Source organism: Glycomyces luteolus (assembly GCF_027622875.1).
Lineage (GTDB): Bacteria > Actinomycetota > Actinomycetes > Mycobacteriales > Micromonosporaceae > Glycomyces > Glycomyces luteolus.
Genome location: NZ_JAPZVP010000012.1, coordinates 1 through 176,459, shown reverse-complemented (window position 1 = coordinate 176,459; position 176,459 = coordinate 1). Strand labels below are relative to the sequence as shown.

Below are 176,459 nucleotides of genomic sequence, written 5' to 3'. Positions count from 1 at the left end.
AGGAGCCGGGCGCGGGCGGGACTGATCGGCTCGCCTTCCAGGAGCGGGGTGCGGCCGGTGTCGTGGCCTTGCAGCGTCTCGATGTCCGCCACCAGGTTGAGGGTGGCGGTGTGGCCGTGCCGGGTCGCGGCCTGCGGGGAGGAGCCGTAGCCGGCCAGGAGCTGGTGCAGGGCTTCGGCGTGCCGGTTGGCTTGCGGGGGCAGGATGCCGTCGGTGTCGGTCTCGTCCTGGCGGGGCGGGGGGCAGGCGGTCTTGAGGTACTTCTCCAGCAGCCGCCCGGTCGCGTCCGAGAGTTGCCCTTCCAAGGCCCACATGCCGTTGCCGGTCTCGGTCAGTTCCAGGCGCTGCATGGACTGCTGGCCCAGCTCATCGAACAGCTCGGCTTCCTCGGCCAGGTTGGCGGCCAGTTCGTCGAGGTGGCGCTGGAGGTCCTTGAAGGGCGCGTGGGTGCAGAACTGGGCGACCATCGCTTCGGGGGTGGTGCACAGAGTCTGGGGGTCGAAGGGGGAGGGGACCGGGGTGGTGAAGGGGGTGCGGGCGAAGTGGCGCATGGCCGGGGTCTGGTCGAGCTGGCGGACCGCGAAGGCGACCTGGTCGATCCTGGCTTTCCCGGTCGTCGCCGCCTCAGCGAGCACACGGAACTTCCCCGAGAGCCGGGCGATGGCCGCGATGGCGCCTGCGGTGTTGAACGTGAAGTCGAACTGGGAGACCAGGAGGTCGCGGAGGGCGGAGAAGCCGAACTCGGAGCGGTGCAGGCCCTGCTCTTTCATCGCGATCACTGCCGAGAGCACCTGGGCGTGCTGGGCATTGATGGCGGCGGCGGCCTCGTCGAGGGTGGAGCGGATAGCCGCTGCCTGGGCGGGCCGGTCGGAGGCCAGGGGAGGGACGGGGACCGGGGTGGTGGTGCAGTGGCTCATGGGTCCTTTCGCCTCCCTTCCTGTTCTCGAATGTCCTGCCGGTTTTCGCTTTCTTGTTCGTAGTTCAATGATGACAGGTCGGCTGCTTGGTGCCATCACCCAATGGGGTGAACATTCCATGAGGGACATTCACGGAGGCCTCCAGACCGCCTGGGGCGCAGAACAGGCCGGGGGAAGTTCGGACCTCCGCCGCTCCACCTCTGCGCTGCCGGGCTGCCGCACGGCACACCCCGAAGGAATACGACCCTTTGTCGCCGCCGGGTTTGACGCCGAACCCCGCCAGCCGCTAATGGGACACTTCCGTCTGACGCTCAGTCTCCGGCGTCACTCAGTTGGTGATGGCACGCTGGCGGGCCACTTCGTAGAGCGCCACTGACCCGGCATTCGCGGCGTTCAATGATGAGGCCGCCTTGGGCGACATGGGGATTCGTGCTGTCGCGTCGGCGAGCTCGAACCAGGCTTTCGACATTCCGGTTGTCTCATTGCCGACCACGAGCATGACCGGGCCCCGCAAATCGTGTTCGGACAAGGTCTTCTCGCCGCGCTCATCAGTGCCCAGAATGGACGGTGTGTGCGGCTGCTTTCGGGCCCATTCAACCACCTCATGTGCCGAAGCGGCACTGATGACTGGGATCGCGAACAGGCTTCCGGTGGTGGCCCGAACAGCCTTGGGGTCGTAAGGATCTGCGGCATTGCGCCCGGCGATGATCACGGCGTCGGCACCGAAGGCGTCGGCCGAGCGGATGAGCGAGCCGACGTTCCCGGGGCTGGTCGGCCGGTCGATGACGATGCCCAGCCAATCGGTGCGGGTCTCGAGATCGGCGAGCTTCCGCTGCGGGATGGCAACCTGGGCCAGGAGTTCAGGCGGGTTGTCGTCCTCCTTCTCGCCGAGCTCGGCGAGCAGCGGGCCGGAAACGGCGGCCTGCTCGATATGGGGCCGCTCGAGGAGGCCGCGGGCCCAGTCGGAGAGCCGCCGGCGATCGGCGTCGTAGAGCAGGGCCTCGATGTTCCAGCCGTGCTCGACCGCAAGCGAGATCGGCCGCACCCCCTGGACGAGGAACGACCCAGCGCGGTGGCGCTTGGTGCGGTTGCGCAGCAAGGTCTCCCACTGCTGGAAGCGGGCGTTTCGGACGCTGACCTGCAGGGTTCTCGCCATGGTCTCCGCAATTCTCGTTTGGTCCTGGACGCGCAGAAACCTACCACGGCGGCGAGCGCCGGCGGCCGCGCGAAATCAGCCGCGGTCCTCCGCCGCCAGCGCCTCCAGGGTCTCCGAGAGTTCCCGGAGGAGGCGGTCGACGTCGGCGGCGCGGTCGTCGCCCAGTGCTTCGCACAGCCGGTCGGCGAACACGGCGTGGGCCGGGCCGATGCGCTTGACCGCTTCCACGCCCTGCGGGGTGGGCGCGACCAGTTTGGCCCGGCGGTGCGCCGGGTTGCGCCGGTACTCGACCATCCCGTTGTCGGCCAGGATGTCCGCGATGCGCTGCACGGCCTGGCGGGTGATGCCCATGGCGCGCGCGATGCCCGCCACCGGCAGGGGCGCTTCGATGACCGCTCCGAGCACTTGCCAGTGGGCGGCGGTGAGGCCCGCCGGGCGGGCCAGTTCCTCTGCCACGTCGAGGAACTGGCCGTTCAGTCGGAACACCGTCACGGCCATGCCCGACAGGAGTACTTGGCGGTCGGTCACGCGGCCTCACCCATCAGCTCGAAGTACCCGGCCGGGTCGCCGAGTCCGTACAGCTTGTACCACGAGGCGAGGACTTCGGGCGTGTACAGGTCGAGGGCGGCGAACACTTCGCGAGCGAAGTCCACGGGCTTCGTGCCCGAGGCGGTGATGAGGCCTCGGTCGGTGACGGCCGGGACGTCGCAGTACAGGTCGGCGCCTTTGGATCCGAAGGCCTGCACGAACTCCGGCGCGTTGCTGGTGTGGCGGCGGTCGTCGAGCAGGCCTTCGGCGGCGAGTCCGCCGGTGGCCCCGCAGATGGCGGCGACCGGGACGCCCGCGTCGAGGAACCGCCGGGCCTTCTTGGCGAAGTCGGCGTTGTCGCCGGTGAGCCAGGTGCCCGCGCCGGGCAGGATCAGCATGGCGCTGTCCTCGGCGTTGAGCTCGTCGAGTGTCAGGTCGGGCGTGATCGTCATGCCGCCCATGGTCCGCACGGGTTCGGGGCCGGCGCCGACGGTGCGGATCTCGTAGCGGCCCGGTTCGCGCTGCCAGTCGCCGTTGCCGATGTGCGCGGTCGCGTATCCGACCTCCCAGTCGGCCAGGGTGTCGTAGACGGCCAGGTGCACGTGCTGGGTCATGATCTCGTTCATGACAACATCCTGTCATATTGACAACGTATTGTCAAATCAGTGGAGATGAAAAAAGGCCGCGGCGGGGGTTCCGCCGCGGCCTTCTCGAAGCCGGGATCAGCCGGTGTTGCGCAGGCCCGCCGCGATGCCGTTCACGGTGATGAGGAGGGCTCGCTTGAGCTGCGGGTCGACGTCGCCGTCGGCGCCGCCTTCCGAGCGGTAGCGCTTGAGCAGAGAGATCTGGAGGTGGTGCAGCGGCGCGAGGTAGCGGTCGCGGACCTCGAGGGTCCGGGCCAGCTGCGGGTTCGCGTCGAGCAGCCGCTCCCCGCCGGTGAGGGCGAGGACTTCGGCGACCGTGCGCTCGTGCTCGGCCTTGATCGCGTCGAAGACCGGGTGCAGCGCAGCGGGAACCAGCGTCGAGACGTACTGGCCCGCGATCGACAGGTCCGTCTTCGCCAGCGTCATCTCCACATTGGAGACGAAGTTGCGGAAGAAGTGCCACTTCTCGTACATCTCGGCGATGTCCTCGCCCAGACCCGCCTCGCGGGCGGCCGCGAGGCCGGAGCCCACGCCGTACCAGCCCGGCACGATCTGGCGCGACTGCGTCCAGCCGAAGACCCACGGGATGGCGCGCAGGCCGCCCAGGCCCGCATCCGTGTTCGGGCGCTTCGACGGGCGCGAGCCGATGTTCAACGCGCCCAGCAGCTCCGTCGGGCTCACCGCCCAGAAGTAGTCGGCGAGGCCCGGCATCCCGGTCAGCTCCCGGTACACGGCCTTCGAGGCCTCCGAGGTCTGGTCCATGACCCCGAACCAGCGGCCCAGCACGTCCGGCTGGTGGCGCGGCTCGGTGTGCAGCAGCGTCGCCTTCAGCGAAGCGGCCACGGTCAGTTCGAGGTTCTCGCGGGCCAGCGCGGGCAGCGTGTATTTGTCCGAGAGCACCTCGCCCTGCTCGGTGATCTTGATGGCGCCGTCGAGCGTGCCCGAGGGCTGGGCCAGGATCGCCTCGTGGGTGGGGCCGCCGCCGCGGCCGATGGTGCCGCCGCGCCCGTGGAAGAGGCGCAGGCGGACGCCGTGCTTGTGGGCGACGTCGCGCAGCTGCCGTTGGGCGCTTTGGATGTTCCACTGGCTGGCGGTGATGCCGGCGTCCTTGTTGGAGTCGGAGTAGCCGAGCATGACCTCCTGGATGTCGCCGCGGGCGGCGACGATCGCGCGGTACGCGGGGAGGCTGAGCAGCCGGTCGAGGAGGGAGTCGGCGCCCGCGAGGTCTTCGACCTCTTCCATGAGCGGGACGAAGCCGATGTCGGCGCGGCCGCGGGCGACGTCGATGAGGCCGGCGTCGCGGGCGAGGATCGCCGGGGCGAGGACGTCGGCCGGGTCGTGGGTCATGGAGATGATGTACGACTCGACGATCGCCTGTCCGAACTGGACCTGGGCGTCGCGGATCGCGTGGAAGACGTTGAAGGTCTTGCGGTTGCGTTCGGCGAGTTCGACGTTCGCGGGCGCGAGGGGGCGCTGGCCCGAGAGCTCCTTCTCGAGGAGCGCGTCGCGTTCCTCCGCGGTGAGGTCGGCGTAGGGCTTGTCGAGTTCGCCGGTGGCGTCGTAGAGCTCGGCGAGCACGGCGTGGTGGGCCTCGGAGTGCTCGCGCACGTCCATCGTGGCGAGCTGGAGGCCGAAGGCGGCGACGGTGCGGATGACGCGGTCGAGGACGCCCTTGGCGGGGAGCTGGCCCCGCTGGCGGGCGAGGGAGTCGCGCATGACCTGGAGGTCGGCGAGGAGCTCGCGGCCGTCGGCGTAGTCGAAGCCGGCGCGGTGCGGGAGGCCTTCGGCGTGGCGGGCGCGGGTGTTGGCGAGCTTGGCCTCGATGGCGCGGGCCTTGAGTCGGTAGGGCTCTTCGCCGTAGATGCGCTTGTAGCGCTCGGGGATGTTGTCGAGGACCTTGAAGTCGGCGGCGACGGAGTCGAGGAGCTCCTGGGCGGCCGGGCGCACGGTCTGGGAGACGGAGAGCTCGTTGATGAGCCCGGCGACGGCGCCTTCGGCGGCGGCGATGCCGTGCTCGTGCTGCATGAGCAGGACTTGCTTGGTGACTTCGGGGGTGACGAACGGGTTGCCGTCGCGGTCGCCGCCGATCCAGGTGCCGAACTTGAGCGGCGCGTGGCCGGGGCGGGGGGAGCCGCCGAGGTCGGTGAGGGTGGCGTTGAGGTCGGTGAGGACCCGCGCTGCCGCGTCCCGGTAGAGGTCGGTGAGGTAGTAGATCGCGTTGCGGGCCTCATCGGTGGGCTCGGGCTTCTCGACGCGGAGTTCGTCGGTCTGCCAGAGGAGGTCGATGATCTCGGCAAGGCGGGAGTTGACGGCGTCGACGTCGGCGGCGCCGAGGACGGCGCGTTCGGCGGTCTCGGCGTCGAGGAGGTCGGCGATGCCGCGGAGCTTCATGAGGATGGAGCGGCGGGCGGCCTCGGTGGGGTGCGCGGTGAACACGGGGCGCACTTCGAGGCGTTCGGCGGCGGCCGCGATCTGGTCGGCCGGTACGTCCTCGGCGGTGATCTCGGCGCGGGCCTGGGAGAGCCAGCCGCCGTTCTCGGCGCGGGAGCGGCGCATGTCGCGGGCGCGGTGGACCTGCTCGGTGATGTTCGCGAGGTGGAAGTAGGTGGCGAACGCGCGGGCGAGGTCGACCTCCTCGTTCACGTCGAGTTTCGCGAGTCGGGAGGCGACGGCCTCGGGCTGGTGGCGCACCAGTCCGCGGACCTCTTCGACGAGCTCGAGCAGCTGGGGGCCCTCCTGGCGGACGAGCGCCTGGCCGAGGAGGTTGCCGAGCCGGCGGATGTCGCGGCGGAGCTGCTTGTCGTCGGTTCCGCTGGAGGAGTCGAAGTAGTCCATGGAGGTCTCCACTGGTGGTCTGGGCGGTACCAACTTAAGGCTCCGCATGCTGCGCCATGAGGCCCGAGGGGTTGGCCGCGCCGACGTCCTTGTCCGCGGTCACTGCTGCACTGGTGCTCAAACCCGTACGGCACGCGCTTGCGAGGCCGTGACTGGGCACCACGGCACCTGCTTGCGAAGCCGTAGAGAGCACACACGGCACCTGCTTGCGAAGCCGTAAATGAGCTCCGTCAGCGTAACTTACCGGTAATGGGTACGCCACTTTCTCAGTCCGCCATGCGGGACGATCCGGTTCATAAGCGCCTGCGCGGGTGGTGCGAGTGACGGACCCGTGGCATACGCTGGTGCGACCGAAAACGATGACGCCCCGCCCGAAGCACTGCGAAGGGATCCCGACCGCCGATGTCTGACTGGGTACTGCCCGATGAGATCCTCGCCGAGGCGCCGAGCCACACCCCCTTGCCGCACGAGCTGGCCGACCTGGAACTGCTGCTCTACGGCGCGTACGCGCCGCTGCGCGGGTTCATGGGCGAGGCGGAGGCGCGGGCGGTGACGCGTACCGGGATGCTCCCGGACGGGACGGCGTGGCCGGTCCCGGTGACGCTCGACGTGCCGATCGCGACCGCGCGGCTGCTCGACAACCCCGACCCGAAGCGTCGTGTGCTTCGCATCACCGACCCGGAGGGGGCGCCGGTCGCGGCGGTCGAATGCCACAGCCTGGACGCGCTCGGGCCGGACATGGTCCGCGTCGGCGGGCCGGTGCGGCGCATCGCCGACGCCGCGCACGGGGTGTTCACGGGCCTGCGCGCGACACCGGAGCAGGCGAAGACGACGTACACGAAGCCGCGGGTGCTCGCGCTCGTGGCCGACCGGCCGCTGCACCGCCCGCAGCTGGCGCAGCTCGCGCGGGCCGCGCACAATCTGGCCGCGCACGTGCTCGTCATGATCCCCACGGGCGACGAGACGAACGGCGACCGGGAGCTGCGGCTGCCGACCGCGGCGCTGGTGCGCTCGGTGCTGGCGGCGAAGGACCGGCTGCCGACGGCCACGGTGCTGACCGTGCCGCTGTCGAAGCGCGGGGACAAGCTCCGCGACGGGCTGCTCACCGCGAAGGTGGCGGCGGCTTACGGCGCGACCCACATCATGACCGGCCGCGACGGGCTCGGCGGGGGCGACGGCGTGCGCTCGATGGTGCCGCGCGAGCTGGCGTACGACACGCGCGACGGCCAGTGGCGCCCGATCGAGGACATCGAGCCGCCGTTCCGGCGCATCGCGTTGAGCGACGCGGAGATCGCCGACATGCTCGACCGCGGCTTCGGGCTCCCCGAGTGGCACACGCCGCCGAGCGTCGCCGCCGAGCTGCGCAAGGCGCGGCCGCCGCGCCGCCAGCGCGGACTGGTGCTGTTCTTCACGGGCCTTTCGGGTTCGGGCAAGTCCACGATCTCGCGCGGCGTCTACGAGGCGCTGCTGGAGGACGGGACGCGCACGGTGTCGCTGTTCGACGGCGACGTGGTGCGCCGGCTCCTCTCGAGCGGGCTCGGGTTCTCGCGGGCGGACCGCTCGGTGAACATCCGCCGGATCGGGTTCGTGGCGGCCGAGGTGGCGCGGCACGGCGGCATCGGCATGGCCGCCCCGATCGCGCCGTACGAGGCGGACCGGGCGGAGGCGCGGCGCATGGCCGAGGCGGCGGGCGCGGACTTCGTGCTCGTGCACGTGGCGACGCCGCTCGAGGTGTGCGAGGCGCGGGACCGCAAGGGGCTGTACGCGAAGGCGCGCGCGGGGCAGATCCCTGAGTTCACCGGGATCTCGGATCCGTACGAGGAGCCGCCGGCGGCGGAGCTGACGATCGACACGAGCGAGATCACCATCGGGGAGGGGGTCGAGCAGGTGCTCGAATTCCTTTCGGACGGCGGCTGGCTGGAGCCGACCGGGCTGCGGCTGGGTTAGGACGAAGCGAAAGGCCCCGGGCACGCGCCCGGGGCCTTTCGCTTTGTCTCGAGACGGCCGTGCCTCTAGAAGAGGGTGGACCAGTAGTCCCAGAAGCCGGTGCCGACGATCATGACGACCGCGGCGTAGAGCAGGGTCAGGCCGATCCAGTGGTAGCGCAGGAGGTCGTCGACGGCGTCGCGCCAGTCCTCGCCGACCGGGATCGCGCCGGTGCGGAGATTGCGGACAGTGGAGAACCAGAAGATCGGCAGGACCACGGTCCACACCGCCATGCACCAGGGGCAGAGTACGCCGATCTGGTACACGGACTGGTAGATCAGCCACGACACGAAGGCGAGCCCGCCGAGGGCGCCGAGGTTGAAGGCGAGCGCGATCCAGCGCGGCAGTGAGACCTTCGACAGGAGCAGGACGCCCATGAACACCACGAGCGGGAACGCGACCAGGCCGATCATCGGGTTCGGGAACCCGAATACGGAGGCCTGCCAGGTGTTCATCACGGTGCCGCAGGACAGCACCGGGTTGAAGTCGCAGGAGATCGCGTGCTCGGGGTCGATGAGCGAGGCGATGCGCTCGTAGGTGAGGTCGAACGCGGCGGCCAGGCCGACCAGCCCGCCCACGAGCAGGACGAGCCCGGTCACGGTGCGCCCCCGGATCTCGAGTGCGCTCTCCCCGAAAGCCTCGTCCATCCGTGCTTCCTCCGTCTCGGCCCGTACGGCCGCTGCAATCATGCCCATGCGAATCTAACGACGTCGGCAAGGCGGAAGTTGCGGACCTTGGTCCTGACTTGTCCCGCCTTGCGGCGGTTCAGGCCCGGAGCGACCTGCCGCCGTCGACGACGAGCGTCTGCCCGGTGATGTAGGAGGCCGAAGGCGCGCAGAAGAACACGGCGGCCGCGGCGACCTCTTCGGGGCTGCCGGGGCGGCCCATCGGGCCGTCGAGGCCCTTCTGGAGTTCGGGCACGGTCGAGGAGCCGGTGCGGATGAGGCCGGGCGCGATCGCGTTGACGGTGACGCCGTCGGCGACGACCTCGGTGGCGAGGGCCTTGGTGAGGCCGGTGACCCCGGCTTTGGCGGCGGCGTAGGCGGCCTCGGCGGGGACGGCGTTGACGACGCCGGTGGTGGCCGCGACGTTCACGATCCGGCCCCAGCCGCGTTCGGCCATGGACTGCACGAAGGCGCGGGAGACCAGGAACGCGGTGTCGAGGTTGCGGGTCAGCTCCGTCTGCCAGTCCGCATAGGACAGCTGCGCGACGGGTTTCACCACGGCCGGATCGGACTTCGAGGTGAGCCCTGCGTTGTTGACGATGATGTCGACCTCGCCGAGCGCTTCGACGACCGCGTCGGCGAGCCCGCCAACTTCGGCTTCGTCGGCGAGGTCGGCGACGAAGCCGATCGCGCCGATCTCCTCGGCGCGCTCGTGGATCCGCTTGGTGGTGGAGACGATCGCGACCGCCGCGCCCGCGAGCCGCAGCCGCGTGGCGATCGCGAACCCGATCCCGTCCGGCGCACCCGCACCGGTCACCAGCGCGATCTTCCCTGCGAGGGAATCGAGTTCCTGCAGCCGCCCGCGAGCGGGCTGCGTCGCCTGCGACCCGCCGTTCGACGGCAGGTCGATCACTTCGGCGAGGCCCTGATCGACGGTGGCGTACGCGTCACCGTCGTAAGCAGCGCGGTCGAAGGACGAGTCGAATGCGTCGGCGCTCGTGCGCGGTTCACTCATGCCCGCAGTCTCTCACGTGACTGTTACCAAACAGATCACCGGCAGGCCGAACTGCGCCAAACCGGCACCATCGGGTCACCTGAACCGCGAGGACTCAGTGAAGCCGAAGCGGCGCAGGCGATCGGCGGCTCCACCGACGGCCATCCACAAGCCCCCCGCCCAGCGCTGGAGGGGAACGAAGGGGCCGCCGCAAATATCCCGCCCGGGTCCGACAAGAACGGGGCCCCGCGGCCGCCGTGTCACCCGAAAGAGCCAGCGCGCGTTGAGTTGAGGACGGGAAGCCCCGCGGCCGCGCGGGGGCGTTCCCGCGCTCGGCGGGATCTCGCCTTCCTCCGCATGGCACCATCGGTGGATGGACCCGCACCCCGAGCCAGGCCTCGGACCGGTGCTGACCGCGCTGGCGCGCAGCGCGGTCGCGACCTCGTTCGCGCCCAGGCCGCCCGGCGCGGCCGCCCTCATCACCGCCACCGCGGGAGCCGCCGCCCACGCCGCGGCGCTCGCGAAACGCGAGGCGACCTTCGTGACGCTCCAACGGGACGGCCGCCTCCGCGGCTGCATCGGCACCCTGACCGCCCTGCGGCCCTTGGGCGTCGACGTCGTCCGCAATGCCCGCCTCGCCGCCCGCGACCCGCGCCTGCCGCCCGTCGAGGCCGCCGAGGTCGAGTCGCTGCGCCTCACCGTCACGATCCTGTCCCCGTCCGAACCGATCGCCGTGCGGGCCTTCACCACCCTGCTCGACCACCTGCGCCCCGGCCGGGACGGCCTGACCCTCAAGGACACCGGCGACCGCCGCGCGACCTTCCTGCCGTCGGTGTGGACGAGCCTGCCCGACCCCGACCGGTTCGTCGCCGCGCTGCTCCGCAAGGGCCGCTGGCCCCGGCACCTGTGGACGACGGAGCTGCGATCGGCAGTCTGGCCCGAAGGCCTTGCGGCCGAATGCTACGCGGCCCGCGAATTCTCCGGTTGAATCTAGGAGGGCAGCGTCACCAGCGTGCCCTCGGCGACTTTCACGGCCGCTCCCGTCACCGAGACCGACACGACCGCGCCGTGCTCGACCACGACCTCGCCGTGCAGGGTCGACGGGCGGTCGATCTCCGCGCCCTGCTCGATCTCGTACCGGTGCACGCCATCGCCGCTGAGCAGGCCCTGGTCGACCAGGTGCACGCCGAGCGCCACGGCCGCCGAACCCGTCGCCGGGTCCTCGCCGACACCGCGGTGGAACAGGCGGGCGTGCACGGCGTGCGTCGCCTCGTCGAAACTGAACAGGTAGACCTTCTCCAGGTGGCCGGGCACGTCGACCGCGGCGGTCACGTCCTCGTCGGCGAGGCGCACGAAGTTGTGGTCGAGGCCGGCGCTGGCGTTCTTCGGGGTGCCGATGATCTTCGCGGCGTCGAGGCCGATCGCGGCCGCGGCGGTCCCCGGGTCGATCTCCGGACCGACCGCGATCGCCGTCGAAGTGAGCTTCGCGCTGCCGCCGTCGACGGCGATCGTCATGAGACCGGCGCCGCATTCCTGGACGACCGTGCCGTCGCCCGCCTGCACCCGTCCCGACCCGACGGCGGCGATCGCCGCCCCGATCGTGGGGTGCCCGGCGAAAGGCAGTTCCTCCGCAGGGGTGAAGATCCGGGCGAGATAGTCGGCGCCCGGAGCGGCGGCCGGGAGCACGAACACGGTCTCGGAGAAGTTGAACTCGAGCGCGATCGCCTGCATCTGGGCCGTGGTGAGGTCCTTGCCGTCGTAGACGACTGCGAGCTGATTGCCCGCGTAGGCGCGGTCGGAGAACACGTCGTAGATCGCAAAGGGAAGCATGGGCCAGTTATAGCGCGGCCGCTCCGCGGGGCAGTGGCGCCGGGTGCGGTAAGGCTACGCTCACATTGGCGAACCGAATTGCGTGGTTACGATTGAGTCATGTCTGACAACGCTGCCGTCGTCGAGGCCGTGCATGAAGCGCTCTCGCACGTCAACGACCCCGAGATCCGCCGCCCGATCACCGAGCTGGGCATGGTCGACACCGTCGAGGTCGACGGCGGTCGGCTGTCGCTGAAGATCCTCCTGACCGTCGCGGGCTGCCCCATGCGCGACACGCTGCAACGCGACATCGCCGGCGCCGTGGACGGCGTCGACGGCGTCTCCGAGCTCGAACTCGAATTCGGCGTGATGAGCGAGCAGCAGCGCGCCGACCTGCAGACCAAACTGCGCGGCGGCCGCCCGGGCGCCGAGCCGGTGATCCCGTTCAACCTGCCCGAATCGCGAACCAGGGTATTCGCGATCGCCTCCGGCAAGGGCGGCGTCGGCAAGTCTTCGATGACGGTGAACCTCGCCGCGGCCCTGGCCCAGAAGGGCCTGTCGGTCGGCGTCGCCGACGCGGACATCTACGGGCACTCGATCCCGCGGATGCTCGGCGTCGAAGGCGCCCCCACGCAGGTCGAGGACATGATCATGCCGCCGCAGGCGCATGGGATGAAGGTCATCTCGATCGGGATGTTCACGCCGGGGAACACCGCCGTGGTGTGGCGCGGGCCGATGCTGCACCGCGCGCTCCAGCAGTTCCTCGCCGACGTGTACTGGGGCGAGCTGGACGTGCTCCTGCTCGACCTGCCGCCCGGGACCGGCGACATCGCGATCTCGGTGGCGCAGCTGCTGCCGACCGCGGAGCTCGTGGTCGTCACCACGCCGCAGCAGGCGGCCGCCGAAGTGGCCGAGCGCGCCGGCGCGATCGTCACGCAGACCCACCAGAAGCTCGCGGGCGTGGTCGAGAACTTGTCGTGGATGGCGCTGCCGGACGGGTCGCACATCGAGCCGTTCGGCTCCGGCGGCGGCAAGACCGTCGCGGCGGCGCTGACCCGGGACGTGGGCTCCGACGTGCCGCTGCTCGGCCAGATCCCGCTCGACCCGAAGCTGCGCGAGGGCGGGGACGCCGGTGTGCCGCTGGTGCTCTCGGACCCCGACTGCGAGGCGTCGCGGGCGATCCGCGCGATCGCGGACCAGCTGGCCGTGCGGAAGGTGTCGCTGGCGGGCAAGCAGCTCGGGCTCAGCCCGGTCTAGACACTGAGAAGACTGTTTTGAGCGGCGGCCCTCCTGTGCCTTGAGGGCCGCCGCTCGTTTTCCCCAGTTTCCTGATCAAAGCTTGCGGACGGAGACGGCCGTGCCGTAGGCGCACACCTCGGTGCCCATGTCGCGGGCGTCGGAGACGTCGAAGCGCATCATCACGACCCCGTTGGCGCCCAGGGACTTCGCCTGCTCGACCATGCGCGTGACGGCTTCCGCGCGGGACGAGGAGAGCGCCTTGGTGAGGCCTTTGAGTTCGCCGCCGAGGAGCGACTTGACCCCCGAGCCGAAGTCGGAGATGAAGTTCCGGGACCGCACGGTGAGGCCGAAGACCTCGCCGTAGGTGTCGAGGACCTCGTAGCCGGGCGGGTTCTCGGTCGTCACGACCACGAATCCCGGGGTGGTCGGGCTGGCCGCGCCGAACTCTCCGATTCTGTCCATGCCGACCAGGCTATGCAAGATTCGGAGGCCGCACCTCGAACTCCGGGATGAACCGCGCGAACGCGAGTAGCACCCGGGTACTACTACGGAGGTGGGCGGGGAGCCGGAGGGAGGGTCGGGCGAGTTGCGGCGCGTCCGGGACGAATCGGGCGCCGGGATCCGCCCCCGAATCAAGGATGCCCTGAGGGTCCGACACCGGTTTCGGAGACGTCGAAGGCCCCGGCGGATGCCGGGGCCTTCGATGCGAAGCGTGTTCGCCTACTGGGCGCTGTGCAGGGCGGCGTTCAACTCGCCCCAGGTGCCCGTGCGGGGGCGCACTTCGAGGACGCCGGTCTGGGTGTTCGTCCAGAACTGCAGGTTGTCCTTGCCCGAGAGGGTCGCGGCCTTGACGACCGCGCCGTCGGGGGTGGTGACCTTCGACCCGGCGGTCACGTAGCAGCCCGCGGCCACGACGCAGTTGTCGCCCAAGGAGATCCCGATGCCGGCGTTCGCGCCGAGGAGGCAGCGCTCGCCGATCGAGATGACCTCCTTGCCGCCGCCCGAGAGCGTCCCCATGATCGAGGAGCCGCCGCCGATGTCCGAGCCGTCGCCCACGAGCACGCCCGCGGAGATGCGGCCCTCGACCATCGAGTTGCCGAGCGTCCCGGCGTTGAAGTTCACGAAGCCCTCGTGCATGACCGTGGTGCCCTCGGCGAGGTGCGCGCCCAGGCGCACCCGCGAGGCGTCGGCGATGCGCACGCCCGACGGGGTCACGTAGTCGGCCATCGGCGGGAACTTGTCGAGCGACTTCACCTCGAGCTGCCGGCCCTCGCCGCGCAGCTTGAGGCGGGCCGCGTTCACCTCGTCGGCCGGGAGCGGGCCGAAGTTGGTCCAGGCGTTGTTCGGCAGCAGGCCGAAGATCCCCTCGATGCTGATCGAGTGCGGGATGACGAACCGGTGCGAGAGCAGGTGCAGCCGCAGGTACACGTCGGCGGTGTCCGTCGGCGCCTCCGCGAGGGACTTGACGGTGATCGACACGCCCTTCGAGGTCGTACCGGTCGGGTTCATCCGGTCGAGGTCCGGCGCGGCCACACCCGTGGGGGCCTCGCCGAGGCCGAGGCGGGTGAACCACACGTCGAGGACCGTGCCGTCGGCGGCGACCGTGGCAACGCCGACGCCCCATGCTCCGTCAGTCAGGAAATCACTCATGCGAAAAGCCTATCCACGCGGCGAGTATCGTCTGCGGATGTGACAGTTTTGAGTGAGGCAGTCCTCGCCGACCCGGTCGCGTTGACCAGGGCCCTGTGCGACATCCCGTCCGTGTCCTGGAACGAGGCCGAGATCTGCGACGAGGTCGAGGCGGCCCTCAAACGCATGGGGCACTTGACGACCGAGCGCGTCGGGAACACGCTCGTCGCCCGCACCGAGCTGGGCCGGGGGCGGCGCGTGATGCTCGCCGGGCACCTCGACACGGTCCCGGTCAACGACAACTTCCCCACCCGCCTCGACGGCGACGTGCTGTGGGGCCTGGGCACCTCCGACATGAAATCGGGCACGGCGCTGGCGCTGTGGATCGCGGCCACGGTCCCCGAGCCGAAGTTCGACCTGAGCTTCGCGTTCTACGACCGCGAGGAGATCGAGGCCGAGCACAACGGCCTCAACAAGCTCTCCAAGACCCGCCCCGAGCTCCTCGCCGCCGACTTCGCGATCCTCCTCGAGCCGACGTACGGGCTCGTCGAGGCCGGATGCCAGGGCACGATGCGGGTGCGCGTCACCACCAGCGGGAAGCGGGCGCATTCGGCGCGGTCCTGGAAGGGCGAGAACGCGATCCACAAGATCGCTCCCGTCCTGGAGCGCCTGAACGCGTACGAGGCGCGAGAGGTCGAGGTCGACGGCTGCACCTACCGGGAGGGCCTGAACGCGGTCTTCATCGGCGGCGGCGTGGCCGGGAACGTCATCCCCGACGAGGCCTGGGCGGACGTGAACTTCCGGTTCGCGCCCGACCGCGACGAGGCCGCCGCCGAAGCGCACGTACGCGAGGTCTTCGCCGGTTTCGACGTGCACGTCTCCGACACCGCGCCGTCCTGCCGCCCCGGATTGGACCGGCCCGAAGCGGCCGAGTTCGTCGCCGCCGCCGGGGGCGGGTTCCGTGCGAAACTCGGCTGGACCGACGTGGCCCGCTTCGCGACACTGGGTATACCGGCCGTGAACTTCGGGCCGGGCGACCCGAACCTCGCCCACAAGCAGGACGAACGCGTCGAGATCCCGCGCATCCGCGCCTGCGCGGACGCACTGCGAGCCTATGTGGAGGAATCATGACGATCAAGCGCCGAATCACCGCCGACGAGCGCCTGCTCGACGTCGCGCACCGCGAAGAGTGGAAGCAGAAGGCCGCCTGGCGGGTCATGAAGATCCAGGCCGAGTTCGTCGAGGGCTTCGACACCCTCGAAGCGGCCGAGCTGGGCAACGCGGTCGGCGTCTACGGATCGGCGCGCACCGGCGTCGACGGCGACGAGTACAAGCTCGGCATCGAGCTGGGCCGCAAGCTCGGCGAAGCCGGGTTCTCCGTCATCACCGGCGGCGGCCCGGGCGCGATGGAGGCCGCCAACCGCGGCGCGGCCGACGCGGGCGTCAAGTCCGTGGGCCTGGGCATCGAGCTGCCGTTCGAGCAGGGCATCAACCCGTACGTCGACATCCAGCTGGACTTCCACTACTTCTTCGTCCGCAAGGTCATGTTCCTCAAGTACTCGTGCGGGTTCTGCGCGCTCCCGGGCGGCTACGGGACCATGGACGAGCTGTTCGAGTCCCTCACGCTGGTGCAGACCGAGAAGGTGGGCAAGTTCCCGATCGCGCTCATCGGCGTCGACTACTGGGGCGGCCTGGTCGAATGGCTGCGCAGCGCGATGGTCCGCGAGGGCAAGATCAGCCCCGACGACGTGAACCTGCTGCTCGTCACCGACGACCTCGACGAGGCCGTGGAGCACATGAAGCGCGGGCGGGAATAAGCGACGAACCGGCCGCCGTGGATCATCACGGCGGCCGTTCGCGTGCTCAGAGGCTCCGGTGCGGGGCCTTCGGCGGCTTGTCGCCCTTGATGGCAGCGATCATGTCGAGGACCTCCCGGGTGGCCGCCACGTCGTGGGCGCGGAAGACGCGGGCGCCGTTCCAGGCCGAGATCGCGGTCGCCGCGAGGGTGCCGTTGAGGCGGCGGTCGACCGGCAGGTCGAGGGTCTCGCCCACGAAGTCCTTGCGGGACAATGCCACAAGCACCGGCCAGCCCGTCGCCGCGAGCTCGTCGAGGCGGCGGGTGAGGTCGAGGGAGTGGAACGTGGTCTTGCCGAAGTCGTGGGTCGGGTCGATGAGGATGCCGTCGGCGCGCACGCCCGCCGCGACGGCCGCCTCGGCGCGCTCCACCAGCTCGGCGCGGACCTCCGCGACCACGTCCTCGTAAACGGCCTTGGCCGCGACGGTGCGCGGCTCCAGGCCGCCGGTGTGCGAGACGACGAAGCCCGCGCCGGTGTCGGCCGCGACCTCGATCACCGTGGGGTCCCAGCCCGCCCACGTGTCGTTGATGAGCTCGGCCCCGGCCGCGACCGCCTCGCGGGCGACCTCGCCGCGCCAGGTGTCCACCGAGATCACGAGGTCGGGGTGCTTCTCGTGCACTGCCGCGATGAACGGGACCACCCGGTCGATCTCCTCGGCCGCGCTCACCTCCGGGCCGTCGCCCGCCTTGACGCCGCCGATGTCGACGATGTCGGCGCCGTGCGCCACCGCGTTGTCGACCGCGGCGACCGCCGCTTCGAACGCGAAGGTCGCCCCCGAGTCGTAGAAGGAGTCGGGCGTGCGGTTGACGATCGCCATCACCGCGTAGTCGCCCTCATCGAACACCCGTCGGCCCAGTTTCAACGCTCGCATCGTCCAATGGTCGGCCACCTGGACCGGAATGTGCAAACTCGCTGCACCGGCCCGCCGCGGAACGGTCGCGGCGGGCGATTCCGGGCCGCACCCAGAACCCGAATAGCGCTTATTTTTCATTATTTGTTCTATATCAGCGATATCATCAGGGTATGTGGACAGTTCTATGGATTCTGATCGTCGTCTGGGCCGTGCTCGCGATCGTCGGCTTCGCCATCGAAGGCCTGCTCTGGCTGGCCGTCATCGGCGCCGTGCTCTTCGTCGGCACGATCGTCTTCGGACTCATCAGGCGCGGGCACGGCCACAAGACGGCCTGATCCGCCGAATCCCGCGACCACCCGGGATTCCCGCTCCCCGGCACCGCCGGTGAGACGCCCGCACTCGCCCCGAACACCCCCACAGTGACTCCAGCATCAGCGACCGCTCCCGCACCGGCCAGTAAGCTCGCAGCAGCCGCTGTCGCCACCCGCCAGCGCGAGTCGCCTAAGGAGCACACCGATGCCTCGCTTCGACCGGTCGCACACCGACGACCTCGCCGCGTACATCAAAGCCAGTCCGACCCCGTACCACGCGTGCGCCGAGGCGGGCCGCAGGTTCGAGGCCGCCGGGTTCCGGCGGCTCGACGAGGCCGACGAATGGCCGGTCGACATCGGCGGCTACTACACCGTGCGGGACGGCTCGATCATCGCCTGGCGCATCAACGACGACGAGTACGACGCGTTCCGTATCTTCGGCGCGCACACCGACACCCCCACGTTCAAGGTCAAGCCCCGCCCCGACACCGGGGGCGCGGGCTGGAAGCAGATCGCCGTCGAGGTCTACGGCGGCGTGCCGCACCAGACCTGGCTCGACCGGGACCTCTCCGTGGCCGGGCGGCTCGTCATGCGCGACGGCTCCGAGGTGCTCGTGCACGTCGACCGGCCGCTGCTGCGCGTGCCGCGCCTCGCGATCCACCTCGATCGGGGCGCGAACGAGGGCCAGAAGCTCAACGCCCAGTCGCAGCTCACCCCGATCTGGGGCCTCGGGCAGCCGCGCGACGGCGAGTTCCTGGAGTTCATCGCCGCCGAGGCCGGGGTGGACGCGGCGGATGTGTTCGGCCACGACCTCTTCACCGTCGCCCTCGACGAGCCCGCGTACCTCGGCAAGGACGAGGAGCTGTTCGCCGCTTGGCGGCTCGACAACCTCACCAGCACGCACGCCGGGATCGCGGCGCTCATCGCAGCCGAGGGCACCGGGACCCGCGTCCCCGTCCTCGCCTCGTTCAACTACGAGGAGATCGGCTCGATGACCTACTCGGGCGCGCAGAGCCCGTTCCTGGAATCGGTGCTCCACCGGCTCATGGGCGACGATTTCGAGACGTACGCGCGGGCCATCGCCGCGAGCGGCATGATGTCCTCCGACACCGGAAACGCCCTCCACCCCAACTACCCCGAGAAGCACGAGCCCGGCCACCGCCCGATCCCCGGCGCGGGCCCGATGATCAAGGTCAGCGCCAACCAGCGCTACGCGAGCGGCGCGGAGGAGCAGGCGCTGTTCCGGCGCGCGGCCGAGGCCGCGGGGATCCCGTGGCAGACCTATGTGAACCGCAACGACATTCCGGGCGGGACGACGATCGGTCCGATCTCGGGCACGCAGTTGGGGATCTTGACTGTGGACGTGGGCCTGCCGATCCTGTCGATGCACTCCGCCCGCGAACTGTGCGGCGCTGAGGACCCGGGCCTGCTCGCGGACCTGGCGCTCGGCCTGTTCACGCATTAGGGGGCCGTGCCGACGCTGCTGCATAGGGGTGCCTCGCTTTCGTGCCGTGCCACCGGAGTCCGGTCCCGGTATGGTGGTCTCGTCGACACACCCGGCCTCGGCGAAGCTTGCAAGCCGTAGATGAGCACTCTCGGCGACGCTTGCGAGCCGTGATTCTTTCAAGGAGGCGGCTTTGACTTGGCGGACCGAATTGGAGCGGGCGGCCGCGCGCCTGCGCGAGGCCGCCGGCGCCGCCGACCAGGCCCAGTCGATACTTCAGGATGACGCTTCGCGGTTGGCCGCAACGGGAGTCGAGCAGCGTCGCAGTGAACTGGCCGAGCGGCTGCGCGGCGTCGCGGCGCAGACCGCGACCGGGTGGATCGGCGAGGACCTGGCCGCGATCGCTCCTGGAACGCCGCTGTGGACGGAAGCGCCGTCCACTGAGGCCGTGCGAATCGGCACCGCCGAGATCGACGACGCGCCCGCGTTCCCGGCGCTCACCGGGCTCCTCGGCAAAGGGCACCTCGTGTGCGACGGCGACGCCGCCGACCCGCGCGTCGCCGGGATGCTCCAAGCGCTCCTGCTGCGGATCACCGCCGCGCAACCCAACCTCGAACTGAGCCTGGTCGACGGCGTGACCCTCGGACAGGTCTTCGCGCCCGCCACAACGCTCGTGGACGCCGGGATCGCCGGTCCCGTCGCCACGGACCACCTCGCGCTCGCACGGGTCCTCACGCACGCGGAGAAGCGGCTCACCGAGCTGCGCGACATCGCCGCACGCGGCCAGTCGATCGCCGACCGGCCGTTCCATCTCATCGTGATCGCCGGTCTGCCCCCTGAGGTCGGGAATTCGACCCGCGAGCGGCTGGCCGCGCTGGCGCACGCCGGGCCTTCGGCGCGCTGCCATCTCGTGCTGTGCGGGTGGAAGCAGCTCCCGCACCGGGAGTCGCTGCCCGCGATCGAGCACGCGACCTACCTGCACTGCAACGAGAACGACGTGCGGCTCGGGAGCCTGCCGCTGCCGGTGCGGCTCGACGCCGCGCCGCCGCCGAGCCTCGCCCGCGCCGTCTACGGGTCGAGGGCGCAGCAGCGCAAGGAGGCCGGGGAGCTGAGCGTCGGCGACCTCGTGCCGGAGGTGCTGTGGTCGGCTTCGAGCCGGGACGGTTTGTCGACGGTGATCGGCCGCGACCAGGCCGGGAGCGCCACCGGCGGCGATGTGGAGGTCGCGTTCGACGACGCGACGCCGCACTGGCTCATCGGCGGGCGCACCGGCGGCGGCAAGACCGTGTTCCTCCTCGACGTGCTGTACGGCCTCGCGACCCGCTACTCCCCCACCGAACTCGAGCTGTACCTGCTCGACTTCAAGGAGGGCGTCTCGTTCACCGAGTTCACGCCCTCGCCGCTCGATCCGTCGTGGATCCCGCACGTGCGGGCCGTCGGCGTCGAGTCCGACCGCGAGTACGGCGTTGCCGTGCTCGGGGCGCTGCGGGCCGAGCTCTCCAGGCGCGCGGGGCTCATGAAGCGGGCCGGGGCGACGCGGCTGGCGCGGCTGCGCGAGCTGCGGCCGGAGACGCCGCTGCCGCGGATCGTGGCGGTGGTCGACGAGTTCCACGTGCTGTTCGCCGGGAACGACCGCCTTGCGGGCGAAGCGGTCGCGCACCTGGAGGAGCTGGCGCGCAAGGGCCGCTCGTACGGCGTGCACCTGGTGCTCGCGAGCCAGACGATCTCCGGCATCGAGGCCCTGTACTCCAAGAAGGACTCGATCTTCGGGCAGTTCCCGCTGCGCGTGGCGCTGCCCGGCGCGAAGCACCTGCTCGACGAGGGCAACGACGCCGCGGAGGGCATCAGCGTCGGCCAAGCCGTCATCAACGACGCCGGGGGCATCAAGGGCCGCAACCGGACCTGCCGGTTCCCCGACGCCTCGAGCGCCGAAGACCTGCTCACGGGCCTGCGGCGGCAGCTGTGGGAGCGGCGCGACTCCGATGTGGAGCCGATCGTCTTCCGCGGCTTCGACGAGCAGCACCTTGAGGACGATCCGCGGTTCGCGGACCTCGCCCCGACCCACGCGCCCGTCGCGCTCCTGGGCCGGGCCGTCGACGTGCACATGTCCTCCGTGGGCTACCAGTTCGACCGCAGCCCCGGGCGGCACCTGGCCGTGCTCGGCACCTCGGCGGTGGCCGCCGACGTGCTCGCCGCCGCCGCGATCTCCCTTGGGCGCCAACATGAACCCGGGAGCGTCGCGTTCGAGGTCGTGGCGACCGCCGTCGGCGTCGAGGACACCGCGCGGCAGGTCCTGACCGAACTCGGGGCGGGCGGGCACGAGTGCCGCCAGCTCGCGCCGGGGACGATCCTCGGCGGGAAGCGCGGCAAACCGACGTACCTGGTGTGGTTCGGAGCCGACGGCGCCGACGGGCAGCCCTCAGCGCTGCGCGACCTGCTGCTGCACGGCCCGGCGGACGGCGTGCACCTGCTCGGCTGGTGGCGCGGCGCGCGCCGGTTCCTCGACGACATCGGCGGCTCGGCCGGACGCGAGCACTGCGCCGGAGTCGTGGCGCTCAACATCGCCGGGAACGACCTCGCCGCGATCACCGGCGGCTTCGAACGCACCTGGGAAGCCCGCACCAACCGGTGCCTGGTGATCGACCGGCACGCGGGCACCGAGACGCTCGCCGTCCCGTACGTGCGGCCCGGCCGACTCGACGGCCTGCCGGTCCAGGACAGCCACGGAAAGGTGGAGTCGCGATGAGCCTCAGCGCATACGAGGACCTGGTGCACGAACTGGCGCGCCTCGACGCCGACACGACCGCGAGCACCGCGCAGGCGACGCGGCAGCTGGAGCGGCGCCGCGAAGCGCTGCGCGAGGTGCGGTCCGAACTGGACGACCAGACGATGGCGCTCGCGGAGCTGTGCGCGCGGTTGCGGCACAGTACGCCCGACTTGACACCGCAGCAAGTCGAAGCCACTGCGCCCGACTTGCAGCCAGGGCAAGACGCGGACAATGCCGACAGGGTCCTGGAACGCGCGAAGACCGCCCTGCGGGAGTCCGAGCTCGCCCGGACTGCGACGACGCGGGCCGCGCAGCGGCCGACGCTGCTGCCGAAGGCGCACCACATCTTGCGGGAACTGCTCGTCTACGGGTCCTGCATGGTCGCGTGCCTCGCGGTGCAGCTCGTGTACTTCGCCGTGACGGGAGGGAACGACGATTCGAAGTGGTGGGTTACGTTCCTGCTGCCGGTGATCGCCACGATCATCGGATATGTGCTGGTGGGGATGGCCAACCGGCCGCGCCTGCCGCTGCTGGACCGGAGCGGCAAGCCCATCAAGGCGGTCGTCCCCCACAACCCGCGTCTGGGAGTGACCCTCGCGGTCGGCACAATTGCTGTGGTCCTGCTTTTCGCGTGGTTCTAGTCGGAGGAGACTCCTGTGGGTTTCGTGCTGCCGGTCATCGTCGCCGTCATCGGCGTGTGGATCGCCTTCTCGATCGTCGTGTGGGCCACCGGCCGCGACACGCTCCTGGACATCGCCGCCGCGGGCCCGCCGCTCGGCCTCGGCGAGGGTGCGGCAGTGGACGAGACCGCCGTCGCCTCCGTCAAGTTCGACACAGGCCTGCGCGGCTACCGCACCGACCAGGTCGACGCGGCCCTCGACCGCCTCGCGTGGGAGATCGGCCGCCGCGACGAGCTGCTCGCCGAGATGCGGGCCAGGCTCGACACCGCCGAGCCGAGCACCTCCGCTGAGGACGATGCGCTGCGGCTCGCCGACGAGGACGACTCGGTCGTCCCCGGCGACCTCGCGACCGGTTCCGATGCCGCCGGGAGTGAGGCAGGGCGCGAGGGCGGCGGTGAGACGGCGCCGCGCGACGAGGCGTGATGGGATATGCCCATGCGTTATTGGCTGCTGGCGTTGGACGAAGACGAGTACACCGAGCAACAGGCCTACGAGGTCGAAGCGGTCGAGCCCGCGGCGGCGCTCCCCGAAGGCGCCGCTGACGGCGACGAGGTGGCGCTGGTCGGCCGGGAGGGCGTGTTCGCGCTCGGCGAGATCGACGGCGCGGCCGTCGCGTACCGACGCCGCCTCGAAGAGCCCGCCGCGACCGCCGAGACGGTGAGCGTCTACGGCACCGAGGGCGCCGCCAAGGACGCCTGGACCGCGCTCAACCCGGAGGCGTGGGAGGACCTGGTGCGGACCCTGCCGACCCCCGAGCGCCGCAGCGACTGGCTCGTGACCCTCTCCATGCCCATCGAGGCGGTGGACAAGGCCGAGGCGGTGCGCCAGTTCTGGTCGTACATCCGTTCGCTCGGGCCGAAGGAACTGCCGACGTTCGTCGCACCGTACGGAAGGGAACTTGAGGGCACTTCGTTCCTTTTGGGCGTCGAGCACGAGCAGGACCCGGAAGAGTGAGTGACCGGGGTCATAGTCCGTTAAGAAAAATCACGCAAGTCACAAAAGGCACTTTCCGGTAGATTTCTACGCATCTTTGTCACATACCCGGAGGGGCGAGTTGGCCTTCGCCCACGTCATCGGGGAAACTTGATCTAGCAACGTCGAGTCGCAACCTGCGGCCTTGGATCGAGGGGAGACCAAAATGGCGGCCATGAAACCGCGGACTGGCGACGGCCCACTGGAAGTAACTCAGGAGGGCCGCGGCATCATCATGCGGGTTCCGCTCGAAGGCGGTGGGCGGCTGGTCGTGGAGATGACCCCGGAAGAAGCAGCGACCTTGAACAAGGAGCTCCAGGGCGCCCTGGAGTAGTCCCTTCTCCACCACGCCACCCCACCACGGCGGTCACCCCGCTGCCGATCGGACCTGAGGACCCGCTCCGTTCACGCGGAGCGGGTCCTTCAACCTCTGCTGCCCGCACTTGCGCCGATTTACGGTCGCAAGCCTCGCCGAGGCCGGCTCGTCCGGTTGGCGGACCATCCGATACGGGGCGGAATGGCGGGGCAGATGAACGAGCGGCAATTCCGGCATAGACTTTCAGTCATGACTTCCGGCACCCAGCCGCCCCAGGCAGATCCGGGCAATCCGCAACACCCCGAACCGGCCCATGCGCCGCAGTCGAACGGGCCGTACGGGACCGCGCCGCAACCGGGGGTGCCGCACGCGGGGTCCGCGCAGGAACCCGCGCCGTACGACTCGGCTGCCTCCGGCATGCGGCAGGGCGCCGATCAGCCCGCGCAGGACCCGGCCGCGCCTCCCGGAGCGCCCTCGATGAGCGGACCGGCCCATCAGTACGCGGCCCCGCAGCCCGACCAGTCGGCCTGGTGGCACCCCGCCGCCGCCTCCGACCCATGGCGCGACCCCGCCAGCCGCGCCGTCATCGAGACCCGGCCGGTCCCCCTCGCCCCCGCACCCGAGCCGCTCCCGGCACGCACGCCGCGCGCCAGGCCCGCGCTCGGCATCGTCATCGCCGTCTCGGCCGTCACCGCGCTCATCGCGGGCACCCTCGGCGCGGCCATCGGCATCTGGGCCACCCGCTCCGGCTCCGGCGACGGCAGCTTTCTGGGCGCCGAGCCGCAGACCGAACGCGACGTCTCCTCCGTCGCCGGCGTCGTCGAGCAGATCATGCCCTCGGTCGTCACGGTCCTCACCTCGGACGGCGGCAACGGCTCGGGCTTCATCGTCTCCGACGACGGCTATGTCATGACCAACCACCACGTGGTCGTCGGCGGCGGCACCGAGCCCGCCGACAGCCTCCAGGTGCTCTTCAGCGACGGCAACGTGACCACCGCCGAGGTGGTCGGCTCCGACCCCGACTCGGACGTCGCCGTCCTGCGCATCGAAGGCGACGAGCACCCCGCGATGGTCCTCGCCGACTCCGACCGGGTCGCCGTCGGCGACCCCGTGCTCGCCGTGGGCGCGCCGCTCGGCCTCTCCTCCACGGTCACCGAGGGGATCATCTCGGCCATCGACCGGCCGGTGCTCACCGAGAACAACAACGGCGAGGTCGAATCGGTGATGGCCGCGATCCAGACCGACGCCGCCATCAACCCCGGCAACTCCGGCGGGCCGCTCACCGACATCGCCGGGCAGGTAATCGGCATCAACACCGCGATCGCCTCCACTGCGGCAGAAGGGGAGGCCGGCAACATCGGCATCGGCTTCGCCATCCCGATCAACCAGGCCAAGCGCATCGCCGACGAGATCATCGCGACGGGCTCGGCCAGCCACACCGTGCTCGGCGCCGAACTCGGAGAATCCGAACTGGGGATCGGCGTGACCCTCAGCAAGATCGTCGCCGGGTCCCCCGCCGACGACGCCGGACTCCAGGACGGCGACGTCCTGACCAGCTTCAACGGCAACATGGTCGCCGAGAACACCGAACTCATCGCGCTCATCCGCAAGCTAGCCCCGGGCACCGTTGTGACCGTCGTCTACGAGCGGGATGGCGAGGAACACAGTGCCCAGGTCACGCTGGAGGCGGCCACCGACTGAGTGGAGGTACTCTAGGCGGAGGTTTTTCAGGTATCAGCAGGCACAGGTAAGCATTGGGAGGATCAGCGTGTTCGGAAATTTCGGTCCGACCGAGTTCCTGGTCATCATCCTCATCGCGATCTTCCTGTGGGGTCCGGACAAGCTGCCGAAGGCACTCGCCAACCTGCGCCGCTTCATCTCGAAGGCCCGCAACATGGCGTCCAACGCCGCCGCGGACCTCAGCCGCGAGATCGGCACCGACATCAAGCCCGAGGACCTCAACCCCAAGGCCTTCGTCCGCAAGCACATCCTGACCGAAGAGGACCAGGAGATGCTGACGAGCCCCCTCAAGTCCACGATGCGCGACCTCCAGGAGGGCACCAAGCCGCTCAAGGAGGGCCTCACCGACACCACCCGCGAACTCGAGGGCACGCGCCGCAGCGTCAACCGCGGCAGCCTCACCCGGGACGCCAACGGCTCCAACGGAACCAACGGCTCCAACGGGTCGAGCGACACCGCGGCCGAGGCGCCCGCCGAGCGGACCCGCGAGCGCGCCGCCACCTTCGACGACGTCACCTGAGCCGAACTCGACGCTGATCACGGCCGCCCGGTCCGGGCGGCCGTTTTCTGTCGCACCCGCGTGCCACACTGCGGGGATGATCGGCAAATGGCACGGCCTCATCATCAACTGCCCGGACCCCGAGACGCTCGCGAACTTCTACCAGGAGCTGCTGGGGATGGTCCGGGTGCAGGGCTACGACGAGAGCTGGATCGTCATCGGCGACGCCCCTGATCGGCCCGGAGTGGCCTTCGAGCAAGTGGAGGACTACCGGCCGCCCACCTGGCCCGGGAACGGCGTTCCGCAGCAGATGCACTTCGACGTGCGCGTCGACGACCTCGACGAGGCCGAACCGAAGGTGCTCGCGCTCGGTGCGCGAAGGCTGGAAGGCGGCGGCGACGCCTGGCGGGTCTTCGCCGATCCGGCGGGGCACCCGTTCTGCCTCGTCGTCGTCTGAACGCTCGTCGGGCAATGCGGCGCGGCGCCGTGCCCCTTGCGGCGACCGCTGCTGCGAACACGAAAGCGGCGCGGGCCTGGGACCGCGCCGCTTTCGATGCAGCTGTTCTAGTACGTGGTGGCCGCGCCGGTGCCCAGCATGGTCGCGCCGACGGCGAAGAACATGATGATGCCGATCGCGGCGAGCGCGCAGACGATGATGCCGAGCACGAGCCCGGTGATCGCCTGCCCCTTGCCCGCGGCCTCACCTCGGTTGATCTTCTTCAGCGCCACGCCGCCGAGGATCGCGGCGATGATGCCGAGAACCAGGCTGGCGAAGTTGATGTACGGGATGCAGAGGCCCGCGACGCTGATGATGCCGGTGACCATCGAGCCGATCGCCTGGCCCTTGGGCAGCTGCGGGCCGTAGCCGGGCGCGCCGTATTGCGGCGGGTAGCCGGGGGCCTGCGGCGGCAGCTGCGGCGCGGGGCCGTAGCCCGGCTGCTGCGGCTGCGAGGGCGGGCCGTAGCCGGGCTGCTGCGGCTGCGAGGGGTTCTGGGGCTGGGAACCGGGCTGGCTGCCGTACGGGTCGTACTGGAAGCCGCCCTGACCGGACTGGTCCGGAGGAGGCGGAGGATAAGTCATCGCTATAGCTCTCTGCTCGGGTCTGCTCGGGCGGGAAACGGCGCGGGGAGGTTCACGATAGCCGACCCCCGCCACAGGTGGGGACCAGGCCGGTTCAGGAATGCCGCAAAAGCCGCAGGTCACTGCGTTTTTATTTGGGGGACTTGAGGATTCGCCCGCGCAGGACGATGAGCGCGGGCTCGCGGGCCGCCGCGAGGTCGGCGCGCGGGTCGCGTTCGTAGACCACAAGATCGCCGAGATCCGTTGGGAGGCCGAGCCATTCGCGGGCGCGCCAGGACGCGGCGGCCACGACGTCGGCGGCCGGGATGCCCGCTTTCTCGTGCAGCAGCCGCATCTCCTCGGCCGCGAGTCCGTGGTCGATGCCGCCGCCCGCGTCGGTGCCGAGGTAGACGGGCACGCCCGCTTCCCAAGCGGCGCGCACGACTTCGGGGAAGCCCTGCTTGAGGCGTCGCATGTGGTCGGCGTAGCGGGGGAACTTGACGTCGGCCCCGGCGGCGATGTCGTCGAAGGTCTCGATGTTGATCATGGTGGGCACCAAGGCGATGCCGCGCTCGGCCATGCGGTCGAGGAGGTCCGGGGCGAGGCCGGTGCCGTGCTCGACGGAGTCGACGCCCGCTTCGACGACGCACGCGACGGCCTCTTCGGAGAAGGTGTGCACGGCGACCTTCGCGCCCTCGGCCTGGGCGGCGTGGATCGCGGCGGTGAGGATCTCGGGTTCGAAGGACGGTGCGAGGTCGCCCTTGTCGCGGTCGATCCAGTCCCCGACGAGCTTCACCCAGCCGTCGCCGAGTTTCGCCTGGCGGGCCAGCGCGGCCACGGCCTCGTGGGGCTCGCATTCGAGGCCGATGCCGCGCAGGTAGCGGCGGGAGGCGGCGATGTGGTGCCCGGCGCGGATGAGGCGCGGCATGCCGTCCTCGCCCACGAGTTCGGGGTAGGGGTAGGGCGATCCGGCGTCGCGGATGGCGAGGACGCCGGTGTCGCGGTCGGTGTGCGCGAGTCCGCGGGCCTGGTCGAGACTCTCGATGGGTTTGGGGCCGCGGCGGATGCCGATGTGGCAGTGGGCGTCTACGAGCCCGGGGAGCGCGAACCCGTTGGTGGCCACGGTGCGGGCGCCCGGCACGGGTTCGAAGGTGATGCGGTCCCCGTCGACGTACACGTCGCGGACGGTGTCGTCCGGGAGCCAGACGACCCTGAGGTGAAGAGGCTCGAGTCGCTGGGGCTCGAGCGGTGCGAGTGCGTTCATCGCCTCGCAGTATCGCCCGCGCGGGCGCGGAAGTTCAACGGGGGCGCGCGGGACGGGAAGGCGGGGGTGCGCGGGCGCGGGCAGTCCTTGCCCGCCCAGGGTGGTTGAGTTCTACCGCCACGTTCCGCGCCCGGTCCGACAAGACGGCGCTTGCCTCGCGGCGGCCGTGTCGGAGAACACGTCAGGCCGGTCGCGCTCGGCGCGGACCGGCCTGCGGCGGTCGTTTCGCGGTCGCCCGCCGGGCGATCGCGGTTGGCCGCTCCCGACCGCCCGGCGGGGGTCGGGACCGTTGCCTACTTGTTCTTCTTCTGGTCCTTGAGGAACTGCTCGAAGTCGATGTCGGGGAGGTCCCCGGCGTTGAACTGCGAGAGGTCCGGCATGCCGGGGGGCAGCTGCATGCCCGCGGGGAGCTGCGGCGCGGCGTTCTGGGCGGGCTGGCCGCCGCGGCGGACCACGGGCTTCTTCTTGGTCTTCTTGCCCTTGCGCTTGTTGTAGGGCGATTTGGTGGCCTTGGTGCCGCCGCCGAGGCCCATCGCGCCGGTCATGCCGCGCATCATCTTCTGCGCGTCCTTGAACCGCGACAGGAGCTGGTTGACCTCGGAGACCGTCACGCCGGAGCCGTTCGCGATGCGCAGGCGGCGCGAGCCGTTGATGAGCGAGGAGTCGCGGCGCTCGGCCGGGGTCATGGAGCGGATGATCGCGGAGGTGCGGTCGATCTGCTTGTCGTCGATGGCGTCGATCTGCTGCTTCATCTGGCCCATGCCGGGCATCATCTTGAGCACGTTGCCGATCGGGCCCATCTTGCGGATGGCCTGCATCTGCTCGAGGAAGTCCTCGAGCGTGAAGTCCTCGCCTTTGAGGAGCTTCTGGGTCATCTCCTCTTTCTGGTCCTCCTCGAACACGGCCTCGGCCTGCTCGATGAGGGTCAGCATGTCGCCCATGCCGAGGATGCGGGAGGCCATCCGGTCCGGGTGGAAGACGTCGAAGTCCTCGAGCTTCTCACCGGTGGAGGCGAACATGATCGGCTGGCCGGTCACGTGCCGCACGGAGAGCGCGGCACCGCCGCGGGCGTCGCCGTCGAGCTTGGAGAGGACCACACCGGTGATGCCGACGCCGTCGCGGAAGGCCTCGGCGGTGTTGACCGCGTCCTGGCCGATCATGGCGTCGATGACGAAGAGGACTTCGTCGGGGTTGACGGCGGCCCGGATGTCGCGGGCCTGCTGCATCATCTCCTCGTCGATGCCGAGGCGGCCGGCGGTGTCGACGATGACGACGTCGTGGCCCTTGCGGCGGGCCTCTTCGATCGAGTCGGTGGCGACCTGGACGGGGTCGCCGACGCCGGAGCCGGCCTCGGGGGCGTAGACGGCCACGCCGGCGCGCTCGCCGAGGACCTGGAGCTGGCCGACGGCGTTGGGGCGCTGGAGGTCCGCTGCGACGAGGAGCGGCGAGTGGTCGTCGCCCTTGAGCCACTTGGCGAGCTTCCCGGCGAGGGTGGTCTTACCGGCGCCCTGGAGGCCCGCGAGCATGATGACGGTGGGGGCCTGCTTGGCGTAGTTGAGGCGCCGCGTCTCGCCGCCGAGGATCGCGATGAGCTCCTCGTTGACGATCTTGATGATCTGCTGGGCGGGGTTGAGGGCCTTGGAGACCTCCGCGCCCTTGCACCGCTCCTTGACCTCGTTGATGAAGGTCTTGACCACCGGGAGGGCGACGTCGGCCTCGAGCAGGGCGAGGCGGATCTCGCGGGCGGTGGCGTCGATGTCGGCATCGGTCAGGCGGCCTTTGCCGCGGATCGACTCGAAGATCCCGGACAGTCGATCTGACAGAGCGTCGAACACGGGCGAACCTCTCGATGGTGCAGTACAGGTTTACAGCTCGCAGGCGGCGCCGCGAGGCGCGAATGCGAGCGGGGCGCCTTGGGACGGCGCGACGGCTCCTACGAGCTTAACGGGGATCGCGGCGCGCCCGCCGCCCGGTGATGCCCGGATCGGGCGTGAGCTTCCCCTGAGGAGGCGGAACGGCCTTCCCGGGACAAGCGGAACGGCCGCCCCGGGGGGAGGCGGCCGTTCCTTTTAGCGGTGACGTGAAGTCGGTTGCCGTTAGACGTTGACCTTCTCGACGGCTTCGGCGTTGGTCTCGGGCAGGCCGGTGCCGGTGTTGCCGTTGAGCGGCAGGTCGTAGCCCGCCTCGCCGTGCTGGGCGGCGTCGATACCGGCCAGCTCCTCTTCCTCGCTGATCCGCACCCCGATGGTGAACTTCAGGATGAAGGCGATGATGAGGGAGGCGACGAAGGAGAACGCGACCACGGAGAGGACCGCGGCGGCCTGCTTGCCGAGGAAGGCGGCGTCGCCGCCGTAGAAGAGGCCGTCGACGCCTTCGTCGTAGACCCCGGCGATCACGGTGACCTCGGAGACCGCGAAGAGACCCACGGAGATCGAGCCCCAGATACCGGCGACCATGTGCAGGCCGACCACGTCGAGCGCGTCGTCGTAGCCGAGCTTGTGCTTGAGGCCGATGGCGAAGGGGCAGATGATGCCCGCGACGAGGCCGATGGCGATCGCGCCGACAGGGGCGACGTAACCGGCTGCCGGGGTGATGGCCACGAGGCCTGCGATGACGCCGGAGCAGGCGCCGAGCACGGAGGGCTTGATGCCGCGGATGCGGTCGACGATGAGCCAGGCGAGGATGGCGGCGGCGGTGGCGACCTGCGTGTTCAGCAGGGCGAGGCCCGCGGTGCCGTTGGAGGCGAAGGCGGAGCCGGCGTTGAAGCCGAACCAGCCGAACCAGAGGAGCCCGGTGCCGATGACGACGAGCGGCAGGTTGTGCGGCGCGAAGTTGCCGTCCTTCCAGCCGATGCGGCGGCCGACGACCAGCGCGAGGGCGAGGCCCGCGGCACCGGCGTTGGCGTGGACCGCGGAACCGCCGGCGAAGTCGAGCACGCCCCAGTCCTCGATCCAGCCGCCGCCCCAGACCCAGAAGGCCACGGGGGCGTAGACCACGACGACCCAGACGGTCGCGAAGATGACCCAGGAGAAGAACTTCATGCGGTCGGCGACGGCACCGGCGATGAGGGCGACGGTGATGATGGCGAACATCATGCCGAAGGCCGAGAGGGCGCCGTTGGAGACGCCGGCGGTGACGCCGCTGAGGTCGGTGAGGTAGTCCAGGCCGAACGAGCTGCTCAAGTCTCCGAAGAAGGAGTTCGTGGCGGCGCTGCCGGTCTCGGGGTCCGTGTTGCCGATCGCGATCGACTCGCCGACGAGGACCCAGGCGATGGATACGACACCGATCGCGACCAGGCACTTCATCATCATGTTGAGGACGCTCGAGGCCCTGGTGAGACCGCCGTAGAACAGGGCCAGACCAGGCGTCATGAGCAGAACAAGGGCGGCGGAGGTCAAGATCCAGGCATTGCTGCCAGTGTCGAGCTCGGGCATGGCCGCCTCCTCTCAAGGGAGATAGAAAAGTACTGCGGGCTTTAAGGCTGTTCCGGCGTGAGGGGAGCGACGGTGCTCGGGATAGGTGTTGTCACGCGCCGACCGACGAATCGGCCGGCGCGTGATGCTCCTACCTACCGGAGTGATGCCAGCTTCACCAAGACGTGTTACGCGACCCGGGCCTGCGTGTTAAGAAGTTGTCGCCAAAGATTTCGAGTGTGTGAACTCGGCCTCACAAGCCCCTCGAAGAGCGCAACCGAGGCGACTGGAGGGCCGGTTGTGCCGTTTGGGGCATTCGCGGGGGCATCCGGAACCGTTACCTCGGCATGACCCCGCTGTTGCGAAACTGTGTTGTACTGTGATTGACCCATAACCAAAGTGATCGTTAACATCACTCGGCGTATCGTCGTATGGGACTGCGGCCACACTAGGACTGGGACGGCCCGGTCCCCTGGGACGGCCTGCGACGAACAAAGAAAGAGACCTACAGCGATGGCGCAACCGAAGAAGGCAGCCAGTATCTGGGATGTGGCGAGACTGGCCGGGGTCTCCCACCAGACCGTCTCCCGCGTCGTCAACGGCTCGCCGCGGGTCGCCGCGGCGACCCGGGACAAGGTGCTGGAGGCCATCGCCGAGCTGGGCTACCGGCCCAACCGGCTGGCCCGCAGCCTCGCGGGCGGCGCGGTCGAGTCCGTCACGGTGCTCGCCGCCGACACCTCTCTCTACGGGCCCGAGGCCGCACTGCGCGGCATCGAGAAGGCCGCCCGCTCGCTCGACTGGAGCGTGCAGATCTCCGTGCTCGACCCGGCCGACACCCACTCGGACGAGGACATCATCGCGCGCCTCCCCCGCGCGGGCGAGCCGACGATCATCATGGCCCACGACGAGCCCGGGATGCGCGCCAAGCAGGTCCTGCTCGACACCCAGCCGCAGGCGATGGTCGCCATAGGGCCTTACACCGCCGAGGAGCTCGCCGCCTCGCCGTGGCTGGTCGGCATGGACGACGGCAAGGCCGCGGCGGAGGCCACCCGCTACCTGCTGGACCAGGGTCACGAGACCGTGCACCATCTGGCGATCCCCACCTCGACGGGCACCTTCGGCGGCGGCAAGGCCCACCGCGCGGACGGCTGGGCGCGGACCCTGCGCGAGGCCGGACGCGAGGTGCCCGACGCGGTGCCCTCCGGCTGGACGTTCGCCGAGGCGTTCAAGGCAGTGCAGCCGCTCATCGCCGACCCCTCGGTGACCGCGATCCTCTGCGGCAACGACCACCTCGCCCTCGCGACGCTGCGCGCCGCGCACCTCGCCGGGCGCGACGTCCCCGGCGACCTCTCCATCGTCGGCTTCGACAACACGCCGTTCACCGCGTACACCACCCCCGCGCTGACCACCGTCAACCAGGACTTCGAGAGCGTGGGCCGGGGCGCGTTCGAGCTGCTGCGCCACCGCGTCGACAGCACGAACCCGCGGCCGAAGCCGAGCTGGCCCGACCCCGAGCTCATCATCCGCGAGACCTCGGGCCCGCCCCGCTCCCGATCCTGATCCGAAAGGCCCGGCAATGGCCCTCAACCCCCTCCCTCAGGGGGCGGCCCGCCTCATCGCGGATTTCGCCGCCCCGACCGGCCCGGTGCTGCACGGCGCGGCCGGGTCCCTGTACGGCGTCTCTGAGGACGGCGTGCCCGGCGACGAGCTGCTCGACGCGCTCGACATCACCACCCTCGCGGTGAAGCCGGACGGCGGCGCGCAGCACCCGGGAGGCGACGCGTCCAGCGTGGTGAACGCCCTGCGCCGCAACGGGGACGGCCTCGCCTTCGTGTACCTGCAGGACCTGTTCGCCAAGTGGCCGTACGAGGACGTGGGCATCGACGTCTACCACGAGCGGCTGTGCGCGGTCGTGCCGCCGATGCTCACGCCCGAGAACGCCGGGCGCCTCGTCTGGGTGCCGTTCAACGAACCGGACTGGATCTGGTACTCGCTCAAGGAGAACGCGCCCGCGAAGTTCGACCGGTTCCTCGCCGACTGGATCACCACCGTGCAGCTCCTGCGCGGGCTCGCGCCCGGCGTGCCGATCGCCGGGCCGAACGAGGCGTACTACCACCCCGAGTTCCTGCCGCACTTCCTCAGGCGCGCACGCGACACCGGGACGCTCCCCGAGTGGATCGCCTGGCACGAGCTCTCGCCGCGCTCGCTCGCGGAGTTCCGCGGCCACTACGCCGCCTACCGGGGGCTGGAGCGCTCGCTCGGGATCTCGCCGCGCCGCGTGAACATCGACGAGTACGGGAACAACCGCGACCTCTCCGTCCCCGGGCAGCTCGTGCAGTGGGCGGCGATGTTCGAGGAGGCGAAGGTCCACGCCGACATGGCGTACTGGACCGCCGCCGGCGGATACTCGGGCGCGGCCCCGCAGCCGAACCTGCCGAACGGCGCGTGGTGGTTCCTCAAGGCCTACTCGGGGATGACCGGCCAGACCGTGCGCGTCGAGCCGCCCCATCCGAACACTGTGGACACCTTGCAGGGCATCGCGACCATCGACGCCGCGCGGCGCACCGCCCAGATCCTCGCGGGCGGCACGGTCGAGGACTTCCTCGTCGCCGCAACGGGACTCGACCCCGAGTTCTGGGGCGAGCGGGTCACGGCCACCGTGCACCGCATCGACTGGACCGGCTACGAGGGCGCCTCGGGCCCGCCCCAGCCGATCGCGCAGGTCGTAGGTCACCCTGCGGGCCTTGAGATCCCGGTCTACGGTCCCGACCGCATGGCCGCGTACTGGATCACCGTCACCCCCGGCGAAGCCGCCGTCATCGGGCCGCCGCCCTGGAAGGGCCAGTGGGACGCCGAGGCCGCCGACATCACCTCCGGCGAGATCACCCGGCACGGCCACGCCGACGACGGGAACGCCTTCGCCGCCTCCGGCGAGCACGACGTGTGCGGCCTGAACCTCACCGACTCGGCCGTGGTCTTCCAGGTCGAAGTCCCCGAGGCCGGCGAATACGACCTCGCGGTCTTCTACTCCCACATGTACGGGCGCGGCGCCGAGGCCACCGAACCCCAACCCGCGCAGCAGGTCCTCACCGTCAACGGCGCGGAGCGCTTCCTCGACTACCCGAGCACCATGAACTGGGGCCATCGCTCGATCGCGCGCGTCCCGATCACCCTGCGGGCCGGCGCGAACACCGTCGAGCTCTCCAAATCCGGGGCGATCGGCACCGCCCGCGGCGAGGTCGCCCTCGACAAGATCGAGCTCACCGAGCGCCGCGGCGGCCACGTCTCCTACGACGCCGCCTTCGCCCGCCCGCACGCCGACGGCCTGGTCTTCGACCTGTACGCGGCCGAAGCGGGCTACCACCGCATCGAAGGCACCGACACCGGCGTCCTCGCCGGGCCGCAGAACCAGGACGTCCTCGTCGACCTCTCCCGGCCCGTGTTCCTCCACGCCGGGGTCAACCGGCTGCGCACCGGGCCGATCACCGGGCCGATCCTCGTCGCCCCCGCGACCGGACCCCGACCGGTCGAAGTGGACGCCGCCGAGGTGGCCCGCTCGGGCGGCTCCTGCCTCGTCGTCAACGACTTCGCCCACCGCGGCCACGTCATCGGCTGGAACGGGCGCGGCGCCACCGCCGCCATCGAGGTCGACGCCGCCGGGGGCCCGCACATGCTCCTCGTCAGCTACGCGAACGGCGAACGCGGCGAAGGCCACGAATACAACATCGACATCGTCACCCGCCACTGCGCCATCACCGTCAACGGCAAGGACGCGGGCACCCACCCCATGCGCGGCACCTGGACCTGGAACGACTTCTGGACCTACCCGGTCGTCATCGACCTCGCGGAAGGCCGCAACACGATCGTCTTCGCCAACCCCGACGGCCCCACCGCCGAGTTCGAGCACTTCCGCATCGCCCCGCTCAACCCCTAAGGCGCACAAGAAAGCCCGCGCCGGATCGGCGCGGGCCCCCTCGTCGTCCGCTAGGCCGAAGCCAAGCCGTTCAACGCCTCGTACTGGGCGTCGGTGAGCACCAGGTCGCGCGCGCCCACGTTCTCCTCCAGGTGCGCGATCGAACTCGTGCCCGGAATCGGCACGATGTTGTCCGAGCGGCGCAGCAGCCACGCCAGCGCGGTCTGCGCCGGGGTCGCGCCGATCTCGGCGGCGATCTTGCCGACCGGCCCGTCGGGCCCGGCGTGCTCGCCGGCGGCGATCGGGAACCACGGGATGAACGCGATGCCCTGCTCGGCGGTGTAGTCGAGCACGGCCTCGCTCTGGCGGTTGATGAGGTTGTAGAGGTTCTGGACGCTCGCGATCGGCGCGACCGCCTGGGCCTCCTTGAGCTGGTCCACGGTGACCTCGGAGAGGCCGATGTGGCGGATCTTGCCCTGGCGCTGGAGTTCGGCGAGGGTCTCGATCTGGTCGGCGATCGGCAGGCTCAGGTCGAGGCGGTGGATCTGGTAGAGGTCGATGGTCTCGACGCCGAGGCGGCGAAGGCTGAGTTCGACCTGCTGGCGGATGTAGCCGGGGTTGCCGACCGCGACCCATTCCGCGGGCGAGGGGCGGGTGTTGCCGCCCTTGGTGGCGATCACGACGCTGTCCGCGTAGGGGCGCAGGGCTTCGGCGATGAGTTGCTCGTTGTCGCCGAGCGCGTAGGCGTCGGCGGTGTCGATGAAGTCGACGCCGAGTTCGACGGCGCGGCGCAGGACGGCGACGGCGTTCGCGCGGTCCTTCGGCGGGGTGAAGATTCCAGGGTCGCCGGACAGGCGCATCGCGCCGTAGCCGAGCCGGTTCACCTGGAGGTCGCCGCCGATCACGATGTCGCTCATGGGGAATGCCTTTCACGCAGGGTTTCGGTGTCCGCGGGGCCGAGTGATCGGCCACGTCCGGATGCAACCGCTTGACCGGTCCGTTTGTTCCCTTCCGGGTGATGTCGCCTGCGCCACGTCGACACTGGGATTCGCGACTGCTGTTCCAAAGCAGGGGGATGCGAAACTCTTGGGCATGATCAAAGGGTTCAAAGATTTTCTGATGCGCGGCAATGTGGTGGAGCTGGCCGTCGCGGTCGTCATGGGCGCGGCGATGACGGCGCTCGTGGCTTCGTTCGGCACGGCGTTCCTCAATCCGCTGATCACGCTGGTCACGGGCGGGGCCGAAGTGGGCGGCGAGTTCACGGTGAACGGCGTCGTGTTCCCGTACGGACTGTTCCTGAACGGCGTCCTGGTGTTCTTTCTGACGGCGCTGGCGGTGTACTTCGTGGTCGTGCTGCCGATGAACAAGCTCCGTGAGCGATTCGCGCCGAAGGTCGACGAGGTGCACGTGGTGGCGGAGATCGAAGTGCTGCAGGAGATCCGCGATCTGCTGCGGCAGCAGCAGCAGAGCCGCGATCTATTGCGGCAGCAGAACCGGAGCTGATGTGATCGGAGGCCCGCCCGCGCTCGGCGCCGGCGGGCCTCGGCGCGTTTCCTTGGCGCGGCGGGCGGGTAACCGCCGGATCCGCCTCGCACCGGCCGCGTCGGCTCGCCGGAGGCCTTGCCTGCGTCGTACCCCCGTGGGACGGTGGGGGTGACCGACCGACCTGTGAAGGACCGCCGCATGCCTACCAAGATTCCGCTGGGAGCCCCGATCTGGGCTGACGCGAACACCCCTGATCTGACCCGAGACCTGGATTTCTATATGCGCCTGTTCAAGTGGGCGAGTTTCGGCACCGGGGAGGAGTTCGGGCATTACACCGAGCTGTGCCTGGGTTCCACGGTGTCGGTGGCGCGCGCCGTGGGCGGGCTCGCCCCGAATCCGCCGGGCACCGCGGATGCGGTGTCGGAGTGGGGGGTCGCGTTCCATGTGGCCGACTGCTTCCAGGCGGCGGCCGACGCGGAGAAGCTCGGCGGCCACATCATCAGCCATCCGGTGCGGGTGGGCGACGACCTGGTGTACGCGGCGGTGAAGGACCCGGACGGCGGGGCGTTCGGCCTGTTCGAGCCGATGAGCGAGCACGTGGGGTTCACGGCGTACGGTGAGCCGGGCGCGGCGGTGTGGTTCGAATACGTTTACGACGGCGCGCCGGTGGAGGCGATGCAGTTCTACTCGGAGCTGCTGAACTGGTCGGTGAAGGTGCCGGGTGCGGAGGAGGCGTCGCATGACGCGCCGTACGTGGGGCTGTGGACGCACCACCACGGCCTGACCGGGTCCGCGGTGGAGTTCGGCGGGGCGCGGATGGCGCTCGGGCCGGAGGTGCGGATGAAGCCGCATTGGCTGGTGTGCTTCGGCACCAACTCGGTGGACCTGACGGCGGCGAAGGCGGTCGACCTGGGCGGCCGGGTGGCGGTGGCGCCGGTGGACGACCCGGGAGGGCGCATGGCGGTCCTGGTGTCGCCGACGGGCGCGCACTTCACCATCATGTCGAGCAAGAAGATGGACTGAGGACGGGCGACCGCTGCGGGAGAAATCCTGCGGCTTTCGGCGCCGCGTGGGACGGTGAGCGAAGCGCCAGTTTCCCAACCTGCGAAGGAGCAGCCCGCCATGACGTCGATCCCGATCGGAGCACCCGTCTGGTCCGACGCCCTGACCTCGGATCTCACCGCCGACGTCCCGTTCTATGAGCGCTTGTTCGGCTGGGCGTCGACGGACGCGGGCGAGGGCTTCGGCCATTACACGACCTTCTCGATCCCGGAGGATTCCGGGCCCGACCGCCCTGTTGCGGGGATCATGCCGTGCCCGCCGGGCATGGAGCCGTCGCGGATCTGGAACCTCCAGTTCCGGGTCGCGGACTGCGACGCCGCGACCGATCGGGCGCGGAGGCTCGGCGGCACGGTCGTGGAAGAGCCGCAGGACGTGGGCGACATGCTCCGGTTCTCGATGATCAACGACCCGAACGGCGTCTCGTTCGGCCTGGTCGAGGCGAAGGACCCGAGCTCGGGCTTCGGCGCGTGGGGTGAGCCGAACAGCGTCTCGTGGGTCGAGTACCGCTACGACGGCGTGCCTGCCGAGGCGATGAAGTTCTACGTGGACCTGTTGGGGTGGAACGTGAAGACGCCGCCTTGGGCGGACGCGTCGAACCCGAAGCCGTACGCGGCGTTGAGCGCCGCCGGGAGCGAGCGCGAGTTCGGCGGCTGCCACGCGGCCGAGGGCTGGGAGCTGAGCCTTCCTCCCCAGTGGAACGCGATGGTCGCGGTGGACGACGTCGACCGCGTCTGCGAGCGGGCGGTCGATCTGGGCGGTTCCGTTGCAGGCGAACCGATGGACGTGCCGGGCCTGCGCATCGCCGGGATCGCGACGCCGACGGGCACGATCGTGGGCATCCAGTCGGCCCGGTCCTGGGAGTAGCGGACAGCGAGCGCGAAGGCCGGGCCGCCGCGAGATCGCGGCCCGGCTCGGCCGTGCCGGTCTGCTCGCGCTGGCGCTCGGGTTGTCGCTGGGGATCGCCGAAGTCGCGTGGTCGGTGCTTCCGACAACGGGCCGTGGTGGATCGCCGGCGCGAGCCTTGCGATGGCCGTGAAGCTCGTCGCTCTGGCTGCGAGCGGCTATGCGCCCGTGCAGCGTGCCGACCTTTCAGGGTGAGCCGCATCTCTTAACGCGAACAGTTCCCTATTGCAAATCAGATGCAATAATGGCTCTCATGTCGGATATCGCGGTCGCACGAGGCACCAGGGGTGTAGAGGGTTACGTTCTGCGGCAGGCGGAACCGGAGGATCTCCCGGGTGCCCGGTCCGTGATGCTCGACACCGTCTACCGGGATTTCGGGCACGGATACCTGCCACAGTGGCACTCCGACATCATCGATCTCGACTCGTATTACCTTGCGCCCGAGGACAACGCGCTGTTCGTCGCCGTACGCGGCGGCATGGTCGCGGGCACGGCCGGCGTGCGCGGCCAGACGCCGGTGTCGCCCCCGAACCCGCTCGAGGTGACGAACCGCTTCGAGGAGGGGCGCACGGCGACGCTGTACCGCGTCTACGTGCGGCCCGAGCACCGGCGGCGCGGGCTGGCGGGAGCATTGGTCGACGCGTGCATGGCGTTCATCGCGGGCCGCGAGCGCTACAGCGGGGTGTACCTCCACACGGACGCGCGGACCCCGGGAGCGGTCGAGTTCTGGTCCAAGCGCGGCACGGTCCTGTTCGACGAGCGGGTGGCGGTGAACGAGATGCGCACCGAGGGCTTCGGCGAGCCGTTCCAAACCGTCCACTTCGAACTCACGATCCCGAACTAGCCGAACCCCCGAACGTCGCGCCCTCCGGCCGGATACGCCCACCGACTGCGCAAACACCCGAGTGTCGTACCTGTGTGGGAATGTGGTCTTTTTCGGTTGGTCGGAGGCGGATGCGGGTGGGAAGGGGCATGCCCTACGCGCCCAGCCGGGCGCCGGCGCAGCCCGACACTCCCGACCTCGGGGGGCGGCCGCCAGCTCGTCAACTCCTCGGCGTGCCGATCCTCAGCCGGTTCCCGTCCGGGTCGCACAACTCGATCTCCTTTGCGCCCCACTCCATCGCCTCGGCCGCGACGCCGAACTCCGCCGCCACCGCGTCCACGTCGCGGACTCGCAGGTAGATCACGCCGTCCGGGGGCGCGTCGCCCTTGTGCTCCGAGAGGAAGAGCCGCACCTGCCCGCGCGCGACCTCCACGAACAGAGGGAACCCCGGCTCGAACCGGTGCTCCCACTGCTTCACGAACCCCAGCCGCTCGTACCAGGGCAGCGCTGCGGCCGCGTCCTCGACGCGAAGGATCGGAATCGCCTGCTCGATCGATTCGTGCTCAGTCATGCACCGATGGTGCCATCGGGGTACGACACCGGCCCTGCGAACGGTCCGGCCGGAACCGCCCGCCGCGGCTGCCGCGGACGCACGAAGGGCCGCCCCGGCGGCAGGGCGGCCCTTCGCTTCTCGGTGTGAATCCTGGGTTCGCCCCGGGCTAGCAGTCGCGGGCGGCCACGGCCAGGTCCGGGAAGTCGCTGAAGACCGCGTCCACGCCCAGGTCGTAGAACAGCTCGAACTCGGCCTCGATGTCGCCCCACGCGGCCGGGTCGGAGCCCTCGCGCAGGTTCGTCGGCAGGAAGTTGTTCTCGGCGCGGAAGGTCCAGACGTGCACGTCCAGGCCCCGGTCGTGCGCGCGCTCGACGATGTCGGTCGGCTCCGAGATCGAGCCGTCGGCCGCGCGCGGGAAGATGCGGTTCTTGTTGAGGCTCACGGTGTCCAGCGTCTCGGCGTACTCGTCGAGGGTCGCGTCCGGGATCGCGCCCTGGCCGTCGATGTTCAGGCCGATCGGGTTGTCGACGCGCTCGTCGATGTTGAGCAGGCTCTGGTACTCGAACGACTGGATCCACACCGGCGACCGCTTGCGGTCGAGGTTGCGCTCCTCCAGCAGGTCGGCCAGCGCGTCCTCGATGCTCATGCCCTTGTCCTCGTAGTAGGACGGGTGCTTCATCTCCGGGTAGGTGATCACCTTGCGGTCGAGGGTGTCCACATAGTCGAGCACCTCGTCGTAGGTGACGAGTTCGAACCGGCCGTCGTACGCGGCGCTGTCAGGGCGCAGTGCCGGAAGGCGCTCTTCGGCGCGGAGGGTCTTGAGCTCGGCGAGGGTGAAGTCGTCGGCGAAGAAGCCGGTGACGGGCTTGCCGTCGATGAGCTTGGTGGTCTTGCGGTCCGCGAATTCGGGGTGCGCGGCGACGTCGGTGGTCTCGTCGAGGACCGGCTCGTGGCGGGCGAGCAGTTCGCCGTCCTTGGTGAGCACGAGGTCGGGTTCGATGACGTCGGCGCCGAGCTCGACGGCGAGCGCGTAGGCCTCGAGCGTGTGCTCGGGCATGTAGCCGCTGGCGCCGCGGTGCGCGATCACGAGGGGCTCGTGGTGGTGGGACTTGGCGGCGGCCGGGGCTGCGGCGAGGCCGGCGAGGGCTCCGGCGGCCGTCAGCACGGCCGCGCCGCGCAGGAGCGCGCTCTTGAGGGACATGAAGGTCCTTTCGTGGGGCTGCCTTTCGGCACTGGACTCCATCGGGAACGGGCCTTCAGTCAATCGGCCGCGGTCGTCACCCGCTCGGCGCGAACGTGAACGACGCTTGAACGATGTCAGAAATCCGGAGCGCGGCGACGGTCGACACGCCGCCCCGGGGCCAGGGCGCCGCCCGGCCATGCGGGAGGCCGTCGCCTCGGCGGTGGTGGCCACCCCGGCATACACCACCAAGACCATCGGTACGGTCACCGAGGCGACGGCCTCCCCGCCGGTCCCGCCCGGCCCGATCCGATCGCGGCAAGGTGTCGCGAACCGATGCCCGGGGTCGCGAATCCACAGTTATCGGTTTCTAGATCAGGTCACCGGTCAGGAAGCTGGAGAGGCTGGACCTCACCAAAAACGATTCATGTGTTGATAGGAACCGTTTTCTAGGCAATCTTGGCGCATCGGAGCCCGGACGTCAAGCATCGAAACCTTCGAATACGCCACGGTGTCGCGCGGGCGGTCGCGAGGTTGCGCGCAGATCGACGGTGTCGACCCAGCGGAGGTGACCCCGACCTGGAGGTGCCGGGCACCGCGGGTGTCCTGCATACTGGCCACTTTCGTGCCACTGTCGTCACTGGATCGGAGCATCCTCGAATGGAGCACCTTCCCCCGACCTACTCGCTGATCGGCTGCTGCGTCACCCGCGACGCCGCCGAACTCGGCCGCGACCCGCTGCCCCGGCCGGTCCACTTCGTCTCGCGCACCCGCATCCAGAGCCTGGTGTCGACGCCGACCCCCATCGACCCGGACGACTTCAAGCTCGACTCGGCGTTCCAGCGCCGGACCGTCGTCGAGGACCACCGGAAGACCGCGCTCGACCCGCTCGACGACATCGACCACCCGATCGTCATCGATCTGATCGACGAGCGCTGGCCGCTCATCGACACCGGCTCCGGGCTGGTGACCTCGACCATCTACTTCCGCAACGCGGGTATGGAAAAGCGACCCGGGTCCCGGCCGGTGGCCAACGACGTCGAACTTGCCGACAACGGCCCGTTCGCCACTGCCGCAAGGGCGCTCGCGGCACGGCTCCCGCAACGGCCGGTGCTGATCCACCGCGCGTTCTGGGCCTCGCACAACACTGCGGGCGAACCCATCAGCGACCTGCGGCGCACTCGGCGGAACAACAACCAGCTCGAACGCGCCTACGACATCCTCCAAGCGGCCCTGGGCGAGCGGGCCCTCCCGCCGGTCGAAGTGGACGCCGGCCTTCGCATCGGCGACCCCTCCCACCGCTGGGGCCCGGGGCCGTACCACTACATCGACGAGTACTACACCGAACTCTCGGACCAGGTCCGCAAGGCACTCGCCAACGCGCCGACCAGGTAACAGACGAACCCGCACCGCCCGATCGCGGGCGCGCTGCTCCCCTATGCCGCCGTGAGCAGTTGCGAGGCGGCCAGGTCGCGGTACAGGTCGTCCTTTTCGACCAGCTCCGCGTGCGTGCCGACCGCGCGTACCAGGCCGGCGTCGAAGACCACGATCTGGTCGGCGCTGGTCACCGTCGAAAGCCGGTGGGCCACAACCAGAACGTTCGTGCGCTCGGCCGCGTCCAGCATGACCTGCTTGAGCGCCGCCTCGTTCGCGGCGTCGAGCTGCGAGGTCGCCTCGTCGAGCAGCAGCAGCCGCGGCTTGCGCAGCAGCGCCCGGGCGATGGCGACGCGCTGGCGCTCGCCGCCCGAGAGCGTCGTGCCCCGGTAGCCGATCCGCGAGTCGAGCCCGTCCGGCAGCTTGCCGACCAGTTCGGTCAACCGCGCGACCTGCACGACCTCGTCGAGGTCGGCGTCGCTCGCCGCGGGTGCGGCCATCACGAGGTTCTCGCGGAGCGTGCCGTCCAGGACCGGCGCGTCCTGCTCGACATAGCCGATCAGGCCGCGCAGTTCCTCGAGCGGCCAGTCCGCGACGTCGACACCGTCGACCTTCACCGAACCGGTGGTGGCCGGGTAGAAGCGCTCGATGAGCGAGAACACCGTCGTCTTGCCGGCTCCCGAAGGGCCGACCAGCGCGGTCAGCCCGCGCCCGCTCGAGGCGAACGAGACTCCATGGTGGACGTACGGCAGGTCTTCGGCGTAGCGGAAGGTCACGTCCTCGAACACGACCTGCGCGGGCCCGGAGCCGACCGGGAGGCGCACTGCCTCCGGGAGGGTCTCCTCGGTGGAGGAGTCCTCGGCGTCGAGCCGTTCGACCTCTTCGATGCGGTGGATCGCGGCGAGGCCGGTCTGGAGCTGCGAGAGCGACGCGATGAGCCCGTTGATCGGGCCCATCAGATAGAACAGCAGCAGCAGGAAGCCGATGAGGGTGCCGACCTCCATGGCCCCGGAGGCGACGCGCGCGCCGCCGACGCCGAGGACCATGAGGAACGCGATGTTCACCGGCAGGAACGCGACGACCCCCGCGAGCGCCTCCCAGAACGAGGCCTTGACGCCCGTGTCCCGGGCGGTGGTGGCCGCGCCGTTGAGGCGGGCGATCTCGTGGTCTTCGGCGCTGGAGGCCTTGACCGTGCGGAAGGCGCTGAAGATGCGCTCCAGAAGCGATCCCATGTCGCCCAGGGCCTTCTGCGAGGCGATGGTGGCGTTCTGGATGCGCGGCATGATGAACAGCATCGTGACCGTGACGAACGCGACCATGGCCATGGTGGTGCCGAAGAGGGTGAGGTCGAGCCAGGCCATGAGGCCGATGCCGCCGAGGATCATGAAGGCGTCGGTGACGCCGCCGATGACGGTGGTGCTGGCGACGGTGCGCAGGAGGTTCGTGTCGGAGCTGAGCCGGGAGACGAGGTCGCCGGGCTTGAGGCGGTCGACTTCGGCGACTTCGAGGCGCACGAGCCGGTCGATGAGCTGTTTGCGCACGGTGAGGACGACGTCCTGCCCGGCGATCTGCATGAAGTAGGGGCCGAGGGCGCCGAGGGCGCCGCCGACGAGGACGACCGCGGCGAGATAGAGCAGCGGCCTGGTGAGGGATTCGTTCGCGGAGAGGGTGTCGATCACGTCCATGGCGATGAGCGGCTGGACGAGGCCGACGAGGCCTCCGGCGAAGGAGAGGGCGCCGCCGATGACGAGCAGGCGCAGGTGCTGGCGGGCGTAGGACCACAATCGGGTGATCGGGGCCTTCGCCGGCGGCGTCTCGGCCGCCTCCGGGGTGGGTGTGGTGGTGTCGGTCATGGTTCCTGTTTCCTCCGCTGGGTGCTGCGGTCTCCATCGACGCTACCTGCGGCGCCCGACACTGCCATCGGCCGATGGTCGTGAACGTCCTATGACCAAAGTCGTACGCCCATCGGGTGACAGCGGCCGTTCGCAGCAGGCCGCCGGTCCTCCGATGGGCGTACGCCTGCGTCAGTCCTCGGCGAGGACGATGATCTTGTCGCCGGGCTGGAGCATGAATTGCAGGCCCTTGTCCGGGTTGAGGTGCACGCCGTAGTCGGGGGCCTGCTTGGCGAGGGCGGCCACGCGGTAGCCGATGGCGGTCTCGCCGCGCCGCCGCGCCGATTCGGCCACAGTGTAGAAGTTGACCGGCACGCCCGGGCGCACGTAGTGGTCGGCGGGCTTGAGGTAGATCTCGGAGCCGTCAGGGCTGAAGAGCTGCCCGAAGACCTGCGAGAGGTGGGGGTTCTCGGCGGTCTGGGTCAGCAGGAGGCTGATGAGCTTGTCGCTGACGATGAAGTCGTCGGCCTGCGTGACCTGGGCAAGCGTGCGGTTGCGGTCGTCGGCCATCTCCGAGACGACCTTGAACCGGCTGTTGCTGCGCTGGGCCATGTCGCGCAGGTGGAGCAGGGTCACGAGGGTCTTGGAGTCGGCGAGCTGCGGCGCCACGTCGTCCGAGCACAGCGCGATGATGTGGTTGTACGAGCCGGGGTTCAGGGACTCGAGGAGGACCCGGTCGGTGGTGTCGTCCTCCTTGAAGTTGAGGCCCTGGACGCGCATGGTGGGGCCGATCTTGCGGATGGCCTCGGGCGCGTCGGGGTGGTCGGAGACGACGTCGGTGACCGATCCGGGCGCGACGTACTGGTCGAGCTGCTCGAGGATCGTGCGCGACATGGCGTTCCAGCCGAGGATGAGGGTGCGCTCGGGCCGGTTCCCGGCGTCGGCGCGGGCGACGATGACGCTCTCGTCGATGACGGGGCGGGAGCCGTCGAGCACGATCGCGGAGTCGTCGGCGGCGATGAGGATGAGTTTGTCACCGGGCTGGAGCGAAGCGGAGGAGGGCGGGTTGATGATGCAGCGGCCCTCCTTGGTGAGCACGCCGATGAACGAGGACGTGCGGTAGGAGTGCAGGGCCTGGCTGAGGGGCCGGCCGAAGAGGCCGGGCTCCTCGACCATGTAGATCTCGTCGCCGCCGAAGTCGAGCAGGTCGGTGTAGACGACGGAGAGGCCGGACTGGCGGCAGGTCTGGACCATGAGGCGGGCCATGAGGTCGTTGGCGTCGACGATGTGCGCCGCGCGGCCGCCGGCGAGGCGGGCGGCGGGCAGGTTCCGGCCTTCGGCGACCGCGCCCACGACGTGGCACTTGATGCCGTTGCCGCCCTGGGTGACGGCGAGGAGGGAGCGCACGAGCTGGGCGTCGGGGTCGTCCTCGGCGGAGGTGAGGATGATGACGCTCTTCGCCTGGCCGGGGTTGACGAGGCCGATGCTGTCGGGGTCGGCCGGGTCGCCGGTCCGGCAGACGACATGCGTGGACTTGAGGTCCGCGATCTTGGTGCGGATCTCGTCCTCCATCTCGACCTTGTCGCGGTCGGCGAGGATGGCGATGACGGCGCGCTTCTCGCTTTCGTTGGCCTCCACCAATTCCGAGATGACGATGAAGACCTGATCGGACCATCCGAGAATGACGGTGTGATCCTTCTCAACGACGAGCGAGCGGCCTTTTCGAAGGTCTTCGAGTTTCGCGTCGAGACCGGTGGTCAGCACACCGACGAGTGACGACAGGATTACCAGGCCGCCGATGGTGGTGATGAACATGACGACCATCGCGGGGCCGCCGGCATCGTCTCCGGTGATGGTTCCGGCGTCGAGGATGTGGATGAACGACTTCCACAATGTACCGCCGAAGCCGTCGGCGTCATTGACGATGGCGAGGAAGAGGGCACCAATCGCGGTGAGCGCCAACGTGATTACGGTCAGCCAACCGATCAGCGCTTTCGTGCCCTTCGACATGGTGTTGTCGAACCAATAGCGTGCCCGCTGTTTGAACGTCGGCTCGGACATCGGGGGCGTCCTTTCTGGGAACGGCTTTCGACCGGCCGACTCGGGGCGGAGGCGAGTGGGCCGGGAGTTATTCCGGGGTGTCAGCCACTATTACTGCATTGCGTCCACTGCGACCAGTCGAAGCGGTCTCGCTACGCGGGGTCACCCGGATCCGAAGGGCGCCGGGGGTGGGCGCGGCGGGTGACGACGCCTCCCACCCTAGTTCGAAACGTCCGGCCCGATGAGGCGAGGGTGACCGGACGCCGGACGGCGATGGTTCGCGCCCAGGTGAAGAGAGCCTCGGGGGCGCGGAGGGTCTTGAGGGACTTGAAGATCGCGATGAGGGCCTCCTGGGCGGCGTCGGGGCCGTGGCCGAGGGCGATGGGTGCGCAGATGCGGCCGATGTAGGGCGCGAGGGCGTCCAGGAGGTCGTTCATGGCCAGCGTGTCGCCCCGCTGGGCGCGTCGGACCAGCGGGGCGAGCTCGGCGGGGTTCACGAGTCGAATCCTGGCATCAAGGTTTCGCGTGAGCCACTTCGGCCCGGCTGCGAAGCGGCTTCGCGCCACTTCGGACGATCGTGAACACGGCGGCCGCCATCGCGAGACACAGCGGCGTGTACGCGAACAGGTTGAGCCGGTGGAAGTCCGCGTGATCGGCCGCCGCTCCCACCCCCAAGGCCCAGATCAGGCCTGCCAGCGCCCGGACGCTGACGAAGGCCAGGAATGCGAGAGCGCCCGCTTGGAGGAGCGGGTAGAGGCGGTGGCACCGTTCGACGCGGGCGCGGCAGTGGATCACGGCGAGCGTCGTCAGGGCGAGGGCGGCGAGCGCGAGCAAGAGGCCGGGCGCGAACGATACCTCAGCCCCGAGCAGTGCGTAGGAGAGCGTCCGGACGTCGGCGGCCGGCCAGGTGCTTCCAGTCGCCCAGAGCAGATGGAACGCGGCGTCCGCGATGAGCACGGACTCGACGGCGTAGGCGAGCTTGCGATGGCGGACGGTCAAGGGCTTCTCCTTCCGAACGGAACGGTTCGTAGGAGAAGAGGAGTGTTGTCGGGGAAAGGTTCCCGACGGATCTCGGACGTCGCGACGGCCACGTTCTGTGCAGCCGTCGGCCGGGGCGGGTGCGGCTTCGACGGGCGCAAGCGGGCCGCGTGCAAGCACTGTCGAGCCTGGCTACGCGAAGCCGATCTCGTCGGGGACGACCTCGATGGCGAGGCGGGTGTGGCGCTTGGGGACGGTGAAGCGCGGCTCGGACGGCGGGCCGGTCCCCTTGCGGTAGGCCGTGATCTGGAGGCTCACGCCGTCCCGGCATTCGCGGTCCCAGACGCGGACCTCGTCGGCGACCCGGACGGCGAGGCCCGGGCCGTTCGGGCCGTGACCGCGCACGCCGATCTCATTGCCGCCGCCGGTCTTGCGGCACACCAGGTACGCGAAGTCCTCGCCCTCCACGACCGCCGGATCGGCCCAGCGCAGCAGCAGCCGCTGCAGGCCGTGGTCGCCGAAGGGCGCGCTCATGCGCCCGTACCCGGCGAACGCGCAGGCGAGCCACAGGGACAGCTGCGTGGCGTCGTCGTTCACCTTGAGCTGCACGGGAGTCCACACCGTCGTGCCACGACCGTCGAGCACGCCGCGCGCGCCCTCGGCCTCGACGTCCCGCTCCACATGGAAGGTCATGATGCGGCCTTCGGAGAGCTCCACGGTCTGGTCCTCCTGGCTGCCGAGCCCGCGCATCGGCATGAAGCCGCAGCTCACGATGGAACGGCTGCGCATCACCCCGTCCGCGCAGTCGAAGGCGACCGAATGCTCGCAACCTCGGATGCTCAGGGGCGCAACCAGTCTGCCCCCCTCCGCGAGCTGGTCCCACCACGCGGGCGGCAGGTCCCAGGTGCCGACCGTGGCGATGATCCGGTCGTACGGCGCGCCGTCGACGAAGCCGAGCTCGCCGTCGCCCTGCACGACCCGCACCCGTTCGCACCCGACCGCGTCGAGGGCTTTGCGCGCCCGCCCGGCGGTCTCGGAGTCGATGTCGACAGTGGTCACGGCGCCTTCGGGGCCGACGAGCGCGTCGAGCAGCGCGGCGTTGTAACCGGTGCCCGCCCCGATCTCGAGCACGCGCTGGCCGGGCCGCACGTCGAGCTGTTCGAGCATCTCGGCGACGATCGCGGGCTGCGAAGCGGAGCTGACGGCCTCGCCGTCGCTGTTGCGCTTGGTGACGTAAACGTCGTCGGCGTAGGCGATGCGCAGGGGCGCTTCGGGGACGAAGCGGTGCCGCGGCACGGCGAGCATCGCCGCCTCCACCGCCTCGGTCCGGATCACGCCGCTCGACCGCAGCGCTCCCACAAGGCGGGTGCGCAACTGATGCGCCTCGTTACCCGAAGTATCGGTGTGATCACCCACATTTTCCAGCGTACGTCCGATGTGCCACGTTCGCCTCCTCCAGTTCCATCGATTGGAACGGTTCAAGCCCTCATTCCCGCTCCGCGCAGCGGACCTCCAACATCGCCCAGAGCGCCTCGCGCCGGTCCTCCGGCACGTCGATCGGTGCGGCGACCGGATCGCCGCCGTCGATGGTGATCCACACGGTGAACCCGAACGGATGCTTCGCGTCTCCCACCACGTGGCCGTCGCAGCGGTGCGCGTCGAACACCAGCGGGACCGTCACGCCGCCCGCGGCTCCAGCGCCGGAGCCGTCACCCAGGTGGACCTCGAACAGGACGCTCCCGCGCACCTCGGTCACACCGAGCGCCGCCTCCCCCAGCGGCGTCACGCTCAACCTCCCTTCGAGGGTGCCCTCCGCGGTTTCGGTCAGCTCCCCCAGTTCGATGCGGGCCGACGCGGCCAGTGCCTGCGCCGCGCACGCCTCCCGGACCAATCGGTCAAGTGTGCCGTTGGGGTACGACAATGCGAGGGTGACCGTGTGGACGGTCGCGTCCTCGGTCGCGACCTGAAGCGCCACCGAGGCCGGTTCGGACTGCGAGGCGACGCCGTCGGGGCAGGTCGCCTCGCCGTACTGGACGATCAGGTCGCGCGCGTTCTTGCTCGGCGGGACCTCCGTGTCGAACTCCTGGACGCCCAAGGGCGCGAACGAATCCGTGAGCAGCTCGACCCCCAGCACGCGCACTGGCGCGTCGCCGTGGTTGGTCACCGCGATCGCGACCTGGCCGGGTTTCATGAACATGCGCCGGATCTCTGCGGTGGCGGTCAAGTCGGGAGGATCGGAGGCGACGGCCGGGCCGTCCGCGGCGTCGCCACGCGGGCTCGCGATGCTCCCGGCGAGTCCGGCCGAGGCGGCGGCCAGTACGAAGGCGCCGAGGATGGCGAGCCGAACCCAGCGCATGTGACCTCCCGGCGAGCCGATCCGAAGGCCCGCAGCGAATGGCGTGGCACGGACGGGCCCGATCGGGTCCAGTCTGGCATTGCGCGCGCCCGGTGTGAAGGGCCCGAGCGGGCAGGAAGCGTGGTCGTCAGTGGTTGGGGGTCAGGCGTTCCGTCTCGTCGAGACACCAGGCGAGGGCCGAGGGCCAGCGGCCGTAGCCGTCGGTGAAGGTGAGGTGGCCGTCGCCGGGGAGCACGTCGACCTCGCAGCCCAAGGCCCGCCCGTATTGCTCGGCGGCGCCTTCGACGCAGTACGGGTCGTTGTCGGAGCAGGCAAGTCGGACCGAGTGGCCGGCGAGACGCAGGCCGGCGAGGTCGAGCCCGGCAGTGCTGAACCCGGCGATCACGTCCCAGTCGTACGCCTCGGGGCCGGGCGGGCTCACGAGCAGGACACGGTCGGCCGAGGCCGGGTTGGACGAGGCGGCGTCGGCCGCCGCGAGGTGCATCCACGCGGCGCAGGCGAGGCTGTGGCACAGGACGATCTTCTCGCCGCGCATGAGCGCCAGCTCGGCACGGATCGCGTCGGTCCAGTCGGCCAGCTTCGGCCGGTCGGTGTCGGGCAACTGCGGGTAGAAGACCTGCTCGCCGCGCTCGCGCAGGTCCATGGCCAGCTCGTGCTGCCAGTGGCCTTCAGGCCTGCGGTTCTCCACGCCGTGGAGGATGAGAAAGCTGCGAGTCCACATGCCATCGGAGGTTAGCCGCGCGTACTCGCGGCGGCAAGCAGCTTCCCGATCCGCGGGGCGCCCGCATCGTTTCGGACGCCCCGCCGCGTTCAGGCCGGGATCGTGGCGATCGTCAGCAGGTGGTTGCTCGCGCCGAGCAGCGAGGGCTCGGCCTCGATGATGCGCAGGCCCTCCATGAGGTGCTCACGCACTTCTTCGTCGTCGATGAGCGCCTCCAGCTCGGGGATGTAGCCAGGAGGCCCTTGCACCGCGTATTGGGCCGCGCCGCCCAGGCCCGCATCGGCGAATTCGGACGCGACCTCGGAAGGATGGGCCAGGTAGGCGGTGGTGAAGATGTCCTGGTCGAAGTACCGCAGCGTGCCTTCGCGCATGATGCGCAGGCTGGCCTCGGCACTCAGGCCCTTGTCGTTGCCACCGGCCCGGAACAGCAGGTAGTCGTTCCAGCCGGCTGTGCGGTTGATGGTCGCGGCCGCGACGATGCCGCCGGGGCGGGTGCAGCGGCGCGCCTCCGCGATGGCCTTGACGCGGTGCTCGCGGTCGGTGAGGTGGTAGAGCGGCCCCATGAGGAGCACGGCGTCGAAACTCGCGTCGTCCCAAGGCAGTTCGCGCGCGTCTCCGACGACGGCGGTGACGCCGGGCAGCTGTGCCGCGACCTCGACCTGGCTGGCGACAGGGTCGATGAGACTGACGCGGTGGCCGTCCTCGGCGAGCCATTTCGCGTGAATACCCGTGGCGCCGCCCACGTCGAGCACGTCGAGGTTCGCACCGGGGAGCTTGCGGCGCAGGAGGTCCTGCGTGCGGGCGAATTCCAGGCGTCCGCGCGCGTTGCGCGTCAGGCGCTCACGTTCGCCGCCGCGCTCGTAGTACGACTCGATCTCGGTCTCAAGTTCCCAGGTGCTCATGGCGATCATTCTGCAAGAACGCGAGTGATACCGCTATCGAGAATCCGGGGCGCGGAAACGGCGGCCGGTCTGCCGTCCCACCGCACTCCCGCAAGCGCGAAGGGTCGGCCGGCTGGCCGCCGCGCTGCTATCTCACCTCATGGCCCGCGAACACCGCCGCGCGGGGCCGCCCGCTCCACGTTGCATCGGGCGGTGCGGTTCAGTTGGCTGCCACTCGCAGGCCGAGCGCGACCATGACCGCCCCGGTCACGCCGTTGAGCCAGGCCCGCACGCGAGGGCGTTCGAGCACGGCGCGGAACAGGCCGATCAAGTTCGCGAGTCCGATGTAGAACAACCCGCACACGGCCATCCCCACGGCCGCCAGCTCGCCGATGAGCACCGCCTGCGAGCCGCCGCCGACGAGGAACTGCGGCATCAGCGCGGTGAACAGCACGACCGCTTTCGGGTTGAGCAGGTTGCACATCAGGCCCGAGCGGAACGCGGCCCAGTGGCTCATCGGCCGGTCGAGCCGGATCTCGGCGACCGCCCGCCGCCGCTCCTTGATCGCGGCGCGGATCGACCGCACGCCCAGGTAGACGAGGTAGACCGCGCCCGCGAGCTTGACGACCGTGAAGGCCAGCGCCGAGGCCGCGAGCAGCGCGGCCAGGCCGATCGAGGTGGCGACGACCCATACGACGATGCCGAGTCCGATGCCCGTGGCGGTCCACATCCCGCTCACGCGGCCCGAGAGCACGGTGTTGCGCACGACCATCGCGAAGTCGGGGCCGGGGACGATGGCGGCGAGCAGGATCGCCAGGCCGAAGAGCAGCGGCGCGGTCATGGTTTCCCCCTGGTCGTGATGTCCGGTTCCGTCCATCCTCCGCGCCGGGGGCGGCGGACGCATCCGCACGATGACGGGGTTGGGCGACCAGGTTTTTGGGCGGGTCGGTCAGGCCGGGTCGGAGAGTCGCCAGTACTGCTTCTTGTCCTTGTCGTGCACGACGACGCCGAGGTCGGCGAGTTCGTCGCGGAGTTCGCGCAGGTCGCCGCCGTTGGACTTCTCGAGGGCCTGTTGGCGGGCCTTGAGCACGGCGTTCGCGCCCTGCGGGAGTCCGTCGGCGCCCGGGACCCAGCGTCTGAACTCGGCGGCGTACGGGTCGCCTTCGGTCAGCCAGGCGTAGCCGTGCCTGCGGAGGGCGGCGGCGAGCTTGTCGCGGTCGAGGTCGAATTCGACGTTGGCGAGTTCCTGCCGGCGGTGGCCGAGTGCGACGACCCGCTTGTCCTGCACGAAGACTCCGGTGATGTCGGCGCGGTCGAGTTCGCGCTCGTAGTCGCCGCGATTGAAGACGATGCGGTCGCGACCGACGGTGATGCTGAGCATTTCGTGGAGGACGAAGAGCGCGAGGACGAGGCCGAGGAGCAGCCCGACGGCGAGTGCGACGATCAGCCGGAGCGGGTCGGACAGGTCGGTGAACAGCTCGAACAGGCCTTGGAAGGGGAACCACCGGAGGCCGACGATCCATTCGACGATGAACGTGAGCCCCCACCCGAGCGCGGCGCCGACGAGCGGGAGGCCGATGAGGGCGGCCGGGCCGACCCAGGGTGCGTCGGCCACGGTGATGGTCTCGCCGATACGGGCGTTATCGGTCGACATGGGGTCGCCGCCTTTCCGTCTGATGCGAACGACTTCACTGTATATAGGCCTTCTGACCTGCGCAAACGGTGTGTCTGAAATCGATCCGTAGGGATGAGCGCTGCGGGGCCGCTCGATACCGAAGACGCCCGCGCCGGGGCTGGGCGATACGAAAGTATCGGAGGCCCGCCGCAGCGCCGTCCGCCGGAAACATGTGAATCCGCCGCAAACGGGATTGGGCCCGCCGCCAGGTACGGCGTGACCTGCACGTACGAGTCGTCCCGGGTGACGCTCGAACGCGAGGGCGAGGCCCGCCGCTACAGCGGCGGGCCGATCGGCGCGAAGAAGGCCGGGGGTTCGTTCCTGTGCCCGGGCTCGGTGAACCTCGATTCGGCCCAGGCCCACTTCCACCGGTAGCCTTCGCCCTCAAGCCAAACCCGGTTCACAGCATCAACGGCGTCCGCTCGACCAGCGTGCCCTGCCTCGCCCCCGTGACCGCGTCCCGCCAAGGCTGGGCCGCGGCCGGGTCGAGCAGCCTCGGCACGCGCTCCTCCAGCAGGTCCAACTGCAACTGCTGCATGCGTTCCTGCGCCACCCGCACGGGCCCGAACCCGCGCAGGTACCGCCGCCGTGCGCGCCGCCGCGACAGGCTCGCCGCCTCGACGGGCGCGAGGCTCCCGGCCCGCACCTCCTCTTCGGCGACCTCGTCCCAGCGGGCCCGGAATCCGCGGCGCACCACCAGGTACACGACGATGAGGATCGCGAAGTTCACCAGCGGCTTGCCCACCGCGCCGGCGAACCCGCCGAAGAGCGGACTGTCGAACAGCCAGTGCATCCCCATCGCGAGCGCCATGCACCCCACCGCGACCCAGACGCGCCGCGCCGTTGACCGCCCCGAAGCGCTCACGAGGTAGCCGATCCCGGCCCCCGCCACCGCGCTCATCGTCCAATGCGAGCCGATCCCGGTGAGCAGGATGCGGACCCACAGCACCTGGCCGGTCGCGGCCACCGGATCCACTCCGCCCGCCAGAGCGACCCCGTTGAGCCCGTAAGTGAAGTTCTCCATCAGCTGGAAGCCGAACCCGACGAGCGCGCCGTAGACGAACCCGTCCGCGGTGCTGCGCACAAGCCGCGTCGAGACGCACGCGAGCAGCATCACGCCCGCGGCCTTCACCGCCTCCTCGTTGACCGGCGCGGTGAGCGCCGCCGCCCAGTCTCCGGCCCCCTCCAGCCCCAGCACCCGCGACCAGGCCGCGAGCAGCAGCCCGTTCATCACCAGTGCCAGCCCGCACGCCCCGAACGCGCCCCACATGAGCGCCAGCCAGGTCCCCGACCAGGGCGGGGCCTGCACGGGCCGCAGGAACCGCCGCGCGATCCACACCGCCACCGCGAGGCTGACCGCGAGCACCACCAGGTCGAGCACCGCGCTCCCCGGGAAGGCCATCACGACCGGCAGGAAGTCCTTCCGCAGCGTCCACAACCCGAAGGCGGACAATGCGATCAGGGTCCAGAATCCCAAGGTCCTGGCACTGACGGCGGGCGGGCGCGGCACCGCCGCATGAGCGTAGACGGTCATGACTCCTCCTCGAACGCGATCGAATCGATGAGCGCCGCGGCGGCGGACCGCTCGTCGTCACCGGCGTGGGCCGGGGCGAGGACCTGCACTTCCACGGCCTGCTCGCCTTCGGCGTCGGCGAGCACGAACGCCTGGCCGACCCGGGTGCCGACCTGCAGCTTCCCCTGGAACCCGGCGGTGCCGGCGGCGTTCTCGAACTCGGACGGGCCGTCGAGCCGTACTTCGATCCCTTGGCGGCGTTCGATGTCGAGGAGCCGGTCCATGCCTGCCCACATCTCGTCCGGCGAAGTAGGCGCGGGAAAGGTCACGCTGGACAGTTCCACCACCATGTCGCCCCGCACCAGGACGAGCCGCGCGCTAGCGTCACTGGAGGCGCTGTCGAGCACCCAGCCGTCCCCGACCTGCACCGCCGCCCGCTGCCCGGTCCCGAACTCGATCACCGTGTCCGGCACGACCGCCACCCCGTCCGGCTGCGACCGCGCGAAGGCGACCTCCCCGACGATCAGCGCCAGCAGCACCCCGACCACCGCGAGCGGCACCCAGATCCGGCGCCGGCCGTGCACCGCGTTCCCCGCGGCCCCTATGTCGTTCATTCACAGAACGTAGCCAGAATCAGGCCGCGTTAACCTGGGAGAACGATCAGCGTCGGATGAGGACTCACGGACTGCCGTGGACGGCGGCCCCGTTGAGGAAGGTCCGCTGGATGTTCCACACGTCCGGGTTGAGGGCCATCCGCGCCCCGTACCACACCCGATAGCCGGGGACGCCGTATTCGGTGTCCGCGAAGATCGTCGCGCGGTACAGGTGGTCGTGCATGAACGGTTTCAGCCTCGGCGTGGTCGAGAAGCTCCCGTTCGTGAAACTCGTGGGAGTCGTTCCGAACAGGAAGATCAGGTCCCCGTCACGGCCTGTGGAGGTGAGGTCGGTGTCGTTCAGCAGCCCGATGTACGAGGCGCCGTCCTTGGCGACGTCCAGGTGCCACGGCTCCTTCTCCTTCTGCATCGCTCCCAGGTTCACCGTCTGCATCGCGCCCCAATTGGCCTTGGCCGGTGTGGCGCCGCCTTCGAAGTACACCATGCGGTTCGGTGTCCGGAGGATGTCGATCGCCCACATGACCCAGCGGCCGTTCTCGTACAGGAAGGCCGGCGACAGCGGTCGGCGCACGGTCATGGAGCTCCGCAGGGCCTCGACGGGCGCCGACCAGTTGACGCCGTCGGTGGAGGTCGAGTACTTGAGCCGCTCTTGGAACGCATCGGGGATCACGACCCGCCAGAACACGTACATCGTGTTCCCCGGGCCCATCTCGATATCGGTGTCGGAGTTGTAGGGGCCCGGCAGTCCCGGCTGGTCGTCGAGCGGGTTGGTGAGACCTGCGGGCACGACCCAATTGACGCCGTCGTTGGACGCGGCGATGTTCGGGTCCTCCCAGGCGGAGTTGCTGCCGGGGTAGGGCGTGTGCGCCATCCAGTACTCGTAGCCGTTCCAGCCGCCGGGGATCCGAATGACGGCGGGGTGGGTGGACTGGCCGCCCCCGGGTTCCTGTTGCGTCGGGACCGTCTGCTTCCCGCCGTATGGCCCCCAGACCCGGTTGGGTACCTCGGTCTGCTCCGGCACGGTCGGAGTGCATTCGTCCAGGTCCGCCTCCCCCTGCAGCACGATCCTCTCGCGGTTTCCGTCGGCCGCGATGCGGTCGACTTCCGCGCTCAGGACGACCTGCTCGGTACCGCCGGGGACGACTGTCATTCCGGAAAGCGAGCCTTCACCGGGCGGCGGCACTTCGGCGCCGGGTTGGAGGGTGCCCGCGAGTCCGCTGTCGTGCCAAAGGCTCGACTCAGGTCCGATCTCGGCCTCGACGTCGGCGACGACATAGGTGTACTCGGGGTGAGCGGGTGCACCGATCGGATCGGTGAGCAGGAATTCCACCTCCAAGTCGCCCACCCCGCTGCAGATGGCCGAGGCGAATTCGACCACCGGCTCGTGGCGCTCCTGGGCCTGGGTGGGGAGGCCGACCGCCACGGCGGCGAGAAGTCCGGAGGCGGCCACTACCAGCCGTCCGCGTGAAGTGAAGCGCATAATACTTCCTCTCTCCCTAGTAGAGGGACATGCCTAGCCGGCGTGCGTGACGGTCAACTCGAATTCGCTGATGAAGCCGATGGGTTCGGATCCGGTGATGCCGTCCTCCCCTTCCCAGAGCAGCGCCATGCTCGGTATGGCGAAGGTCCGCTCGTATGGCGGGAACTGCGGGTCCGCGACGGGTTCGGTCGGCAGCATCCTGATCGGCTGGGTATAGAGGAATCTGTCGGTGCCGTTGGTCAGCCCTGGGACGGTTTCGGCCCGGAACTCCAGGCCGGGGTTGAAGATGATCGACTCGGCCGAAGTGTCGTACTGGTAGTCCACCGGGATGCCGGGGCGGATCGCAAGGTAGACCTGGCCGAAGTCCAGCTCCTCGTCTGACGAGGCCACGAGGTTGGCGGCCGACATCGCCTGCTCCCCCTCGGGCTTCGCGAGGTCGACCTCGCCGGTGATCGCTCCGGTCGAGAGCTGGCCGTCCAGTCCGAGGATCTCGATCGTCGCGCCCGGGGTCGACACACCGACTCGCTTGTAGTTCGGGTTCTCGTCCACCGGGTCCTGCTCGGTCGCTCCGGGCACCGAGTCGGAGGTGAGGGAGGGCGCCGCCGCGGTCAAGGTGGCGGCGACCAGGACCGCGAGCGACGCCGTGACCGCGACTACGGCAAGGCGATGCCCTCGCAGGACGGCGGGCTTGCGTCGGGCGGGTCGTTCGGCCGGTTCGGGCGCCATGACGCCACCTCCTGTTCCCTCGTTGCTCAGTCACGTTGTTCCATACCGGACGATAGCCACCGCTGGCCCGGGACAGGTCGATTCGGCAGAATCCTCGATCAACTCCGCGAACGCCGAAATACAAGGATTGCTCATTCCTTTCGAGAGACATGCCTGTATCCACTATGTCTAGTTGAATGGGAGTTGCCTCTTGCATAGGCATACGAAGCGGGCTTAGGCCCCGACTAGAAGGAAGCGAAATGGAAGACAGCGCAATTCAAGGGCGCCTCGCCCGGATCAAGCGGCGGTACCTCGCCTGGAGCATCGGCATCGCGAGCATCGCGGTCCTCATCGCTCCGAACGCGACGTTCGCCCAGTCCGCGACCGACGGCACGGCCGCGCCCGAGCAGGTGCCCTCCGGCAACTACGACTACGACGGCGACGGGCTCTCCGACGTCGTGGCCCGCAGAGACGCGACCGGGGCCCTGGAAATCTGGCCGGGCAACGGCTCCGGCAGCTTCGACTTCAACGCCAAGTACACCGTCGGTCTCGGCTGGAACGCCATGAACCTCATCGAGACCGCGGGCGACCTCAACAGCGACGGCAACGCCGACATCATCGCCCGGGAGGCGAGCACCGGCCGACTGTACTTCTACCCCGGCAACGGCAGCACCTTCGCACCGTTCCAGTCGATCGGCCGCGGATGGAACGTCATGAGCGCCATCGTCTCAGGGCACGACTACACCGGTGACGGCCACGTCGACATCATCGCGGTCGAAGGCGGCACCGGCACCCTGTGGCTCTACCCGGGCACGGGTACGGGAACGGCGTTCGCGCAGCGGCTCGACATCGGATCGAGCTGGAACCTGTGGCACGACCTGACCGCCGTCGGGGACACCACCGAGGACGGTTACGCGGACATCAACGCTGTGCGCAACTCCGAAGACGCCATGTACTTCTTCGCGGGACCGGGCAGCGAGAAGTTCGAGCCCGGGGTCCGGTTCGACTGGGGCTGGGACGTGTTGGAGCAGGCCGCCGCCGTAGGCGACTTCACCGGCGACGGCCACCTCGACTGGGTCGCCAAGGACCCGGACCACAACCATCTTTATCTGTTCCACGGAGACGGCACGGGCAGGTATGACACCTCGCCCGTCATCGACTACGGCTGGAACTCCATGACGATCGCCTGACGCGTTCAGCCGACGGGACCGGCCGCCGCGGCCAGCGGCAGCCGGTCCATCAGGGCCTTCGCCGAGAAGCGGTCGGCGAGCTGGCTCCAGGCCGCCGCCTGCTGCGCTGAGTACGCGTCCGGGTCGGCCGCCAGCCGCTGCGCGACCGAGGCGACTTCGCTCGGCTCGCAGTAGATCGCGGCGGGCCCGAACGCGGCCTCGAACCGCCGGTCCATGATGACCGGCACGCCCGCCGCCATCGCTTCGAGCGGCGCCCGCCCTGAAGCCCCCGTGCCGTCGGCGGCGACGAAGTAGGCGGCGACGTCGACCTGCGCGAGGAAGTCCTTGGCGGCCATGGTCTCGGGCGGGTACACCCTCCAGTTCGCGGGCAGGCCCTTGAGCAGGCGTGCGGGCGTTTCGGCACCGCCGAGGACGTGGATCTCGAACGGGTCGCGGTCGGGATAGCACTCCAGCAGCGCCTCCCGCTGCTCGGGCCATTGCAGCCGGTGGTTGCGCGCATAGCGGCCGATGCGGATGCGGCCGTCGGATTCGCGGCGGCCGTCCAACCGCCACTGGTCGATCTCGATCACGTCATTCCACGGCTCGGGGGCCAAGTCGAGGCCGGCGATCTCCTCGGCGTGGTGGTCGAGCAGCGCCGCGCCCACGAGCGGCCCGCCCGCGTACCAGGTGTGTTCGCCGAGCCAGTCGGTGACGTGCTGATCGACCGTGGCGAGGTCCCAGGCCTTCTCGCGGAAGCTCTGGGCGCCATAGGATTCGAACGGCGCCTGGTCGGCGATGACGACGGTGCGCCCCGCCGTGATCCGGGGTCGCCGCTCGAGCGGGAACATCAGCGCCACGGGCGTCCGCACGACCGCGAGCGCGCATTCGACGTCCTGATCGAGGCCGATCGCGCGCACCTGCTTCCCGTCGATCAGCGCTTCGATCTCGGGACCGATCGGCGAGTTCGGGTCCCACCGGTGGACGGGGTGGTGCAGCAGGCCGACCGTGAGACCGAGGTCCCGGCAGGCCTCGATCTCGGCGACCGTGGCGGCGGTGCCGTCGCTCGGCTGGCCGAGGTACGAGACGAGCACGACGTCGAACGCGACCCGTTCCGGCGGCAAGACGCGCGACAGCTCGTCCTCCGTCTGCCACGCCTCGACCGCTCGCAGCAGCGCGAGCCGTTCAGCGATGGGAATCCGCTGGTCCGAGGCGAGTTCCCGCGCCTCACGTACCGCGGAGACGGGGAACCCCCCGTCCAGCGCTTCGAGGGCGCGCTGCATGCAGCGCTCACCGTCCTTCCTGGGAAGGGTCTGCTCGGCGTAGGAACCGAGCAGACCGGTCGCGGAGCGCTTGGCGGCGATGTCGCGGCCGAGCCGCCGGAGGCGGACGGCGGTGCGCCATCCGCCTCCGATGAGGACGGCGAACACCAGGCCCGCCGCGGCCAGGGCGTACTGCATGTCGATGACGAGCGGCAGCGCCATGGTCGCCGCGGCGATGCCGAAGGCGACGACGATGCGCCGGTCGACGTGCGAGTGCTTGCGGGTCTTCGATTTCATCGGGTCCCTCCCAGGTTCGGCTCGGCGGCGGGTGCGGCGGTCGTGACGCCGAGACCGCTCACCCTGCGCAGCAAGGCTTCCGGAGAGAACCGCTCGCGGACGACGCGCAGGCCGGCTTCGACCCGTTCGGCGTAGTAGGCGCGGTCGGCGGCGAGGCGGCGCACTTCGGCCGCCACGTCCTCCGGTTCGCAGTAGACGGCGCCGTCGCCGAAGAGCTCGGCGAAGTTCGGCGGCAGGATCGTCGGGAGCCCCGCGGCCATGGCCTCCATCGGGGCCCGCCCGAACGCCTCGAGCAGGTTCTCGTCGATGTAGTACGCGTACACGTCGACGTCGGCGAGGAAGTCGACCGCCGACATGGTGCCGAACGGGAGGGAGATCCAGCGCGGCGGAATCGAGCCGAGGATGCGCTGCAGCGCATCATGGCCGCCGAGCATGTGGATCTCGATGTCGTCCGCTGCCGGATAGGCGGCGAGCAAGCGCTTCGCCATGTTCGGGAACTTGGTCACGTGGTCGCGGCTGTGGCGGCCGAGCCGGATCGGCTCGCCTTCGGCGCGGATCCGGCGCTGCGGCGGCGTCCAGTCGGCGACGTCGATGGTCTCGTACCAGAAGTCCTGGGCGAGTTCGATGTCCGCCATCTCTTCGGCGTGGTGGGCGTGCAGGACGTCGCGCACGGCCGGGCCGATGGCGTACCAGGTGTGGTGCCCGAGCCATTCGGTGACGTTGCGGTGCACGTCGGCGATGCTCCACGCGGTGCCGTAGCCGCCGGTCGGTCCGTACTCCTCGAACGGGGTCTGGTTGACCAGCAGCACGGTCCGAGCGGCCTTGATCTCGGGCCGGTCCTCCATGAGCTGTTCGAGGGCCACCGGGAACCGCACGATGGCGAGGTCGCAGTGGACGGTGTCCTGCGGGCGGACCTCGACGACCCGCTCGCCGTCGATGAGCGCGCGGATCTTCGGGTCGATGGGCCGACCCATGGCCCGTTCCTTCACCGGGTGGTGGACGAGTGCGACGGTCAGCCCGGCCGACAGGTAGGCGAGGATCTCGGCCTCGTTCGCGGAGGTGGTGCCGCCCCGCAGGTTGAACGTGGACACGATGACGATGTCGGCTCGCAGGGTCCGGGCGCGGTGCCGGTTGCGGGCCGCGCGGTGGCTGCACAGCGCGGCAAGGGCCCCGACCTGGGTCTCGCGCGGGCCCTTCTCGGAATCGGCGGCGATGCTGGAGAGGCGGGCTCCGGCGGTCACCGACCAGCCGTGGTTCAGGCGCGTCTCCCAGCTCTCGAGCATGCGGCGCTTCGGTGCGGTGAGCCCGGTCCCGGTGGGGGCGCCCCGATCCGGCGCGGCCGCGGTCATGCGGGTGCGATCGAGCGCGCGGAGCAGCCGCGAGTGCGTCGTCGCGGCCAGCAGGCACAAGACCGTGAGCGCGATGCCGACGGCGAGCCGCGGGTCCGGCGCGAACGCGCCGAGCGCGGGAACCAGCGGCGCGATCGCGGCCGCCGTCCAGGTGCGGCGTTGCACCGCGGCCTTCACGAAGCGGCGCAGGAGCTTCGCAGGCGAGTTCCCCCCAGCGTCGGGTGCCGCCGGCCGGACCGCAGGTGCCGCCGGGTCGGCTCCGGCGTCCCGCACCACGGCCGTTTGCGATTCGAAGGTGCGCCACGCGGCCAGCGCGAACAGCGAACCGGCCCAGAGCGCAAAGCTCGCGCCCGCGACCCACGGCACTACGGCGGGTTCGATGGCGGCCGCGACCGCGACCGACGCCGCGACGGATCCGAGGCCGCAACCTGCGAGCAGGAAGTCGCTGCGGTTGAAGGCCGGTCGCAAAGCGGCGGAAGCCTCCTGAGGCGAAACCGGCCGGTCCGCGCTTCGCTGCGCACCAATGACGGGCGGGTCCACGGGTGCTTGCACTGTCGCGCCGTTCGCGACGGCGCCCTGGGCGGCCGCTGTTGCGGGTGCGGGATGCACGTGGATGCGCTCGGGCGCGATCCCGGGGTGCTCGAACCGAAGCACTTCGGCATAGGCCTCGGAAGGCGTGATCACCGGCGCCGTGTGGGGCCCTGCGGGTTCGATGAAGTCGAGCCCGTGCTCGGAGGCGGCGGTCAGGACCGTGCGGTCGACCAGTGCCTGGTCCCCCTTGATGCCCTTCAGGTCGGGGCAGTGCACCAGCGCGATCGCGGCGCCCTCGTCCGCCCTGTCCTCGGCGTCGTCGAGCATCGCGCGGCGCGGTCCGTCGAGGGCGCTCCAGTCGGCGGCGTAGATGCGGTCGTATTCGATCGCTCGGTTCTCCGCATTGGAGCGGGTGATGTCGCGGGCGATCGGGAACGGCCGCGGCCGTGCGACCGAGGCGAGGAACGGCGATGCCTGCTCCCGCCCGATCGCGCGGTGCCAGCGGGCGAACCCGGAGTAGTAGGCGAACCGGCTCGCGGACATCCAGTGCCGCGAGACCTCGCCCGCCGAGAGCGTGCTGTCGTTGTAGCGCACGGCCGTCAAGGGGCCGTTCCCCATGCGCAGGAAGGCGCCCTTGCCGAACGCGGTCTGGATGCGGAACCGGTATTCGGAGTCGGCGGTCTTCCTGACCTCGTCGTAGAAGCCGACCTTCTTCAGCACGGCCTCGGCGCGGATCATGATCGGCGTCGAACGCGCGGCGATGAGCGCGATCTGCGGGTCGATCATCAGCGCCAGGTCCTCGGCGAGGGCGATGCAGCGCGATTCGACCATGACCAGCTCGGGCCTGGCGATCATCGGCCGCACCTGCAGCTCGAGGCGGCGCGGGTGGGACCAGTCGTCGGAGTCGAGTCCGGCGATGAACTTGCCTTCGGCGACGGCCATGGCGCGGTTGCGGGCCTGGTAGGTCCCCGCGTTCTCAGGCTGGATGAGGAGCTTGATGCGCGGGTCGAGCGAGGCTGCCTTCAGGAGCACCTGCTCGTACTCGGGGCCGGAGGCGTCGTCGACGAGCAGCAGCTCCCAGTTCTGCCACGTCTGCTCCACGATCGACCGCACTGCGGTGAGCAGTGCCTGGCCGGGTTTGTAGCAGGTCATGACGACGGAGATCAGCGGGCCGCGCTCGATTTTCGGCAGCGGGGCCGTCCGCAGCCCGTCGATGCTCAGTGCCGCACCGTTCTCAGGGGCGAGCAGGTCGGGCCAATCGGCGAGCTCCTTGAAGCGCCGCAGGTACGCGGCCGTGCTACCACCGTGGCGCGGATGTGCGGCCTGGCAGCGGAGCGACCGCTTCAGAAGATCGGTGACCCCGGCGTAGGCCCGGCTGAGCTCCTTCACCTGCCGGGATCGGCCGTGCAGGTGCGCCGTCATCACGTGCAGCTCTTGGTATTCGAGGGGCATACGACCCCTGAGCCGACGGTAGGCCAGGTCGAACAGCGCGAGGGCCTTGGCGCGCTCGTCCCCGGTCCGGGCCTTGAGCCCGATGGAGGCCGCGAGCGCACAGAGCGCTTCGAGGTTGAGCGCCGCCTTCTCAACGCGCGGCTCATGGCCGCGCAGGTCCAGCATCAGCTCGGGGTCGGCCGGGTAGGCGAGACGCGAGAGCACATGCAGCACCAGGCGCGAATTGTGGAACTGTCCCCACTCGTGGATGTCCTTGATGCGCGAGGACGCCACCGAGCCGAGGGCTCGATCGACCATTTCCTGGACGTTGGGCATGTCGTCCAGGCGCATTGAATCCCCATCGGCGGAGCTCGGGCTACGCCGGGATTCGGGAACGGGCGAGAGGGTTCTCATTTCGGTAGAACCAGTCATGGGCAGGTACTTTACGAGCATTTCGGCCCTGGTTCGGCCACATTGCGGCGTGTTGCCTCGCTCGGACGGAACCGGACCGGTCGACCCCCACCTGAGTCGACCGGCCCGCCGGGGCCTATTGGGGAGGCGCCCCGGTGATCAAAGCCTTGGCCCGCTTCATAAGCCATCCGCACCACGCGTCGCCGTTCCACGATCCGCGCCAGACCGGCGTGTAATCCGCGTCATCTAACCGGCAGACCTCGTGCGGGCCCACGCCGTCGTCGCAGTCGATCAGGAATTCGCAAGGACCATTCGGATACTGGGTCTGATCCGGTCCGAGCCGGTAGACCGAGAACAGCGCATGGCCCCTTTGCGAAGTCCCCCAGGAACCCGACGGTCGACGGCCCGCCGTCTGAGCAGCGCCCGCATCCGGCAGCGTCCGGGGCGGCCCTCCACGATGGGGCGGCCCGGCGCATCGCTGCTCGAGACACGGACCCGACAGGTCCGCAAGCTATCCCGGAACTCCCCTCGCTCCAGTCCTTGCTGAATGACCAATGCCTTACCTCCATTTCAGCCTGTCGGATTCACGACAGTTTCTGGACTGGCGGTGAATCCCCCTTGAAACAAATGTAGGCAAAGGCCCGGCGCCGCATAAGAATCAGCGGTGCAACACTTCCTCAGGCAAGAACTGCCTGCAAGAACTACCGGAAAGTTTTGCGCCCCAAACTCTCCGAACCTCGCTCCCTATTGATTCGAACAGGCGGCCGAGTGTACATTTTCCATTACAGTCCGTTCCCGCCAACGAACTCCGGGGATACCTCGATGCAGAAACCGACACATCGAGCACCCCGAGAAAATCGACTTGTACCATGGGCTGGTCAGGGGAATGTGGTCCCCCGCGTGGCCGTATAGAAGGTGGTTCAATGACCGAGTTCACCGGCTGGAGTAAGAGCAGCCGCAGCTCCGGTGCGGATGACGGCAACTGTGTCGAGTGCCGCGTGACCTGGCGCAAGAGCACCCGTAGCGGCAGCGGCGACGACAGCAGCTGCCTCGAAGCCCGTCCCCAAGCTGGAGGCTTCCAGGTGCGGGACTCGAAGCTCGGTCATGATTCTCCGATCTTCGACCTCGGCGCGCCTGACTTCACGGCGCTTCTCGCGGCCGCAGAGTAAACGCATGAGATCTTCCGAGTACTGGGAAAAACGCTACGCGCGGGGCGGGAACTCCGGCGCGGGCTCGCGCGGCACGCACGCGGACTTCAAAGCAAGCGTGCTCAATAAGTTCGTTGCCGATCAGGGCATCGACTCGGTCATCGAGTTCGGTTGCGGCGACGGGGAACAGCTCGCGCTCGCCGAGTACCCCCGATACCTCGGCTTCGACGTGTCCCCCACGATGCTGAGCCAGACCATGGCCAGGTTCGCGGAGGACAACACGAAGAGCTTCGCGCTCTATGACCCTGAGCGTTTCAGCGACCGGGCCGGGATCGTCACCGCCGACCTGGTCCTGTCGCTCGACGTGATCTTCCACCTCACGGAAGACGACGTCTACGACCTGCACCTGGAGCACGTCTTCGGTGCCGCCCGCCGTCACGCGGTCCTCTACACGAGCGATGCCGACGACCCCAGGATGACCGGGGAGTTCGCTCCGCATATGCGTCACCACCCTGTGCTCCGCGATGTCGCGAAGCGCTATCCCGAGTGGCGGCTGCGCGAGCGGATCGACAACCCGCACCCCTGGTCCAGGGAGGACCTGGACGGCTCGATTTCCGACTTCTTCATCTACGAACGCGTTAACGGCGAATAAGCCGCGATCGAAGGGCCGTCGTCGCGAACCTCGCGGCGGCGGCCGCTTTGCATGTGAGGGCGTGGCAGATCCGCCGGGTTCGGTGGGAGGATGTTGCGCATGTCAACGATCGAGCAGGGATCAAGGAACCACCGGTTCCGCCGCATGACGGCGCGCGACCCCGAAGAGTCGCATCGCACCGCGACACCCCTCGAACTGCTCTTCGACCTCACCTTGGTGGTGGCGTTCAGCCAGGCCGGCGCGCAGATGGCGCACCTGCTCGAGCTCGGGCACTACGGGCCCGCGATCGGGGCGTTCTCGTTCTCGGTGTTCGCGATCTGCTGGGCGTGGATCAACTACTCGTGGCTGGCGTCGGCGTTCGACAACGACGACGTCTTCTTCCGGGTCGCGACCATGGTCCAGATGCTCGGCGTGCTCATCATCGCGCTCGGCCTGCCGCAGATGTTCCATTCGATCGACGAAGGCGTCCACGTCGACAACAGCGTGGTCGTCGCCGGATACGTGGTCATGCGGGTGGCGATGATCGCGCTGTGGCTGCGCATCGCCCGGCACGTCAGCGAGCAGCGCCGCAACGCGCTGACCTACGCCGTGCTCATGGGGATCGCGCAGGTCGCCTGGGTCATCCAGATCTTCGTCGACCCGCCGCTGTCCGTGACCGCCGGCATCGTCGTCGTGCTGGCCCTCTTCGAAATGCTGATCCCGATCGTCGCCGAACTGCGGGGCGGCCGCAGTCCATGGCACCCGCACCACATCGCCGAACGCTACGGACTGCTGGTGATCATCACGCTCGGCGAAATCGTGCTCGGCACGATCCTCGCCGTCTCGGCGGTGATCGAGGCGCAGGGCTGGACCGTCGAGGCCGTCCTGGTCGCGTTCGGCGGCACCGCGCTCGCGTTCGGGCTGTGGTGGGTTTACTTCATGCTGCCCTCAGCCGAGGTGCTCGCCCGCCATCGCGAACGCGGATTCGTCTGGGGCTACGGGCATCTGATCATCTTCGGCTCGCTCGCCGCGACCGGCGCGGGCCTGCACGTGGCCGCCCAGGTCATCGAACACCAAGCGCACATCAGTGCGACCGCCGCCATCCTGACGCTCCTCGTTCCCGTCTTGATCTTCACGACCGCGCTGTTCACGCTGTACTCGTATCTGCTGCACCGGTTCGACCCGTTTCACATGGTGCTCTTCGTCGGTGCCATCCTCGCCCTCGCCGCCTCGGCTTTCGCGGTCGCCGCAGGCGCGACGGTCGGCGTCGGCATCGTGATCGCGACGTGCTCGCCGCTGGTCGTCATCGTCGGGTACGAGACGATCGGGCACCGCCACCAGTCCGCCGCCCTCGAACAGATCCTGAAGTGATCACGCGCGGGGGCGCATGAGGTGGAGGTCGTCGCCCCATTCGTCGAGGATCTTGTCGTGTCCCGCCTTGCGGGCCTTGGGTTCCACCTCGGCGAAGAGGCCCCGCTGGAGGTCGGAGTCGCCGGTGGCGACGATGCGGCCGATGGTGTCGAGCAGGGCGGCGGTATCCCAGCCCGGAAGCGGGTGGCGCTCGAGTTCCCATTCGAGGCACTTGTTGTAGGGGCGCGGCCGGCACTCCAGAGTGAACAGCAGCTCGAGCAGGTAGCCGACGCTGTCGGCGGCGTCGAGGCGGCCCGCCAGCGCGCGGCCGTCGCGGTGGTTCTTCACCGATCGGTACAGGGAGTTCGCGTAGGCGTCGAGGACCTCGTCGGCGTGCTCGAAGGCCTGTTGCGGGTCGAGGCGGCCTTTGCCTTCCAGGAACGCGGTGAGTTCACCGCCGGTGCGGTCCATGACGACACGGCTGCGGGCGAAGGCGTAGCGAACGTACTCGGGCACGACGTCGTTCAGGAGGTCGTCGAGGGGCACGACGTTCAGGTCGACGTTCGGCGAGCGCATGCCGTGGTGCCGTTGGAGTTCGGTGGTGGCGCCTGCGGCGGTGATGATGAACAGGTCGTGGTCTGAGTGGTCGGTGGTCAAGCCCTCCATGGCGTTCGAGCCGATGAGGAAGAGTCCGACGACGGCTGGGTCGGCTTCGGCGATGCGGACGGCGTCGTCGTAGGTGAGCGGCTGCGTTTCGGTCATGGTCGTTGTCTAGCAGTCGAAGTGCCGAAAGGGAACCGAGTTTCCGGCAGTCGCGGACCGGGTTCAGTCGGAACGCGATCCACCTGGCTCGGATCGGCTCCGCTCGGGGCGGTGCCGCCGCCACGCGAACAGCAGGAGGCCCCCGGCAAACGCGATGAGCGCGGCCCAGGCGAGCATCTGCAGGGGCGTCATCAACACCCGCTCCTTGGCGTCCATGGTCACGAATTCGGCCTCGTCGCTGGCGACGCCGTCGGGACCCCTCCCGCGCAAGTGAGCCGGTCAGCCGATGAGGTCCTGCTTGGGGCGGACGACGCAGAACTCGTTGCCCTCCGGGTCGGCCAGCACGGCCCATGACTCGTCGCCGGTCTGGCCGATGTCGACGCGGGTGGCGCCGAGAGCGAGGATGCGGTCGATCTCGGCGAGGCGGTCCTCCGCGCTCTCGGCGTTGAGGTCGAAGTGCAGGCGGTTCTTGACGCGCTTGGGCTCGGTGACCGGCATGAAGCAGATCCCCCACGCGGCGTTCCGGTCCGGGCCGATGATGACCTCGCGTTCGCGCTCGGAGACGACCTGCCAGTGCAGGACCTGGGCCCAGAACCGGGCGAGGCCGGGCAGGTCGTGGGCGTCGATGACGACGTGGTGGATCGCTACGGACATCGCCGCAGTATGCGCCTCGCCGGAAAACAGGCGTGAGCGGGCCTCGCAGTCTTTAGACTGCGGGGATGGCGATTCGATGGACCACCGCGTTCTGGGACCTTCCGGCCGACGGTTTCGAGAGCGGTGTCGCGTTCTGGCTCAAAGTGACCGACTCGACCCTGTCGGCGCGGCGGGGGCCCGACGGCGAGTTCGCGACCCTGCTTCCGGCGGTCGGCGACCCGTACCTGCGGGTGCAGCGGATCCGGGACGGCATGGGCGGCAGTCATCTCGACCTGCACGTGGACGATGTCGCGGCCGAGGCGGAGCGGGCGGTCGGGCTCGGGGCGGCCGCGGTGTACCGGGAGCCGGGGCTCGTAGTGCTCCACTCCCCTGCCGGGTTCGCGTTCTGCCTCGTCAGGTACGACGGCGAGACCGCGGTGCCGCCGCCGCTCGAGTGGCCCGGCGGGCAGCGGAGCCGGACCGATCAGCTCTGCATCGACATTCCGCCGCAGGCATTCGACCACGAGCTCGCGTTCTGGCAGATGTTCACCGGCTGGCGCCAGACCGTGACCGATGCTCGGGAGTTCCGGCGACTCCTGCCGCCGCCGGAGCTCCCGCTCCAGTTCCTGTTGCAGCGCTTGGACCTCGCCGAGAAGGGCCAGAGCGCGGCCGCGCACATGGACCTGGCCTGCACGGACATGGAGGCGGAGGCCGAGCGGCACGCGGGGCTCGGCGCCGAGGCCGTGCGCCGCCACCACTGGTGGCAGGTCATGCGCGATCCCGCGGGACTCGAATACTGCATCACCCGCCGCGACCCCGACCTCGACCTCCACCCGATCACCTGAGCGGCGCGAACGCCTCCCGCGGGTGTCGACGGGAGGCGTTCGCGCTGTCCTGCGTCAGGCTTCGGGTAGGCGCCTGCCGAGGACGGGGATGAGGATCGCGGCGACGATGACGTGCAGGACCGCCAGGAAGACCTTCATGCCGAGGGTCGCCTCGGCAAGCACGATCGGGAGCACCTCGAGCGCGAAGACGACGCCGGCGCCGATGCGCCAGACCAGGACCGCGCGGTGCTTCGCGAAGCGGTCGAGGATCGCGCGGGCCAGCCAGCCGAGGCCGCCGAAGAGCACCACGGACATGACGACGTTCACGATGCCGACGGGCATCGCTTCGCCGCCGGGCTGGCTCGCCTCGAGTTCGACCCCTGCGGCGTGTGCGACGACCCAGGCGAGGACAGCGGCGGCCATGGTGACCGCGAGGGCGAGCAGTCGGGTGCGCCAGACCGGGGCTGGGGCCTTGACCGCCGGTTCGTCTATTTTGGACATAATTTGACTCCACAGCCTTGGGTTGCGTTTCCGGGGGACGCCTTCGAAGGTATGGCGGGGAGTCGCCGCCGCCCATCCGCGAACGTCCTCGGTTCATACGCGATCGTCCTCAGGCCTGCCGCGCCGCGAATCCGCTGGCTAGGGTTGCGGCATGGATGTGCTCAGCGACGTACTGGCCGTGCTGCGGACCGGCAGGCCCTTCGCCGCCCGGTTCTCGCACACCGCGCCCTTCTCCGACCAGCGCCGCAGCCATGCGAACGGCTTCGGCGTCCAGATCATGGTGCGCGGCGGCGCATTCGTGACCACTGAGGACAGACGAGTCATCGAGTTGGCGGAAGGCGACGTGCTCGTCGTTCCTCGCGGCAGCACGCACTCGATCGTCGCCGACTCGCTCAGTACGCCGCCCGGGCCCGAATGCGACGGCGCCGGGCCCGCCGGGCTCATCCTCCGCTCGGCGCACGACCCGGCCGCGACGCACGTCATGGTCTGCCTCGCCTACGCGATGGCGCCCGGCCGCACCCACCCGTTGCTCGCCGCGATGCCCGATTTCACCGTCATCCCGGCCGATCCCGCCGCGCGGCCCGAACTCGCGGGCGCGATCACCATGCTCGAGAGCGAACTGCGGGCCGAACGCGGCGGCGGCGACACGCTCGTGCCCGCCCTGCTCGACGCGGTCCTGATGTACCTGCTGCGAGCCGTCCTCGAAGGCAACGCCCGGCACTGCGGCTTCGACGGCTGGGCGGCGGCCCTCGCCGACCGCTCGATCGGCGCGGCCCTGCAGGCGATCCACGCCGAACCGGCCCGCCAGTGGTCGGTGAGCTCCCTCGGCGAGGTCGCCGGGCTCTCCCGGTCGGCGTTCTCGCGCCGGTTCACCGAGCTCGTCGGGCAGCCTCCCTTGGGCTACTTGACCTCTTGGCGGTTGACGCTCGCCGCGCGAATGCTCTCGGACACCGACGCGCCGCTGGCGACCGTGGCCCGGCAGGTCGGGTACGCCTCCGAATTCGCTTTCGCGGCCGCGTTCAAACGCGACTTCGGGCAGGCGCCCGGTCGCTTCCGCAAGCAGACCCCGGCGTGCGAACCGGCGGTTCCGGCGTTCGAACGCGAGCCCGTGCCGGTCTGACCCGCCGCCTGGACGTGAGTCTCAGAAGTCGTAACCGAAATTGCTGCAAGCCTGCTCTATCTCATAGAGAACCGATTCAGTGTCGCCCTCGGCAGGACTGATGCCCTTATCCTCGAACTCGATACAGGCCGGCTCGTAGTACCGATAGGCCTCCATAAGGTCGGTGATTTCGTATACACCCTCCACCTCCTCGAATTCTTGAACGAACTCTTCAGACCGATCGCTGTCGGTCAGTCTGATTCGGAAGGCGGACGGCAGGTCAGCGGCATCCGTCAAATCCACAAGGTCAGGCTGTTCTGAAAAGGTGTCCTGGAACCTTTCCAAGGCTTCTTCCTGGGACTCGTACTCAATCTGCTCGGTCAGCGGATGTTCCTGGAGCGCCGACTCAATCTGCTCCAGGACGTCGTCCTCGACGTCGCGATCAAGATAGACGATCACATGGTGGTCGCCGGGAAACCCATGGGGCGCAGCCTGTTCCCCGCGGACGAGGAAATACACGAGCGTCCCGGCGACCGCGACCCCCACGCATAGGGCCGCAATCGCGACTTTTCGGCCGCGGGACATCTTCGCGGGACCAGTGATCGTGGACATGACTGCAGAATACCGAGCAGCTGCAAGTCCGAGGGAACATGCGCTGAGGGCCTTCAGTGCGGTGCCGCAGATCCGGTAGCCGACCCGTTCGTCCATCGTCGACCGCTGAACTTAGATCAGATCGACCGCCTCGGAGTCGGAGAGCCGCAGCGAGGTCGTCTCGCCGTTCTCACCGTATGCCTGCGGACGCAGCGTCAGCCTGATGCGATGCAGGCGCGAACCGGCGCGGGTGATGTCCGCCTTGCCGTCGACCACCCCGAGGACTGAAACACCGGCGCCCCCGGAGCTGTTCTGGCTGATCTCCAGCGTCAGTTCCAGTTCGATGTCCGTGACCTCAAGGGCCACTTGGTCATCGGCGGTCAGCATCGCGATCTTGAGTTCACGCCGGATCTCGGCCACGGCCGAACTGAGGGGAATCGGTTCCATCCCGCGAGCTTAGTCACGCGGCGGGGAGGCAGTCGGGGAGCGGGGGCGCCCTCGCCTGCGTGAGCCGTTCGATCGCGCCGAGCGGACCGAGGAGGGGAAGGCGACCGCGGTATTCGACGGCTTCCGCCCGCGCAACCAGGCGAGACCTCCCTCTCACAAGAACGATCCGGACTCCGACGAAATCGGTTGCTCATCGAAGGACGGCCCACCAGGATGAGGCCCATGAGCGAACAGATGGGCATAGAAGGCACGCAGGGCAAGAGCGCGGCGCCGCGCCCGCTGGCCCTGGTCACCGGGGCCGGCCGTTCTGCGGGGATCGCGGCGTCCGTGGTACTGAACCTGGCGAGAGCCGGTTGGGACGTCGCCTTCACCTATTGGACTCCGTATGACACTCGGATGCCCTGGGGCGCTGAGCCGGAGGCCCCCGCAGCGCTGCGCCGGCAGGTGGCTTCCCTCGGGGCGAGAACCATGGCGGTCGAGGCGGACCTGAACGACCAGGCGACGCCAGTCCAGATCTTCGACCGCGTCGAGCGCGAACTCGGAGGCGTCACCGCGCTGGTGTTGTGCCATTGCGAGTCGGTCGACTCCGGGCTGATGGACACCACCGTGGAGAGCTTCGACCGGCACTTCGCGGTCAATGCGCGAGCGACGTGGCTGCTGATTCGAGAGTTCGGGCAGCGCTTCCGCGGGCCCCACGGCAGCGGTCGGATCGTCAGCCTGACCAGCGACCACACCGCCGGGAATCTCCCCTACGGGGCGAGCAAGGGCGCCATGGACCGGATCGTCCTCGCCGCCGCCAGCGAGCTCGCCGAACGGGGCGTGACCGCCAACGCGATCAACCCCGGACCGACCGACACCGGATGGATGACCGAGGAGCAGAAGGCCGACTTCACCCGCTATACACCGCTCGGGCGCCTGGGTATGCCGCAGGACTGCGCGAACCTGGTGACGTTCTTGTGCTCGGCCGAGGGCGGATGGGTCAACGCCCAACTGCTCCACAGCAACGGCGGTCTCGGGTAACCCGGCAGGCGAGGCATCGTGCAGAGGCGATTCCGGCCGCGACCAAGTGCACGAACGTTAGAGTCCCATCTCGGGGAAGCCGGTGCTGCCGCCGCGCATCCATTCCGTCGGGGTGAGCTCACCGTCGGAACCGATGTCGATGCCGCCAATCCGTTTCAGCTTGCGGACAAGCGTCTCAGCCTCGTCCTCGGCTCGCTTGGCGTCGTTGCTCCTCTGCAGCATTTCCAGCGCGAAGACCATGAAACGCAGGGCATCCAGGAGTCTGCGGCCGTGAAGTCGGGGCGAGGCCTCGGCCAGCTTTCGTCGGATGTCGACGGCTCTGGACACCGACTCCAATGCGGCCTCAAGTTCGCCCGCTTCGGCGTGCGCTCGGCTGAGATCTTCGAGTGCGGTCGCAAGCGTGCTGTAGGCGCCGGGCGTGTCTTCGACGATCGTCTCCAGCAGTTGGACTTTCAGGGACGGCTTCATCCCCGGCAAATCGGCGCCGATGCGTGATGCCCCGTACCAACCTCGTCGCGAATCCTGTGTGGCCACTGACGCCGAAGCCCGGAACCGATCGCGACCGCGCTCGATCGACTCCGATTCCTTGAACAGCTGAACAGCGGCATGGTACTGGTCGGCGCCCCATAGGGCCACCACGCGATGCTCCATGGTTCGGATGGCTTCCGGCCAGAGGTCGGGGTGCTCTCCCGCCGCAGCGCGCATGTGCGCCTCTGCGTCCTTGAGCACCTGCAACGAGGGGACCCGTTGACCCTCAGACCACAGGGCCAGTCCGTACTCGGCAAGCGCTCGAGCGAGTTTGACGTCGGGCCTCGGCACATCCCTCGCCATCCGCCGACGCATCTCGACCGCCACACTCAGCACGATCAGCGCCGTCTGACGGCGCCAGCCCCACCAGAGTTGGCTCCCGCATGCTTCAAGCGCGTCGGCGACCTCGGGCCGGAGGCTGTGGTCCTGGGTCGCGAGCCACTGCAGCAGCGTCGCCGATTCCTCGACGGCCTCCGGTTCGACACGCTGGATCGCACGGTAGATCGCATCAAGCCGCTCGAAGTTCCGGCGGTACGCGTCGAATTCGATGTCACCGATGTGTTGCCGCAGCCGAAGTGCCTCCATGGTCGCGGCCATCGCTTCGAGAGGGAACCGCTCTTGGCATGCGGCTGCGATCTTCTCGTATTCGTCAATGGCCGGAAGGAAGTCAGACGACCGAATCAGACCCAGTTCTTGACGCAGGCCCACGGTGCGGTCCAGGAGGTTGCGGGCCTCGTCGAGCCGGTCCTCCCTCCGCGCTTTCCGTGCCGCCCGCTCCAGAGTGCTGAGGCTGCCCGCGTAAGCAGAGGGAGCATCCGTTCCTGTCGCCTGCAGAACCCGTATGAGGGTCTCGGCGGCGTTGACGGACTCCTCGAAGAGGCCGTCGTCTTCGAGCTGACCGCGAAGTTGCTGCATCGCCTCCACGGCCCACATCCTGTCGGTGAACAGCTCCGTCTGCAGACGCAGATTGATCGACTCGTAGAGGAGGTTGAACGCCTCGACGAAGCGGTCCTTCCCGAGGTACCCGCGAGCGGCCCCCTCCAGGGCGGCCATGAGGTCGGCGGCATCGCCCTTTTCGCGGTGGTAGCGGACCTTGATGTCGTAAAGGGTCTGCCCGAGTTCGGCGAGGCGCCCGTCGTCGTGGTCGGCAAGGATCTCGACGTCGGCCGCGACTTCGGCGATGCGATCGAGGTCGGAGACCTGTTTCAGTGCACTGGAAAGGAGATTCGCGACCTCGGCCTCTTCGCCGCGATCGACCTGTCCGACGGCGATCTCGATGAGTCGGGCAAGGCTCTGATCCAGGATCTCGGCGATCGACAGCTCCTCTGCTTCCCCGCCGAGAATCCTCGTCAGTGCGTGGACGAGCATCTGCTTGGCGCTTTCGACCGCATCGGGGTAGTGGTCGTGGGTCAGCGTCAGCAGGTGGAGCATCCGCGCGAAGTGGTCGGTGTTGAGGGGCATCTTGTGGAGCGAGGCGGTCACAGCCGGAAGATCCTCGATGCCGGCCACCAGGTGCTCGGAGACGAGGTCGGGCTCGATCGGCGCGGTCCGGCCGTCTTCGGCAGGGTAGAGGCGGGCCAACGCTTTGGCCGCTTCTCGTCTCGCCGCATTCGATTGGTCGGCCCAGAGCTCGGAGGCTTTCAAGAATTCCGCGGCCTCCAGGATCGTCGGCCCGGTCAGGGTCATGATCGCTACCGCGTGCAGAGCCTGGTCGCTTTCGGCGGGACCGGCGTTGGTGGTGGAGAGGGCGGGTTCGGCGGCCCAGCGGCGGTCGCGTTCGCGCTGCAGGAGAAACCCGAGGAGCCGGTCGCGGAGCCCGCCGCGATCGGGCGAGGGAAGCGTCGACCCGCTCGCCGCGAGCAGAGCGGCGATGTGGACGAGGAGTGGGGAGTCGTACTGCGCGCCTTCGATGAGGTCGATGAACCGTTCGGAATCGATCGGGTTGTCGATCTCGTTGGTGAAGCGCGCGTATGCGCCTCGGAAGTGCGCGGCCCGCTCCTGGGGCCCGAAGTCGCCGCGTCGTAGTGCGATCCGGGGCGAGTCCTGGGCTTTGAGTCGTTGTTGCAGGAGGGTGCCGCCCTGGTCGCTGAGTTGGTCGTACCAGCCTCCGGCGGCCCGCGAGATGAGCAGGATCCGGACGGGGAAGCGCAGGCGTTCGCCAAGTCGCTCAAGGTGTTTGAGAAAGTCGATCACCTTCGCCGTGACCGCCGAGCGCTCGACGTAGTCGAAAACGACGAGCAGCGGCGTCTGCGGCAAGTGGGATCCCCAGGGCGCCTCCTGGTCGTCGAGGGCGAAGCCCGCCCGCCAGGCCGGGTCCTCCTCGGAGACGCGGCGGCAGAGTTCGGCGGCGAGGCGGGTCTTGCCCGCTCCGGCGGGGCCGGTCACCAGGCGAAGGGCCACGTCGCAGCCGGAGGCGGGCTCGGGTGCGGTTGCGAAGCACCAGGCGGTGAGTGCGTCGAGGACATCGCCGTGGCTTTCCCTGACGAACGGGACCTGGCCGTATCGGGCGGTGATGAGTTTGAACTCGGTAGCCTCGCCGAGCGGCTCGAAGGGGCTGCGCACGAGCGGGTGAGGGTCGGACAGGGACAGCAGTTCCGGGTCGCCGAGGAGCTCGCGCAACGTTTCCTGTTCGAGGATCAGGGTGGCGGGGATCGCGTTGAAGCGCCGTTCGCGGGTGCCGGATCGTTCGGCGAGGATGCCGAGGAGGGCGTGGTCGTCGAGGATCATCGCCCCGGAAAGGCCGGACCAGTCCCGCTGGTCGATCGCGTCGGGTGAGGCGAAGTCGAACTGCATGCGGCCCTTGCCCGAGCCTTGGCCGGGCACGAAACCGCCGTCGATGCGGGCGGCGTGGTGGGCGCCGTTCTCGCGTTCAGCGCGCGGGAATCCGATGCAGCGGGCGGCTTTCGCGCCCACGTAGTCGGTGTATTCGCCCCAGAGGACGCGGCCCGCCGGGGCCCGAAGCCCGGGTACGCGCAGCAGGGCGACGTCGATCGAGTCGGATTCGGCCTCCTCGGGCCAAAGCAGTTGCGCCGGATGGGCTTCGCTACTGGGAAGGCAGACCTCGCGGGTTTCGGCGTCCGCCACGTCGTGGGCGCAGGTGAGCACGAGTTCGTCGGCGACGAGGTACCCGGTGAGGCTGTATCGCCGCTGATGCTTGACGGTGCTGATCCTGACCACGCGCTCGTCGCTGCACCAGAGGCGGTCGGTGGGAGACATGGCGGGGTTCCAGTTCTCGCGGGCATCGGCGGTCGGTGTTCGACCGCGACGGGACGCGCACCCTGCTCGCGGGCGAGACGGGGACCGAGTTCGGGCGCGTCGGTCATGGCCGAGTGGTTCCAGGTTCTCATGTCCCGGTATCCGGTGGGGGCCTTGCCGATCACGTCCGGGGCGAGGGGACCGCCTCATGGGCTCAGGCGCGTGCGGCTGCTTTTCGGCGGGCGCGGACCGCGATGAGGACGACCGGGATGAGGAGGAGTGCGCCGATCCAGAGGACGCCGCCGGGGGCGGTCGCGTCGACGACGTAGCCGCCCGCGAAGGAGCCGACGGCGATCGACAGGTTGAACATGACCGTGTTCAGGGAAGTCGCGATCTCGACCTCGCCCGGCTCGACCGAGTTCATGTACCAGGTCTGCAGGACCGGCGAGACCAGGCCGTAGCCGATACCCCAGAGCACGAGCACGGCCGTCGCGGAGAACAGGTCGCCGACCGCGAACGCCATGAGCGCCATGCCGAGCGCCATCGCGACCCCGAGCGCCGCGAGCGTGCCGCGCAGGCGCGTGCCGATGAGCGAGCCCGAAGCGACCGTGGCGATGAGCGCCGCCGCGCCGAACGCGAGGAGCAGGCCGCTGACCTGACCAGCCCCGATGCCGTTGGCCTGGAGGATCGGGCTGATGAACGTGTAGGCGATGAAGTGGCCCGTGACGATGAAGAAGGTGAGCGCCAGACCGACGCGCACGCCCTTGTTGGCGCGCACCAGCTTCGGCAGCGACGCGAACGAGACCGTGGTGTTCGACGGGAGCCTCGGCACGAGCACCGCGATCGCGGTCATGGCGATGAGCGCGAGCCCGGCGAGGGCCCACATGGCGGCGCGCCAGCCGAAGTGGTCGCCGATCAGCGTTCCGGCCGGGACGCCGAGTACGGTCGCCGCGCCGATGCCGCCGTAGACCGCGGCGGTCGCGCGCGGCACGTCACGGGCGGGGACGAGGCGGAGCGCGATGCCGCCCGCGACGGCCCAGAACGCGCCGATGGCGAGGCCCACGAGGATGCGGGCCGCGAGGAGCAGTTCGAAACCGGCGGCCAGCGCGGCGCCGACGTTCGCGGCAGCGACGAGCACGGCCAGGCCGATGAGCACGACGCGGCGGTCGAGGCGGCGGGTGAAGACGATGCTGAGGGGCGCGGCGATGGCGGCGACGAGGCCGGGGACGGTGACCATGAGGCCGGCGGTGCCGGCGCTGACGCCGAGTTCGCCGCTGATGGGGGTGAGCAGGCCGACGGGCAGGACCTCGGAGGTCATGACGACGAAGACGCCGAGGGCGACGGCGGCGACGGCGAGCCACTGCTTGAGCGTGGCGCGCTCGGGCGCGGCGACAGTGCTCGTGTCAGGAGCAAGCGCTTGGACGATGGAAGTCTGGCGGTCGTCGAGGGTGGTCACAGGCGTGGCCTTTCGCGGCGTTCGGTTCGGTTCAGAGTCCTGGGACTCATTCGCCGGAACCGGTCCACCACTCGGTCCGCGCTCGGTGACACGGGCTCAGCTCGTACAGGGGCTGTGGGCCTCGCGAGGAGGCGTTCGGCCGGGAGGAGGACTCCCTTGGCGGTGTACGAGCGTTTGCCCTGACCAGAAGCTTGTTGTCCTTCTGGGGCGTCGCCTGTCCTCTAGGGTAGCGCCGTCGCGGGCGATCCGGAATGGTGAAATCCGTCGCAGCGGCGGTCCGCGCGCCTGGCGAGATGGCGCGGACTCGTCGCGATCGGTGTGGCGGGGCCATGACAGACTCCTTTCTGCGTGTCACGCACACATACGGAAGGAATGGCGAGCAGATGTCAGCAGAAGGCGGCACCAAGGCGATCGTCGCGGCGCTAGCGGCGAACACCGGCATCGCGGTGAGCAAGTTCATCGCGGCGGCGATCACGGGATCGGCGTCGATGCTGGCCGAAGGCGTGCACTCGGTGGCCGACGCGGCCAACCAGGTGCTGCTCCTCATCGGCGGCAAGGCCTCGCGGAAGGCGGCCAGCCCGGCGCACCCGTTCGGGTACGGGCGCGAGCGCTACATCTACGCGTTCATCGTGTCGATCGTGCTGTTCTCGATCGGTGGCGTGTACGCGCTGTACGAGGGCTACCACAAGCTGACGCACGAGGGCGAACTGCACAACCCGCTGGTCGCGGTGATCGTGCTGCTGGTCGCGATCACGTTGGAGTCGTTCTCGCTGCGCACGGCGGTGAAGGAGTCGAACCACGTCCGCGGGAAGCAGTCGTGGGTCCAGTTCGTCAAGGGCTCGCGCTCGCCCGAGCTGCCGGTGATCCTGCTGGAGGACATCGGCGCGCTCGTCGGCCTCATTCTCGCGCTGCTGGGTGTGGGCCTGTCGTGGATCACCGGGCTGGTCGTGTTCGACGCGCTCGGCACCATGGCGATCGGCGTGCTGCTGGTGCTCATCGCGATCGTGCTGGCCATCGAGATCCGCTCGATGCTCATCGGTGAATCCGCGACGCTCGAGGACATCGACGCGATCACGACCGCCATCAACGACGGTGAGGGCGACACCCTCATCCACCTCAAGACCCTGCACGTGGGCCCGGACGAGCTGCTGGTGGCCGCGAAGGTCGGGATCGGCGTTTCGGCGACCGGCGAGCAGGTGGCGTCGCAGATCGACGCGGCCGAGGCGCGCATCCGCGCGGCCGTGCCGAAGGCGAAGATCATCTACATCGAGCCGGACATCCCGCGCACGGGCGCTTAGGCTTCGATCATGGCCAAACTGGTGCTGGACCTGCACGACATCTTCAACAAGGGCGACCAGATCGAGAAGGCGCTGCGGGACGTGATCGACGAGGCGGTCGCGAAGAAGATCGACCTCGTGGAGATCATCCCGGGCAAGGGCTCGGGGCAGTTGAAGAAGAAGGTGCTGCGGTTCCTCGACCAGAAGGAAATCAAGGCCTTGTACCACCGGGTGGACAAGGACTCGAAGAACTTCGGTCGGCTGTTCGTGCATTTTCAACACAAGCACAGCCAGCACAAGGACAAACGCAAGAAACGGTGAAAGACGTCAGGCGGCGCTGCTCCACACGCCGAAGCTTGCGAGTCGTGCATGAGCTCAGGCCCTGGGGCGGCGCCGCCGTTCGTCTCGCGGTCGCTAGTCGATCAGCATCCGGTCGCGTTCAGGCCTGGGATCCGGCGCGCCGAGCAGTTCGAGCAGGCGCAGCACCGGGACCCGGTAGCTGTGGCCGATCCGAAGGACTTGGACGGGGAACTGTCCGTCCTTCGCCAGCCGGTACGCGACCGTCCTGCCGATCCCGAGGATCTGCGCGGCCGTCTCGACATTCGTCATCACGCCGAGCGACTTGACTCGCTCGACGGTCCAGATCTCGTCGATGACGACACTCGAAGGCCCCACCTTCGCATTCGGTGTCATGTTGGTCCTCTCTGGCGCGCCGAGCCGACACGGGGTGCATCGGCCGGGTGACGCCTAGGACCAGTCGACCCCACCCGGCACCGCCAAGTCCAGAGTGCCGCGCCGGAATTCACTCTTACGCGTGGTATCCGATTCCTCACTTGGAGGAGAATCATTTGGGCGCGAAAGGGACTCATTGGCCATTTCGCACGCCGAGTCGCGTCGCGCCACAGGACTGACCTGCCAAGATGCGCGCTAGCGCAGGATAGGTTAGCCTTGCCTACATGCCAGACGGCCCCACCCTGAACGACCCCGCGAACGACGCCGGCTTGAACGACTCCGCTTTGAACGACGCCGGCTTGAACGGCCGCGCGCTCCGGCTCGCCTACTTCGGCGACACGGTCGTCCACGACGCCGACATCGCCCTCCGCGGCGGCCAGGTCACGGCCCTCCTGGGCCCCAACGGATCCGGCAAGTCCACCCTCCTGCGCTCCCTCGCCCGCCTCCACAAGGCCGAGGCCGGGAGCGTCGAATTCACCGATGGCACCGACGCGACCGCCTTGAGCCCCAAGGACTTCGCGCGGCGCGTCTCGCTCCTCGCCCAGTCCCGCCCCGTCCCCGGCGGCATCCGCGTCGTCGACGTCGTCGGCTACGGCCGCCACCCCCACCGCGGGCGGTGGCGCCAAGGCGACGCGGAAGGCCCCGCGAAGATCCAGCGCGCCATGGAGATCTGCGGCGTCGCCGACATGGCCGAGAAGGGCGTCGAAGCGCTCTCCGGCGGCGAACGCCAGCGCGTCTGGTTCGCCTCCTGCCTCGCCCAGGACACCGCGGTGCTCCTCCTCGACGAGCCCACCAACCACCTCGACCTGCGCTACCAGGTCGAGATCCTCGACCTCGTGCGCGACCTCGCCGACGAGCACGGCACGGCCGTCGGCATCGTCCTGCACGACCTCGACCAGGCGGCCGCGATCGCCGACCACGTGGTCCTGCTCCACGAGGGCCGCGTCATGGCCGCCGGCACGCCCGCGGAGGTCCTCACGGCCGAGAACCTCACCACCGCTTACGGCATCGACATCCGCGTCGACGCCGACCCCGTCACGGGCCTGCTCACGGCCCGGCCCATCGGCCGGCACAGCCGCAGGTTCGCAAGCACCGCCACCGAATAGCTAAGGAAATCGATGCTCTCTTCCCCCCACCTCAAGCGCTCCGCCGTGCCCGCGGCACTGGCCGCAGCCGCTCTATTCGCCGTTTCCGCTTGCGGCACCACCGAAGAGGGCGCGGGCGGTGACGAGGCGACGGCCGCCGAGTCCGGCCCCGTCTCCACCGTCGACTTCCTGGGCCGCACCGTCGAACTCGACGCGCCCGCCGAGCGCGTGGTCATCCTCGAATGGTCCGAGGTCGAGATCAGCATCAGCCTGGGTGTGATGCCAGTCGGCGTCGCCGACATCGAGGGCTACAACGTCTGGGCCGGTGCCGCCGAACCGCTCGACGACACCGTCACCGACGTGGGCATGCGCGCCGAGGCCTCGATCGACGCCATCGCCGGGCTCGACCCCGACCTGGTGATCCTCGAGAACGACAACGAGGCCATCATCGAGCCGCTCGAGGAGTTCGTCCCGGTCCTGGTCACCGAGGGCTCCAACGAAGAGGACAACCTCGCGCGCATGAAGCGCGACGTCGACATGATCGCCGACCTCACCGGCAAGAACGCCGAAGCCGAGACCCTGTGGGCCGGCTTCGAGGCGAAGATCGCCGAGACCGCCGCCGCGATCGAGGCCGGCGGCAAGGCCGACGTGCCCGTCTTCATCGTCGACGGCTGGATCGACGGCTCCTCGATCTCCGTGCGGCCCTTCGGCGAAGGCTCCCTGTTCGGCGCGCTCGCCAAGGAAGTGGGCCTCGCCAACGCCTGGACCGGCGCCACCGACGGCGTCTGGGGTCTCGGCGCCACCGATGTGGAAGGCCTGGCCGCGTACACCGACACCGAGCTGAACCTGGTGTACAACAACTCCTTCAACGACAACATCTTCAATGAGGAGCTGGTCGGCAACCCGATCTACGACAACCTCCGGTTCGTCAAGGACGGCACGCTGTACGAGCTCCCCAAGGGCGCCTGGACCTTCGGCGGCCCCCGCTCCTCCGAGCTGCTGCTGGACTTCCTCGCCGAGGTCTACGGCAGTTGAGCACGATGAGCCCGCCAGCGCGGCCGGGGGCCCCGGCCCAGGCGCCGCCGAAACTCCTTCCCACCGCGGCGGTCTTCGCCATCACTCTGGGGACCCTGGCCGTGCTGGCGGCGCTCCACCTGACCCAAGGCACGTCCGAAGTGGACACGATGGACGTGCTGAGACTGGTCACCGGGACCGCCGACCCGGGAGTCTGGAACGTCCTCGAAGGCGCGCGGCTGCCGCGGCTGGCGGCGGCGGTCCTCGTCGGCGTCGCGCTCGGCGCCTCCGGCGTGCTGCTGCAGTCGGTGGCACGCAACCCGCTCGCGAGCCCGGACACGCTCGCGGTCAACGCCGGGGCCTACCTGGCGGTGACCGCGGTCGCCGCGTTCGGGCTCAGCCTGCCGCTGCTCTCGGGCATCGGCGTGGCGTTCGTCGGGGCCGTGGCGACGGCAGGCCTGGTGCTCGCGCTCGCCGCGGGCGGCGGCGCGACGGCCACCACCCGGCTCATCCTCGCCGGATCGGCGACGGCGATGGCCGCGAACTCCCTCGTCTCGGTCCTGCTGCTCCTCTTCGAAGAATCAACGACCGGCCTGTTCGCCTGGGGTTCAGGCAGTCTCAGTCTGGCCGGGTTCGCGCCGGTCGCGCAGTCCGCGCCGATCGTGCTCCTCGCCGTCATCGGGGCCTTGGCGCTCGGGCCGCGTCTGGATCTGCTGCGGCTCGGCGACGACACCGCGGCGAGCCTCGGCGTCCACGTGCGGCGCACCCGCACCCTGGCAGTCGTCTGCTCGCTCCTGCTGGCCGCTTGCGCGGTAGCGGTGGCGGGGCCGATCGGATTCGTCGGCCTGGCCGCGCCGGTCGCGGCCCGCCAGATCGCCCGTCGGCTCCCCGGGCTCCTGACCCATCGCACGCTCATCCCGTTCAGCGCCCTGTGCGGCGCGATCATCATCATCGGCGCCGACCTCGCCCTGCGGGCGTTCGTGGACCCGGAGACGAGCATCTACATCCCCGTGGGCGTCACCACGACCCTGCTCGGCGCGGCCGTCATGGTGTGGCTCGCGCGCTCGGTCCGCAGCGCCGGATCGCAGGACAAGCCCGCGATCCTCCACGGCGCCGCCAACCGCGGCCGGATCGGCTTCGCGCTCATCGTGATCGGACTCGCGGTGGCTTCGGTCGCGGCCCTGGTCGTCGGCATGATGGCCGGGGACACGATGCTCCTCGGCGGCGACCTGGTCAACTGGCTCGCCGGGAAGACCGGTTCCACGTACACGTGGATCATCGACCAGCGCTACCCGCGGGTGCTCGCCGCGATCCTCGCCGGGGCCGCCCTCGCGTGCGCCGGAACCGTGACGCAGGGCGTGGCCCGCAACCCGCTCGCCGAACCGGGCCTGCTCGGTGTGACGGCAGGGGCCGCGATCGGCGCGGTCACCCTCATCACCTGGGCGCCGAACGCGGGGGCTTGGACAGTGACCGCGGTGGCGGCGGCGGGCGGCCTCGCGGCCTTCGCGGTCGTGTACGCCATCGCCTGGCGCGGCGGGCTCGACACCGGGCGGCTGGTGCTCGTCGGCATCGGCGTCTGGTCGTTCGGGATGGCCGTCATCACGCTGATCATCCTGGCCTCGGACCCCTGGGACACGCCGAAGGCGATGACCTGGCTCTCGGGCTCCACCTACGGGCGCACGGCCGAGCGGCTCATCCCGCTCGCGGTGGCACTCGTGCTGGTCGTCCCGGTGGTCGTCATGTACCGCAAGGACATCGATCTCCTAGCACTGGACGACGACACCCCGCGGGTCCTCGGCGTGCGCCTCGAACGGACCCGCCTGCTCCTGCTGGGCGCGGCCGCGGTGCTGACGGCCGCCGCCGTCGCAGTGGTCGGCGTGATCGGCTTCGTCGGCCTCGTCGCCCCGCACCTGGCTCGAGCCCTGGTGGGCAGCAGGCACACCCGCGTCCTGCCCGTGTCCCTCCTCATCGGAGTACTGCTGGTGAGCATCGCGGACACCTTGGGCCGCACCGTGATCGCACCAGCCCAAATCCCGGCGGGCCTGGTATGCGCCCTCATCGGCACGCCCTACTTCATCTGGCTCCTATGGAGAACCCGGACGAGGACGTGAAGTAGGAGCGCAGCCGCTCTGCGAAGACCTGCCGCTCCGCAGCATCGGCCCAGCCGGGCAGCGGATTCGAGGAGTAGAGCCGGTCGCCTTCGTAGCGCGGGAAGACGTGGACGTGCAGGTGCCAGACGTCCTGGTTCCCGGAGGGCTCGTTGTGCTGGCGCGTGGAGACGCCGTCGCAGCCATAGGTGGCGCGGATCGCGACGGCGACCTCCCGCACCAGATCGCCTACGGCCGCATAGGCGTCGGCCGGGATCGAGTACAGGTTCTCGTGGTGCCCGGTCGGCACCACGAGCACGTGCCCGCGGTTGTTCGGCCACCAGCGCGGCGAGACGAAGGCCGCCGCATGCCCGTCGCGGTGCACGATGTCCTCCACATTGGCGACCCCGTCGCTGTGCCCCGCAAGGAGATTGCAGAACGGGCAGTGATATCCGGGCGGCTCGTGCGAGGTCTCCATGGTGCAAAGGTAACCGGTCGTCCCGGCGGGGAATTCGTTCTCCGGGTCGAGCGGCGTTCACCCGGGATTCACGGGCGGGCCCGACCATCGAATCGACAACTCAACCCCGATTCGAGGAGACTCCTTGCTTTCCCGACTCATCACCCTCACCGCCTTCGGCACGGCCGCCGTGCTCGCGTGCGCCGCGTCCGCCCAGGCCGACTACCGGTCCGACGACGAACTGACGGCCGAGCTCGAGACCCCCGCACTCTGGACCGACGATGGCGCCGACGCCGACGACCCCGCGATCTGGGTCGACCAGGACGACCCCGAGGACAGCCTCGTCATCACCACCGCGAAAGAGGCCGGGCTCTATGTCCACGACCTCGAAGGCGAAGAGGTCCAGCACATCGCGCCCGATCCCGCCCCCGGCGAGGACGACGCGCCCGGCCGCTACAACAACGTCGACCTCGTGCGCGGATTCGCGCTCGACGGCGACAAGGTCGACCTCGCCGTCGCCTCCGACCGCGGCATGGACGACCTCGGCGTCTTCGCCATCGAAGACGGCGAACTCCGCGAGGTCACCGACCCCGGCGCGGGCTGGATCTTCAGCGAATCGCAGGCCGAGATCAACGACGAGCACACCGCGTACGGCCTCACCACCTGGCAGGACGCGACCGGCGCGTACGCGCTCGTCAGCCGCAACTCCGAGACCGAAGTGGCCCTCCTGAAACTCGTCGCGAACGGCGACTCCGTCGGCTGGGAGAAGATCCGCACCCTCGCCCTCCCCGCCGAGTTCACCATGCCCGACGGCTCCACCTGGACCACCTGCGACGACCCCGGCCAGTACGCGCAGGTCGAAGGCATGGTCGTCGACGAGTCCACCGGCACCGCCTACCTCGGCCAGGAGCTCGTCGGCATCTGGAAGGTCAGCGCCGACCTCACCGGCGCACCCGAACTCGTCGACACCGCAGTCGAATTCGGCCTCCCCGGCGCCTACAACGCCGAGACCGACGAATGCGAGTACGGCCAGAACCCCGGCTTCGGCGGCGACGTCCTCCGCACCGACATCGAAGGCCTCACCATCTACTCGACCGGCCGCGGCACCGGCTACCTCCTCGCCTCCAGCCAGGGCGACGACACCTTCGCCGTCTACGCCCTTTCGGGCGGCAACGACTACCTCGGCTCCTTCGCCATCGCCGCGGGCGACGTCGACTCGACCCAGCACAGCGACGGCGCCGACGTCGTCAACGTCAGCCTCCCCGGCTTCGACGGCGGGCTCCTCGTAGTCCAGGACGGCGACAACACGCCCGAAGGCAGCGACGAGTCCAGCACCAACTTCAAGTTCCTCGAATGGGAGGACGTGGCCGAGGACAGCGGCCTCGGCCTCGCCCAGGCCCGCGGACGCCGCTAGATGAATGACTCCGAGGGGTCGGCGGTCGCAAGCGGTCAGCGATCGTAGGACCGGCTCGCCGAGTTGGTCGTTGTACCAGGCTGCAGCGGTCAGGGGCGAGGATGCGTTGCATGAGGCGGGCCAGACCGTTTGAGAACTGTACCGATTCCGGGTGAATCGACTGTACTGCAACAGGTTTCATCCCGAGGCCGCACATCGCCCGATCCTGGCCTCGGGTGCCGACACGACCGCTCCGAGAAAAATCGTGCGCTGTACGCAACTCTGGGTCGGGGCCACTGCGTACTTTGGTCAGCACTCGGACCAAATCCATTGGCACCGAACGCATTCCCCCGCCTGCGCCCCGCCTCGGAGCGCGGTCACGACCATCAGAGAGGCATCCCCATGCGCAACCGCTTCGCGGCGCTCCTCGCCGCGCTCGCCGTCCCCCTGTTCGCCGTTCTCGGCCTCGCCACCCCGGCGTTCGCCGCGTACGAGCAAGACTGGACGACCAACGTCACCTGGTACGAGGACAGCTCCAGGGAGTGCGTCGAGAACCGCTACGTGTCCGGCTGCGTCCAGCCTTACGGCGACTACATCTGGCTCAAGAACAACGGATCGGCCGACTACGTCGTCAAGATCACATGGTGGGACCTCGACGGCGACCGCGAAGGCTACTGCACCAACAACTTCGCCCCTTCGGCGGGCTGGACGGTGTGCAACAAGGACTTCCCCGAGGGCCACCGGATCGCCTGGTACGTCGTGTACCACGCCAACGGCCAGTGGTGGTCGGGCTCGAACCAGACCACCACGGTCTAGAGGATTGATTCCAGGAGGTCGCTCAGGCAGGCGCCCTTGACGACCGCGGCCTCCGGCCGGGTTCGATCAATCATCTAGGCGAACGCGCTCGCGCCGCCGGGGCCCCCAGGACCCGGCGGCGCCTCCGTTCCGTCAATCCGCCGTGCTCGGCAGCGGCCCGGCGCTCGAACGGACCTTCCACGCCGCCACCGGCGTGAAGCAGACGGTGACCAGCAGCGCCCAGGCCCAGAGCTTCGAGAGGTGAACCGGCTCCCAGCCGTCGGCCTGGTGCGGATACACCCACGCGCCGAAGTAGGTCCCGATGTTCTCCGCGATCCACAGGAACACGGCGATGAGCGTGAACGACAGCGCCAGCGGCATCCGGTACTCCGCGTCGCCCACGGTGAAATGCACCCACGTGCCCAGCGTGATGAACACCAGCAGCACCGTGAGCGCCAGCCGGACGTCGAACAGCCAGCCGCTGGACAGGAAGTTCAGGTAGATCAGCAGGCTCACGGCGGTGGTCGCCCACAGCCGGTACCCCTCGATCCGCAGCCGCAGCAGCCGCCAGGACCGGCACACGAAACTGCCCACGGCCGCGTACATGAACCCGCTGTACAGCGGCACGCCGCCGACGGCGAGCACCCCGAGGTCCGGGTACGTCCACGAACCGATCGCCACCTTCACCAGCTCGAACCCGAGGCCGAGCGCGTGGAAGCCCGTGACGAGCAGCAGCTCCTTCCACGTGTCGGAACTGAACAGCAGGAAGAACAAGGTCATGCCCATCCCGTAGATGAACAGCGCGTCACCGCGTTCCATGGGCAGCGGCACGACCGCCGAGGCCGCCAAGCCGAGGAAGATCGCCACCGCGAAGACGCAGGCGCGCGCCTCCAGCAGCCCGAATCGCCACAATTGCCCTGCCAAGCGGCCCAAGGTGAACGGGGTCCGCTCGCGGCCCGGCCGCATCTTCCACAAGAACGACATCGGCCTATCGTGACGGACCTTCGCGTGTCTGCCAAGCCCTGCCGAGGCCGGCGCCGTGCTACTTCGGCTTGCGGGCCACGATCAGGTCGCGGTTGATGGCCTGGTCGACACGGTGCTCGAAGTCGAGGAACGGGGCCGCGTCCATCACGTCGAGGCCCGATTCCTCAAGCATCGCAATGAGATCGGCGCGGTCGGTCGTGTAGAGGTTCCACGACAGGCCGATCGCCCCGCCCGGGCGCAGCAGCCCGGCCCACACCGGGATCGCGGCCTCCAGGACCTCCGTCGGCTTGCGGGTGAGCGCCCGCGTGTCCTTCACCGCGGCATGATGCACCCCGTACGGCGCGTCCGTCACGATCAGGTCGAACGAGGCGCGCTTGAACACCTCGCCGCTGCGCAGCGTGTCCGCGTTGACGAACTCGAGCACCTGCACGTCGCCCGCGCGGTGCAGCTCCTTCGTCGCCGCGAACTCGACCCGCGTGCGCTGCCCGACCCCGCGACCCTCGCGCTTCACCCGGCTCTGCAGGGCTCGGTGCTTGAGCCGCTTGTCCTTCAGCCAGCGCTGCACGAACGCGCTGTAGGTCTCGAAGTCGCGCTTGTCGACCTCTACGCCGAACGCGTCCCAGCCGTACATCGCGGCCTGATTCAAGGTCGTGCCGCGACCGCACATCGGGTCGAGCACCGCCACGTCGCCGGAGAGGAGGCGGTCGGGCGCGAGCGCCACCGCGGCGGTGACGTTGAGCAGCAGCTTCGTGAACTGCTCGTTGGTCTTGCCCACGTACTTGAGGATCGTGACGAGGTCGTCGTCGTAGCGGTCGAGCCGCTCGACCGCGATCGGCTCGAGCATCGCGCCGCGTACCGCGAACAGCGCGTACAGGGACGAGAGGTTCGCGAGCAGCCGGAAATCGCGCGCGCTGAGCGAATCGGAGCGGAAGGTGAGATAGGGGACGGCGCCGAGCACGGCCTCCTCCACGTCCTCGATGGCGCCGTCGAGGGCGTGGGCGCTGAAGACCCGGATCTCGTTGGCCGCCATGCGGGCGGCGGTGCGCGCGTACACGCGATTGGCGGAGGGCGATATCAACATCGCGTACTGCTGCATCGACTTGCAAACCTTCAAGGACCATCGGACACGTAGAAGGCCCCGGCCTACCGGCGGGGCCTTGACCAGCGTGACCTTAGCAAACACCGGGCGGCGGCGCGACCGGCCGCCGCGCGGTGCGGGCTATCGTCCCAGCAGCTCCCTGCGCGCCCGGTCGAGCATGAACGCGCTCGACTCGCGCGCCCGCTCGTCTCACGCGAACACCGCGACCATGTCGAGAGCGATCGTCATCGGTTTCATTTCTAGGCGTAGAAGTCGGGGCGCGGCGGCAGATCGATCGGCACGATGCCTCCAGAATGAAGCGAGCGGACCGCCGCATCGACCACGACCGTGGCCGCGAAACCGTCCCACGAGGTCGGGCCGGTCGGCTCCTGGCCCGCGATCAAGCGGTCGACCCACTCCTGCAGCTCGACGTCGAACGCGTCGGCGAAGCGGTCGCCGAACTCCTGCAGCACCTCCGCACTCGCCCTGCCCGCCTTGCGGACCACCGGCCCGGCCGGGTCCGGCAGGCGTACCGCCCCGTCCTCGCCCACGATCTCGCACTGGATGTCATAGCCGTACTGGCAGTTCACGAACGCCTCGACGTCGACGCGCGCACCCGAAGCGGTCTCGAACAGGAAGATCTGCGGATCCTGCAGATGCGGGAAGCGCTTGGAGGTCTTGCGCGGCAGGATCGTCTGCACCGACGTGAACTCCTCCCCCAGCAGCCACCGCAGCGAGTCCACCTCGTGCACGGCCGTGTCCTTCGCGGCCATCTCGGTCGTATAGGCCTCGCGCACGTTCGGGTTGCGGTGCACGCAGTGCGCCATCAGCGGCGCACCGATCTCCCCGGAATCCAAGACCCGCTTCATCTGCCGGTACCCCGCGTCGTAGCGGCGCATGAACCCGACCTGCACGAGCCGCCGCCCGGCCGCCTGCTCGGCCTTGAGAATCCGCTGGCCGTCCGCGATCTCGGTGATGAGCGGCTTCTCGCAGAACACCGGCTTGCCCGCGGAGATGCAGGCGAGCACCTGCTCGGCGTGGGCCGGACCCCACGAGGTCACGACGACCGCCTCGACCTCCGGATCCTCGATCAGCGCCTCGGCCGAGTCCACGACCCGGGCCCCGACCGAGGCCGCGACCTTGCCCGCCGACTCGGCATCGATGTCCGAGACCGCGACGACCCGCGCGCCGGAGACGACGTTCGCCAGCCGGTGCACGTGCTGCTCGCCGATCCAGCCCGTGCCGATCAGACCGATGCCGATGCTCATGGTGTTCCGTCCTTACTTCTCGGTGCCGGTGACGCGCACGGGATCGCGTTCGAGCTCGTGATGGAGCGATTCGAGCTCCGCGCCGCCGGACATGTGGTTTGTGAGTCGTCCAGGGTCCGCTTTCGGAGAGGTGGCACAGGCCCTCAGGCCTGCTGGTGACGGGCCCCCAGACCGCAGCCGTTGAGGTACTTGCGAGTGCGGACCGCGATCGGGAAGGGGACGTCGGGTTCGCACGGGTACAGGTCCTGCTCGACGATCACAAAGAGCTCGGCGTCCAGCTTCGACAGTTCGGTGACGATGTCGGCCGGGTTCGGCACCCCGGCGGGCGGCTCCACGCAGACGCCGCGCTTGACGGCCTCGCCGAAGCCCAGGCCCTCGTCGCGGACCTGCCGGAGGATCTCAGGGTCCATCTGCTTGATGTGGACGTAGCCGATCCGCTCGCCGCAGCGGCGGATGAGGTCCACATTGTCCCCGCCGCCGTAGGCGACGTGACCGGTGTCGAGGCATAGGGACACGTAGTCGGAGTCGGTGCCGTCGAGGAATGTCTCGATCTGCGGCTGAGTCATGATCTGGCAGTCGGCGTGCGGGTGCAGGGCGATGGTGACGCCGTACTCCTCGAACATCTGCTTGCCGATCCGGTTCGCCGCGGCGTGCACCGTCTTCCACTGCGTCGCGTCCCACTCGGTGACGTCGTTGATCGCGTCGGTCTTCTCATCGCGGAACAGCGGCGGGATGAAGACCACGTGCTTCGCGCCCTGCGAGGCCGTCAGCTTCGCTACCTTCGAAACGGTCGCGAGGGTCTCGTCGAACTTCGCGGGCGTGTGCAGGTTGCCGAAGACGGTGCCGCCGGAGACCTTCAGGCCCCGCTTGGCGACCTCCTCGGACAGCACCTCGGGGTCGGTCGGCAGGTAGCCGTAGGGCCCGAGCTCGAGCCATTCGTACCCGGAGCCGGCCAGCTCGTCGAGGAACCGCTCGTACGGGAGCTGGTGGTCGTCCTCGGGGAACCACACCCCCCACGAGTCGGGGGCGGAGCCGAGCCGGAGGTTCAGCGCTTGCGTCGTCGCTCTTGGCGTCGTCATTGACGGTCTCCTTTGCGGTGCTTAGCTGGAGGTCGGGAAATGGAAAGCCGCGTCGACCGACTGCCGCACCTCGGGCCAGCGGGTCGTGACGGTCTTGGCGCGGGTGTAGAAGCGCACGCCTTCGGGGCCGTGAATGGGACTGTCACCGATGAGCGAGTCCTTCCAGCCGCCGAAGGAGTAGTACGACATCGGAACCGGGATCGGCACGTTGACGCCGATCATCCCGACCTTCACCTCCCGCTGGAAGCGGCGCGCGGCCGCGCCGGAGGACGTGAAGATCGCGGTGCCGTTGCCGTACGGGTTGGCGTTGATCAGCGCGATCGCCTCGTCCACATCGGCCGCGCGGGCGACCGCGAGGACGGGACCGAAGATCTCCTCCTTGTAGGCGTCCATCTCCGGAGTCACGTGGTCGAGGAGGGTGGGGCCGACGAAGAAGCCCGCTTCATGTCCGGCCACTTTGTACTCACGGCCGTCGACGACGGGGGTCGCGCCTTGGGCGATGCCCGACGTGACCAGACCGGTGATCCGGTCGCGGGAGGCGGCGGTCACGACGGGGCCCATTTCGGACTCGGGGTCGTCGCCGGGGCCGACGACGACCTCTTCGGCCTTGCGCTTGAGGACTTCGACCAGGGCGTCTCCGGCCTCGCCGACCGCGACGCCGACGGAGATGGCCATGCAGCGCTGGCCGGCCGAGCCGAACGCGGCGGCCGTCAGGTGGTTCGCTGCGAACTCCAGATCGGCGTCGGGCAGGACGATCGCGTGGTTCTTCGCGCCGCCCAAGGCCTGGACTCGCTTGCCGTTCGCGGTGGCCTTCTCGTGGATGTACTTGGCGATCGGGGTCGAGCCCACGAAGGAGACGGCCGCGATCTCCGAGTGGTCCAGGATCGCGTCGACGGCGGCCTTGTCGCCGTGGACGACGTTGAAGACCCCGTCCGGAAGGCCCGCTTCGGCGTACAGCTCGGCGATCAGGTTGGAGACCGACGGATCGCGCTCAGAGGGCTTCAGGATGAACGTGTTCCCGGTGGCGATCGCGATGGGGTGCATCCACATCGGGACCATGATCGGGAAGTTGAACGGCGTGATCCCCGCGCACACCCCGAGCGGCTGACGGAAGTTGAAGACATCGACCCCGCGCGAGACCTGATCCGAGTAGGAGCCCTTGAGGACGTCGGCGATGCCGCAGGCGTACTCGACGACCTCGCGACCGCGGATGATCTCGCCGCGGGCGTCTTCGACGACCTTGCCGTGCTCGGAAGAGATCAGCTTCGCCATCTCGTCCTCGCGCTCGACCATCAACTCGCGCAGGCGGAACATGACCTTGCTGCGCTGGGAAAGCGACGAGTCGCCCCAGGTTTCGAACGCCTTGGAAGCGGCCGCGACGGCGGCGTCCACGTCGGCATGCTCCGCCAGCAGGACCCGCTTCCGCTCCTCGCCGGTCGCGGGGTTGAACACCGCGCCGGTGCGGGTCGACGCGCCGCGCGTGAACGCCCCGCCGATCCAGTGCTCGATCGTTGTCATTCGAGATCCCCCTAGAGGTAGTGGCGCTGTTCGCGCTTGTGGTCGACGTAGTCGGCGCGCGCCGCGCGAGTCGAGTCGAGTTCGGACACTTCGCTCACGGGCACGTCCCACCACGCGGAGCCGGGCGGGTTCGGGCCGGTCAGATCGGTCTCGACGTGGACCACGGTGGTCCTGGTGCTGGCCTTGGCCTTGGCGATGGCCTTGCGGAAGTCCGCCACGTTGTCGGCGGTGATGACCTCGGCCCCGAAGCTCGCGGCGTTCGCGGCCAGGTCGACCGGCAGCACATCGCCGTCGAGGAGGCCGGACTTGCCGTCGCGGTAGCGGTACTTCGTGCCGAAGCGCTGGGAGCCGAGGGATTCGGAGAGCGAGCCGATCGAGGCGAACCCGTGGTTCTGGACGACCACGATGATGACCTTCAGGCCCTCGGAGATCATGGTGGCGATCTCGGAGGAGAGCATCAGGTACGAGCCGTCGCCCACGAGCACGACCACTTCGCGCTCGGGTGCGGCCATCTTCGTGCCGACCCCTGCCGCGATCTCGTAGCCCATGCACGAATAGGCGTACTCGACGTTGTAGGCCTTCGGATCCCTGGCGCGCCAGAGCATCTGGAGGTCGCCGGGCATCGACCCGGCCGCGTTGATGACCACGTCCGCGTCGTCGAGCGCCTCGTTCAGGGCCCCGAGGATCTCGGTCTGCGCGGGCAGCGGCCCGTGGCCCAGGTCGAAGCACTGGTCGGTCGTCGCGCGCCACTGTTCGGCGAGGCGCAGGGCCTCGGCACGGTACTCCTCGCCGACGCTCCAGTCCCGCAATGCGTCCGTGAGCGCGGCCAGGCCGGTCTTGGCGTCGGAGAGGAGCATTTCGGCGGAGTGCTTCGCGGCGTCGAGGCGGGCGACGTTCAGGTTCGCGAAGGTGACGTCCGGGTCGCCGAACACGGTGTGCGAAGCGGTCGTGAAGTCCGAGTAGCGGGTGCCGATGCCGAGCACCACATCCGCTTCCGCCGCAAGCGTGTTCGCCGCGGTTGTTCCGGTGGAGCCGAGGCCGCCTACGGCGGACGGGTGGTCCCACGGGACCGCGCCCTTCCCCGCATGGGTGTCCGCGACCGGGATGCCCGTGGCCTCGGCGAAGGCCCGCAGTTCGGCCTCGGCCCCGCTGTAGACCACGCCGCCCCCGGCGACGATCAGCGGCCGCTCGGCGCTGCGCAGGAGCGCGGCGATCCGTTCCACGGCAGCGGGTTCGGGCACGGCGCGGCCGATGCGCCACACGCGCTTGCGGAAGAACTCGGTCGGCCAGTCGGAGGCTTCGGCCTGCACGTCCTGCGGCAGGCACAAGGTCACCGCGCCGGTCTCGACCGGGTCGGTGAGGACCCGCATGGCCGCCAGTGCGGCTGGAATCAACTGCTCCGGGCGGCTGACCCGGTCGAAGTACTTGGAGACCGGCCGGAACGCGTCGTTCACCGTGACGTCCCCGGCGCGGGTGTCCTCGAGCTGCTGCAGCACCGGGTCGGGGACCCGGGAGGCGAACATGTCGGAAGGCAGGAGCAGCACGGGGAGCCGGTTCGTGGTCGCCAGCGCGGCGCCGGTGATCATGTTGGTCGAGCCCGGGCCGGTCGAGGCCGTGCACGCGAACGTCTGCAAGCGGTTCTTCATCTTCGCGAACGCGGCCGAGGCGTGCACCATGGCCTGCTCGTTGCGCGCCAGGTAGTACGGCAGGTCGGCTTCGCCGGTCTGGGCGGCTTGGAGGAGGGCCTGGCCCAGCCCGGCCACGTTCCCGTGCCCGAAGATCCCCCACACGCCCGGGATCAGGCGCTGCTCGATCCCGTCCCGCTCCGAATACTGCGCGGCGAGGAAGCGCACCAGCGCTTGGGAGGTCGTGAGTCGTACGGTCTCAGCGGGCATCGTCGCCCTCCTTCTCCACGGCAGAGGACAGCGGCAGGCGGGGATCGAGATCCTCAGGGGCCCAGGTCGACCTGACCCAGGCGTGGGCGGGGTCGTCGCTGATGAGCCAGGCGCGGTGCTCGCCGGGTCCGGCCATCACGTTGAGGTAGTAGAGGTCGTAGCCGGGAGCGGCGGCGCTCGGGCCGTGCCAGCCGTGCGGGATCACGACCACGTCGCCGCTGCGGACCTCCTCGCTGACCTCGATCGGGCGGTCCGCGGTGCCGTAGACGCGCTGCCAGCCGAAGCCGTCCCTTGGCGAAGCGGCGCCGTTCCCGGCGATCTCGAAGTAGTAGATCTCCTCGAGCTCGGCCTCGCCGTCCTTCGCCTCGTCGTGCTTGTGCGGCGGGTAGGAGGACCAGTTGCCGCCGGGGGTGATGACCTCGCAGGCGATGAGCTTGTCGGCCTCGAACGTCTCGGGCGTGCAGAAGTTGTTGACCTGGCGCGAGGCCTGGCCGGAGCCGCGCAGTTCGACCGGGACCTGCTCGGCCGGGCCGTAGCGGGCGGGGAGCCGCCGCTCGCACTTGGCGGAGGGCAGGGCGAACCGGCCCCCGCTCGCGCTGGACACGGTGACCCGGGCATCCCTTGGCGCGTAGACGAAGTCGGTGACGCGGCTGAAGACGTTCCGGCGGCCCTGGACCTCGAAGGTCTCGCCGTCGCAGGTGACGGTGCAGCTTCCGGAGAGCGGCAGCACCAGCGTTTCGGCGTCGCCGGTCGCGAAAGTCGCAGTGCCCGAAGGGCTCAGCTGGAGCACTTTGAGCCCGGAGTAGCCCCAGCCGGCGGATTCGGGGGTGACGACCGTGTCGTACGGGCCGTCCGCAGTGGATCCGGCGGGCAGATAGTAGGTGTTCACAGGAGGCTCACCACCGCGTCGACGGCCCCGGCGACGTCGCCGTCGGCTGGGTAGAGGAGGGAGCGGCCGACGGTCAGTCCGACCACATTGGGCAGTTCGAGGGAGGCGCCCCAGCTCCGGCGCTGCGCTTCGAGGTCGGCGACCTCGCCGCCGAGGATGACCGTCGGCAGGGTCGAGGCGGCCGCGACGCGCTCCATGTCGGGGGCGGTCGGGACCTTCAGCCAGGTGTAGGCCGAGGTGGAGCCCAGCCCCGAGGCGATCGCGACCGACGTGACGACCCCCTCCGTCGTCAAGTCGTTCACGACCTTCCCGCCTTCGCGGCGGGAGATGAACGGCTCGACCATCGCGATCAGGCCTTGAGCGGCGAGCGCGTCGATCGCGTGCGCCGTCGCTTCGAGGGTGGGCGCGGTCCGGTCGTCGTCGAGGTCGATCCGGGTGAGCGTCTTGCCGCCGTCGAATCCCATGCGGGCGATGGCATCGGCGCTCGTCCCGGTGAACCGGTCGTCGATCTCGAACGCGGCGCCGGCCAGGCCGCCGCGGTTCATCGAACCGAATACGACCTTGCCGTCGAGGGCCCCGAGGAGCAGCAGGTCTTCGAGGATGTCGGCGGTGCCCAGCACGCCGTTGCATCCGGGGTTCGCCAGCGCGGTCCGCAGCCGGTCGAGGAGGTCGCCACGGTCGGCCATGGCCATCGGGTCGCCGCCGGTGCCGAGGGCGCCGCGGGCGGGGTGGTCGGCGGCGATGATGAAGCATTTGCCCGATGGGCCGACGGGACTCTGGGCGCGCTTGCGGGCGTCCGCGGCCCTGCGGATCGCGGCCGGGTCGGTCAGCCGGGTCCGGACCAGTTCGGCGAGCTCGTCACGCCGCATCGGGTGCCTCCTGCAATTTGCGCTCCACTTCGGATTCGGTCGGCATGGCGTCGGAGCAGGCGAGTTCGCCGGCGACATGGGCGCCGGCGGCGTTGGCGAAGCGCATGATGCGCATCGCGGGCCAGTCCGCGAGCAGGCCGTGGACGAGCGCGCCGCCGAAGGCGTCGCCCGCACCGAGGCCGTTGACGACCTTCACCGGCACCGGCGGCACCTCCACCTGGCCGGTGTCGTCGAGGGCCAGCACGCCTTTCGGGCCCTGCTTGACGACGGCGAGCGAGACGCCGGCCGCGCGCAGTGCCCGGGCGGCTTCAGCGGGAGTGTCATGGGCGCCGACTGCGACCTCGCATTCTTCGCGGTTGCCGACTGCGACGGTGACGTGCGGCAACGCCAGTTTCACCCAGTCGCGGGCGGCTTGGGGCGAGTCCCAGAACATCGGCCGGTAGTCGAGGTCGAGCACGGTGATGTCGCGCTTGCCTCTCGCTTCGAGTGCGGCGAGCGTGGCCGAACGGGACGGCTCCTGGCACAGGCCGGTGACCGTGACCCAGAAGACCTTCGCGGCGCGGATGGCGTCGAGGTCGAGCTCATCGGGGCGGATGTCGAGGTCAGGGGCCTTCGGGAACCGGTAGAAGTAGAGCGGGAAGTCGTCCGGGGGGAAGATCTCGCAGAACGTCACGGGGGTCGGCAGGTCCGCGGAGGTGCCGACGAGCCGGTCGTCGACGCCGTAGCCGCGGAGGGCCTTGCGGATGAAGCGGCCGAAGGGGTCGTCGCCGGTCTTGGTGATCACCGCGGCGCGGCGCCCGTACCTGGCCGCCGCGACGGCGACGTTCGTGGGGCTGCCGCCCAGGAACTTGGCGAAGGACTCGACGTCCTCGAGGCCGACGCCGATCTGCTGCGGGTAGATGTCGACGCCCACCCGGCCCATCGTGATGACGTCGTACGTCTCGCCGTCCGCTGCTGCGGCCACGGGCAATCCCCTCTCATGGCTCTGTGCGTCATGAAGCGCTTCACTGTCGCGCGTTACTGTCGCGCGACAGTGATTTGGAATATACTCACATCCGGGCCCGCGCGTCAAGCCGCCGGGCCCGTCGGAAATAAACTCGGGTTACCGCCCGATTGCCGAATCAGACCAGAAGAGGGAGGGGCGTTGGACGAAACGCTCGAGCCACAGCCGAACGCGGGCCGAAACCAGGGTTCCCCGCAGCGAGCCACCATGGCCGACGTCGCCGCGCGGGCCGGCGTGTCCCGCACGCTCGTCTCCCTCGTTCTGCGCGACCGCCCCGGCGCCGGCGCGGCCACCCGCGAGCGGGTCCTCAAGGCCGCCGACGAGCTCGGCTACCGGCCCGACAGCGCCGCGCAGATGCTCGCCCGCGGCCGCAGCCGCACCCTCGGCGTCCTGATGAACCTCGAGCAGCCCTTCCACGCCGAACTCGTCAAGGCCATCTACCCGGCCGCCCAGCAGCTCGGATACGACGTGCTGCTCTCAGCCGTGGCCCCCGGACGCGACGAGCACGCGGCCACGGGAGCGCTCCTCGGCCACCGCTGCGAAGCGCTCGTGCTGCTCGTCTCCGACCCCGAATCGCACGACACCGAGAAGCTCGGCGGCACCGTCCCCACGGTCGTCGTCGGCCGCAAGGCCACCACGCCGAAGGTCGACAGCGTCCACACCGCCGAGGCCAAGGGCATCCGGCAGGCCGTCGACCACCTCGTCGAGCTCGGCCACCGCCGCATCGTGCACATCGACGGCGGCAAGGGCCCCGGCTCGGCCGACCGCCGCACCGCCTACCGCGCGGCCATGCGCCGCCACCGCCTCGCCGACGAGATCCGGGTGATCCCGGGCGCCCAGGACGAGGACGCCGGCATCGCCGCCGGGGCGCTCCTCCTCAGCGAAGAAGCACTGCCCACAGCGGTACTCGCCGCCAACGACCGCTGCGCCATCGGCCTCATGCACGCCCTCCGCGGCGGCGGCGTCGACGTCCCCGGCGACGTCTCCATCGTCGGCTACGACGACAGCCACCTCTCCCACCTGTCCCACATCAACCTCACCACCGTCCGGCAGGACGCCACGGGCATCGCCGAGCACGCCGTCCGCGACGCCGTGGAACGCCTGGAGAACGGGGCCCTCCCCGCCCGAGAGACCATCTGCGACGCCAAACTCGTCATCCGCGCCACCACTGTGGCACCCCGAACCGCCTAAGGCCCTTGGGAAGCCGTACTCAGGCGACGTCCAGGACCGTCTTGAGCCGGCCGTCCTCTCGACGCCGTAGGGTGGGTCTCGCCTCTCGGGCGTCGCCCCCGGTGGGGCGGCGCGCCCCCCTTGCGATGCAAGGCGGCCGCTCAGCGTCCGGGGGATTGACGAAGTCTTCGATGATCACGGTGATCACCGCGACGACCGACAACACGATCACGACCGCCACGACGACCGCAACACCTATCAAGGGCTTGTGCGACATCGCGTCTCCTTTCGGGGGCTGGCCCATGTATAGCAGCTCCCGTGCGGGACCGGTCCCGATTTTCGAGCCGACAGCGATGACAACTGAAGGGGCTCAACGTCTTTCAGGCGCGGATCACTGATGTGGTTCGCGGTGGCACGAGCCTGTACTTCGCCGCCGCCCGCTCAGGCGTGCTCCTTCAACGCCTCGCGGCGCCCTTCCTCGCGGGCCCGCGCGAGTCTGCCCTCCAGCCGCGCTCGCGACCGGCGGCGTCCTCGCAGGCTCGAGACGGCCAGCAGCACGATCCCGGCGAGTACGAACAGCTGCGGCCACGGGAGGGCCCAGAATCCGGCGTCCGCCGTCACGGGCTCGACCGCGGCGCCTTCGCCTTCGCCGACCACGGTCGGCGTCACCGTGACGGAACCGGGCGCGAACACCAGCGGCCACACGTCCTCGACAGTCACCGTGAACGCCCGCCGGTCCCCCGGCAGCAGTTCCTGGTCGATCTCGTCCGGCCCCGGGAAGGCGACCTCCTGCCCGTCGGCCCCCACGACCCCCGTCACCAGGAGTCGGGCGTTACCGGTGTTCACGACCTCGAACGTCACCTGCGCCGAGCCGGGCGCGAACGGATTCCACGACAGCTCGTACTCGGACGCCACCGCCTCGACCGACGCGGCGGGCGCGAGCTCGCCGGTCACGCGGGTCATCACGCGGAACCCCACACGGGACTCCACCCCGACCGTCGCGCCGTCCTCCCCCACCTGCTGCGACAGGACCGATGCCGCGATCCCCGCGGCGTGGTCGCCCGGAGTCGCGTTCTCCGGCACCGCGGTCGTGAACGGCACGATCACGGTCTCGTCCGCGCCGACCGTGACCTCGTCCTGCACCTCGATCCACAGCCCCGCGTCCACGGACTCCTGGTCGGAGGGCAGCATGCTGAAGCGGCCGTTTTCCTGGAAGTAGCCGTCCGCCGCCGAGATGCGGAACGTCACCTCCTGATCCGAGAGGTTCCGGATCGCCAGGTGCTCCGTCGCGGTCTCGCCCGGGTCGAGCTCCTGCTCCACCCACGACCGGCCGTCCTCGCCGGCCTCGTCCGCCGGGCGCACCGACCATGTCACCGTGCCCGGGTCCCCGCCGTCCGTCTGCGCGGCGGCGGGACCGGCGGGCCCCCACACGAGCAGGAACGCCGCCGCAGCGGCGAACAGGCCGCGCAAGGCGCGGGAACGGAGGGAGGGAACCATGATCGGCCTTTCCGGGAATCAGACGTCGAGGCGGGCCCGAACACGCGGGCGCACCTCGACCAGCATCGCCGATGGGCGGGCGTCTCGCAAATACGGCGCCCGCCCGACCGGTCTCATTCGAACAGCGAGAGCGTGATGGTCGAGGTGTAGGAACCGGGCTCGACGTCCGCCGGCACCAGCAGCGTCAGGCCCGCGTTGGCCTGCCACGAACCGATCGCCTCCTCGCTCGTGAGCGCCATCGCCAGCAGCTCGCGACCTTCGAGACCCACGTTGTTCGGAGCCTCGTCCGCGTCCAGCACCGGAGCGACGTCCGGGCCAACGGCGACGGCACCCGAGCCGTCGTCCACGATCGACGGCGACCAGCCCAGGTTCTCCGCCCCGATCTCCGGCTGACCGGCATCGCCCACGAAGCTCGACGCCGTGCCCTCGACCCACCAGAACGCGCCGTCGGGGATCTCGTCCGCCGTCCGCGTGTCCGTCACCGTCACCGTCGGCAGATCGCCCGTGAACTGACGCACAGTCCCGGTCGACCCGTCCTCCACCAGCGTCGTCGTCGTCCCCGCCACGCTCATCGCGAGAACACCGGTCTCGGTGTCCTCGATCGTCACATCGACATCCACATTCGAACCGGACCCGACCTGCTCCTGCGCGAACGCCGCACCCGCGACACCCGCCAGCATCGCGCCGCCGACCGCGGCCACCGACACCCGCTTCACCATTCCACGATTCATGATTGGAGACCTCTCCTCGATCCATCCCGGGGACGACCATCGCCCTCCGGATCACCACGTCGTCCGGGATGCCCCGCCGCCGGCCCAGGTGCCGGGACGGCGGGGACGGCGGCCCCGGACCGCCGCTTTCTACGCCTCAGCCGCAGCTCGCGGCCGCGAAGGCGACTTCCTGCTCTGCGGCGGCGGCGTCCGCCGCTGTCGCGGCCACGCTCACCGTGCCCGCCGCGATCTGCGCCGTCCGGGTCGTGAACCCGATCGTCGCCGTGCGGCCCGCGGCCAGCGACGCGATCGTCTTGTCGCCGTAAGGCGTCGACACCACGAGCGACACCGGTCCCTCGCTCTGGTTCGTGACCGACACGGTCAGCACGACCTTGCCGGACACGCACCGCGATCCCATCGCCACCGCGAACTCCGGTCCCGGCGAGGGCACGGTCTGCGGCTCGACACTCGAAAGGGTCGGGGTGACGGCCTGGAACAGGCCGTCCTCGCCGATCTCGAGTTCGTCGATCGTCGTCTCGCGGTGGGTCCCGTCGCCGCCCGAGAGCGCGAACCGGTGGTAGGCGATGTACCAGTCGTCCGTGCCGGGCACGTTGATGATCGAGCTGTGGCCCGTGCCCTTGATGCCGAGCGACGTGTTCTTCTGGAGGATCACGCCGCGGTAGGTCCACGGCCCGTCGATGCTCGTCGCCGTCGCGTAGCCGACGCGGTAGTTCTCCGAACCGGTGTCGTCGATCGAGTAGGTCAGGTGGTACAGGCCGTCGCGGTAGTTGAGGAAGGTCCCCTCGCGGAAGCCGGTCAGTCCCGAGATCCGCTGGTAAGTGCCGGCCTTGATCGACACCATGTCGTCGTTCAGCTCCGCGATGACGGGGCTGCCGTTGCCCCAGGCGAGGTAGTACTTCCCCGACACCGGGTCGTGGAACGCCGCGGGGTCGATCGCCTGATTCGAAGTGACGGCCTCGTTGTTGAGGATCATCGCCGCCGGTTGCGCCGTGAACGGACCCTCGGGGCTGTCGGCGACCGCGACGCCGATGGTCTTGCGGTTCAGGGCCGTGTTGTGGCCGCTGAAGTAGAAGTAGTACTTCCCGTCCCGCTCGATGATCGTCGGCGCCCACGCGTTGCCGCTCGCCCAGGGGACGTCGCCGTTCGCGCCGTCCAGGGTCAGGATGGGCTCATCGGAGCGCGTCCAGTCGACGAGGTTCTTCGAGGACCACACGTAGAAGTCCTTGCCGCCCCAACCGGGGTATCCGTCGGTGGTCGCGTAGATGTAGTAGGTGTCGCCGAACACCGCGATGTTCGGGTCGGCGTAGAGCCCCGGCAGCACCGGGCTGTTCACGATCTGGGCGGAGAACGTCCACGTCGTGGTCTCAGTGCCGGCCGTGACCGTGTACGCGACCGGTTCGGACAGGTCCACGACCGTGCCCGACGGCGGCGAAGTGGTAGCACCCGTGGCCGTCGTGAAGACCGGCGCGAGCGCCGAGACGTCGGTGCCCTTCACGACCGGGAAGACGACGGTGTGCGCCTGGGAGTCCACGAGCGGCGCGGTCGCGAGCGCCTCGGCGTCGGCGAGCGACACGTCGGTGACCGCACCCGTCGCGCCCGCCGCGTCGAGCACCTCGGCCGAGCTCAGCGCACGGTCGTAGATCGCGAACGACCGGAACTTGCCCTTGAAGCGGGCGTCCTGCTCGTACAGCGAGCGACCGAGGTAGTTCGCCCAGGTCTCGCCGCCGGAGATGTCGCCGGGATCGATCGTCACGCCCGTCTTGGTCGAGACGAGCACGCCGTCGAGGTACAGGCGGGCAGTCTCCCCCTGGAGCGTGTAGGTGAGGTGCGCCCAGCGTCCGCGCGGCAGCGCCGTACCCGAGCTCGCCGTCTGCTCCGACGTGTACGTGCTCGCCGTGATGCTCGTGCGGTACGAGCTGTTGCCGGTCGTGAAGAGGTAGCCTCGTCCGGCGCCCGCGGCGTCGGTGTTGCCGAGTCCCCAGATGAAGTAGCTGCCCGACTGCGCGGTGTCGACCCACACGTCGGCGTCGACCGAGATGTCGGTGAGGCCGGCCATGAGGTCGTCGGGCAGGTCGACGTAGTCGTTCGCGCCGTCGAAGGTCAGCGCGCCGTCGGCCCAGGTCGCCCCGTTGATCGTGGCGTCCCGTCCGTTGCCCGACACGTCCGCGAGCGTCGTTCCCGTGCCGTCCGAGAAGTCGTAGCGGACGACCTCGCCTTCGGCGTTCGACGAGATCGGCGCCCGGCCCTCGTACAGACCCGCCAGTTCTTCGGCGGTCACGGGGATGACGGTGCCGTGGCGCGGGCTCGCCGGGAGGTCGTAGTTCGAGGCGACGGTCCATCCGCCGGTAGCGATGTCGTCGGTCACGAGCGGGATGTAGCCGCGCCCGCCGTACTCGTCGACGAACAGGTAGTGCTTGCCGCCGCCGTTCACGTCGCCGGGGTTGGACTTGAAGATCGAGGGACCCTCGACCGCACTCGTGCCGGCGTCGCGGCCGATGCACGAGTCGATCATGGTCCACTCGGGAAGCGGGGCTCGCAGGGAGGTCGAGGACTCCTGGATGATGTCAGAGCACCCGGTCGACCCCGCGCCCTCGTCCTTCGTGAAGCGGTAGTAGACGCCGTCGTGCAGTGTGACCGTGGAGTCGATGCGCGACTTGCCGTCCTGCCAGATCTGCGGCTCGCTGAACGTGACGAAGTCGCGCGTCGTGGCGTACAGCATGCGGTTGTAGGTGCTGCCGGTGTGCCCCGGATCGCTCGTCGCGTACAGCTTCGACGCCCAGAACACGACGTAGGCGCCGAGCTGCTCGTCGTAGTACGCCTCGGGCGCCCACGTGTTGCCGGCCGTCTCGGGCGAGACGAGGACGTGCCGCTGCGCCGACCAGTTCACGAGGTCGTGCGACTCCCACACTTCGAGGTACCGGCTGCCCTGGCGCTGCGAGGTGTCCCACGAGGTGCCGGAGCCGATCGAGAGGTCGGTCGCGATGAGGTAGAACTTGTCGCCCTCGGGCGAGCGGATGATGAAGGGGTCGCGCAGGCCCTGCTCGCCGTATTGCGACGACAGGACGGGGAGCCCGCCGTTCAACTCGTTCCAGTCGAGGGCGTTGTTCCCCTCGCTCGCGGCGAAGTGGATGTTCTCGCCCGCCACGGAGTTGCCCGTGAAGTATGCGAAGGCGTAGCCCTCGTACTCCTCCTGCTGGTTGGCGGCCCGCACCGTGAGGGCGAACGCTCGCGTGAGGCCGCCCGCGGTCGCGGTCAGGACGACGTCCTGGTCGGCGGCTCCGCGCGTGACGACGCCGGGCGCGATCGCACCGTCGGCCTCGGTCGACACCACTCCCTCAGGCGACGCGGTCCACGTGATCGGGCTCCCGTGCACGGGGCCGGTCTCGGGAAGCGTGATGTTGCCTCGGATGTCGTCGGCGTTCGGGATCGAGATGGCATCGAGATCGGCTTGGAGATCGGCCTCGCCCGTCGCGGGCACCGTGGCGGTGAACTCGCGCGTCATCGTTGCGGAGCCCTTCACGGCCGTCGCGGTGAGCGTGACCTCGGCCGTGCCGCTCGCGGGTCGCGTCACACGGCCGGTGGACGAGATGACGGCCTCGTCGCTGGAGGCCCAAGTGATCGTCGAGCCGTTCGGCGCCGTCGTCGGCAGCGCGAGGTCGGTGGTCACGTTCGAGAGGTCGCCGAGCGAGAGCGCGTCGAGGTCGCGCTGCGCCCTCGTCGCATCGGACGGCTGGAGCGCCGCCACCTCGGACGCCGAGAGCGCCACGTCGTAGATGCGGAAGTCGCGGACGCTGCCGGCGAGGTACTTGTCGGCCGCGTAGTTCGAGCGTCCGATGTAGTTCGCCGTGGTCGTGCCGCCGCCGATCTGCGCCGGAGTGACCGTGACGCCGGTGTTCTTCGCGACCTGGACGCCGTCGAGGTAGAGGGTCGCGGTGTTCGTCGCGTCGTCGAGCGTGTAGGTGATGGTCTTCCACACGCCGCGCGCGAGGTTCGCGCCGCTGGTCGTGTTCTGCTCGCCCGACCAGTTGCCCGTCGTGATGGCGGTGCGGTAGGCGTTGCCTGTCGAGAACAGGTAGCCCGTTCCCGAGCTCGAGGTCGCGGGGTTGCCCAGACCGTAGATGAAGTAGGGCGTGCCCTGCTCCGGGCGCACGAGCACCTCGGTGCTCACCGTGATCGAGGTGAGCCCGGCGAGGATGTTGTTGGGCAGTTTGACGTGGTCGTCGGCCCCGTCGAGGCGGATGCCCTCGCCGCCGGTGAGCTTCGCGCCTCCGGCGATCTGGGCGTCGCGGCCGTTGCCGGAGCTGTCGACGGCGACGGTGCCGCTCGTCTCGCCGAGCGCGTATTGCGCCACGAGGTGGTCCTCGGCCGCGGCCTGCGCCGGGCTGACGCCTGCGACCGCGAAGCCGAATGCCGTTGCGGCGGCGAGGAAGCGGAGTGTAAAGCGGCTCGCACGGGATGGGAGGTCCATGCGCTCTCCTTCGAGGGGACGTGGCAACAACTTTGTTACCGGTATCAGATGTTAACGGGAGTGAAGCTCAGGAGGCAAGGGGAGCGGTCCGGCCTCTGCACTTGAGGCCGGACCGTTACACCTCACCCGCAGGTGTAGGCCCCGTACGAGGCTCCGACTTCGACAGTCGCGGTGCCGCCGGCGAGGCCGACGGTCGCCGATACGGAACCCGCGGCCACGGAAGCCGCCCGCGTCGCGAACGCCTGCGAGGCGGACGCGCCGGCCGCGAGCGACGCGATCGTCTTGTCGCCATATGGCGTCGCCACCACGACTTCGACCGGCTCCCCCGAGGAGTTCGTCACCTTCGTGACGAGCTGCACCTTGCCGGCTACGCAGCGGGGTGCGGCCGTGATCTCCGCCGAGACCGGGGGCGCGTGGACGATGTGGACCGTGTAGACGAGGTCGGTCGTATGGTCCTGCGCGTAGGCGGTGAGGACGATGTCGGTCGTGTCGGCGCCGACGGCGACGGTGCGGGGCAAGGTGTCGTCGATGAGGATGTCGCCGAGGTAGACGAGCCCGCTGGGCGTTCCCGGCGACACGTGGAGGACCGTCTCCGTCGCGTCGGCGGGCACCGTCACGGTGTACTCGCGCACCTCCGGATCGAACGCGGGAGCGATCGCGCCGCCGTCGAACGACAGGCTCGCGAGGGCCGCGTCGGTGTCGTAGTGGTCCGACGCGGTGGTGTAGACCCCGTAGACCCCTCCGACCAGGCTCGCGCCGGTTCCCTGGAACCGCACCGTGACGACCGGGATGCGGTGCCCGGCTTCGTCGAGCACGTAGTCCCCGTTCTGATCGCGCTTCCAGCTGTCCGCGGCCTCGATGCCGTCGAGCACTGCGCGCGGGATCTCGTCGTACTGGAGGTACCAGCTCGTCGCGCCTTGCGCGTTCGTGACGGTCTCATGCTTGAGGAGCACGTCGTTGACGTAGACGTCGAACGTGCGCCCGCTGTCGCCGCCGTAGTACCGCACCCCGAGGTAGTTCGCTTCGAGAGCGGGGTCGACGATCATGTCGTACTGGAACCACGCGTCGGCGGCCTTCTCCGCGTGGCGGAACGGCTCGCCGCGGTAGACGCCCACGGAGGACCTGTTGAACGCGTAGTTCTTGTCCGCCTCCGAGTTGTTGTTGTCGAACGAGGTCAGCGCGTCGATCGTCGTCTCGTCCTGGCGGAGCTGCTCCTTGCCGTCGAGGATGAGCGCCTGCGCCTCCGCCGAATCCGGCTCGACGAGCGTCACGTACGTCGCGTACCGGGCGTCGTAGAGGCTGTAGTACGGCTCGAAGGTCAGCGCCGCGGCGTCGGGGTCGACGCCATGCAGCTTGAATCGCATGGTGTCCAGTCCGTTGCCGTTCACGCCGTCCTCGATGCGGACCAGGTTCTGCGCGATGCCCGCCTTCCACTGCTCGGCGTCGTCGACGACGACGTTGCCGGTCAGGGACGGATCGGCGACGCCCATCTGCACGAGCACGCCCGCGGTGTACGACGCGCCGACGTTCTCGCGGCTGAGCTCCGCCGCCAGCAGCACGGGGCCGTACGTGAACGCGACCCAGTTCGCGTTCTCCGTGGTGTCGGAGACCCGCACCTCGGCGGGGAGGGTGTAGACGATCTCGTCGCCCGCGGCGACCTCGAAGGACACGTACCCGTCCACGGCCGCGACCTCCAGGCGCTCCCCGTTCACGGTGAGCGACGGCGTGCCCGCGACCCAGTTCGGTACGCGCAGGCGGATGGTCGTGCCCTCGGCGACCGCGCTTCCGTCGAGGCCGGCGACGCTCAGCCGCACGGTGTCGTCGCGCGGCACGTCCGCGACCTGGGTGAGGAGCAGGTTCCGGTCGGCGTACCGCAGCTCGGATGATCGGAACTGGTTGACGTAGACCGACGCCTCATCCCGGAAGTAGAACGCCGTGCCGAGCTTCGTGAAGCCCTCGACGCCCGTGCCGTGGTCGCACCAGAACTGGTCGAACTTCGTCCCGAAGACCTTCGCGTACCCCGCCGTCTGCGGCTGGAAGTACGTGACCATGCCGGTCTCGGGGTTCTGGGAGGCGAGGATCGTGTTGATGAACGTCGACTCGTAGAAGTCGGCGTACTTCACGTCCTTCGTGACCTCGAAGAGCGCCTCGCTGAGTTTGAGCATGTTGTACTCGTTGCAGCCCTCCGATGTGGAGTTCTCGCCGTAGCCCGAGGTGACGCCGTTGTTCGCGTACTGGTACAGCGTGTCCGCGCCGTGGAAGTGCTCGGACTGGCTGTTGCCGCCGTTGGCGTAGGTGTGGTCGTCGACGACGATCTGCCAGAAGTTCTCGGCCGCCGTGCGGTACATCTCGAGGCTCGACTTCTCGGTGTCCGTGAGCGTCGCGTACAGGTGCGGGTTCTCCGTGAAGACCGTGTAGCGCTTGAGGGCGCCGACGAGCTTGGGGATGGTGGTGTTGGCGTGCTTGCCGTTCAGCACGTCCTGTCCCGCGGCGAGCTGCTGGAAGAGGGTCACCTCGTCGAAGTACTCGGCCGCCCGCTTGTGCGCCGGGTTCTCCGTGATGCTGTACAGCTCGTAGAGCGCCTCGTTCATCCCGCCGTACTCGGTGTTCAGGATGACCGCGGGGTTCGACAGCGACGCGGCGTAGTTCCGCGTCCATGTGCCGAAATCGGACGCGACCGCGAGGGCCTCGGCCGAGACCTCCTCCGGCCCGTACTCGTACGCGTCGAGGAGGCCGGCGAGGACCTTGTGCAGGTTGTAGAACGGCACGAGGAGTCCGTCGCCGCCGCTCGGAAGGACGCTCGTCGCGAACGGGGCGACGTAGCCCGCGTTCGACGGGTGCGCCGCCGCGTATGCGTCCTGGCTCCGTGCCAGACCGTCGACGGCCTCGGTGAGTTCCGTCAGCAGGAGATCGCGCGTGGCCTCGTCCTCGGTCGTGGCGTACGCCTGCGACAGGGCCGAGATGTAGTGGCCGAAGAAGTGGCCTTGGAATCGCGTTCCGCTCGACCGCTCCCATCCGCCGTACCCCGAGGAGGTCGTCGGCGTGAGCCCGGCGGTCGTGTAGAAGGAGTAGAGGAACTTCTCCGAGTCGAGTTCGAGCAGGTAGTCGATCGTCTTCCCGTTGGCGTTCCGGAGGTACGGATCCTCCACTGCGACGTTTTCGAGCCCCGCCTCCAGCAGGTGCATTGCGGCTTCTTCATCGATCGGTTCCACGGTGACGGTGAACTCGCGCGTCGCCGTCCCTCCGCCGTACGTGCCGGTCGCCGTGAGCGTCACCGTCGACGAGCCCGACTCCGGCGCCGTGACGTCGGCCAGGCCCCCGTCGATCCGGATGACGGCGGAGTCCGACGACGCCCACGAGATGCTCGTGCCGCTCGCGCCTTCGAGCGGCACCGCGAAGTCGTAGGAGGCCGTCGGAGCGAGGCCGACCGCGTCGAGGTCGGCCTGCGCGACCGCAGCCGGGTCGAAGTCGGGGTCGTGCACCCGCGTGAGCGCGACGACGTCGTCGACCGAGGCGGCCGCGTTGTACAGCGCATAGTCGTCGAGCAGGCCCATGAGGTGCGATCCGTTGTAGCGAGGACCGTTGTATCCGAGCGTCTTGACGGTCGTCGATTCCGAGCCGAGCACTCCAGTGGCCGTGCCGCTCACCGGGAACTTCACCGTCGACGTCTGCCGTATGCCGTTGCGGTAGAAGGCGACGGCCTTCGTCGCGCGGTCATAGGAGGCGACGACGTGCGTCCACTCCCCCACGGGGAAGAAGTCGGCGCGCGCGGTGTCGACCGCCACCTTGTACGGCTGCGAGCCCGCGGGCCCGATCGACAGGACGAGTGGCGACGAGGCGCTCTCCGAGGTCAGGTACCAGCCGTCGGCGTTGTAGGCGTCCTTGCTCCATGCGAACACCTGCTCGCCTGTCATCGCGGCCGTCGGCTTGTACCAGAAGGAGACCGTGAGGTCCTGCGGCTGGAGGTACGAGGCCGTGCCGAGCCGGATGGCGCTGGAGCCGTCGAACCGGAACGCCTGACCGCCGTCGAGGCCTTCCGCGTACGCTTCGGTGCCCTTCTGCATGGTGACGGCGGCGGCGTTGGCGCTCGTGTCGGCGAGTGAGCCGTCGAAGCGGAGGTCGAGGACCTTCGCGTCCTCGAACGAGGGCTCCTCCGCCGCCGCGGCGGCGGGCGCGAGCCCCGAGACGATCATCGCGAGGGAGGCGGCGACGGCCAGGCCGACCCCTCCCGCACGACTTGCTGATATGGACATCTGGGTTCCATTCGCCGAGGGGGTCAGCCGCAGTTCGCGGCAGGGTAAGCGGTCTCGAGGGAAGCGCCGTCAGCGGTCGCGAGCACCTTGCCGGCGGGGACGGAGGCCAGTCGCGTCGTGAACACGGCCGATGCGGTCGCTCCGGCGTCCAGATCGGTGACGGCCTTCGCGCCGAAGTCGGACGAGAGCACGACGTCCAAGGCGGCGTCGCCGACGTTCGTCGTCTTGACGACCACGAACGCCTTGCCGCCGACGCACCGCACGGACGCGGCGACCGTGAGCGGAGCGGTCACCGTGACGGTGGCCGTGACGGGAGCGCGCGAGTCGTCCTGTGCGACACCGGCGACCGTGAAGGTGCCGGGCTGCGCGTACTGCGCCGCGTCGATCGCGTCCCACACGACGGCGACGTCCTGCACCGAGCCGTCGGCCTTGGTGAGGTGCGCGCCGGGCAGGACCGGTGCGGTGCCGGCCTTCGTGGTGACGGCGATCTCGTCGGCGCCGGCCACCGCGATGTCCGGCGCGAAGGCCGCGAGCACGGTCTCGTACTCGGCGCGCGTCACCGGGATGACGGTGCCGTGGCGGGGCTTGCCTCCGTCGGCGTTCTCCGGCAGGTTCTCGCGCAGGGTCGCGCCGACCGGCTCCCATGCGCTGCCGTCGGCGATGTCGTCGGTCGCGAACGGGATGTAGTAGTTCGGTCCGGCGTGGTACGAGGGCTGGTCGATGAAGAGGTACCACTCGTAGCCGTTCACATCGCCCTCGTTGGCGGGGAAGATGCTCGGGCCCTCGCCCTGGGTGAAGGTGCCGCCCGGCTCGCCGTTGGGGAGCCCCGTGGCGACCTTGTCCTTGACGAGCGTCCACTCGTCGGCGGCGCCCGTCGTGCCCGGAAGCGCGCCCGTCACGGTCGCGAGCAGGTCGTCCGACCGCTCCTGGCGGATGGTCATCGACGCCTCGTCCTTGATGAACCGGTAGAAGGTGTCGTCGACTCGCGCGATGGTCGCGTCGATGGTGCCGCGGCCCGTGCCGCGCTTGACGTCGACCCAGGGCTTCGCCGCGGAGAAGTGGACGAAGTCGTCCGTCGTCGCGTACATCATCCGGTTGTAGGTGACGGCCGTGCGCGCCGAGGCGTCGGTCGTGTCGTAGAGGTTCGAGGCCCAGTAGACGACGTACGTGTCCAGCTCCTCGTCCCAGTACGCCTCGGGCGCCCAGGTGTTGCCGGCGAAGTCGCTCGAGACCTTGACGTGGCGCTGGTCGGACCAGTGCACGAGGTCGTTCGACTCCCACACTTCGATGTAGAGCGAACCGCTGCGCTGCGCGGTGTCGAAGCCGCCCGCGAGTCCGGCGACCTTGAGGTCGGTCGCGAGCATGTAGAACCGGTCGCCTTCCGCGGAGCGGATGATGAAGGGGTCGCGCAGGCCCTGGGTGCCCAGGGTCGAGGTGAAGAGCGGCTTTCCGTCGTTGAGGGTGTTCCAGCTGAGTGCGTCGTTGCCGCGCGAGGCGGCGAGGCTCACCTGCTCGGCGCCGTCGCCTTCACCGGTGAAGAACGCCCAGACGTAGGCCTCCTCTTCGGCGCCCGCGGCGGGGAGGGGCTGGACGGCCAGCGCGATGTCGCGCGTGCGGACGGCGTCGCCGATGCGCGCCGTCGCCGTGACGACGACGGACACCGGGTCCTGGCCCGCCGCGGGGCGGTCGACCACGAGCGTCTGCGTGCCGTCGGCGGCCCCGTCGCGCAGCGTGATGGGCGCACCCGCGGGGACGGTCCATTCGATGACCGCGCCGTTCGCGCCGGAGGTCGGCACCGAGACGTTGGTGCGCACGTCGTCGGCCGTCGCGATCGCGATCGCCGCGAGATCGGCGTCGGCCTTCTCGACATCGGTGAGGTCTTCGGGGACGATCACGGTGTACGACCGGGTCCGTGTCTCGCCTGCCGCCGTGAACGTCGCCGTCAGCGTGACGGTCGCGTCACCGGATCCGGGAGCCGGCCGCGTCACCGCCGCCGCGCCGCCGTCGATCGCGATCGCGGCCCCGTCCGAGGCCCACGTGATCGACGCTCCGTAGGCCGAGGTGGGGAGCTCGAAGTCCGCGTCCGCGCTGCCCGGCATCGACACGGAGGCGACGGCGCGGTCGAGCGCCCCGGCCGCGTAGAGCGCCTGCGCGTCGGCGGCGCCGAGGGCCGAGCCGTAGACGGTGAGCTCGTCGAAGTCGCCCGCGAAGAACGCGTCCCTGTACGTTGAGCGGCCGAGGTAGGCGACGAGGCTGCTGCCGAAGCTCGAGAGGTTCCGGGCGATCGCGTGCTCGGTCGTCTTCACCCCGTTGACGTAGAGGGTGAGCAGACCGTTGGTGCCGTCGATGACCGTGGTGTAGAGCGCCATCCCGGGCGGTGTCCGCACGCCCGCCGTCGGCGTCGCCGTCGAGCCGGCGCCCACCTCGGTGCTCCACGGCGCCGCCGCGTTCGTCGAATTCGTGACCACCGACTTCACATAGCCGCTCGGGTTCGAGGGGTTGAGCAGCCAGTACCCGCTCGAGAAGGACGCGCCCGATGCGACGGGCGCGCCCACGAAGGCGGCCGCGACGTTGGCGGCGCCGGAGCGGTCCGAGATCCAGGCGGACACGGTGACGTCTTTCAGCCCGACGAGGTCGGCAGTCGGGATCTCGACGTATGCCGCGGCGCTCGTCGAAGAGCCGCCGGGAAGCGACAGGACGCCGTCCGAGAACGCGGCGCCCGACTGGCGCACGACGCCGTCGTTGCCGTTACCGGTTTCGTCCGCGATCGTGACGCCGTCCGCGGGAGCCTGGTCGAAGGAGTAGTGGATGAGCGGTGCGGCCTCGACGGCGTACGCGGGGACCGACGTCACTGCGAGCCCGACGGTCAGGGCGGCGGCGGCGCCAGCGGCGGCCAGGCGGAACATGCTTCTCACGGTTATGCCTCTCGTCGTTGAGATGGACTGCGTCGGTCTTGCGGCCGGGGGCCTTCGTGGATGGAGGGTCGTTCGCCGGCGCCTCACCCTGAGCCGGGTCGGGTGGGGTGCCGGCGGGTGCCGCTATTCGCGGCGCCGTGCCAGGACGGCGCGCTGCAGCAGCACGAACACCAGGAGGATGCCCCCGGTGATGATGGTGGTCGCCTCGGGCGGGATGCCGCCGTCGCGCGTGATGAGGACGTTCATGAGGCCGAGCACGAGGGCGCCGACGACCGAGCCGAGCACGAAGCCGGCGCCGCCGGTGAGCAGGGTGCCGCCGATGACGGTGGCGGCGATCGCGTCGAGCTCCCAGCCGATGCCGGTGATGTTCTGGGCACTGCCGAGGCGGGCCGTGTACACGACCGCGGCCAGGCCGGAGAGCGTGCCGCTGATGATGTAGACCCACATCTTCGTCGCCGCGACGGGAAGCCCCATCAGGGCCGCGGACTGCTCGGAACCGCCGATCGCGTAGACGGTGCGGCCGGTGCGCGTGCGGTGGAGGACGAAGAACGCCGCCGCGACCACGATGGCCGCGATGATCACGCCGGGCGTGATGACGATGTCGTCGACCTTCGGTCCGTCGTAGATCTCGATCTGGGTGCCCAGCGAGCGGAGCGGCGAGTCGTCGGCGAGGCGTTCGGGCACCGTGCTGAGGATCGACGCGAGACCGCGCCCCAGGAACATCATCGCGAGGGTCGCGATGAAGGGCTGCACGTGGAAGTACTGGACGAGGACGCCTGAGGCGGCGCCGAACGCCGTGCCGATGAGCACCATGAGGAGCATCGCGAGCCACGGATTCCAGCCCGCGTTCATGAGCATGACGCCCGCGACGCTGCTGAAGGCGATGACCGCGCCCACCGAGAGGTCGATGCCGCCGGTGAGGATCACGAACGTCAGGCCGACGGTCAGGATGACGAGGTGCGCGTTGTTGATGAGCAGGTTCGACAGCGTGTTGAACTGCACGATGCGCCCGTACGCGGCCTCGCCGTAGACGATCATGCCGATGAAGATCACGACCGCCGCCGCGGTGGGCAGCGTGTCCAGGTGCAGCGAAAGGCGCTTCGCAAGGGCGCGAACGCCGGTGGGCTCCGCCGTCGGGTGTGTGGTGAGCGCGCTCATGCGGCGACGACCTCTCGCTCGGCCGGGCGGGCGGCACCCGCCGCGCGGCGTTGACGGAACATGCGCCGCACCCGCTCCGACTGCAGGAGGCAGAGCACGACGATGACGACGGCTTTGAAGGCGGGCGTCGCCGACGACGAGACGCCGAGGAAGACGACCGTCTTGTCGAGCGTCGCGATGAGGATCGCGCCGACGACGGCGCCCGTGATGTTGAACTTGCCGCCCGCGAGCGACGTGCCGCCGATGACGACCGCGAGGATGGCGTCGAGTTCGAGCTGGTATCCCGTGCGCGAGACGTCGACGGTCATGACGCTGGCCGTCGCGAACACGCCCGCGAACCCCGCCAGCACGCCCCCGAGGATGTAGACGGTGAACAGGAGCGCTCGGCGGTTGACGCCCGCGAGCCGGGCCGCCTTGGCGTCCATGCCGATCGCCTCGAGCATGAGACCGAGTGCGCTGCGCCGCACCAGGAGTCCCATGGCGACGGCGAGGAGCAGTGCGAGGAGGAACACGACGGGGAGACCGAGGACGTAGCCGTTCGCGATCCATCTGAACGTCTCGTTCGTGGCGGACGTGTTCTGCCCGCCCGTGATGACCTTCGCGAGGCCGCGGCCGGCCAGCATGATGACGAGGGTGCTGATGAAGGGCTGGAGGCCCACGACCGACACGAGCGCGCCGTTGACCGCGCCCAGGGCCGCGCTCACGACGACGACGAGGCCGATCGCGGCGAGGCCGGAACCGACCGTGTCGGGGGCTCCCTTGAGGAATTCCATCGACACGGCTCCGGCGACGACCATGACGGACCCGACCGACAGGTCGATCCCGCCGGTGGCCACGACGAGGCACATGCCGACGGCGATCAGGATGATCGGCGCCGCGGCGCGCAGGATGTCGATGACGTTGCCGACGAGGTTGCCGGACGACCCGATGGAGACCGCCAGGTAGCCGGGGTCCTTGATCAGGTTGACGAGGAGCAGCAGCGCGATGGCCACGATGCCCCAGAAGTACTGGCGCCGGACGAGGCCTTTCAGCGCCTCGGACGGGCCGTGCGCGTTCGCGCTCATGTGGTGACCTCCTCGCGGACAGCAGCGTCCGCGCTCGGGTCGCCGAGACCGTCCTCGGCGATGACAGTGACGATGGATTCGGCGGACACGCCCTGACCGCCTTCGAGTTCGGCGATCTTCCGGTGGTCCTTGAGGACGATGATGCGGTCGCTCTGACGGACCACCTCCTCGATCTCGGAGGAGATGAAGAGGACCGAGAGGCCTTCGTCGGCGAGCACCGAGACGTACTCCTGGATCTCGGCCTTCGCCCCGACGTCGATGCCGCGCGTCGGCTCGTCGAGGATGAGGATGTCGGGCTCGGTCGCGAGCCAGCGTCCGAGGAGGACCTTCTGCTGGTTGCCGCCCGAGAGCAGGCGGACGGGCCGCTCGGGGTCGGCGGGGCGCACGCCGAGCGCCGACATGTACTTCTCGACGATGGCGTCCTGCTCGCGGCGCGGCAGCGGCCGCGCCCAACCGCGGCGGGCCTGGACGGCCAGGACCAGGTTCTCGCGGACGCTGAGATCGCGGACGATGCCCTCGTCCCTGCGGTTCTCGCTCGAGAAGGCGATGCGCCGGGCGAGCGCCTTCGCGGGTGTCGAGATCTCGGCCTTCTCGCCGTTCATGGTCACCTCGCCCGTGTCGGGGCGGTCGGCGCCGTAGATGAGGCGCGCGAGCTCGGTGCGACCGGAGCCGAGGAGGCCCGCGAGGCCGACGACCTCGCCGCGGTGGAGGTCGATGTCGACCTCGTCGATCGCGCCTTTGCGGCTGATGCCCTTCGCGGAGTACAGCGGTTCGGCGTCCGGGCGCGCGCGGCGGGAGGCCTTCGCGCCGAGGGACTTGAGGGCCGCGATGTCCTTGCCGATCATCTTCGAGATGAGCTGGGCCCGGTCGAGTTCATGGGTGCGGTACTCGCCTTCGAACCGGCCGTTGCGCAGCACGGTGAGGCGGTCGCTGATCGCGTACACCTGGTCGAGGAAGTGCGACACGAAGAGGATGGCGACGCCCTGGTCGCGCAGGCCGCGCATGACGGTGAAGAGCTGCTCGACCTCGTTGGCGTCGAGGCTGGAGGTCGGCTCGTCGAGGATGAGCACCTTGCACTTCGCCACCATGGAGCGGCTGATCGCGACGAGCTGCTGGACGGCCAGCGGCAGTGTCGCGAGCGGCTGCTTCGGGTTGAGGTGGCCGAGCCCGAGCTTCTCGAGCGTCGCTCCCGCCGCCCGGTGCGTGGCCCGCCAGTTGATGCCCGCGGCGCCCCTGACCTCGTGGCCGAGCATCACGTTCTCGCCGATGGTGAGGTTGGCGCAGAGGTTGACTTCCTGGTAGACGGTCGAGATGCCCGCGCTCTGCGCGTCGGCCGTCCCGCTGAGGCGCCGCGGCTCGCCCGCGATGCGGATCTCGCCCTCGTCGATCTTGTAGACGCCGGTGAGCGCCTTGATGAGCGTCGACTTCCCGGCTCCGTTCTCGCCCATGAGGGTGTGCACCTCGCCGGGGAAGAGCCGGAGCCCGACCGCGTCGAGCGCCTTCACGCCGGGGAACGAGATCGAGATGCCGGCCATCTCGACGATCGGAAGCGATTCTGGCATCGCGTGCTCCACAACTGTCGCCGCGGCCGCGCCGCGGGGGTGGTCTGAGGGGCGGGGGGGGCGGGGGGGGGGCCCCCGCCGGGGGGGGGGGGGGGGGGGGGGGGGGGGGGGGGGGGGCCCCCCCCCGCCGGGAGGTACTGCCGCTCAGGTGATTAGAACTTGCGGTCGGGCAGGGCCGTCTCGGCCGCCTCGGGCGAGTCGAAGGTCGCGCTCGGCACGACGATGCTCGATTCGACCTCGTCGCCGGCGAGGACCTTCTCGACGACATCGAGGGCGGTCTCGCCGAAGAGCGGGTTGTACTCGGCCACGAAGCTCAGCTCGCCGGCGGCGAGTGCTCCGAGGGCGTTCTTGGTGCCGTCGATCGTGGCGATCTTGACGTCGACGCCGGGGGTGAGGCCGGCCTCCTGGACGGCCTGGACGGCGCCGAGGCCCATCTCGTCGTTCTGGGCGAAGATGAACTGCACGTCGTTGTCGTTGGACTTGAGGACCGTCTCGACGACGCTCTTGGCCTCTTCGGTGGACCAGTTCGCGGTCTGCGCGCCGACCTTGACCAGGCTCGGCTGCGCGCCGGCGACGGCGTCGAAGCCCTCGTTGCGCTCGTTGACGACCGAGACGCCCGCGGGGCCTTCGAGCACGAAGTAGTTGGCGCCGTCGGGGAAGGCCGAGACGGCCCAGTCGGCGACGGCGGTGGAGACCTCGATGTTGTCGGGGGCGATGCGGGTGACGTAGAGGTCGGTGTCGTCGGGCTCGATGCCGCGGTCGAGGAGGATCACGGGGATCTCCGCCTCCTGCGCGCGCTGGAGCGAGTCCTCCCAGCCGGTGGCCTCGGTGGCCGAGAGCAGGATGACGTCGACGCCTTCGTCGACGAACGACGTGAAGGCGTCGATCTGCGACTTCTGGTCGAGGTTGGTGGCGGGGGCGTACTTGAGCTCGTAGCCCGCCTCCTCGGTGAAGGTGTCCTGGATGTTGGTCTCGTTCGCCTCTCGCCAGGCGCCCTCGGGGCCGACCGCGACGAAGCCGATCGTGGTCAGGTCGTCGCCGCCGGAGTCGCCGCCCGAACAGGCGGTGAGGCCGAGTGCGAGGGCGCCGACGGCCGCCGTTCCGACCACCTGGGCAAGGCGCTGCTTTGCAGACATTGGTTCTCCTCCTTGAGATGTCGGACGCAGGGAAGTCCGACGGTCCGAACCCGGACGGGTCCGCTGCCGATCGCAGTGGCGCAGGGGCTGCGCCGCGATTTATGTTACCGGGAACAATTTTGGGGAGGCAAGACCCGTGTCACAATCGTGACCGAATAACTCCTCGGGATCTCCGTCCAGGTCGGCCGCGATCATCTCGACGATCGTGTCGACGGTGACGCCGGGGCCGTTGCTGAGCTCGCCGATCTTCTCCCGGTCCTTGAGCACCACGATCCGGTCGCTCAGGCGCACGACCTCCTCCAGCTGCGAGGAGATGAACACGACCGCGACGCCCTCTCCCGCCAGCCGGGCCACGCGCCGTTGGATGTCGAGCTTGGCGCCGATGTCGATGCCGCGCGTCGGCTCGTCGAGGATGAGCACGTGCGGCCGCGTCGCGAGGAGGCGCGCGAGCAGGATCTTCTGCTGCGTGCCGCCCGACAGCTCCTCGACGGGGCGGTCGATGTCGTCGGGAGCGATATGGAGCGCCTCGAAGTACGTCTCGATGAGCGCGTCCTGCTCGCCGCGCGACAGCGGGCGCGACCATCCGCGCATCGCCTGCAGGGCGAGCACGATGTTCTCCCGGGCCGTGAGCCCGCGGATGATCCCCTCCTCGCGGAGGTGCTCGGTCGACAGCGCGACGCGACAGCGCAGTGCCGCACCGGGGCTGCGGAGCTGCACGCGGGCGCCGTCCATCCAGATCTCGCCGCTGTCGGCCCGCTCAGCGCCTCCCATGAGGCGTGCGAGCTCGGTCCGGCCCGAGCCGTTCAACCCGGCGAAACCGACGACCTCGCCGCGGGAGAGCTCGATGTCCGTCGGATCCAGCGTGCCGCGCCGGCCGAGCGCGGAGGCCCGCAGCGTCGGCTCGCCCGAGGCCGAGTAATGGTGCGCCAGCCGCTCCGACCGCAGCGCCTTGAGCGCGTCGATGTCCTCGCCGATCATCTTCGAGATCAGGTCGGCGCGATCGAGGTCGGCGGCCAGGCACTCCCCCACGACACGGCCGCCGCGCAGCACGGTCATCCGGTCGGCGACGTCGAAGACCTGCTCGATGAAGTGCGAGACGAAGAGGATGGCGACGCCGCGGTCGCGCAGGCCGCGCACGACGCGCAGGAGCGTGTTCACTTCTCCCGCATCGAGACTCGACGTCGGCTCGTCGAGGACGAGCACGCGCGGCTCCACCACGAGCGCCCGCGCCACGGCCACGAGCTGCTTCACCGCCGGCGACAGCGCCGACAGGGGGCTGCGCGGGTCGAGGTCGTCGAGCCCGAGGCGGGCGAGCACTTCGGCGGCGCGGGCGCGGTTGGCCTTCCAGTCGATGCCGAACGGCCCGCGCGCCTCATTGCCGATCATCACGTTCTCGGCGACCGTGAGATGCGGGCTCAGATGCGTCTCCTGGAACACCGTCGCGATGCCCTCGGCGCGGCTGCGCGCCACACCCGCCGGCATGCGCTCCTCGCCTTCGATGCGCACCTCGCCGGAGAGGATCGGGACCGTCCCGGTCAGTGCGCCGATGAGCGTCGACTTCCCCGCGCCGTTCTCCCCCATGAGCGCGTGGACCTCGCCCGGATACAGCGTGAGGTCCACGCCGTCGAGCACGCGCACCCCCGAGAATTCGACGGTGATTCCCGACATCTCCACCACGGGCCGAGGCGCGGTCATGACGCCGTCCCCCTGGGAGCGGCGGTCGACGACCGCACCAGGATCTCGGCGGGAATCCTTGTCACGCGCGGGATCTCGCGCTGCTCGATGGCCGCGCGGAGCAGCTCGACCATCGCGACGCCCAGCCCGCGGAAGTTCTGCCGCACGGTCGTGAGCGGCGGCAGCACGTGCGCGGCCAGCGGCACATCGTCGAAGCCCACCACGCTGATGTCGCCGGGCACTTCGATGCCGCGCTCGTGCAGACCGTGGACGAGCCCCACCGCCATCTCGTCGTTGGCGACGAAGACCGCCGTGTAGTCGGGCAGCTCCTGTATGCCCTTGGCGAAGTCGTAGGCGAAGTCGGCGCTCCAGTCGCCCACGACGATCGGGCGCTCCCGGACGCCCCACGACTTCGCGCGCGCGTGGAAGGCGCGCTCGCGGGCCCGCGCGTCGAGCCAGTCGAGGGGGCCCGCGAGGTGGAGGATGTCGCGGTGCCCGAGGGAGACGAGGTGGTCGACAGCGAGCGTCGTCCCCTGCTTCTGGTCCAGCGAGACGGTGAGGAACGTCGGGTCCCTGTCGGGTTTGACGACCAGCACGGGGATGTTGATCGAGATCTTGCGCAGAGCCGCGATCGACGACGAGCGCGGAGCGACGACGCAGAGCGCGTCGACGCCCTGCGTCGTGAGGTTGTCGACCGCCTCCTGCGGCGAGATCCTGGCGCCGTCCTCGAGAGCGATCGAGCTGACCGCGTACCCCGCCCCACGAGCCGTGGACTCCAGCGCGCGGAGTGTGCTCGTCGGTCCGAACTCGACGGCGCTCTCGACGATGACGCCGATGCGCTGGCTCCTCTGGGTCGCGAGCGCGCGCGCGGCCATGTTGGGGCGGTAGTCGAGCTCCTCGATGACTTCCAGGACACGACGCCTCGTCGCCTCCTTGATGTGCGGGTACTCGTTGAGCACCCGCGACACCGTCATGTGGGAGACTCCGGCGAGCCGCGCGACCTGCCGGATGTTCGGCTTGTCAGCGCTCGTGTTCGCCACGCGTGTCCTCCATGGGGGTCCGTCCTCTTCGCAAAGCCGGGGGGTAAGAGAGCCGCGCAGGGTGCCGCGCGGCTCCTCAAGCCTACCGATCGGTAAAGGAACCTCATCCGCACGATGCGGCGGCATGGGCCGCCCCGCCGTCGTACTCGCCCGAGGCCGAGGTGCCGCCCACCGCGACCTCGCCTGCGGGAACGGCGGTTTGGCGCGTCGTGAAGACGACCGAGGCCGTGCTCCCCGGGGCGAGCCCGGTGACGGTCTTCGCTCCGTACAGGCTTGTGACAACGATGCCGGCGGGTTCGTCATCGGCGTTGCGGATGCTGGCGACGATGTGGACTTTCCCTGCCACGCAGCGCGTCGACGCCACCGCCTCCAGGGTGAGCGGAGGCGGCAGGACCGTCACGGTCGCCTGGGCGCGCAGCGTCTCGGCGTGGTCTGCGGAGAACTGCTGGTCCGGCAGTACGCCTTCGACGACGCCCGTCACGGTGAAGGTCCCTTCGGCGGCGTACGCGCCCGGGTCGATCTGGTCCCAGGTGACGGCCCGCTCGATCCGGGCCGCGCCGAACCGCGCGTCCTCGTAGGAGACGGTCGCGGTCTCAGGCAGCGCGGGCGCCTCGCCCGCCGTCGTCTCGACGGCGACCGGCGCGATGGAGGACACCGAGTCGGCCTTGCGGAGCGCGGTGTACTCGTCGAGCCGGAGCGGCCGGACGACGCCGTGCTTGGTGGTCGAGAGCATGTCGAACTCGCTCGCGGACATCTTCGTGAAGAGGATGTCGTCGAGGTCGCCGGTCTCCAGCCCGGTCACCCGGTACGGCCGGTAGCCCTGCGACGAGCCGCCGTACTGGTCGACGTAGACGTACCAGGCATCCTTGTTCGTGTCCTTGAACATGAGCGGGCCCTCGACCGAGCCGTAGTCGGCCTTGCCGATCGCCGTCTCGACGGTCGTCCACGTCGTGGTCGGCAGCCACCAGTCCGGCGCGTCGGTCGCCTCCATCCAGATGCCGACGTTCGCGTCGCCGTTGTCCTTCGAGATGCGGTAGGTCCGGCCGTCGTACTGGTAGATCGTCGTGTCGATGACGTTGCGGCCCTTGTCGATCATCACGCCCCCGTAGGTGTAGTCGGTGCGGAAGTCGGTCGTGAAGCCGTACTGCACCTTCGAGTAGGCGCCCGCCTCGCTCGCCACCTGGTCCGGGAACCGGGTCGTCGGGTAGGTCTTCGACGACCAGTACATGACGAAGCGCTCGGCGAGCGGATCCCACGTCGCCTCGGGTGCCCAGGCCATGCCCTGGTCGGGCTGCGCGATCGGGAGGGTCCAGGGCTCCGACCAGTTCACGAGGTCGTCCGATTCCCAGAAGACGAGTTCGCGGCTGAGGTTCGCTCCGGCGGGCCAGCTGCCGTGCTGCGAGCAGTCGTACTCCCGTCCGCCCGTGGTGAAAGGCTGGCAGCCGAAGACCCGCAGATCGGTGGCCATGAGGTAGTAGGCGCCCGTGGTCGGGTTCTGCACGAGGTAGGGGTCGCGGATGCCGGTCGAGCCGAGGTCCGACGCGAGGATCGGGTCGCCCGCGTTGAGGCGGTCCCACTTCGTCGGGTCGTCGCCGCGGCTGAGGTCGAAGTAGACCTTCTCCGCGTACCCGTTGGCGTCCTCGATGAAGTGGACCATGAGGTAGCCGTATGGGTCGCCGGCGGCGGGGCGGGAGGTCGCGAGCGTGTAGGAGGCGCTGCGCGTCTCGCCGCCCGAGGCCAGGGTCGCGCTGAGCGTGACCGTCGCGACGCCTTCGGCGGGCGGGGTGACGGCGCCCGTGAGCGGGTCGATGACGCCCGGATCCGAGCTCGTCCAGACGACCCCGCCGGTCGTCGGCAGCGCGAGGGTGCGCGTCTCGTCCGGATGGACCTTCACGACGTCCCCGTCGGCGAACGCCAGCGACGAGGTGAAGACCGACCAGGTGTCATCGATGTCGACAAGAGACTCCGCGTAGACGGCGAAGTCGCCGATCGTCCCGTTGAAGAACGCGTCACCGTAGGGCGACTTGGCGAGCCATCCGGAACGGGTCGACCCTGCCGCGTCGGCCGCCGTGAGCGTCGTCGCGGTCGAGGCGACGAGCGCGTCGTCGATGTAGTAATACAGGCGACTGCCGCCGTCGAGTGCGACCCGGAGGTCGTGCCATCCCGTGCCGAGCACGCCGGCCCGGCGCGCGGTGGCCCTGACCGAGCCGTCCACGGCCTCGCCGTAGGTGCCCGAACCGCAGCCGGTGGTCGCGAACAGGTACTTCGTGCGGGACTCGCCGATCATGAACGGCCACTGGCAGTTGTTCGCGGTCGCGTCGAGCTTGATGCGCGCGGTCAAGGTGATGTCCTGCTGGCCGGCCGCGACGGCGCCGAGCGGGATGGTCGCGAAGGGCGCGGTCGTGGAAGCGCCGGCGCCGCCCGGGAACTTCACAGCCGAGCCGCCCGACTCGTCGGCGACGACCGCGGCACCGGTGTTCGAGACGACCCCGTCGAGGGCGGCTCCTCCTGAACCGGTGTTCGCAAGGGTCGCTCCCGCCCCCAGCGACGTGAGTTCGTCGAAGGTGTAGTGGACGACGGGCACCGGCTCAGCCGGCTCGGCCGAGGCGACGGCCGGGAGTCCCACGGCGAGGAGCGTCCCGGCTATCAGGCACGCCAGCGCATTCGTTGCGGTCGTCATGGTGCGTCTCCTGGTCATCCGCAGTGCAGTGCGGGGTAGTCGACGGATTCGGTGCGTTCGCCGGCTTCGGCGGTTCCGGTCACCTCGACGGTTCCGGCAGGGAGGTCGGCGGTGCGCGTGTTGAACGCCGCCGAAGACGCCGCACCCGGTTCGAGGCCGGAGACGTTCCTGGTGCCGTACGGGGTGGACAGGGTGAACGACGCGGTCGCGTCGCCCGTGTTGCGCACGGACACGGTGAGGTACACCTTGCCTGCGGCGCAGCGGGTCGTGGTCGTCGCCTCGAAGTCGGGGCCCGAGGCCGGCTCCACGGTCACCGTCATCGTCACCGTGCGGTTCGCTTCGGCGAGCCATTCGGCGTCGGTCATGTCGAGGATGGGCGTGCCGTCGGTGCGGAAGTAGACCATCCGCACTCCGGCCGTCCGCGCGCCCGTCGCCGTCGGCTTCGCGTGGAACACGTTGAGCAGGTTGCCGTCGTCGTCGAGGACGTAGGCGTTGTGCCCCGGGCCCCAGTTGTTCGCGATCGGCCCTTCGTAGCTCCAGATCGGGTAGCTGCGCTTGGTCCAGGACGCCGGGTCGGTGAGGTCGGCGTCGGCGGAGGCTTCGAGGAGGCCGACGGCGTACGTCTCGTCGACGCCCGATCCCGAGAACGTGATCATGATCCTGCCGTCGCGCCGGATCACGAACGGGCCTTCGTCCACTGGGGACGTGTTGTAGTCCCAGCCGAGGCCCGGAGTGGAGAGGATGACCGGGTCGGTCGTGATCTGCCATGCGCCCGTGGAGGACACGTCTGCCCTTGCGATCTTGATGACGGCGGGGGCCCAGGCGCCGCTCCGAGAGGGCTGCCCGTTCGCGTCGTACTTCGTGCGCTGGTTCCACACGAGGTAGTCCTGGTCGCCCACGCGCAGGTGCGTCATGTCGATGGTGAGCGTGAGGCCCGCTGTGGCGAGGTGGCCGCCGTCGGTTCCCAGGACGCGCTGCGGCGTCTCCCAGCTCGCGGCGAGGAGCGGGTCCTGGCCCGGCTTGAGGCGCATGGTGTGGGCCTGGATGTTGGCAATGTCGCCGCCGCTCGCGACATTGCCCGCGAAGAGGACGTACAGGTCGCCGTCGACCTCGTGGAACTCGGGCGCCCAGAGCTGGCCGCCCCTCCCGAAGAGGCCCGAGCCGAGGATCTTGTTGTCGGGGGCCGTCTTGATGCCCTCCACCGTAGACGCCTCGCGGATGAAGAAGTCGTCCTGTCCGTTCTCGTCGGTGGAGATGAAGAGCCAGGTCTTCTCGCCCGTGACCGGATCGGTGTACCGGTGCATGTGCGGGTCGGCGCGGCCGGAGACGAGCGGAAACACCGTCTGCTGCCAGCGGGGCTCGCCCGTCACCGTGTAGGTGCCGGGGGTCGAGGTGTCGACGGCCGCGAGCTCGTCGGGGTTCCATGTCACGCCGAGGTAGTAGGTCTGGCCGTCTGAGTACTCGGCTGCGACGTCGTCGGGTGCGGTGAACCCGTCGCCTTGCGCGATCGTGAGTTCGGGGCTCTCGATGCCGGTGTTCGCGACGCGGCCGAGGAGCCGTGCGAGCGCTGCCGCTTCCTCTGCCGTGAGCGGGATGAGCGACGCCTCGCCGGCGTTCGCGACCGCGATCGTCGACAGGCGGCCTTCGTAGGTGCGGGCGTCGGCCGCGGGGGTGAGCGTCGTCCAGTCCGTTGTGGTCGCCGTGTGCACGGAGCCGTCCGCATCGCGCCAGACGATGCGGTAGGCCCCCGCGTGGGCGTCCCATTCGGCGGCGGCGCGGGTCACCGCCTCACTCAGCGTGAGGAAGCCGACTTCGGTGAAGTGCACGAGGTCGGGGGTGGTGAAGAGGATCGCACCGCGCGCGTCGGCGGCGGTCTGCGTGCCGTCGACGTTGACGCGGCGGGCGATGACGCCGAAGCCGTCGTCGCCTGCGAGTCGGAAGACGCGGGGGTCGGCGAGGCCGCGCTTGACGCCGTTCGCCGACTCGCTCTGCCCTTCGGCGGAGGCGTAGACGACGCCGGCGCCGGAGTTGAGTGCCGTGTACGAGGTACCGTCGCCGCTCAGCGCCAGGTGCACCGACGTCTCGAGTTCGGGGTCGTCGGTGCCGCGCGTGGTCTTGGTGGTCGTGTAGGCGGCGAGGGTCGCGTTGCCTTCTTCGATCACGCGGACGCCGATGTCGCGCTGCGCCGCGATGTCGCCGGCGCCAACGGTGGCGCGGAGCACCGCGTCGGCGAGCCCGTCGGCGGGGCCGGAGGCGACGGTGCCGTCGGCCACGCTCGTGGGGCCGGAGACGACGCTCCATGCGATGTCGCGGCCCGCGATGGCGGTCGGGAGTACGTCGCCGGACGCGAGGACGGAGGGCAGCACGATGGCCGCGGCCGCGTCCTGGTTCGCGCCTGCGGGGTCGTCGGTCGCCGGGACCGTGAAGTCGTAGGTCGCCTGCTGCGTGACCGAGCCGCGCTCGAAGGTCGCGGTGAGCGTGCCCGTGGTGTCCGTGTCGAGCCGGTTGACCTCGCCCGCGTCGCTCACGGCGCTGGGCGCCGAGCTCGCCCAGCTGATGGCGACCTCGCCGTCGGTGCTGGTCGTCGGGAGGGAGAGATCGGAGGCGAGTGCGGAGAGGTCGCCGAGGTCGACCGCTTCCACGGCGTTCGCCACGAACTCGTCGCTGTACGTGTCGTACACGGAGGCCACCTGCGCTCCTGTCAGGGCCTCGGACCACACGGTCAGGTCGTCGACCGCGCCGTCGAAGTACGGGTCGGCCGTGAAGGGCGACTTGGAGAGCCAACCCGATGCGCCCGAGGTCGCGATGCTGGAGGCCGTGTAGGCCGTCGAGACGGAGCCGACGAGGGAACCATCCATATAGAACGCGAAGGAGGACCCGCCGTCGAGCACGATCGCGATGTCGGTCCAGTCGCCTTCGGGAATGGTCGCGTTCTGTTTGGTGACGGCCGTCGAGCCGCTCTTCATCTCGGCCCGCACGCAGCCGGCGAGGTACGAGAGGTACTTCGTGGAGGAGTCGCCGAGCGTGAAGGGGTACCGGCATCCCGTTGTGGTGTTCTCCCAGCGCACGCGTGCCGTGATGGTGACGTCCTGCTGCCCGGAGGCGATCGCGCCGTTCGGGATGACGGCGTAGGGGGCCGCCGAGCCCGCAGTGCCGCCGGGGAAGCGCAGTGCGCTGCCGCCGTGCGTGTCATCGACGAGCGTCGCGCCGCTGTTCACCATGGCCGCGTTCAGGACCGTGCCGCGGCTACCGGTGTTGGCGATCGCGGTGCCGGCCGTTGCGGCCGTGAGCTCGTCGAAGGTGTACTGGACGGCGGGCGTCGGCGGTTCAGCGGCGACGGCGGGGGCGACTGCCGCGAGCGACGCGGCCACGACCATCCCGACGGCGCCCACTGCCGCGCGCAGGGCGCCGCAGCGCCTGTTCGCTTTCGATTGCGGCCTCATTGTCGATCTCTTTCCTTCCGCGCGACGGCTCGATCGCGGATGTCGTTGTGAAGCAGGGGCTCCCGCCGCTGCGGCGGGAGCCCCTGTGCCGGTCAGCCGCAGGAAGCGGCCGCGTACGGCTCCGCGAGTCCGGTCTCGCCGTTCGCGTCGGTGCCCGTAACGGTCACGGTGCCGGCGGCGATCGAGGTCGCCCGCGTCGTGAAGACGGCCGAGACGGTGGCCCCGGGCGCTACGGCCGCAAGGGTTTTCCTGCCGTAAGCAGTCGATACGACCACGTCGGCCGCGGTATCGCCGACGTTCCGCACTGATGCCGTGACCAGCACCTTGCCTGCCGCGCACCGCGTCGACACGGCCGCGTCGAGGTCGGGGCCCGCGTCGGGGTCCTCGCCCACGCCGGCGTAGTGGTACATGACGCGTTCGTACTCGCGCTGCGTGATCGGGAGGATCGCGCCGTGGCGCTTCTTCAGGACGCCGAAGTCGACGTCGGTCGCCTTGCTCCAGTCGGCGGTCGAGGTGGAGCCGGGGTCGGTCGTGCGGAACGGCAGGTAGCCCCGGCCGGTCGCGTACTGGTCGGTCATGAGGCCGTACAGCTCCTGCGCGGCGTTCCTGTCGTCTTCGTTGTAGCGGAAGAACTCGGCGCCTTCGAGGCAGTTGCCCGAGTAGTTGCGGCCCGTGCCGCAGGCCTCGGTCGTGCCGCCGAAGATGGACTGGAGCGTGCCGACGAGCGTCCACTGGTGCTCTGAGCCCGTCGTCGTGGCCGTCGTCGCGACACTCGGGACGTCGATGGACTTGGACTTCTCGATCGTGATCTGGCCGTCGCCCGAGGCGCGGTAGTACCAGTCGCCGACCTTGAACATCGTCGTGTCGATGATGGAGATCTGCCGGTCGATCCAGACGTGCGGCGTCGAGAAGGTGACGAAGTCCCGGGTCGTGGCGATGTACATGTTCACGGGGTCGCCGAACGTGTTCTGCTCGACGGACCTCGTCGCCCAGTAGACGTAGTACTGCTGGGTCTCCTCGTCCCAGAAGGCCTCCGGCGCCCACATCATCCCGGCCCCGGGGATGGACCCGGCGAGCTCGGTGAGGCGCGGCTCGCTCCAGTTCACCAGGTCGTCGGACTCCCAGACGACGATCTTCGTCGAGCCGGTCGTCGTCGCCTTCGAAGCGCCCCAACCACCTCGGTGGTAGATGCTGAGGTCGGTGGCGATGAGGTAGAAGCGGTCGCCTTCCGGAGATCGCACCAGGAACGGGTCGCGGACGCCGCCGTCGCCCTCGTCGGGGGCGAGCGAGAGCACCGGGGAGCCGGCCGGGCGCGTGTCGGTGAACTTCGCGCCGTCCTGGCTCGTCGCGAAGTAGATCTGCTCGTCGGTGTGGCTGTCCTCAGTGCCGGTGAAGTGCGCGAAGAGGTAGTCGGTCGTCTCTGGCATCTCGTAGGCCTTGCGCACGAGCAGTTCGATCTCGCGCGTCTCGACCGCCGAGCCGTTGGTGGCGGTGGCCGTGAGGGTCACCGTCGTGTCGGCGGCGGGCCGCGTCACGACGCCGGGCGCGATGTCGCCCTCACCGGTGACGTCGACGATCTCGGGACGGTCGGTCGACCAGGTGAGCGTCGATCCGTACCGCGAGCCGGTCTCGGGGATGTCGATGCTGCTGCGGACGTCGTCCGAGCCGGGGATGACGATCGCGTTGAGGTCCTTCTGGGCCCGCTCCGCCTCACTCGGCGCGTGCAGCACCGTGACGTCGAACGTGCGTGTGGAGGTCTGCCCTCGCGCATCGGCGGTGGCCGTGAGGGTCACGTCGGTGTCGGTCGCGGGCTGCGTGACGGAGCCGTCGGCGGCGATGACGCCCGCGGGCTCGGCCGTCCAGCTCACGCCGCCCGCTGCAGGCAGCACGAGGTCCGACTCGATCTGCGCGAGGTCCTGCTCGTTGAGGGCGTCGAGGTCGATGGCGGCGACGGTCTCCGCCGCGGCCGCCGGAGCGTCGGCGGCGGCGATGTCGCCGAGTTGCGTCGCTGTGAGCGCCGTGTCGTAGACCCGGAACGAGGAGACCTTCCCGCGGTAGAGCGAGTCGGCCGCATAGGCGCTCTTGCCGATGTAGTTGAGGGTGTGGGTCGTGAGGTCCGCGAGATTGACCGTCGAGTCGGTCTTCTCCGCCCACAGTTCACCATCGACGTAGAGGCGGAGCGTCGAAGTCGTCCCGGTGCCGTTGCGCGACACGGTCGCGGCGATCGACTGCCATTCGTTCAGCGCGAGCTTGCGCGTCGAGAGCGCCGTCTGCTCTCCCGACCAGTTCGTCTTCGAGATCGACAGCCGTGGCACGACGGGCTGGATGAAGAACTGGCCGGTGCCGGAGTTGCCCGAGCCGCCGATGTTCCACAGGAACTGCGCCCCGGTGAGGTTCTCGGGGCTCGTCTCGATGACGATCGTCGCGGCGTCCTCGCCTTGCAGGATGCCGTCGGGCAGCTTCACGTGGTTGGCCCCGTCGAACTGCATGAACCCCGCGTGCCAGTCCTCGCCGCCGACGACGGTCGCGTCGCGTCCCGCGCCGGACTGGTCGTGCAGCACCGTGCCCGAAGTCTCGGAGAAGTCGTACGACGCCAGCAGACCGGTCGTCGGCACCTCCGCCGCGGCCACGGGGCCCCCGGCGAGCGTCGCTCCGACGACCGCCAGGCCCGAGACTGCGGACAGTATCCTCCCGGCGCGCGGCCGCGCCCTCTCGCGGGCAATCCGAATACCCATATTGATCTCCTTTGATCCTCGCTGCGGCGGTTCCCGCGGCCGTCTTCATCGGCGCCGACGGCGGCGTGACCGCGCTGGGGCCGACGCGACCAGCAGATGTTACCGGGAACAATTCATTTCGGTCAAGGCCTCCGCCACTGCGAATTACAGCGAGGCATCTACCTACGTAAGAGCCATGTGCGGTACCCGAGCCCGTCGAGGCGTCCTGGGCTACAGCACCTGCTGTGGCCCATCAGGTCAGACCGCCGAGGGGTAGTGGTCGAGGATCTGACGGGCCGGTTCCCCGACGCAGCGGCGGGCCGCTGGCGGGTCGAGGACGGTGATGGTGTTCGCCCTCGACATCGGACTCGGCGAGATCTGCGACGCCGAACTCGTCATCCGCGCCACCACGGCCGCGCCCCCGCCGCCTGAGACGGCACAACAACGTAGTTGACATGTGCGCAGATGCGCACACATGTTACGGTCGGGTGGTCAGCTTTCCCGCACCGAGGACCCTGCCGTGCTCTCCGTACTGCGCAATCGCACCTACCGCCACCTCTTCGCCGCCCAGGTCATCGCCCTCGCCGGGACCGGCCTGGCCACCGTGGCGCTCAGCCTGCTCGCCTACGACCTGGCAGGGCCGGAGGCCGGAGCCGTGCTCGGCACCGCCCTGGCGATCAAGATGCTCGCGTACCTGTTCATCGGCCCGATCGCCACGGCGCTCGCCGAGCGGCTCTCGCGCCGCACCCTCATGGTCGCGATGGACCTCGCCCGCGCCGCGGTGGCCCTGGCCCTGCCGTTCGTGACCGAGGTCTGGCAGATCTACGTCCTCGTCCTGGTGCTCCAGTCCGCTTCGGCGGCCTTCACGCCGACGTTCCAGGCCACGATCCCGGAAGTCCTGCGCCGCCAAGCGGACTACACGAAGGCGCTGTCGCTCTCGCGCCTCGCCTACGACCTCGAGAGCCTGGTCAGCCCCGTCCTCGCCGCCGCGATGCTCGCATTCGTCGGCTACGAGTGGTTGTTCACCGGGACGACCGCCGGGTTCCTCGCCTCCGCGGTCCTGGTCGCCTCGGTGGCCGTCCCGAAACCCGCCCCGGCCGAAGCCTCGGAAGGACGCTGGGCGAAGACCACTCGCGGGTTCCGCCTCTACGCCGCTACGCCCCGCCTGCGAGCGCTCCTGTGCATGCATCTGGCTGTCGCCGCCGCGACCGCCATGGTCATCGTCAACACCGTCGTCCTCGTCCAGGACGTCCTCGGCGGAACCGACGGCGACGTGGCGATCGCCTTGGGCGCCTATGGCATCGGCTCGATGGCCGTCGCGCTGCTGACGCCTCGGCTGCTGCGGCGCGCCACCGACCGCCGGCTCATGACGGCGGCGGCGTTCGTGCTCGCCGCAGCGCTCGTCGCGCTCACCGCCGCGCTCGCCACCGGAGCATTCGGCTGGGCCTGGCTGCTGGCGAACTGGTTCGTCCTCGGCGCGGCCACCGCCGCGATCCTCACCCCCACCGGGCGCCTCGTGACCGCCTCTGCCGCACCGAACGACCGTCCTGCCGCGTTCGCCGCGCAGTTCTCGCTCTCCCACGGCTGGTTCCTCGTCACCTATCCCGTCGCGGGATGGCTCGCGGCCGCCGACATGACCGCGGCCGCCGCGGTCCTCACGTGCATCGCGGTGGCGGCCGCCCTCACCGGCCGCATCATCTGGCCCGCGCGCGACGCCGTCGCGCTCGCGCACGTCCACGCCGAACTCGACCCCGACGACCCGCACCTCGCGGGAGCCGCGCGCGTCGGCGACGGCTGGATCCACTCGCACTACTTCGTCATCGACGCCCGCCACCGCCACTGGCCCCGCAACGCCCGACCCTGCGACGCCGCCCGCCGGACCCCGGCCGGAGCCCGCGCCTAGAACCTCGTCCTCCGCCACGAGAGCGGAGACCTCGTCGCAACGCGTAATCCATTCGCCTCGTCGATGGTTCGTCAGACGGTCAGGAGCGCCTTGATGGCGCGGCGCTCGTCCATCGCCCGGTACGCCTCGGCGGCGTCCTCGAGCGGGAGCGTGAGATCGAAGACCTTGCCGGGGTCGATCTCGCGGCGCCGGATCAGATCGATCAGCTGCGGCAGGTACTTGCGCACCGGCCGTTCGCATCGCGGACGGCCGCGTCTTCCTGCCGGCGGAAAGCCTGACCGCGCCGGGGTTCGGGAGGTCAGTCGAGGGCGATGCGCAGGACGCGGTCGTCGTCAGGCCCCGGATCGCCGCGGCCGTCAGTGTTGTTGGTGAGCACCCAGAGCGAGCCGTCCGGCGCTACGGCGGCGTCGCGAAGGCGCCCGAACTCGCCGACGTAATGGTCGGTCTGGGACTCGGGGTCATCCAGCGGCACCTCGATCAGCCGCTGCCCGCGCAGGCAGGCGATGAACACGGTGCCGCCCGCGATCGCGATGCCGCTGGGGCTGGCCTCCTCGGTGCCCCACTGCGCGATCGGGTTCGTGTACTCGTCGCCGTCGCCGATGCCCTCGACCTCGGGCCAGCCGTAGTTGGCTCCGGCCTCGATGAGGTTGAGCTCGTCCCAGGTGTCCTGCCCGAACTCCGCGGCGTACATGGCGCCGTCGTCGGTCCAGGCGATGCCTTGCGGGTTGCGGTGGCCCCAGGTGTAGACCAGCGAGCCGGGGAACGGGTTGCCGTCGGGGACGCCGCCCTCGGGCGTCATGCGGAGGATCTTCCCGGACAGCGACTCGAGATCCTGTGCGCTGCTCGCGTTTCCCGTATCGCCCACGGTGGCGTACAGCATGCCGTCGGGTCCGAACTTGATCCTGCCGCCATTGTGGAACCTGGCTGCGGGGATGCCGACCAGGACGCGCTGCGCCTCACCGAGCGCGAGCGTTCCGGCCTCGCCGGAGAGCTCGAACCGGTCGATCCGGTTGTCGCCGTCGCCGGTGTAGTAGGCGTAGAGGTACCCGTCATTGATGGCCATGCCGAGCAGACCGCCTTCGCCGCTGCCTAGGACGCCGTCGACGACGGCCACCTCGCGAGCGTTGCCGTCCCCGTCGAGTTCGAGGATCCGGGCGGTGTCGCGCTCGCTGATGAGCGGCGTGCCGTCGTGGAACGCGATCGACCACGGGGCGTCGAGCCCGGTCGCGATGACCTCGGGATCGCCGAAGCGCGACGGTCTGCCGTTCGCGGTCGGTCCGGCGGCGTCGTCGGCTGTGCACGCGGCCGCAGTGGCCCCGGCGATCACGGCGCCGGTCAAACCCAATGCACGACGTCTGGAGACCATGCCTGTTCCACCTTTCAAGAGTTCGGCCGCCGGGATTCAGTCGGCGATCGCAACGGTGACGTCGCCTTCGAGCGCTTCGCGTTCGTCGAGCTCGGGGTCGCCTCGGGCTTAGCACGCCGCGAGACGAGAAACTCCCTGACTTCGTCCCTGTTGTCCATGACCTCGACGTTAACCGCCCCAGCACCCCAAGGGAGTCCCTGCCAGGTACCGTCATCACCGGGCTAGACCGTATCCGCCATCGCCGCACGAACACCTGCCGACACGGATGCGGCCGTCGGGGTCGTCTCCTCGTCCTGGCGCCACCCCCCGTTCTCGATCGCGCCGTTCCAGACCGACAAGGCCATGTCGATCTCGGCGACCTCCTCGGCGTGGTGTTCGAACAGCGCCGTGCGGACCGCCGGTCCGCCCGCGTACCAGGTGGGGCGGCCGAGCCAGTCCGTCACATGCCGGTCCACGGTCGCGATGTCCCAGACCTGCTCCCGAGGCCCGCCCGGTCCGTAGTACGCGAACGGCGCCCGGTCAGCGACGATCACGGTGGTCCCGGCGCTGATCGCCGGGCGCCGTTCAAGCGGCTTCATCAAGGCGACCGGGGGACGGACGACGGCCAGCCCGCATTCGACGGCGTCGTCCAAACCGATGAGGCTAACCGATTCGCCGTCGACGAGTTCCTCTACCTGCGGGTCGAGCGGCTCGTTCGGCCCCAGTCGGAACACGGGGTGGCGGAGCAGACCGACCTTGAGATTCCGGTCCCGGCAGATCAGGATCTCAGCGGCGATGGTCGCGGCACTGCCGCCGTGCCGGCTGAAATCCGAGACGAACACGACGTCGAATGTGCCTTGCCGCGGCGCCGACTGCCGCCGTCCCTCGTTCTCCCGCAGCCAGTCGTCGACCATCCGCAGCATCGCGAATCGCTCCGCGGCGGGAATCCCGGCGATCGCGGCGACCTCGATCGCCTCCTCCACCGCACTGTCGGGAAATCCCCCGGCCAGGGCCTCGCCTACGCGGCACATCCGGCGTTCGTCGCTGATCCGGGCGACACTCTGCAGGGCCGGGGCCGCGAGGAGCGCAGTCGCCTGCCGCTTCACGTTCACGTCGCGGCGCCGGCGTCGAAGCTCGGCGCCGGCACGGCAGCAGATGACGGCGAGAACGATGACCGCCAGGCCGGCGGCGAGCGCGGGCCGCAGCGGCAGCGCCAGCGGCAGCACTGTGCCGGCCGTCGCCGTCGCGGCGATGAACCATCGCCCACCAGTCCTGATGCGGGCCCGCGGTTCAGTGCCCGCCGGGTTCACCGGGCACCGCCCATGGTCGGCGCGGCAGGTTCGGCGACCACCGTCGGCCGCGACCCGGGGGCGACGCCGAGCGCGCTCACGCGGCAGAGCAGGGCGTCCGGGGAGAACCGCTCACGCACGGTCCGCGGTCCCGCGGCGGAGCGCTCCGCGTAGTACGCCGGGTCCTCCATCAGGCGCCGCACCACCGTCTCGACCTCCTCCGGTTCGCAGTAGAGAGCGCCGTCGCCGAACAGCTCGGCGAAGCTCGGCTGGAGGATGCACGGGACGCCGGCGGCCATGGCCTCCAGCGGCGCCCGGCCGAACGCCTCGGCCAGCCTCTCGTCGTAGAAGTACACGTAGACGTCGATGTCGGCCAGGAAGTCCGCCGCGGGCAGGGCTCCGAACCGGTGGACCGTCCACCTCGGCGGGATCGTTCCGAGGATGCGCCGCAGCGCGCCGTGGCCGCCGAGCACATGCACCTCGATGTCCGCCGCGTCGGGGTATGCGGAGCGGAGGCGCTTGGCCATGTTCGGGAACTTGGCGACGTCGTCGCGGCTGTGCCGTCCGATGCGGATCGGCTCCTCTTCCTCGCGTTCCCTCCGCGGCATGCCCGCCCAGTCGGCGATGTCGATCGTCTCGTACCAGAAGTCGTCGGCGAGATCGACGCCGACGAGCTCCTCGGCGTGGTGGGCGCGCAGGATGTCGCGCACGGCCGGGCCGATCGCGTACCAGGTGTGCGGACCGAGCCAGGCGGTGACGTTGCGGTGGACGTCGGGGATGCTCCAGGCCTTCCCGCATCCGCCGTTGAAGCCGTACTCCTCGAACGGCGTCTGGTTGACCAGCAGCACGGTTCGCGCCGCGTCGATCCGGGGACGGTCCTCCATGAGGTGCTCCAAGGCCACGGGGAAGCGCACGATCGCCAGATCGCAGCGGACCGTGTCCTGGGGTCGCACCTCGATGACGTGCTCGCCGTCGATCAGGGCACGCAGCCGGGGGTTGACCGGACGGTGCATGGCCCTGTCCAGCACCGGGTGGTCGACCAGCGCGACCTTCAGGCCGGCCGACCGGTATGCCAGGATCTCGGCTTCATTCGCGGACGTCGTGCCTCCCACCAGGTTCAGCGTGGAGACGATGACGATGTCGACTTCCAGTGTTCTGCCGTCGCGCAGTGCCCGGAATCGCTTCGCGCCGTAGCCGCACAGTGCGGCCATGGCCTTCACTCGACACTCGATGTGCTCGTCCTTCGATTCGGCGATCCTGCGCAAGTCGTCTCCCGCCTTGGACGACCAGCCGTGTTTCAGGCGGCTGTCCCATCGCTCGATCTCGCGGAGCCGCCTCGAGGGCGGATCGGCACTGCTCGGGCGTCTGGGCGGCGGTCGGTGGTCCGGCTCCACCGCGGCGGCGCGCGCCGAGTCGAGCGACCGCGAGAGGTACCGCTGCGCGAGGGCCGCGAGCGCGCCGAGCGCGCCGGCCGTTGCGGCCGCAGGCAGGACCGGATGACTCGACGGCAATGCGGCCGCGAGCGCCGGGAGCGCGGGCGCGACCGCCGCCACCGCCCACAGTGGTCGGCGCGAGACCACCCCGAGCCCCTGCTTCAGGATCAGCAACGGCGACTTCCCGCCGCGTTCGACCGGCGTCTCCTGATCGCTCTCGGTCGAATAGGTGCGGCGGAGAGCGGCATGGCGGGCGGTCAGTGTCAGGACGAGTCCGACCCAGACAGCGAGGCTGCCGGCCACGGCCCATTCCAGCGAGGCGGGCTGGACGGCTGCGGCGAGCGTGACCGCGGCGGCGGCGAGGCACCCGCCCGCCCCGGCGAGGAGGGCGTCCATTCTGGTCCAGACCAGGCTCGGCGGCCGGGGGACGCGGTCGTGATCGATCTTTCCAGGTGGGGCCTCGGCGAAGGGCTGGGGCGATGACGGCTGCACGCGGACGCGGTCGGCCGCGAGTTCGGGGTGCTCGAATCGGAGCAGCTCGGCGTAGGCCTCGGTGGGCACGACGATCGGGGCGGTGTGCCGCGTCTCGAGGTCGATGAAGTCGAACCCGTGTGTCTCGGCAGAGTTCAGGACGGCCCAGTCGATCAGGGGCCGGCGGCGGTCGACTCTGATCCATTCGGGACAGTGGAGGAGTGCGACGGGGAACCCCGCCTCCGCCAGTCGCGCCGCGTCGTCGAGCATCAGCCGGCGCCGCCTGTCGAGCGATCGCCAGTCCGCCGCGTAGATGCGCGCGTAGGCGACCGTATCGCCCGCCGTCTTGCCGCGGGTGATGTCGCGGGCGATCGGGAACGGCCGGGGCCTGGCCAGCGACCCCAGGAACGGGTCCGCGACCCCCCTGGCGATCCTCCTGTGCCAGTGGCTGAACCCGGAATGGTAGGCGGTCCTGGTCGCCGACATCCAATGCCGCGAGACCTCCCCCGCCGACAGCGTCGAGCCCGAGTAGCGGACGAGCGTCAACGGACCGGACGACAGGAGGTGGAGGACCTTCCCCTTGCCGAAGACCGTCTTGATGCGCCAGCGGTACTCGGAGTCGGCGCTCCTTCTGACCTCGTCGTAGAAGCCGATGCGCCGCAGGACAGGCTCGGCACGGACCATGATCGGGGTCGACCTCGCGGCGATCAGCCCGATCTGGGGGTCGATCACCATCGACAGGTCCCCCTTGACCGCGATGCTGCGCGATTCGACCATGACCAGGTGCGGGTGGTCGATGAGCGGCTGCACCTGCATTTCGAGGCGGCGAGGGTGGGCCCAGTCGTCGGAGTCGAGCCCGGTGATGAACTCGCCCTTAGCGACCGCCAGGGCGCGGTTCCTGGCTTGATAGGTGCCGGCGTTCTCGGGTTGGATGATCAGCTTGACGCGCGGATCGACGGCGGCCTCGCCGAGGACGTCGCGGTACCGGGGCCCGGAGCCGTCATCGACGAGGAGCAGCTCCCAATGCTGCCAGGACTGGGCGACGATCGACCGCACTGCGGTCAGCAGCGTCTCGTCGGGTTCGAAGCAGGTCATGACTACCGAGATCAGGGGGCCGCCCTCGATCGCTCGCACCGGCCGGGTCCGCAGGCGGTCGACGCCCAGCGGCTCCCCGTCTACGGGGTCCGACAGCTCGGGCATGTCGGCGAACGTCCTGAAGCGCCGCACGTACTCTCTGGCGGAACCACCGCCGCGCGGGTGCGCCTCCTGGCAGTGGATCGCCTCGACCAGTCGGCCGGGTATCTCGTCGTACGCCTTGGCCAGGGCCCTGACCCGGCCGGCGCGGCCGAGAAGGTAGGCCGTCATCACGTGCAGTTCACGGTATTCGATCGGGAAGCGGGGGCCGAGTCGGCGCTGGGCCAGGTCGAACAGTTCGAGGGCGGTGGCGCGTTCATCGGGGTCGGCGGCCTTGAGTCCGATGGTGGCCGCGAGCGCGCAGACCGCCTCGAGGTTGAGGTCGGCCCGTCGCAGCCGCGTCCGATTGACGCCGGGCCGCAGGACGGCATCGGGATCCTGCGGGCAGGCGAGGCGCGCCAGCACCAACCGAGCCAGACGCGAATTGTGGTACTGCCCCCACTGGTGGATGTGGTCCGCGCTACGGGTGTGCATCTCGTGGAGGGCCCGCTCGACCAGTCGATCAGCGATGGCCTCCGGCGAGGCTTCGCTGGAAGACTTGATTCTGGTCTCGGCGTCCGTCATGGTCCGGACCCTACCGGCTCACGAGTGCTCGACAAGGGAATCGCGCAGAGTGTTGCCCCGGCCGCGAGCGCAACAGACGGATGTCCTGTCCCACGGACGAATGCCAGCTGGAGGTCTACTCAGCCATGCTCTTCGCCGGGGGCATGGGTGTGGTCCTCGGTCGGTTCGGCTTCTCCTTCATCGGGTTCGGCGCTCGTCTCCGAGTCCGCCGGGGATTCCATGTCCATGTTCTCGTCGGTGCCGTGCTCGTGGTCGTGGCCGTCGTCTTCTCCGTCGGTGGTGCCGGCATCGTGGGAATGGCTGTGCTCAAGTGCGGCCGACGCTCCCGGAATCGCCATCGCTCCGAGTGCGACGAAGGCCAGCACGACGACCGCTCGATACCCGCCTGCGGAGAGGACGCCGTGGCGCTCTCGCGGCAGGAGCGACCACAGCAGTCCGACGACGATGGCGACTTCCATGGCAGCGGCGATCAAGTCGGCCTCGCCGAACGCTTCGGGAACACCGGCGTGTGGACCGAACGGCACGCCCCACACGCGGCTCACCCCCCACAGGCCGAGGAAGCCGATATTGGCCACGATCCCGGCCACACGAAGGAAAACGTGCCCTACCGGGAACGCCAACAATCCCCAGAGCAGCTGGAAGCCCGCAGTGGCGGCAAAGAAGGCGCCGGCCAGGGGCCATTCCTCCCAGTGGGCCGGCGTGGCGAAGACGTGGACGACACCAGCGGCAAGGCTGGCGATCGCGGCGACCTGGCGTGCGAGTCTGGCGTCCGTCCGGGCCCGGGCGGTGTCGCCGGGGCCCGCATCGTCGTTCGCCTCATCGATACGAGACGCCCGGGAGGAGGGCGGAGTGCGGTCGCCGCGACCGTCGGCGGCTCCGGCAGAGGCTCGGCTGGGGAGGAGCGAGAAGACCTGAGTGTCCCAGTCGTCGTCCGCTCCACCTTGAGTCCACCCGCGATCGGCCGGAGGAGCATCGCCGCGCCGACGTTCCGGATAGGGGTCGGCCCATGGCCCGGACGGGTTCCCGCGCGGGCGCCTATCCGGTGCGATGCCCGCGGGGCGGCCTGCACGCGGAACGGGCCGCTGGGGCGTTGCAGCCGAGTAATACCCGGCACTCGGTGCGCCGACTGCTGCCGAGCCGGGGCGGTGGTACTCGGATCGGCGTTCGGTACCTTCGCCGCCGAAGCGTCGGGAGGGGCGCTGGGGCGGGTAACGGTCGTCGGTCTCCGCAGGCGGCTCGGAGGCATGTGAGCGTCCGATCGGCGCCTGCCGGTTCGACGGCGCTTGGGGACGGCTGTCTTGCGGATAGGTCATTGATGGTCCCTCGCTTCAGGTCAGTCGGCAGCGCACAGCACTGCCAGAGGGTCGGAGGAGATGCGGGCCGCCCGGCGAGGGCGTCCGCTCCTAGACCCTGTTGACCTGGAGTTCGGATACGGGATCGGTGGGAGATCGATCCCTGACGTCGACCGCGGCAGTGGCCGGCGCGGTCGGATTCGCGCAATCCGGAAGCGCGGCTTCGGCTTCGGTCGCTGCCGGGAAGTCGGCGATCGCTTCGGGGAGCATCGCGAGCCCGCAGGCGTGCGCGCCGTGATCGTGTGAGGGTGCGTCCGCGTGGTCCTGCTCGACGTCGTGATCGTGCGGGGAGATCGCATGCAGATCACTTTGCGGGCCGAGCAGGTGACCCAACGTGAGTATTGCGGCGATTGCCACCAGCCAAACCGCGAATCGCTTGCGGTCCAACACCGAGCGGACACCTCGCATCGCCGACGGGAACCGGCCGCGAAGGCAAGCAGCACTCGCAGCCACCGCGACTGTAACACGGGCCACTGCGACGTCCCCGGCTCGAGGATTCGGAGCGAGGGAGCTACGACTGCTTCGGGAGCGCCGCGGTCTCACGAGACCAGATCCCGATGGGCCGGATGGATTCCAGTGTCATGCGGAGCTTGTTCCCGTCGAGCGGGCCACGACTGAACAGCACTCCGTCGACGAGGAGACCGGGCGCGGACACGACAGCGTGCTCGGTTGCGAGCCTGCGGCCCTCGTCGCCGGCGAGGTCGATCTCGGTGACGCTGAGCGTGAACTCGGCCGAGAGGTAGTGCAGGATCTCCTTGGCCCGATCGCAATGGCCGCAATGCGGTTCGGTGAGCAGGATTATCTCGGTCACCGGTCGCCCCGGCCCGTCGCCGACCTGCGCTCGAACATCGCACCCCTATCCGACGAAACCTCAATTACTAAGAAGAATAGTAGATGAGTTCGGGGGATGCCAGTCCGTCTCCCGGACGTCTCGGAACTAGCAGCAGGCCATGCCGACGGCGGTGAGAACGGGGAGGGCCACGACCAGTATCGGGGCGGCCACCGCCGCGGCGTTGCCGCCGAGGATCGTGCCGACACCCGCGGGCCCTGGGGCGGGAGGAGCGTGGAGCAGCCGCTCGACACGGGCGACGGTGTCGCCGCCGCTGGCGGCGAGCGCTTCGGCCGGCGTCTGCGCGGTCGCGACGTTGAGCAGGCTGCGGGCGAGAATGCGACGGCTGGCGCGGCGTGCGGCGGCGTCGTCGGCGGCGAGCTCGACGAGGTGACCGACGCGCACGGGGAGCCGCGTGAACAACGGCACCCAACCGAAAGCGCGGTTGGCGGCCTGAGCCAAGGCGATCAGCAGGTGGTGGCGCCCGGCGAGGTGGGCGCGCTCGTGCGCCAGGACCGCTTCGAGCTGGGGACGGTCGAGCAGTTGCAGCGCACCGGAAGTGATGGCGACCAGGCCGCCCTCGCCGGGGATGCAGTAGGCCGCGGGCTGCGGGCTTTCGACTACGACCGCACCGAGACCGCGATCCCTGCGTCCACCGCGGAGTTCGCGCCGCAACCGGGACCGATCCGCGGCGACCGTCCGGGCCACTGCGATCAAAGCGCATGCCAGTCGGAGCGGAACCGCCCATGTCAACGCCGCGGCGAGCAACGCGAGCACCGTGCCGCCGATCGCTCCGTGGTGTTCCCGCAATGCCGTGACGCAGTCCCGAACCGCCGCGAGGTCACCGGTGAAGATCTCGGTCGGCGTCATGATCGCAGCACCGGCGAGTACCAGACTCAGGATGAAGGAGGCGGCGAGGGCGAACCACGTGGCGATCGCCAGTCTCGGTGAGGCCACGGCCCACCGGGCCCGGTCTACTATGCGCGGTCCGGCCAGACCCAGCAGTCCGGCGTATCCGAGCAGTACCAGGGCCGTGGTCATCGGGGCTCCTCGGCGGCGTCCATGAGTTCGCGCAGGCGGGCCAGCTCCTCGGGACTGATCTTGCCGATGAAGCGCAGCAGGGTCGCGCCGCGATCAGTGGAGGATTCGAGGACGGCCGCCATGGCTTCGGCGTCGAACTCCTCGCGTGTCTGCGCGGGTCGGTACGCCCAGGCGCGGCCGACGCGCTCGCGGGTGACGTTGTCCTTGCGGTGGAGGTTGTCGAGGACCGTCATGACGGTCGTATAGGCCGGCTCCGGGTCGCGGTCGAGCGCCCCGAGCACTTCGCGGACAGTGAGCGGTGCTGACGCGGACCACAGCACGTCCATGATCGCGGCCTCTAGCTCGCCCAACCTGCGCATCGGCATCCTCCTTCTCGGCATGGACACTATCGCCCGCGGCTGGATACGATCTACTATTCATGATAGTAGATAGTGGTGCCGCCCCATTCGAACCCACCGTCCGGAGGACTCGGCTTGACCTCCTTCGCGATCGCCGCTGCGCAGCGTTCGCGTTCTTCCGCTCGGCTGACTGGGATCTCACCTTCCACGGCAACACCATCCGAAAGGCCATTCACCATGCGTGCTCTCACACGCCGTTCCATGCTGCGCGGCGGCGCCGTCGCGCTGCCCTTCGCCGCCCTCGCCGCCTGCTCGGACGATGAGCAGCCGAAACCATCCTTCGTCGAGCCCGACTCCCAGCGGGTCGCCGGGGCCGAGGCGGCCCGCAACCCCGGCCCCGCCCGGGAATTCCAGCTCAACGCGATCGCCTCCGAGGTCGATCTGGGCGGTCTCGTCGTCCCGACCTGGTCATACGGGGGAACCATTCCCGGGGCGCCGATCCGCGTCGCCAAGGGCGAACAGGTCAGGGCGACCCTCGTCAACGACCTGCCCGAGGCGACCTCGATCCACTGGCACGGCGTCCAGCTGCGCTGCAATGCCGACGGCGTCCCCGACGTCACCCAGGCCCCGATCGCCGCAGGCGAATCCTTCACCTACCAGTTCACCGCGCCCGACGCAGGCACGTACTGGTTCCACCCGCACTCCGGGACCCAGCTCGACCGGGGCTTGTACGCACCGCTCATCGTCGAGGACCCCGACGAGACGGTCGACTGGGATCTGGAGTGGACTGTTGTCCTCGATGACTGGATGGACGGCGTCACCGGCACTCCCGACGACGTCCTCGACCAGCTGGAATCGGGCATGGGGTTGATGGACCACGGCGGCATGGACATGGGGCTCATGACCGACGGCCACATGCTCATGGGCGCTAGCTCTGACATCCTCGGTGACGACGCCGGAGACGTCTACTACCCGCACTACCTCGTCAACGGCAAACTCCCGGCCGACCCTGAGGTGTTCGAGGCCGATCCCGGTGCGCGCGTGCGCCTCCGCTTCGTAAACGCCGGCGGCGACACCGCCTTCCGGGTGGCGCTCTCGGGCCACCGCTTCACGGTCACCCACACCGACGGCTTCCCGTGCGTCCCAGTCGAGGCCGATGCGATCGTGATCGGCATGGGCGAGCGCTACGACGCGGTCGTCACCTTGGGAGAGGGCGTGTTCGCCCTTGTCGCCGAAGCGGAAGGAAAGCAGATGCGGGGCCGGGCGCTGGTGCGCACCGGCACCGGCGAGGCCCCAACGGTCGATATCGCCCCGGCGGAGTTGACCGGGCACGTGCTGGCCTATGACGAGCTGGCTCCAGCCGAGGGCGTGGCGCTGGAGGCGCGCGAGCCCGACCGGACGATCGACCTCGAGCTCACCGGGTCGATGGACGGATACGACTGGGCGTTCAACGGCAAACCGCACGACCTGGACAACCCCTACGCCATCGAGGAGGGCGAGCGGGTGCGGCTGCGGTTCATCAACGACGGCCGGATGTGGCATCCGATGCACCTGCACGGGCACACGTTCGCGCTGGCCGATACGGGCCTGCGCAAGGACACTGCGATCGTCCTGCCGGATCAGACCTTGGAGGTCGACTTCGACGCGGTCAACCCCGGCCGGTGGATGGTCCACTGCCACAACCTCTACCACGGCGAGGCTGGCATGATGGCTGTCATCGGATACCGGGACTGATGAGTCGTGCTCTTCTCCTTCGCTCAAGCGGCAGTGGCCACCTCGACCTTGGTCGAGCGCACCGTCACCGCGGCCAGCACCGTCGGTGTCGGCGCCGCCCGCCAGATCCTCGAATGGAGCGGTCGGCTCCACACCCGCTGCACAGCGCTGACAAAAGGGGCATGGGGTCAGCGCATCAGTACCGGTTGATCGGCTACCATGAGCGCGTCCTACGCCCTCGAAGCATCGGACCGGCAGGAACCACGTGGCCCATTTCCCAAGGGCCGCAGGAAGGTTGGCGCGGTGACCTGGTTGCACGCCCTCTGGAAGGCCACACTCATCGTGGTGGCCGTCGGAGTGGCGCTGATGCATTCCACCGGGCACGCCTGCGCCGAGAACGTCTGCCATCCTGAGACTTCCGCCGTCGCCGCCGCGATCGATCCGCATGCTTCGTCGACAGGTCACGAGCACGAAGACCAGCACGACCACCCCTTCGGCTCCCACATGAACGTCATGCAGGTATGCATGGCGATCCTCTCCGGGCTTGCGCTCGCGGTGTCGCTGTGGGCGTTCTGGCGGCTCGCCCGACTCGTCGCCGACAGCCACTGGGCGATGCGCGTCCGACGCGCCGCCTGGGATCTGCCGGTTTCGCTGCCTTCCGGCGGCAGACTGTCCTTCATCGAACTCTCGGTGTTCCGCATTTAGGCCGAACCGCTGGTCCACCGGACCGCTTCGACCCTTCCATGCGACAACACCTTCGACAGGAGAGTTCCAAAACCATGAGCAAGACCTTCACTGTGCGCCGTGCGCTGTCCGCCGGTATCGCCGCCTTCGCCGCGCTGGCTTTCGCCGCCGCATGCTCGAATGACTCCGGCGACGGGGGCCACGACATGGACTCGATGGAGTCCGAGTCGGCCACCGACGCCGAGTTCAACGACGCGGACGTCACCTTCGCGCAGATGATGATTCCCCACCACGAGCAGGCCGTCGACATGGCGGAGCTCGCCCAGGGGCAGGCCGCCGACGCCGAGGTCATCGCGCTGGCCGGCGAGATCGCCGCCGCGCAGCAGCCCGAGATCGACCAGATGACCGCCCTCCTCGAGGACTGGGGCCAGCCGCTCGAGATGGAAGGCCACGAGGGCATGTCCATGGGCGGCATGGCCACCGAGGAGCAGATGACCGAACTCGCGGCCGCGCAAGGCGCCGATTTCGACAAGCTGTTCGTGGAGCTGATGATCGCCCACCACGAGGGTGCGATCACCATGGCCGAAGAGCACCACGCCGAAGGCCAGAACGCGGAGGCCGCTGAGATCGCCACCGCGGTCATCGACACGCAGACCGCCGAGATCGCGACCTTGCAGGAGATCCAGGCCAGGCTGTAACCGATCCGGCTCGGGGCGCGGCATCCGGGGGGATATCCGCGCCCCGAGCCCCACGATGCGAGAACCGCGAAAAGGGCGGGCTCCGTCGATCCGGGCCCTGGGGTCCTGCGGCTCGCACCGACGCCGGCACCGGTCATCGCGGCGGCAATGCTCAGCGCGCTCCTGCTCGCGCTGGGGACCATGGTCGCCTACCCGTTCGAGATGGACGCCATCGTGGACCTCGCCGGCGCCAGGAACGTGGGCACCTATTACGGCCTGTACAACACCATGGCGGGCATCGGGATCGCCGTGGGCAACCTCGCCGTCGGAGCGGCGCTCGACGCGACGGCGGGAGCACCCGCGCTGACGTGGATCGGCCTGGCCGGGGTGGACATCTGCTGCGCGGTGGCGTTGCGGGTGACCGGACCGGGCGAAGCATCCCCCGTCCCGGAGAAGGAATTGGCGCAGGCGCGGTCCTGACCGGGCAGCCGGCGCCCGGCCGCTCATGAGGCCGGGCGGAAGGCCTCGCCCCAGTTTGCAGCCCCGATCCTCGCTCGCGAGGATTCGGCCGTCGTCGGTGGCGAGGAACAAGTCGTCACCGGCGGCGGCGAACCGGGACCTGCATCGCCCTGTGGACAGGCCGCGCCCCGAGCCGCGAATCGCGCGGCACGCTCGACCTATGCGTCTTCAGTGGAGGCGATGAAGTCGCCATGCCAGGTGTGATACCAGACCGCACCGGTCTCGGCGTCGACCGAGAGCATCCCGACGATCCGCCCATCCGCGTTCTCGGTGTGGATCGTGAAGTAGCCGGGGAACGCCTCGACCTCGCCCACACGCTCGTCGGAGCGGTAGGTCTGGAGCCAATCCTCGGCGGCGCCCCTGGCCTCATCGCGGTCGACGGCGGAAGTCGCGAACCAGTGCCCGCCGACCATCCCGTAGCCGGTGTTCCACATCATCGCCGGGCCCCACTCGATCTGGACCGCACCGGTCCGGGGATCGATGAGGACCTCGGTCGTGTTGGCGCCGCCCGCGTCCACGAGGATCGCGTAGAAGCCGTTGTCGAACTCCATGACCTCGCCGACGCCGAGCCCCAGCTGCCGCGCGAACTCATCGGCGGCCCGCTCCGCTTCGTCGAGGTCGGTCACCGGCCCGGTGGCGGCGACGCCGGCTCCCGGCATCATCCCCGGGCCCCACCGCCCCGCGGTGCCGTCGGACCATGCCGCCGACCACAGGATCGAGCCGATCAGCAGGGCGAGTGCGACGACGAGGACGGTCAGCGGGAGTGCGCGACCGTGCGTCCGGTTCATGGCCCCGCGCCTCCGCGGCCTTCGAGGCGGTCGAGCATCCTCAGGTACGTCTCCTCGTCGATCTCTCCGTTGGCGAACCGCCGGTCGAGGATCTCGCTGGGCGATTCCCGGTGCGTGTGGTGCATGTGGCGCATCGGCGGCCCGTAATAGGCGCCGCGTCCGTGGGTCAGCCTGATCACCGCCCAGACGGCCAGTGCGATGAGGCCGATCCACAGCAGCGGCATGAGCATCATCCAAGGCGACCAGTTTCCGTACATCATGTCTCTTCCCTCCTTGTCGAGCCGGTCCCGTCTCCACCGTGCGAGGCGTAGGGACGCCCCGACGGTGCCGACGAGCGCCGGGACGGCCGACAGGACCCGGTCGCCGCCGTCGCGCGACCGGTCGGGCCGGTACACCTCTCACCGCGCCGGGGGACAGCGCGAACTGCCGCGATCGCGAAAGCGGACAAGACAACCGATGGGGAGATAACCACCGGTCAGCGACGCGCGCCCGAAGGCGAACGCGCAGTTCAGAGGCGTCTCCCGCCTCTCTGAGGATTCCCGAAGCGACCGGAGTTACACCAATGCGGTCCGGTCACGGGCCGGCCGTTCGGCCCTGGGGGAACGGGCGCCGGTGACCGCGACCGCGGCGAGGGCGGCGGTCGCGAAGGTCCAGATCAGGGCCCAGCCGAGGTCGCCGGGGCGGCCGCCGTGGCGCGAGGGGAGGTCGACCATCCACAGGGCGATGAAGTGGCTGATGATCAGCACCGATCGGGGATCACGAGTGGCTCCTCCCGGAGTACGTTGAGAAGACCTGGCTCCCCCACTTGAACTTGGCGGAGTAGTCCCCGTACGGGTCGACCTCCTCGGAGGCGCTGCCCTCGTCGTACAGCGGCGCGCTGGATTCCACGTGATTGCCGCCGCTGAGCATTCCAAATGTTTCCTCGTCGGCGGTCAGAGTGACCGGGTCGTGGTTGACCAGGGTCTGGGCCTCGCCCGACGGTGAGGTCTCGGTCTCGACGCGGATGTCGAAGGTCCCGTCCTCGCCCTGGTGGAGGTGAACGCGGACGTGCCCGAAGTCGCCGGCCTGCTCTGCGGCAGGCGGGCTGGACAGGTGCAGGTCGACCTGGCCCCAGGCGAGAGCCCCGTCGGCGCCCTCGCCGCAGTCCGAGGTGTCCAGGCCGAGCGCCTTGTCGGCCGCGAGCGGCGCGGTGCAGGGGACGGCGAGCATGTCGAGTGCACCGGTCAGCTCACCGAGCTGGTGCTTCGTGCCGTCGATCTCGATGACCCCGTCCTCGGCGACGATCGCGGCGTGGGCTTTGAACAGGTCCCCAGCCCTGGTGGCGGGCAGATCGGCTCCCGGCAGCGGCGCTGCCTGCGCGGGGCCGGCGGCCAGCAGTGCCGCGGCCGTGACTCCGGTCGCGATGATGAGCTTCCTCATGTTCGTCCCTTCTCGACGGTTTCCCCCGAAGATGGTAGAGGAAGCCACCGCGGACCGCAGCCGAACGAGACGAGAGCACGAGCAGACTTGGAGCCGCTTCCTAGCAGGTGACTCCACGGAGCACCGCGACCTGCGCCGCCGGACATGACTAACGTGGAAGCGTTCGGCTGATACACCGAACCGGATCAGGATGCGAAGCGGCGCATCCCTACGCCGTCTGGCTCGAGGAGACGAACGCCGGCGCGAATGAGCAACAAACACAGAAAACCCGGCTCCCTCTTTCGAGGAAACCGGGTTTCACCTGGTATTTCTATCGTAGCGGGAGGCGGATTTGAACCACCGACCTCCAGGTTATGAGCCTGGCGAGCTACCGAGCTGCTCTATCCCGCGTCGGTAGTTAAAGAGTACATGACCTCGTTCCGCTACTGCCACAGCGGGGTCCGTGAGCGCAGTCACCGCTCATTCACCTGGCGTTTCGCGAAAAAGGGGAATGCGAACGGCCCGGCCTCCCGCGAATGGGAGGCCGGGCCGAGACGTTCGACGGGTCAGAAGCCGAGGCGCTCGAGCATCTTCGGGTCGCGCTGCCAGTCCTTGGCGACCCGGACGTGGAGGTCGAGGTAGACGCGGCTGTCGATGAGCTGGGCGATGCCCTTGCGGGCCTTGGTGCCGACGCGCTTGAGGCGCTCGCCGCCCTTGCCGATGATGATGCCCTTCTGGCTGTCACGCTCGACGTAGATCTCGGCCCAGATCTTCTTGCGCGGACCGCCGTCGGAGTCCTCGTCCTCGACGTCCTCGATGACGACGGCGAGGGAGTGCGGCAGTTCGTCCCGCACGCCTTCAAGCGCCGCCTCGCGGATGAGCTCGGCCATCATGACCCGCTCAGGCTCCTCGGTGATCATCCCGTCCGGGTAGAGCTGCGGCGATTCGGGCAGTTTGTCCGAAAGGACGCCGACGAGCTCCTCAAGGTTCTCGCCCGTCTTCGCCGAAACCGGCACGATGTCGGCGAAGTCCGCCAGCGCCGCCACGTTCGTCAGGTGCCGCACAAGGGCATCCTTCGAGACGAGGTCGATCTTGGTGACGACCGCGACGACCTTGGCGTTGAGGTTGGCGATCTCACCGGCGATGAACTTGTCACCGGGACCGGGCTTCTCGTTGGCGGGCAGACACAGGCCGATGACGTCCACTTCGGACCAGGTCTGGCGGACGAGGTCGTTCAACCGCTCGCCGAGCAGGGTGCGCGGACGGTGCAGACCGGGCGTGTCGACCAGGATGAGCTGCGAGTCCGGGCGGTGCAAGATCGCACGGACCACGTGACGGGTCGTCTGCGGGCGCTTCGAGGTGATGGCGATCTTCTGGCCCATGATCGCGTTCGTCAACGTGGACTTGCCCGCGTTCGGGCGCCCCACGAAGCAGGCGAAACCTGCACGGAAGTCGTTGCTAGGCAAGACGGGTCACCTCTTTGCGAATGACCGACCACACGGTGAGGTCGGCGCTGATCTCCCGGGCGGCCTGGATGCCGTCCTCGTCGGACGCGGCGCCGAACAGCACCGCGGCCTCAAGCTTGTCGGCACCGGCCGCGAAGGCCTGGGCCACGGCCGCCTGGAGGGCCGTGAGTCGCAGTGAGGGGAGGTCGACGGCCGCCGAGGCGTAAGTGCGGCCGATGCCGTCGCGCACGGCCGCGCCAGTGGTCTGCTGGACTCGTCCAGCGGCCCCGCGGGCCAGCGTCGCGAGTTTCGCGTCCTCGGCGTCGAGGGCGTCGACGTGCAGGTCAGACATTGATCTTGTGCCTCTCATCGTTCGCGGCGGCCACAGGGGCGTCGCCGGCTTCGGGCAGGCGCGCGACGCGGACCGTCTCGATGCGGTTGCGGCGGCCAACGGTACCCTCAGCGGTCAGTTCGAGCCCGCCCAGCCGGGCCCGGTCGCCCGCGAGCGGGACCTTTCCGAGCTCGGCGGCGAGCAGCCCGGCGACGGTGTCGACGTCGAGGTCGGGCAGGTCGACGCCGAACAGCTCCTCCAAGTCCTGCACGGAGAGCCGGGCCGTGACGCGGGCAGTGCGGTCGTCGAGCCACGCCACCGGCGGAAGCTCGTTGTCGTACTCGTCGGTGATCTCGCCGACGATCTCCTCGAGGATGTCCTCGATGGTGATGAGCCCGGCGGTGCCGCCGTACTCGTCGACGACCGTGGCGATGTGGATGCGAGCGGTCTGCATCTCCCGCAGCAGGTCGTCGACCGGCTTCGAGTCGGGCACGAACGAGACCGCGCGCATGACCTCGCTGACGTGCGGGTTCACGCGGTCGTCCAGGCGGACGAGGTCCTTGAGGTAGACCACCCCGCGCACGTCGTCCAAGTCCTCCCCCACCACCGGGATGCGCGAGAAACCGGAGCGGAGCGCGACCTGCTCGGCCTCGTCCGCGTGCATGTCGGCCGGGACCCACACCATCGCGGTGCGCGGCACCATGACCTCGCGGGCCACGGTGTCGCCCAAAGCGAACACGGAGGCGATCATGTCGCGCTCCTCATGGTCCACGGTGCCCTGCGCCTCGGCGGCGTCGACCATCTCGCGGATCTCGATCTCGGAGGTCGCGAACGGCCCCTCGCGGAAGCCCTTGCCGGGCGTGACCGCGTTGCCGACGAGGATGAGCAGCTTCGCGAACGGGCCCAGCGCGGTACCGAGCAGGGCGACGGGACCGGCGACGGCGAGCGCGATCGGGTAGGCGTGCTGGCGTCCGAGCGTGCGCGGTCCGACGCCGATGGCGACGAACGACACGACGGTCATGATCGCGGCGGAGATGCCGACGGCGAGCCACGAGTCGTCCCAGGAGTCGAAGGCCACGACGGCGACTATCGCTATCGCGGCGGCCTCGCAGGCCAGACGCAGCAGGATGAGCAGGTTCAGGTGCCGCGGCAGATCCCCGATGATCTTCACGAGGGATTCGGCCCCGCGCTGGCGCTGTTCGCCGAGCTCGGCGGCGCGGGCGGGCGAGACGGCCGTGAGGGCCGAGTCGACCATGGCCGCGGCCCCGGCTACGACGGTCAGCGCGACCGCCGCGGCCAGGAGCGAATACGGGATCATGCGCGCCTAACTCTCCGCTGCGGCGTCGCGTTTCGCCCGCCAGGCGTCGAGCAGCCGGTTCTGCAGGCCGAACATCTCCTTGGCCTGCTCGGGTTCGGCGTGGTCGTAGCCGAGGATGTGGAGCACGCCGTGGACGGTGAGCATGTGCATCTCGTCGGCCGTGGAGTGCCCGGCGTCCTTGGCCTGGGCTTCGGCCACCTCGGGCGAGAGCACGAGGTCGCCGAGGATCGGCGTGCCCGGCTCGGAGGAGTCGGGGCGGCCGGGCATGGCGTCGTCCATCGGGAACGAGAGCACGTCCGTGGGGCCCGTGCCGCCCATCCAGCGCTTGTTGAGCTCGGTCATGTGCTCGATGTCGACGATGAGGATCGAGAGTTCGGCGAGCGGGTTCACGCCCATCTCATGGAGGGCGAAGTCCGAGACGGCACGGATGCCCGACTCGTCGACTTCCCGGCCGGACTCATTGATGATCTCGATGCCCACGGTTTCCTCGTTGCCCCTTCTTCGGGTCGCCCATGCGGGCGTCCCACTTCTCGTAGGCGTTCACGATATCGCTGACCAGCTGGTGTCTGACGACATCTTCGGCCCGCAGGGTGGCGAAGTGCACGTCCTCGACGCCTTCGAGGATGTCGCGGACGACGCGCAGGCCGGAGGTGGCGTTGTTCGGCAGGTCGACCTGGGTGATGTCGCCGGTGACGACGATCTTCGAGCCGAAGCCGAGCCGCGTCAGGAACATCTTCATCTGCTCGGGCGTGGTGTTCTGCGCCTCATCGAGGATGATGAACGAGTCGTTCAGCGTGTTGTGCGTGACCAGGTAGTCCTCGGTGACGTAGAGGGAGTCCTCCGCGGCGACCTGGATGCACACCGCTTCTTCTTCGCCCGCGTACTCGATCGAGTCGATGAACCGCATCGGGCGGCCTCCTCCGCCGAACTCGCGGTACTTCGCCGCTTTGCGTTCGAGCCGGAACGGCTCGATGCCCTCGGGGAGGCGGATGTCGATGACGTGCGCGTCTTGGCGATACGGGACATCACGACCGTTGGCGCGACCAGGCTTGCGCCCGGCGGCTGGCCGACGGCGGCTGTAGGCGATGCCTCCGAGCGACTGCACCAGCTCGATCACGTGGTCGTGAAGGATGATCGAGGTGGTCGTGTATTGGATCCGGCAGGTGCGGTCCTTCTGGGTGACCGGTCCGCCGTCAGAGTCCAGCAGGCCCTGAAGCAGCGCCAGTCGGACTGCAGGCGTATTGAAGCGGTAGTCGTCCGGGATGAACTTGTTGTGCGACTTCGTGCCGGCCAACCCGAGTTCACGGAGCACCGCGGTCACCGGGTTGGCGATGGTGATGACAGCGCCGGGCTCTGCAACCCGGTTGAGCACGTAGTCGGGTCCGGACGTGTGCCGCAGCCTGATGCCCGGGATCGCAGCTTCGAGTCGGACTGCGAGCTCAGGGTCGGCCGTGCTGAACGACGGCGTGGTCGCTCCTGTCAGGCTGCCGTCTCCGAGCAGCAGACCGAGCGCGTAAGGGTCCATCGGGACCTCGCGCGCAGGGAACTCCACCGGTTTGCTGATGAGCGGTAGTTCGTATTTGCGCTGGTGGTGAGCCCGGAGGTCGTCGATCATCTCCTGGGTCTCAAGGATCCGGTGCGGCTTGCCGCGGCGCTTGTCCGAAGCGGTCTTGACCGCCCACAGGTGCTCCGCAGTAGCGAGCGTGAACGCGCCATCCTGGGTCATGACCCGGAAGGTCTCCTTCTTCCCCTGTGGGAAGACACCGAGGACTGGGGTCGGTTCGCCATTCGAGCCGACGACGAGATCGCCGACTTCAAGTTCACCGATAGGCCGCCAACCATCAGGAGTCAGGACATTTGTGAACAAAGGGTGCGCTCTTCCGCGCATGAACGCCAGCGGCGCGACCTCGATCGTGCCCGCTTCCATGAGCTTCGGGATCGACGTGGGGTCGATCATGTCGTGAAGCGCGTCGTAGAGCGGGCGCAGGTACGGGTCGATCTTCTCGAAGAGCGTGCCGGGCAGGAAGCCGAGCTTTTCTCCGGCCTCGACGGCGGGGCGGGTGAGGATGATCCGGTTGATCTCCTTGGCCTGCAACGCCTGCACGGCCTTGGCCATGGCGAGGTAGGTCTTGCCGGTGCCGGCGGGGCCGATGCCGAAGACGATCGTGTTGTTGTCGATCGCCTCCACATAGTGCTTCTGACCGAGCGTCTTGGGGCGGATCGCCTTGCCGCGCTTGGAGACGATGTTCTGGGAGAGGACATCGACGGGCCGCTCGCCGGGGGCGGCTTTGAGCATGTTCTCGGTGCGCCGGATCATGTCCGGGTCGATGCTCTCGCCGTTCTCGACCAAGGCGAGCAGCTCCTTCACGAGTCGTTCGGCGGCGTGCAGGGCGCCGTTGAGTCCGGTGAGAGTGATGGTGTCCCCGCGTACATGGAGGTCGACGCCGGGATTGCGGCGTTCGATGTAGCGGAGGTTCTCGTCGGCGCGGCCCAGCAGTGCCATGAGCGAGCTCTGGTCGCCGACGGTGATCGTGGACGTGATCGTCGAGTTTCGCTGGCCGTTGTCAGAGCGGTCGGTCATAGGCTTCGCCCGCGGAGGGCTGTTCGCCACCTGCTTCCCAAAGTGAGACTGTCAGCGGCCTTCGGGCCGCTGTTCGACATGCCTCAATGGTAGTTGCCGCCTGCGACACGCGACAACGAGTAATCGCGAACTCGGTGTGATTTCAGGCCGAAACCATCGGTCCGAGCGGTTTTCCACCGAGCACGTGGAAGTGCACGTGGCCGACCTCCTGGCCGCTGTCCGGCCCGGTGTTGGCGATCAGCCGCCAGCCGCTTTCCGCGAGGCCCTCGGCGGCGGCGATCTCGGCTGCCGTGTTGAGGAGTTCGCCTGTCAGCTGCGGGTCCGCTGCCGCGATGGCCGCCGTGTCGGCGTAGTGGTCCTTCGGGACGACGAGGATGTGCGTGGGGGCCTTCGGGTAGAGGTCGCGGAAGGCGAGCACACGTTCGGTCTCGAGGACTTTCGTGGACGGGATGTCCCCGGCCACGATCTTGCAGAAGATGCAGTCGGTATCGGTCATTCTGGGAATCCTAGTCACCAGCGGCCGAGTCTGGCCTGGAGTACCGCCAGCGCGGCGGGGCCGGCGGTGGAGGTGCGCAGGACGGTGTCGCCGAGGCGGATCGGTTCGCCGAACTCCTCGAGGGCGTTCAGTTCGTCGGGGCTGATGGAGCCTTCGGGTCCGATGACGATCGCGATCTCTCCGGCCGCAGGGAGCGTGACTTTCGACAGCGGCAACTCGGCCTCTTCATGGAGGACGAGGACCTGGCTCGCGTTGCGGAGGCGGGCGACGAGCTGCTTGGTGGTGTGGAGTTCGGCGACGTGTGCGAGGTGGGGGCGGCGGGCCTGCTTCGATGCTTCGCGGGCGGTGGCGGTCCACTTGGCGCGGGCCTTGTCGCCGCGGGGGCCTTTCCATTGGACGATGGATCGTGAAGCGGCCCAGGGGATGACTTCGTCGACGCCGATCTCGGTGAGCATCTGGACGGCGCGTTCGCCGCGGTCGCCTTTGGGGAGGGCCTGGACGACGGTGAGCTTCGGGTCGGGGGCGGGATAGGTGCGCCGCTCGAAGATCTGGACGCGCACGGAGCCGCGTTCGGTGCGGGTGACGCGGGCGGCGGCGGTGCCGCCGGCGCCGTCGCTGAGGACGAGGGTCTCGCCGGGCTGGAGCCGCTGCACGTCGGCGGCGTGGTGCCCTTCGGGCCCGTCGAGGGTGTAGTCGTCGTCGGCCGGGACGGCGTCGACGAGGAAGACCGGTGCGCTCACCGGGACAGCTTAGTCGGGGGTCAGCGGGTGAAGTCGACGGCGCGTTCCCACCGGAGGCGGCCGGTGATGTCGCGGTAGAGGCGGCGGTCGGCGATGCGCCCGAACGAGTGGGCGAAGCGGGCCCTGGGGAGGTGGTAGGGGACGAGGTCCACGTACCCGTCTCGGTCGGCGTCCGGGTCCCAGCGGGCGGCGGGCACGAAGACGCGCCATTCGGCCTCCCGAGGCGCCTGTGTGGTGCATTTGAGGGCCCAGTAGCCGCGCCCGGAGTAGCCGATGATGAGGCAGGGGCGTCGTTTGGAGCGCCGGGGTTCGTCCTCGAACGGCACGTCGGCCATCCAGCGGTCGCCGATCTGCGGGCCGCCGGTAGGCGCGGGCGCGTCGAGGCGGGGTCCGCGCGGGGCGCGGCGGTGGCGCCGCCGCAGGGCGATGACGAGGACGATGAGGCCCGCGGCGGCAACGACGGCGAGGTACAGCAGGGCGCTCTGGAGGTTGATCACGGGCCCGGAGTGTAGCTGAGCCCCGCTTCCCGGCGGCGTTGCGAGCAGGCGGGAGGCGGGGTCGTCGGGCGCTACGCGTGGCCGTTCCTGCGCTTCAGGTTCGACGGCTCGCGCTTGGCGTGTCCGTACTGCGCTTGGCGTTCAGCGCACCCGCTACGCGTGACCGTTCCTGCGCTTCACGTTCAACGGCTCGCGCTTGGCGTGTCCGTGCTGCGCTTCACGTTCAACGGCACCCGCTACGCGTGTCCGTGCTGCGCTTCACGTTCAACGGCACTCGCTACGCGTGTCCGTTGAATGCGTCGCGCATACGGCTAAAAAACCCGCTGCCGCCTTTGACCTCTTTGATCTCCTCGTCGCGGAGGCTGGCGAGCTTCTTCAGGAGCTCTTCCTGTTCGGCGTCGATCTTGGTGGGGGTGCGGACGTCGAGTTCGACGAAGAGGTCGCCGCGCATGCCGCCGCCGCGCAGGCGGGGGACGCCGTGGCCGCGGACCTTCTTGATGGTGCCGGGCTGGGTGCCGGGGGCGACTTCGACCTCGACCTGGTCGTCGAGGGTGTGGATGTTGAGCTTGGTGCCCAAGGCGGCCTGGGTCATGGGGACGCGGACGCGGCAGCGCAGGTCGGAGCCTTCGCGGGTGAAGACCTCGTGGGGCTTCTCATGGACCTCGACGTAGAGGTCGCCTGCGGGGCCGCCGCCGGGGCCGACTTCGCCTTCGCCGGAGAGGCGGATGCGCATGCCGTCTTCGACGCCGGCGGGCACCTTCACGGTGATGCGACGCCGGGAGCGGACGCGGCCTTCGCCGCCGCACTTGCGGCAGGGGTCGGTGATGATCGTGCCGTAGCCGGAGCAGGCCGAGCAGGGGCGCGCGGTGCGGACCTGACCCAGAATCGTACGTTGTACGACTTGGACTTCGCCGGAGCCGTTGCAGGTCGTGCAGGTCTGCGGTTCGGAGTCGCCTTCGGTGCAGGTGCCGTTGCAGGAGTCGCAGAGGATCGCGGTGTCGACGGTGAGGGTCGACTCGGTGCCGAACGCGACCTCTTCGAGGTCGAGGTCGAGGCGCAGGAGCGCGTCGTTGCCGGGGCGGGTGCGCGAGCGGGGGCCGCGGCGGCCGAAGCCGCCCATGGAGCCGCCGAAGAAGGCGTCCATGATGTCCTCGAAGCCCATGAACGGGGCTCCGGAGCCGCCGCCTCCGGTGCGGGAGAACGGGTCGCCGCCGGCGTCGACGATCGCGCGCTTCTGCGGGTCCATGAGGACCTCGAAGGCGGCGTTGATCTCCTGGAGGCGCTCCTGAGCGTCAGGTTCGTCGCTGACGTCGGGGTGGTACTTGCGCGCCAGCTTCCGGTACGCCTTCTTGAGTTCGTCGTCGGTGGCGTTCCGGTCGACGCCGAGAATGCCGTAGTAGTCCTTAGCCACGTGCGCTCTGTCCTGTCAGCGGTTCTGTTCCAAAATCTCGGACACGTACCGGGCGACGGCGCGGACGGCCGCGATCGTGCCCGGGTAGTCCATGCGGGTGGGTCCGAGGACGCCCATATGGCCGACCACCGAACCCGGTCCGTATCCGGCGGTGACCACGGTGGTCTCGCGGAAGTCGTCGAGGTTGTTCTCGTCGCCGATGCGCACCGTCAGGAGCGCGTTGGAGTCGGCGCGGCCCAGCAGCTGCATGAGCACGACCTCCTCCTCGAGGGCTTCGAGGATGGGCCGCAGGGACCCGGCGAAGAAGTTCCCGGGGCGCGTCAGGTTCGCGGCGCCCGCGACGGCGACGCGCTCCTCGGTGCGCGCCACCACGGTCTCCAGGAGCACGCGCGCCAGCGCCGAGGCGGTGGCGTGCAGTTCGGGGCGGGCGAGGCCCGCGAGGTCGGCGATGATGCGAGGGGCGTCGGCGAGGGGCTTGCCCTGCAGCTGCTCGTTGACGAGGCGGCGCAGTTCGAGGACGTCGTCCTCGCTGAGCTCGGCGGGCATCTCGACGTAGCGCTGCTCGACGCGGCCGGTGTCGGTGATCATGACGACCATGAGCCGGGTGGGGGTGAGCGAGACGAGTTCGAGGTGGCGCACGGAGGAGCGGTTGAGGCTGGGGTACTGGACGACCGCGACCTGGTGGGTCAGTTGCGCGAGCAGGCGCACCGTTCTCGTGACGACGTCGTCGAGGTCGATGGCTTCGGAGAGGAAGCGGTGCACGGCGCGGCGTTCGGCGGCCGAGAGCGGTTTGATCTTGCCGAGGCGGTCGACGAAGAGGCGGTAGCCCTTGGCGGTGGGGATGCGCCCGGCGGAGGTGTGGGGCTGCTGGATGTATCCGGCCTCTTCAAGGTAGGCCATGTCGTTGCGCACGGTGGCGGCGGAGACGCCGAGGGCGTGGCGCTGGGAGACGGCTTTGGAGCCGACGGGTTCCTGGGTGGCCACGTAGTCCTCGACGATGGCGCGCAGCACTTCGAGTTTGCGATCGTCCATCGCCGCCACGTCCCCTCTGCCTTGAAACCGCTCTGTCGTGCAACCGGTCGGTGTCTGCCGTTCGGTGTGTCCGGGACCGAACTCGGGTTCAGTCGGCCGGACTCAAGTCTGGCACTCCCGGTCCGGGAGTGCCAGTCTACGTGTGCGGTCAGGCAGCGGGGAGGACGAGCGCGCCGTCGTCGCCGACGGTCACTCCGGTGTCCCCGAAGTCCTCGGCGAGCTCGTTGAAGTCCTCGAACGCGCCGTTGTCCTCGTCGAGCTGGGGGTAGCCGTCGTCGTCCATGCGGGTCGCGGTGACCTGCGCGGAGACCAGGGTGCCGTCCTCGCGGAAGGTCGCGGAGAGCACCGCGGAGCGGCCGAGGGGGCCGTCGGTGTTGAACAGGTTCTGGCCGCCGCCGAAGTTCCCGAGGGAGTGAACGATGAGCTTGCCGTTGTACCACTCGATGCCGCGCAGGACGTGGGGTCCGTGCCCGACGAAGATGTCCGCGCCGTTGTCGATGCAGGTGTGGACGAACTCACGGGTGTTGCCGCGGTCTTCGCCGAGGTAGTTCTCGACGCCTTCGGGAACGTGGCGGTGGTCGGTGCCTTCTGCGCCTACGTGGGCGGTGGCGATGACGATGTCGGCCTGCTCCTTCGCGGAGGCGACGAGCGCCGCGACGGCGTCGAGGTCGCGCAGGTCGGTGTAGAAGCTGTACGGCGCGAAGCCGACGAGGCCGACGGTGAGGCCGCTCTCGGTCTCGACGAGGCAGACCTCGTCCTTGATGCCGCAGACGTGCATGCCGGCCGCTTCGGCGGCTTCCTGGGTCTCGGTGGCGCCGTCGGGTCCGGCGTCCCAGCCGTGGTTGTTGGCCTGGTTGAGGACATGGAAGCCGGCGTCGGCGAAGACCTCGGCGTACTCGCCGGGGAGGCGGAAGTAGGTGCACTCGCCGCCGCCGCACTTGTCGAATTCGAGGGTGGAGAGCGCGCCTTCGAGGTTGGCGATGACGACGTCGCCGGTGAGGACGTCCTTGACGCCTTCGAAGAAGCTCGCGCCCTCGTCGGAGGCCATCTGGTTCGGGTAGGAGCCGGGCATGGTGTCGCCCACGTGGGTGATGGTGATCTCGCGCGGCTCGGGCGAGGGGGCTTCCGAAGTCGGCTCCTCGGCGGCCTGGCCGCCTTCGTCCTCGACCGGGGGCGGCTCCTCCTCGCTGCAGGCGGCGACGGCCGCGAGACCGGCGGCGGAGGCGACGAGCAGGCCTCGCCGAGCGAATTTAGGGCTCGACAAGCGTCGCCCTGAGGCGAGTGCGGGCGTTGTAGTGCGCATGGGTGGCGGACTCCGGGTGGGTTCATATGGGGGTTCGTGCGCGGACGTCACCTGGGGTGGTGCCGCGGCCTCTGGGGGAGGCGAGCGGGTCCGCGCGGTAGGCGAATGCGGTTCGCCTTCACGAATCTAACGGTGAGCCGCGAGAACGCCGTCAGGAGGTGAGGTCTCTCACGACCGCGTCAGCGAGGAGCCGTCCCCGCAGCGTGAGCTTGAGGCGGCCGTCCTCGATGACGGCGAGTCCGTCGGCGGACGCCTGTTCGGCGGCCCTCCGACCGGTTGGACGCAGCAACGATAGCGGCAATCCGCTCGCAAGCCGAGTACGCAGCAGGATCCGCTCCAGATACCGGTCGTCCTCAGAGAGCAGCTCGTGTCCGGCGGCGGGCAGGCCCTCCGCGAGCGCCGCGCCGTACGTCGAGGGGTGCTTGTGGTTCCACCAGCGCACGCCTGGCAGGTGCGAGTGCGCGCCGGGCCCGGCGCCCCACCAGTGCCCGCCCTCCCAGTACAAGAGGTTGTGACGGCACTGTGCCGCTTCGCTTCTGGCCCAGTTCGACACCTCGTACCAGTGGAAGCCGGCCTCGGAGAGAACGGCCTCCGCGGCGAGGTAGCGGTCCGCGGCCACGTCATCGGAGGGCTGCGGCACCTGCCCGGCGCGGATGCGGCGGGCCAGCGCCGTCCCGTCCTCCACGATGAGCGCGTACGCCGAGACGTGGTCGGCCCCGGCGTCCACGGCCGCCCGCAGACTGGCCTCGAAGTCGGCGGCGGTCTCCCCCGGCGTGCCGTAGATGAGGTCGAGGCTGACGTGCTCGAAACCGGCCTTGTGGGCGTACTCGACGGCGTTCAGGGCCTTCTGCGGCGAGTGCTCGCGGTCGAGGATCTTGAGCACGTGGGAGGCGGTGGACTGCATGCCGACCGAGAGGCGGGTGAAGCCGCCGTCGTAGAGCTCGGCGAGATAGTCGGCGTCCACCGATTCGGGGTTGGCCTCGGTGGTGGCCTCGTAGCCCGCGGCGAGCCCGAACGAGTCGTCGATCTCGGCGAGGATCGACGCGAGGTCGGCGGCGGAGAGCAGCGTCGGCGTTCCGCCGCCGAAGAACACGGTGTCGACCTCGGGTTTGCGGCCCTCATGCGCTGACATCCGTGAAGCGGCATCGCGGATCTCGGCGCGGACGATCGACGCGTAGGTGTCCCGCGAGACCCCGGCGCCCAGCTCGGAGGCCGTGTAGGTGTTGAAGTCGCAGTAGCCGCAGCGCGAGACGCAGAACGGCACGTGCACGTAGAACCCGAAACCGGCCTCGCCGACCGCGGGGTCGGCGGCGGCCGCCGCGACGGACGCGGCGGGCGAATTCGGGTCGGCTACTGGCGAGACGGTGGACACGCCCACTACGGTACTGGCGTGGAACGCAATGACGCACCGATCGCCTACCGCGCCCAAGAGGCAGTGGCGACCATTACCCTCAACGCGCCCGAACGGCGCAACGCCCTCTCGACGCACCTCATCGCCGAGCTCCGCGGCGCCCTCGCCAGAGCCGTCGCCGACCGCGACGTGCGGGTGATCGTGCTCGACCACGCCGGCCCGGTGTTCTGCGCCGGCGCCGACCTCAAGGAGTCCGCCGCGGCCCACAGCCTCGCCGCGCTCCCGGCCGCCCACCTGGCCGACGCGCTGGCGGACATCGCGGAGTCGCCGAAGCCGGTCGTGGCGGTCGTGCGCGGGTCCGCGCGCGGCGGCGGACTCGGATTGATCGCCGCCGCCGACTTCTCGGTGGCGCACTTCGAGGCCGAGATGGCGTTCAGCGAAGTCCGGCTCGGGGTGGTTCCGGCGGTGATCGGGCCGGTCGTGGCGCGCCGGATCACTCCGGCGCGGATGCGGGAGCTGTTCCTCGTGGGCGGCGGGTTCGTCGTCGAGGGCGCGGACGTCTTCACCGCCGAGGAGGCCGCGACGTGGGGCCTGGTCTCGACCGCGGTCTATGAGGAGCATCTCGATGCGGTCGTCGCCGATCTGGTCAGGCGGCTCAAGCTCGGCGGTCCCTCGGCGCAGGCCGGGATCAAGGCGCTCACCGCCGCACCGGATCTTCGGGGCGAGTTGCGCGGGGCGGCTGCCGTGACGGCTGAGTACTTCTTCTCCGAAGAGGGCAGGGAAGGCATCCGTTCGTTCATTGAGAAGCGTCCTGCTTCTTGGGTAGGCTGATCAGCCGCCGACCGACCTGATCGGAGTCACCATTGCGCGCGCTCCCCGTTCTGACCTCCCTGTTCCTTCTCGCGAGCCTCGCGGCCTGCACCGATGACGCCCGGGACGCCTTGCGTCCCAGCAAGACCGGCTGCTACGTGGGCAGCGGCGGCGAGGTGCATCTGAGCGCCGAGCAGGCGTCGAACGCGGCCACGATCGCGGCGGTGGGGATGCGGGACGGCATGGACGAGCACGCCGTGGCCGTGGCGATCACCACGGCCATGCAGGAGTCCGAGCTCGTCAACGTGAACTACGGGCACGACGATTCGCTGGGTCTGTTCCAGCAGCGCCCGAGCATGGGCTGGGGCTCCGAGGAGGAGCTCATGGACCCGGTGTACGCCTCGTTCAAGTTCTACGAGAAGCTCCAGCGCACCGACGGCTGGGAGGACATGCGGCTCGCCGAAGCGGCCCAGGCCGTCCAGGTCAGCGCCTACCCGGAGCTGTACGAGCAGTGGGAGAGCGACGCCGAGGTGATCGCCGACGCGTTCGCCGGCGGCGAGGAGGCCGGGCTGGCCTGCGTCTCTGGGAACACTGACGAGCCGGCGGTCGACCCCGCCGTCCTCGCCGAGGCGTACGAGTACCAGTGGGGCACTGAAGTATCCATTGTGGACGACTCTAGGATCGTCATCGAAGCCGGCGGCGCAGCCGAGGGCTGGAACAGCGCGGCCTGGGCGGTCGCCCGGTCCTACGACCACCAGATCACGTCCGTCTCCTACAACGGGAAGGTCTGGACCCCAGGGGAAGAGGCCTGGGTCGAACCGGACGCCGGCGACGACGGCGAGGCGCAGGTCCTGGAGGTCGCCGACTCGACGGCCGTGATCATCACGTTCGCGACTCCTGAATAGTCGCGTTCGGACGCCCTAGTGTTCCGCGCCGGTTCATCGGCGCGACCGTTAGCGGTTCCGGCGCATCCACGCTCGCTTGTTGGGCTGTACGGGTCACAAACCCACGCAACTCCCCCGAAGCGAGGTCCATATGCGCCTGTCGCGCCGAATCCTGCTCGCCTCATCCGCCGCCGGTGCCGCCGTAGCGGTCCCCACCACCGGCTGGGCACAAACGAACACGCACGCCACGCTCGAGAGCGACCCCTTCACCCTCGGCGTCGCCTCCGGCGACCCCGAACCCGACGGCGTGGTCCTGTGGACCCGCCTGGCCGTGGACCCGCTCGCCGAAGACGGCATGGGCGGCATGCCGAACGCCGCCTTCGACGTCAAGTGGGAGGTCGCCCGCGACGAGCGGTTCCGCCACCGCGTCGCGCACGGCGAAGCGCAGACCGCCGCCGAGATCGGCTACAGCGTCCACATCGAGGTCGAGGGCCTGCGCCCCGGCCACGAGTACTTCTACCGGTTCAAGACCGGCAAGTGGACCTCCCCCATCGGGCGCACCGTCACCGCCCCGCCGCACAACTCGACGCCCGAGGAGCTGCGGATGGCCTTCGCGTCCTGCTCCCAGTTCGAGCACGGCTACTTCACCGCGTACCGGCACATGGCCGAGTCGCACCCGGACCTGATCCTGCACCTGGGCGACTACCAGTACGAGTACAAGGCCAAGGTGTACAACTCCCCCGACGGGAACGTGCGCGACCACGAAGGGCCCGAGACCGTCTCGCTCGCGACCTACCGCCAGCGCCACGCCCAGTACAAGACCGACCCCGACCTGCAGCTCGCGCACGCGGCCGCGCCGTGGCTGGTGGTCTGGGACGACCACGAGACCGAGAACAACTGGGCCGACGAGGTCCCCGAGTCCGGTTCGGACACCCCGAACCCGGCCGACTTCCTGGCCCGCCGCGCCGCCGCGTTCCAGGCGTACTGGGAGAACATGCCGCTGCGCCGCTCCTCGGTGCCCGAAGGCATCGACATGCAGCTGTACCGGCGGGTGCGCTGGGGCCGCCTGGCGAACTTCCACATGATGGACACGCGCCAGTACCGCTCCGACCAGGCCTGCGGCGACGGCACGCAGAGCAACTGCGCCGACGCGTGGGACGAGTCGCGCACCATCACCGGTGCGGCGCAGGAGGAATGGCTGATCGACGGCTTCCACGAGTCGCGTGCGCGCTGGGACCTCCTGGGCCAGCAGGTGTTCTTCACGCAGCGCGACTCCAGCGCCGACGACGCGGTCCTGCGCACGAGCATGGACGGCTGGGACGGCTACGCGGCCTCGCGGCAGCGCCTCATCGACGGCTGGGTCGAGGCCGGGGTCCGCAACCCGGTGGTGCTCACCGGCGACGTGCACACGCACTGGGCGGGCGAGATCAAGACCGGGTTCCCCGACCTCGACGGCGAGTCCGTCGGCGTGGAGCTGGTCGCGACCTCGATCACCTCGGGCGGCAACGGCGTCGACTCGGCGCCGGAGGACAACGCGGCCCTGAAACTCAACCCGCACATCAAGTTCCGCAACGCGCAGCGCGGCTACGTCGAGACCGTCATCACGCCCGACCAGATGGACGTGGACTTCAAGGTCGTGCCGCAGGTGACCGTGGCGGACGCGCCGGTGTACACGCGCCGGTCGTACACGATCGCCGACCGCGAGCGAGCGCTCCACCAGACCTACGACCGCCCGGTCGACACCTCGAACATGACCACGAATACCAGCCCGTTCGCCGGCTCGGACGAGAACGCCGACGACTACCTGGACTAGCACTGTCCCGAGCAGGGCGGTCCCGGCGACCCCGGGGCCGCCCTTTCGCGCCACCGTGATCGATTCGGGTTCTTTCTAATGGCGTTCGAAATTGCACGGAATTGCCATATCCCCCACTGAATCGCACCGAATCTCCGTCCCCCGGCGCGGGCACCGAAAGGCTACAGTGAGCAGTGAAAGCACGCCCTTCTCTTTGCCCGGAGCAGCGACCATGACCTATCCGCCGCAACAACCCGAATCGAATCCGTACGGTGCCGCCCCAGGTGGCGGACCCGCCGGCCCCCCGCCGCCCCACGGCGGCGCGCCCCAGGGGCAGGGCGACTTCGCCTCCGAATGGGGCATCAAGGAAAACCCTTCGCGCCCTAAGAAGGTCAATCAGCTGACGCAATTGCTGTGGGTCTACGCCGCGGCCACGGTGCTCGTGTTCCTGTTCTCCCTCATCGCCTCGGCCACCGCGCCGTGGTGGTACGGCACGGGGTTCATCGTCGGCGGCGCCGTCTTCGGCATGATCCTCGGCGCGCTGGCGGTCGCTGTCGCCTACTTCATCACCAAGGACAAGCTCGGCGCGTTCGGCGCGGCCGACCCGCGCACCCCGCTGTACATCGGGCTGGGCATCCTGGGGTTCTTCTCGCTCGGCGGGTTCGTCGGCGGCTGGGGCCTGGGCTGGTACGCAGCGCTCGGCGCGCTGCTGGCACTGGCGAAGCTCGGCGCCATCGGCGCGGCGTTCTACCTGGTCATGCAGCCTGAGGTGGAACAGTACCTGAAGTCGCGGCCGGGCAACATGCCGAAGCCGCCGCACCAGGGACCGCCGCACGGCTACCCGCAGGAGCCCCCGCCGCCGCCGCAGACGCACCCGAACGGCTACCCGCAGAGGTAAAGCAGCACAAGGAAAAGGGGCGGAGCCGCCAGGCTCCGCCCCTTGCTCTTGCCGCTTAGTCCTCGTCGGTCCGCAGTGCGGCGATGAACGCCTCCTGGGGGACCTCGACGCGGCCGATGTTCTTCATCCGCTTCTTGCCCTCCTTCTGCTTCTCGAGGAGCTTGCGCTTGCGGGAGATGTCGCCGCCGTAGCACTTGGCGAGCACGTCCTTGCGCAGGGCGCGGATGGTCTCGCGGGCGATGATGCGGGAGCCGATCGCGGCCTGGATGGGCACCTCGAACTGCTGGCGCGGGATGAGCTTCTTGAGCCGCTCGGAGAGGCGCACGCCGTACGCGTAGGCCTGGTCCTTGTGGACGATCGCGGCGAAGGCGTCCACGCGCTCGCCCTGGAGCAGGATGTCGACCTTGACGAGTTCGGACTCCTGGGAGCCCTCGATGTCGTAGTCGAGCGAGGCGTAGCCCTTGGTGCGCGACTTGAGCTGGTCGAAGAAGTCGAAGACGATCTCGGCCAGCGGCAGGGTGTAGCGGATCTCGACCCGGTCGGTCGAGAGGTAGTCCATGCCGGTCTGGACGCCCCGCTTGGTCTGGCACAGCTCCATCACCGTCCCGATGTACTCCTTCGGGGCCAGGATCGTGGCCTTGGCGATCGGCTCGGTGATCGAGTGGATCTTGCCCTCGGGGAACTCCGAGGGGTTGGTGACCTCGACTTCCTCGCCGTCCTCCTTGACGACCTGGTAGACCACGTTGGGCGCGGTCGAGATCAGGTCGAGGTTGAATTCGCGCTCGAGGCGCTCCTGGATGATCTCCAGGTGCAGCAGGCCCAGGAATCCGACGCGGAAGCCGAAGCCGAGCGCCGCGGAGGTCTCGGGCTCGTACTGGAGCGCGGCGTCGTTGAGCTGCAGCTTGTCGAGGGCCTCGCGGAGGTTGCCGTAGTCGGAGCCGTCGATCGGGTAGAGCCCGGAGTAGACCATCGGCTTGGCCTCGGTGTAGCCGGGCAGGGCCTGCGTCGCGGGGTTCTTGTTGAGGGTGACGGTGTCGCCGACCTTCGACTGGCGCACGTCCTTCACGCCGGTGATGAGGTAGCCGACCTCGCCGACGCTCAGGGCCTTCGCGACGACGGGCTCGGGGCTGATGACGCCGATCTCGAGGAGCTCGTGGTCGGCGCGGGTCGACATCATGCGGATGCGGTCGCGGGCGTTGAGCTTGCCGTCGATGACGCGGATGTAGGTGACGACGCCGCGGTAGACGTCGTAGACGGAGTCGAAGATCATCGCGCGGGCGGGCGCGTCCGCGTCGCCGACAGGCGCCGGGATCTGCGCGACGACCGCGTCCAGCAGCTCGGCGACGCCGACGCCGGTCTTGCCGGAGACGCGGAAGACGTCCTCGGGCTCGCAGCCGATGAGGTGGGCGATCTCCTCGGCGTACCGGTCGGGGTCGGCCGAGGGGAGGTCGATCTTGTTGAGCACCGGGATGATGGTGAGGTCGTTGCTCATCGCGAGGTAGAGGTTCGCGAGGGTCTGCGCCTCGATGCCCTGCGCGGCGTCCACCAGGAGGATCGCGCCTTCGCAGGCGGCCAGGGAGCGGGAGACCTCGTAGGTGAAGTCGACGTGGCCGGGCGTGTCGATCATGTTGAGCACGAACGACTGGCCCTCGGCCTCGCCGGAGCGGGCCGTCCACGGCATGCGGACGGCCTGGGACTTCACGGTGATGCCGCGTTCCCGCTCGATGTCCATCCGGTCGAGGTACTGCGCGCGCATCTGGCGGGCGTCGACGACCTCGGTGATCTGCAGCATGCGGTCGGCCAGCGTGGACTTGCCGTGGTCGATGTGCGCGATGATGCAGAAGTTCCGGATCGACTCCGGAGCGGTCGAGCCTGGCGCGTTGGTCACGATGACCTTCCTTGATCGGATGAGGTGGCTTGCCAATTCTGCCTTACCCGCCCGAGAACCCCCGGCCACCCAGCGAGAAAAGGCTCCCGCTCACCTGCCTGCGGCAACGAACGGCCCCGACCCGCGCGATCGCGGGCCGGGGCCGTCGGGTTCCGATCGTTCAGGCAGCGGCTGGGGTCTCCTCCGACTCGTCCGCGTTCACGGCCTTGACCTTGGCGCGGACGGCGCCGATCGTGAACAGCACCACCCCGGCGACGACCCATCCGGCGAGCGTCCACAACGCCGTCTCGGCACCGTTGCCGTCGAAGTACGCCGTCGAACGCACCAGCGTCCCGCCCGCGCCCGGCGACAGGAACTGGCCGAACGCGCCCCACGGCGCGGGCAGCAGCTCAGGGGAGCTCGCCATGCCCGACAGCGGGTTGCCGACCAGCATCACGATGACCGCGCCCAGCACGAACCCGGGCCGGCCCAGCAGCTTCGCCAGGCCGAGGATGCCCCACGCGGTCGCCGCCATGGTGAGCGTCAGCGCCCCGGCGATCGCCCAGAAGTCGCCGTCGATCGATTCGAGCACGTACATCAGGATCGCGGCGACGCCCGCGCCCACTGCCGGCGGCGCGAGCACCGCGGCCAGGACCTGACGGCCCGAGCCGCGCACGTTGAACGCGATGAGCGCGGCGATCACGATGCCGCCCATGGCCATCGGGAAGGCCGAGGCGGCGAGGCCGGCGCCGTTCGGGTCGTCGGCGGGCAGCGGAACGAGGTCTTCGGTGTTGACCCGGACGCTGCCGGGCTGCCCGGCGGCCTGGCTCATCTGCGCCGCGACCTGGTCGGCGATCCCGGTCACGAGCCTGGTCACCGTGGGCGAGGCGGCCGAGGCGGTGTAGAGGTCCACCGATCCGGGGGTGATCGCGAGGGCCGCGTAGACCTCGCGTTCCTTGATGAGGGTCTCGGCCTCCGCGGGGTCGGCGACGGCAGTCACGTCGAAGCCGTCGGGCTGGGCCTCGTCGAGCTGCGACTGGACCTGGTCCGCGGCCTCGTCGGGACCGATGACGGCGATCGGGATCTCGTTGGGTCCCATGTCGGCCGAGGGCCAGGCGAACGCGAGCGTGAGGACGCCGACGATGAGCGCGAGACCGGCGCTGATCGCGATCACCCGGCCGATCGGCGTGGGCTCGGGGGTGCTTTCCATGAGGTTTCCAATCATCCGCAAGATACGGTCCGTATCTTGATTGCCTCAAGCTAACATAAGAAACGGCAAGTATCTAGAGGAGGTCGGATTGGAACGCAAGGTGGCGTCCAGACGTCGCGGCAAGGCCCTTGAGCAGGCGATTCTCGATGCCGCATTCGAGGAGTTCCGCGAGGCCGGCTACGCGGGGTTCACGATGGAGGGCGTCGCGAAACGCGCCGGAACCAGCAAGCCGGTCGTGTATCGCCGCTGGCCGAACCGGGTGGAGATCCTGATCGCCTGCGTCGCGGACCGGCTCCCGAAGGCCGAGACGGTGCCCGACACCGGGTCCCTGCGCGGCGACACCGTTGCGTTGATCACGTTGGCGCACCGGCGCATGCAACTGGTCGGCCAGACCGCGATGCTCGGCATGCTCGCCGACGTCAGCGCCGACCCCGAGGCCCGCGAGCTCCTGGTCGCCACGCTCGTGAAGGAGCTCACCAACCTCCTGGAAGAGGCGGTCTACGCACGCGCCGTCAAACGCGGCGAGCTCGAATGGGAGCACCTCACCGAGCGCCTGCGACGACTCCCGATCGACTTGGTGCGCAACGAGTTCATCATCTTCGGGGCCGTCTCGGAGGCGACGGTCGAGAGCATCGTCGACGAGGTGGTCCTCCCCGCACTGAGGGCCCGCGGCGCCTCCGTTTGAGCCCTTGGGTATCGCGGGTTACAGCCGGGCACCGGCGTTCGGACGGCGCCCTCGACCTCGTGTAACCTGGTTCGCGGTCATGCTCCCAGGGCGTGTGCGATGCTCGGCTCCTGGTAACGTTGACAGGCGCTCGGAGTGCCCTCTGCCTCTGACGCGATCAATTAAGGAACCAAGCAATCACGAAACTGAGGCTTCACGCGTGGCGAACATCAAGTCCAAAGAAAAGCGCATCCTGACGAACGAGAAGCGCCGGATGCGCAACAAGGCAGTGAAGTCGTCGCTGAAGACGTCCGTCCGGAAGTTCCGTGAGGCGTCTGCCACCGGCGACGTCGCCGCCGCTGAGACCCACCTGCGCGCCGCCAGCCGCGAGCTGGACAAGGCTGCCACCAAGGGTGTCATCCACAAGAACCAGGCCGCCCAGCGCAAGTCCAAGCTGGCCGCGTCCTTCAACAAGCTCTCCGCCGCCGCCTAAGCGCGAGCGAACGAGCAGCGACACAGCTTTAGAAGGCCCAGAGGTGCACACCTCTGGGCCTTCGGCGTTCCCATTCGTCGTTACGCCCCGAACACCGGCCGGCCGAGGGCTGTCGCACCCACGGGCACCATTGAGAACCGGGGACCAACCCACCCGGCCCCGAACACGATCGGCATGCCCGCCGACCGCCCTTCCTCAGCCGTGCCGCTCCAGCGTCCCCGCGATCAGGTCATTGAGCTTCACCATGCCCGCCACCGCGAGCGGCAGCACCGGCACCACCCACCACGTCACCAGCTCGGTCAGCGCCATCAGCACCGCCAGCGCGATCGAGCCCTCGAAGAGCACCACGCACCAGATGTTCGACAGATACAGGTGCTTGAGATGCAGCGCCCGCGCGTACCAGGGCCGACGCGGCCTCGACACTCGTCCGTGACGGTACTCAGACACGGCTGCCCTTCCCTGCGGCGCTCAGTCGGGTGATCTCCAGGATCGCGTGCTCGAGCGCCCAACCCCGGTCGTCGGCGCCGCCCTTGACCTCGCCGTTCAAGCGCGCGCACACCCGCATCGCCTCGGCGAGGGCGTCCGCGGTCCAGTTGCGGGCCTGCTTTCGCGCCTTCTCGATCTGCCACGGCGCCATGCCGAGCTGACCGGCGAGCTGCGCCGCCCCGCCGCGCTCGGCGGCGACTCGGGAGAGGTTGCGCACGGCCATCGCCAGCGCGTCTGCGATCGGCACCGCGTCGACCCCGACCTGCATGGCCCAGCGGAGCGCACCGAGCGCCTCGGCCGTGTCCCCGGCGATCGTCGCGTCGGCGACGGTGAAGCCGGAGACCTCGGCGCGGCCGGAGTAGTACTGGGCCACGCTCTCCTGGGTGATCTTGCCGTCGGTGTCGGCGACGAGCTGCGCGCACGCCGAAGCGAGCTCTCGCAGGTCGGAGCCGACCGCCTGAATGATCGTGTCGGCGATCTCCGCCGAAGCCGACCGCGGCGAGGCCCCGGCGTCGCGCAGTTCACCGCGCACGAAGGCCACCCGGTCGGGCTGCCGCTTGATCTTGGAGACGCGCACGACCTCGACGTTGAGCTTCTTCAAGCCTTCGGCGAGGCCCTTGCCCTTGTTGCCGCCGTTGTGGCACACCGCGAGGTAGATGCCGGGAGCGGGCTGCTTGGCGAACGCGAGCACGGAGGCGGCGAGGTCCTTGTCGACATCCTGGCCCGACTCGATGATGCCGACGACCGCGCCGCCGAACAGGGTCGGACTGGTCAGCTCCGCGAAGGCGCCCGCGGTGAGGTCGCCGCCGCTGATGCGGTTGACGGCGGGCGCGCCCTCCTCGTCCGGGAGCTCGGCGCGAACCGCCTTCACGAAGTCGGCGGCGGCCCGCTCGGCGAGGAATTCGTCGTCGCCCTGGATCAGGCGGATGGGTTCGAGTGCAGCCACCGGACCATCCTCCCATGCCGCCCGCGGACCCGCGGGTTTCGACCGGGCCATCATCTCCCGCGCAACCCCAGTGTGCTGCCCGATCATGCCGGTCCGCACTACTCGATCCGCCGCCCATTCACCCGAAAGGTGACTCACCGGGCACGGTCGGTAGGCCTCATCTCAATCGGCCGTCGTCACCTCGAACGCGTCGCCATTGCGCACCACCGTGATCCAGCCTGACTCGTCCGTCCGGAGCACCAACGCCCCGCCTTCTTCCAGCACTCCCAGCGCCCCCGGATCGGGGTGCCCGTACTCGTTGCCCGCCCCCACGCCGACCAGCGCCACCGCCGGATCGGCGGTCTCCAGAAACTCCCGCACCTGGAACGAGGACCCGTGATGCGGGACCTTCAGCACGTCCACGCCGAGCACCGCCCCGCTGCCGAGCAGGGCGCGCTGGCCTTCGAGCTCGACGTCGCCCGTCAGCAGCACGCTCGTCCCCGCCACGTCCGCCCGCACCGCCACCGAGTTGTTGTTCGGGTCGGACCGCGTGCCGCTCAGCAGTTCCGTCGGCGGTCCCAGTACTTCCAGCCGCGTCGCCCCGAACTCGAACACCTGCCCCGGCGCCGCCTCCAGGACCGGCACCACCCCAGCCCGCTCCTCGACCAGCTCGTACCCGTACCGGGCTTCCCCGGGCGGGGGCGCGAGGATCGCATCGACTTCGCGGCCCTCCACCGCGCCACCGATCCCGGCGGTGTGGTCGATGTGGAAGTGCGACAACACGAGCAGCGCGATCCGATCCACCTCCAACTCGTCCAGGCAGGCGTCGACCGCCGCGGGCTCCGGCCCGACATCGACGACGACCACCGCGTCGCCCGCGGGCAGGACGAGCGCATCGCCCTGCCCCACATCGCACATAGTGACCACCCAGCCCGAAGGCGGGCCACCGGTCGTCAGACAGGCGGGGACCGTGCCCAGTCCCGCGGACAGAAGCACCGCCAGGATCGGGACGCGCAATCGACGAATCTGCAGCAGCGCGATCAGCACCGCCAGCGCCGCGGCCGAGCCCAGGCCCCACCACAGGCCCCCGGGCAACGGCAGGAGCGCTCCGGGGATCTCCGCCCCGTTGCGCGCCAACCAGATCAGCCACCGGGCCGGGACGGCCGCCAATTGGACCGCCACCTCCCCGGCCGGGAGCCACACGGCGGCCACCGCGGCCGCGCCCACGGCGAGCACCACGACCGGCGCGGCCACCAAGGCCGCCAACACGTTCACCGGAACCGACACGAGGCTCACCCCGCTGCCGAGACCGATCAGCAGCGGCGTGACCGCCACCTGTGTCGCCAGCGGGATCGTGACCGCCAGCGCGACCGACTGCGGCCAGCCGCGGTGCTCCAGCGGCCGCGCCCAGCGGAATGCCAGGAGCAGCAACCCGACACAGGCCGCCACCGACAGCGCGAACCCTGCCTGCGCGGCCATGTCCGGGTCGGCCAGCACCACGACCAGGACCGCCGTCGCCAATCCCGGCATCGCCGCGCGAGGCCGGCCGGCGGCCAACGCCAGCAGCGTCATCCCCGCCATCACCGCGGCCCGGAGCACGCTCGGCTGCGGACCGGCCACCACCACGATCGCGGCGATCGCGACCGCCCCGGCGGCCACGCGAGCGCGCGGGCCCGCCCTGCACGCCAAGGCCACCGCCAGCACCGCGCCGACCACCAGGCTCAGGTGGTATCCGGAGACCACCACGAGGTGCACCAGGCCGGTCGTCCGGAAGTCGGCGGCGAGTTCAGGGTCCATCATGGACACATCGCCGACCGCGAGGGCGGGGATCAAGCCCGCTTCCGGTTGCGGCACCGACTCGACGGCGGTCGCCAGCCGTTCACGCACGTGCGCGGCGACCCGGTTCGGAAGCGACAGCGTTCCGGAGCGTTCCGGAGGCCCGCGGGCGCTGACGATCGCCGCCGTCAGCCGACCGCCATCGGCCTCCCGCAGCACCGCGGGCACGGTGAGCCGCTGCCCGGCATCGATCTCGAGCCATTCGTCGCCGCTCGCGACGAGGAGCACCTGCCAATGCCCTTCGACCACAACGTCATCAGTGTCGAAGGCGTGCAGACGCGCGGTCGCGGTCACGAGTTCCGGGCGGCGAGTCGACGGTTTCGGCGCGGTGTGCAGCACCAACTCCGCCTCGCCGTGCGCTTCTGCGGCGGTCATCGCCGCGAGACCGGCATGGTCCCGCGCGGCGACGTGCACGGTCGTCACGCCCGCACCGAGCAACCCACCGAACGCGACCGTCGCAGCGGCCGCCGCGATGCAGCGCTTCCACTTGCGTCCCAAGGCCACGACGATTGCGCAGCCGGCGGCGACCAGCAATCCGCTCACTGTGTTCCCGTACAGGCCAGCCAGCGCCGCCGCCCACACGCCGGCCGCAACGAGCGGCAGCCGCCAATCCCGCCGGACGACCTCGGAAGGTGCAGGCCGCAAAGCGAACTCATAACTCAAGACGCCCACCACCCCGTGACGCACTCAACCGCCGCACAAGCCGCTTCTCGGTAGGTCGGGTCATAGCGTCACCTGGTCGCGGAGCTGCTCGAGCAAGGCGCTGCCGATGCCGGAGACCTCGGACAGTTCGTCGAGCGATTGGAAGCTGCCGTTGGTCTCGCGGTACTCGATGATCCGCTCGGCGAGGACCGGGCCGATGCCCTTGAGCGCGTCCAGTTCCGCGGCGCCCGCCACGTTGATGTTCACCAGACTTCCGGCGCTCGCACCGCCGGTGCCGTCACCCGGTGCGGCAGCGCCTGACGCCGCGGCATCGGGAACCGCGACGAGATCGCCGTCGGCGACGACCCGGGCGAGGTTCAGGAACCCTGGATCAGCGCCCTCGGCCAGCCCGCCCGCGGCCTCGATGGCATCGGCGACCCGCGATCCGGCCTCCAGCTCGACGATGCCTGGTTCCTTGACCGCGCCCGCGACCGAGACGACGATCGTTTTCGGCTCGGCCGCAGTCGCTTCGACAGGCGCGGCGGGGGCTGTCGCGGTCGGCTCGGCATCGGGCCAGGACAAGAGCGTCACCGACAATCCGACCGCCGCGACCAGGAGCGAGACGGTCACCAGCACCCACCGGTTGAGGTGCGAGAGCCCGAGTCGGTTCTGGAGGCGTTCAAGCCGCTCCTCGAATCGTCGGACGGGAGGCGGGTTGAGCACCGGCTCTGGTTCGGGCTCACCGGAACCGGCGTCAACGGTTTCCTTGCAGACCCCGGGTCCGTCGGCGGAATCGTTGAGCCGCATCCGGAGCCTCGCGGCGAGAGCGGCTGAATCAGGTGGCAGTTCGCGTTCCATGCCCGGCTCAACGAGCGAAGGACACGGCCGTCACTGCGAGCTTTTCGCCCTGTGGATAACCCGAATCGACCCTGTGGATAACTCCAACAAGAGTGGACGGAGCCCCAGCGAGACGCCATAATGCGAACCCATCGTCCCGGCGAACTGTCGGACCCGTGTGGGAGAGTCGTCTCATTTCTTCGGTTGGTCGGAGGTGGATGCGGGTGGGAAGGGGCATGCCCTATACGCCCGCCCGGCGCACGCGCGGCCCAACACACCCGACCTCGGGGGCCGCACACCACAAGACCCTCGAACCAAGAACCGACCAATTGACAGTTGGCTGATCTGCGAATGGAGTCCCCGGTTAGGGCAGCCGCCTCGTGATCACGCCGACCAGGCCCGGCCCGCAGTGAGCGCCCACCGCCGCGCCGACCTCCGTCACGTCCATGCGGCGCAACCGGCCTTCGAACCGCTCCCCGAGCCAGCCCGCCAAGGCCTCGGCCCGGCGCTCCGCGCCCAAGTGGTGCACCGTCATCTCGACCTCTGCTTCACCCGCGTCGGCCACCGCGAGCGCCGCCAGGCGCTGCAGCCCGCGAGTCGGCGTGCGCACCTTCTCCAGCACGTCGATGCGCCCGTCCTCGACGCCCAGGATCGGCTTCACCGACAACGCCGTCCCCACGATCGCCCTAGCGGCACTGATCCGCCCGCCGCGCCGCAGGTACTCCAACGTGTCCAAGTAGAAGTACGTCGAGGTCCGCCCGATCGCCGAGTGCGCCGCAGCAGCGGCAGCCAGCAACTCAGCGCCACGCTCCGCCGCCTCGACCGCCGCGAGCGCCGGATACCCGACCCCCATGCCCGCACCGAGCGAATCGACCACCGCGACCCGGCCCCCGAACCCCGCCGCCGCGGCCTCCGCCGCCGCGACCGTCCCCGACAACCGTCCGGACAGATGCACTGAGACGATCCCGCTCGCGCCCTCGTCCAGGAGCCGCGTGTACGTCGCCCGCAGCTCCTCCGGCGGCAGACCCGAGGTAGTCACCTCGTGGCCTTCCCGCATCGCGCGCAGGATCGCCTCGCCGCCGATGTCCTCGCCCTCGCGGTATTCGACGCCGTCGACCAGCACCGGTATCCCGAGCACCGTCAAGCCGCTGCGCGCAGCGCGCAGCGGCTCAGGCAAAGCCGAAGTGGAATCGGTAACGACGACGACGGTCACGCGGCCACATTACCTAATCCGCGGATTGGGCATCCTCCACCACGAAGGGAGTCCCCTGCTGACAGATCGACATCATCCCGTCGTCGACCTTGCCCTGCAGCGTGACGGTGGCTCCCTCGTACACGACCGACGAGTCGTAGTTCCCGAAGATCCCGTACACGGTGCCGTCGTACTCGAGGATCAGGCAGCCGGCCTCGACGCCCGCCTCGACCGTGCCGCTGATGGTCATCGACGAACCGGGCTTGGACGAGTCGCCGAGCGACGGGTCCAGGTAGGGGGTGGTCTCGTCATCCGGCACGGAGCTCTCCTCGGTCGTTTCGGGCGCGCTGGTCGGCTCGGCCGAGGTCACGGGCGCCGACGTCTCGCCGTCGGAACCGCCATCACCCGTGCCGCACGCGGCGAGCACGGCCACCATGAGTGCACCGATGAAAGCGCCGACGAGCGGGCCGGTCGGGCCCGCGATCCGTCGGAAGCGCGAAGTCTGCGTGTTCATGCCCGTTTGACGCCTCCGAGCCCGGCGCGGTTGCACCTCAATCGAAGCCTACGACGCCAGTGCGAAGCCGGTCCAGGGTTCCCGGGGTAACGACACCGCCGTCAGCGGGTCGCTTGCTGGCCTTTCGCGAGCGGGCTCCGCCCGATCGTGTGCGGAGCCGGAACACCGAGGTTGTACCCGAACAGGCGCCACTTGCCTGAACGCATCCGCCGCAACTCGGCCCAGTGCGCGTTGTCCATCCCCGAAAGGCTGCTCGCCGACGCCTCGTCGAAACCGAGGACCCCGCCGACGATCTGACGCGCCGAACCACCGTGGCAGACCACGATCGTGGTCCCCTCGACCTCCGACTCGATGATGTCCCGCACGGCTTCACTGGTACGCCGATGCAGCTCGCCCCACGTCTCGATCTCGGGGTGCTGCAGTGGCTCCTGCGCGCGCCAACGCCGGTGCTCCTCAGGGAACTGCTCGGCGATCTCGCGCTGCGTCAGGCCCTCCCAGGGGCCGTAAGCGCGCTCGCGCAGGCGCTTGTCCAGCTGGATCTCGATACCGGTCAGCTCCGCGATCGGCCGGGCGGTCTCCACCGCCCGCCGCAGGTCCGAGGAGATGATCCGGTTCGGCTCGTACGCGGCCAGCTCAGGAGCGGCCTCAGCGGCCTGCGCCACCCCGACCACGTCGAGGTCGATGTCAGTGGAGCCCTGAATGCGTCCCGCGAGGTTCCATTCGGTCTGCCCGTGGCGGACGACAAGCAGCCGATTCACTCGCCGGCCTCGCCGTCACCCTCAGCAGCCTCGGCACGGCGGGCCCGCTCCGCGTCTGTCTCGTCGACGAATTCGATCTCCGGGCAGTCCTTCCAGAGACCGTCGAGACCGTAGTAGTCGCGGGCTTCCTTGTGGAAGACGTGCACCACGATCTCGTTGTAGTCCAACAGCACCCACTGCTCGCCGCCCTTGCCCTCGCGGCGCAGCGGACGGGTGTCGTGCTCCTTGATGAGCTTCTCCTCGACCGCGTCGACGACCGCGTGGACCTGCCGCTCGTTCGAGGCCGAAACGATCACGAAGACGTCCGTGAGGGCGATCTTCGAGGTGACGTCCCGAAGGTTGATGGCGAAGGCCTTCTTGTCAGCCGCCGCCTGGGCTGCAGAAAAGGCCAGGGTCTTGGCGGTTTCACTTGCGGTCACGAACGCTCCTGACACTGGGTTTCCCACCGGTGCTCCACCGGTGCAGCTCTAGTCTTACACGCGGGGTACGACGACGACTTCCCTGTTTCACGCCAGTCGCTGTGCGAAGCATCCCAGCAGTCAGCCGCGGTAAAGCCCGTGCTCCCGCACGTACGCCGCGACCGGATCGGTCACGAGGTACCTGATCGGCCGCCCGTCGCGTACGCGCTCACGGCATTCGGTCGATGAGAGGTCCACTGCGGGCATGTCGATGAACTCGACTCGAGCCCCGAACGTCGTGTCGACCTCGCGGCGCGAGTGCCCCGGACGGTTCAACGCGATGAACTTCACTGCCCTGCAAAGCTCCTCGACCCGATGCCAGGTGTGGAGGTTCTCCAGCGAGTCGGCACCGATGATGAAGTGCAAGTCCACTTCCTCGTCGTACTCCGCCCGCACATCCGCGACGGTGTCCACCGCGTATGTGGCGCCTCCCCGCTCGATGTCGCAGGTGCTGACCCGGAACAGCGGATCGGGCTCGACCGCCGAACGCGTCATCGCCAGCCGCGCCGGGGCATCGGTGACCTTGAGATGGTGCTTCTGCCATGGATCGCCGGTAGGGACGAACACCACTTCATCAAGGGCACACCGGAACGCCGCCTCACTGGCGGCCACAAGGTGCCCCAGATGTGGCGGATCGAAAGTCCCCCCGAAAACTCCGATGCGACGAACCACAGCCGAATCCTATCGCGCCCACTCGATTCGGGGACACGCAAAAGAGCTCCACCGTACAGGTGGAGCTCTGCATTGAGGCAAAAAGAAAAGGCCCGACGCATAAGCGTCGGGCCTTTTCCGAACGTAAATGTTTGGCGGTGTCCTGCTCTCCCACACCCTCTCGAGTGCAGTACCATCGGCGCTGGAAGCCGTAACGACCGGGTTCGGAATGGGACCGGGTGTGTCACTTCCGCTCTCACCACCAAACAAACCCG

Annotated in this window: 152 protein-coding genes, 1 tRNA gene, 1 rRNA gene and 1 pseudogene; 49 read left to right on the top strand and 106 right to left on the bottom strand. The window is 69.5% G+C overall.

Annotation, left to right across the window (positions count from 1 at the left end):
• The 5 genes from O1R50_RS16335 to ppc form a co-directional block, all read right to left on the bottom strand.
• A partial coding sequence (locus tag O1R50_RS16335; protein ID WP_270111176.1) for a hypothetical protein occupies positions 1 to 917 on the bottom strand: 917 nt, incomplete at its 3' end.
• Positions 918 to 1,245: 328 nt separating this feature from the next.
• On the bottom strand, positions 1,246 to 2,073 hold the full coding sequence (locus tag O1R50_RS16330; protein ID WP_408612712.1) for a TrmH family RNA methyltransferase: 828 nt from the start codon (positions 2,071 to 2,073) through the stop codon (positions 1,246 to 1,248).
• 75 nt (positions 2,074 to 2,148) lie between these two features.
• The gene (locus O1R50_RS16325) at positions 2,149 to 2,571 is read right to left on the bottom strand and encodes a MarR family winged helix-turn-helix transcriptional regulator (protein WP_408612717.1); all 423 of its coding nucleotides are present in this window, start codon (positions 2,569 to 2,571) and stop codon (positions 2,149 to 2,151) included.
• A gap of 26 nt (positions 2,572 to 2,597) precedes the next feature.
• The gene (locus O1R50_RS16320) at positions 2,598 to 3,215 is read right to left on the bottom strand and encodes a type 1 glutamine amidotransferase family protein (RefSeq protein WP_408612716.1); all 618 of its coding nucleotides are present in this window, start codon (positions 3,213 to 3,215) and stop codon (positions 2,598 to 2,600) included.
• Positions 3,216 to 3,323: 108 nt separating this feature from the next.
• Positions 3,324 to 6,080 carry a phosphoenolpyruvate carboxylase gene (gene ppc, locus O1R50_RS16315; protein WP_270111171.1) on the bottom strand — a complete coding sequence of 919 codons (2,757 nt, stop codon included), beginning with the start codon at positions 6,078 to 6,080 and terminating at the stop codon, positions 3,324 to 3,326.
• A gap of 402 nt (positions 6,081 to 6,482) precedes the next feature.
• Here ppc and cysC point away from each other — a divergent pair, with 402 nt between their 5' ends.
• Entirely contained in the window at positions 6,483 to 8,027 is a 1,545-nt protein-coding gene (gene cysC / locus O1R50_RS16310) for an adenylyl-sulfate kinase (RefSeq protein WP_270111169.1), read from the top strand.
• A 65-nt stretch (positions 8,028 to 8,092) separates the two neighbouring features.
• Here cysC and O1R50_RS16305 read toward each other — a convergent pair whose 3' ends face one another.
• Positions 8,093 to 8,713, bottom strand: a complete 621-nt coding sequence (locus O1R50_RS16305) for a vitamin K epoxide reductase family protein (protein WP_270111168.1) — start codon at positions 8,711 to 8,713, stop codon at positions 8,093 to 8,095.
• Between the two features lie 118 nt (positions 8,714 to 8,831).
• Positions 8,832 to 9,746, bottom strand: coding sequence for an SDR family NAD(P)-dependent oxidoreductase (locus O1R50_RS16300; protein WP_270111167.1), 915 nt, complete (start codon positions 9,744 to 9,746; stop codon positions 8,832 to 8,834).
• 352 nt (positions 9,747 to 10,098) lie between these two features.
• On the opposite strand from O1R50_RS16300, the gene amrA reads away from it, so the two are divergent.
• Complete coding sequence (gene amrA / locus O1R50_RS16295) at positions 10,099 to 10,713, top strand: AmmeMemoRadiSam system protein A (RefSeq protein WP_270111166.1); 615 nt, start codon at positions 10,099 to 10,101, stop codon at positions 10,711 to 10,713.
• Positions 10,714 to 10,715: 2 nt separating this feature from the next.
• On the opposite strand, the gene O1R50_RS16290 is transcribed toward amrA, so the two are convergent.
• Positions 10,716 to 11,555, bottom strand: coding sequence for a PhzF family phenazine biosynthesis protein (locus O1R50_RS16290; RefSeq protein ID WP_270111165.1), 840 nt, complete (start codon positions 11,553 to 11,555; stop codon positions 10,716 to 10,718).
• 99 nt (positions 11,556 to 11,654) lie between these two features.
• Between O1R50_RS16290 and O1R50_RS16285 the strand changes: the two genes are divergently transcribed.
• A complete protein-coding gene (locus tag O1R50_RS16285; protein WP_270111164.1) occupies positions 11,655 to 12,791 on the top strand; it encodes an Mrp/NBP35 family ATP-binding protein in 1,137 nt (378 codons plus the stop codon).
• Positions 12,792 to 12,866: 75 nt separating this feature from the next.
• Here O1R50_RS16285 and O1R50_RS16280 read toward each other — a convergent pair whose 3' ends face one another.
• Positions 12,867 to 13,235 carry a YbjQ family protein gene (locus O1R50_RS16280; RefSeq protein ID WP_270111163.1) on the bottom strand — a complete coding sequence of 123 codons (369 nt, stop codon included), beginning with the start codon at positions 13,233 to 13,235 and terminating at the stop codon, positions 12,867 to 12,869.
• A 258-nt stretch (positions 13,236 to 13,493) separates the two neighbouring features.
• Complete coding sequence (locus tag O1R50_RS16275) at positions 13,494 to 14,423, bottom strand: DapH/DapD/GlmU-related protein (RefSeq protein ID WP_270111162.1); 930 nt, start codon at positions 14,421 to 14,423, stop codon at positions 13,494 to 13,496.
• Between the two features lie 39 nt (positions 14,424 to 14,462).
• Between O1R50_RS16275 and dapE the strand changes: the two genes are divergently transcribed.
• Complete coding sequence (dapE, locus tag O1R50_RS16270) at positions 14,463 to 15,533, top strand: succinyl-diaminopimelate desuccinylase (RefSeq protein WP_270111161.1); 1,071 nt, start codon at positions 14,463 to 14,465, stop codon at positions 15,531 to 15,533.
• Positions 15,530 to 16,219 carry an LOG family protein gene (locus O1R50_RS16265; protein ID WP_270111160.1) on the top strand — a complete coding sequence of 230 codons (690 nt, stop codon included), beginning with the start codon at positions 15,530 to 15,532 and terminating at the stop codon, positions 16,217 to 16,219. Before dapE ends, O1R50_RS16265 begins: the two co-directional genes overlap by 4 nt.
• 46 nt (positions 16,220 to 16,265) lie before the next feature.
• Here O1R50_RS16265 and folP read toward each other — a convergent pair whose 3' ends face one another.
• The gene (gene folP, locus O1R50_RS16260; protein WP_270111159.1) at positions 16,266 to 17,129 is read right to left on the bottom strand and encodes a dihydropteroate synthase; all 864 of its coding nucleotides are present in this window, start codon (positions 17,127 to 17,129) and stop codon (positions 16,266 to 16,268) included.
• A 152-nt stretch (positions 17,130 to 17,281) separates the two neighbouring features.
• Between folP and O1R50_RS16255 the strand changes: the two genes are divergently transcribed.
• The 10 genes from O1R50_RS16255 to O1R50_RS16210 all read left to right on the top strand — a co-directional run bounded on the left by O1R50_RS16255 (position 17,282) and on the right by O1R50_RS16210 (position 26,297).
• On the top strand, positions 17,282 to 17,446 hold the full coding sequence (locus O1R50_RS16255) for a hypothetical protein (protein ID WP_270111158.1): 165 nt from the start codon (positions 17,282 to 17,284) through the stop codon (positions 17,444 to 17,446).
• A 181-nt stretch (positions 17,447 to 17,627) separates the two neighbouring features.
• Positions 17,628 to 18,887 carry a M18 family aminopeptidase gene (locus O1R50_RS16250; protein WP_270111157.1) on the top strand — a complete coding sequence of 420 codons (1,260 nt, stop codon included), beginning with the start codon at positions 17,628 to 17,630 and terminating at the stop codon, positions 18,885 to 18,887.
• A gap of 172 nt (positions 18,888 to 19,059) precedes the next feature.
• Positions 19,060 to 21,612 (top strand): FtsK/SpoIIIE domain-containing protein, encoded by a 2,553-nt coding sequence (locus O1R50_RS16245; protein WP_270111156.1) that lies wholly within the window; start codon positions 19,060 to 19,062, stop codon positions 21,610 to 21,612.
• Positions 21,609 to 22,274, top strand: coding sequence for a hypothetical protein (locus O1R50_RS16240; RefSeq protein WP_270111155.1), 666 nt, complete (start codon positions 21,609 to 21,611; stop codon positions 22,272 to 22,274). The genes O1R50_RS16245 and O1R50_RS16240 overlap by 4 nt, the downstream gene beginning before the upstream one ends.
• Before the next feature lie 15 nt (positions 22,275 to 22,289).
• The gene (locus O1R50_RS16235; RefSeq protein WP_270111154.1) at positions 22,290 to 22,736 is read left to right on the top strand and encodes a DivIVA domain-containing protein; all 447 of its coding nucleotides are present in this window, start codon (positions 22,290 to 22,292) and stop codon (positions 22,734 to 22,736) included.
• Between the two features lie 6 nt (positions 22,737 to 22,742).
• Positions 22,743 to 23,267, top strand: a complete 525-nt coding sequence (locus O1R50_RS16230) for a hypothetical protein (protein ID WP_270111153.1) — start codon at positions 22,743 to 22,745, stop codon at positions 23,265 to 23,267.
• Positions 23,268 to 23,451: 184 nt separating this feature from the next.
• Positions 23,452 to 23,619, top strand: coding sequence for a DUF3117 domain-containing protein (locus tag O1R50_RS16225; protein ID WP_091030400.1), 168 nt, complete (start codon positions 23,452 to 23,454; stop codon positions 23,617 to 23,619).
• A 231-nt stretch (positions 23,620 to 23,850) separates the two neighbouring features.
• A complete protein-coding gene (locus tag O1R50_RS16220; protein WP_270111152.1) occupies positions 23,851 to 25,302 on the top strand; it encodes a S1C family serine protease in 1,452 nt (483 codons plus the stop codon).
• Between the two features lie 124 nt (positions 25,303 to 25,426).
• On the top strand, positions 25,427 to 25,861 hold the full coding sequence (locus O1R50_RS16215; protein WP_408612715.1) for a Sec-independent protein translocase family protein: 435 nt from the start codon (positions 25,427 to 25,429) through the stop codon (positions 25,859 to 25,861).
• Positions 25,862 to 25,937: 76 nt separating this feature from the next.
• Positions 25,938 to 26,297, top strand: a complete 360-nt coding sequence (locus tag O1R50_RS16210; RefSeq protein WP_270111150.1) for a VOC family protein — start codon at positions 25,938 to 25,940, stop codon at positions 26,295 to 26,297.
• 107 nt (positions 26,298 to 26,404) lie between these two features.
• Here O1R50_RS16210 and O1R50_RS16205 read toward each other — a convergent pair whose 3' ends face one another.
• From O1R50_RS16205 to O1R50_RS16190, 4 genes are all read right to left on the bottom strand, one after another.
• Positions 26,405 to 26,920: a DUF4190 domain-containing protein gene (locus tag O1R50_RS16205; RefSeq protein WP_270111149.1), complete on the bottom strand. Its 516-nt coding sequence runs from the start codon at positions 26,918 to 26,920 to the stop codon at positions 26,405 to 26,407.
• A 130-nt stretch (positions 26,921 to 27,050) separates the two neighbouring features.
• Positions 27,051 to 28,163, bottom strand: coding sequence for an amidohydrolase family protein (locus O1R50_RS16200; RefSeq protein ID WP_270111148.1), 1,113 nt, complete (start codon positions 28,161 to 28,163; stop codon positions 27,051 to 27,053).
• Positions 28,164 to 28,456: 293 nt separating this feature from the next.
• On the bottom strand, positions 28,457 to 29,998 hold the full coding sequence (gene ffh / locus O1R50_RS16195; RefSeq protein WP_270111147.1) for a signal recognition particle protein: 1,542 nt from the start codon (positions 29,996 to 29,998) through the stop codon (positions 28,457 to 28,459).
• Positions 29,999 to 30,259: 261 nt separating this feature from the next.
• Positions 30,260 to 31,597 carry an ammonium transporter gene (locus tag O1R50_RS16190; protein WP_270111146.1) on the bottom strand — a complete coding sequence of 446 codons (1,338 nt, stop codon included), beginning with the start codon at positions 31,595 to 31,597 and terminating at the stop codon, positions 30,260 to 30,262.
• A gap of 492 nt (positions 31,598 to 32,089) precedes the next feature.
• On the opposite strand from O1R50_RS16190, the gene O1R50_RS16185 reads away from it, so the two are divergent.
• Both O1R50_RS16185 and O1R50_RS16180 read left to right on the top strand, forming a co-directional pair.
• Positions 32,090 to 33,136 (top strand): LacI family DNA-binding transcriptional regulator, encoded by a 1,047-nt coding sequence (locus O1R50_RS16185; RefSeq protein ID WP_270111145.1) that lies wholly within the window; start codon positions 32,090 to 32,092, stop codon positions 33,134 to 33,136.
• Between the two features lie 16 nt (positions 33,137 to 33,152).
• Positions 33,153 to 35,510, top strand: a complete 2,358-nt coding sequence (locus tag O1R50_RS16180; protein ID WP_270111144.1) for a carbohydrate-binding protein — start codon at positions 33,153 to 33,155, stop codon at positions 35,508 to 35,510.
• Between the two features lie 50 nt (positions 35,511 to 35,560).
• Here O1R50_RS16180 and O1R50_RS16175 read toward each other — a convergent pair whose 3' ends face one another.
• On the bottom strand, positions 35,561 to 36,406 hold the full coding sequence (locus O1R50_RS16175) for an aldo/keto reductase (protein ID WP_270111143.1): 846 nt from the start codon (positions 36,404 to 36,406) through the stop codon (positions 35,561 to 35,563).
• A 175-nt stretch (positions 36,407 to 36,581) separates the two neighbouring features.
• Here O1R50_RS16175 and mscL point away from each other — a divergent pair, with 175 nt between their 5' ends.
• The 4 genes from mscL to O1R50_RS16155 all read left to right on the top strand — a co-directional run bounded on the left by mscL (position 36,582) and on the right by O1R50_RS16155 (position 39,783).
• Positions 36,582 to 36,992 carry a large conductance mechanosensitive channel protein MscL gene (gene mscL / locus O1R50_RS16170; RefSeq protein WP_270111142.1) on the top strand — a complete coding sequence of 137 codons (411 nt, stop codon included), beginning with the start codon at positions 36,582 to 36,584 and terminating at the stop codon, positions 36,990 to 36,992.
• Positions 36,993 to 37,172: 180 nt separating this feature from the next.
• Positions 37,173 to 37,997: a VOC family protein gene (locus tag O1R50_RS16165; RefSeq protein ID WP_270111141.1), complete on the top strand. Its 825-nt coding sequence runs from the start codon at positions 37,173 to 37,175 to the stop codon at positions 37,995 to 37,997.
• Between the two features lie 99 nt (positions 37,998 to 38,096).
• Positions 38,097 to 38,900 (top strand): VOC family protein, encoded by an 804-nt coding sequence (locus O1R50_RS16160; protein ID WP_270111140.1) that lies wholly within the window; start codon positions 38,097 to 38,099, stop codon positions 38,898 to 38,900.
• Between the two features lie 388 nt (positions 38,901 to 39,288).
• Positions 39,289 to 39,783, top strand: coding sequence for a GNAT family N-acetyltransferase (locus tag O1R50_RS16155; RefSeq protein WP_270111178.1), 495 nt, complete (start codon positions 39,289 to 39,291; stop codon positions 39,781 to 39,783).
• A 199-nt stretch (positions 39,784 to 39,982) separates the two neighbouring features.
• Here the strand turns inward: O1R50_RS16155 and O1R50_RS16150 are convergent, their stop codons facing one another.
• Both O1R50_RS16150 and O1R50_RS16145 read right to left on the bottom strand, forming a co-directional pair.
• Positions 39,983 to 40,333 (bottom strand): glyoxalase superfamily protein, encoded by a 351-nt coding sequence (locus O1R50_RS16150; protein ID WP_270111139.1) that lies wholly within the window; start codon positions 40,331 to 40,333, stop codon positions 39,983 to 39,985.
• A gap of 148 nt (positions 40,334 to 40,481) precedes the next feature.
• A complete protein-coding gene (locus O1R50_RS16145) occupies positions 40,482 to 41,516 on the bottom strand; it encodes a glycerophosphodiester phosphodiesterase family protein (RefSeq protein ID WP_270111138.1) in 1,035 nt (344 codons plus the stop codon).
• Between the two features lie 639 nt (positions 41,517 to 42,155).
• On the opposite strand from O1R50_RS16145, the gene O1R50_RS16140 reads away from it, so the two are divergent.
• Entirely contained in the window at positions 42,156 to 42,890 is a 735-nt protein-coding gene (locus tag O1R50_RS16140) for a DUF6270 domain-containing protein (protein ID WP_270111137.1), read from the top strand.
• 41 nt (positions 42,891 to 42,931) lie between these two features.
• Here the strand turns inward: O1R50_RS16140 and O1R50_RS16135 are convergent, their stop codons facing one another.
• The 10 genes from O1R50_RS16135 to O1R50_RS16090 form a co-directional block, all read right to left on the bottom strand.
• The gene (locus O1R50_RS16135; protein WP_270111136.1) at positions 42,932 to 44,722 is read right to left on the bottom strand and encodes an ABC transporter ATP-binding protein; all 1,791 of its coding nucleotides are present in this window, start codon (positions 44,720 to 44,722) and stop codon (positions 42,932 to 42,934) included.
• Positions 44,723 to 44,893: 171 nt separating this feature from the next.
• Positions 44,894 to 46,762, bottom strand: coding sequence for a CASTOR/POLLUX-related putative ion channel (locus tag O1R50_RS16130; protein ID WP_270111135.1), 1,869 nt, complete (start codon positions 46,760 to 46,762; stop codon positions 44,894 to 44,896).
• Positions 46,763 to 46,893: 131 nt separating this feature from the next.
• Entirely contained in the window at positions 46,894 to 47,238 is a 345-nt protein-coding gene (locus tag O1R50_RS16125; protein WP_270111134.1) for an RNA polymerase sigma factor, read from the bottom strand.
• A gap of 16 nt (positions 47,239 to 47,254) precedes the next feature.
• A complete protein-coding gene (locus O1R50_RS16120; protein ID WP_270111133.1) occupies positions 47,255 to 47,740 on the bottom strand; it encodes a DUF3995 domain-containing protein in 486 nt (161 codons plus the stop codon).
• Between the two features lie 171 nt (positions 47,741 to 47,911).
• Entirely contained in the window at positions 47,912 to 49,135 is a 1,224-nt protein-coding gene (gene fxlM / locus O1R50_RS16115) for a methyltransferase, FxLD system (protein WP_270111132.1), read from the bottom strand.
• 70 nt (positions 49,136 to 49,205) lie between these two features.
• Entirely contained in the window at positions 49,206 to 50,075 is an 870-nt protein-coding gene (locus tag O1R50_RS16110) for a hypothetical protein (protein ID WP_270111130.1), read from the bottom strand.
• 127 nt (positions 50,076 to 50,202) lie between these two features.
• Positions 50,203 to 50,796, bottom strand: coding sequence for an RBBP9/YdeN family alpha/beta hydrolase (locus O1R50_RS16105; RefSeq protein WP_270111129.1), 594 nt, complete (start codon positions 50,794 to 50,796; stop codon positions 50,203 to 50,205).
• An 89-nt stretch (positions 50,797 to 50,885) separates the two neighbouring features.
• The gene (locus tag O1R50_RS16100; RefSeq protein ID WP_270111128.1) at positions 50,886 to 51,698 is read right to left on the bottom strand and encodes a class I SAM-dependent methyltransferase; all 813 of its coding nucleotides are present in this window, start codon (positions 51,696 to 51,698) and stop codon (positions 50,886 to 50,888) included.
• 199 nt (positions 51,699 to 51,897) lie between these two features.
• Positions 51,898 to 52,518, bottom strand: coding sequence for a LysE family translocator (locus O1R50_RS16095; RefSeq protein ID WP_270111127.1), 621 nt, complete (start codon positions 52,516 to 52,518; stop codon positions 51,898 to 51,900).
• Between the two features lie 108 nt (positions 52,519 to 52,626).
• Entirely contained in the window at positions 52,627 to 53,331 is a 705-nt protein-coding gene (locus O1R50_RS16090; RefSeq protein ID WP_270111126.1) for a YqeB family protein, read from the bottom strand.
• A gap of 237 nt (positions 53,332 to 53,568) precedes the next feature.
• On the opposite strand from O1R50_RS16090, the gene O1R50_RS16085 reads away from it, so the two are divergent.
• Positions 53,569 to 53,727: a hypothetical protein gene (locus O1R50_RS16085; RefSeq protein WP_270111125.1), complete on the top strand. Its 159-nt coding sequence runs from the start codon at positions 53,569 to 53,571 to the stop codon at positions 53,725 to 53,727.
• Positions 53,728 to 53,752: 25 nt separating this feature from the next.
• Here the strand turns inward: O1R50_RS16085 and O1R50_RS16080 are convergent, their stop codons facing one another.
• The 4 genes from O1R50_RS16080 to O1R50_RS16065 form a co-directional block, all read right to left on the bottom strand.
• Entirely contained in the window at positions 53,753 to 54,886 is a 1,134-nt protein-coding gene (locus tag O1R50_RS16080; RefSeq protein WP_270111124.1) for a PrsW family intramembrane metalloprotease, read from the bottom strand.
• Positions 54,883 to 55,479 (bottom strand): hypothetical protein, encoded by a 597-nt coding sequence (locus O1R50_RS16075; protein ID WP_270111123.1) that lies wholly within the window; start codon positions 55,477 to 55,479, stop codon positions 54,883 to 54,885. The genes O1R50_RS16080 and O1R50_RS16075 overlap by 4 nt, the downstream gene beginning before the upstream one ends.
• Positions 55,480 to 55,543: 64 nt before the next feature.
• Positions 55,544 to 56,959, bottom strand: a complete 1,416-nt coding sequence (locus O1R50_RS16070; protein WP_270111122.1) for a hypothetical protein — start codon at positions 56,957 to 56,959, stop codon at positions 55,544 to 55,546.
• 33 nt (positions 56,960 to 56,992) lie between these two features.
• Entirely contained in the window at positions 56,993 to 57,685 is a 693-nt protein-coding gene (locus O1R50_RS16065) for a hypothetical protein (protein ID WP_270111121.1), read from the bottom strand.
• 239 nt (positions 57,686 to 57,924) lie between these two features.
• On the opposite strand from O1R50_RS16065, the gene O1R50_RS16060 reads away from it, so the two are divergent.
• Positions 57,925 to 58,854, top strand: a complete 930-nt coding sequence (locus tag O1R50_RS16060) for an FG-GAP repeat domain-containing protein (RefSeq protein WP_270111119.1) — start codon at positions 57,925 to 57,927, stop codon at positions 58,852 to 58,854.
• 5 nt (positions 58,855 to 58,859) lie between these two features.
• On the opposite strand, the gene O1R50_RS16055 is transcribed toward O1R50_RS16060, so the two are convergent.
• Positions 58,860 to 60,389, bottom strand: a complete 1,530-nt coding sequence (locus O1R50_RS16055) for a glycosyltransferase (RefSeq protein ID WP_270111118.1) — start codon at positions 60,387 to 60,389, stop codon at positions 58,860 to 58,862.
• Entirely contained in the window at positions 60,386 to 64,051 is a 3,666-nt protein-coding gene (locus O1R50_RS16050; RefSeq protein ID WP_270111116.1) for a glycosyltransferase, read from the bottom strand. Before O1R50_RS16050 ends, O1R50_RS16055 begins: the two co-directional genes overlap by 4 nt.
• A gap of 983 nt (positions 64,052 to 65,034) precedes the next feature.
• Here O1R50_RS16050 and O1R50_RS16045 point away from each other — a divergent pair.
• From O1R50_RS16045 to O1R50_RS16035, 3 genes are all read left to right on the top strand, one after another.
• Positions 65,035 to 65,280, top strand: coding sequence for a DUF397 domain-containing protein (locus O1R50_RS16045; RefSeq protein ID WP_270111115.1), 246 nt, complete (start codon positions 65,035 to 65,037; stop codon positions 65,278 to 65,280).
• Positions 65,281 to 65,284: 4 nt separating this feature from the next.
• Positions 65,285 to 65,911, top strand: a complete 627-nt coding sequence (locus O1R50_RS16040) for a class I SAM-dependent methyltransferase (RefSeq protein WP_270111114.1) — start codon at positions 65,285 to 65,287, stop codon at positions 65,909 to 65,911.
• A 99-nt stretch (positions 65,912 to 66,010) separates the two neighbouring features.
• On the top strand, positions 66,011 to 67,261 hold the full coding sequence (locus O1R50_RS16035) for a low temperature requirement protein A (protein WP_270111113.1): 1,251 nt from the start codon (positions 66,011 to 66,013) through the stop codon (positions 67,259 to 67,261).
• Here O1R50_RS16035 and O1R50_RS16030 read toward each other — a convergent pair whose 3' ends face one another.
• The 3 genes from O1R50_RS16030 to O1R50_RS16020 form a co-directional block, all read right to left on the bottom strand.
• The gene (locus tag O1R50_RS16030; RefSeq protein WP_270111112.1) at positions 67,262 to 68,002 is read right to left on the bottom strand and encodes a hypothetical protein; all 741 of its coding nucleotides are present in this window, start codon (positions 68,000 to 68,002) and stop codon (positions 67,262 to 67,264) included.
• A gap of 63 nt (positions 68,003 to 68,065) precedes the next feature.
• Complete coding sequence (locus O1R50_RS16025) at positions 68,066 to 68,194, bottom strand: hypothetical protein (RefSeq protein ID WP_270111111.1); 129 nt, start codon at positions 68,192 to 68,194, stop codon at positions 68,066 to 68,068.
• A gap of 87 nt (positions 68,195 to 68,281) precedes the next feature.
• On the bottom strand, positions 68,282 to 68,656 hold the full coding sequence (locus O1R50_RS16020) for a VOC family protein (protein WP_270111110.1): 375 nt from the start codon (positions 68,654 to 68,656) through the stop codon (positions 68,282 to 68,284).
• 65 nt (positions 68,657 to 68,721) lie between these two features.
• Here O1R50_RS16020 and O1R50_RS16015 point away from each other — a divergent pair, with 65 nt between their 5' ends.
• The gene (locus O1R50_RS16015) at positions 68,722 to 69,480 is read left to right on the top strand and encodes a VOC family protein (protein WP_270111109.1); all 759 of its coding nucleotides are present in this window, start codon (positions 68,722 to 68,724) and stop codon (positions 69,478 to 69,480) included.
• A 54-nt stretch (positions 69,481 to 69,534) separates the two neighbouring features.
• On the opposite strand, the gene O1R50_RS16010 is transcribed toward O1R50_RS16015, so the two are convergent.
• Complete coding sequence (locus O1R50_RS16010) at positions 69,535 to 69,960, bottom strand: DUF6069 family protein (RefSeq protein WP_270111108.1); 426 nt, start codon at positions 69,958 to 69,960, stop codon at positions 69,535 to 69,537.
• Positions 69,961 to 70,111: 151 nt separating this feature from the next.
• On the opposite strand from O1R50_RS16010, the gene O1R50_RS16005 reads away from it, so the two are divergent.
• Positions 70,112 to 71,080 carry an AraC family transcriptional regulator gene (locus O1R50_RS16005; RefSeq protein ID WP_270111107.1) on the top strand — a complete coding sequence of 323 codons (969 nt, stop codon included), beginning with the start codon at positions 70,112 to 70,114 and terminating at the stop codon, positions 71,078 to 71,080.
• A gap of 21 nt (positions 71,081 to 71,101) precedes the next feature.
• Here O1R50_RS16005 and O1R50_RS16000 read toward each other — a convergent pair whose 3' ends face one another.
• Both O1R50_RS16000 and O1R50_RS15995 read right to left on the bottom strand, forming a co-directional pair.
• Positions 71,102 to 71,671, bottom strand: coding sequence for a permease-like cell division protein FtsX (locus tag O1R50_RS16000; protein WP_270111106.1), 570 nt, complete (start codon positions 71,669 to 71,671; stop codon positions 71,102 to 71,104).
• A 111-nt stretch (positions 71,672 to 71,782) separates the two neighbouring features.
• Positions 71,783 to 72,097 carry a trypco2 family protein gene (locus O1R50_RS15995; RefSeq protein WP_270111105.1) on the bottom strand — a complete coding sequence of 105 codons (315 nt, stop codon included), beginning with the start codon at positions 72,095 to 72,097 and terminating at the stop codon, positions 71,783 to 71,785.
• Between the two features lie 222 nt (positions 72,098 to 72,319).
• Here O1R50_RS15995 and O1R50_RS15990 point away from each other — a divergent pair, with 222 nt between their 5' ends.
• Positions 72,320 to 73,117, top strand: a complete 798-nt coding sequence (locus O1R50_RS15990; RefSeq protein ID WP_270111104.1) for an SDR family oxidoreductase — start codon at positions 72,320 to 72,322, stop codon at positions 73,115 to 73,117.
• Between the two features lie 57 nt (positions 73,118 to 73,174).
• Here the strand turns inward: O1R50_RS15990 and O1R50_RS15985 are convergent, their stop codons facing one another.
• Together O1R50_RS15985 and O1R50_RS15980 are read right to left on the bottom strand one after the other, a co-directional pair.
• Positions 73,175 to 76,861: a trypsin-like peptidase domain-containing protein gene (locus O1R50_RS15985; RefSeq protein WP_270111103.1), complete on the bottom strand. Its 3,687-nt coding sequence runs from the start codon at positions 76,859 to 76,861 to the stop codon at positions 73,175 to 73,177.
• Between the two features lie 193 nt (positions 76,862 to 77,054).
• Positions 77,055 to 78,296, bottom strand: coding sequence for an MFS transporter (locus O1R50_RS15980; protein WP_270111102.1), 1,242 nt, complete (start codon positions 78,294 to 78,296; stop codon positions 77,055 to 77,057).
• Positions 78,297 to 78,679: 383 nt separating this feature from the next.
• Here O1R50_RS15980 and O1R50_RS15975 point away from each other — a divergent pair, with 383 nt between their 5' ends.
• Both O1R50_RS15975 and O1R50_RS15970 read left to right on the top strand, forming a co-directional pair.
• The gene (locus O1R50_RS15975) at positions 78,680 to 79,594 is read left to right on the top strand and encodes a cation diffusion facilitator family transporter (protein ID WP_270111101.1); all 915 of its coding nucleotides are present in this window, start codon (positions 78,680 to 78,682) and stop codon (positions 79,592 to 79,594) included.
• 9 nt (positions 79,595 to 79,603) lie between these two features.
• On the top strand, positions 79,604 to 79,894 hold the full coding sequence (locus tag O1R50_RS15970) for a Smr/MutS family protein (protein ID WP_270111100.1): 291 nt from the start codon (positions 79,604 to 79,606) through the stop codon (positions 79,892 to 79,894).
• A gap of 93 nt (positions 79,895 to 79,987) precedes the next feature.
• On the opposite strand, the gene O1R50_RS15965 is transcribed toward O1R50_RS15970, so the two are convergent.
• A complete protein-coding gene (locus O1R50_RS15965) occupies positions 79,988 to 80,266 on the bottom strand; it encodes a helix-turn-helix domain-containing protein (protein ID WP_270111099.1) in 279 nt (92 codons plus the stop codon).
• 263 nt (positions 80,267 to 80,529) lie between these two features.
• Here O1R50_RS15965 and O1R50_RS15960 point away from each other — a divergent pair, with 263 nt between their 5' ends.
• Genes O1R50_RS15960 through O1R50_RS15950 form a run of 3 tightly spaced genes read left to right on the top strand, consistent with a single transcriptional unit; the run spans position 80,530 to position 84,515 of the window.
• Positions 80,530 to 81,411, top strand: coding sequence for an ABC transporter ATP-binding protein (locus O1R50_RS15960; RefSeq protein WP_270111098.1), 882 nt, complete (start codon positions 80,530 to 80,532; stop codon positions 81,409 to 81,411).
• Between the two features lie 12 nt (positions 81,412 to 81,423).
• Positions 81,424 to 82,425, top strand: a complete 1,002-nt coding sequence (locus O1R50_RS15955) for an ABC transporter substrate-binding protein (RefSeq protein WP_270111097.1) — start codon at positions 81,424 to 81,426, stop codon at positions 82,423 to 82,425.
• Between the two features lie 5 nt (positions 82,426 to 82,430).
• Positions 82,431 to 84,515, top strand: coding sequence for an iron ABC transporter permease (locus tag O1R50_RS15950; RefSeq protein ID WP_270111096.1), 2,085 nt, complete (start codon positions 82,431 to 82,433; stop codon positions 84,513 to 84,515).
• Here the strand turns inward: O1R50_RS15950 and O1R50_RS15945 are convergent.
• Positions 84,478 to 84,969, bottom strand: a complete 492-nt coding sequence (locus tag O1R50_RS15945; RefSeq protein ID WP_270111095.1) for an HIT family protein — start codon at positions 84,967 to 84,969, stop codon at positions 84,478 to 84,480. The genes O1R50_RS15950 and O1R50_RS15945 overlap by 38 nt on opposite strands.
• A gap of 124 nt (positions 84,970 to 85,093) precedes the next feature.
• Between O1R50_RS15945 and O1R50_RS15940 the strand changes: the two genes are divergently transcribed.
• Together O1R50_RS15940 and O1R50_RS15935 are read left to right on the top strand one after the other, a co-directional pair.
• Positions 85,094 to 86,362 carry a phytase gene (locus tag O1R50_RS15940; protein ID WP_270111094.1) on the top strand — a complete coding sequence of 423 codons (1,269 nt, stop codon included), beginning with the start codon at positions 85,094 to 85,096 and terminating at the stop codon, positions 86,360 to 86,362.
• Positions 86,363 to 86,743: 381 nt separating this feature from the next.
• A complete protein-coding gene (locus O1R50_RS15935; protein ID WP_270111093.1) occupies positions 86,744 to 87,157 on the top strand; it encodes a hypothetical protein in 414 nt (137 codons plus the stop codon).
• Between the two features lie 132 nt (positions 87,158 to 87,289).
• On the opposite strand, the gene O1R50_RS15930 is transcribed toward O1R50_RS15935, so the two are convergent.
• The 9 genes from O1R50_RS15930 to iolC all read right to left on the bottom strand — a co-directional run bounded on the left by O1R50_RS15930 (position 87,290) and on the right by iolC (position 97,638).
• Positions 87,290 to 88,120 carry a DUF817 domain-containing protein gene (locus tag O1R50_RS15930; protein ID WP_270111092.1) on the bottom strand — a complete coding sequence of 277 codons (831 nt, stop codon included), beginning with the start codon at positions 88,118 to 88,120 and terminating at the stop codon, positions 87,290 to 87,292.
• Positions 88,121 to 88,178: 58 nt separating this feature from the next.
• On the bottom strand, positions 88,179 to 89,216 hold the full coding sequence (locus tag O1R50_RS15925; RefSeq protein ID WP_270111091.1) for a TRM11 family SAM-dependent methyltransferase: 1,038 nt from the start codon (positions 89,214 to 89,216) through the stop codon (positions 88,179 to 88,181).
• Positions 89,217 to 89,458: 242 nt separating this feature from the next.
• Entirely contained in the window at positions 89,459 to 90,466 is a 1,008-nt protein-coding gene (locus O1R50_RS15920; RefSeq protein WP_270111090.1) for a Gfo/Idh/MocA family protein, read from the bottom strand.
• A gap of 143 nt (positions 90,467 to 90,609) precedes the next feature.
• Positions 90,610 to 91,545 carry a TIM barrel protein gene (locus O1R50_RS15915; RefSeq protein ID WP_270111088.1) on the bottom strand — a complete coding sequence of 312 codons (936 nt, stop codon included), beginning with the start codon at positions 91,543 to 91,545 and terminating at the stop codon, positions 90,610 to 90,612.
• A 21-nt stretch (positions 91,546 to 91,566) separates the two neighbouring features.
• Positions 91,567 to 93,063 carry a CoA-acylating methylmalonate-semialdehyde dehydrogenase gene (locus O1R50_RS15910; protein WP_270111086.1) on the bottom strand — a complete coding sequence of 499 codons (1,497 nt, stop codon included), beginning with the start codon at positions 93,061 to 93,063 and terminating at the stop codon, positions 91,567 to 91,569.
• Between the two features lie 11 nt (positions 93,064 to 93,074).
• Positions 93,075 to 94,958, bottom strand: a complete 1,884-nt coding sequence (gene iolD / locus O1R50_RS15905) for a 3D-(3,5/4)-trihydroxycyclohexane-1,2-dione acylhydrolase (decyclizing) (RefSeq protein WP_270111085.1) — start codon at positions 94,956 to 94,958, stop codon at positions 93,075 to 93,077.
• Positions 94,948 to 95,847: a 5-deoxy-glucuronate isomerase gene (gene iolB, locus O1R50_RS15900; protein WP_270111084.1), complete on the bottom strand. Its 900-nt coding sequence runs from the start codon at positions 95,845 to 95,847 to the stop codon at positions 94,948 to 94,950. The genes iolD and iolB overlap by 11 nt, the downstream gene beginning before the upstream one ends.
• Positions 95,844 to 96,716 carry a Cgl0159 family (beta/alpha)8-fold protein gene (locus tag O1R50_RS15895; protein WP_270111083.1) on the bottom strand — a complete coding sequence of 291 codons (873 nt, stop codon included), beginning with the start codon at positions 96,714 to 96,716 and terminating at the stop codon, positions 95,844 to 95,846. Before O1R50_RS15895 ends, iolB begins: the two co-directional genes overlap by 4 nt.
• Positions 96,706 to 97,638: a 5-dehydro-2-deoxygluconokinase gene (gene iolC / locus O1R50_RS15890; protein ID WP_408612714.1), complete on the bottom strand. Its 933-nt coding sequence runs from the start codon at positions 97,636 to 97,638 to the stop codon at positions 96,706 to 96,708. Before iolC ends, O1R50_RS15895 begins: the two co-directional genes overlap by 11 nt.
• Positions 97,639 to 97,926: 288 nt before the next feature.
• Between iolC and O1R50_RS15885 the strand changes: the two genes are divergently transcribed.
• Positions 97,927 to 98,910 (top strand): LacI family DNA-binding transcriptional regulator, encoded by a 984-nt coding sequence (locus O1R50_RS15885; protein WP_270111080.1) that lies wholly within the window; start codon positions 97,927 to 97,929, stop codon positions 98,908 to 98,910.
• 19 nt (positions 98,911 to 98,929) lie between these two features.
• On the opposite strand, the gene O1R50_RS15880 is transcribed toward O1R50_RS15885, so the two are convergent.
• The 15 genes from O1R50_RS15880 to O1R50_RS15810 all read right to left on the bottom strand — a co-directional run bounded on the left by O1R50_RS15880 (position 98,930) and on the right by O1R50_RS15810 (position 129,245).
• Entirely contained in the window at positions 98,930 to 99,166 is a 237-nt protein-coding gene (locus O1R50_RS15880) for a hypothetical protein (RefSeq protein ID WP_270111079.1), read from the bottom strand.
• Between the two features lie 164 nt (positions 99,167 to 99,330).
• Positions 99,331 to 100,386, bottom strand: a complete 1,056-nt coding sequence (locus tag O1R50_RS15875; protein WP_270111077.1) for a WxL protein peptidoglycan domain-containing protein — start codon at positions 100,384 to 100,386, stop codon at positions 99,331 to 99,333.
• Positions 100,387 to 100,499: 113 nt separating this feature from the next.
• Positions 100,500 to 101,105 carry a hypothetical protein gene (locus O1R50_RS15870; protein WP_270111076.1) on the bottom strand — a complete coding sequence of 202 codons (606 nt, stop codon included), beginning with the start codon at positions 101,103 to 101,105 and terminating at the stop codon, positions 100,500 to 100,502.
• Positions 101,106 to 101,253: 148 nt separating this feature from the next.
• A complete protein-coding gene (locus tag O1R50_RS15865; protein ID WP_270111075.1) occupies positions 101,254 to 105,585 on the bottom strand; it encodes a family 43 glycosylhydrolase in 4,332 nt (1,443 codons plus the stop codon).
• Between the two features lie 122 nt (positions 105,586 to 105,707).
• Positions 105,708 to 109,838 carry a beta-L-arabinofuranosidase domain-containing protein gene (locus tag O1R50_RS15860; protein WP_270111073.1) on the bottom strand — a complete coding sequence of 1,377 codons (4,131 nt, stop codon included), beginning with the start codon at positions 109,836 to 109,838 and terminating at the stop codon, positions 105,708 to 105,710.
• A 23-nt stretch (positions 109,839 to 109,861) separates the two neighbouring features.
• Positions 109,862 to 112,744 carry an immunoglobulin-like domain-containing protein gene (locus tag O1R50_RS15855; RefSeq protein ID WP_270111177.1) on the bottom strand — a complete coding sequence of 961 codons (2,883 nt, stop codon included), beginning with the start codon at positions 112,742 to 112,744 and terminating at the stop codon, positions 109,862 to 109,864.
• Positions 112,745 to 112,876: 132 nt separating this feature from the next.
• Positions 112,877 to 113,911, bottom strand: coding sequence for an ABC transporter permease (locus O1R50_RS15850; RefSeq protein ID WP_270111072.1), 1,035 nt, complete (start codon positions 113,909 to 113,911; stop codon positions 112,877 to 112,879).
• Positions 113,908 to 114,975, bottom strand: coding sequence for an ABC transporter permease (locus O1R50_RS15845; protein ID WP_270111071.1), 1,068 nt, complete (start codon positions 114,973 to 114,975; stop codon positions 113,908 to 113,910). The genes O1R50_RS15850 and O1R50_RS15845 overlap by 4 nt, the downstream gene beginning before the upstream one ends.
• A complete protein-coding gene (locus O1R50_RS15840; RefSeq protein WP_270111070.1) occupies positions 114,972 to 116,537 on the bottom strand; it encodes a sugar ABC transporter ATP-binding protein in 1,566 nt (521 codons plus the stop codon). The genes O1R50_RS15845 and O1R50_RS15840 overlap by 4 nt, the downstream gene beginning before the upstream one ends.
• Before the next feature lie 152 nt (positions 116,538 to 116,689).
• A complete protein-coding gene (locus O1R50_RS15835; RefSeq protein WP_270111068.1) occupies positions 116,690 to 117,673 on the bottom strand; it encodes an ABC transporter substrate-binding protein in 984 nt (327 codons plus the stop codon).
• Between the two features lie 99 nt (positions 117,674 to 117,772).
• Positions 117,773 to 119,368, bottom strand: coding sequence for a sugar ABC transporter ATP-binding protein (locus O1R50_RS15830; protein ID WP_270111067.1), 1,596 nt, complete (start codon positions 119,366 to 119,368; stop codon positions 117,773 to 117,775).
• The gene (locus O1R50_RS15825) at positions 119,365 to 120,387 is read right to left on the bottom strand and encodes a LacI family DNA-binding transcriptional regulator (RefSeq protein WP_270111066.1); all 1,023 of its coding nucleotides are present in this window, start codon (positions 120,385 to 120,387) and stop codon (positions 119,365 to 119,367) included. Before O1R50_RS15825 ends, O1R50_RS15830 begins: the two co-directional genes overlap by 4 nt.
• A 103-nt stretch (positions 120,388 to 120,490) precedes the next feature.
• Positions 120,491 to 123,067, bottom strand: coding sequence for an Ig-like domain-containing protein (locus O1R50_RS15820; protein WP_270111065.1), 2,577 nt, complete (start codon positions 123,065 to 123,067; stop codon positions 120,491 to 120,493).
• Between the two features lie 14 nt (positions 123,068 to 123,081).
• Positions 123,082 to 126,510 carry a family 43 glycosylhydrolase gene (locus tag O1R50_RS15815; protein WP_270111064.1) on the bottom strand — a complete coding sequence of 1,143 codons (3,429 nt, stop codon included), beginning with the start codon at positions 126,508 to 126,510 and terminating at the stop codon, positions 123,082 to 123,084.
• A gap of 92 nt (positions 126,511 to 126,602) precedes the next feature.
• The gene (locus O1R50_RS15810; RefSeq protein ID WP_270111063.1) at positions 126,603 to 129,245 is read right to left on the bottom strand and encodes an immunoglobulin-like domain-containing protein; all 2,643 of its coding nucleotides are present in this window, start codon (positions 129,243 to 129,245) and stop codon (positions 126,603 to 126,605) included.
• A 499-nt stretch (positions 129,246 to 129,744) separates the two neighbouring features.
• On the opposite strand from O1R50_RS15810, the gene O1R50_RS15805 reads away from it, so the two are divergent.
• On the top strand, positions 129,745 to 131,127 hold the full coding sequence (locus O1R50_RS15805) for an MFS transporter (protein WP_270111062.1): 1,383 nt from the start codon (positions 129,745 to 129,747) through the stop codon (positions 131,125 to 131,127).
• Positions 131,128 to 131,198: 71 nt separating this feature from the next.
• Here the strand turns inward: O1R50_RS15805 and O1R50_RS15800 are convergent.
• The 9 genes and pseudogenes from O1R50_RS15800 to O1R50_RS15760 all read right to left on the bottom strand — a co-directional run.
• Positions 131,199 to 131,357 (bottom strand): annotated as a pseudogene (locus O1R50_RS15800) (IMP dehydrogenase); the annotation flags it as partial.
• 68 nt (positions 131,358 to 131,425) lie between these two features.
• Positions 131,426 to 132,493: a PQQ-dependent sugar dehydrogenase gene (locus O1R50_RS15795; RefSeq protein ID WP_270111060.1), complete on the bottom strand. Its 1,068-nt coding sequence runs from the start codon at positions 132,491 to 132,493 to the stop codon at positions 131,426 to 131,428.
• Positions 132,494 to 132,714: 221 nt separating this feature from the next.
• Positions 132,715 to 133,782, bottom strand: a complete 1,068-nt coding sequence (locus O1R50_RS15790; protein WP_270111059.1) for a hypothetical protein — start codon at positions 133,780 to 133,782, stop codon at positions 132,715 to 132,717.
• Positions 133,779 to 137,423, bottom strand: coding sequence for a glycosyltransferase (locus O1R50_RS15785; protein WP_270111058.1), 3,645 nt, complete (start codon positions 137,421 to 137,423; stop codon positions 133,779 to 133,781). The genes O1R50_RS15790 and O1R50_RS15785 overlap by 4 nt, the downstream gene beginning before the upstream one ends.
• Positions 137,424 to 137,542: 119 nt before the next feature.
• Positions 137,543 to 138,010 (bottom strand): hypothetical protein, encoded by a 468-nt coding sequence (locus O1R50_RS15780; RefSeq protein WP_270111057.1) that lies wholly within the window; start codon positions 138,008 to 138,010, stop codon positions 137,543 to 137,545.
• Positions 138,011 to 138,826: 816 nt separating this feature from the next.
• The gene (locus tag O1R50_RS15775) at positions 138,827 to 139,165 is read right to left on the bottom strand and encodes a hypothetical protein (protein WP_270111056.1); all 339 of its coding nucleotides are present in this window, start codon (positions 139,163 to 139,165) and stop codon (positions 138,827 to 138,829) included.
• A gap of 121 nt (positions 139,166 to 139,286) precedes the next feature.
• On the bottom strand, positions 139,287 to 139,586 hold the full coding sequence (locus tag O1R50_RS15770; RefSeq protein WP_270111055.1) for a glutaredoxin family protein: 300 nt from the start codon (positions 139,584 to 139,586) through the stop codon (positions 139,287 to 139,289).
• A 126-nt stretch (positions 139,587 to 139,712) separates the two neighbouring features.
• Positions 139,713 to 140,645, bottom strand: a complete 933-nt coding sequence (locus O1R50_RS15765; RefSeq protein ID WP_270111053.1) for a M56 family metallopeptidase — start codon at positions 140,643 to 140,645, stop codon at positions 139,713 to 139,715.
• Positions 140,642 to 141,004, bottom strand: coding sequence for a BlaI/MecI/CopY family transcriptional regulator (locus tag O1R50_RS15760; RefSeq protein ID WP_270111051.1), 363 nt, complete (start codon positions 141,002 to 141,004; stop codon positions 140,642 to 140,644). Before O1R50_RS15760 ends, O1R50_RS15765 begins: the two co-directional genes overlap by 4 nt.
• 216 nt (positions 141,005 to 141,220) lie before the next feature.
• Here O1R50_RS15760 and O1R50_RS15755 point away from each other — a divergent pair, with 216 nt between their 5' ends.
• From O1R50_RS15755 to O1R50_RS15740, 4 genes are all read left to right on the top strand, one after another.
• Positions 141,221 to 142,717, top strand: coding sequence for a multicopper oxidase family protein (locus O1R50_RS15755; protein ID WP_270111050.1), 1,497 nt, complete (start codon positions 141,221 to 141,223; stop codon positions 142,715 to 142,717).
• Between the two features lie 198 nt (positions 142,718 to 142,915).
• Positions 142,916 to 143,401, top strand: a complete 486-nt coding sequence (locus tag O1R50_RS15750) for a hypothetical protein (RefSeq protein ID WP_270111048.1) — start codon at positions 142,916 to 142,918, stop codon at positions 143,399 to 143,401.
• A 74-nt stretch (positions 143,402 to 143,475) separates the two neighbouring features.
• Positions 143,476 to 144,078, top strand: a complete 603-nt coding sequence (locus O1R50_RS15745; RefSeq protein ID WP_270111047.1) for a DUF305 domain-containing protein — start codon at positions 143,476 to 143,478, stop codon at positions 144,076 to 144,078.
• Positions 144,079 to 144,225: 147 nt separating this feature from the next.
• Positions 144,226 to 144,537 carry an MFS transporter gene (locus O1R50_RS15740; RefSeq protein ID WP_270111046.1) on the top strand — a complete coding sequence of 104 codons (312 nt, stop codon included), beginning with the start codon at positions 144,226 to 144,228 and terminating at the stop codon, positions 144,535 to 144,537.
• Positions 144,538 to 144,734: 197 nt separating this feature from the next.
• Here O1R50_RS15740 and O1R50_RS15735 read toward each other — a convergent pair whose 3' ends face one another.
• The 17 genes from O1R50_RS15735 to hemW form a co-directional block, all read right to left on the bottom strand.
• The gene (locus O1R50_RS15735; RefSeq protein ID WP_270111045.1) at positions 144,735 to 145,364 is read right to left on the bottom strand and encodes a hypothetical protein; all 630 of its coding nucleotides are present in this window, start codon (positions 145,362 to 145,364) and stop codon (positions 144,735 to 144,737) included.
• Positions 145,361 to 145,624: an SHOCT domain-containing protein gene (locus O1R50_RS15730; protein ID WP_270111044.1), complete on the bottom strand. Its 264-nt coding sequence runs from the start codon at positions 145,622 to 145,624 to the stop codon at positions 145,361 to 145,363. Before O1R50_RS15730 ends, O1R50_RS15735 begins: the two co-directional genes overlap by 4 nt.
• A gap of 294 nt (positions 145,625 to 145,918) precedes the next feature.
• Positions 145,919 to 146,110: a hypothetical protein gene (locus O1R50_RS15725; protein ID WP_270111043.1), complete on the bottom strand. Its 192-nt coding sequence runs from the start codon at positions 146,108 to 146,110 to the stop codon at positions 145,919 to 145,921.
• 10 nt (positions 146,111 to 146,120) lie between these two features.
• Positions 146,121 to 146,783: a hypothetical protein gene (locus O1R50_RS15720; RefSeq protein ID WP_270111042.1), complete on the bottom strand. Its 663-nt coding sequence runs from the start codon at positions 146,781 to 146,783 to the stop codon at positions 146,121 to 146,123.
• A gap of 316 nt (positions 146,784 to 147,099) precedes the next feature.
• Positions 147,100 to 147,173, bottom strand: a tRNA-Met gene (locus O1R50_RS15715).
• A gap of 155 nt (positions 147,174 to 147,328) precedes the next feature.
• Entirely contained in the window at positions 147,329 to 148,228 is a 900-nt protein-coding gene (gene era / locus O1R50_RS15710; protein WP_270111041.1) for a GTPase Era, read from the bottom strand.
• On the bottom strand, positions 148,221 to 148,559 hold the full coding sequence (locus tag O1R50_RS15705) for a cytidine deaminase (protein ID WP_205327992.1): 339 nt from the start codon (positions 148,557 to 148,559) through the stop codon (positions 148,221 to 148,223). Before O1R50_RS15705 ends, era begins: the two co-directional genes overlap by 8 nt.
• On the bottom strand, positions 148,552 to 149,856 hold the full coding sequence (locus O1R50_RS15700; RefSeq protein WP_270111040.1) for a hemolysin family protein: 1,305 nt from the start codon (positions 149,854 to 149,856) through the stop codon (positions 148,552 to 148,554). Before O1R50_RS15700 ends, O1R50_RS15705 begins: the two co-directional genes overlap by 8 nt.
• Positions 149,857 to 149,862: 6 nt before the next feature.
• A complete protein-coding gene (gene ybeY / locus O1R50_RS15695) occupies positions 149,863 to 150,336 on the bottom strand; it encodes an rRNA maturation RNase YbeY (protein WP_208495601.1) in 474 nt (157 codons plus the stop codon).
• Positions 150,314 to 152,437 (bottom strand): PhoH family protein, encoded by a 2,124-nt coding sequence (locus O1R50_RS15690; protein ID WP_270111039.1) that lies wholly within the window; start codon positions 152,435 to 152,437, stop codon positions 150,314 to 150,316. The genes ybeY and O1R50_RS15690 overlap by 23 nt, the downstream gene beginning before the upstream one ends.
• 142 nt (positions 152,438 to 152,579) lie before the next feature.
• Complete coding sequence (locus O1R50_RS15685) at positions 152,580 to 152,933, bottom strand: histidine triad nucleotide-binding protein (RefSeq protein ID WP_270111038.1); 354 nt, start codon at positions 152,931 to 152,933, stop codon at positions 152,580 to 152,582.
• A 14-nt stretch (positions 152,934 to 152,947) separates the two neighbouring features.
• Positions 152,948 to 153,673 carry a 16S rRNA (uracil(1498)-N(3))-methyltransferase gene (locus tag O1R50_RS15680; RefSeq protein WP_270111037.1) on the bottom strand — a complete coding sequence of 242 codons (726 nt, stop codon included), beginning with the start codon at positions 153,671 to 153,673 and terminating at the stop codon, positions 152,948 to 152,950.
• 20 nt (positions 153,674 to 153,693) lie between these two features.
• Positions 153,694 to 154,170, bottom strand: coding sequence for a hypothetical protein (locus O1R50_RS15675; RefSeq protein ID WP_270111036.1), 477 nt, complete (start codon positions 154,168 to 154,170; stop codon positions 153,694 to 153,696).
• Between the two features lie 277 nt (positions 154,171 to 154,447).
• A complete protein-coding gene (gene dnaJ, locus O1R50_RS15670) occupies positions 154,448 to 155,581 on the bottom strand; it encodes a molecular chaperone DnaJ (RefSeq protein ID WP_270111035.1) in 1,134 nt (377 codons plus the stop codon).
• A gap of 15 nt (positions 155,582 to 155,596) precedes the next feature.
• Positions 155,597 to 156,613, bottom strand: coding sequence for a heat-inducible transcriptional repressor HrcA (hrcA, locus tag O1R50_RS15665; protein ID WP_270111034.1), 1,017 nt, complete (start codon positions 156,611 to 156,613; stop codon positions 155,597 to 155,599).
• Between the two features lie 148 nt (positions 156,614 to 156,761).
• On the bottom strand, positions 156,762 to 157,916 hold the full coding sequence (locus O1R50_RS15660; protein WP_270111032.1) for a CapA family protein: 1,155 nt from the start codon (positions 157,914 to 157,916) through the stop codon (positions 156,762 to 156,764).
• Between the two features lie 151 nt (positions 157,917 to 158,067).
• On the bottom strand, positions 158,068 to 159,294 hold the full coding sequence (gene hemW, locus O1R50_RS15655; protein ID WP_408612711.1) for a radical SAM family heme chaperone HemW: 1,227 nt from the start codon (positions 159,292 to 159,294) through the stop codon (positions 158,068 to 158,070).
• A gap of 12 nt (positions 159,295 to 159,306) precedes the next feature.
• Here hemW and O1R50_RS15650 point away from each other — a divergent pair, with 12 nt between their 5' ends.
• The 4 genes from O1R50_RS15650 (at position 159,307) to O1R50_RS15635 (ending at position 163,651) form a co-directional block, all read left to right on the top strand.
• Entirely contained in the window at positions 159,307 to 160,098 is a 792-nt protein-coding gene (locus O1R50_RS15650; RefSeq protein ID WP_270111030.1) for an enoyl-CoA hydratase/isomerase family protein, read from the top strand.
• A gap of 32 nt (positions 160,099 to 160,130) precedes the next feature.
• A complete protein-coding gene (locus O1R50_RS15645; RefSeq protein ID WP_270111029.1) occupies positions 160,131 to 160,982 on the top strand; it encodes a hypothetical protein in 852 nt (283 codons plus the stop codon).
• A 130-nt stretch (positions 160,983 to 161,112) separates the two neighbouring features.
• Positions 161,113 to 162,774 (top strand): alkaline phosphatase D family protein, encoded by a 1,662-nt coding sequence (locus O1R50_RS15640; protein WP_270111028.1) that lies wholly within the window; start codon positions 161,113 to 161,115, stop codon positions 162,772 to 162,774.
• Between the two features lie 211 nt (positions 162,775 to 162,985).
• Positions 162,986 to 163,651, top strand: coding sequence for an NADH-quinone oxidoreductase subunit J (locus O1R50_RS15635; RefSeq protein ID WP_270111027.1), 666 nt, complete (start codon positions 162,986 to 162,988; stop codon positions 163,649 to 163,651).
• A 55-nt stretch (positions 163,652 to 163,706) separates the two neighbouring features.
• Here the strand turns inward: O1R50_RS15635 and lepA are convergent, their stop codons facing one another.
• Both lepA and O1R50_RS15625 read right to left on the bottom strand, forming a co-directional pair.
• On the bottom strand, positions 163,707 to 165,539 hold the full coding sequence (lepA, locus tag O1R50_RS15630) for a translation elongation factor 4 (protein WP_270111026.1): 1,833 nt from the start codon (positions 165,537 to 165,539) through the stop codon (positions 163,707 to 163,709).
• A gap of 160 nt (positions 165,540 to 165,699) precedes the next feature.
• A complete protein-coding gene (locus O1R50_RS15625) occupies positions 165,700 to 166,728 on the bottom strand; it encodes an ABC transporter permease (RefSeq protein ID WP_270111025.1) in 1,029 nt (342 codons plus the stop codon).
• A gap of 88 nt (positions 166,729 to 166,816) precedes the next feature.
• On the opposite strand from O1R50_RS15625, the gene O1R50_RS15620 reads away from it, so the two are divergent.
• Together O1R50_RS15620 and rpsT are read left to right on the top strand one after the other, a co-directional pair.
• Positions 166,817 to 167,413, top strand: a complete 597-nt coding sequence (locus O1R50_RS15620) for a TetR/AcrR family transcriptional regulator (protein ID WP_270111024.1) — start codon at positions 166,817 to 166,819, stop codon at positions 167,411 to 167,413.
• 199 nt (positions 167,414 to 167,612) lie between these two features.
• Complete coding sequence (gene rpsT / locus O1R50_RS15615; protein WP_205328010.1) at positions 167,613 to 167,885, top strand: 30S ribosomal protein S20; 273 nt, start codon at positions 167,613 to 167,615, stop codon at positions 167,883 to 167,885.
• A gap of 195 nt (positions 167,886 to 168,080) precedes the next feature.
• Here rpsT and O1R50_RS15610 read toward each other — a convergent pair whose 3' ends face one another.
• The 10 genes from O1R50_RS15610 to rrf form a co-directional block, all read right to left on the bottom strand.
• Positions 168,081 to 168,332 carry a hypothetical protein gene (locus O1R50_RS15610; RefSeq protein ID WP_270111023.1) on the bottom strand — a complete coding sequence of 84 codons (252 nt, stop codon included), beginning with the start codon at positions 168,330 to 168,332 and terminating at the stop codon, positions 168,081 to 168,083.
• Complete coding sequence (gene holA / locus O1R50_RS15605; RefSeq protein ID WP_408612713.1) at positions 168,325 to 169,368, bottom strand: DNA polymerase III subunit delta; 1,044 nt, start codon at positions 169,366 to 169,368, stop codon at positions 168,325 to 168,327. The genes O1R50_RS15610 and holA overlap by 8 nt, the downstream gene beginning before the upstream one ends.
• Before the next feature lie 111 nt (positions 169,369 to 169,479).
• Entirely contained in the window at positions 169,480 to 171,795 is a 2,316-nt protein-coding gene (locus tag O1R50_RS15600) for a ComEC/Rec2 family competence protein (RefSeq protein ID WP_270111021.1), read from the bottom strand.
• Positions 171,796 to 171,855: 60 nt separating this feature from the next.
• Complete coding sequence (locus O1R50_RS15595) at positions 171,856 to 172,632, bottom strand: helix-hairpin-helix domain-containing protein (protein ID WP_270111020.1); 777 nt, start codon at positions 172,630 to 172,632, stop codon at positions 171,856 to 171,858.
• Positions 172,633 to 172,975: 343 nt separating this feature from the next.
• Positions 172,976 to 173,824, bottom strand: a complete 849-nt coding sequence (locus O1R50_RS15590) for a DegV family protein (RefSeq protein ID WP_270111019.1) — start codon at positions 173,822 to 173,824, stop codon at positions 172,976 to 172,978.
• A gap of 13 nt (positions 173,825 to 173,837) precedes the next feature.
• Positions 173,838 to 174,317 (bottom strand): hypothetical protein, encoded by a 480-nt coding sequence (locus O1R50_RS15585; protein WP_270111017.1) that lies wholly within the window; start codon positions 174,315 to 174,317, stop codon positions 173,838 to 173,840.
• A gap of 101 nt (positions 174,318 to 174,418) precedes the next feature.
• Positions 174,419 to 175,075, bottom strand: coding sequence for a histidine phosphatase family protein (locus O1R50_RS15580; RefSeq protein ID WP_270111016.1), 657 nt, complete (start codon positions 175,073 to 175,075; stop codon positions 174,419 to 174,421).
• Positions 175,072 to 175,494: a ribosome silencing factor gene (gene rsfS, locus O1R50_RS15575; RefSeq protein WP_205328018.1), complete on the bottom strand. Its 423-nt coding sequence runs from the start codon at positions 175,492 to 175,494 to the stop codon at positions 175,072 to 175,074. The genes O1R50_RS15580 and rsfS overlap by 4 nt, the downstream gene beginning before the upstream one ends.
• A gap of 120 nt (positions 175,495 to 175,614) precedes the next feature.
• Positions 175,615 to 176,205, bottom strand: a complete 591-nt coding sequence (nadD, locus tag O1R50_RS15570) for a nicotinate-nucleotide adenylyltransferase (protein ID WP_270111015.1) — start codon at positions 176,203 to 176,205, stop codon at positions 175,615 to 175,617.
• Between the two features lie 129 nt (positions 176,206 to 176,334).
• A 5S ribosomal RNA gene (gene rrf / locus O1R50_RS15565) occupies positions 176,335 to 176,451 on the bottom strand.
• Between the last annotated feature and the right edge of the window lie 8 nt (positions 176,452 to 176,459).

Bases quoted from the DNA above. Each gene is read 5' to 3' on its own strand.
- O1R50_RS16105 (WP_270111129.1), bottom strand. From the start codon at position 50,796: ATGTGGACTCGCAGCTTTCTCATCCTCCACGGCGTGGAGAACCGCAGG.
- O1R50_RS15810 (WP_270111063.1), bottom strand. From the start codon at position 129,245: ATGGGTATTCGGATTGCCCGCGAGAGGGCGCGGCCGCGCGCCGGGAGG.
- O1R50_RS16250 (WP_270111157.1), top strand. From the start codon at position 17,628: ATGCCTCGCTTCGACCGGTCGCACACCGACGACCTCGCCGCGTACATC.
- O1R50_RS16185 (WP_270111145.1), top strand. From the start codon at position 32,090: ATGGCGCAACCGAAGAAGGCAGCCAGTATCTGGGATGTGGCGAGACTG.
- O1R50_RS15720 (WP_270111042.1), bottom strand. From the start codon at position 146,783: ATGAGGAAGCTCATCATCGCGACCGGAGTCACGGCCGCGGCACTGCTG.
- O1R50_RS15760 (WP_270111051.1), bottom strand. From the start codon at position 141,004: ATGCGCAGGTTGGGCGAGCTAGAGGCCGCGATCATGGACGTGCTGTGG.
- O1R50_RS16045 (WP_270111115.1), top strand. From the start codon at position 65,035: ATGACCGAGTTCACCGGCTGGAGTAAGAGCAGCCGCAGCTCCGGTGCG.
- O1R50_RS15875 (WP_270111077.1), bottom strand. From the start codon at position 100,386: ATGGTTCCCTCCCTCCGTTCCCGCGCCTTGCGCGGCCTGTTCGCCGCT.
- O1R50_RS16200 (WP_270111148.1), bottom strand. From the start codon at position 28,163: ATGAACGCACTCGCACCGCTCGAGCCCCAGCGACTCGAGCCTCTTCAC.
- O1R50_RS15930 (WP_270111092.1), bottom strand. From the start codon at position 88,120: ATGTCGTTCTTGTGGAAGATGCGGCCGGGCCGCGAGCGGACCCCGTTC.
- O1R50_RS16020 (WP_270111110.1), bottom strand. From the start codon at position 68,656: ATGTCCGTAGCGATCCACCACGTCGTCATCGACGCCCACGACCTGCCC.
- O1R50_RS15755 (WP_270111050.1), top strand. From the start codon at position 141,221: ATGCGTGCTCTCACACGCCGTTCCATGCTGCGCGGCGGCGCCGTCGCG.
- O1R50_RS15835 (WP_270111068.1), bottom strand. From the start codon at position 117,673: ATGTCTGCAAAGCAGCGCCTTGCCCAGGTGGTCGGAACGGCGGCCGTC.
- O1R50_RS15925 (WP_270111091.1), bottom strand. From the start codon at position 89,216: ATGCAGCAGTACGCGATGTTGATATCGCCCTCCGCCAATCGCGTGTAC.
- O1R50_RS15910 (WP_270111086.1), bottom strand. From the start codon at position 93,063: ATGACAACGATCGAGCACTGGATCGGCGGGGCGTTCACGCGCGGCGCG.
- O1R50_RS15765 (WP_270111053.1), bottom strand. From the start codon at position 140,645: ATGACCACGGCCCTGGTACTGCTCGGATACGCCGGACTGCTGGGTCTG.
- O1R50_RS16055 (WP_270111118.1), bottom strand. From the start codon at position 60,389: ATGAAATCGAAGACCCGCAAGCACTCGCACGTCGACCGGCGCATCGTC.
- O1R50_RS15585 (WP_270111017.1), bottom strand. From the start codon at position 174,317: ATGAACACGCAGACTTCGCGCTTCCGACGGATCGCGGGCCCGACCGGC.
- O1R50_RS16130 (WP_270111135.1), bottom strand. From the start codon at position 46,762: ATGTCCGAGCCGACGTTCAAACAGCGGGCACGCTATTGGTTCGACAAC.
- O1R50_RS15860 (WP_270111073.1), bottom strand. From the start codon at position 109,838: ATGTCCATATCAGCAAGTCGTGCGGGAGGGGTCGGCCTGGCCGTCGCC.
- O1R50_RS16080 (WP_270111124.1), bottom strand. From the start codon at position 54,886: ATGACCGTCTACGCTCATGCGGCGGTGCCGCGCCCGCCCGCCGTCAGT.
- O1R50_RS15750 (WP_270111048.1), top strand. From the start codon at position 142,916: ATGAGCGCGTCCTACGCCCTCGAAGCATCGGACCGGCAGGAACCACGT.
- O1R50_RS15960 (WP_270111098.1), top strand. From the start codon at position 80,530: ATGCCAGACGGCCCCACCCTGAACGACCCCGCGAACGACGCCGGCTTG.
- O1R50_RS16180 (WP_270111144.1), top strand. From the start codon at position 33,153: ATGGCCCTCAACCCCCTCCCTCAGGGGGCGGCCCGCCTCATCGCGGAT.
- O1R50_RS15990 (WP_270111104.1), top strand. From the start codon at position 72,320: ATGAGCGAACAGATGGGCATAGAAGGCACGCAGGGCAAGAGCGCGGCG.
- O1R50_RS15845 (WP_270111071.1), bottom strand. From the start codon at position 114,975: ATGAGCGCGAACGCGCACGGCCCGTCCGAGGCGCTGAAAGGCCTCGTC.
- O1R50_RS15815 (WP_270111064.1), bottom strand. From the start codon at position 126,510: ATGAGGCCGCAATCGAAAGCGAACAGGCGCTGCGGCGCCCTGCGCGCG.
- O1R50_RS15740 (WP_270111046.1), top strand. From the start codon at position 144,226: ATGCTCAGCGCGCTCCTGCTCGCGCTGGGGACCATGGTCGCCTACCCG.
- O1R50_RS16065 (WP_270111121.1), bottom strand. From the start codon at position 57,685: ATGGCGCCCGAACCGGCCGAACGACCCGCCCGACGCAAGCCCGCCGTC.
- O1R50_RS15830 (WP_270111067.1), bottom strand. From the start codon at position 119,368: ATGACCGCGCCTCGGCCCGTGGTGGAGATGTCGGGAATCACCGTCGAA.
- O1R50_RS15975 (WP_270111101.1), top strand. From the start codon at position 78,680: ATGTCAGCAGAAGGCGGCACCAAGGCGATCGTCGCGGCGCTAGCGGCG.
- O1R50_RS15840 (WP_270111070.1), bottom strand. From the start codon at position 116,537: ATGCCAGAATCGCTTCCGATCGTCGAGATGGCCGGCATCTCGATCTCG.
- O1R50_RS16160 (WP_270111140.1), top strand. From the start codon at position 38,097: ATGACGTCGATCCCGATCGGAGCACCCGTCTGGTCCGACGCCCTGACC.
- O1R50_RS16255 (WP_270111158.1), top strand. From the start codon at position 17,282: ATGTGGACAGTTCTATGGATTCTGATCGTCGTCTGGGCCGTGCTCGCG.
- O1R50_RS16290 (WP_270111165.1), bottom strand. From the start codon at position 11,555: ATGCTTCCCTTTGCGATCTACGACGTGTTCTCCGACCGCGCCTACGCG.
- O1R50_RS16040 (WP_270111114.1), top strand. From the start codon at position 65,285: ATGAGATCTTCCGAGTACTGGGAAAAACGCTACGCGCGGGGCGGGAAC.
- O1R50_RS15920 (WP_270111090.1), bottom strand. From the start codon at position 90,466: ATGAGCATCGGCATCGGTCTGATCGGCACGGGCTGGATCGGCGAGCAG.
- O1R50_RS15700 (WP_270111040.1), bottom strand. From the start codon at position 149,856: ATGATCCCGTATTCGCTCCTGGCCGCGGCGGTCGCGCTGACCGTCGTA.
- O1R50_RS15895 (WP_270111083.1), bottom strand. From the start codon at position 96,716: ATGCGGCGTGACGAGCTCGCCGAACTGGTCCGGACCCGGCTGACCGAC.
- O1R50_RS16075 (WP_270111123.1), bottom strand. From the start codon at position 55,479: ATGAACGACATAGGGGCCGCGGGGAACGCGGTGCACGGCCGGCGCCGG.
- O1R50_RS15965 (WP_270111099.1), bottom strand. From the start codon at position 80,266: ATGACACCGAATGCGAAGGTGGGGCCTTCGAGTGTCGTCATCGACGAG.
- iolD (WP_270111085.1), bottom strand. From the start codon at position 94,958: ATGCCCGCTGAGACCGTACGACTCACGACCTCCCAAGCGCTGGTGCGC.
- O1R50_RS15915 (WP_270111088.1), bottom strand. From the start codon at position 91,545: ATGACGACGCCAAGAGCGACGACGCAAGCGCTGAACCTCCGGCTCGGC.
- O1R50_RS16095 (WP_270111127.1), bottom strand. From the start codon at position 52,518: ATGACCGCGCCGCTGCTCTTCGGCCTGGCGATCCTGCTCGCCGCCATC.
- ppc (WP_270111171.1), bottom strand. From the start codon at position 6,080: ATGGACTACTTCGACTCCTCCAGCGGAACCGACGACAAGCAGCTCCGC.
- O1R50_RS16140 (WP_270111137.1), top strand. From the start codon at position 42,156: ATGGAGCACCTTCCCCCGACCTACTCGCTGATCGGCTGCTGCGTCACC.
- O1R50_RS16015 (WP_270111109.1), top strand. From the start codon at position 68,722: ATGGCGATTCGATGGACCACCGCGTTCTGGGACCTTCCGGCCGACGGT.
- O1R50_RS15870 (WP_270111076.1), bottom strand. From the start codon at position 101,105: ATGGTGAAGCGGGTGTCGGTGGCCGCGGTCGGCGGCGCGATGCTGGCG.
- O1R50_RS16175 (WP_270111143.1), bottom strand. From the start codon at position 36,406: ATGAGCGACATCGTGATCGGCGGCGACCTCCAGGTGAACCGGCTCGGC.
- O1R50_RS15635 (WP_270111027.1), top strand. From the start codon at position 162,986: ATGACCTATCCGCCGCAACAACCCGAATCGAATCCGTACGGTGCCGCC.
- O1R50_RS15935 (WP_270111093.1), top strand. From the start codon at position 86,744: ATGCGCAACCGCTTCGCGGCGCTCCTCGCCGCGCTCGCCGTCCCCCTG.
- O1R50_RS16100 (WP_270111128.1), bottom strand. From the start codon at position 51,698: ATGAGCACCTGGGAACTTGAGACCGAGATCGAGTCGTACTACGAGCGC.
- O1R50_RS16325 (WP_408612717.1), bottom strand. From the start codon at position 2,571: ATGGCCGTGACGGTGTTCCGACTGAACGGCCAGTTCCTCGACGTGGCA.
- mscL (WP_270111142.1), top strand. From the start codon at position 36,582: ATGATCAAAGGGTTCAAAGATTTTCTGATGCGCGGCAATGTGGTGGAG.
- O1R50_RS15970 (WP_270111100.1), top strand. From the start codon at position 79,604: ATGGCCAAACTGGTGCTGGACCTGCACGACATCTTCAACAAGGGCGAC.
- O1R50_RS16030 (WP_270111112.1), bottom strand. From the start codon at position 68,002: ATGACCGAAACGCAGCCGCTCACCTACGACGACGCCGTCCGCATCGCC.
- O1R50_RS15820 (WP_270111065.1), bottom strand. From the start codon at position 123,067: ATGACGACCGCAACGAATGCGCTGGCGTGCCTGATAGCCGGGACGCTC.
- O1R50_RS16025 (WP_270111111.1), bottom strand. From the start codon at position 68,194: ATGACGCCCCTGCAGATGCTCGCCTGGGCCGCGCTCATCGCGTTTGCC.
- holA (WP_408612713.1), bottom strand. From the start codon at position 169,368: ATGGCCCGGTCGAAACCCGCGGGTCCGCGGGCGGCATGGGAGGATGGT.
- O1R50_RS16090 (WP_270111126.1), bottom strand. From the start codon at position 53,331: ATGTCGACCGATAACGCCCGTATCGGCGAGACCATCACCGTGGCCGAC.
- O1R50_RS16190 (WP_270111146.1), bottom strand. From the start codon at position 31,597: ATGCCCGAGCTCGACACTGGCAGCAATGCCTGGATCTTGACCTCCGCC.
- O1R50_RS15855 (WP_270111177.1), bottom strand. From the start codon at position 112,744: ATGTTCCGCCTGGCCGCCGCTGGCGCCGCCGCCGCCCTGACCGTCGGG.
- O1R50_RS16145 (WP_270111138.1), bottom strand. From the start codon at position 41,516: ATGTCCCTCAAGAGCGCGCTCCTGCGCGGCGCGGCCGTGCTGACGGCC.
- O1R50_RS16275 (WP_270111162.1), bottom strand. From the start codon at position 14,423: ATGAGTGATTTCCTGACTGACGGAGCATGGGGCGTCGGCGTTGCCACG.
- O1R50_RS16225 (WP_091030400.1), top strand. From the start codon at position 23,452: ATGGCGGCCATGAAACCGCGGACTGGCGACGGCCCACTGGAAGTAACT.
- O1R50_RS16070 (WP_270111122.1), bottom strand. From the start codon at position 56,959: ATGCGCTTCACTTCACGCGGACGGCTGGTAGTGGCCGCCTCCGGACTT.
- O1R50_RS16210 (WP_270111150.1), top strand. From the start codon at position 25,938: ATGATCGGCAAATGGCACGGCCTCATCATCAACTGCCCGGACCCCGAG.
- O1R50_RS16150 (WP_270111139.1), bottom strand. From the start codon at position 40,333: ATGACTGAGCACGAATCGATCGAGCAGGCGATTCCGATCCTTCGCGTC.
- O1R50_RS16035 (WP_270111113.1), top strand. From the start codon at position 66,011: ATGTCAACGATCGAGCAGGGATCAAGGAACCACCGGTTCCGCCGCATG.
- O1R50_RS16265 (WP_270111160.1), top strand. From the start codon at position 15,530: ATGACGATCAAGCGCCGAATCACCGCCGACGAGCGCCTGCTCGACGTC.
- O1R50_RS15850 (WP_270111072.1), bottom strand. From the start codon at position 113,911: ATGAGCGCGCTCACCACACACCCGACGGCGGAGCCCACCGGCGTTCGC.
- amrA (WP_270111166.1), top strand. From the start codon at position 10,099: ATGGACCCGCACCCCGAGCCAGGCCTCGGACCGGTGCTGACCGCGCTG.
- O1R50_RS16010 (WP_270111108.1), bottom strand. From the start codon at position 69,960: ATGTCCAAAATAGACGAACCGGCGGTCAAGGCCCCAGCCCCGGTCTGG.
- O1R50_RS16280 (WP_270111163.1), bottom strand. From the start codon at position 13,235: ATGGACAGAATCGGAGAGTTCGGCGCGGCCAGCCCGACCACCCCGGGA.
- O1R50_RS16135 (WP_270111136.1), bottom strand. From the start codon at position 44,722: ATGACCGACACCACCACACCCACCCCGGAGGCGGCCGAGACGCCGCCG.
- O1R50_RS15625 (WP_270111025.1), bottom strand. From the start codon at position 166,728: ATGGAAAGCACCCCCGAGCCCACGCCGATCGGCCGGGTGATCGCGATC.
- O1R50_RS16300 (WP_270111167.1), bottom strand. From the start codon at position 9,746: ATGAGTGAACCGCGCACGAGCGCCGACGCATTCGACTCGTCCTTCGAC.
- O1R50_RS16005 (WP_270111107.1), top strand. From the start codon at position 70,112: ATGGATGTGCTCAGCGACGTACTGGCCGTGCTGCGGACCGGCAGGCCC.
- O1R50_RS15955 (WP_270111097.1), top strand. From the start codon at position 81,424: ATGCTCTCTTCCCCCCACCTCAAGCGCTCCGCCGTGCCCGCGGCACTG.
- O1R50_RS15705 (WP_205327992.1), bottom strand. From the start codon at position 148,559: ATGTCTGACCTGCACGTCGACGCCCTCGACGCCGAGGACGCGAAACTC.
- O1R50_RS15735 (WP_270111045.1), bottom strand. From the start codon at position 145,364: ATGAACCGGACGCACGGTCGCGCACTCCCGCTGACCGTCCTCGTCGTC.
- O1R50_RS15730 (WP_270111044.1), bottom strand. From the start codon at position 145,624: ATGATGTACGGAAACTGGTCGCCTTGGATGATGCTCATGCCGCTGCTG.
- O1R50_RS16230 (WP_270111153.1), top strand. From the start codon at position 22,743: ATGCCCATGCGTTATTGGCTGCTGGCGTTGGACGAAGACGAGTACACC.
- O1R50_RS15950 (WP_270111096.1), top strand. From the start codon at position 82,431: ATGAGCCCGCCAGCGCGGCCGGGGGCCCCGGCCCAGGCGCCGCCGAAA.
- O1R50_RS16155 (WP_270111178.1), top strand. From the start codon at position 39,289: ATGCTCGACACCGTCTACCGGGATTTCGGGCACGGATACCTGCCACAG.
- O1R50_RS15640 (WP_270111028.1), top strand. From the start codon at position 161,113: ATGCGCCTGTCGCGCCGAATCCTGCTCGCCTCATCCGCCGCCGGTGCC.
- O1R50_RS15595 (WP_270111020.1), bottom strand. From the start codon at position 172,632: ATGGAACGCGAACTGCCACCTGATTCAGCCGCTCTCGCCGCGAGGCTC.
- O1R50_RS16240 (WP_270111155.1), top strand. From the start codon at position 21,609: ATGAGCCTCAGCGCATACGAGGACCTGGTGCACGAACTGGCGCGCCTC.
- O1R50_RS15660 (WP_270111032.1), bottom strand. From the start codon at position 157,916: ATGCGCACTACAACGCCCGCACTCGCCTCAGGGCGACGCTTGTCGAGC.
- O1R50_RS15985 (WP_270111103.1), bottom strand. From the start codon at position 76,861: ATGTCTCCCACCGACCGCCTCTGGTGCAGCGACGAGCGCGTGGTCAGG.
- O1R50_RS15865 (WP_270111075.1), bottom strand. From the start codon at position 105,585: ATGGACCTCCCATCCCGTGCGAGCCGCTTTACACTCCGCTTCCTCGCC.
- O1R50_RS15995 (WP_270111105.1), bottom strand. From the start codon at position 72,097: ATGGAACCGATTCCCCTCAGTTCGGCCGTGGCCGAGATCCGGCGTGAA.
- O1R50_RS16220 (WP_270111152.1), top strand. From the start codon at position 23,851: ATGACTTCCGGCACCCAGCCGCCCCAGGCAGATCCGGGCAATCCGCAA.
- O1R50_RS16000 (WP_270111106.1), bottom strand. From the start codon at position 71,671: ATGTCCACGATCACTGGTCCCGCGAAGATGTCCCGCGGCCGAAAAGTC.
- iolC (WP_408612714.1), bottom strand. From the start codon at position 97,638: ATGGGCCGGGTGGGCGTCGACATCTACCCGCAGCAGATCGGCGTCGGC.
- O1R50_RS16305 (WP_270111168.1), bottom strand. From the start codon at position 8,713: ATGGACGAGGCTTTCGGGGAGAGCGCACTCGAGATCCGGGGGCGCACC.
- O1R50_RS15945 (WP_270111095.1), bottom strand. From the start codon at position 84,969: ATGGAGACCTCGCACGAGCCGCCCGGATATCACTGCCCGTTCTGCAAT.
- O1R50_RS15880 (WP_270111079.1), bottom strand. From the start codon at position 99,166: ATGTCGCACAAGCCCTTGATAGGTGTTGCGGTCGTCGTGGCGGTCGTG.
- O1R50_RS15795 (WP_270111060.1), bottom strand. From the start codon at position 132,493: ATGGTCTCCAGACGTCGTGCATTGGGTTTGACCGGCGCCGTGATCGCC.
- O1R50_RS15685 (WP_270111038.1), bottom strand. From the start codon at position 152,933: ATGACCGATACCGACTGCATCTTCTGCAAGATCGTGGCCGGGGACATC.
- O1R50_RS16330 (WP_408612712.1), bottom strand. From the start codon at position 2,073: ATGGCGAGAACCCTGCAGGTCAGCGTCCGAAACGCCCGCTTCCAGCAG.
- cysC (WP_270111169.1), top strand. From the start codon at position 6,483: ATGTCTGACTGGGTACTGCCCGATGAGATCCTCGCCGAGGCGCCGAGC.
- hrcA (WP_270111034.1), bottom strand. From the start codon at position 156,613: ATGGACGATCGCAAACTCGAAGTGCTGCGCGCCATCGTCGAGGACTAC.
- O1R50_RS15785 (WP_270111058.1), bottom strand. From the start codon at position 137,423: ATGACGGACGCCGAGACCAGAATCAAGTCTTCCAGCGAAGCCTCGCCG.
- O1R50_RS16050 (WP_270111116.1), bottom strand. From the start codon at position 64,051: ATGCGCCTGGACGACATGCCCAACGTCCAGGAAATGGTCGATCGAGCC.
- O1R50_RS16110 (WP_270111130.1), bottom strand. From the start codon at position 50,075: ATGCGCTGGGTTCGGCTCGCCATCCTCGGCGCCTTCGTACTGGCCGCC.
- folP (WP_270111159.1), bottom strand. From the start codon at position 17,129: ATGCGAGCGTTGAAACTGGGCCGACGGGTGTTCGATGAGGGCGACTAC.
- O1R50_RS16205 (WP_270111149.1), bottom strand. From the start codon at position 26,920: ATGACTTATCCTCCGCCTCCTCCGGACCAGTCCGGTCAGGGCGGCTTC.
- O1R50_RS16285 (WP_270111164.1), top strand. From the start codon at position 11,655: ATGTCTGACAACGCTGCCGTCGTCGAGGCCGTGCATGAAGCGCTCTCG.
- O1R50_RS16060 (WP_270111119.1), top strand. From the start codon at position 57,925: ATGGAAGACAGCGCAATTCAAGGGCGCCTCGCCCGGATCAAGCGGCGG.
- O1R50_RS15690 (WP_270111039.1), bottom strand. From the start codon at position 152,437: ATGACCGACCGCTCTGACAACGGCCAGCGAAACTCGACGATCACGTCC.
- O1R50_RS15745 (WP_270111047.1), top strand. From the start codon at position 143,476: ATGAGCAAGACCTTCACTGTGCGCCGTGCGCTGTCCGCCGGTATCGCC.
- O1R50_RS16320 (WP_408612716.1), bottom strand. From the start codon at position 3,215: ATGACCCAGCACGTGCACCTGGCCGTCTACGACACCCTGGCCGACTGG.
- O1R50_RS15885 (WP_270111080.1), top strand. From the start codon at position 97,927: ATGGCCGACGTCGCCGCGCGGGCCGGCGTGTCCCGCACGCTCGTCTCC.
- O1R50_RS16165 (WP_270111141.1), top strand. From the start codon at position 37,173: ATGCCTACCAAGATTCCGCTGGGAGCCCCGATCTGGGCTGACGCGAAC.